The organism is Devosia sp. 2618 (assembly GCF_040546815.1).
Lineage (GTDB): Bacteria > Pseudomonadota > Alphaproteobacteria > Rhizobiales > Devosiaceae > Devosia.
In genome coordinates, this window is the sequence record NZ_JBEPOO010000001.1 from 3,206,573 (window position 1) to 3,433,215 (window position 226,643).

221 protein-coding genes, 1 tRNA gene and 4 pseudogenes (2 of these 226 running past the window's edge) are annotated in these 226,643 nt (G+C 61.5%); 101 read left to right on the plus strand and 125 right to left on the minus strand.

Going from position 1 to position 226,643, the window contains the following annotated elements:
- The 3 genes from ABIE28_RS15850 to ABIE28_RS15860 all read right to left on the minus strand — a co-directional run.
- Positions 1–397: the 5' end (the start) of an extracellular solute-binding protein gene (locus ABIE28_RS15850; RefSeq protein WP_354064585.1), read on the minus strand. It extends 824 nt beyond the left edge of the window; the window shows 397 of its 1,221 coding nt (coding positions 1–397); it begins with the start codon at positions 395–397; its stop codon lies off the left edge, out of view.
- A gap of 33 nt (positions 398–430) precedes the next feature.
- Positions 431–1,273: a carbohydrate ABC transporter permease gene (locus ABIE28_RS15855; RefSeq protein ID WP_354066464.1), complete on the minus strand. Its 843-nt coding sequence runs from the start codon at positions 1,271–1,273 to the stop codon at positions 431–433.
- Positions 1,274–1,365: 92 nt separating this feature from the next.
- On the minus strand, positions 1,366–2,253 hold the full coding sequence (locus tag ABIE28_RS15860) for a carbohydrate ABC transporter permease (RefSeq protein ID WP_354064587.1): 888 nt from the start codon (positions 2,251–2,253) through the stop codon (positions 1,366–1,368).
- 567 nt (positions 2,254–2,820) lie between these two features.
- Between ABIE28_RS15860 and ABIE28_RS15865 the strand changes: the two genes are divergently transcribed.
- The 3 genes from ABIE28_RS15865 to ABIE28_RS15875 all read left to right on the plus strand — a co-directional run bounded on the left by ABIE28_RS15865 (position 2,821) and on the right by ABIE28_RS15875 (position 5,502).
- On the plus strand, positions 2,821–3,300 hold the full coding sequence (locus ABIE28_RS15865; protein ID WP_354064589.1) for a hypothetical protein: 480 nt from the start codon (positions 2,821–2,823) through the stop codon (positions 3,298–3,300).
- 164 nt (positions 3,301–3,464) lie between these two features.
- Positions 3,465–4,652 (plus strand): MFS transporter, encoded by a 1,188-nt coding sequence (locus ABIE28_RS15870; protein ID WP_354064590.1) that lies wholly within the window; start codon positions 3,465–3,467, stop codon positions 4,650–4,652.
- Positions 4,653–4,722: 70 nt separating this feature from the next.
- Positions 4,723–5,502 (plus strand): SDR family oxidoreductase, encoded by a 780-nt coding sequence (locus tag ABIE28_RS15875; RefSeq protein WP_354064592.1) that lies wholly within the window; start codon positions 4,723–4,725, stop codon positions 5,500–5,502.
- A 15-nt stretch (positions 5,503–5,517) separates the two neighbouring features.
- Here the strand turns inward: ABIE28_RS15875 and ABIE28_RS15880 are convergent, their stop codons facing one another.
- The 6 genes from ABIE28_RS15880 to ABIE28_RS15905 all read right to left on the minus strand — a co-directional run bounded on the left by ABIE28_RS15880 (position 5,518) and on the right by ABIE28_RS15905 (position 13,119).
- A complete protein-coding gene (locus tag ABIE28_RS15880) occupies positions 5,518–7,131 on the minus strand; it encodes an AMP-binding protein (protein ID WP_354064594.1) in 1,614 nt (537 codons plus the stop codon).
- A gap of 71 nt (positions 7,132–7,202) precedes the next feature.
- Positions 7,203–8,876 carry an AMP-binding protein gene (locus ABIE28_RS15885; RefSeq protein ID WP_354064596.1) on the minus strand — a complete coding sequence of 558 codons (1,674 nt, stop codon included), beginning with the start codon at positions 8,874–8,876 and terminating at the stop codon, positions 7,203–7,205.
- Positions 8,873–9,664 (minus strand): cyclase family protein, encoded by a 792-nt coding sequence (locus tag ABIE28_RS15890; protein WP_354064597.1) that lies wholly within the window; start codon positions 9,662–9,664, stop codon positions 8,873–8,875. Before ABIE28_RS15890 ends, ABIE28_RS15885 begins: the two co-directional genes overlap by 4 nt.
- A gap of 2 nt (positions 9,665–9,666) precedes the next feature.
- Positions 9,667–10,911: an SDR family oxidoreductase gene (locus ABIE28_RS15895; RefSeq protein ID WP_354064598.1), complete on the minus strand. Its 1,245-nt coding sequence runs from the start codon at positions 10,909–10,911 to the stop codon at positions 9,667–9,669.
- Positions 10,911–12,089: a thiolase family protein gene (locus ABIE28_RS15900; protein ID WP_354064599.1), complete on the minus strand. Its 1,179-nt coding sequence runs from the start codon at positions 12,087–12,089 to the stop codon at positions 10,911–10,913. The genes ABIE28_RS15895 and ABIE28_RS15900 overlap by 1 nt, the downstream gene beginning before the upstream one ends.
- A gap of 115 nt (positions 12,090–12,204) precedes the next feature.
- Positions 12,205–13,119, minus strand: coding sequence for a LysR family transcriptional regulator (locus ABIE28_RS15905; protein ID WP_354064600.1), 915 nt, complete (start codon positions 13,117–13,119; stop codon positions 12,205–12,207).
- Between the two features lie 161 nt (positions 13,120–13,280).
- Between ABIE28_RS15905 and ABIE28_RS15910 the strand changes: the two genes are divergently transcribed.
- From ABIE28_RS15910 to ABIE28_RS15950, 9 genes are all read left to right on the plus strand, one after another.
- Positions 13,281–14,771 carry an aldehyde dehydrogenase family protein gene (locus ABIE28_RS15910; protein ID WP_354064602.1) on the plus strand — a complete coding sequence of 497 codons (1,491 nt, stop codon included), beginning with the start codon at positions 13,281–13,283 and terminating at the stop codon, positions 14,769–14,771.
- A gap of 18 nt (positions 14,772–14,789) precedes the next feature.
- Positions 14,790–16,403, plus strand: a complete 1,614-nt coding sequence (locus ABIE28_RS15915) for a GMC family oxidoreductase (protein ID WP_354064604.1) — start codon at positions 14,790–14,792, stop codon at positions 16,401–16,403.
- A gap of 173 nt (positions 16,404–16,576) precedes the next feature.
- Positions 16,577–18,181, plus strand: a complete 1,605-nt coding sequence (locus ABIE28_RS15920; RefSeq protein WP_354064606.1) for a GMC family oxidoreductase — start codon at positions 16,577–16,579, stop codon at positions 18,179–18,181.
- Complete coding sequence (locus ABIE28_RS15925; protein ID WP_354064608.1) at positions 18,178–19,719, plus strand: sugar ABC transporter ATP-binding protein; 1,542 nt, start codon at positions 18,178–18,180, stop codon at positions 19,717–19,719. The genes ABIE28_RS15920 and ABIE28_RS15925 overlap by 4 nt, the downstream gene beginning before the upstream one ends.
- Positions 19,716–20,747, plus strand: coding sequence for an ABC transporter permease (locus ABIE28_RS15930; protein WP_354064610.1), 1,032 nt, complete (start codon positions 19,716–19,718; stop codon positions 20,745–20,747). Before ABIE28_RS15925 ends, ABIE28_RS15930 begins: the two co-directional genes overlap by 4 nt.
- 104 nt (positions 20,748–20,851) lie before the next feature.
- On the plus strand, positions 20,852–21,835 hold the full coding sequence (locus ABIE28_RS15935) for a sugar ABC transporter substrate-binding protein (protein ID WP_354064612.1): 984 nt from the start codon (positions 20,852–20,854) through the stop codon (positions 21,833–21,835).
- A gap of 57 nt (positions 21,836–21,892) precedes the next feature.
- The gene (locus ABIE28_RS15940; protein ID WP_354064614.1) at positions 21,893–22,939 is read left to right on the plus strand and encodes an AraC family transcriptional regulator; all 1,047 of its coding nucleotides are present in this window, start codon (positions 21,893–21,895) and stop codon (positions 22,937–22,939) included.
- 107 nt (positions 22,940–23,046) lie between these two features.
- Positions 23,047–24,549, plus strand: a complete 1,503-nt coding sequence (locus ABIE28_RS15945; RefSeq protein WP_354064616.1) for an aldehyde dehydrogenase family protein — start codon at positions 23,047–23,049, stop codon at positions 24,547–24,549.
- Between the two features lie 8 nt (positions 24,550–24,557).
- Positions 24,558–25,946 carry an amidase gene (locus ABIE28_RS15950; RefSeq protein WP_354064618.1) on the plus strand — a complete coding sequence of 463 codons (1,389 nt, stop codon included), beginning with the start codon at positions 24,558–24,560 and terminating at the stop codon, positions 25,944–25,946.
- A 37-nt stretch (positions 25,947–25,983) separates the two neighbouring features.
- Here the strand turns inward: ABIE28_RS15950 and ABIE28_RS15955 are convergent, their stop codons facing one another.
- From ABIE28_RS15955 to ABIE28_RS15970, 4 genes are all read right to left on the minus strand, one after another.
- Positions 25,984–27,435, minus strand: coding sequence for an APC family permease (locus tag ABIE28_RS15955; protein ID WP_354064620.1), 1,452 nt, complete (start codon positions 27,433–27,435; stop codon positions 25,984–25,986).
- A gap of 86 nt (positions 27,436–27,521) precedes the next feature.
- Positions 27,522–27,815, minus strand: coding sequence for a hypothetical protein (locus ABIE28_RS15960; RefSeq protein ID WP_354064622.1), 294 nt, complete (start codon positions 27,813–27,815; stop codon positions 27,522–27,524).
- A 34-nt stretch (positions 27,816–27,849) separates the two neighbouring features.
- Positions 27,850–29,829 (minus strand): primary-amine oxidase, encoded by a 1,980-nt coding sequence (locus tag ABIE28_RS15965; RefSeq protein ID WP_354064624.1) that lies wholly within the window; start codon positions 29,827–29,829, stop codon positions 27,850–27,852.
- A 109-nt stretch (positions 29,830–29,938) separates the two neighbouring features.
- Positions 29,939–31,000, minus strand: a complete 1,062-nt coding sequence (locus ABIE28_RS15970; RefSeq protein WP_354064625.1) for an AraC family transcriptional regulator — start codon at positions 30,998–31,000, stop codon at positions 29,939–29,941.
- A gap of 180 nt (positions 31,001–31,180) precedes the next feature.
- Here ABIE28_RS15970 and ABIE28_RS15975 point away from each other — a divergent pair, with 180 nt between their 5' ends.
- Complete coding sequence (locus ABIE28_RS15975) at positions 31,181–32,356, plus strand: amidohydrolase (RefSeq protein ID WP_354064627.1); 1,176 nt, start codon at positions 31,181–31,183, stop codon at positions 32,354–32,356.
- Between the two features lie 2 nt (positions 32,357–32,358).
- On the opposite strand, the gene ABIE28_RS15980 is transcribed toward ABIE28_RS15975, so the two are convergent.
- The 7 genes from ABIE28_RS15980 to ABIE28_RS16010 form a co-directional block, all read right to left on the minus strand.
- Entirely contained in the window at positions 32,359–33,117 is a 759-nt protein-coding gene (locus ABIE28_RS15980) for a 5-formyltetrahydrofolate cyclo-ligase (protein ID WP_354064629.1), read from the minus strand.
- 11 nt (positions 33,118–33,128) lie between these two features.
- Positions 33,129–34,229 carry an ABC transporter ATP-binding protein gene (locus ABIE28_RS15985; protein WP_354064631.1) on the minus strand — a complete coding sequence of 367 codons (1,101 nt, stop codon included), beginning with the start codon at positions 34,227–34,229 and terminating at the stop codon, positions 33,129–33,131.
- Positions 34,229–35,020, minus strand: coding sequence for an ABC transporter permease (locus ABIE28_RS15990; RefSeq protein ID WP_354064633.1), 792 nt, complete (start codon positions 35,018–35,020; stop codon positions 34,229–34,231). The genes ABIE28_RS15985 and ABIE28_RS15990 overlap by 1 nt, the downstream gene beginning before the upstream one ends.
- Positions 35,017–35,883, minus strand: coding sequence for an ABC transporter permease (locus tag ABIE28_RS15995; protein WP_354064635.1), 867 nt, complete (start codon positions 35,881–35,883; stop codon positions 35,017–35,019). Before ABIE28_RS15995 ends, ABIE28_RS15990 begins: the two co-directional genes overlap by 4 nt.
- Positions 35,884–35,915: 32 nt before the next feature.
- Complete coding sequence (locus tag ABIE28_RS16000; RefSeq protein ID WP_354064637.1) at positions 35,916–36,947, minus strand: extracellular solute-binding protein; 1,032 nt, start codon at positions 36,945–36,947, stop codon at positions 35,916–35,918.
- 116 nt (positions 36,948–37,063) lie between these two features.
- A complete protein-coding gene (locus ABIE28_RS16005) occupies positions 37,064–38,035 on the minus strand; it encodes a LysR family transcriptional regulator (protein ID WP_354064639.1) in 972 nt (323 codons plus the stop codon).
- A gap of 101 nt (positions 38,036–38,136) precedes the next feature.
- Positions 38,137–39,030 carry an SDR family oxidoreductase gene (locus ABIE28_RS16010; RefSeq protein WP_354064640.1) on the minus strand — a complete coding sequence of 298 codons (894 nt, stop codon included), beginning with the start codon at positions 39,028–39,030 and terminating at the stop codon, positions 38,137–38,139.
- A gap of 91 nt (positions 39,031–39,121) precedes the next feature.
- Between ABIE28_RS16010 and ABIE28_RS16015 the strand changes: the two genes are divergently transcribed.
- Positions 39,122–39,955 carry a helix-turn-helix transcriptional regulator gene (locus ABIE28_RS16015; RefSeq protein WP_354064642.1) on the plus strand — a complete coding sequence of 278 codons (834 nt, stop codon included), beginning with the start codon at positions 39,122–39,124 and terminating at the stop codon, positions 39,953–39,955.
- Positions 39,956–40,026: 71 nt separating this feature from the next.
- Entirely contained in the window at positions 40,027–40,953 is a 927-nt protein-coding gene (locus tag ABIE28_RS16020) for a bestrophin family protein (protein ID WP_354064644.1), read from the plus strand.
- A 6-nt stretch (positions 40,954–40,959) separates the two neighbouring features.
- Here ABIE28_RS16020 and msrC read toward each other — a convergent pair whose 3' ends face one another.
- Entirely contained in the window at positions 40,960–41,460 is a 501-nt protein-coding gene (gene msrC / locus ABIE28_RS16025; protein WP_354064646.1) for a free L-methionine (R)-S-oxide reductase MsrC, read from the minus strand.
- Positions 41,461–41,538: 78 nt separating this feature from the next.
- Positions 41,539–42,315, minus strand: coding sequence for a class I SAM-dependent methyltransferase (locus ABIE28_RS16030; RefSeq protein WP_354064647.1), 777 nt, complete (start codon positions 42,313–42,315; stop codon positions 41,539–41,541).
- 91 nt (positions 42,316–42,406) lie between these two features.
- Between ABIE28_RS16030 and ABIE28_RS16035 the strand changes: the two genes are divergently transcribed.
- Positions 42,407–43,294, plus strand: a complete 888-nt coding sequence (locus tag ABIE28_RS16035; protein ID WP_354064649.1) for a LysR substrate-binding domain-containing protein — start codon at positions 42,407–42,409, stop codon at positions 43,292–43,294.
- Positions 43,291–43,707: a DUF6314 family protein gene (locus ABIE28_RS16040; protein WP_354064650.1), complete on the plus strand. Its 417-nt coding sequence runs from the start codon at positions 43,291–43,293 to the stop codon at positions 43,705–43,707. Before ABIE28_RS16035 ends, ABIE28_RS16040 begins: the two co-directional genes overlap by 4 nt.
- Here the strand turns inward: ABIE28_RS16040 and tsaA are convergent.
- From tsaA to ABIE28_RS16085, 9 genes are all read right to left on the minus strand, one after another.
- Positions 43,704–44,198 carry a tRNA (N6-threonylcarbamoyladenosine(37)-N6)-methyltransferase TrmO gene (gene tsaA, locus ABIE28_RS16045; RefSeq protein ID WP_354064651.1) on the minus strand — a complete coding sequence of 165 codons (495 nt, stop codon included), beginning with the start codon at positions 44,196–44,198 and terminating at the stop codon, positions 43,704–43,706. The two genes, ABIE28_RS16040 and tsaA, sit on opposite strands and share 4 nt — an antisense overlap.
- On the minus strand, positions 44,188–44,982 hold the full coding sequence (locus ABIE28_RS16050; protein WP_354064653.1) for an ABC transporter ATP-binding protein: 795 nt from the start codon (positions 44,980–44,982) through the stop codon (positions 44,188–44,190). The genes tsaA and ABIE28_RS16050 overlap by 11 nt, the downstream gene beginning before the upstream one ends.
- The gene (locus ABIE28_RS16055) at positions 44,973–45,950 is read right to left on the minus strand and encodes a FecCD family ABC transporter permease (RefSeq protein ID WP_354064655.1); all 978 of its coding nucleotides are present in this window, start codon (positions 45,948–45,950) and stop codon (positions 44,973–44,975) included. Before ABIE28_RS16055 ends, ABIE28_RS16050 begins: the two co-directional genes overlap by 10 nt.
- A gap of 32 nt (positions 45,951–45,982) precedes the next feature.
- A complete protein-coding gene (locus ABIE28_RS16060; RefSeq protein WP_354064656.1) occupies positions 45,983–47,014 on the minus strand; it encodes an iron ABC transporter substrate-binding protein in 1,032 nt (343 codons plus the stop codon).
- Positions 47,015–47,197: 183 nt separating this feature from the next.
- Complete coding sequence (locus ABIE28_RS16065) at positions 47,198–48,811, minus strand: dipeptide ABC transporter ATP-binding protein (RefSeq protein ID WP_354064658.1); 1,614 nt, start codon at positions 48,809–48,811, stop codon at positions 47,198–47,200.
- On the minus strand, positions 48,804–50,288 hold the full coding sequence (locus ABIE28_RS16070) for a Sapep family Mn(2+)-dependent dipeptidase (RefSeq protein WP_354064660.1): 1,485 nt from the start codon (positions 50,286–50,288) through the stop codon (positions 48,804–48,806). Before ABIE28_RS16070 ends, ABIE28_RS16065 begins: the two co-directional genes overlap by 8 nt.
- Complete coding sequence (locus ABIE28_RS16075; protein WP_354064662.1) at positions 50,285–51,211, minus strand: ABC transporter permease; 927 nt, start codon at positions 51,209–51,211, stop codon at positions 50,285–50,287. Before ABIE28_RS16075 ends, ABIE28_RS16070 begins: the two co-directional genes overlap by 4 nt.
- Positions 51,208–52,173, minus strand: coding sequence for an ABC transporter permease (locus ABIE28_RS16080; RefSeq protein ID WP_354064664.1), 966 nt, complete (start codon positions 52,171–52,173; stop codon positions 51,208–51,210). Before ABIE28_RS16080 ends, ABIE28_RS16075 begins: the two co-directional genes overlap by 4 nt.
- Positions 52,174–52,254: 81 nt before the next feature.
- On the minus strand, positions 52,255–53,853 hold the full coding sequence (locus ABIE28_RS16085; protein WP_354064666.1) for an ABC transporter substrate-binding protein: 1,599 nt from the start codon (positions 53,851–53,853) through the stop codon (positions 52,255–52,257).
- Between the two features lie 429 nt (positions 53,854–54,282).
- On the opposite strand from ABIE28_RS16085, the gene ABIE28_RS16090 reads away from it, so the two are divergent.
- The 6 genes from ABIE28_RS16090 (at position 54,283) to ABIE28_RS16115 (ending at position 61,133) form a co-directional block, all read left to right on the plus strand.
- On the plus strand, positions 54,283–55,302 hold the full coding sequence (locus ABIE28_RS16090; RefSeq protein ID WP_354064668.1) for a substrate-binding domain-containing protein: 1,020 nt from the start codon (positions 54,283–54,285) through the stop codon (positions 55,300–55,302).
- A gap of 161 nt (positions 55,303–55,463) precedes the next feature.
- On the plus strand, positions 55,464–56,963 hold the full coding sequence (locus ABIE28_RS16095) for a sugar ABC transporter ATP-binding protein (protein ID WP_354064669.1): 1,500 nt from the start codon (positions 55,464–55,466) through the stop codon (positions 56,961–56,963).
- The gene (locus ABIE28_RS16100; protein WP_354064671.1) at positions 56,960–57,895 is read left to right on the plus strand and encodes an ABC transporter permease; all 936 of its coding nucleotides are present in this window, start codon (positions 56,960–56,962) and stop codon (positions 57,893–57,895) included. The genes ABIE28_RS16095 and ABIE28_RS16100 overlap by 4 nt, the downstream gene beginning before the upstream one ends.
- A gap of 11 nt (positions 57,896–57,906) precedes the next feature.
- Positions 57,907–58,863, plus strand: coding sequence for an ABC transporter permease (locus ABIE28_RS16105; RefSeq protein WP_354064673.1), 957 nt, complete (start codon positions 57,907–57,909; stop codon positions 58,861–58,863).
- A gap of 7 nt (positions 58,864–58,870) precedes the next feature.
- The gene (locus tag ABIE28_RS16110; protein ID WP_354064675.1) at positions 58,871–59,875 is read left to right on the plus strand and encodes a LacI family DNA-binding transcriptional regulator; all 1,005 of its coding nucleotides are present in this window, start codon (positions 58,871–58,873) and stop codon (positions 59,873–59,875) included.
- A 4-nt stretch (positions 59,876–59,879) separates the two neighbouring features.
- Complete coding sequence (locus ABIE28_RS16115; RefSeq protein ID WP_354064677.1) at positions 59,880–61,133, plus strand: Gfo/Idh/MocA family protein; 1,254 nt, start codon at positions 59,880–59,882, stop codon at positions 61,131–61,133.
- 605 nt (positions 61,134–61,738) lie between these two features.
- Here the strand turns inward: ABIE28_RS16115 and ABIE28_RS16120 are convergent.
- From ABIE28_RS16120 to aroQ, 3 genes are read right to left on the minus strand one after another with little or no spacing between them, the layout of a single operon-like run.
- Complete coding sequence (locus ABIE28_RS16120) at positions 61,739–62,647, minus strand: dihydrodipicolinate synthase family protein (RefSeq protein WP_354064679.1); 909 nt, start codon at positions 62,645–62,647, stop codon at positions 61,739–61,741.
- Positions 62,644–63,375 (minus strand): GntR family transcriptional regulator, encoded by a 732-nt coding sequence (locus tag ABIE28_RS16125; protein ID WP_354064681.1) that lies wholly within the window; start codon positions 63,373–63,375, stop codon positions 62,644–62,646. Before ABIE28_RS16125 ends, ABIE28_RS16120 begins: the two co-directional genes overlap by 4 nt.
- A 2-nt stretch (positions 63,376–63,377) precedes the next feature.
- A complete protein-coding gene (gene aroQ, locus ABIE28_RS16130) occupies positions 63,378–63,809 on the minus strand; it encodes a type II 3-dehydroquinate dehydratase (protein WP_354064682.1) in 432 nt (143 codons plus the stop codon).
- A gap of 140 nt (positions 63,810–63,949) precedes the next feature.
- Here aroQ and ABIE28_RS16135 point away from each other — a divergent pair, with 140 nt between their 5' ends.
- The 6 genes and pseudogenes from ABIE28_RS16135 to ABIE28_RS16160 all read left to right on the plus strand — a co-directional run.
- Entirely contained in the window at positions 63,950–64,447 is a 498-nt protein-coding gene (locus tag ABIE28_RS16135; RefSeq protein WP_354064684.1) for a tripartite tricarboxylate transporter TctB family protein, read from the plus strand.
- Between the two features lie 8 nt (positions 64,448–64,455).
- Positions 64,456–65,925, plus strand: a complete 1,470-nt coding sequence (locus ABIE28_RS16140) for a tripartite tricarboxylate transporter permease (protein WP_354064686.1) — start codon at positions 64,456–64,458, stop codon at positions 65,923–65,925.
- A 25-nt stretch (positions 65,926–65,950) separates the two neighbouring features.
- Positions 65,951–66,919, plus strand: coding sequence for a tripartite tricarboxylate transporter substrate binding protein (locus tag ABIE28_RS16145; RefSeq protein WP_354064688.1), 969 nt, complete (start codon positions 65,951–65,953; stop codon positions 66,917–66,919).
- Between the two features lie 11 nt (positions 66,920–66,930).
- The gene (locus ABIE28_RS16150; RefSeq protein ID WP_354064690.1) at positions 66,931–67,848 is read left to right on the plus strand and encodes an acetamidase/formamidase family protein; all 918 of its coding nucleotides are present in this window, start codon (positions 66,931–66,933) and stop codon (positions 67,846–67,848) included.
- Between the two features lie 7 nt (positions 67,849–67,855).
- Positions 67,856–68,533 carry an RraA family protein gene (locus ABIE28_RS16155; protein ID WP_354064692.1) on the plus strand — a complete coding sequence of 226 codons (678 nt, stop codon included), beginning with the start codon at positions 67,856–67,858 and terminating at the stop codon, positions 68,531–68,533.
- A 216-nt stretch (positions 68,534–68,749) separates the two neighbouring features.
- Positions 68,750–68,914, plus strand: a pseudogene (locus tag ABIE28_RS16160) (transposase); the annotation flags it as partial.
- A gap of 112 nt (positions 68,915–69,026) precedes the next feature.
- Here the strand turns inward: ABIE28_RS16160 and ABIE28_RS21160 are convergent.
- Positions 69,027–69,323: pseudogene (locus ABIE28_RS21160) on the minus strand (hypothetical protein); the annotation flags it as partial.
- Between ABIE28_RS21160 and ABIE28_RS16165 the strand changes: the two are divergent.
- Positions 69,204–69,671 carry a tyrosine-type recombinase/integrase gene (locus tag ABIE28_RS16165; protein ID WP_354066465.1) on the plus strand — a complete coding sequence of 156 codons (468 nt, stop codon included), beginning with the start codon at positions 69,204–69,206 and terminating at the stop codon, positions 69,669–69,671. The pseudogene ABIE28_RS21160 and the gene ABIE28_RS16165 sit on opposite strands and share 120 nt — an antisense overlap.
- Positions 69,672–70,017: 346 nt before the next feature.
- On the opposite strand, the gene ABIE28_RS16170 is transcribed toward ABIE28_RS16165, so the two are convergent.
- The gene (locus tag ABIE28_RS16170) at positions 70,018–70,884 is read right to left on the minus strand and encodes a substrate-binding periplasmic protein (RefSeq protein ID WP_354064693.1); all 867 of its coding nucleotides are present in this window, start codon (positions 70,882–70,884) and stop codon (positions 70,018–70,020) included.
- 967 nt (positions 70,885–71,851) lie between these two features.
- Between ABIE28_RS16170 and ABIE28_RS16175 the strand changes: the two genes are divergently transcribed.
- Positions 71,852–73,120 (plus strand): multidrug effflux MFS transporter, encoded by a 1,269-nt coding sequence (locus ABIE28_RS16175; protein WP_354064695.1) that lies wholly within the window; start codon positions 71,852–71,854, stop codon positions 73,118–73,120.
- Positions 73,121–73,646: 526 nt separating this feature from the next.
- Here ABIE28_RS16175 and ABIE28_RS16180 read toward each other — a convergent pair.
- From ABIE28_RS16180 to ABIE28_RS16215, 8 genes are all read right to left on the minus strand, one after another.
- Positions 73,647–74,678, minus strand: a complete 1,032-nt coding sequence (locus tag ABIE28_RS16180; RefSeq protein ID WP_354064697.1) for a LacI family DNA-binding transcriptional regulator — start codon at positions 74,676–74,678, stop codon at positions 73,647–73,649.
- A gap of 114 nt (positions 74,679–74,792) precedes the next feature.
- Positions 74,793–75,560, minus strand: coding sequence for a glucosamine-6-phosphate deaminase (locus ABIE28_RS16185; RefSeq protein WP_354064699.1), 768 nt, complete (start codon positions 75,558–75,560; stop codon positions 74,793–74,795).
- Between the two features lie 26 nt (positions 75,561–75,586).
- A complete protein-coding gene (locus tag ABIE28_RS16190; RefSeq protein WP_354064701.1) occupies positions 75,587–75,994 on the minus strand; it encodes a GlcG/HbpS family heme-binding protein in 408 nt (135 codons plus the stop codon).
- A gap of 55 nt (positions 75,995–76,049) precedes the next feature.
- Entirely contained in the window at positions 76,050–77,288 is a 1,239-nt protein-coding gene (locus ABIE28_RS16195; protein WP_354064703.1) for an NAD(P)/FAD-dependent oxidoreductase, read from the minus strand.
- Positions 77,289–77,383: 95 nt separating this feature from the next.
- Positions 77,384–78,589, minus strand: coding sequence for an ABC transporter substrate-binding protein (locus ABIE28_RS16200; protein ID WP_354064705.1), 1,206 nt, complete (start codon positions 78,587–78,589; stop codon positions 77,384–77,386).
- 50 nt (positions 78,590–78,639) lie between these two features.
- Positions 78,640–79,479 carry an ABC transporter permease gene (locus tag ABIE28_RS16205; RefSeq protein ID WP_354064707.1) on the minus strand — a complete coding sequence of 280 codons (840 nt, stop codon included), beginning with the start codon at positions 79,477–79,479 and terminating at the stop codon, positions 78,640–78,642.
- 3 nt (positions 79,480–79,482) lie between these two features.
- Positions 79,483–80,382 (minus strand): ABC transporter permease, encoded by a 900-nt coding sequence (locus tag ABIE28_RS16210; RefSeq protein WP_354066466.1) that lies wholly within the window; start codon positions 80,380–80,382, stop codon positions 79,483–79,485.
- A 5-nt stretch (positions 80,383–80,387) separates the two neighbouring features.
- On the minus strand, positions 80,388–81,470 hold the full coding sequence (locus ABIE28_RS16215) for an ABC transporter ATP-binding protein (protein ID WP_354064709.1): 1,083 nt from the start codon (positions 81,468–81,470) through the stop codon (positions 80,388–80,390).
- A 240-nt stretch (positions 81,471–81,710) separates the two neighbouring features.
- Here ABIE28_RS16215 and ABIE28_RS16220 point away from each other — a divergent pair, with 240 nt between their 5' ends.
- Together ABIE28_RS16220 and ABIE28_RS16225 are read left to right on the plus strand one after the other, a co-directional pair.
- Positions 81,711–82,886: a metal-dependent hydrolase family protein gene (locus ABIE28_RS16220; protein ID WP_354064711.1), complete on the plus strand. Its 1,176-nt coding sequence runs from the start codon at positions 81,711–81,713 to the stop codon at positions 82,884–82,886.
- Positions 82,887–82,894: 8 nt separating this feature from the next.
- Entirely contained in the window at positions 82,895–83,836 is a 942-nt protein-coding gene (locus ABIE28_RS16225; protein ID WP_354064713.1) for an aldose epimerase family protein, read from the plus strand.
- 333 nt (positions 83,837–84,169) lie between these two features.
- Here ABIE28_RS16225 and ABIE28_RS21165 read toward each other — a convergent pair.
- The 3 genes and pseudogenes from ABIE28_RS21165 to ABIE28_RS16245 form a co-directional block, all read right to left on the minus strand.
- Positions 84,170–84,609: pseudogene (locus ABIE28_RS21165) on the minus strand (substrate-binding domain-containing protein).
- On the minus strand, positions 84,557–84,856 hold the full coding sequence (locus ABIE28_RS16240; RefSeq protein ID WP_502913396.1) for a LysR family transcriptional regulator: 300 nt from the start codon (positions 84,854–84,856) through the stop codon (positions 84,557–84,559). The pseudogene ABIE28_RS21165 and the gene ABIE28_RS16240 overlap by 53 nt, the downstream one beginning before the upstream one ends.
- Before the next feature lie 353 nt (positions 84,857–85,209).
- Positions 85,210–85,299 (minus strand) — tRNA-Ser (locus ABIE28_RS16245).
- Between the two features lie 241 nt (positions 85,300–85,540).
- Here ABIE28_RS16245 and ABIE28_RS16250 point away from each other — a divergent pair.
- The 3 genes from ABIE28_RS16250 to ABIE28_RS16260 all read left to right on the plus strand — a co-directional run bounded on the left by ABIE28_RS16250 (position 85,541) and on the right by ABIE28_RS16260 (position 87,024).
- A complete protein-coding gene (locus ABIE28_RS16250; RefSeq protein ID WP_354064716.1) occupies positions 85,541–85,864 on the plus strand; it encodes a hypothetical protein in 324 nt (107 codons plus the stop codon).
- A 45-nt stretch (positions 85,865–85,909) separates the two neighbouring features.
- Positions 85,910–86,566: a peptide-methionine (S)-S-oxide reductase MsrA gene (msrA, locus tag ABIE28_RS16255; RefSeq protein ID WP_354064718.1), complete on the plus strand. Its 657-nt coding sequence runs from the start codon at positions 85,910–85,912 to the stop codon at positions 86,564–86,566.
- Between the two features lie 71 nt (positions 86,567–86,637).
- Complete coding sequence (locus tag ABIE28_RS16260) at positions 86,638–87,024, plus strand: MmcQ/YjbR family DNA-binding protein (protein WP_354064720.1); 387 nt, start codon at positions 86,638–86,640, stop codon at positions 87,022–87,024.
- 123 nt (positions 87,025–87,147) lie between these two features.
- Here ABIE28_RS16260 and ABIE28_RS16265 read toward each other — a convergent pair whose 3' ends face one another.
- On the minus strand, positions 87,148–88,938 hold the full coding sequence (locus ABIE28_RS16265) for a hypothetical protein (RefSeq protein WP_354064721.1): 1,791 nt from the start codon (positions 88,936–88,938) through the stop codon (positions 87,148–87,150).
- 159 nt (positions 88,939–89,097) lie between these two features.
- Here ABIE28_RS16265 and ABIE28_RS16270 point away from each other — a divergent pair, with 159 nt between their 5' ends.
- Positions 89,098–90,522, plus strand: a complete 1,425-nt coding sequence (locus ABIE28_RS16270; protein ID WP_354064723.1) for an MFS transporter — start codon at positions 89,098–89,100, stop codon at positions 90,520–90,522.
- Positions 90,523–90,615: 93 nt separating this feature from the next.
- On the opposite strand, the gene ABIE28_RS16275 is transcribed toward ABIE28_RS16270, so the two are convergent.
- From ABIE28_RS16275 to ABIE28_RS16330, 12 genes and pseudogenes are all read right to left on the minus strand, one after another.
- On the minus strand, positions 90,616–91,251 hold the full coding sequence (locus ABIE28_RS16275) for a peroxiredoxin (RefSeq protein WP_354064725.1): 636 nt from the start codon (positions 91,249–91,251) through the stop codon (positions 90,616–90,618).
- 171 nt (positions 91,252–91,422) lie between these two features.
- A complete protein-coding gene (locus ABIE28_RS16280; protein ID WP_354064727.1) occupies positions 91,423–91,929 on the minus strand; it encodes a CreA family protein in 507 nt (168 codons plus the stop codon).
- Between the two features lie 64 nt (positions 91,930–91,993).
- Positions 91,994–92,794, minus strand: a complete 801-nt coding sequence (locus tag ABIE28_RS16285) for an amino acid ABC transporter permease (RefSeq protein ID WP_354064729.1) — start codon at positions 92,792–92,794, stop codon at positions 91,994–91,996.
- Positions 92,795–93,019: 225 nt separating this feature from the next.
- Positions 93,020–93,829: a transporter substrate-binding domain-containing protein gene (locus ABIE28_RS16290; protein WP_354064731.1), complete on the minus strand. Its 810-nt coding sequence runs from the start codon at positions 93,827–93,829 to the stop codon at positions 93,020–93,022.
- A gap of 155 nt (positions 93,830–93,984) precedes the next feature.
- On the minus strand, positions 93,985–94,152 hold the full coding sequence (locus ABIE28_RS16295; RefSeq protein ID WP_354066468.1) for a YegP family protein: 168 nt from the start codon (positions 94,150–94,152) through the stop codon (positions 93,985–93,987).
- Positions 94,153–94,203: 51 nt separating this feature from the next.
- Positions 94,204–94,359, minus strand: a pseudogene (locus ABIE28_RS16300) (DUF1508 domain-containing protein); the annotation flags it as partial.
- A gap of 86 nt (positions 94,360–94,445) precedes the next feature.
- Positions 94,446–94,757, minus strand: coding sequence for an Rdx family protein (locus tag ABIE28_RS16305; RefSeq protein ID WP_354064733.1), 312 nt, complete (start codon positions 94,755–94,757; stop codon positions 94,446–94,448).
- A complete protein-coding gene (locus ABIE28_RS16310; RefSeq protein ID WP_354064735.1) occupies positions 94,758–95,219 on the minus strand; it encodes a Crp/Fnr family transcriptional regulator in 462 nt (153 codons plus the stop codon).
- A gap of 80 nt (positions 95,220–95,299) precedes the next feature.
- Positions 95,300–95,779: a glutathione peroxidase gene (locus tag ABIE28_RS16315; protein ID WP_354064736.1), complete on the minus strand. Its 480-nt coding sequence runs from the start codon at positions 95,777–95,779 to the stop codon at positions 95,300–95,302.
- Between the two features lie 44 nt (positions 95,780–95,823).
- Complete coding sequence (locus ABIE28_RS16320) at positions 95,824–96,033, minus strand: hypothetical protein (RefSeq protein WP_354064738.1); 210 nt, start codon at positions 96,031–96,033, stop codon at positions 95,824–95,826.
- A 56-nt stretch (positions 96,034–96,089) separates the two neighbouring features.
- Entirely contained in the window at positions 96,090–96,299 is a 210-nt protein-coding gene (locus tag ABIE28_RS16325) for a cold-shock protein (protein ID WP_354064740.1), read from the minus strand.
- Positions 96,300–96,811: 512 nt separating this feature from the next.
- The gene (locus tag ABIE28_RS16330) at positions 96,812–97,288 is read right to left on the minus strand and encodes a hypothetical protein (RefSeq protein ID WP_354064742.1); all 477 of its coding nucleotides are present in this window, start codon (positions 97,286–97,288) and stop codon (positions 96,812–96,814) included.
- A gap of 207 nt (positions 97,289–97,495) precedes the next feature.
- Between ABIE28_RS16330 and ABIE28_RS16335 the strand changes: the two genes are divergently transcribed.
- Positions 97,496–98,524 carry a hypothetical protein gene (locus tag ABIE28_RS16335; protein ID WP_354064744.1) on the plus strand — a complete coding sequence of 343 codons (1,029 nt, stop codon included), beginning with the start codon at positions 97,496–97,498 and terminating at the stop codon, positions 98,522–98,524.
- 40 nt (positions 98,525–98,564) lie between these two features.
- Complete coding sequence (locus ABIE28_RS16340) at positions 98,565–99,476, plus strand: HNH endonuclease (protein WP_354064746.1); 912 nt, start codon at positions 98,565–98,567, stop codon at positions 99,474–99,476.
- Positions 99,477–99,990: 514 nt separating this feature from the next.
- Here the strand turns inward: ABIE28_RS16340 and lepA are convergent.
- Complete coding sequence (gene lepA / locus ABIE28_RS16345) at positions 99,991–101,796, minus strand: translation elongation factor 4 (RefSeq protein ID WP_354064748.1); 1,806 nt, start codon at positions 101,794–101,796, stop codon at positions 99,991–99,993.
- 90 nt (positions 101,797–101,886) lie between these two features.
- Between lepA and ABIE28_RS16350 the strand changes: the two genes are divergently transcribed.
- Positions 101,887–102,807: an extensin-like domain-containing protein gene (locus tag ABIE28_RS16350; protein ID WP_354064750.1), complete on the plus strand. Its 921-nt coding sequence runs from the start codon at positions 101,887–101,889 to the stop codon at positions 102,805–102,807.
- 150 nt (positions 102,808–102,957) lie between these two features.
- On the opposite strand, the gene ABIE28_RS16355 is transcribed toward ABIE28_RS16350, so the two are convergent.
- Together ABIE28_RS16355 and ABIE28_RS16360 are read right to left on the minus strand one after the other, a co-directional pair.
- The gene (locus ABIE28_RS16355) at positions 102,958–103,422 is read right to left on the minus strand and encodes a hypothetical protein (RefSeq protein ID WP_354064752.1); all 465 of its coding nucleotides are present in this window, start codon (positions 103,420–103,422) and stop codon (positions 102,958–102,960) included.
- A gap of 72 nt (positions 103,423–103,494) precedes the next feature.
- Positions 103,495–103,623, minus strand: coding sequence for a hypothetical protein (locus ABIE28_RS16360; RefSeq protein ID WP_354064754.1), 129 nt, complete (start codon positions 103,621–103,623; stop codon positions 103,495–103,497).
- Between the two features lie 105 nt (positions 103,624–103,728).
- On the opposite strand from ABIE28_RS16360, the gene ABIE28_RS16365 reads away from it, so the two are divergent.
- The gene (locus ABIE28_RS16365) at positions 103,729–104,640 is read left to right on the plus strand and encodes a LysR substrate-binding domain-containing protein (protein WP_354064756.1); all 912 of its coding nucleotides are present in this window, start codon (positions 103,729–103,731) and stop codon (positions 104,638–104,640) included.
- A gap of 145 nt (positions 104,641–104,785) precedes the next feature.
- Positions 104,786–106,039: an NAD(P)/FAD-dependent oxidoreductase gene (locus ABIE28_RS16370; RefSeq protein ID WP_354064758.1), complete on the plus strand. Its 1,254-nt coding sequence runs from the start codon at positions 104,786–104,788 to the stop codon at positions 106,037–106,039.
- Between the two features lie 336 nt (positions 106,040–106,375).
- Here the strand turns inward: ABIE28_RS16370 and ABIE28_RS16375 are convergent, their stop codons facing one another.
- Entirely contained in the window at positions 106,376–107,413 is a 1,038-nt protein-coding gene (locus tag ABIE28_RS16375; RefSeq protein ID WP_354064759.1) for an aldo/keto reductase, read from the minus strand.
- An 84-nt stretch (positions 107,414–107,497) separates the two neighbouring features.
- On the opposite strand from ABIE28_RS16375, the gene trhO reads away from it, so the two are divergent.
- The 3 genes from trhO to ABIE28_RS16390 all read left to right on the plus strand — a co-directional run bounded on the left by trhO (position 107,498) and on the right by ABIE28_RS16390 (position 110,930).
- The gene (gene trhO / locus ABIE28_RS16380; protein ID WP_354064761.1) at positions 107,498–108,523 is read left to right on the plus strand and encodes an oxygen-dependent tRNA uridine(34) hydroxylase TrhO; all 1,026 of its coding nucleotides are present in this window, start codon (positions 107,498–107,500) and stop codon (positions 108,521–108,523) included.
- A 103-nt stretch (positions 108,524–108,626) separates the two neighbouring features.
- Positions 108,627–109,943 (plus strand): hemolysin family protein, encoded by a 1,317-nt coding sequence (locus tag ABIE28_RS16385; protein WP_354064763.1) that lies wholly within the window; start codon positions 108,627–108,629, stop codon positions 109,941–109,943.
- Positions 109,944–110,021: 78 nt separating this feature from the next.
- On the plus strand, positions 110,022–110,930 hold the full coding sequence (locus ABIE28_RS16390) for a LysR family transcriptional regulator (protein WP_354064765.1): 909 nt from the start codon (positions 110,022–110,024) through the stop codon (positions 110,928–110,930).
- A 160-nt stretch (positions 110,931–111,090) separates the two neighbouring features.
- Here ABIE28_RS16390 and ABIE28_RS16395 read toward each other — a convergent pair whose 3' ends face one another.
- Entirely contained in the window at positions 111,091–111,837 is a 747-nt protein-coding gene (locus tag ABIE28_RS16395) for a LytTR family DNA-binding domain-containing protein (RefSeq protein ID WP_354064767.1), read from the minus strand.
- 100 nt (positions 111,838–111,937) lie between these two features.
- On the opposite strand from ABIE28_RS16395, the gene ABIE28_RS16400 reads away from it, so the two are divergent.
- Complete coding sequence (locus tag ABIE28_RS16400) at positions 111,938–112,426, plus strand: DUF2306 domain-containing protein (protein WP_354064769.1); 489 nt, start codon at positions 111,938–111,940, stop codon at positions 112,424–112,426.
- Between the two features lie 29 nt (positions 112,427–112,455).
- On the opposite strand, the gene mbfA is transcribed toward ABIE28_RS16400, so the two are convergent.
- From mbfA to ABIE28_RS16415, 3 genes are all read right to left on the minus strand, one after another.
- Positions 112,456–113,436, minus strand: coding sequence for an iron exporter MbfA (mbfA, locus tag ABIE28_RS16405; RefSeq protein ID WP_354064771.1), 981 nt, complete (start codon positions 113,434–113,436; stop codon positions 112,456–112,458).
- A gap of 428 nt (positions 113,437–113,864) precedes the next feature.
- Positions 113,865–114,755 (minus strand): NAD(P)/FAD-dependent oxidoreductase, encoded by an 891-nt coding sequence (locus ABIE28_RS16410; protein WP_354064772.1) that lies wholly within the window; start codon positions 114,753–114,755, stop codon positions 113,865–113,867.
- The gene (locus tag ABIE28_RS16415) at positions 114,748–115,203 is read right to left on the minus strand and encodes an RrF2 family transcriptional regulator (RefSeq protein ID WP_354064774.1); all 456 of its coding nucleotides are present in this window, start codon (positions 115,201–115,203) and stop codon (positions 114,748–114,750) included. The genes ABIE28_RS16410 and ABIE28_RS16415 overlap by 8 nt, the downstream gene beginning before the upstream one ends.
- 112 nt (positions 115,204–115,315) lie before the next feature.
- Between ABIE28_RS16415 and ABIE28_RS16420 the strand changes: the two genes are divergently transcribed.
- Positions 115,316–115,918, plus strand: a complete 603-nt coding sequence (locus tag ABIE28_RS16420) for a hypothetical protein (protein ID WP_354064776.1) — start codon at positions 115,316–115,318, stop codon at positions 115,916–115,918.
- Positions 115,919–115,931: 13 nt separating this feature from the next.
- Here the strand turns inward: ABIE28_RS16420 and ABIE28_RS16425 are convergent, their stop codons facing one another.
- From ABIE28_RS16425 to ABIE28_RS16445, 5 genes are all read right to left on the minus strand, one after another.
- A complete protein-coding gene (locus ABIE28_RS16425) occupies positions 115,932–116,393 on the minus strand; it encodes an MmcB family DNA repair protein (protein WP_354064778.1) in 462 nt (153 codons plus the stop codon).
- A gap of 3 nt (positions 116,394–116,396) precedes the next feature.
- Positions 116,397–117,584 carry an MFS transporter gene (locus ABIE28_RS16430; protein WP_354064779.1) on the minus strand — a complete coding sequence of 396 codons (1,188 nt, stop codon included), beginning with the start codon at positions 117,582–117,584 and terminating at the stop codon, positions 116,397–116,399.
- Positions 117,581–118,756, minus strand: coding sequence for an MFS transporter (locus ABIE28_RS16435; protein ID WP_354064781.1), 1,176 nt, complete (start codon positions 118,754–118,756; stop codon positions 117,581–117,583). The genes ABIE28_RS16430 and ABIE28_RS16435 overlap by 4 nt, the downstream gene beginning before the upstream one ends.
- Before the next feature lie 121 nt (positions 118,757–118,877).
- Positions 118,878–119,432 carry a response regulator gene (locus tag ABIE28_RS16440; RefSeq protein ID WP_354064783.1) on the minus strand — a complete coding sequence of 185 codons (555 nt, stop codon included), beginning with the start codon at positions 119,430–119,432 and terminating at the stop codon, positions 118,878–118,880.
- A 166-nt stretch (positions 119,433–119,598) separates the two neighbouring features.
- Positions 119,599–119,952 (minus strand): septal ring lytic transglycosylase RlpA family protein, encoded by a 354-nt coding sequence (locus ABIE28_RS16445; protein ID WP_354064785.1) that lies wholly within the window; start codon positions 119,950–119,952, stop codon positions 119,599–119,601.
- A 425-nt stretch (positions 119,953–120,377) separates the two neighbouring features.
- Here ABIE28_RS16445 and ABIE28_RS16450 point away from each other — a divergent pair, with 425 nt between their 5' ends.
- Positions 120,378–120,749, plus strand: a complete 372-nt coding sequence (locus ABIE28_RS16450; RefSeq protein WP_354064787.1) for a DoxX family protein — start codon at positions 120,378–120,380, stop codon at positions 120,747–120,749.
- 3 nt (positions 120,750–120,752) lie between these two features.
- Here the strand turns inward: ABIE28_RS16450 and ABIE28_RS16455 are convergent, their stop codons facing one another.
- The 3 genes from ABIE28_RS16455 to ABIE28_RS16465 form a co-directional block, all read right to left on the minus strand.
- Positions 120,753–121,481, minus strand: a complete 729-nt coding sequence (locus ABIE28_RS16455; protein ID WP_354064789.1) for an NYN domain-containing protein — start codon at positions 121,479–121,481, stop codon at positions 120,753–120,755.
- A gap of 98 nt (positions 121,482–121,579) precedes the next feature.
- Positions 121,580–122,179, minus strand: a complete 600-nt coding sequence (locus tag ABIE28_RS16460; RefSeq protein WP_354064790.1) for a dihydrofolate reductase family protein — start codon at positions 122,177–122,179, stop codon at positions 121,580–121,582.
- A 107-nt stretch (positions 122,180–122,286) separates the two neighbouring features.
- Positions 122,287–123,006, minus strand: a complete 720-nt coding sequence (locus tag ABIE28_RS16465; RefSeq protein ID WP_354064791.1) for a TetR family transcriptional regulator C-terminal domain-containing protein — start codon at positions 123,004–123,006, stop codon at positions 122,287–122,289.
- An 87-nt stretch (positions 123,007–123,093) separates the two neighbouring features.
- On the opposite strand from ABIE28_RS16465, the gene aptA reads away from it, so the two are divergent.
- The 11 genes from aptA to ABIE28_RS16520 all read left to right on the plus strand — a co-directional run bounded on the left by aptA (position 123,094) and on the right by ABIE28_RS16520 (position 134,794).
- On the plus strand, positions 123,094–124,461 hold the full coding sequence (gene aptA, locus ABIE28_RS16470; protein WP_502913398.1) for an omega-aminotransferase AptA: 1,368 nt from the start codon (positions 123,094–123,096) through the stop codon (positions 124,459–124,461).
- Entirely contained in the window at positions 124,461–125,954 is a 1,494-nt protein-coding gene (locus tag ABIE28_RS16475; protein ID WP_354064793.1) for a CoA-acylating methylmalonate-semialdehyde dehydrogenase, read from the plus strand. The genes aptA and ABIE28_RS16475 overlap by 1 nt, the downstream gene beginning before the upstream one ends.
- 1 nt (position 125,955) lies before the next feature.
- Complete coding sequence (locus tag ABIE28_RS16480; protein ID WP_354064794.1) at positions 125,956–126,264, plus strand: hypothetical protein; 309 nt, start codon at positions 125,956–125,958, stop codon at positions 126,262–126,264.
- A 4-nt stretch (positions 126,265–126,268) separates the two neighbouring features.
- Positions 126,269–127,519: a Zn-dependent hydrolase gene (locus ABIE28_RS16485; protein WP_354064796.1), complete on the plus strand. Its 1,251-nt coding sequence runs from the start codon at positions 126,269–126,271 to the stop codon at positions 127,517–127,519.
- A gap of 4 nt (positions 127,520–127,523) precedes the next feature.
- On the plus strand, positions 127,524–127,991 hold the full coding sequence (locus ABIE28_RS16490; RefSeq protein WP_354064798.1) for a hypothetical protein: 468 nt from the start codon (positions 127,524–127,526) through the stop codon (positions 127,989–127,991).
- Between the two features lie 20 nt (positions 127,992–128,011).
- Complete coding sequence (gene hydA, locus ABIE28_RS16495; RefSeq protein WP_354064800.1) at positions 128,012–129,466, plus strand: dihydropyrimidinase; 1,455 nt, start codon at positions 128,012–128,014, stop codon at positions 129,464–129,466.
- Between the two features lie 171 nt (positions 129,467–129,637).
- On the plus strand, positions 129,638–130,465 hold the full coding sequence (locus ABIE28_RS16500; RefSeq protein ID WP_354064802.1) for an ABC transporter ATP-binding protein: 828 nt from the start codon (positions 129,638–129,640) through the stop codon (positions 130,463–130,465).
- Positions 130,466–130,649: 184 nt separating this feature from the next.
- Complete coding sequence (locus tag ABIE28_RS16505) at positions 130,650–131,516, plus strand: ABC transporter permease (RefSeq protein ID WP_502913399.1); 867 nt, start codon at positions 130,650–130,652, stop codon at positions 131,514–131,516.
- On the plus strand, positions 131,513–132,613 hold the full coding sequence (locus ABIE28_RS16510; protein ID WP_354064805.1) for an ABC transporter permease: 1,101 nt from the start codon (positions 131,513–131,515) through the stop codon (positions 132,611–132,613). Before ABIE28_RS16505 ends, ABIE28_RS16510 begins: the two co-directional genes overlap by 4 nt.
- A gap of 20 nt (positions 132,614–132,633) precedes the next feature.
- Complete coding sequence (locus tag ABIE28_RS16515) at positions 132,634–133,608, plus strand: ABC transporter substrate-binding protein (protein ID WP_354064807.1); 975 nt, start codon at positions 132,634–132,636, stop codon at positions 133,606–133,608.
- A gap of 301 nt (positions 133,609–133,909) precedes the next feature.
- The gene (locus ABIE28_RS16520; RefSeq protein ID WP_354064809.1) at positions 133,910–134,794 is read left to right on the plus strand and encodes a 6TM ABC transporter family protein; all 885 of its coding nucleotides are present in this window, start codon (positions 133,910–133,912) and stop codon (positions 134,792–134,794) included.
- A 337-nt stretch (positions 134,795–135,131) separates the two neighbouring features.
- Here the strand turns inward: ABIE28_RS16520 and truB are convergent, their stop codons facing one another.
- The 4 genes from truB to ABIE28_RS16540 all read right to left on the minus strand — a co-directional run bounded on the left by truB (position 135,132) and on the right by ABIE28_RS16540 (position 138,332).
- Entirely contained in the window at positions 135,132–136,037 is a 906-nt protein-coding gene (truB, locus tag ABIE28_RS16525) for a tRNA pseudouridine(55) synthase TruB (protein ID WP_354064810.1), read from the minus strand.
- A complete protein-coding gene (rbfA, locus tag ABIE28_RS16530) occupies positions 136,034–136,441 on the minus strand; it encodes a 30S ribosome-binding factor RbfA (RefSeq protein WP_354064812.1) in 408 nt (135 codons plus the stop codon). The genes truB and rbfA overlap by 4 nt, the downstream gene beginning before the upstream one ends.
- Before the next feature lie 33 nt (positions 136,442–136,474).
- On the minus strand, positions 136,475–137,149 hold the full coding sequence (locus ABIE28_RS16535) for a hypothetical protein (protein WP_354064814.1): 675 nt from the start codon (positions 137,147–137,149) through the stop codon (positions 136,475–136,477).
- Between the two features lie 169 nt (positions 137,150–137,318).
- Positions 137,319–138,332, minus strand: coding sequence for a 2-hydroxyacid dehydrogenase (locus ABIE28_RS16540; protein ID WP_502913400.1), 1,014 nt, complete (start codon positions 138,330–138,332; stop codon positions 137,319–137,321).
- A gap of 105 nt (positions 138,333–138,437) precedes the next feature.
- On the opposite strand from ABIE28_RS16540, the gene ABIE28_RS16545 reads away from it, so the two are divergent.
- Positions 138,438–139,016: an SH3 domain-containing protein gene (locus tag ABIE28_RS16545; protein WP_354064816.1), complete on the plus strand. Its 579-nt coding sequence runs from the start codon at positions 138,438–138,440 to the stop codon at positions 139,014–139,016.
- Here ABIE28_RS16545 and ABIE28_RS16550 read toward each other — a convergent pair.
- Positions 139,013–139,798 (minus strand): siderophore ferric iron reductase, encoded by a 786-nt coding sequence (locus ABIE28_RS16550; RefSeq protein WP_354064818.1) that lies wholly within the window; start codon positions 139,796–139,798, stop codon positions 139,013–139,015. The genes ABIE28_RS16545 and ABIE28_RS16550 overlap by 4 nt on opposite strands.
- Before the next feature lie 195 nt (positions 139,799–139,993).
- Here ABIE28_RS16550 and ABIE28_RS16555 point away from each other — a divergent pair, with 195 nt between their 5' ends.
- From ABIE28_RS16555 to ABIE28_RS16580, 6 genes are all read left to right on the plus strand, one after another.
- Positions 139,994–140,419 carry a TadE/TadG family type IV pilus assembly protein gene (locus ABIE28_RS16555; RefSeq protein WP_354064820.1) on the plus strand — a complete coding sequence of 142 codons (426 nt, stop codon included), beginning with the start codon at positions 139,994–139,996 and terminating at the stop codon, positions 140,417–140,419.
- Positions 140,416–142,083 (plus strand): TadG family pilus assembly protein, encoded by a 1,668-nt coding sequence (locus tag ABIE28_RS16560; RefSeq protein ID WP_354064822.1) that lies wholly within the window; start codon positions 140,416–140,418, stop codon positions 142,081–142,083. Before ABIE28_RS16555 ends, ABIE28_RS16560 begins: the two co-directional genes overlap by 4 nt.
- Before the next feature lie 74 nt (positions 142,084–142,157).
- The gene (locus tag ABIE28_RS16565) at positions 142,158–142,532 is read left to right on the plus strand and encodes a GntR family transcriptional regulator (RefSeq protein WP_354064824.1); all 375 of its coding nucleotides are present in this window, start codon (positions 142,158–142,160) and stop codon (positions 142,530–142,532) included.
- Positions 142,525–143,436: an ABC transporter ATP-binding protein gene (locus ABIE28_RS16570; protein WP_354064825.1), complete on the plus strand. Its 912-nt coding sequence runs from the start codon at positions 142,525–142,527 to the stop codon at positions 143,434–143,436. Before ABIE28_RS16565 ends, ABIE28_RS16570 begins: the two co-directional genes overlap by 8 nt.
- Entirely contained in the window at positions 143,433–144,320 is an 888-nt protein-coding gene (locus ABIE28_RS16575) for a hypothetical protein (protein ID WP_354064827.1), read from the plus strand. The genes ABIE28_RS16570 and ABIE28_RS16575 overlap by 4 nt, the downstream gene beginning before the upstream one ends.
- Before the next feature lie 75 nt (positions 144,321–144,395).
- Positions 144,396–145,010 (plus strand): NAD(P)H-dependent oxidoreductase, encoded by a 615-nt coding sequence (locus ABIE28_RS16580; protein ID WP_354064829.1) that lies wholly within the window; start codon positions 144,396–144,398, stop codon positions 145,008–145,010.
- Between the two features lie 72 nt (positions 145,011–145,082).
- Here the strand turns inward: ABIE28_RS16580 and ABIE28_RS16585 are convergent, their stop codons facing one another.
- A complete protein-coding gene (locus tag ABIE28_RS16585) occupies positions 145,083–145,850 on the minus strand; it encodes an HpcH/HpaI aldolase family protein (RefSeq protein ID WP_354064831.1) in 768 nt (255 codons plus the stop codon).
- A 132-nt stretch (positions 145,851–145,982) separates the two neighbouring features.
- Between ABIE28_RS16585 and ABIE28_RS16590 the strand changes: the two genes are divergently transcribed.
- The 8 genes from ABIE28_RS16590 to ABIE28_RS16625 all read left to right on the plus strand — a co-directional run bounded on the left by ABIE28_RS16590 (position 145,983) and on the right by ABIE28_RS16625 (position 154,329).
- Positions 145,983–146,879, plus strand: coding sequence for a proline iminopeptidase-family hydrolase (locus ABIE28_RS16590; RefSeq protein ID WP_354064833.1), 897 nt, complete (start codon positions 145,983–145,985; stop codon positions 146,877–146,879).
- 12 nt (positions 146,880–146,891) lie between these two features.
- On the plus strand, positions 146,892–147,734 hold the full coding sequence (locus ABIE28_RS16595; RefSeq protein ID WP_354064835.1) for a carbon-nitrogen hydrolase family protein: 843 nt from the start codon (positions 146,892–146,894) through the stop codon (positions 147,732–147,734).
- 33 nt (positions 147,735–147,767) lie between these two features.
- Positions 147,768–148,424 carry an RraA family protein gene (locus ABIE28_RS16600; RefSeq protein ID WP_354064837.1) on the plus strand — a complete coding sequence of 219 codons (657 nt, stop codon included), beginning with the start codon at positions 147,768–147,770 and terminating at the stop codon, positions 148,422–148,424.
- A gap of 69 nt (positions 148,425–148,493) precedes the next feature.
- Positions 148,494–149,246 carry a helix-turn-helix transcriptional regulator gene (locus ABIE28_RS16605; protein ID WP_354064839.1) on the plus strand — a complete coding sequence of 251 codons (753 nt, stop codon included), beginning with the start codon at positions 148,494–148,496 and terminating at the stop codon, positions 149,244–149,246.
- Between the two features lie 91 nt (positions 149,247–149,337).
- Positions 149,338–150,261 carry an ABC transporter permease gene (locus ABIE28_RS16610; RefSeq protein WP_354064841.1) on the plus strand — a complete coding sequence of 308 codons (924 nt, stop codon included), beginning with the start codon at positions 149,338–149,340 and terminating at the stop codon, positions 150,259–150,261.
- Complete coding sequence (locus ABIE28_RS16615) at positions 150,258–151,103, plus strand: ABC transporter permease (RefSeq protein ID WP_354064843.1); 846 nt, start codon at positions 150,258–150,260, stop codon at positions 151,101–151,103. The genes ABIE28_RS16610 and ABIE28_RS16615 overlap by 4 nt, the downstream gene beginning before the upstream one ends.
- A 29-nt stretch (positions 151,104–151,132) precedes the next feature.
- Complete coding sequence (locus tag ABIE28_RS16620) at positions 151,133–152,704, plus strand: ABC transporter substrate-binding protein (protein WP_354064845.1); 1,572 nt, start codon at positions 151,133–151,135, stop codon at positions 152,702–152,704.
- Between the two features lie 44 nt (positions 152,705–152,748).
- Positions 152,749–154,329, plus strand: coding sequence for an ABC transporter ATP-binding protein (locus ABIE28_RS16625; protein ID WP_354064847.1), 1,581 nt, complete (start codon positions 152,749–152,751; stop codon positions 154,327–154,329).
- A gap of 62 nt (positions 154,330–154,391) precedes the next feature.
- Here the strand turns inward: ABIE28_RS16625 and ABIE28_RS16630 are convergent, their stop codons facing one another.
- Genes ABIE28_RS16630 through ABIE28_RS16645 form a run of 4 tightly spaced genes read right to left on the minus strand, consistent with a single transcriptional unit; the run spans position 154,392 to position 159,322 of the window.
- Positions 154,392–155,348, minus strand: coding sequence for a substrate-binding domain-containing protein (locus tag ABIE28_RS16630; protein ID WP_354064849.1), 957 nt, complete (start codon positions 155,346–155,348; stop codon positions 154,392–154,394).
- 56 nt (positions 155,349–155,404) lie between these two features.
- Positions 155,405–156,364: an ABC transporter permease gene (locus ABIE28_RS16635; protein ID WP_354064851.1), complete on the minus strand. Its 960-nt coding sequence runs from the start codon at positions 156,362–156,364 to the stop codon at positions 155,405–155,407.
- Complete coding sequence (locus ABIE28_RS16640) at positions 156,361–157,881, minus strand: sugar ABC transporter ATP-binding protein (protein WP_354064853.1); 1,521 nt, start codon at positions 157,879–157,881, stop codon at positions 156,361–156,363. Before ABIE28_RS16640 ends, ABIE28_RS16635 begins: the two co-directional genes overlap by 4 nt.
- Position 157,882: 1 nt before the next feature.
- Entirely contained in the window at positions 157,883–159,322 is a 1,440-nt protein-coding gene (locus ABIE28_RS16645) for an aldehyde dehydrogenase family protein (RefSeq protein ID WP_354064855.1), read from the minus strand.
- Positions 159,323–159,470: 148 nt separating this feature from the next.
- Between ABIE28_RS16645 and ABIE28_RS16650 the strand changes: the two genes are divergently transcribed.
- The 6 genes from ABIE28_RS16650 to ABIE28_RS16675 all read left to right on the plus strand — a co-directional run bounded on the left by ABIE28_RS16650 (position 159,471) and on the right by ABIE28_RS16675 (position 164,994).
- Positions 159,471–160,235, plus strand: coding sequence for an IclR family transcriptional regulator (locus ABIE28_RS16650; protein WP_354064857.1), 765 nt, complete (start codon positions 159,471–159,473; stop codon positions 160,233–160,235).
- A gap of 70 nt (positions 160,236–160,305) precedes the next feature.
- Positions 160,306–161,196 (plus strand): metal ABC transporter substrate-binding protein, encoded by an 891-nt coding sequence (locus tag ABIE28_RS16655; protein ID WP_354064859.1) that lies wholly within the window; start codon positions 160,306–160,308, stop codon positions 161,194–161,196.
- Complete coding sequence (locus ABIE28_RS16660; RefSeq protein WP_502913401.1) at positions 161,193–162,068, plus strand: manganese/iron ABC transporter ATP-binding protein; 876 nt, start codon at positions 161,193–161,195, stop codon at positions 162,066–162,068. Before ABIE28_RS16655 ends, ABIE28_RS16660 begins: the two co-directional genes overlap by 4 nt.
- Complete coding sequence (locus ABIE28_RS16665) at positions 162,065–162,919, plus strand: metal ABC transporter permease (RefSeq protein WP_354064861.1); 855 nt, start codon at positions 162,065–162,067, stop codon at positions 162,917–162,919. The genes ABIE28_RS16660 and ABIE28_RS16665 overlap by 4 nt, the downstream gene beginning before the upstream one ends.
- Positions 162,916–163,758: a metal ABC transporter permease gene (locus ABIE28_RS16670; RefSeq protein WP_354064863.1), complete on the plus strand. Its 843-nt coding sequence runs from the start codon at positions 162,916–162,918 to the stop codon at positions 163,756–163,758. The genes ABIE28_RS16665 and ABIE28_RS16670 overlap by 4 nt, the downstream gene beginning before the upstream one ends.
- Before the next feature lie 171 nt (positions 163,759–163,929).
- Positions 163,930–164,994, plus strand: coding sequence for a DUF2793 domain-containing protein (locus tag ABIE28_RS16675; RefSeq protein WP_354064865.1), 1,065 nt, complete (start codon positions 163,930–163,932; stop codon positions 164,992–164,994).
- A gap of 132 nt (positions 164,995–165,126) precedes the next feature.
- Here the strand turns inward: ABIE28_RS16675 and ABIE28_RS16680 are convergent, their stop codons facing one another.
- The 16 genes from ABIE28_RS16680 to ABIE28_RS16755 form a co-directional block, all read right to left on the minus strand.
- Complete coding sequence (locus ABIE28_RS16680; protein ID WP_354064867.1) at positions 165,127–165,525, minus strand: VOC family protein; 399 nt, start codon at positions 165,523–165,525, stop codon at positions 165,127–165,129.
- 88 nt (positions 165,526–165,613) lie between these two features.
- Positions 165,614–166,372 carry an iron ABC transporter ATP-binding protein gene (locus ABIE28_RS16685; RefSeq protein WP_354064869.1) on the minus strand — a complete coding sequence of 253 codons (759 nt, stop codon included), beginning with the start codon at positions 166,370–166,372 and terminating at the stop codon, positions 165,614–165,616.
- Positions 166,369–167,331 carry an iron chelate uptake ABC transporter family permease subunit gene (locus ABIE28_RS16690; RefSeq protein WP_354064871.1) on the minus strand — a complete coding sequence of 321 codons (963 nt, stop codon included), beginning with the start codon at positions 167,329–167,331 and terminating at the stop codon, positions 166,369–166,371. Before ABIE28_RS16690 ends, ABIE28_RS16685 begins: the two co-directional genes overlap by 4 nt.
- Positions 167,321–168,283, minus strand: a complete 963-nt coding sequence (locus ABIE28_RS16695; protein ID WP_354066472.1) for an ABC transporter permease — start codon at positions 168,281–168,283, stop codon at positions 167,321–167,323. Before ABIE28_RS16695 ends, ABIE28_RS16690 begins: the two co-directional genes overlap by 11 nt.
- A gap of 79 nt (positions 168,284–168,362) precedes the next feature.
- Entirely contained in the window at positions 168,363–169,286 is a 924-nt protein-coding gene (locus ABIE28_RS16700) for a siderophore ABC transporter substrate-binding protein (RefSeq protein ID WP_354064873.1), read from the minus strand.
- 158 nt (positions 169,287–169,444) lie between these two features.
- Complete coding sequence (locus ABIE28_RS16705; RefSeq protein WP_354064875.1) at positions 169,445–170,044, minus strand: SCO family protein; 600 nt, start codon at positions 170,042–170,044, stop codon at positions 169,445–169,447.
- Positions 170,044–170,529 carry a copper chaperone PCu(A)C gene (locus ABIE28_RS16710; RefSeq protein ID WP_354064877.1) on the minus strand — a complete coding sequence of 162 codons (486 nt, stop codon included), beginning with the start codon at positions 170,527–170,529 and terminating at the stop codon, positions 170,044–170,046. Before ABIE28_RS16710 ends, ABIE28_RS16705 begins: the two co-directional genes overlap by 1 nt.
- A 51-nt stretch (positions 170,530–170,580) precedes the next feature.
- Entirely contained in the window at positions 170,581–170,961 is a 381-nt protein-coding gene (locus tag ABIE28_RS16715) for a hypothetical protein (protein WP_354064879.1), read from the minus strand.
- A 56-nt stretch (positions 170,962–171,017) separates the two neighbouring features.
- Positions 171,018–171,929 carry a LysR family transcriptional regulator gene (locus ABIE28_RS16720; protein ID WP_354064881.1) on the minus strand — a complete coding sequence of 304 codons (912 nt, stop codon included), beginning with the start codon at positions 171,927–171,929 and terminating at the stop codon, positions 171,018–171,020.
- 35 nt (positions 171,930–171,964) lie between these two features.
- On the minus strand, positions 171,965–172,708 hold the full coding sequence (locus tag ABIE28_RS16725; RefSeq protein WP_354064883.1) for a TSUP family transporter: 744 nt from the start codon (positions 172,706–172,708) through the stop codon (positions 171,965–171,967).
- 92 nt (positions 172,709–172,800) lie between these two features.
- Positions 172,801–174,123, minus strand: coding sequence for a hypothetical protein (locus ABIE28_RS16730; protein WP_354064885.1), 1,323 nt, complete (start codon positions 174,121–174,123; stop codon positions 172,801–172,803).
- 248 nt (positions 174,124–174,371) lie between these two features.
- Positions 174,372–176,270, minus strand: a complete 1,899-nt coding sequence (locus ABIE28_RS16735) for an ABC transporter ATP-binding protein (protein ID WP_354064887.1) — start codon at positions 176,268–176,270, stop codon at positions 174,372–174,374.
- Positions 176,267–178,123, minus strand: coding sequence for an ABC transporter ATP-binding protein (locus ABIE28_RS16740; RefSeq protein WP_354064889.1), 1,857 nt, complete (start codon positions 178,121–178,123; stop codon positions 176,267–176,269). The genes ABIE28_RS16735 and ABIE28_RS16740 overlap by 4 nt, the downstream gene beginning before the upstream one ends.
- A 171-nt stretch (positions 178,124–178,294) precedes the next feature.
- Positions 178,295–179,275 (minus strand): acetyltransferase domain-containing protein, encoded by a 981-nt coding sequence (locus ABIE28_RS16745; RefSeq protein ID WP_354064891.1) that lies wholly within the window; start codon positions 179,273–179,275, stop codon positions 178,295–178,297.
- A 57-nt stretch (positions 179,276–179,332) separates the two neighbouring features.
- On the minus strand, positions 179,333–179,884 hold the full coding sequence (locus tag ABIE28_RS16750; protein ID WP_354064892.1) for an ActR/PrrA/RegA family redox response regulator transcription factor: 552 nt from the start codon (positions 179,882–179,884) through the stop codon (positions 179,333–179,335).
- A 72-nt stretch (positions 179,885–179,956) separates the two neighbouring features.
- Positions 179,957–181,270, minus strand: coding sequence for an ActS/PrrB/RegB family redox-sensitive histidine kinase (locus ABIE28_RS16755; RefSeq protein WP_354064894.1), 1,314 nt, complete (start codon positions 181,268–181,270; stop codon positions 179,957–179,959).
- 144 nt (positions 181,271–181,414) lie between these two features.
- Between ABIE28_RS16755 and ABIE28_RS16760 the strand changes: the two genes are divergently transcribed.
- From ABIE28_RS16760 to ABIE28_RS16775, 4 genes are all read left to right on the plus strand, one after another.
- Positions 181,415–181,897, plus strand: coding sequence for a DUF2852 domain-containing protein (locus tag ABIE28_RS16760; protein WP_354064896.1), 483 nt, complete (start codon positions 181,415–181,417; stop codon positions 181,895–181,897).
- Between the two features lie 262 nt (positions 181,898–182,159).
- Positions 182,160–182,897 (plus strand): M48 family metallopeptidase, encoded by a 738-nt coding sequence (locus tag ABIE28_RS16765; RefSeq protein WP_354064898.1) that lies wholly within the window; start codon positions 182,160–182,162, stop codon positions 182,895–182,897.
- A 57-nt stretch (positions 182,898–182,954) separates the two neighbouring features.
- On the plus strand, positions 182,955–183,290 hold the full coding sequence (locus ABIE28_RS16770; RefSeq protein ID WP_354064900.1) for a hypothetical protein: 336 nt from the start codon (positions 182,955–182,957) through the stop codon (positions 183,288–183,290).
- A gap of 64 nt (positions 183,291–183,354) precedes the next feature.
- Complete coding sequence (locus ABIE28_RS16775; protein ID WP_354064902.1) at positions 183,355–184,041, plus strand: L,D-transpeptidase; 687 nt, start codon at positions 183,355–183,357, stop codon at positions 184,039–184,041.
- Between the two features lie 497 nt (positions 184,042–184,538).
- Here ABIE28_RS16775 and ABIE28_RS16780 read toward each other — a convergent pair whose 3' ends face one another.
- Positions 184,539–187,265 (minus strand): transglycosylase domain-containing protein, encoded by a 2,727-nt coding sequence (locus ABIE28_RS16780; RefSeq protein ID WP_354064904.1) that lies wholly within the window; start codon positions 187,263–187,265, stop codon positions 184,539–184,541.
- A gap of 243 nt (positions 187,266–187,508) precedes the next feature.
- Positions 187,509–187,829 (minus strand): hypothetical protein, encoded by a 321-nt coding sequence (locus ABIE28_RS16785; RefSeq protein WP_354064905.1) that lies wholly within the window; start codon positions 187,827–187,829, stop codon positions 187,509–187,511.
- Between the two features lie 121 nt (positions 187,830–187,950).
- On the opposite strand from ABIE28_RS16785, the gene ABIE28_RS16790 reads away from it, so the two are divergent.
- Positions 187,951–188,457, plus strand: coding sequence for a hypothetical protein (locus ABIE28_RS16790; protein WP_354064907.1), 507 nt, complete (start codon positions 187,951–187,953; stop codon positions 188,455–188,457).
- A gap of 332 nt (positions 188,458–188,789) precedes the next feature.
- Here ABIE28_RS16790 and ABIE28_RS16795 read toward each other — a convergent pair whose 3' ends face one another.
- Positions 188,790–189,812, minus strand: a complete 1,023-nt coding sequence (locus ABIE28_RS16795; RefSeq protein WP_354064909.1) for an LLM class flavin-dependent oxidoreductase — start codon at positions 189,810–189,812, stop codon at positions 188,790–188,792.
- A gap of 188 nt (positions 189,813–190,000) precedes the next feature.
- Here ABIE28_RS16795 and ABIE28_RS16800 point away from each other — a divergent pair, with 188 nt between their 5' ends.
- The gene (locus tag ABIE28_RS16800) at positions 190,001–190,555 is read left to right on the plus strand and encodes an AAA family ATPase (RefSeq protein ID WP_354064911.1); all 555 of its coding nucleotides are present in this window, start codon (positions 190,001–190,003) and stop codon (positions 190,553–190,555) included.
- A gap of 53 nt (positions 190,556–190,608) precedes the next feature.
- On the opposite strand, the gene gyrB is transcribed toward ABIE28_RS16800, so the two are convergent.
- The 6 genes from gyrB to mutM form a co-directional block, all read right to left on the minus strand.
- Positions 190,609–193,062 carry a DNA topoisomerase (ATP-hydrolyzing) subunit B gene (gyrB, locus tag ABIE28_RS16805; RefSeq protein WP_354064913.1) on the minus strand — a complete coding sequence of 818 codons (2,454 nt, stop codon included), beginning with the start codon at positions 193,060–193,062 and terminating at the stop codon, positions 190,609–190,611.
- A gap of 182 nt (positions 193,063–193,244) precedes the next feature.
- Entirely contained in the window at positions 193,245–194,357 is a 1,113-nt protein-coding gene (gene recF / locus ABIE28_RS16810) for a DNA replication/repair protein RecF (RefSeq protein ID WP_354064915.1), read from the minus strand.
- A gap of 266 nt (positions 194,358–194,623) precedes the next feature.
- The gene (gene dnaN / locus ABIE28_RS16815) at positions 194,624–195,745 is read right to left on the minus strand and encodes a DNA polymerase III subunit beta (protein ID WP_354064917.1); all 1,122 of its coding nucleotides are present in this window, start codon (positions 195,743–195,745) and stop codon (positions 194,624–194,626) included.
- A 388-nt stretch (positions 195,746–196,133) separates the two neighbouring features.
- Complete coding sequence (gene dnaA / locus ABIE28_RS16820) at positions 196,134–197,594, minus strand: chromosomal replication initiator protein DnaA (protein ID WP_354064918.1); 1,461 nt, start codon at positions 197,592–197,594, stop codon at positions 196,134–196,136.
- Positions 197,595–198,507: 913 nt separating this feature from the next.
- Positions 198,508–198,774, minus strand: coding sequence for a 30S ribosomal protein S20 (gene rpsT / locus ABIE28_RS16825; protein WP_354064920.1), 267 nt, complete (start codon positions 198,772–198,774; stop codon positions 198,508–198,510).
- A gap of 338 nt (positions 198,775–199,112) precedes the next feature.
- On the minus strand, positions 199,113–200,000 hold the full coding sequence (mutM, locus tag ABIE28_RS16830; protein ID WP_354064922.1) for a bifunctional DNA-formamidopyrimidine glycosylase/DNA-(apurinic or apyrimidinic site) lyase: 888 nt from the start codon (positions 199,998–200,000) through the stop codon (positions 199,113–199,115).
- 117 nt (positions 200,001–200,117) lie between these two features.
- Between mutM and ubiE the strand changes: the two genes are divergently transcribed.
- From ubiE to ABIE28_RS16860, 6 genes are all read left to right on the plus strand, one after another.
- Positions 200,118–200,882, plus strand: coding sequence for a bifunctional demethylmenaquinone methyltransferase/2-methoxy-6-polyprenyl-1,4-benzoquinol methylase UbiE (gene ubiE / locus ABIE28_RS16835; protein ID WP_354064923.1), 765 nt, complete (start codon positions 200,118–200,120; stop codon positions 200,880–200,882).
- A 3-nt stretch (positions 200,883–200,885) separates the two neighbouring features.
- On the plus strand, positions 200,886–202,430 hold the full coding sequence (gene ubiB, locus ABIE28_RS16840; protein ID WP_354064925.1) for a 2-polyprenylphenol 6-hydroxylase: 1,545 nt from the start codon (positions 200,886–200,888) through the stop codon (positions 202,428–202,430).
- 63 nt (positions 202,431–202,493) lie between these two features.
- Complete coding sequence (locus ABIE28_RS16845; RefSeq protein WP_354064926.1) at positions 202,494–203,096, plus strand: hypothetical protein; 603 nt, start codon at positions 202,494–202,496, stop codon at positions 203,094–203,096.
- Complete coding sequence (dut, locus tag ABIE28_RS16850; protein ID WP_354064928.1) at positions 203,096–203,557, plus strand: dUTP diphosphatase; 462 nt, start codon at positions 203,096–203,098, stop codon at positions 203,555–203,557. The genes ABIE28_RS16845 and dut overlap by 1 nt, the downstream gene beginning before the upstream one ends.
- Positions 203,508–204,281 (plus strand): DUF2259 domain-containing protein, encoded by a 774-nt coding sequence (locus tag ABIE28_RS16855; protein WP_354064930.1) that lies wholly within the window; start codon positions 203,508–203,510, stop codon positions 204,279–204,281. Before dut ends, ABIE28_RS16855 begins: the two co-directional genes overlap by 50 nt.
- Positions 204,229–204,987 carry a HesA/MoeB/ThiF family protein gene (locus ABIE28_RS16860; RefSeq protein ID WP_354064932.1) on the plus strand — a complete coding sequence of 253 codons (759 nt, stop codon included), beginning with the start codon at positions 204,229–204,231 and terminating at the stop codon, positions 204,985–204,987. The genes ABIE28_RS16855 and ABIE28_RS16860 overlap by 53 nt, the downstream gene beginning before the upstream one ends.
- 146 nt (positions 204,988–205,133) lie before the next feature.
- Here ABIE28_RS16860 and fabB read toward each other — a convergent pair whose 3' ends face one another.
- Positions 205,134–206,360 carry a beta-ketoacyl-ACP synthase I gene (gene fabB, locus ABIE28_RS16865; protein WP_354064934.1) on the minus strand — a complete coding sequence of 409 codons (1,227 nt, stop codon included), beginning with the start codon at positions 206,358–206,360 and terminating at the stop codon, positions 205,134–205,136.
- 81 nt (positions 206,361–206,441) lie between these two features.
- Positions 206,442–206,972 (minus strand): 3-hydroxyacyl-[acyl-carrier-protein] dehydratase FabA, encoded by a 531-nt coding sequence (gene fabA, locus ABIE28_RS16870; protein WP_354064935.1) that lies wholly within the window; start codon positions 206,970–206,972, stop codon positions 206,442–206,444.
- 180 nt (positions 206,973–207,152) lie between these two features.
- Here fabA and irrA point away from each other — a divergent pair, with 180 nt between their 5' ends.
- The 5 genes from irrA (at position 207,153) to ABIE28_RS16895 (ending at position 210,786) form a co-directional block, all read left to right on the plus strand.
- The gene (irrA, locus tag ABIE28_RS16875) at positions 207,153–207,599 is read left to right on the plus strand and encodes an iron response transcriptional regulator IrrA (protein ID WP_354064937.1); all 447 of its coding nucleotides are present in this window, start codon (positions 207,153–207,155) and stop codon (positions 207,597–207,599) included.
- 317 nt (positions 207,600–207,916) lie between these two features.
- Positions 207,917–208,753, plus strand: coding sequence for an arylamine N-acetyltransferase family protein (locus ABIE28_RS16880; RefSeq protein WP_354064939.1), 837 nt, complete (start codon positions 207,917–207,919; stop codon positions 208,751–208,753).
- A gap of 1 nt (position 208,754) precedes the next feature.
- Complete coding sequence (locus tag ABIE28_RS16885) at positions 208,755–209,351, plus strand: YdeI/OmpD-associated family protein (protein WP_354064941.1); 597 nt, start codon at positions 208,755–208,757, stop codon at positions 209,349–209,351.
- A complete protein-coding gene (locus ABIE28_RS16890) occupies positions 209,348–209,869 on the plus strand; it encodes a DUF1697 domain-containing protein (RefSeq protein WP_354064943.1) in 522 nt (173 codons plus the stop codon). The genes ABIE28_RS16885 and ABIE28_RS16890 overlap by 4 nt, the downstream gene beginning before the upstream one ends.
- A gap of 20 nt (positions 209,870–209,889) precedes the next feature.
- The gene (locus tag ABIE28_RS16895; protein ID WP_354064945.1) at positions 209,890–210,786 is read left to right on the plus strand and encodes a ribokinase; all 897 of its coding nucleotides are present in this window, start codon (positions 209,890–209,892) and stop codon (positions 210,784–210,786) included.
- Positions 210,787–210,998: 212 nt separating this feature from the next.
- Here the strand turns inward: ABIE28_RS16895 and infC are convergent, their stop codons facing one another.
- On the minus strand, positions 210,999–211,535 hold the full coding sequence (infC, locus tag ABIE28_RS16900) for a translation initiation factor IF-3 (protein WP_354066473.1): 537 nt from the start codon (positions 211,533–211,535) through the stop codon (positions 210,999–211,001).
- A 179-nt stretch (positions 211,536–211,714) separates the two neighbouring features.
- Here infC and ABIE28_RS16905 point away from each other — a divergent pair, with 179 nt between their 5' ends.
- Positions 211,715–212,491 carry an alpha/beta hydrolase gene (locus ABIE28_RS16905; protein ID WP_354064947.1) on the plus strand — a complete coding sequence of 259 codons (777 nt, stop codon included), beginning with the start codon at positions 211,715–211,717 and terminating at the stop codon, positions 212,489–212,491.
- A 183-nt stretch (positions 212,492–212,674) separates the two neighbouring features.
- Here ABIE28_RS16905 and ABIE28_RS16910 read toward each other — a convergent pair whose 3' ends face one another.
- The 4 genes from ABIE28_RS16910 to ABIE28_RS16925 all read right to left on the minus strand — a co-directional run bounded on the left by ABIE28_RS16910 (position 212,675) and on the right by ABIE28_RS16925 (position 216,132).
- Positions 212,675–213,325 (minus strand): GNAT family N-acetyltransferase, encoded by a 651-nt coding sequence (locus ABIE28_RS16910; RefSeq protein ID WP_354064949.1) that lies wholly within the window; start codon positions 213,323–213,325, stop codon positions 212,675–212,677.
- Entirely contained in the window at positions 213,322–214,074 is a 753-nt protein-coding gene (locus ABIE28_RS16915; RefSeq protein WP_354064951.1) for an NAD-dependent epimerase/dehydratase family protein, read from the minus strand. The genes ABIE28_RS16910 and ABIE28_RS16915 overlap by 4 nt, the downstream gene beginning before the upstream one ends.
- 113 nt (positions 214,075–214,187) lie before the next feature.
- The gene (queG, locus tag ABIE28_RS16920) at positions 214,188–215,324 is read right to left on the minus strand and encodes a tRNA epoxyqueuosine(34) reductase QueG (protein ID WP_502913402.1); all 1,137 of its coding nucleotides are present in this window, start codon (positions 215,322–215,324) and stop codon (positions 214,188–214,190) included.
- Positions 215,325–215,454: 130 nt separating this feature from the next.
- Positions 215,455–216,132 (minus strand): glutathione S-transferase family protein, encoded by a 678-nt coding sequence (locus ABIE28_RS16925; protein ID WP_354064953.1) that lies wholly within the window; start codon positions 216,130–216,132, stop codon positions 215,455–215,457.
- 102 nt (positions 216,133–216,234) lie between these two features.
- Here ABIE28_RS16925 and ABIE28_RS16930 point away from each other — a divergent pair, with 102 nt between their 5' ends.
- On the plus strand, positions 216,235–217,044 hold the full coding sequence (locus tag ABIE28_RS16930) for an undecaprenyl-diphosphate phosphatase (RefSeq protein ID WP_354064955.1): 810 nt from the start codon (positions 216,235–216,237) through the stop codon (positions 217,042–217,044).
- Positions 217,045–217,048: 4 nt separating this feature from the next.
- Here the strand turns inward: ABIE28_RS16930 and ABIE28_RS16935 are convergent, their stop codons facing one another.
- From ABIE28_RS16935 to ABIE28_RS16955, 5 genes are all read right to left on the minus strand, one after another.
- Positions 217,049–217,672, minus strand: a complete 624-nt coding sequence (locus ABIE28_RS16935) for a LolA family protein (protein WP_354064957.1) — start codon at positions 217,670–217,672, stop codon at positions 217,049–217,051.
- Between the two features lie 197 nt (positions 217,673–217,869).
- The gene (locus tag ABIE28_RS16940; RefSeq protein WP_502913403.1) at positions 217,870–220,617 is read right to left on the minus strand and encodes a DNA translocase FtsK; all 2,748 of its coding nucleotides are present in this window, start codon (positions 220,615–220,617) and stop codon (positions 217,870–217,872) included.
- 410 nt (positions 220,618–221,027) lie between these two features.
- Entirely contained in the window at positions 221,028–222,371 is a 1,344-nt protein-coding gene (locus tag ABIE28_RS16945) for an ammonium transporter (RefSeq protein ID WP_354064958.1), read from the minus strand.
- Between the two features lie 22 nt (positions 222,372–222,393).
- A complete protein-coding gene (locus ABIE28_RS16950) occupies positions 222,394–222,732 on the minus strand; it encodes a P-II family nitrogen regulator (protein WP_046134535.1) in 339 nt (112 codons plus the stop codon).
- A gap of 101 nt (positions 222,733–222,833) precedes the next feature.
- Positions 222,834–223,031, minus strand: a complete 198-nt coding sequence (locus ABIE28_RS16955) for a hypothetical protein (RefSeq protein WP_354064960.1) — start codon at positions 223,029–223,031, stop codon at positions 222,834–222,836.
- Here ABIE28_RS16955 and ABIE28_RS16960 point away from each other — a divergent pair.
- Entirely contained in the window at positions 223,024–224,244 is a 1,221-nt protein-coding gene (locus ABIE28_RS16960; RefSeq protein ID WP_354064962.1) for an FAD-dependent monooxygenase, read from the plus strand. The genes ABIE28_RS16955 and ABIE28_RS16960 overlap by 8 nt on opposite strands.
- Positions 224,245–224,318: 74 nt before the next feature.
- Complete coding sequence (locus ABIE28_RS16965; RefSeq protein ID WP_354064964.1) at positions 224,319–224,687, plus strand: VOC family protein; 369 nt, start codon at positions 224,319–224,321, stop codon at positions 224,685–224,687.
- On the opposite strand, the gene ABIE28_RS16970 is transcribed toward ABIE28_RS16965, so the two are convergent.
- Both ABIE28_RS16970 and ABIE28_RS16975 read right to left on the minus strand, forming a co-directional pair.
- The gene (locus ABIE28_RS16970; RefSeq protein ID WP_354064966.1) at positions 224,688–225,392 is read right to left on the minus strand and encodes a pyrimidine 5'-nucleotidase; all 705 of its coding nucleotides are present in this window, start codon (positions 225,390–225,392) and stop codon (positions 224,688–224,690) included. It lies immediately after the preceding gene.
- An 82-nt stretch (positions 225,393–225,474) separates the two neighbouring features.
- Positions 225,475–226,643, minus strand: the 3' portion of a protein-coding gene (locus ABIE28_RS16975) for an aq_1923 C-terminal domain (RefSeq protein WP_354064967.1). 67 nt of this gene lie beyond the right edge of the window; only the last 1,169 of its 1,236 coding nucleotides appear in the window; its start codon lies off the right edge, out of view — the gene reads right to left on this strand; the stop codon is at positions 225,475–225,477.

The following is a 226,643-nucleotide window of genomic DNA, read 5'->3' on the forward strand; positions in this document are numbered from 1 at the left end:
GAATGCCCCACTGGGTGCCGTCGAAGGTGACGGTTTCGGGCACGAAATTGTAGTAGCTGGCGCGTTCTTCGTCAGTCATCGGCACAGGCACGATGAGATCGTTGAGCGCGAACTGCTTGAGCGTGCGCGAACCGACATAGGCGATATCGACCGGCGTGCCGGCAACGGCGAGGGTGGTCACCTTGTCCTGGCACTGGCCCCAGCCGACCACTTCGGGCACGACCTTGTCGTCAGGGTTGGCGGCGTTCCAGTCATTGATATATTGCTGATGCTTGGCGTCGACCGCGTCACCGCACAGGATGAAGCTGATGTCATCGGCCAGGGCCATGCCCACCAGCGCGGTGGAGCTGCTCATCGCAACAACCGACGCCAACAACAGGCTCGTTGTCTTTCTCATATACTCTCTCCCTTATTGGCCCGCAGGCCCCCTCTACTGCTTCACGGCACCAGCGGTCAGACCGGCGACGAGATAGCGCTGCAGGAACACGATGACGATCATGACCGGCAGGATTCCGACGAAACTGGCCGCCATCAACTCGTTCCACTGCACCTCCTGCTTGCCGAAAAAGGCGAACAGCCCGATCGGCAGCGGCATGAATTCGGAACGTGAGTTGAAGGTCAGCGCGAAGATGAACTGCTGCGCGTAGGCACCGATAAAGGTCATGATGGAAATCACCACGATGCCCGGCATGGCCAGCGGCAGGATGACCCGGCGCAGCGTATAAAGACGCGATGCGCCATCGACCCAGGCGGCCTCATCCAGCTCGCGGGGAATGCGCAGTATGTAAGTGCGCAGCAGCCAGATCGAGGATGGAATAAGGAAGGCTGCGCCGGGCACGATCATGGCCCAATAGGTATTGAGCAGGCCAAACTGGCGCATCAGGCGGAATAGCGGGATCAGCAGCACGGCGCCCGAAAACATGTTCACGGCGAGGAACCCGCCCAGCATCAATCCGGCACCGGCGAAGTTGAACCGGGCAAAGGCGTAGGCTGCCGGAACGACGACCGCGACCACAATGATCGTGACCACCGTCGAGATGAAGAACGAGTTGAAAATGTAGAGCCCGAGCATGGGCACGGACGTCCACATCTTGAAGTAGGAATCGAACGAGCCGTTCTTGGGAATGAAGCTATAAGGCGTCGAAAACAGCTGGCTTAGCGGCTTCAGCGAAACCAGAAATCCTTCGATGAACGGCGCGAGTATGAAGAACAGAAAGACCGCCATCCCCAGATACATTAGCGCCACTTCGTACCACTTGTAGCGGTCGATCATGGCCTTGGTGGAGCGCTTCCTGATGCGCTTGGCAGGTTTGACCAGTGCGGTGCTGTCGGCGCTGGCGACTTCGGTGGTGCGGGCGACGTCGCTCATTTGGCTTCTCCCTGCGCAAGTTTGCGGACGGCGCGGAAATAGACGAGGCAGAACAGCGACACGAAGATGCAGATGACCACGGCCCGGGCAGCGCCTTCGCCATATTTGCGGCTGCCGATGGCGGTCTTGTAGGTGTCGATGATCATCGTGGTGGTGGAGCCGCTGGGACCGCCCTGCGTCAGGATCCAGATGATGTCGAAGGAGTTGAACGTCGCAATCAGGCTGAGCAGGCTCATGGTCAGCAGCGCCGGCACCAGCAGCGGCAGCGTGATGCGGCGGAAGCGATAGAAACGCCCGGCGCCATCGGTCCAGGATGCTTCGTAGAGGTCCTTGGGGATCGATTGCATCGCGGCCAGCATGTAGATGGTGACCATCGGCACGCCGATCCACACATCGGTGATGATGGTCGCCCAGAAGGCGCTGTCGCCAAAGGCCAGGATCGGCCATGGCTTGCTGATGATGCCGAAGTTCTGCAGCAGCCCGGAAATCATGCCGAACTGGCCGTTATACATCCAGCCCCACATGAAAATGCCGATAGCCATCGGCACGATCCAGGGCGGCATGGTGAGGATGCGGAACACTGTCTGGCCTGGAATGGCGGCATTGAGCAGCGTCGCGCCCAGCGTACCGATCACCATCTTGAGGACCACAGAAAAGAAGGTCCAGATGAAAGTGCGCAGGATGACTTCGGTGAAGTTGCCGGCGCCGAAAATGCGCTCGTAATTGGCCCAGCCGACAAAGTCGTAGGTGGGGCGCAGGGCGGCATTGGTAAAGCTCAGCACCACCGTATCAAACAGCGGATAGGCGACGATGATTAGGATGTAGATCAGTGCCGGAGCCAGCAATGCGAGTGCGAAAAGAACGGCGCTGCGAGTGCTGGTCATGGCCTGTTCCTTTTAGCCCGCACGGCCCAGGCCAGCGCCAAGGCGCGGCCAATTGGGCATCAAGTCGGCACGTGATCGGATTGGTGCGGCGATCAGGCTGAGGGACAAACCGGCGACTGCGCCATCGCGCCGAGCAGCGAAAACGCTGCGCGCCGAATAGCCCAAACGATAGCCGTGGCTGAAGTTGCCTGCCCTCATCATCCCCCCATGTTGGCGCCGACCTCTTGAAGGGCCGATCGACAACTCTGTAAACTATTTTCAAGATTAGGGAGTTTCTGAAAGCGATGTCAACTCGAATTCGACGAAGGTCGCATACCAATCTCAACGACCGCCACGCATGACTTGAGGCGTCGAGAAATTCCCTGAATTGTCAGCTATTTCGCGAATTTTCCGCCATTTTCACGATGTGCAAAACTGGGGCCGGATACCTCAAGCCGGACAATTGGTATTGCCGCACCCTCAAACTTCTTGTTTCAGGCTGATGACAGCGATGTAAATTTCGAACACTAATGCTGCATCGAAAGCAGCGCGTCCAAAGCTGCTCCACACCGTCCCGGAACACCCGTCATGAGCAGCACAAATCCATTCCCCAACGATCCGGACCGCAGCGCCATCTGGACCATGCTGGTCGAGCGCGACATCGCCGCCTTTGTCGCCGCCGACTGGAGCATGGTGGACGGCGATTTCATCAGGGAGGGCTTTCTGGGCATCAACGGTCAGAAGTCCGGCAATCCCGATGCCTGGCGCATCAGCTTCCCGACGCTTGAGGCTTATCGCGATGACTGGATCCGTCAGGCGCAGGAAAGCCAGAAGCTCGACTATGCTGAAGACGTGCTGACCGGCATTCACCGCGCCACCAGCCTCACCGAAATCGAGATCAACGGCGACATCGCCATCGCGCACAAGAAGTTCGACGGCACCATTGCGCTGAAAGATGGCGGCCAGGACGTGCTCAACTGGCAGACGCTGTATTTCCTGCGCAAGGTTTCCGGTGCGTGGAAACTGACAGGGTTTGCGGGATATTTGCCCTATCCGATGGGGCAATAATCGACGTGTGGCGCTGGGCACTATCGCACCGGCGCTGCCCTCGGACTTGATCCTGGGGCCATTTGAAACATGGCACAAGCGGCGCGTGATCCTCGGGTCGAGCCCGATGACAGCACGGTGGTGGTTGCGAATATGCGCCACCATCGGTCCAAAAGGAAACCAACATGTCCTTCCTCTCTCCCCAGCGCCTGACCATGCTGGTTTTCTTCCTGCAGCCGATTGCCTTTGGCTCGTGGTTGCCGCGCATTCCCGATGTGCAACAGGCCCTTGGATTGGGGCCGGCCGGGCTGGCTTTTGCGCTATTGGGACTGCCCTGCGGCACCTTGCTGACCCTGCCGTTTGCCGGGCCGCTGGTGGGCAAGATCGGGCCGCGCATGGCGATCCTTGGCGGTTTCGTGCTCTATTCGCTGGCCGTGGCGCTGCCCGCCTTTGCCGCCAATCCGACGGTGCTATTCATCGCGCTGATGCTGGCCGGATCGACTATCTCATTCGTCGAACTGGGGTTGAACGTTCAGGCCGACACGGTCGAAAAAGCCACCGGCGCGACGATCATGACGACCTCGCACGGCTTCTGGTCGGTCGGCATCATGGTCGGCAGCCTGATCGGCTCGGGGCTCGCTGCGCTCGGACTTGAGGCGCATTGGGCCATATTGCTGGTGGCGCTGATCGTGCTGCCGGTTGCCATCGTTGCGTCCAACGCCCTGCCCATCTTTGCCGCCGAACCACCAAAAAGCGAACATCAGCGCTCGGTCTGGGCGTTTCCAAGCTGGCCGCTGCTGGGCATCTGCTTTTTCGTGTTCGGCATCACCATGACCGAGGGCGCCATGGCAGACTGGTCGGCAATCTTCCTGCGCGATGCGCTCGGCGCCGAGGGTGGGCTGGTCGGTTTGGGCTATTCGGTTTTTGCCATGATGGTGGCCGCCGGTCGCTTCGGCGGCGATACGCTCAAGCGGCGGTTCGGTGCGGTCAACACTGCGCGCATCTGCGGCACACTGGCCGTGGCGGGCGCCGTGGTCCTGTTCCTCGCCCCGATCACGCCCGTGGCGCTACTCGGCTTTGCCATTATCGGCATCGGCGTTTCGGTCGGCTTTCCGCTCGCCGTCACGGCTGCCGCCAGCCTCACCGATCGCACCGCTTCGGCCAATGTCGCCATCCTGAGCTTTGTCGCGCTGCTCGGCTTTCTCGTGGGTCCACCGGTGATCGGCTTTGTGGCCGAGCATTTCGACATGCGCCTCGGCATTGCCTGCCTCGTGCCCGTTCTACTGATCAGCCTTGCCCTGACCGGCCGGTTGGCCACACGCAAGCCGGCACCGCGCCACAACCCCGAGGCCGATATTGCTGGCGTGATGTAGGCGCATTGCCGCCACGCGGTAACCAATCGCCAGCCAAGACGTTGGGCCTCCGACAGCATCGGAGAGCACAATGGAATTTGCGGGCAAGGTAGCGCTGGTGACAGGCGCCGGATCGGGCATCGGCAAGGCCGCAGCCCTCCGGCTGGCGGAGGGTGGCGCAAGCGTGGTGGTGATCAGCCGGACGCTGAGCGAAGTCGAAAAGGCACGCGACAAGATCATCGGCAATGGCGGGACAGCGATGGCGATCAGCGCCGATGTGTCCGACGAAGCCGCGATGGCCAAAGTGTTTAAAACCACCATCGACGCCTATAAAAGGCTCGACGTCGTGGTGGCCAATGCCGGGATCAATGGCGTCTGGGCGCCGATCGATGAGTTGACGCCCAATGAGTGGGACCAGACCATGACGGTCAATTTGCGCGGCACGTATCTGACGCTGCATTTTGCCGTGCCGCATCTGCGCAAGGCGGGCGGCTCGATCATCATCGTATCGTCGATCAACGGCAACCGCACCTTCACCTCGGCCGGCGCCACCGCCTATTCGGCCACCAAGGCCGCTCAGGTTGCCATGACCCAGCAACTCTCGCTGGAGCTGGGCAAATACAATATCCGCGTCAACGCGGTCTGCCCTGGCGCCATCGACACCGAAATCGACGACAACACCGACAAGCGCCACGTTAAATCCGTCGAGATCCCGGTCAAATGGCCCAAGGGTGACATCCCGATCACCCACGGGCACCCCGGCAAAAGCGCGGACGTCGCCGACGTCATCGCCTTTCTGGCATCGGACACGTCACGCCATGTCACGGGCGTGCCGATCTATGTCGACGGCGGACAGTCGCTACTGCGATAATCGGTCAGGACCGGCTCAGACCTTCGCGGTGAGTTTGCGGAGTTGGCCCTTGTAGTCGCGCAGGTCGATGGTGCCGACATCGGCCAAGAGGCTCTTGGCCAGCGCCTTGATCTCGCCGCGCTGCAGTTTCTGCGTGGCAGTGACCGGCAGTTTGGTAACGAAGGCGATGTAGCCGGGCACCTTGTGATAGGCGAGCCGGTCGGATGAGGCGAGCGCGATGTCCTGCGCGATCTGGGCGCCGGCGCCATTGCCTTCGGCGAGCACGACCATGGCCATGACTTCCTCGCCGCGAATGTCGTCGGGCACGGGCGCAACTGCGACGGCGGCGACCTGAGCGAGATTTTGCAGCACGCCTTCGACTTCGACCACGGCGATGTTTTCGCCGGAACGCCGGACGATGTTCTTCTTGCGATCAACGAAGAAGAACGCTCCATCCGGCCCGCTGCGCACCACGTCGCCCGTGTGGAACCAGCCACCGGCCCAAGCTTCGTCGGTCGATTTGGCGTCCTTGAGATATTCGGTAAAGAACCCGCGCCGATGGTCTTCGCCCTTGGCGCGGACCAGCAGCTCGCCGGGCTCGCCCGCCACCGCGTCGGCGCCGTCATCGGCGACAATGCGGAACTCCATGGCGGGATGGGGATAGCCGATGCAGCGTTGCGCGATGTGGCGCTCGCCACCAGCGGTCGAGGTCGTCGCGCCGCCGCCGGTTTCGGTCATGGCCCAGGCCTCGACCAGCGGAATGGCGAAGCGCTCCTCAAAGGCCTGCTGATGCATTGGATCGACGCCGGCACCAAAGGCGAAGCGGACATTGTGGCCGCGATCATTTTCAGAGGGCGCTAGCTTGAGCAGGATGGCGGGCATGACGCCTAGATAGTGCACCACCGTCGCGCGCGACTGCGCCACCGAGGCCCACCAGCGCGAGGCGCTGAACCGGTCGAGCGGCACCAATGTGCTGCGCAGGATGACGGCGCCCAGCGCAGAACAGCCCAGCGCGTTCATGTGGAACATGGGAAGCGGGGTCAGGATGGTTTCCTTGCCCGGTTCCATGTCGGGGCAGCCGTCTTCGACATACCAGCGCGCCAGTTCGGCAAAGTAGAAGTTGGAGAGCACGCAGCATTTCGGCTTGCCGGTCGTGCCGGAGGTGAACAGCAGGGCACACGGATCGGCATCGGTGCCTTCAAAGAGCGTGGCGGGCGCAGTCGCGTTTGGCACGACATCATCAGGCCCGAAAATCCGCTCGGGCGCCAAGCCGGCCTCGCCGACGACAGCTGCATAACGCTCAAGCACCAGAGCCGCGTCGGGCTCGGCAATCGAGAACTGGAAGCTCAGCTCATCGGCCCGCAGGTCGGGATTGAGCGGCAGCATGGCGACGCCCAAGGCATTGAGGGCGAAGAAGTGGACGAAGAATTCCGGACGATTATCGAGCGAGAGCGCCATGACATGACCGACGCCGAACCCTGCCGCGCGGTACTTTTCGCGCTGCGCGGCGACCTGATCGGCCATCTGCCCATAGGTGATAGCCAGACCGCCCACGGCGTAGTCGAGCTTGGCAGCTTCGGGAAACAGCAGGAAGGTTTGATCCGGACGATCTTGCGCGGCAGCCTGAAACAGTTGGTAGGGAGTGCTCATGGTCGAAGACTGTGCTCGGTAATTTAATCTTGAAATATCAAGGAGCAGCGCCACTTCGGCAGCGGCGCGCCCTAGTGACCTGCGGCGCGTAATTCCTGCTTGCGGGCGCGCCAGTCGATGCAATCGGGGCGCGACAGCGGGTCCTCGGCCAGACCGCGCAGCTTTTCGCGCTGCACCTTCTGGGTCGATGTGGTGGGCAACGCCTCGGCAAAGATCATCAAAGCCGGTACCTTGTAGTAGGCCAGCCGTTCGGCGCAGGCGGCAAAGATCGCCTCGGCCAGCGCCATGCGGTCGACTTCCTCGGCAACCACCACGGCGAAAACCTCTTCGCCGCGCAGCTTGTCGAGCGTTGCCAAAACCGCCACCTGCCGCACGCCGGCAGTCGCGGCGATCACCGCTTCCACTTCGGCGGCCGAGATGTTTTCGCCCGAACGGCGAATGATGTTCTTGCGTCGATCGACGAAATAGAGCGCGCCGTTTTCGTCCTGCCGCATCACGTCGCCGGTATGCAGCCAACCACCGGCCCAGGCAGCTTCGGTCGCTTCGGGATCGTGCAGATAGCCGGAGAAGAAACCACGCCGTGGATCGCTACCGGTGGCGCGCATCAGCACTTCGCCGGGTTCGCCAGCGGCAACGTCATTGCCGTTTTCATCGACAAGGCGGATGTCGAGCCCGGGCCCTTGGCGGGCGGGATTGCCGATGCAGCGGCTGCCGATGGCGCGTGGTTCGTCGATGGCGCAGAGCGTGCCGGCGCCACCGGTTTCGGTCATGGCCCAGCCTTCAAGCAGCGGCACGCCAAAGCGGCTTTCAAACACGCCGTGATGTTCGGGATGCACGCCGCCGCCGAGGGCGAATCGCACCTGATGCTGACGGTCCTCGTCGTTGTTGGGCAATTGCAGCAGAATGGCGGGAATGACGCCGAGGTAATGGAATGCGGTGGCGCGTGTTTCGCGCACCGTGGCCCACCAGTCGCGCGGATGGAAACGGTCGACGATGATCTGCGCGCCGCCGCTGCCGAGCATGCCCATGAAGGAATGGCCCATGGCATTGACGTGAAATGCGGGGAGCGGGTTCATCAGCCGCTCCTGCCCCGAACGCAGGCTGATGGCGCCGCCCTGGGCGCTATACCACCAGGCCCAGTTGAGGAAGAACCGGTTGGACAACATGCAGCCTTTGGGGCGGCCGGTGGTGCCCGAGGTGTAAATCAGCGCCGCTTCGCGTTCGAGCGAGGGTGCATCGTCGCTGTAGATCGAGCGGACCTGCGGGACGGCAGCATCGGGCCCGATTGCTGGGACTTCGAGACGACCCGCCACCGCGTCGAGACGCGCGGCGTGACTGTCGAGACGCACCAGCAGCGAGGCACCGCTATGGGACAGCAGATACTCGACCTCTTCGTCCTTGTAGTCGGGATTGACCGGCACGACGCTGACGCCAAGTCGGTTCAGCGCCAGCCAGTGGGTGAAGTGCAGCGGGCGGTTTTCGAGCGACAGCGCCACCCGGTGCCCCGGACCAAAACCGGCCGCGCCATAGAGGTCGGAAAGCCTCACGGCCTCGTTGTAGACGGCACGATAGGTCCGGCTGGGCGTGTGGTCATCCCACAGCGCCTGAACCTTTGCGGGCAGTACCAGCAGGTCATTGTCGCCGTATTGTTCAACCTGCGCTTCCAGCAGGCCGAACACACTGCCAAGCCCGAGATAGTGAGCGCCGAGCGGCGTCAGGTCAGCATCCATCACAGCGTGTTTCATGGACGGTTCTCCACCAGAGCGAGCACGCGCAGCGGGCTGCCCGAGCCGTCGCGCAGCTTGAGTGGCGCGGCGACAATCAGCGCGCCGGTGGGCGGCAATTGATCGAGGCCGGTCAGGCATTGCAGGCCATATTTGCCGGCGCCGTGCAGGAAGTGATGGGCCGGATAAGGCGGTTCGAAATGCCCGCCCTGCCCTGCATCGGAGCCGATGGTTTCGGTGCCAAAGCCCAGAATGTCGCGCTCCTCGACGAGGAACTTCATCACCGCCACATCGGGGCCGGGCGTGTGTGCGCCGGTATCATCGAGATTGGCGTAGGCTGCGCCGCTCCGGCGCGACCAGTCGGTGCGCAGCAGCACCCAGGATTGCGCGGGAATGCGACCATAGACGCTTTCCCATTCCAGCACATGCTCGACCGTCAGCAGAAAATCGGCATCGGCCGCGCTTTGCGCCGAACAGTCGATGACGCAGGCCGGGGCGATCATCGTCGCGGTCGGCATTGTGTCGACGCTGTTGTTGGGCAGGTGGCGGCCAGTGATCCAATGGATCGGCGCGTCGATATGAGTGCCGGTATGCTCGCCGAAGCTCAGATTATTCCAGTACCAGGCCGGGCCGGCATCGTCGTAGCGCGAGATGGGCTCGATGCGCACAGGCCAGGACTGACCCAGCTCGGGCGGCATGACGATGGTTGGGCCCGCAGGCTCCAGCGTCTGGGTCAGGTCGATGACGCGCAGACGGCCGTCGAGCAATGCGCCGGCAAAATCGGCAAGAAGTGAAGTGTTCTGGCTCATGCTTATTGGCCCCACAAGTCCCGCTCGATTTCCTTGGCATTGGCCTGGAAACGGTCACGGAAATCCTTGGCAACATCGCCAACCCAGCGCTCTTCCTGACCGGCCTTGAGCGCGGCGACGATCTCGGCAGCAACCGATGCGGGCGGCACTTTTGGTGGTGGCAGATGCTCCATCCAGTCGATTTCCATCGGCCCTGTGAACACGTCGACCACGCGGATTCCGCCACTGCGCATTTCCCCGCGCAACGCCTGCGAGAAGGAAAGGCTGGCCGCTTGCGTCGCCGAATAGGCGGCAAAACCGGGCCAGCTCAGATGGGCGTGGATCGACATGAGATTGACCCATGCGGCGGCGCTATTTTCGCCATCGGCCCCGCGTGATTTCATCACCGGGCCGAAATAGCGGGCCAGCCGCAGGGCGCCGAAATAGGAGACTTCCATGGCGTCACGGGCCTTGAGCAGTTCCGAACCGGCAAAGAGATTGCCCGGACGTAGATGCATCGCGGTGTGGACCAGAATGTCGGTCTTGGCCGCAAAATCGGCGGCGGCGTTGCTGACGGATTGGTCGTCGGCCAGATCGAGCGCGACCAGGCTGACGCCGTCCAGCGCCTCGAACGCCGCGCGCTCGGCCAGTGGCTTCCACTGCTCGGAAATACCGATGATCACCTTGGCGGCGCCCGCTGACAGAAAGGCCTTGGCCAGTGGCAGGGCGACAGGGTTGCGCCCATCGGTGATCAGGACGCGGCGGTTCACCGGGTCGGCAACCAGATCGCGCCAATGTGGATCGGATTGGCTATCGGGGCTCCCCCCTTCGGGTCGGGCATAAACCACGGGCTGACCTGCCTTATCGAGTTGGAGACTGAGCTGAACGCGCTGTTCGGCGGCGCAGTCGGGGCGCGCCATGGCGATCACCGTCGGACCGCAATCAAGGGTGACCAGCGCCTGATGCACCGGCGGCATCCGCCGGAAATGCGGTTCGCCCGTAATGTGGATGGTGGTGAGCGACAGCACTTTGCCACCGCTCGGCGCGGCACTAACCGTCAGCTTGTCCGAGAGGCAATTGGGGCAGCCATCGCGTGGCGGATAGGTGTACTGGCCGCACTCCGCGCATTGGTGCAGCGCGAACTCACCCTGCGCCGCAGCGCGGGTCAAACCATAGGTGGCGCGGCTGCGCTGGCTGGGCAGCGCCAGCGGTTGCGCCGTGCGCAGTAGCGGGTTCTTGCGAGGAGGACGGGGGCGCATCTCGGCCATCATCTGTCTCCCGCAAAGATCACGGCGCCAGAGGCCAGTCCGCGGTCGTAGTTGATCATGCCAAAGCCGGACGCCATGCCGAGCTTGGCATTTTCGACCTGCGTCGGCCCGGCCGTGCCGGTGACCTGACGTATGGTTTCGACAATGCCCAAATGCCCGCCGGCCGCGCCCGCCTGCCCGGCAGAAAGCTGGCCGCCAGTGGTATTGTGCGGAAAGCTGCCGCCAATGGTCAGGTCGTGTTTGGCGACGAAAGCTGCGCCTTCGCCCTTGGCGCAAAAGCCGAGGTCTTCAAACTGCATCATGACGATGACGGGATAGTCGTCATAGGTCTGCAGCACGTCGATATCGCCGGGTTCTACGCCCGCCATGCCGTAGAGCTCATCGACATCGAGCGCCCAGCCACCGCGATACTGCACCGGATCTTCGGGGAAGGCATTGTGCCGCTCGATGCTCGACAGTAGCCGTGCGCCGGTCAGCCCATGAGCCCGCATCGTCTCGCCGCGCATCAACAAAAAGCCCTCGGCCCCAGCGACCGGCATCACGCAGTCAAACAGCCCAATCGGCTCGGCGATGGGCCGCGCGGCAAGATAGGCTTCGAGAGTCAGCGGCTTCTTCATCACGGCACGCGGGTTCTTGAGCGCGTTGTCACGCTGCGACACGCAGATGCGTCCAAAGCTTTCGCGCTCGACGCCGTATTTGGCCATGTAATGCGCGGTCAGGTGGGCAAAGCTGGCATTGGCGCCACCGGCGCCATGAGGATAAACCGCGTCCTGCGAGAAGCGCGAAAAACCGGCGAGCAATTGCCGGAATGTGTCGGTGTAATTGGTATCGGCACCAATGCAGGCGACGATATCGACATCACCCGCCTCGATCGCACGCGCCGCACGGCGAATACCCGCAACGCCCGAGGCGCCACCGAGCGCGAGGCTATCGATCCAGCGCGTCGTCATGCCGAAATGCTGCGTCATGGCGACAGCCGGATCGGGCGCCAGCGTAAAACTGGCGAGGCTCAGTCCATCGAACTGCTTGTGCGAAATTCCCGACGCGCGGGACAGCTCGCGCAGCGTGCCGCCGATCCACCATTGCGTCGCCTTGGTGGAGTAACGCTGATAGGGCAAACTGACAGGCGCGACGGCATAGATGTCGTCATATGCGCGCCTTTTCCTACTCGTTTGCATCCAGTCACTCCGGCCAATCATGGCACAAGACTAGAGCAGCGGTCGGGCCCGGCACTATCTCAGGAGCGCAGCGCTGGTGGCGCGTTCTGGGGATAGTGCCGGTTGATGGCAGGGACTAACTGCGCGTGGTCGCGTCCGTATCCGGATTTGCCAACTGGCTGAGCACCGAGATGAAACGGCGTAGCGTTGGCGAGATTTCATCGACCCGCCAGGCGAAGTGCAGGTCGATCATCACCGACAGGTCATCGACCGGTATCAGCGTCACGCCATCGGGCCGGCGCCGCGCCTGCATGGCGTTGACGAAGGCAATCCCCAGCCCCATGCGCACCAGCGCCAGCATCACCGCTTCGCTTTCGGACTGGTGGATCACCGTGTAGCTCACGCCGGCCTCGCCAATCGCCTCGGCCAACTGATCGTGGTATTTCGGGCTCGCCGCACGGTGAAACCAGATGAACTGTTCCTCGGTCAGCTCCGTCAGCCGCACCGATTTGCGTCGCGACAACTCGGAGCTGTCCGGCACCGCCAGATAGACCGGGTGGCGCTCGAGCAGCATCGAGACCACTTCGGGGTCGGCGGCAGGCGGGTTGTAGAGAAAACCACCGTCGAGCCGGCGATGACGGATCTCCTCGATCTGGTCGAGGCTGGCCTTGGATTGCAGTTCGAGCTGCACGCCCGGCACGGCGTCGCGGAACATGCGCATCGAGTTTGGCATGATGGCCGAGAGCGCCGCGACCTCGATAAAGCCCAATCGCAACTGCCCGGCCAGACCACGTCCCACGCCTTGCACTTCCTGGACGATGGAATCGTGGTCGCTCAGCAGCGAGCGACAGCGATGCAGCAGCACCTGCCCCGCATGGGACAGCCGCACGCCGCGCGGCAGCCGCTCAAAAAGTTCGACGCCGAGCTCATCTTCGAGCGCCTTCATCTGCCGACTCAGCGCCGGTTGCGCTATGCGCAGCTCCTGCGACGCTTTGCGGAAATTCTCAGTTTCAGCGACCGCTATGAAATACCGGATTTGACGAAGATTCATCGAATTCAATGCCTTTTCGGCATCATAGCGAACGCACTTTTATATTGGAAGTCCGGGCGTCGATGAGGATGATTTAGCACTAAAGGAATTTTCCGACACGATCGTGACACTCGCCGCGGGAACGGTGGGTCCACGATCCGGAAAATGTAGAGGAACCAAAAATGACTGAGATGGACGCTGCTCCACGCTTGCCTCGTATCGGGCTTTTCATCGACGGCTCGTGGGTCGAGGCGACGTCTGGCAAGACCATTCCGGTTTTCAATCCGGCGACCGAAGCGCAGATCACCGAGATCGCCGCAGCATCGGTTGAGGACGTCAATCGCGCCGTCGAAGCGGCCCATCGCTGCTTTGAAAGCAAGGCCTGGAAGCGCATGCGTCCGCTCGATCGCGGCCGCTTGCTGGAAAAGCTGGCGCTGGTGGTCGAGGAAAATGCCGACGAGCTGGCCCATCTCGAAACGCTCGATAACGGCAAGCCGTTTGCCACCTCGCGCTATGTCGATCTGGCCTTCACCATCGATGCGCTGCGCTATTTCGCGGGCTGGGCGTCCAAGACCGCTGGCGAGTACATCACCCTATCGCCGTTCTTTGACGATGGCGGCGTTTATCGCGCCTATACCGAGCGCCGCCCGGTTGGCGTTGTCGGTGGCATTACGCCATGGAATTTCCCGCTGGGTCAGGCGATCCAAAAGATTGCGCCCGCCATCGCCTTTGGCTGCACCGTGGTGCTCAAGCCATCGGAAGAAACCTCGCTGACCACGCTGCGTCTGGCTGAGTTGATCGAACAGGTCGGCTTCCCCAAGGGCGCGGTCAATATCGTGACGGGCTATGGCCACGATGCGGGCGCGGCATTGGTGGAACATCCGCTCGTGCGCAAGATTGCCTTTACCGGCTCGACCGCCACCGGCCAGCGCATCTTGGCTTCCGCCGCCAAGACCATGAAGCGCGTGACGCTGGAACTGGGTGGCAAGTCGCCGACCATCATCCTCGCCGATGCTGATCTTTCGCGCGCCATCCCCGGTGCTGCCAATGCCATCTTCGGCAATTCCGGTCAGGTCTGCACCGCCGGCTCGCGCTTGCTGGTCGAAGAAGCCATCTATGATGAAGTGGTTGCCGGTGTTGCCGAGATCGCCAAGGGTCTGCGCCTTGGTCCCGGCCACGAGCAGAACACCCAGCTCGGTCCGATCGTCTCGGCCCGCCAGCTCGAACGCATTTCCAGCCTTGTCGAAGGCGGCATTGCTGCCGGCGCGACGCCACTGGCTGGTGGCGCGCGTTCGGATCGGCAGGGGTGGTTCTTTGAGCCAACCGTTCTGACCGGCATTCGCCCGGATATGGAAGTCCTGCGCGAAGAGATCTTCGGACCCGTGGTCTGCGCCATGCCGATCAAGTCGTTCGGGGAAATCAAGGCCATCGCCAACGATACGCCTTATGGGCTGGGCGCCAGCATCTGGACGCGCAATCTCGACCGCGCACACATGCTGGCCGACGAGATCGATGCCGGCACCGTCTGGCTCAATACCCACAATATTCTCGATCTGGCCGTACCGTTTGGCGGCTCCAAGCTCTCGGGGCTGGGGCGTGAATTTGGTACGGAGGCGATCAACGCTTTCACCGAGACCAAGGCGGTTTGCATGCGCCTGTCGGACGACAGCTAGCGCCGGGGCCTTAGAGACATGTCGAACACGACCGACCTTATCGAAACGGACTATGTGATCGTAGGCGCCGGCTCTGCAGGCTGCACGCTGGCAGGCCGGCTGTCGGAGGATTCCGACACGACCGTCACCCTGCTGGAAGCCGGCGGGCGCGACTGGAACCCGTGGATTCACGTGCCGATCGGCTATGGCAAGACCATCCTCGATCCCTCGCTCAACTGGCGCTACGAAACCGAGAAGGGCGCCGACATTGCTGACCGCTCGATGTATTGGCCACGCGGCAAGGTGCTGGGCGGCTCATCCTCGATCAATGGCCTGCTCTATATTCGCGGCCAGGCGCAGGACTATGACCTGTGGCGGCAGATGGGCAATGTGGGCTGGTCCTATGACGATGTGCTGCCCTATTTCCGCAAGGCCGAAAATCAGGAAAACGGCGCCAGCGAATTTCACGGCGACAAGGGTCCGCTGCGCGTCTCCAATCTCGTCGAACGCAATCCACTATGCGACAGCTTTATCAAGAGCGGTGTCGCGGCCGGCATTCCTCAGAACGATGACTTCAACGGCGCCAGCCAGGAAGGCATCGGCTATTATCAGCTGACCACGCGCAATGCGCGGCGTTGCTCGGCTGCGGTCGCCTATCTGAATCCGGCCAAGAAGCGTCCCAACCTGCGCGTCGAAACGCATGCCACGGCTGAAAAGCTGCTGTTTGAAGGCAAGCGCGCCGTTGGCGTGGTGTTTGAACGTGGCGGCAAGCGCATCACCGTCAAAGCCAAGCGCGAAGTCATTCTGGCGGCCGGTTCGCTGGCCTCGCCGCAATTGCTGCTGCTGTCGGGCATTGGCCCGGCCGAGCATCTGGCGGAACACGGCATTGCCGTGGTCAAGGATCTGCCCGGCGTGGGCGAGAACCTGCAGGATCATTACGGCGCGATCATTACCTATGAGAGCAAGCTGCCGCTGACGGTCAATGACATCATGACCAGCCCGGTCCGGCAGGTGAAGGCTGGGCTCGAATATCTGCTGTTCCGCCGTGGCCCATTGACCATTTCGGCGGCGCAGGTCGGAGCCTTCGTCAAGTCGGGGCCACAGGCGTCGACGCCTGATCTGCAGTTCCTGTTCCAGACCTTTAGTCATGACGAATATGACGCCGGGCTGCACAAGTTCTCGGGCTTTGCCAACTTCGTCTGCCCCGTGCGCCCGGAAAGTCGGGGCACGCTGACGCTGCGGTCGGCCAGTTCCAAGGACGCACCGGTGATGCGTCCCAATTACTTGTCGTCCGAAACCGACCGGCGACTGGTCGTTGATGGGATGAAGATCTCACGCAAGGTCGGCGAGCAGGCCGCTATCCGTGCCCATATCGTGGCCGAATATGCGCCGGGTCCTTCGGTTCAGTCCGATGATGAGCTGCTGGCCTATGCACGCGAGACGGGCATGTCGATCGCCCATCAGGTCGGCACCTGCAAGATGGGCAATGACAATATGGCCGTGGTGGACGAGCAGTTGCGCGTTCGCGGCATCGACGGCCTGCGCGTCATCGACGCCTCGATCATGCCGACGCTGATCTCGGGCAATACCAATGCGCCCACCATCATGATCGCCGAAAAGGCCGCCGACATGATCCGTGGCCGAAGCCTGTGAGTGCCGAATGAGACGGCCCCGCTGCACTGTGGGGATATTTTGGGCATAGCCCAACTTTTAATCTTGTGACTGGCGCGAGGAGTGCCAGCCATATCGGTCGCCGCGGGAACAGCGGCCGGAATTTTGGAGGGGGGAATGGCGGTGGGACGCCGTTCCTTTAAAGGAGAAGCATTGTGCTCAATGGCAGCAGTTTCGACTATATCGTCGTCGGCGCGGGATCGGCAGGCTGCGTGCTTGCCGCGCGGCTGAGCGAGAACGGTCGCCATTCGGTGCTGCTGCTGGAGGCTGGCCGTCGCGACACCAATGTGTGGATTCATATCCCCATCGGCTATGGCAAGACCATCGTCGATCCGTCGGTAAACTGGAAATTCGAGACCGAAGGCAATCCAGCTCTGGGTGGCCGCAAGGTCTATTGGCCGCGTGGCAAGGTGCTGGGCGGGTCATCCTCGATCAATGGTCTCATTTATATCCGCGGTCAGGCCGAAGACTTCGAGCATTGGCGTCAGCTGGGCAATGACGGTTGGTCCTATGACGATGTGCTGCCCTATTTCCGTAAAGCCGAAGATCAGGAAAATGGTGGCGATCACTACCACGGTCGCGGCGGTCCGCTGACCATCACCAATCAGCGCCAAAGCCATCCGCTCTGCGACGCCTTCATTGCCTCGGCCGAAGCGCAGGGCATTCCTCGCAATGACGATTTCAATGGCGCGTCGCAGGAAGGCGCCGGCTATTTGCAGGCAACGGTCAAGAACGGTCGCCGCGCCTCAGCCGCCACCTCCTACCTCAACCCTGCCAAGTCGCGGCCGAACCTCACCATCGTCACCGAGGCGCTGGCCGAAAAGGTATTGTTTGAGGGCCAGCGCGCCAATGGCGTGCAGTTCCGCCGTCATGGCGAGACCATGTCGGTCAAGGCGAACCGCGAAGTGGTGATCGCTGCGGGCTCGATCAAGTCGCCACATCTGCTGATGCTGTCCGGCATCGGTGCGCAGGCCGATCTGCGCGCGCACGGCGTGGCGGTCAAGCACGACCTTGCCGGCGTCGGGCAGAACCTGCAGGACCATTATGGCGGCCAGATCACCTGGAAGTGCAACCGCCCCATCACGATGAACGACGTGATGATGAACCCGCTGCGCCAGTTGCAGGTTGGCCTGCAGTGGATGCTGCTGCGGCGTGGTCCGCTTTCGGTTCCGGCTGGTCAGGCGGGACTGTTCGCCAAGATGCTGCCGGACTCGGCTTCGCCTGATCTCCAGTTCCTGTTTCAGACCTTTAGTGGCGGCTATTACGAGGACGGGCTGTTCAAGTTCTCCGGCTTTGCCAATTTCATCTACCCGACGCGCCCTGCCAGCCGTGGCGAGATCACGCTGCGTTCGGCCGATCCGCATGACACGCCCATGCTGTTCCCCAACTACTTCTCGGACGAGCGGGATCGCCGCATCGCCGTGGAGGGCTTCAAGCTCGCGCGCCGCATGGCGGCCAGCAAGCCGATGGCCGACTTCATCATCCAAGAGCACCTGCCCGGTTCCCCCACCGCCACCGATGCCGAGATCGAAAACTATCTTGTTGAGCAGGGTGGCTGCGTGTCCCATCAGGTGGGCACCTGCAAGATGGGCACCGATGCCCGCGCTGTCGTCAATCCGCAGCTCAAGGTGCATGGCGTCTCCGGCCTGCGCGTGGTGGATGCTTCCATCATGCCGACGCTGGTCTCGGGTAACACCAATGCCGCAACCATCATGATTGCCGAAAAAGCCGCCGCCATGATGCTGGAGCAGGTCGCATGACAGTAGCAGGCACCGAAATCATCAAGCTCACCGGCATCAGCAAGCGCTTCCCCGGCGTCAAGGCGCTGCAAAATGTCGACCTCACGGTGCGCGCTGGCGAAGTGCACGCGCTGACCGGCGAAAACGGCTCGGGCAAGTCGACGCTGTCGCGCATCATTGCCGGCATGATCCAGCCCGACGAAGGCGAGATCGTCATCGACGGCAAGCCCACCACAGTTCCCTCCCCCGCCGCAGCGATTGCCATGGGCATCGTCATGATCAGCCAGGAGCTGACCTTGGCGCCGACGCTGACCGTGGCCGAAAACATCTATCTGGGTCGCCTGCCCAAGACGCGCCTCGGCATCGTCGACTGGCCGCAATTGCGCCGCGACGCGCAGGTGGCGCTCGACCGGCTGGGCGTGCATGTGTCACCCGATACCAAGGTGGCTGATCTCAGCGTCGAACTGCGCCAGGAAATCGAAATCGCCCGGGCGCTATCGTGCAATGCGCGTCTGCTCATCCTTGATGAGGCGACCAGTTCGCTCTCGGAAGCCGCGACGAACCGATTGCTCGATCTGGTGCGCAAGGAGCGCGACGCCGGCATGGCCGTGGTGATGATCACCCACCGCATGCCCGAAATCTACAGTGTCGCCTCGATTGCCACCGTGCTGCGCGACGGCAAATATGTTGCCACCGTGCCGCTGGCGCAGACCAGTGAACAGGATCTGGTCCGCCTGATGGTGGGCCGCGAGATTCAGGATTTTTACGGCAAGCGCATATTCGACCACGGGGAGACCGTGCTCGAGATCGACGGGCTGAACACACCACTCGGCCTGCTGCGCCCCACCTCGCTCAGCGTCAAGCGCGGCGAGATATTGGGCGTCGCGGGACTGGTTGGATCCGGCAAGGCCGAGTTTGGTCTGGCACTCGGCGGCGCTATCGCTTCTGCCGGCGCGGTGAAAATATCAGGCCGTTCGGTACGCCTCGGCGATCCGCGCAAGGCCATCGCCGCCGGAATTGGTTTTGTCCCCGACGACCGCAAGGCATCGGCGCTGCTGATGGTGCGCAGCATTCTTGAGAATTTTTCGCTGGCGTGGATCGACCGCCTGTCGCGTCGCGGCATTATCGATACCGGTCGCGAAGCACGTGAGGTCGATGATGCAATCAAGACCTATCGTGTCGCCACCGGCTCATCCGCCGTCACCGTTGCAACCCTGTCCGGGGGCAACCAGCAGAAGGTGATCCTGGGCCGGACATTCGTGCGCAAGCCGGATGTGCTGGTGCTGAGCGAGCCGACGCGCGGCATCGATGTGGGCGCCAAGAGCGAGATCTACCGCATGCTGCAGGACGCCGCCGAGGCGGGAGCAGCGGTCATTGTTATCTCCTCAGAGCTCCCCGAACTGCTGGGAATCTCCGACCGAATTGCGGTGTTCTTTGAAGGGACGATGGAGGCGGTGTTCGACCGCGCCAGCGCCAGCGAAGAAGCCATTGCCCAAGTTGCCGTCGCCGGTCGCCATGACCAAGCCGCCCTCAATGCCAAATCTGGAGTTCCCGCATGACGACATCAGCCATTTCAAAGCCAGGTGCCGATGACCGCTATGCGCGTCCACCTTCGCTGCTCTCCCGCATCCTGCAAAATCGCTATACCGGCGCGCTGGTCAGCCTGCTGCTAGTGGTGGCGTTTCTCACCATCACCCAGCCAGTATTCTTGACCTGGCCGAACCTGATGAACATCGTCAAATCCAACAGCGTGGTGTTCATCCTGGCGCTGGGCGCGACCTTTGTCGTCATCTCGGGCGGCATCGACCTGTCAGTGGCCAGCGCGACGGCCGCCAGCACGATGATCTTTGGCCTGCTGCTGTCGGCAGGCGCTGCAACGGGCATTGCCGTCGCGGCAGCCGTGCTGTTCGGCGCCTTTCTCGGCGCACTCAATGGCACGCTGATCAGCTACTTCAAGATATCGTTCTTCGTGGTGACGCTGGGCGCGCTTTCGATGTTTCAAAGCTTTGCGCTGATCGTCAATGACGGCAGCAGCATCAGCGTGTTCTCGACGCCCGGCTTTGCTCCGATCAATGGCTTCGTTAACGGCAATATCGGCCCGGTGCCGTCCATCCTGATCTTTGATCTGGCGCTGCTGATCATTGCCGGCGGCATCCTGCGCTACACAACATTCGGCCGCTCGCTCTATGCCATCGGCGCCAATATGGAAGCTGCACGCCTCAACGGCATCAATGTGAAGCTGGTGCTGATGTTCGTCTTTGTCATCGCCGGCCTGATGTCGGGCATTGGCAGCGTGGTGCAGGTTGGCCGCCTCACCTCCGCCTCCGCCGAAATCGACCCCACCCTGCTGATGACCGTACTGGCAGCCGTTTTGATCGGCGGCACTGCCTTTACCGGCGGCGAGGGTGGCGTGTTCGGCACCATGATCGGCGTGCTGTTCCTCGGCGTCATCCAGAACGGCCTGACGCTGAGCGGCGTGTCCTCCTTCTGGCAGGGCATGGTCAGCGGCGGCATCCTGATCTTTGCCGTCTGGCTGGGCGGCATGCGCCAGTTGCTGAAACGGCGCCGCCAAGTCAGCGTCAGTTGAAATCTGCATCCCATTTCCTGCCGTGGCGCCGCTGAGGGGTGGCCCACGGCCGGGAGGACGCATGAGACGTGCCTCAAAAACCGACCAACAAGGGAACGAGAACTATGAAGATCAATAGCATCGTCGTCGCAGCATTGCTGACGACCGGGCTTACCAGCATCGCCTCCGCCCAGGACATTACCGTGGGCTATATCTCCCCGATCGCGGCGCAGCCCGGCCAGCAGTTCATCAGCGCCGGCATGGAAAAAGCCATCAATTCACTGGGCTGGAAGTGGCGCCTGCTCGACGCCAACCTGTCGGCTGACCGTCAGGTGTCCCATGTCGACACCCTGCTGACGCTGGGCGTGCGTGCCATCGCGTCCTGGTCGCTCGATCCAAATGCCGTGGCCGGCGCCTATGCCCGCGCCAATGCTCAGAACGTTCCCGTAATCGGCGTCAATTCGACCGGTGAAGGCGTGACCAATACCGTGTGGTGGGAAGTCAACACCTGCGAGCCCGGCGGCCCATACGAGCAGCAGGCCGCGTGGATCAATGAGCGCGCGCCCGGCGCCAAGGTTATCGTCATGGGTGGTCCTCCAGTGCCATCGATCATGAGCAACGTTGCGTGCTTCACCGCCGCCGCGAAGGCCGCCGGCCTCGACGTGATCGACCAGATCGACAACACCCGCGACTCCGCCGCCAACGCGTCGACCCTGGCATCGGACGAGCTGCTGCGCTTCCCCGACGTGCAGGCCGTCTGGGCCTATAACGACCAGAGCGCGCTTGGCTTCTCGGCTGCCATCAATGCATCGGGCGGCAAGGTCTATGGCGCCAATGGTCCTGAAGGCGTGATGGTGTTTGGCGTCAACGCCGATCCCGACGCCATCGAAGCCGTGCGTGATGGTCGCCTGACCGGCACCTGGGACCCAGACAGCTTTGCCACCGGCATCGCCGTCGCCAAGGCCATTCAGGCAGCCATCGAAACACCCGATGCGCCGCAGGTTCAGCTGACCGTCAAGTCGACCCTCTTTACCGCCGACAATATCGACACCTGGGTGCCTGATCTCCAGCGCCCATACGACCTCGAAAACATCCCCCTCGCGCAGTGATTTTCGACGGCCCGGCGGCTTCCCCCGCCGGGCCAACCCTTGACCGGAGACAGGACCATGACCGTAGCCGTAACGATCGATGCTGAACGGGTTACCCCAGTCGCGCTTGGTGCGTTTACCGGTTCTCTGTTTGCCACGCGCTCCCCCATTCAGGCGTGCTCGCTTGATGAGGCGCGCACCTATCTGGGCAATATCCTGGCGCCGCACGAACTTGGCCTTCGCGGTCGCGGCAAGAAGCTCCGCCTGCTGCACAATAGCGCCGGCGTGCACCAGCTGAGCCTTCACTTCATCGCCTATCAGTCCGATGCCGAAGGCGTTGAAGTTCTCGCGCCCAAGCTCGAGAGCAATATCCTGCTGAAAATCCCGCTGAGCGGTTCGGCCGAAGTGTCTCAGGGCCGCGGGAGCTACACGATCAGGCCTGGCATGATCTTTCTGGCCGAGCCGCGCAAGCCGCTGACCGCCAGCATGTCGCCGGACTACCAGCAGTTGACCCTGCAGGTGCCGATGTCGGTTCTGCTGCACGCGGCCAATTCGGAACTGCACGAACTGGGCAATGAAAAGCTGCAGTTCGATACCGATACCATCAACACCTCGCCGGCCCCGCGCCTGCTGCTCAGCACACTGGGCTCGATCTGCCAGGCGCTGGATAGCTGCGATGGCATGTTCACCCAGCCGATGGTACAGCGCTCGTTCCAGGCGACGCTGGTGTCGCTGATCTTGGGCCTGCCCAACAATCTGGCTGGCCGCCTCGGCGAGGGCCGCAGTTGTGCCGCGCCCTATTATATCCGCCGCGCCGAAGACTTCATGCGGGCGCATCTGACCGACGACATTGGCATCGAAGATCTGGTGCGTGTCGCCGGGGTCAGCCGCCGTTCGCTGCATGCCGGGTTCCGCCGTTTCCGCGATACCACGCCGCTGTCGCTGCTGAAATCGCTCAAGCTTGAAGCCGCGCGCGACGAGATTTTGGCCTGTAGTGGCGTCGAGCGCACCGTCACGGATATCGCCACCCATTATGGCTTTTATCACCTCAGCAAATTCGCCCGCGACTTCCGCGAAAGCTTCGGCCTGTTGCCGTCGGAAATGCTGAAAAGTTCAACGCGGTGAACCAGATGCCGATTTCTGCACTGCTGGGCTAACTCGTTCTCCCAAGCGCCTGTCTCGGTGTCGCGGGATGCCCGACACTGATGCCAATAGGATAGGAGAACGACGCTATGCTGCGGCTTGAGAACGATCTTTCCCAACTTGGTGCCGAGGCCACCGCATTTCTTGGCAAGCGGCATGGCCTTCATATCGGGGGCAAGACCAAGCCGACCAAAGACAGCTATGCGCTGACCGATCCGACCTCGGGCGCCGTCATCGGCCACGCCGCTGAAGCGACCACGGACGATATCGATACGGCCGTTAAAGCCGCCCGTGCGGCTCTCTCTGGTCCATGGGCGCGGATGCGGCCGAACGAGCGTGAATTGTGCATGCTGCGGCTGGCCGATCTGGTCGAAAAGCACGAAACCGAACTCTCGCAGATTGAGACCGTCTGCTCGGGCCGCCTGCTGGGCAATACACGGGGCGTCGACGTCGGCTATTCCGCCCATTTCCTGCGCTACATGGCGGGCTGGTCGACCAAGATCGAGGGGCAGACCATGCGCCTCTCCATCCCCTATCTCCCCGAAGGCGATTTCAGCGGCTTCACCTTCCGCGAACCGATTGGCGTCGTTGCCGCCATCGTGCCGTGGAATGTGGCGCTGGGCATCGCGGTCTGGAAGATCGCCCCTGCCCTTGCCGCGGGCTGCTCCATCGTGCTCAAGCCGGCCCCACAGACGCCGCTCAGCACGCTGCGCTTTGCCGAACTGGCGCTGGAAGCGGGCATTCCCGAAGGCGTGCTCAATATCGTTACCAGCAGCAATGCCAAGATCGGCGCGGCGCTGGTCAACCATCCCGACGTCAATATGGTGACCTTCACCGGCTCCACCGCCGTGGGTCGCCAGATCGCGATGGACGCCGCCTCTGGCCTCAAGCGTTGTAGCCTCGAACTGGGCGGCAAGTCGCCCTTCCTGCTGTTTGCCGATGCGCCGCTTGAACGCGCTATTCCCGATGCGGCCTGGGCGATCTTTTCCAACCATGGCCAGAATTGCTGCGCCGGTTCGCGCCTCTATGTGCACGAGAGCATCTATGAAGAAGTGCTCGACGGCGTGGTGCAGATCGCCAAGTCGATCCGGCTCGGTTCGCCGCTCGATGCGTCTTCGCAAATGGGTCCGGTGGTGACGCGGTCCCAGCAGGAGCGTATCCAGAATTTCATCGCCGCCGGCCAGGCTGAAGGCGCCCGTCTTGCCTATGGCGCAGCGGCGGTTGATCACCCCGGCTATTACGTCAGCCCAACGGTTCTGGCCGATGTGACGCCAGACATGTCGCCAGTCCGCGAAGAGATTTTCGGACCGGTGCTGGTGGCCGCTTCCTTCAAGACTGACGAGGAAGCCCTGGCCCTCGCCAACAACTCCGAATATGGCCTCGGCGCCAGCGTCTGGACCAATGATTTCGAACGCGTCAATCGCATGACGCGTGGCCTTGAAGCCGGCTCGGTCTGGGTCAACGTCCACAATGCGCTCGACGTCGCCCTGCCCTTCGGCGGCTGGAAAAATTCCGGCCTTGGCGCCGATCTCAGCGAAACCGCCGTTCTGGCCCATACCAAGGTCAAGGCCTCGGTCCACCGCCACTTCTAGGACATCCAATGACCGTTCCACTGCACTATCTCAGCCTCACCGAACTCGCCAGCAAGCTGGCAACAGGCGAGGTCAGTGCAGTGGAGGTCACCCAGCATGCGCTGGACCGGATCGCGGCTTTGGCGGACCGGACCAATGCCTTCATCACCGTAACCAGCGATCTCGCGCTGGAGGCCGCCGCTCGCGCGGACGCGCTGCGCGCCAGCGGCGCAACCCTGCCGCCGCTGCACGGCATCCCGATCACGCTCAAGGATATCTTTGACGTCGAAGGCGTGGCGACAACTGCCGGCATGCCGATCCGCCGCACCCATATCGCCGACGGTAATTCCACCATCGTCACCCGGCTGCAAAATGCCGGCGCGATCATTCTGGGCAAGGTCAATGTGGCCGAAGGGGTCTTCGGGCAATACCTGCCGCCTTATGGCCATCCCATCAATCCGTGGAACCGGCAATATTGGGGCGGTGCTTCGTCAGGCGGCAGCGGTGTCGCGACGGCAGCGGGCCTTGGCTATGGCTCGATTGCGTCCGATACCGGCGGCTCGATCCGCATGCCCAGCGCCGTCAATCGCGTCACCGGGCTAAAACCGACCTGGGGCCGTGTCAGCCGTCATCGCGTTTTTGAATTGGCCGGCTCTCTCGACCATGTCGGCGTCATGGCGCGGTCGGCCGAAGATATCGCCGTGCTCCTCGGCGTCATCGCCGGCGAGGACAGCGCCGATCCGACATCTCTGCTCGCACCGGTGCAGGACTATGTGGCCGAACTCTCCGTGCCACGCAAACTCAAGATCGGCATGCCGCGTAACTGGCTGGCCAATGGCGTTGACGCCGATGTTCTGGCCGCGCTTGAAAGCACTGTCGAGACGTTCCGTACGCTCGGTGCCGAGATCGTCGATATCGAGCTGCCACCCGATGAGGACCTGGTGCAACATTGGTATGAGATCTGCACGGCACAGGTCGCGCTCGTGCACGAAACCAGCCATCGCCTGCACGGCTCGACCTATTCGCTGCCGCTATCGACGGCCATCGAGCACGGTCGCAGCATGCCCGCCTCGACGCTGCAGCGGGCCTATACCTATCGCCAGAATTTTGCCGGCGCGCTAGACCGCATCTTGCAGCAGGTGGACCTCATCGCAGTCCCCGCCATGCCCTGCGCGCCGCCCAAGTTCACCGAAGTGGAAGCGATGGACAACGACACCATGTTTGCCCTGCACCGCTTTACGTCACCCTTCTCGATGAGCGGCGTGCCGACCGTTACCTTCCCCTGCGGCACGACACGGGACGGCCTGCCCTATGCCGCGCAACTGGTGGCCGCGCGTCTCGATGAACCCTCAGTGCTCGCCGCTGTCCATGCCTTCCAGCAGGCCACGGCATTTCATCGCAGCCACCCCGATCTATGAGAGCGGGCCGCCGAGGCGGCCCACTCAAATTTGATCGTCAGGCGCCTTCGACCCGCGCCTTGCCGAGTTGGGCGTAGATTTGCGGACGCTTTGATTTCAGCGTGATGGCATAGACAAACCCGATCAGCGCAACCACGGGTACGACCCAGATCAGGTTGTTGATGATCGGCGACTCCACCCCGGTCAGCGCCGAGTAATTGGTCACGGCCATGAAGGTGGCAAAGGCCACGATCAGCCCGCCTGCCACCGGCGCGACGGTCTTGGCAAAGCTCTTTTCGCCACGCCGCCAGAAGAACACCGGGATGCTGAAGGCGGTCAGAGCAATCAGGACCATCAGGCTGACCGAGCCAATGCCGATCAGGGCAGGCGAGACGTTGAGCAGGGGATCAAGTCCACTGGCGGCAGACGCCGCAATGATTACCGCCAACAGCACAGCCAGCACAGCGCTGGCGCTGCTGGGGGATTTATAGACCTTGTGCGTCTTGGCGAAACGCTCGGGCATCACCCCGTCGCGCGCCAGGGCATAGACATAGCGCGATGCGTTGTTGAAAAGGCCAAGCGAGGCGGCAAAGGCACTGGTGATGACGAGCACGCTGAACATGCCGCCACTCCAGCCGCCGAGGAACCGCTCGGCCTGACCGATGACGAAGTGCCCGGGATCGGCACCGGCAATCGCCGAAACCTGATCGCTGCCCACCGAGCTCGACAGTGCCCACGACGTCAGGATGTAAAAAGCACCGGCGAGGGTCACCGCGATGAAGGTGGCGCGCGGAATTGTCCTCGCCCGATCCTTGGCCTCTTCCTGATAAATGGCCGTGCCTTCAATGCCGGCCATGCCGTTAAAAGCATAAACGAGCGCAATGCCGAGGCCGGGTGCAAAGACGGAACTGGGGGAAAAGTCACCCAGATTGAAAGCCGGCCAGCCAAGCTGGAACAGCACCGCAACATCGAGCGCCAGGATCATCAGCACTTCGGTGATCAGGATAACGCCGAGAATAACGGCCGCCGAGGTAATGCGCCGATAGGCGACAAAGCCAATGGCCACGACGCTCAGCAGACCCCACAGCGCCCAATGCGTATCGAGCCCGGTTATGGTCAGGAACAGATCGCGACAAAAGAAGGCGAGCGCTGCGACGGTCGACGCGCAGAGCGCAAAATAGGCCATGGTTGATAGCAGCGCGGCAGCAAGGCCGAGTTCTTTGCCCAAGCCTGCCGAGATATAGGCGTAGAAGGCGCCCGCATTCTTGATGAACGGGATGATCTTCACATAGCCGATGGCGAACAGCATCAGCGCCAGTGCGGCGATCAAAAACGCCCCCGGCAGGCCCGCGCCATTGCCATAGGCAAAGGCGATCGGCAGCAGCGCCACCACAACGGCCAGCGGCGCGCTGACGGCCACCACCATGAACACGACGGCGCCGGTATTCAGCACGCCCGATTGTAATGCCTGGTCGGATCGAACCGCCCCGGCTTCGATATTTTTGCTCATTCTACGCCCCTTACCAAAACTGGTCTCCACGAGTTCTTTTTATTGTCCGGCGCCAGCCCCCTCAGACCGCCGCCGGGATGTCATCGTCAACTGCTTGTCGGAAGGTGCCCCGGCACGATCAGGCTGAGCGCCATGCAACCGGCACCTTCGAGACCCGCCAACGCCCCCGGATTGAGGGCCTGCACGATGAGCGCCGCAGAGGTCAGCAGCAGCACTGCCGCCGAACCAAATTCCAGCACCAAGCCGCCATGCGCCGTCGCACCCCGGGAGGCCCCTGCGTTGGCGCAGGCAGGAGCCGATTTGCTTTTGCAAACCTCGGACTTTGACAGCCAGAACAGCAGCTTTCCGGCCATCAACGAGATCGACAGGCAGCAGATCATTTTCTGCCATCCTGCCCGATTGCCGTCGCTCTATTTACGAGCAGCATTTGTCGTCTTTCCCGCCTGCCTTGCCGCCGGTGTGCGGCGTTGCGGCAGGAATTTTCATCGCCGGGCTACCGGCAAAGAAGTTGTTCGGCTTGAGCGTGAACCCCGCATATTCCACCGGCATGATCGGGAAGTCCTCGGGCTTGCAGACATGGGTGTGGCCAAAGCTGTGCCAGAGCACGATGTCCTTGTTCACGATGTCGCGCTTCTGCCGCACGAAGACCGGCAGTCCGCATTCGCCGCCATGCTGGTTGGGATATTCGCCGCTGGCGAAGCGCTCCTCGGGGGCATAGGGCGTCACCCAGATATGCTTGCTGGCAAAGCCGGCGCGCTTGTAAACCGATGAGCCTTCATCGGCGAGCAGGGTCGGCTGCGGCATCACCACGACCTTGTAGCCGGGCGAATTGCCAACTTCGTTCTTGATGTTGGGGTTGACCACTTTCCAGTAGCGCCCCGTCGCGCCATCGGCCACGCGGCCTGCATCGGCTTCGTTCTCGAGCAGTTCACTGCTGACCTCGAAGACGTTGCCATGGGGGTTCTTTGGCCCCATGGGCACGCGGCGGTATTCGTGCTCGGTCACGCTATTGCCCGTGCCATCGACGGCCATGTGCATGCGCGCATTGAAGAAGTGCTGGTGGCTTGGCCCGCCCAGATCGGGGGTGATCATGCCGCCCCATTTATAGCGCTCGCCATCCATCAACGCCGAGGTCTGCACGATGCCGGTCAGCTTGGCTTCAAGCTGCACCGTGCCGTCCTGATAGAGGTACCAGTAGAAGCCGTAGTCGTAATTGCCGACGGTGGCGAAGAAGCTGATCACCAGGCGACGCGACCGACGGGTCTCGCTGATATTGCTGCGGAATTCATTGTGCTTCCACAGAATGCCGTAGTCTTCCTCGTGCATGCAGATGGCGTTTTTCATCACGAACGACTTGCCGAAATCGTCGGCGGCCGGCACGTCGAAATAGTGGATGTGACCGAGGCAGTCGCAGCCCAGTTCAAGCTGATTGGCCAGTTTGCCGAGCCCGAATTCGCCCGCGTCGAACGCGCATTTGGCGAAGTGCTGCGGGCTCGGATCAGCGTAGGGCACAGCCATTTCGGTGATGCTGGCGCGATAGATGATCGAGCGCAGGTTGCCGTCATCGCGGAAGCCGAGCTGGTTCAGCACCAGGCCTTCGCGTGGCGTGAAGCTGATGCGGAACTCCCAGTCCTGCCACTTGACGCTCCAGCCATCGACTTCAAAGCTGGGGCCTTCCGGCTGAATGACTTCGAGCGGCTTGAGATCGGTGCGCGGCGTCAGCGTGGCGCTATCATAATTGTATTGCGCGCGCGGAATGGGCACGAGGCGCCCGTCGTCTTCAAGCGACAGGATCTTGCCCTCGATCAGATCAACGACGGCCACGATGCCCTCGATGGGATGGGCATAGGCGTTGTCCTTTTCGTAGGCGCGATAGTAGGACACCGCGCGCAGAATGCGGCGGCCCTTATAGGGCTCGAAGTCGAAGTAGCCGGGCGAGATCGGATCGACCTGAATAAGCTCGATATCCGCATCGCTCAGGCCACGCCGAACCATGGCCGCGCGCCAATCGGGGTCGGCCTTGACGATGGCAGCGGCACGGTAAAAGTCCTCGACAATGATCGGCGCCTGCCCGTTTTCATGATCGGTGGGCTTGGCCTGCCAGGAGATGATGCTATTGGCGCGCAGATCGACCAGCACTTCGGCAGCCAGCCCCGTCGCATTGTCCAGTGTCAGAACGAAAGCCGTGCGCGAGAAATCTGCGCCTTCGGCAAAACCATCGACTTCAGCCTTGGGCGGCTCCTTGAGCTCGACCCAGGGAAACCGTGGCAGTTCGCCAACCTGCTCATGCGCAAGCACGAGGCCACAGGCGCGATCGATTTCTTCAACGGTCAGCGGATCGAGGGGATGGCGGACTTCGCTGGCGCGAGCCGGGTGGCAGTGATGGTCTTGCATGGATAACTCTCAACGTCGACTGAACGCCGAGAGTGGACCGGGCTAGATGCGGGTCACAGTGCAAACAGGGCCAAGATTATTGCAAATCCGGCCAAGCTGCGCGGGTGGGCTAATGGATTGCCCTGCTGTCTGCAAACTGCTTGGGCGAGAGGCCCGTCCATTCCTTGAAGGCGCGTGAAAACACCGCCGCATCGGAATAGCCCAGCCGCTCGGCCAGTTCCGCCGTCTGGATGGTCTGGCTCGACAACAGCATCTCGGCCTTGGCGTGCCGCCGCTCCTGCAGGATCGCCCGGAACGAGGTTCCGGCGTCGTCGAGTTTGCGACGCAGACTGCGGGTCGACATGTTGAGATCGCCCGCCACCGTTTCAATCGTCATCAGCGAATGTCCGAGACGACGATCAATCGAGGCGGCGACGATTTCGGCAATCTCTGAGCCGCTGTCATCGTCTTCGCTGTGCATCAGATCGAGCAGGTGACGCGACAGGGTCTTGGCGAAATCGCGCGGCAGATGCTCGCCGCCGTGGCGCAGGGGCCGATCCAGATCCTCGGTGCGAACGGTGAGGCGATTGCCCAGCATGCCACCGCGCACCGGCGCGCCAAAAAACGCCGTCAGCCGATCGCAACCCTTGGGCAGCGGGTGTTCGAATTCGACCGCTTCTGGATGCCAGCGCGGCAGGCCCAGTTCGCGGATCATCGACACCTGGGCGGCCAGCGTGAATTCGGCATCCTGTCGGCGCGGCCAGATTTTGGGGTCGTTGATGACATAGAGGAAATGGGTCAGCTCCTCGCCACGCTCGACCACGAAGGTCGTATTGGCCTGCCAGGCATGCTGGAAGCTGCGCAGATATTCGAAGGCATCGCCGAGCGTCCGCGCGCTTTGCAGCAGAGCCGCAAACGGCCCCAGCATCTGCTGGTGAAACCCCATGCCCAGATCAAGCCCGACCAGATCATTGCAGGTGACTTTGGCCGCATCCTCGAACAGCCCGATATGGGTGCGCAGCGGCATCCAGCGATAGGGCGAGGCCAGTGCATCGAGCGATACACCATGCTCGCCCAGCACCTGTTCGGTGGGCAGGCCAAGCCGGCGCAGTTCGCCCACCACCGGCTCTAGAAAGAAGGCGCGGATCATCGAACGGTCGCACGGCGTCGTAGCTGCTGACTTGGATCTCATTGCCGTAAACCGCCCCTCCTAGACGTCCGAGAACCACTTTGGACAGTATGAAGGCTTTATGTCAATTCGTCGCAAGTCGATGCCATTTCGGCATCGGTCATGAGCAATTTTACTATTGGAACGCGGGGTCGATTTCCGTTGTCATCGCGCAAATTTCGGGCACGACGGAGGAGAGTTGCCATGACGGACCAGATCGCCACCTTTATCGATGGCGTCGCGGACCAGGTCATCGCATGGCGCCGCCATCTGCATGCCCATCCCGAATTGTCGTTCGAGGAACACGAGACCGCCCGGTTCATTCTCGACACGCTCAGCCAGATCGGCGACTTCGAGATCAGCCGACCATCGGGCACCAGTGTCGTGGCGCGGCTGATCGGCAAACAGCCCGGACCGACCATCGCCATCCGCGCCGATTTCGACGCCCTGCCGATCACCGAACAGACCGGCCTGCCCTTCGCCTCGCAGAACCCCGGCGTCATGCATGCCTGCGGCCATGACGGCCACACCGCCATCTTGCTGGGCACCGCAAAGGTTCTGCATCAACTGCGCGACCAGATCGCGGGCGAAGTGCGCTTCCTCTTCGAGAATGGCGAAGAGACCCCACCGGGCGGCGCGGTTGGCATGATTGCCGGTGGCGCCATGGAGGGCGTGGACAAAGTCATCGGCCTCCACCTCTGGGCGCCGTTCGAGCTTGGCGTGGTGCAGATCAATTCGGGGCCGGTGATGGCGGCCTGCGATATTTTCAGTATCGAGGTCAAAGGGCGCGGCGGGCACATCGGCACACCGCATACCAACGTCGATCCGATAGCAATCGGGGCACAGATCGTCACCAATCTACAGCATTTAGTATCGCGAGAACTGTCCCCGCTAGCGACCGCCGTCGTCGGCGTCACCCAGTTTCACGCCGGCCAGTCGGTTGGCGTCGTTCCGGCAACGGCCAGCATCAGCGGCGGGACAAATACTTTCGGCACCGACGTTCGCGACCTGATCGAGCGCCGCATCGGTGAGATTGCCAGCGGCATTTGCGCAGCCCATGGCGCGACGTGCGACTACACTTATACCCGCATCTACGATGCCGTCGTGAACGATGCCGAAACAGCAGCTTCCGTCCGCTCCGTCGCAACGGCCCTGTTTGGCTCAGACGGCGTTGGTGAAGCCGACCCCATCATGCCCGGCGAAGACTTCTCCGCCTTCGGTCAGCAGGCACCGTCCTGCTTTATCCTGCTCGGCGCAGGCAACGCCCAGAAGGGCATCACCGCCCCCCACCACGACGCGGCATTCGACATCGACGAAGATGCCCTCGCGATGGGGGTAAAGCTGTTCGTCCATTCGGCCCTGGACCTGCTGAAGCGCTAGACCTACTGCGCGACCTTGGAATGAAGCTCGCGCAGGAAGGGCATGGAGTCGAACTGGTCGGGCTGGACGTGTTCCCAGGATATCCCCTTGGGGCGGGGGTGGTTGCTGGTCGAGGTGATCAGCTCTTTTTCGGTGGCGACGTAGTCCATCCAGCAGTCGAATTCCATCATCACGATGTTGTCGTCGGCGACAAGCTGGGTGGAGTGGACGCTGGTGACCAAAGGGGTATCTGGGCGGATGCGGCCCAGTTCATTGAGCAGGCCCGCCTCGAGATCGGCAAAGCCGCCGCCCTTGCCGGTGCGCGCGCCCTGACGGGTGACCGCGACCGAGCCGAAGACGCAGAAGTCGAGTTCGGGGATGTCGGTGAACTCGATGCGTTCGCCGTAATACATATACCCCTGATGGCTGGCAGCGAGTTCAAAGGTTATCCCCTTGTCCCGCAGGACTGCCGGATCGATGCGGACATAGGGCGCCTTCTGCACCAGTTCGGGAACCGGGCAGTAGAGCGTCTTGCCTTCATAAAGGGCCCGCAGGCGCAGCGAATACTGCGCGGAATCCGGATTGACCTTGACCGCCTTGGCCGTCTTCCAGGCCGGGATCTGCACCAGATGCCACGCGGCCACATCGGCGCCGGTGAAATTGGGGATATGGCTGCGGGTCGGCCCGATGGCGACGCCGTCGGCGATCAGCTGGTCCCAGATGGCATTGCGCAATTCATCCTTGGCAGGATTGCGCCCTGCCCAACGACCACGGTCATTCATTACGCTCTCCGTCAATGAGTATTGGGATCGAGCCGGCGGCCGCTATTTGCATCAAACAGCAATGGCGTTTCTGCCGGCGGATAGAGAAGAACTTGGGGGCCCGCCACCGCGTCGCCTGTCGGCATGCGTACAGTGAGGCGGCTGCCGCCGGTTTCGACATGGACCAGACGGTCGCCGCCGATAAATTCGATAGCGCTGATTCTGGCAGGCAGGCCGCCGTCGCCGCTGGCGCGCAGGGTCAGCATTTCCGGGCGCAGGGCCATCAGGCAAGCGGTGCCGGACGTGACGCCATTGGCGGCAGGCGACAACGCAGCGATGGGACGCCAGACATCGCCATTCGCCAATGTCCAACTGTCGGCACCATTGGCCGAAAGAGGCAACAGGTTGGCGGGTGGATTGCCGACAAAGCCGGCGATGAAGGAGGTGGCGGGGCTGCGATAGAGCGTTTCGGGCGTCTCATATTGCAGGATGCGACCGCTTTCCATCACGGCGATCCGGTCTGCCGTGGCCAGCGCCTCGGACTGATCGTGGGTGACCATGATGGTGGTGATGCCGGTGCGATCATGCAGTTGGCGCAGTTCCAGCCGCACCTTGTGGCGAAGAACGGCGTCAAGGTTGGAGAGCGGCTCATCGAGCAGCAGTAGGCGCGGACGAATGGCGATGGCGCGCGCGATGGCGACGCGCTGTTGCTGGCCACCCGACAGCTCGCTCGGGCGACGGCTCAGGGATGGATCAAGGCCAACCATGTCCAGCGATTCATCGACGCGCGCCTCGGCCTCGCGACCGCTCATGCCCAGCATATCGAGGCCGAAGCGGACGTTCTGGCGGATGCTGAGATGGGGGAACAGGGCGTAGTTCTGGAACACCAGGCCGATATTGCGCTTCCAGGGCGGCAGGTCGGTGATGTTGGCGCCAGCGAGATGGATTTCGCCGTGGTCGGGCTGCATCAGCCCGGCCATGATCTGCAGCAAGGTCGATTTGCCACAGCCGCTGGGGCCAAGCAGCGCCACAAACGCGCCCTGTTCAACATCGAGGTCAATGTCGTGCAGCGCGGTGAAAGCCTTGTAGCTTTTGCGGACGGAACGGATGCGAAGATAGGAAGATCCGGTCATCAGAACCGCCTTGAAAGCTGGAAGAGACGTTGGCCGACGACGATGACCACAATGGTGAAGGCGACGATCATCGCGCCGATGGCGATGGTGGTCGGGTCGATGCCCTCGGTGCGAAGCCGCGAGAAGGTGCGGACCGGGAAGGTGATCCAGCCGGCACCAGCGATCAGCGTCGTGACCACGACGTCGTTGAACGACACGAGGAAAGCGATTGCCGTGCTGGACAGCAGGCCCGGCATTGCCAGTGGCAACGTCACGCGGCGCATGACGTGGAAGGGCGAGGCCCCGAGGCTTTTGGCGGCCGCTTCCAGATTTGGATCGATCTCGTCGAAAGTGGCGATCATGATCCGCGCGGCGAAGGGGATGGTGATGGTCACATGCGCCAGGATCAGCCCCGGCAGCGTACCGTTCATGCCCAGTTCGGCATAGATCGACAGCAGCGCGATAGCCCAGACAACCAGCGGCAATGTCAGCGGCGCCAGCAGTAAAACTTCCATGCCAAGCCGATAGGCCGGTCGGCCACGCACCAGGCCAAAAGCGGCAAAGCTGGCGAGGGTGACGGCGATGAATGTGGCGATCAGGCCGAGTATCGTGCTGACCCAGAGGCTGCTGCGATATTCGGAATGGTTGAACGCGGCCTCGAACCAGCGCAGCGAATAGGAGCGCGGCGGGAAGCGGAAGATGTTGCCGCCATCGAAAGCCGAAAAGATCAGCACGAGGATCGGCGCCAGCAGAAATGCCAGAATGGCAATGACGGCGACCAGCATCAGGGTCTTGCTCAAGCGGGAGGTCATACAGTCCTCCCGAGGCGGCGCATGACCAGCGCGCCGAGCACGCAGGCCAGCAGCAGGAACAGCAGCATGACCATGGCCAGCGCCGAGGCAAATGGCCAGTCGAGCACGAGCGCTGCCTGCTGATAGGCCAGCGAAGCGAAGGTGACGACCTTGCCCTGCCCCAGAATCTGGGGCGTGACGAAGGCGGTCAGCGAGGCACAAAAAACCAGCAGGCTGCCCGCGACAATGCCAGGCATCATCAACGGTAGCAGTACACGACGCCAGACAACGGTACGGCGAGCGCCCAGTGACATGGCGGCTTTCTCATAGTCCGCCGGAATGCGTTCAATGGTGGTGATCAGCGGCAGCAGCATCAGGGGCAGGAAGGCCTGCACGAGACCGATGGTGACGCCGGTTATGTTGCCGAGCAGCGGCAGGCTGGTCTGGATCAGGCCCATGGCCTTGAGGCCGCCATTGATAAAGCCCAGCGGGCTCAAGAGATTGACGAGACCCAGCGTTGGCAGGAGAGCACCGCAGACCAGTGGCAGGATCGAGAGGCCAATCAGCAGGCCCTTGGCGCGACCGGCATGCAGCACGATCCAGCGCGCCAGCGGCAAAGCAAGGATGAGACAAATCAGGGTCACGACGGCGCTGAGCCACAGCGTGGTCCACAGCCCGCCGAGATAATAGCTGTCGCCGACAATGCGGGTGTAATTGGCGAGGGTGAGATTGGTGTCCATCCGGAGCGAGCCGGGGGTCTGGCTCCAAAAGCTCAGGACGAGCAGATAGGCGAAGGGCAGGACGAAGACACCGAACATCAAGCACGCTGCTGGCGCAACGAGCATGGCCGTGGTGATTGGCCTGATGTCCGGTGTCTCCTTCAATGGTCTAGCCCCTCAAGTGCTTTCCAGGTCTGTTACTGACCGAGGATTTGCTTGTTCCAGCGATCGGTCCAGTCGGAACGCTGCGAGATCACATAGGGCCAATCGAGCTGGAGAAGGCTTGCGACTTCCTCAGGCGTATTGATCACGCGGGCGGCTTCTTCGTCGGTCAGGACAACCTTGGAATTGGTCGGACCGAAGTTGAGCTCCTTGGCATAGGCGGTCTGGTTTTCAACGCCGAGGGCAAGGTTGATGAACATCTGCGCCAGTTCGGGCTCTGGGCTGTTTGCAACCTGGCAAACCATGTCGCGCACGAGAACCGGACCTGGGTCCTTGGGGAAGGCAAAGCCGATGCCCTCATAGTTCTCGAGGTTGGAAATGACATAGCCCGAGATCATCGGTGCAGCGGCGATTTCGCCGGCATCCATCAGCGAAAGAACTTCGTCGAGGCTGCTATAGGTCAGTGCAGGCGCACCGAGTTCGGCGAGCTTGGCAAAGGCCACGTCGGGATCGTGTTCATTGACGCCCTCAATGCGGGCAGCCACGGCGAGCATGCCGTCGCCTTCCGAGCTTGGGTATGGGGCATAGGCCATCTTGCCCTTGAATTCCGGGTTCCACAGCTCAGACCATTCGGGCGGCTGGGGGAACAGTGCCTTGCTATAGGCAATGCCGAGACCGACAAGGCTCATTGCATAGCAGCCGTCATTCATGCCGGGCCAGACATCGGCCGCATTGGCGACCTTGGAGGCATCGGGAGCCATCACAAGACCGTCCTTGAGAGCGGCTGGGGCTTCATAAATGTTCTGGAAGGTCACATCCATGGTGGGGTTGTTGCGTTCGGCAACCATCTTGGACAGTCGGTCGCCGCTGCCGCCGAGCAGGAATTCCACCTTGGCGCCGGTGCTGGCCTCAAGCGGGCCGGCAACGTGTTCGCGGAGCAAACGCTCAATGTCACCGCCCCACGTACCGACCACCAGCGTGTGGCCGGAATAGTCCTGTGCGAAGGCGGGTAGGCACGTGAAAAGGCTAACTGCGGTCACTGCCGCGTAACAAGCAAAGCGTTTCATGAATTCCCTGTTGTGTTGACTGTTATCGTGCTGGTCCCGTGCCCACTCGCAAAGGCACGTTGAGTGAGACTAGGGATGGCACAAAGCCAAGAACAGTTGCCGATATCATATAGCTGTCATAATCGCGCCCTTATGAGGGACGCCTCCGGCACGGCCAGCACATCGCGCTCACGCACCAGCCGCCGGATCGTTTCGCGCAGCCAACGGTGATAGCGGCTCGACTGCGAGCGCTCATGCCACAGCAGGTAAAACGCCATGACGCTAAGCTCCTCAGGCATGACAAGATGCTTGAGCGTGCCGTCGCGCGCCGCGTGCTCGGCATAGCGCCGCCCGACCGTGAACGCGTAGTCGGTTCCGGGCAGAAGCTGCGGGATGATCGAGTAGTCGGGCACCGAAACCACCACCCGCCGCTCAAGGCCATGGCGCAGCAGCATGCCTTCGATGGGACTGATGGAAAGATCCTGCTGGGACGACGGCGAGATATGGTTGAGCCGGACATATTCCTCGAGCGTCAACCGCGTCCCAGCCGGCAGGGGATGGGTGGCGCAAACAAGACACGCCAGCTCGGAACTCGCCAGTGGCATATGTTTGAGATGTTGCGGCGGGACAGGCCAGTTGCCGACAATGGCATCCAGCCCTCCGTTCTCGCGCCCGGTTTCGACGCCGCTTTGTAGCGTAGGCACGAAAAGCTCCAGTCGGCATCGCGGCGCGATCTTGTGCAGCTCGCTTATCAGATGCGGCACGAGGAAGAACTCGAACGACGTTGCCGCCGCGATGCGAATGGTGCGCTCGGAGGTGGCGGGATCAAATGTTTCGTCGGACTCCAGCAGTTCGACGAAGCCGTTGACCAGTTCCTCGACATGGGCCGACACCATCATGCCTTTGTCGGTGAGCACCATGCGTTGCCCCGACCGCACCAGCAGCGGATCGCCGAAAATGTCGCGCAGCCGACGCAGCGTGGCGCTGACAGAGGGCTGGCTCTGGCCAAGCTGGCTCGCCACCCGCGACACACTACGCTCATTGAGCAGCCGCCGCAGAATATCAAGATCGCGCAAACTGAGGCCGAAGAAATTGGAACGGCTACTCATCCTGATGCACCAGATGTCCTTCGTCTTCTATGGGCTCCAAGCTGGTACAGAATTATGCCGAAGATGGACAGACCGACATTGGTCGCCGCTGCGGAACAGCCTTAATGCGCGACGGACGACAGGTGCTCAAGATCGTCCAGCAGTGTCGGTCCGGTTGGATGCCAATCCAGTTGCGCCTGTGTCCTGGCGCTTGAAGACGACATGTCCTTGCCCACAAAAGCCATGAGCCAGCCGAAATGCTCGACTGCATCTGCACGGGGCAGATCGGCCACGGGAACGCCGAGACGACGGCTGATGGCTTCGGCGATTTGGTGGAAAGGGACCGCTGCTTCGGCAGTCGCATGATAGCGGGCGCCGGGCGACTGCGCTTCGACCGCCAACCTGAAGAGGCGCGCGGTGTCGCTCACATGGGTCGCTGACCAGCAGTTCATCCCGCCGTCCACGAACGCCGAAACGCCCTTGGCCGCAGCGAGCGCAATGACGTCCGAGACCAATCCCTGCCGCACCGTATTGTGGATCTGGGACAGGCGAATAACGGAGACATTCACACCGCGCGCCGATAGGGCCTGCCCGGCCAGCTCCGAGGCAACGCGCGGGTTGGGGTTGGCGGGATTGAAGTAGTCTTCCGTCGCGGCCTGACCAGGGGCCGCGGTGCCCATGGCGGTGCTCGAGGTTATAATCAGTGGTCGGTCAGAGCCCTGCAAGGCAGAGCCGAGGGCATCGATGGCGCGGGAATCCTTGGCGCAGTTGGCGGCAAAATTTGCAAAATTGTGGTCGAAGGCGGTGTGGATGACACCATCGCTTTGGGCAGCGCCGATCCGCAGGCTTTCGAGGTTTTCAATATCGCCGAAATGCGTCTCGGCGCCCGCCTCCATGAGAGCCTTGGCGCCCGCTTGCGAGCGCGTCATCCCAACGACCTGATGGCCGCTGCGAATGAGTTCGGGCACGATGTGGGACCCGATAAATCCCGTCGCGCCGGTCAAAAATATCCGCATGTCTCTACTCCTTGATTGCGCGGGGAGAGCAATGGCGCTAGATTTTATCCTTTTAAAGTAGTGACTTTATCATATTATAAATCCTCACAGGATGGCGATGTCGGCGGCTGTTTCGAATGCATTGGGCAGTTTCCTCAAGGATCGCCGCGGCCGGCTTGATCCTGCCGCCTTTGGCCTGCCGGTTTCCCGACGCCGCACGCCTGGGTTGCGGCGCGAGGAAGTGGCGCAACGCGCCAATATCAGCCCCACATGGTACACTTGGCTCGAACAGGGCCGCGGGGGTGCGCCTTCGGCCGACGTGCTGAACCGGATAGCCGGTGGTCTGATGCTGACAGAGGCCGAGCGCCAGCACATCTTCATGCTCGCCCTCGGCCACGCGCCGGACATGCGCAAGACTGCGTTTGAAGGCGTTTCGCCACGGCTGCAGCGTCTGCTCGATGCCTTCGAGGTTAGCCCTGCCCTGATCAAGACAACAACCTGGGATGTGGTTGCGTGGAACCGTCCCGCCGCTGCGGTGCTGACCGATTACGCGGCGCTACCGCCAGCCGAGCGCAATATCCTTCGGCTGATCTTCTGTAATCCGGATATTCGCGCCGCGCAGGATAATTGGGACGGCATGGCCCGTTTCGTGGTCGGCGCCTTTCGGGCCGATGCGGTGCGGGCAGGCCCGCAATCTGACGTCAGCCGCCTGGTCGATGAGTTATGCGGCAAGAGCGCCGAGTTCCTCACGCTCTGGCGCGACAATGATGTGCTGACGCATGGAGAAGGCACCAAGCGGCTACGCCACCCCACTTTGGGCCGGATCGAGCTTGAATATTCCAGCTTCGCCGTCGATGGGCGACCAGATCTGGGCATGATCGTCTACAATCCCGTCACGCCCAAGGATGCGGATCACATCCGCACCCTGATGGCGTCGCGCGGATAGACTGCGTCTTCCCACTTTATCTCCAGTGCGTTGCGGCATAGTGAGATCGCGGCCTACAAGAGAACTTCCCGATGATCGTCCGTCCGCGTCCACCGCTTTGGCAGCTGTTCTTCATCCTGCGTGGATCGGTGGTGCCGCGCATCTGGCCGCATTTTACGGTCGTGTTCCTGCTTTCCGGGCTGATCGTCTGGGTGCACAAGGCCATGCCCAATGTGGTGCCGGTGTTTGATGGTGCGCCGTTCACCCTGCTCGGCATTGCTCTGTCGGTGTTTCTCGCCTTCCGCAATAACGCCGCCTATGAGCGCTGGTGGGAGGCGCGCAAAGTTTGGGGGCAATTGATCCAGCTCTGCCGCACACTGGCGCGGCAGACGCTATTGCTTTCCGAGCGCCCCGGACCGGAGGGCACGGTGCAGCGGCGTGATCTGCTGACCCTTGCCATAGCCTTCAGCCATGCGCTGGTGCCGCATCTGCGCGACGGCGCAAATAGCGACAAGGCCAATCGCTTTCTATCGCCGCCGGAACGTGAGTTCTTTGAGAGCAGAGACCGCTCGCCGTCGGCGATATTGCAACTGATCTCGCAGCGTCTGGCCGTGCTGCATGTGGCCGGAACGCTCAGCGATATCCAGTTCCAATTGCTTGATGCAACAATCGACCAGATGGAAGGCGTGCTGGCGGGGTGCGAGCGCATCCGCAATACGCCCGTGCCGTTCGGCTACACGCTGCTCTTGCACCGGACGGCGTACCTGTTCTGCTTCCTGTTGCCGCTGGGCTATGCCGATATGCTGGGCTGGGCGACGCCCTTCGCCACGGCGCTGATTGCATACACCTTCTTTGGCCTCGACGCGCTTGGCGATGAGCTGGAAGAACCCTTTGGCAACGAGCCCAATGATCTGCCGATTGCCGCGATCGCCGATATGATCGAGCTCAATTTGCGCGCCGCTTTGGGCGAGACGGGCCTGCCGCCAGCACCCAAGCCGGTCAATTACCTGCTAACCTAAGAGCGATCAGGCGGCAAAGCTCTGGACGAAATCGGCGGCCAGTTGCTCGATATGGACGCGGTCGATGTCATCGAACCGGTTGGGCGTCGGGCTATCGAGATCGAGAACGCCGATGACCGTGTCGCCCCGGCGCAGCGGCACCACCAGCTCGGATCGCGAGGCGGCATCGCAGGCGATATGGCCGGGAAATTCGCGCACGTCGGGCACAACGATGGACTGCCCGGTTGCAACCGAGGTGCCGCACACGCCTCGGCCAACGGCAATGCGCACGCAGGCCGGCTTACCCTGGAATGGGCCGACCACCAGCTCGCTGCCGGCTTCGTCGAGAAAATAGAACCCGGCCCAATTGAGGTCTGGCAGCCGGTCAAACAGCAGCGCCGAGAAATTGGCGGCGTTGGCGATCATATTGGATTCGCCGGTGAACAGCCCCTTCAGATGCAGCCTCACATCCTCATAGAGTTCGGACTTGCTGAGGGTTGAACTGTCAAATGCTGAGGCCTGATACATGCGTCTTCCTTGGTTGCCCGCACCCTATTGCGACCAGGCTTTTGCGGCTAGCCGAAAGTGGGGAGCAGGCAATGCAAATCAAGGACGGCCGACGATCAGGCGGAGCGAGCCATCAAAGAACGGTTGGTTGCGCAGGTTGCCATACGCGCGGTCCCAGATGCCATCGGCGAGGTCACGCGTCAGGTGCTCGACAAAGCGTGGGCCAACCGATGGGTCGACGAAACTCCATGCAGAATTGGCGAGGCGCGCGCCGGATTCCAGCAGTCGCTCGGGGCGGCCGTAATAGGCCTCGCTGAAGCCATCCACGCACGCCAGCGGGATCGGGAGAGACTGGACTTCGACATGCCCACCGAGCCCGTCGGTGATGGCTTCAAGCGAAGGGTAACGTCGGGCTTCGGTGGCGATGGCTTCGGAGGCATAGTCATTGAGCCAGAACCGGTCGAGCGCCGCCGGGTCACAGCTGAGGATCAGCACTGGGCCACGCGTGACGCGCCGCATTTCGGCGAGACCGGCCTTGAGGTCTTTCCACTGATGCACCGAGAAGGTCGCCATGCTCGCGTCAAAGCTTTGGTCGGCAAAGGGCAGGCTTTCCGCCACGCCGTCGATGGCGGCACTGAGATGGGCGGGACGCTGCGCACGCATGGCGGCGGAGGGTTCAAGCGCGGTCACGTCGCGGTCCGTGGGTTCGTAGGAGCCGGCGCCGGCCCCGACGTTCAGGACGCTTTTGGCCCCGCCGAGAGCCGCTGCAATGCGCTGGGCGAAGTAGGGCTCGGGCTGACGGTAGTTTGTGTAATTTGCGCCGATAACGCCGTAATTTGCATCGCCGGCGCTGCCGTCTGCGTGTCGCTTGTCCATCACAATTCCTTTGCTCTACCGCGCCAAAAAGCACGCTGACGTGACGGTTGGAAAACGATATGAACAAACACGCTATGTTCGGAAAAATCACATGAGGCAATTGCCGTCGCTCAATGCCCTGCGCGCCTTCGAGGCAGCCGGCCGGCTTGGTCGCATGACGCTGGCGGCTGACGAATTGCATGTGACGCATAGCGCCGTCAGCCGACAGGTGCAGCATCTTGAAGACTTGCTCGGCGTAACGCTGTTCGAAGGACCAAAGAACGCCTTGCGGCTGACCGAGGCGGGTAGTCGGCTGATGCTTGGGCTGACGCCTGCATTTGACCAGCTGGATCTGGCGGTGCGCTCGGTCGCCAATACCGAGGATGGCACGCTCGACGTCTCCTGCCCGGGCACGTTCACCATGCGCTGGCTGATCCCACGGCTCTATCGGTTTCGTCAGGCCCATCCGGAGATCGAAGTGCGGCTTAGCGCTTCAAGCAAGCCGGTGGATGGCGCGCGCGATAGTTTCGATGTCGCCATTCGTGCTGGTGTCGGACCATGGCCTGTTGAATTTTACGCGACGCATCTGTTCGACGAGCAGATCGGTCCCGTCGCGGCAGTTGCGCTTGCGGCTGCGGTGTCGGCGGATATCACGAGTGTGCCGCTGCTGCATTCGCGCACGCGCCGACATGCCTGGGCGGATTGGAGCAAGCGCGCAGGTAGATCTGCCGATGGCACGCATGGCAATGAGTATGAGCATTTCTATTTCATGCTCGAAGCTGCCTCGGCCGGGCTCGGCGTCTGCATCGCGCCCTGGCCGCTGGTCGCCGATGATGTACGCTCCGGGATTTTGGCTGCACCCCTCGGCTTTATCCCAAGCGGTCAGACCTATATTGCGCTGCAACGGCGTTCGCGGGGGCATCGCAAGTCTGCACTGTTTTGCGACTGGCTGGCGCTGGAAGCGGCAGCGTTTGGGCAACCTGCGGCGCTGGCGCCGTGACCCTGAACCAGCTCATCGGAAATTGGTCGTTTGAACGCAGCATTTCCGGGCAAGGCCAGATGACAGGGACCGCGGTGTTCTCCGAACGCCCCGATGGCCTGTTGGACTATCGCGAGGTTGGCCAGCTCCAGATCGCCAATGGCAGCTTCGCCTTCAACCGATCCTACCTGTACCAGGTCCGGGCTGACGGTTTTGAGGTGTTTTTCGACGAGGCGCCACCGCGGCTGTTTCAGCGCGTTGATCTAACGGAGACTGCACACGGCCTGACAGGTTCGGGTCATCACCTTTGCCCGCCCGACATCTACGACAGCCGTTATGAATTCCACCTGCCGAACAGATTTCTTATCGTCCACGCCGTCGACGGTCCGCGCAAAGCCTACGTGATTCGCACCGAGTTCAAACGACAGGATTAGTCGCCGACCTGAAAGTCGCCGGGCTGTGCTGCTGCCAGTGGCGAGAACAGGGTGCGGTCTGGTTTGATGTCGAGCAACGGCGTACCGTCGAGACAATCCATGCCCCGCACATAGAGCATATTGCCCTCGATCCGCTCAAACTGAACGATGGAGGTGGCGATGGGATTGGGGCGGACTGGCGAGCGAATGGAGAAGACGCCACGCGTCGTGCCATCGCTTTTGGGGCTTTGCAGAATGAGGTCCCGACGCGAATGATCGAGCCAGTAGAGGACCTCAAGTCGCTCGTATAGGCCGACATCCTGCAGCCCTTGCACCCAGGGCGAAAATATCTCGATCCGGCAGAGCGGCCCATCGTGCCGCCCCTGTCGCGGGCACTCCATCCGCGAGGTCCAGGGCGTGTGGATGCGGCCGATATAGATCAGCCAGGCATCGACCTGTTCGGGCACGGCGACCTGCACTTCGCCTTGTCGAATTTCCTGTTCACGGAACATTGGACATCTCTCTGGGTTTGGGCGCGATGGATGGCGTTGAAGCGCCGGGCAGCGTGCCTATGAGTACGTCGACGCCATAGACCTCGCGCATGGTTTGCGGCGTCAGTACAAGATTTGGCGCCGCATTGGCATAGAGCCCGCCCGCGAAAATCAGGGCTACATCGTCGCCGATCCGCAGCGCATGCTCGGGATTGTGCGTGGAAAAGACGATGGTCATGCCGTCATCGGCCAGGGCGCGTGCCTGGTCGAGAACCCTGATCTGATTGCCATAGTCGAGGCTGGCCGTTGGCTCATCCATGAAGAGGATTTGCGGTTGCTGGGCCAGCGCGCGAGCAATCAGCACCATCTGCCGCTCGCCACCGCTGAGTTCGGTATAGGGGCGTGCCGCAAGGGACAGCAGACCCAGCCGATCAAGGCAATTTCTCGCGATGCTCTCATCGGCGCGCGATGGGCTTGCATAGGCCGACAAATGCGGCGAACGCCCCATCAGCACGACATCGAGTGTCGTGAAGGGGAACAGTGCGGCGTGGGCTTGCGGCACATAACCGATGGCACGGCCAAGGTCGCGGCGCGACCAATTCTGCAAGGGGCGGTCAAACAGGCTGATCGTGCCGGACGCGCAGGGCAGCAGCCCCAGCATGGCCTTGAACAAGGTCGTCTTGCCGGCACCATTTGGGCCGAGCAGGCAGGTGATGCCGCTGGCAATTTCGAGCGAGATATCTTCGACCACCGCCTTGCCGTGATAGCCGACACCAACCTTGTCGAGTTGAAGCGCTATTGCCACCCGCGCCTCCCGCCAGCCAGCAGCCACAGAAAGAACGGCGCGCCGATTGCTGCGGTCAGGATGCCGAGCGGCACCTCGATGCGTGCAACGGTGCGCGCAAGAATATCGACGCACAGCAGAAAACTGGCGCCGAGCAGCATGGATGCCGGTAGCAGTCTGCGAAAATCTGGCCCGACCAGCATGCGAGCGATATGGGGAATGACGAGGCCGATCCAGCCGATGACGCCGGCAATGGAGACCGATGCCGCCGTCACCAAGGTGGCGCCAGCGATCAGCAAGGGCCGCAGCCAACGCGTTTCAACGCCCAGCGCCTTGGCCTCTTCATCGCCCAGCGACATGAGATTGACCTGCCAGCGAAACGCAATCAGTGGCGCGAGGCCAATCACGATCGCTGGCAGAATACCCAAGGCATCGCCCCGCGTGACGGAGGTCAGGCTGCCAAGCAACCAGTAGGTGATCGCAGGCAACTGATCATAGGGATCGGCCAAAATCTTGATCAGAGAAATGCCCGCACCTGCCAGTGCGCCAATGGCCACGCCAGCTAGAACCAAGGTCAGGACCGGGTCCCGATTGCGGATCGCCATCCCCACCGCATAGACGGCGAGCACCGCAATCAGCCCTCCGGCAAAGCTGGTCAGTTGAATGGCGATCACCGGCAATGACAAAAAGATGCCGAGCACTGCGCCAAGGCTCGACCCCGCCGAGACGCCCAGTATGTCGGGCGCCACCAGCGGGTTGCGAAACAACGCCTGAAATACTGCCCCTGCGGCGGCCAGAGACGCGCCGATCAATATCGCCGCGACGACGCGTGGAAAGCGGACATTCCACACCACTGTTGCAATGGTGGGATCGAGTTGATCATGCCCCCAGGCCCAGCCGAGCCAGGCATCGGCCAGCTCGCCTGCAGTCAGTGGATATTTGCCGATGATCATCGACAGCACGATGGCCACAACAAGCGCTGCGGCCATCAGCCAGATTGGAGTTTGGTTTTTCACTCGGATCAGTGTGCGGTTGGCAGCGCTCCGCCGACCAGTTTTCCGACCTGCGCCTCTGTGAGGTCGACGTCGTAGAACAGGCTGTAGAAAGCCTTGGTGTCAGCCGCGAGATCAATGTCCACGGCGTCTGGGTAGAACAGTTCCTGCAACCAGCGCACGCCTATCAGTCGGTTGGCCGATGGTGGGGAATCGATCCAGCCAAAGGGCAGCGACGGCGCCACATAGACCGCGCCGGATTTGACGGCCGCAATCGATGACCAATCGGGGTTGGTTTTGGCCGCTTCGGCAAAGCTGCCCCGGGCCGCGATGATGATATCGGGGTTCCAGGCGAGGATTTGCTCCAGCGAAACATCGGTCAGCCCGCCCTTGCCAGCGGCGGCAGCGACGTTGGTGGCACCTGCAGCTTCGAGGATTTCGACATTGATCGACCCCGACAGGCCGGTTTCGAGGCCTTCATCGCCGCGACCATAATAGATGCTCGGGCGCTGATCAGCAGGCACGGCGGCCAGCGTCGTGGCAAGTTGCGCCAGTGTGTCGTCCGCATAGGTAGCCAGCACTTCGGCGCGGGCCTCTTCGCCGAGCAATTCGCCCAGCAGGCGATAGGTTTCGCCGGATTTTTCGAAGCTGCCATCGATCAGGATATAGGGGATGCCCGTCTGTTCCTGCACCCGGTTGGCCAGGTCGATATAGGTCGGATTGACCGTGCCCACATCGATGATGATGTCGGGCTTGGCCTGCAGCACGACTTCCATATTGGCGTCGCCACCGCTGCCGGTGAGGCGGCCATAGGTTGGCAGGGCAACGGATTGAGGTGTCAGGAATGCGGCGGCTGCGCCACTCGGTTCGTTCACCCAGCCGGCGAGCTTGTCGGGCGCCAGCGTATAGAGCAGAACGGCGGCTGGCGGACCGGCCGGCAGAGCGACAGCAATCACATCAGGCACATCGACGACGCGGCCACCGGCATCGGTGAAATCGCGTGCATCGACGGCGGTGCTGCTGATCGCAAGGATCGCGAGGGCAATTAGACGGCCGGACATTCCATTCTCCCGTTGGATTCGTTCCCGGTATCTATTGCACGTCGATATGTCGGAAGAAACATAACGATCACAACGTCGCGCGATCTAGCATTCGGCGAAATAGGACCGGGCGGCGCGCCCAGCATGCACGCGAACACGGTGGTGACGGCGGGAATGGCCATGTCGATAAGCTCAATCGCCGCTCTATCCCAGCGCGCGTCGCTCTGCCTGTCGTCTTGGGTCGGCGATCGGCGCGCTGAGGACCAGAGTGCGGGTGTAGTCGTCTTGGGGGGTGCCGAGGACGGCGTTGGTGGGGCCGGATTCAACGATCTGGCCGTGGCGCAGCACAATCACGCGGTTGCAGAGGTTTTGGACGACCAGCAGGTCGTGGCTGATGAACAGACAGGCGAAATTGCTTTCGGCTTGCAGGTCCTTGAGCAGTTTGAGGATGTCTGCCTGCACGGAAACATCGAGTGCCGGTGTCGGTTCGTCCGCGATAAGGAGGGCCGGACGCAAGGCGATGGCGCGGGCGATGGCGACGCGTTGTTTTTGACCGCCGGAGAGTTCGTGCGGATAGCGGCTTCTCCAGGACGAAGGGAGACCGACCTGATCCAGCAAGCGGTCGACAGCCTTGGCCAGATCAGCCGATGCGAGGCGGCGGTGGGCACGGAACGGTTCGGCAATGACGTCGCCTAAGGTCAGCCGCGGGTTGAGAGAACCGGACGGGCTTTGGAACACCACCCCGATACGGCTGCGCAGTTCCCGCGTGTGTCGGCGAGCCTGACTGACATCCTGCCCTTCGATCAGGATACGGCCATAGGTCACCGGGGCGAGGCCGATCAGGCTCTTGCCAATGCTGGACTTGCCCGACCCGGACTCACCCACAAGACCCAAGATCTCGCCCGGACGGATATCGAAGGAAACGTCGCGGACGATATCTGCGGATTGCCTGAATCCGGTGCGATAGGCGATGTGCAGATCCTGCACGCTGACCCAGGGCTCGCCCTCAAGTTGCGGCGCGACGTGGTCCGCATCACGCTTGGGCACGGCGGCCAGGAGGCTGCGGGTATAATCGTGCTTCGGACTTTCGAACAGTTCAAGGACCGGGGCCGTCTCGACGATCCGGCCGTGACGGAGCACGATCACCTGGTCGGCCAGATCGGCCACCACGCCCATATCGTGGGTGATCAGCAAGATCGCCGTCGAAAGTTCCTGATTGAGTCGTCGCAGCAGGTTGAGCACTTCCCGTTGCACCGTGACATCGAGCGCCGTCGTCGGTTCGTCGGCGATGATGATGTCGGGGTTGCCGGCAAGCGCGATGGCGATCATGACGCGCTGCAATTGCCCCCCGGACATTTCGTGCGGATGGCTGGATAGGCGCCGCTCCGGATCGGCGATTTCCACCTGCGCCAAGAGCGATATGGCCCGCTGGCGCACCTCGCTGGCAGAGAGGTCAGGCTGGTGAACCTTGATGGTTTCAGCGAGCTGGTAGCCAATGGTGAAAACCGGATCGAGGGCCGCCACCGGGTCCTGAAACACGATGGCAATGCCGCTGCCGCGCATAGCGAACAGCTTGTCGCGACGGGCCGAAATCAAATCAGTCCCGTCATAGTGCACGGTACCAGACACCTTGGCGACGTGCGGGAGCAGGCCCAGCACGGCGAGTGCTGTGGCCGACTTTCCCGAGCCGGATTCGCCAACCAGGGCGAGAACCTCGCCCCGTTTGAGGTCGAACGATACCCCGTTCAACGCACGCTCGGCTTTGGCACCGAATGCGACTGTCAGGTCCCTGATCGCAAGGATCGGCTCGTCAGCCATTTGCCAGCAACGCGTCGAGGCGCACCAGCGCAATGACATAGATGCGCAGGCTGGCGAACAGGTTGTCGATCGAAACGACCTCGTCGGGACCATGCGGCGACCCATGGCCTTCGCGGATAAATGGCGGACGCCTGGGCTTTTCGCCGGGTGTGGTTACCCCCGGTACGCGGCCAAATCCAGGACCAAAGGTGATGGCATTGGGCAGGACGCGCGCATGGGTACCGCCGCCCATGGCAAAGGGCTCGGTGGTCGAACCGGTCACTGTGTCGAACGTGTCCTGCAGCAGCACGACCAGAGGATCGTCCTTGGCGATATAGACGGGGGCAGCGTGTTCAATCTCGATCACGCTGCCGCCAAAGGGCTGCGCTGCGTGATTGAGCGCGTCGACCAGCTCAGTGTGTGTCACCGAAATCGGGTAGCGAATGTCGAGCAATAGAGTGATGCCGTCGGCGTGTGGGCGGACAATGCCGCCATTCTGGGTGAGTTTGCCCGAGGCCGCGTCTTCCCGCGCGGTGCCAGCGCCGTCGCCATAGGGCGTTGCCAGGATTTGCGCCAGCGCCTTTGCCGCCTGCAGATCCTGCCCTTCGACGAGCTTGGCCTCGATCAATGCCTGCGCCAACAACGGGATGGCGTTGGACGTCCCCTCGGGGAATGCCGAGTGCCCGGCATGGCCCTTGGCCGAAAGCGTCACTGCGCCATCGATCTCCTGCGCCGAAATCACTGCGCCGAGCGCTTCGGGAAGTTCAGCAATACGCGCCACAAGCTCAGCATGTGTGTGATTGGGCAGCGCGATAGTGGCGTCAGACGGCACGGCGTTGCGGGCGATGCCGGCACTGAGTTTGGATAGCACGGGGCCCGCGGGAAGCAGCAGCGTCGCGTTGAGGTTGCCCTTTTGGGCATAGTTCACCGGAAAGGGGCCGTCGGTCACAATCGAAAGCTTGGGCACCGGCGCGTGCTTTGCGTAATATTCCAGATCGGCCATGCCGGTTTCTTCGGCGCCGCCATAGATCACCCGCAGCCGGTGCGCGAAATTGAGGCCAAGATCGCGGAACATGCGCAGCAGATAGAGATCGCCGACGGCTGGCCCCTTATTGTCGGACGCGCCGCGCCCGAGGATGTAGCCGTCGCGCTCGAAGGGCTCGTAGGGCGGGAACTCCCAGTTATCGCCGGCGGGGACCACGTCGAGATGGGATGCCAGCCCGATGTCCTCGGCGCCTTCACCCCACAGGATCGATACCGCATAGCCATCATGGGTCTCGGTCTTGAAGCCGAGTTCCTGTGCGCGTTCGACGGCGCGCGTCAGAGCACGGTCGACCTCTGGACCGAATGGCGCGCCCGGCTGTGCGAGGCTGGCGTCAGACACGCTGGGGATCGCGACCCAATCGAGAATGTCGGCAATGTATTCGTCACGGTGCTGGGCGAGCCACGCATCAACGCGAACAAGCAGGTCTGTTTCGGATGGAGAAAGTTCACTCATGACGCATTGGCCTTTGTCGTTTGATTGGGCTTTGACTGCATGTCGCGCAGCGTGGCCGAAGATTGTGGATTGAAGGATTTTGACAGCGCTTCGCCGATCAGATTGATCGCGAGCACCATCAGGATGATGGCGATGCCCGGTGGTACCCAGAGCCACCAGCAATAGGACAGCACACGCATGCTCTGCGCGGCGGACAGCAGGTTGCCCCAGCTCGGATCAGGCTGGCGCACGCCCAGCCCCAAAAAGCTCAGGGCCGCTTCGGCGAGAATGCCGTTGGCTACCGCCAGCGTGGCGTAGACCAGCAGCGGGCCATAGGCGTTGGCCAGCAGATGCCGCACGATAATGGTCAGTGATCCGACGCCCATAGCGCGTGCCGCAAGCACGAACTCGCGCTCCCGCAGCGACAGGAACTCGGCCCGGATCAGGCGCGCCAAACCCGTCCAGTTCAACACGCCGATGATGATGATGACGTTCCAGATGCTGGCGCCAAAAATCGCCGCAAGGGTGATGGCGATGGCGTAAAACGGGAAGCACATCACCGCTTCGGTCAGCCGCATGATCAGGATGTCGGTCTTGCCGCCGAAATAGCCGGCGACCGCGCCGAGCGTTACGCCGATCAGCACCTGCACGACGACGGCTGCAATACCAACCAGCACCGAAATGCGGCCGCCATAGAGCAGTCTCGACAATACATCGCGGCCAAGCTCGTCGGTGCCCAGCCAATGGGCGGCGCTCGGAGCAGCCTCAAGGTTGAGCAGGTCGATTTCGTTTGGCGAGATTGACGTGATCAAAGGCGCAGCGGCGGTCAGCGCGATGATGAGCAGCAGGATGGTGCTGCCCGCGATGAAGTATGGATCAGAGACCAGACGCGGGCGCTTTGCGGGCGTCGCAGCGGGCTCGAGAGAGAGGATTTCCGCGCTCATTTGCTCACCCGCACGCGTGGATCGACGATGGCATAGACGATGTCGGCGATCAGATTGGCGAACAGCGTGATCACCGCGAGAAACAGGATAATTCCCATCAGCAGCGCGTAGTCGCGGTTGATGACGGCCTCGTAGTTCAACCGCCCGATGCCCGGCCAACTGAACACCGTCTCGGTCAGCAAGGCGCCCGATAGTAGCGCCGGAATCTCCAGACTGATGATGGTGACGAGCGGCTTGGCGGCGTTGCGCAGCAGATGTGGATTGATGATTTGCCGACGCGACAACCCCTTGGCGAAAAGGGTTCGGATAAAATCCTGCCCCAGCAATTCGCTGACGCTCGAACGCAGATAACGGTTCATGATCGCAATATTGGACGCCGCCAGCACGACGGCGGGCAGCACCAGGTGGCGCGCCACGTCGATGACGTGATCAAGCCCCACCCGTTTCGCACCAACGGTGACGACGCCCGAGGTCGGCAGCCAACGCAGGTCCGCCGCGAACACCTTGATCAGCACCATGCCCAGAAAAAAGGTCGGGATCGACACCACGACAAAGGACAGCATGGAGATGGCAAGATCGGCCCGGCTGTTGCGGCGCAGTCCGGTATAGAGGCCAACAGGCACGGCAACCACCAGCGTCAGGAACAGCGCGCTGCCGGCAAGCAATGCCGTATTGCCCAATCGGCTGGCGATGATGTCGCTGACCTTGGCGCCATATTGCAGCGAATAGCCGAGATCGCCCGTCAGCGCGCGGCCAAGCCATTTCACGTATTTCAGCCAGATTGGATCGGAGTAGCCGAGACGGGCCAGCAGTTCGGCCTTCTGCTCCGGCGAGGTCTGCGGGTCGATCATGCTGACATAGGGGTCGCCGGGCTGCAGGTTGAGCAGCGCGAAGACAACCACCGAGATCGCCAATAGGACTGGAAGCGCGATCAGCGTCCGGCGGAAGATGTAACGGAGCATTGCTGTCTCTAAGTGCAGGAGATGACGGCGCCTTTGGCAGCTCCGTCATCTCCAGGTCGATGGGCGCGAGTGTGCAGGAGGCTACTCGGCGACCGTCCAGTTCTCGATGCCAGCGAAAGTCTCGTAGGGGATCGAGGTGTAGTTGGTGACGCGCGGGCTCAGCGCGTATCCCTTGTTGGGGATGTAGAGCCAGACACGTACGGCCTCGTTGTTGACCTCGCGAAGCCAGGCGCCAACCGCGACACGCAATTCGCCGTCATCCACCGTCGAATTGACCGCTGCGGCCAGCTCGACATATTTCGGATCGTGCTCGAGGCGCTCCCACCACAGATCAGAACCGTACTGGCCTGGACGGAAAGTACCGCCCATCAGCACGCCATCAAATGGCGTTTCGGCGTTCTGCAGGATGGCGAGCGTCGAGTTGAAGTCAGCCGAGATCAGCTCCGCGTCGATACCAACTGCCTGCAGGTTCTGCTGGATGATTGGAGCCGACAGTTCACGCGTCTTGTTGCCGACCGGGAAATTGATCGTGAAGGTGAACTTCTCGCCATCCTTGTCGAGCACACCGTCGCCATCGGTGTCAGCCCAGCCAGCAGCCGCCAGCAGTTCCTTGGCCTTGGCCGGATCGTAGGGATAGGCGTCGAGATCGGCCGGGTAGTATGGGCTATCCGGATGCGCGTTGGAATTGAACACAATGCCGTGGCCATAAAGCACGCTATCGACGATGCCCTGGCGGTTGATGGCGTGGATCAGAGCCTGACGGACGCGCGGATCGGCAAGCCGGCTATCGGTGTTGTCGAGCGTCAGATACTGCCCGCCGACACCAGTCTGCTCGATGATCTTGGCGCCGTTGTCCTCATAGGTGCGCAGATCGGCCTGGTTCCAGGACGACAGCTCGGCGATATCGAGTTCGCCATTGAGCAGTTCCGTCTGGGCAGTCTGAGCATTGGTGACCTTGAAAATCAGGGTCTCGATCTTGGGCGCACCGCCAAAATACTCGTCATTGCGCACGAGCGACACATACTGGTCCGACACAAATTCGGAGAACTTGTATGGCCCGGTGCCGATTGGATTGCGAAGCAGGTCGGTCGCTTCGGCCCATTGCGCAATCGGCGTACCTTCCCACACATGCTTGGCCAGCACCGGCCGATCGGCAAAGTGCGCCAAAGCCGCCGCATAAGGTGCCTTGAAGGTGAAGGTGACGGTCAGATCGTCCGGCGATGTAATGCCGCTGATCGTCTCTGCCGCACCGCTATTGTAGGCCTCAAAGCCCTCGAGCTGCGCTGCGAATGCCGGCGTGTCGAGCGGATAGTCGCCGCTGGCGATGGACGTGTAGGTAAAGACGACGTCTGCTGCGGTGAATGGCACGCCATCGTGCCATTTGACGCCATCACGCAGCTTCAGCGTCAGCGACTTTCCGTCAGCGGAATATTCATACGACTTGGCCAGCGAGGGGACATAGCCCTGCTTTTCATCCAGCGTCACCAAGCGGCTATAGACGTTGAAGATAATCGCGCGGTCATAGTCGGTAAAATACAGCGACGGATGGAACGTGCCGTTCGGATTGCTCCAGATCGCGTAGCGCAGAACGCTGTTTTCCTGCGCAATGGCAGGCGCAGCCGCGACCCCACCCAACAGCGCCACCGTTATGGCGAGCGTGCGGATAAATTTGCTTCTCATTCAGACCTCAAAGTCACTAACGGGCGTCGATACCCATGCCCCACAAGGCCTCCAATTTTAAGTATACTAACCAGATAGACAAGGTATCGATTTCGCTTGAACAAGCCCATTGAGAAGGATTGTTCGGCGAAGGGAACAATCCTTAGGTCTTTGTCGCGCCAACGAAATATGAGCAGAAAATGCGCCTCCGAATGGGAGGAAGGGATCACCAACAAAGTGGGATAGATTCGATCTGACAGTTTCTCTCTCGTACGAACACCTGCCTGAACCAACCACACTCGGCCCAGCGATCGCCCTGCCTCACCCTCACTCGCCCCCTCCACCATTTTCGCTTGACTCAAATTGTAACCGGTTACATTCTGACGCCAGCGTGCTGCATGCCAGCGCGACGGAGCCGGAATAGGCCCGGCACATTCGGAGGAGAACAAGATGAACAAGACCCTAGTTCTTGCGACTGCTGCGTTCGCACTGATGAGCAGCACTGCATTTGCTGAAACATTCAAGATCGGCCTCAGCAATGGCTGGGTTGGATCGGAGTGGCGTACGCAGATGATCGAAGAGGCGCAGGCCGCCGCTGCTGCATGGAAAGAAAAGGGCGTGGACGTCGAGCTGGTTATCCAAAGCTCGGACGTGGACGTTCAGGGCCAGATCGGCGCCGTACGCAACATGATCAATGAAGGCGTCAACGCCATCATCATCAACCCAAACAGCCCGACCGCTTTCGATCCGATCTTCTCGCAGGCCAAGGAAGCGGGCATTCTGGTCATCGCGACCGACGCCGAAGTCTCCTCGCCAGACGCCATCTATGTCGGCATCGACCAGACTGAATACGGCCGCAAGGGCTGCCAGTGGCTTGCTGATACGCTTGGCGACAAAGGCAATGTCGTGACCATCAATGGCGTTGCGGGCCACCCGGCCAACGAAATGCGCGCTGCTGGTTGCAACGAAGTTCTGGCCAAGTACCCAGACATCAAGATCGTCAACGCTGCCAATGCCAACTGGGATCAGGCACAGGGTCAGCAGACCATGCAAAACCTCCTCGCCACCTATCCAGACATCAACGGCGTTTACGTGCAGGACGGCATGGCTGCCGGTGCATGGCGCGCCATTGAAGCCGCTGGCAAGACTGCCGACATTGCGGCAACCGGCGAAGTGCGCAAGGACTTCCTCGATATCTGGTCGGCCGGCAAGTACAACTCGGCAGCTTCCGTGAACCCACCCGGCGTGATGGCTTCGGCTCTCAACGTTGCCGTGCTTGAGCTGCAGGGCAATGAGTTCAAGGACGGCATCTTTGGCGGCGTCTATGGCAATGCCGTGTTCCTTGACATTCCGTTCATCGACAACGCCAACCTCGCCGATGCGCTCAAGGCTGCCGAAGGCAAGCCCGGCCACTGGTCGGTAACGCAGGTACTGTCGGCTGACGACGCCAAGGCCCGCTTCTTCAAGTAAGTCCCAGGTCTCTCTCGGAGGGTCTAGATTCCTCTCTGGACCCTCTGGATTGCGCAGTGCGGTGGTCGCAAGATCGACCGCACTGTCGCTGGGCCCTATATTGGCCCGAAGGCGCGCCTCATGGCGCCAAAGTTTTCCCTGACATCAACGCGGATCCACCCATGAGCCCCGTTCTTGAAGCTCGAAACATCACCAAACGTTTCGGCGCGGTCACCGCCTTGTCCGATGGCAGCCTGATCGTCGAAGCAGGCGAAATTCATGCGCTGCTCGGGGCCAATGGCTGCGGCAAGTCCACGCTGTCCAAGGTGATCGCCGGGACGGTGGCTGCCAATTCGGGTGTGTTACGTTTCAACGGTCAGGACATTGCACCTAAAAGCCCGCGTGACGCGGAGGCGCTGGGTATCGCCCTGTTTTATCAAGAGCTTTCGCTGGTGCCGCAGCTGACGGTGGCCGACAATATTTTCCTAGGCCATGAGCGCAAGAGCGGCGCCGGCTTTGTCGACACCAAGCAACTCCGCGCCGATACCGATGCGTTGCTGCAGCGGTTTTCCGGCGTGGCGGGCAAGGGTTTTTCGGCCGATGCACCGGTTTCGACCCTGTCACCGGATCAGCGCCAGATCGTTGAAATTCTTAAGGTTTTGGCGCGCAAGCCCAAGCTGATCATTTTCGATGAATCGACCGCTGCGCTGGATCGTCGCCAGGTCGACGTGTTCTTCGACATTCTCAAGGGCCTCAAGGCTGATGGCGTGTCGAGCATTTTCATCTCACATCGCATGGACGAGATTTTCGCCATCTGCGACCGGATCACCGTGATGCGCAACGGCGCGACCGTGACCACGCTGACGACCGCCGAAACCGACCGCGAGGCTGTGGTGCATGCCATGGTTGGCGAACTTGTCGTGCCCGAGCGCTTCGCCAAGACATCGGCGGTTGCGGCCGAACCGCGTCTTGTGGTCAGCAATGTCTCCAGTCGCGGGCTGGACGATGTGACCTTCAATGTCCGTCCCGGCGAAATCCTGGGCCTCGGCGGGCTGCAGGGGCAGGGCCAGTCGGCGGTGCTCCGTGGTCTGTTTGGCGCCGATCCGCTCAAAGGCGGCAGCGTCGTGCTTGATGGCAAGACGTTGACCCTGCGCAAGCCGGCTGACGCAATCCGCGCGGGCCTTGCCTATGTGTCGGGCGACCGGGGCCGCGATGCGGCATTCCATGGCCGGTCGATCTTTGAAAACATCGCCGCGGCGAGCCTTGTCAAAGAGCGCCGCCGCTTGGTCTGGCCAAGCCAGCTCAAGCAGCGCTTCACCGAAGCTGCCGCTGCGCTCAATACCAAATATGACGGGCTCGAAGCGCCGATTGGCTCGCTGTCGGGCGGCAACCAGCAGAAGATTTTTATCTCGCGCTGGCTGGCGACCAATTCGCAGGTGCTGCTGTTTGATGATCCGACCAAGGGCATCGATCTGGCGGCCAAGGCCGATTTCTTCGCGCTGGCCCGCGGCCTCGCCGATCAGGGCGCGAGCATCATTTTCTATGCGTCGGAAGACAATGAATTGCTCAGCCTCTGCGACCGCATTCTGGTGTTCAACAGCGGCGCCATTTCGGCCGAGCTGACGGGCGACACCCTCACCGCATTCCACCTGACCAACGCAGCTTATGGGAAAGCGGCATGACACTCTTCCGCAATCGCCTCTGGCTCGTCACTCTCGCCGCCCTCATCGCGCTCTTCGTGGTGAACTGGATTTTGCAGCCCAATCTGGTCACGCCAAATGTGTTGAAGTCCAACCTGACGGTATTCCTCCCCATCGTGCTGGTCGCGATAGGACAGACCTATGTCATCCTTGGCGGCGATATCGACCTGTCGGTCGGGTCCATCGTGGCGCTGGTCAATGTCGTGACCGTTTCGGTGATCGCCGCCGTCGGTGGCGGCTCCACCGGCGTGTTGCTGGGCATGGGCGCGGGCATTGTCACCGGTGCACTGTGCGGCGTGGTCAATGGCCTGCTGATTTCAGGCCTGCGCTTCCAGCCCATCGTTACCACCTTTGCCACCGGCATTATCTTTGGCGGCCTGGCACTGCTCGTCCTGCCCACGGCGGGTCTGCCGGTTCCGGCGGAATACTGGCGCACCTATGGCGGCTATGTATTTGGCCTGCCGACAGTGTTGTGGATTTTCATCGGCAGCCTGATCGCCATTGCAATCATCAGCCGCCGCGCTTTCTTCAAGCATCTGTCGGCCGCTGGCGGGCAGCGCACTGCCGCGTTCCAGACCGGTCTCAAGGTCGGGCAGATCCGCGTCATGGCCTATGTGCTGTGCGGGTTGTTCGCCGCTGTGGCCGCGCTGTGCCTGACCGGCGAAACCGCAAGTGGCGACCCGCTGATGGGCCGCATGCTGGCGCTGTCGTCTATCTCGGCCGTGGTGCTTGGCGGAACGGCGCTTTCGGGCGGCTCGGGCAGTGCGTTCGGCTCAGTGCTGGGCGCCCTCGTGCTCGGCATGATCGGCAATGTGATCTTCTTTGCCGGCCTGCCATTTGACTATCAAACGCTCATCCAAGGCCTCATCACCCTGCTCGCACTTGCGGGTGGTGTGTTGGTTTCCCGTCGCTAAAGGAGCTCAGCATGAACCGCGCAAAACTCCTTCTGACCAATCCGCTGATCCTGGCGACCCTGTCCATCCTCGCCCTGTTGGCGATGGGCGAAGCGCTGTCGCCCGGCTTTGCCAGGGGTGACCAGATTGTCCGTCTGCTGACCGTGTCGGCCATTCTCGGCATCGTCGCGGCAGGACAGAGCCTTGTCGTGATCGGCGGCCGCGAAGGCATCGATCTGTCGGTGGGCGCCATGATTTCGCTTGGCGCCGTGCTGGCTGGCAATGTGATGTCCGGCAGCGATGGTGGCATCCTGCCTGCCATCCTCGTGGCGGGTGGCGCCACGTTTATCGTCGGCCTCGTCAACGGGCTCGGCGTGACCTTCCTGCGCATTCCGCCACTGGTGATGACGCTGGGCATGACCGGCGTGGTGCAGGGCGGCCTGATCGTGCTGTCGCGCGGCATTCCATCCGGCAATGCGGCGCCGTCACTGATGAGCTTCGTCAATCGTCCACTCATGCTCGGCATCCCCGGTATCCTGTGGCTCTGGGCCCTAGTTGGCGTGGCGATGTGGTTCCTGCTGCGCCGCACCCAGCTCGGCTACGCGATCTACGCGATGGGCTCCAACGAGCGCGCTGCCGAACTCACCGGCCTGCCGGTTCGCCTGATCCGCACGCTGCTCTATGGCCTGTCTGGCCTGATGGCGGGCATTACCGGCGCCGTGGTGATCGGCTATACCGGCAACAGCTTTGTCTCGGTGGGCGATCAATATGTGCTGCCATCGGTGATTGCCGTGGTGATTGGCGGTATCTCGCTGGCCGGCGGTTCGGGCAACTATTTCGGCGTCATGCTGGGCGCTATTGCCCTGACGCTGCTGCAGAGCGTGCTGATCACGCTCCAGATGGAGTTCTGGGGTCGACAGCTGATCTTTGGCGGCGTCCTGCTTCTGCTGATGCTGCTCTACGGTCGCACCAAGCAGCTGCGCGTCTGATCCAGCCATGACAACAATTCGTAAGGTTGCAGAGATCGCCGGCGTCTCGATCGCCACGGTCTCGCGAACACTCGCGCATCCAGACCGGGTGCGGAAGGAAACGCGGGACCTAGTGCTGGAGGCCGTTCGAGCGGTTGGCTTCGTGCCAAACCAGCAGGCGGTGTCGTTCCGCCAGCGCTCCACCAAGAACGTGGTGCTGCTGGTGCGCGACATCACCAACCCGTTCTATCTCGAGATCTATCGTGGCATCGAAGAGCTGGCCTTCGCCAATGGCTATCGCGTGCTGATGGGCGACGCGCGCGGCGATGACACCCGCGTGCTGCGCTATGTCGATATGGTGCGCAATCGCCAGGCCGATGGGCTGATCCTGATGATGGGCTGGCTGCCGGCCGCTTTGACCGACGCCAATATGCCCACGACCGTCGTCGCGCTGGAAATTCTGGCCGATTACGATTTCCCCTCCGTCTCGGTCGACAACCGCAAGGGCGCGCGGATTGCCGTCGAGCATCTGCTGTCGCTCGGGCATCGCCGCATCGCCTATATCGGCGGCCCGTCGCGCCTGATGATGTCGACGGACCGCTATCAGGGCTATGTCGACGCGCTCGCCGCCGCAGGGATCGCCCCCGAAGCCGACCTCATCCTTGAGGGCGATTTCCACCTTGCCTCGGGCCGCGCCGCGGTCCGCCAGCTGCATGACCGGCACGTCGACTACACCGCCATATTCTGCACCAACGACGAAATGGCAGTCGGCGCGGTCAATGAACTGCGGGCCCTCGGCCTGCACGTGCCGACCGATGTTTCCGTCATCGGCTTCGACGATGTCGATTTCGCCCTGTCATCGGATCCACCGCTCACCTCGGTGCGCCAGCCCCGGCTCGAAGTGGGTCGCCGCGCCATGCAGATGATGGTCGATCTGCTGGCGGGCAAAGAACTTTCCAGTCGCCTCCACGAGGCCGACGTGGAGCTCGTCGTGCGGTCCAGTACCGCCCCCGTCAATACCAAGAAAGCATAGTAGAATGAGCAATACGTTCCCCCGCAAAACCCTCCGCATCGGCTTTGTCGGTTCGGGCTTTATCGCCCATTTCCACCTCAAATCTCTGCTCGGCGTGCGCAATGTCGAAGTAACCGGCGTCTATTCGCCCACCCCCGCCAAGCGCCAGGCCTTCGCCGATGAAGTGGGCAATCTCAACCTGGGCGATTGCACGGCCTATGACAGCCTTGACGCCCTGCTGGCCGCCGATGACCTCGATGCCATCTGGCTGCTATCGCCAAACCACACCCGCCTCGACACCATGCGCGCCATTGCCGCCGCCGTGCGCGAAGGCCGCTCCAAGATTTTTGCCATAGCCTGCGAAAAGCCGCTGGCCCGCACCCTGCGCGAAGCGCGCGAAATGCTGAGCCTAGTCGAAGACGCCAAGCTCAATCACGGCTATCTCGAAAACCAGGTGTTCTCGACCGCCGTCACGCGCGGCAAGGACATCATCTGGCGCCGCGCTGCCCCCTCCACCGGCCGCCCCTACATCGCCCGCGCGGCGGAAGAACATACCGGCCCGCACGAGCCATGGTTCTGGCAGGGCCACCAGCAGGGCGGCGGCGTCTTGCTCGACATGATGTGTCACTCCGTCGAAGTCGGTCGTTACCTGCTGACCGCGCCCGGTGCACCGCGTGACAGCCTCAAGTTCAAGAGCGCCACCGGCTCGGTGGCGACGCTCAAATGGGCCCGCAAGAACTACGCGCAGGATTTGAGCGCCCGCATGGGCAAGGATGTCGACTACACCAAGCGCCCGTCCGAAGATTTCGCGCGCGGCATGCTGACCTTTGAAGATGCCGAAGGCAACGAAGTCGTGGTCGAAGCTACCACCTCATGGGCCTATGTCGGCCCAGGCCTGCGCATCGAGCTCGAAGTGCTCGGCCCTGAATACGCGATGGAATTCTCCTCGCTGTCGACGGGCCTCAAGGTCTTCATGTCGCGCGCCGTTACCGGCGATGTCGGCGAGGACCTTGTCGAAAAGCAGAACGCCGAGCAGGGACTGATGCCGGTTCTCGAAGATGAAGCGGGCGTCTACGGCTATACCGACGAAAACCGCCACATGGTCGAAGCCTTCCGCAAAGGCGAAGCGCCGCTCGAAACCTTCCACGATGGCGTCGCTGTCGTGGAATTCCTGATGGCCCTCTACAAATCCGCCGAAGAAGGCCGCACCATCCACATCGCCGACGAAGACCTCAACGACTACGTGCCGGCTGTGGCCCGCACGGCGACCCCGGCGTAGCAAGCATCCCAGCCAGCCGATGGATTATCTACTGGCTGGGCATCAGTCATACGAATAGCGCTATGTGCGCTCGCTCAACGGGCGGCTCAACCCGCAATATTTCTAGCGCGCGCGATGATGGGCGCGGCTGAAGCAGACGATGTAGCTTGCGTTTCGGCATTCACGTCCGCTCCAGGAGTTCGGTAAAGCGTAAGCCGGATGGCAATGATATAACGATATCGAGGCGCTAAATGCCGCGGGTCTATCACTCCTTGGACCTAGAGCTGTAGAGGCTGGGCAATGCCCTCTCACCGACACAGTTCGGCAATGCTGTCTTAGCAGCGCAGGCCATCCACGATTCGGATCTTATCGTAGGCAGAAATGTGCCGCCGTGCCGCAAGGCGGATGTCCTTTCACCACCCGCTCAGCGGCCTTATTTTTTGGATTTCGTTGCGATTCTAGACCATGCCGCAGTCAGACGAGACCAGAACCTCAAATCTCAAACCCAACTCTCGTCATGAGTTCTGATGACGGAATGGCAATTTGTTGGATTTGCGCTGTCGCCCGGTACAGAAATGTGGATTTTCAGGGGAGCGCCGGTTGCCAATCGCCGGCGCTCCATGCAGTCAACTCGCAAATAGTTCTTTCGGCCACGAGGCGAGCAGCTTCGCCAAAGTGGAGCGGTCGTGGGTTTCAAGATGGCGTAAGCCCGGCAGGCGCACAGCGCCAACATTCGTGCCCGTGATTGTCATGGCTTCCTTCACCACAGTGACGTTGGTGCCATTCTCGTACTTGGTCCGCATCTCCTCAAATGCGCCGATCTGATCAGCTATTGTACGCGCCTGAAGATAGTCGCCGGCCTCCAGAGCATTCCATACCGCCAGCGACAGCACCGGAGCGACATTGACGAGACCCGACGTAAAACCGCGTGCGCCAACCGAGTAGAACGGTGCGGCCCAGCCTTCTGCCAACCCGCAAATCCAAACGGTATCTAAATCAGAAGTTTCACGAATGCACGCTGCGAGTCGGATGATGTTGGTCGCGGCATATTTGATACCCGGAATGTTGGGGTGTTCGGCGATCCGACGCAGATCACTTACCCCCATCGTTTCAGACCGGATGTAGGCGACTACTGGTAGTTCGGACGCCTCCGCCAGCGCGATAAAATAGTCTGCTTGCGCTTGTGGGGCAGCAAATGGATCGCGTGGATGGTGGGCCATGACTGCATCCGCGCCTGTGATCTTTGCCTGACGTGAGGTGCTGATAGCTTCACGCAAAGATCGTCCAACCGAAGCGGTAACTATTGACCGTCCTGCGGCGCCCTGAACAGCGGCGGCATGAACTTTGAGCACTTCTTCAAAAGTTAGACTAAAGAACTCACCGGTATTGCCCGCCGACACGATATTGTGGATGCCAGCACCGGCAATGCGCGAGACGATTTTGGCAGTCAGGTCGAGATCGATTTCGCCATCGGAATCGTATGGTGTCACGTGGACGCCTGAGATTCCACCAAGGCTCGCGTTGACATTCTTCATTCTGTATCCTTTCCCTCTCCTGTCGTGCCAAACAGGCTCTCTGAATAGGTCTGACCCGACCTAATGATGTGATTGCGCATGGACAGTTCCGCACGTTCAATGTCGCGATCGCGAATTGCGTTCATGATGTCGCTGTGTTCCTGCAGTGCGAGATGCCTCTCATCAGGTTGGTTCAGCAGACGCGTTCGAGTTGCATCGTCGAACACCAATTGCTGCGTCTGAAGTCGCAGCAGGAAGTTGCAGCGCGATGCGGAGCGGATCGCGTCATGGAATCGTGTATTAAGTTCGATCAGGGCGGGCGTGTCGGCAGTGCCCGTCGCCTGCCTCATTCCATCGATGATGATGGCTAACTCGGCGATGTTTTCGTCTGTTGCATGCTTGGCAGCCTGTCTTGCGATCATGCTTTCAATCGCAGCACGCGCAAGCGACATTTCTTCAGCGTCATTCGGACCGAACGATACATAGACGCCTTTGCGCGCCTCTGCCTTGAGCAGACCTTCCGTTTCCAGACTGCGGATTGCCTCTTTTAGAGGCGTCGTGCTTACGCCGAGTTCTTCAGCTAGTGCGCGCTCGTTGAGCCTTTGACCAACCTCAAACTGGCCGCTCAAAATGGCCTTCCGCAACACCTCTCGAACATGATCGCGCAGATTCTTGAAGTGGCTCGCATCAAGCTGGCCCAGTCGTGGTCTCTCATTCATGCCCTGCGCTCCCGGTTCATCCCTGGCCATTGTCAGTCTGCCTTAAGCAGCGCGTCTAATGCCAAATTGTATGAGCGGAATCCAAAACCACAAATCACGCCTTCACACACAGGTGCAATTACGGATCTGTGCCTAAATTCTTCGCGGGCATGCACATTGGTGATGTGAACTTCGATTGCAGTGACATCAGCGCCGGCAATCGCGTCGCGCAGGGCAATTGATATGTGCGTGAGCGCACCTGCGTTCAGGATAACGCCCCAGCCTTCTCTGCCCGCATCGTGAATGCGATCAACAAGATGACCTTCAACGCTTGACTGCTCAAATATGATTTCGACACGCCCTGCAGCGTGATTGCGAACACACTCTTCAACATCTCCCAGTGTCAGTGAGCCGTAGATGGCGGGCTCTCGCCGCCCCAGAAGGTTCAGATTTGGGCCATTCAGGACCAGGACTTTCTGAAACACCGGCATCCCTCAACACTGAAGCGCTTGACGCAATATTAAATCTGATATTTCATATATCGATAGAAAGGCCATTTGAAAAGAGGGCATCTGGTTTGTTGGAAACCATGTCGCTCGGGTCGTGGCATCAAGGGGAGATGGTCGTGACAAATAGTGAACCCATTGCGGGCGAGAACAGCGCCGGGCGGTCGCCCCGCTTCAACTACGTGATGGCGGCGGTCATGGCGCTGTTGTCGGCAGTAATTGCGCACGGAACATTTTTGTCAGGCCGATCACAAACTGGCGTATCAATGCCGCTGGTCTTCCCAAGCGCGCTTATTGGACTGCTGCTTGTGCTGGCGGTATTGCTGGTCTTTCAGACGCGCACCGGACGCATTCCTCGCATCGAAGTAGAGCCAATTGAGCTGAGGGGGCACCTCAAAGCCGCTCTCCTCCTCTCCATCGCTATCGCCTATCCGCTGTTGATGCAGGTGGTCGGTTTTCCACTCTCAACGACTTTGGCTCTGACCGCGTTTTCACTCGCGCTAGGCGAGCGTCGATACTGGCTCATAGGCCTCTATGCGATCGGGTTTTCTGCTGCGCTTTACGCGATTTTCATGATGGCGCTGCGCGTGCCCCTCCCCCTCGGCTTTTTCGGATAGCCACTCAAATGATCTTTGAATCCCTGGCTACTGTGGCCACTTTTAACAACGTCATCGCCATGCTTGCCGGTGTCATGCTTGGCATCGTCGGAGGGGCGCTGCCCGGGCTCACCGCTACCATGGTGATTGCACTTCTAGTGCCCTTCACATTTTCGATGGCCCCGTTGGCCGCGCTGCTCATGCTGTGCGGTATTCATGCTGGATCGAACTATGGTGGCGCAATCACCGCTATCCTGTTGCGGACCCCCGGCACACCTGCCAGCGCCGCAACGGTGCTCGACGGTTATCCGATGGCGCGCAAGGGGCAAGGTCGCCGCGCTGTAGAGCTGGCACTCTACGCGTCCGGCGTCGGCGGACTGATCAGCGTCTTCATCATGATTTTCTTGTCGCCACTGATTTCAAACGTCGCGCTGATGTTTGGGCCGTCAGAGTATTTTGCGATCGGCATTTTCGGCCTGACGGCGATTATTGGTGTAGCGGGGCGTTCCTTGCTCAAAGCAATGGTCGCCGCCGCGATCGGCCTTACGCTCACTTTGATCGGGCTCGACCCGGTTGCCGGTTATCCACGCTTCACCTTTGGCTCCACCGATTTGCTGGGTGGCGTACCCTTTCTGGCAGCGCTTATCGGACTGTTCGCTTTGCCAGAAGCATTTCGCCGAGCCGCAAAGTTTGCGGGCAAAAAGGAAGAAACACCGCACTTCGACAACTCGCATACTACGCTTAAGGAAATCATCGAGGTCACCCCTGTTGCCGCAAAGTCTGGTGTCATCGGGAGTGCGGTGGGCGTATTGCCGGGAGCAGGCGCAGATGTGGCAGCGTTCATTGCCTATAATGAGGCCCGTAGATCGGCCAAGGACAAGTCCCAATTCGGCAAGGGCGATCCTCGCGGGCTGGTAGCACCGGAATCGGCCAACAATGGTATTACTGGCGGTGCGATGGTGCCGCTCCTGACTCTGGGCGTGCCCGGGGATGCGGTGACGGCAGTGTTGATCGGCGCGTTCACAATTCAGGGTATCCGCCCGGGTCCACTGCTGTTCGAGACCCATCTTTATACGCTGATTTACCCGCTGTTTTTTGGCCTGATCGCTATCAATTTGCTCATGCTGGTCTGTGGCTACATCTTTTCAGGACCAATCAGTCAGATTGTCCGACTCCCAAGTAGCTTCATCATCGGCGGCGTCATTGTCCTATCGATCATCGGCTCGTACTCGATGCAATTCAGCATGTTTGACGTGTTCATCATGCTTTCATTCGGGGCGGCCGGCTACTTCCTGGAAGAAAATGACTACCCGCTGTCACCCGTTGTCTTGGCGATCATTCTCGGACCAGTGGTGGAAACAAACTTGCGGCGAGGACTGGTCATGCATTCGGGAGATCCTGTGGCGTTTTTGTCCAGCCCCATCTCCCTGACCATCTTCGCACTCGCTGCCATCACAGTTTGGTTCAGCGTGCGGAGCCGTCGCGCAATATTCAAGTAACATCGTTAAACTGAGGAGAAGTAACGTGAAACTAAGTACAATTAAAATTGCAGCCAGCACAGGCTTGTTTCTTGCGTCTGCGCTGGCAACCACCGCTACGGCACAGGAATATCCCGATCGTGCCATAACCTCTATCGTTGCTTTCGGCGCCGGTGGCAGCACTGATGTGGCAGCTCGCTCGCTGGTGCGGTTCGCCAATGAGTATTTGGGTCAAGAGATTGCAGTTGAAAACCGGACCGGCGGCGCGGGCGCTGTCGGGATGCTCGCTTTGTCGCAGGGGCGTCCGGACGGCTACACAATCGGCACGGTGAATTTCGAGCTTTTGGCGTTCCGCCCGCTCGAACGCGCGCCAGTCGGCCCTGATGACGTGCGTTTCATTATGAAAGTGCAGTCCTCACCGGCTACTCTGACTGTTCAGGCTGATGCCCCTTGGAACACGCTCGAAGAGTTCCTCGAAGCAGCTCGGCAACAGCCCAACAAACTGCGCATCGCCGCTTCGCCTCCCGGTGCCGTCTGGAACGTCGCGGCCGGGCTGATTACCAATGTCACAGAGACCGAAATCAACGTCGTGCCGTTTGACGGTGGCGCGCAATCAGCTGTCGCCCTGCTGGGCGGACAGGTCGATGCAACGACCATCTCCGTTCAGGAGGTGATCGACCACGTCACTGCCGGTAAGCTCAAGGTGCTCGCTACAGCAACCGAGGAACGTCATCCCGCGCTGCCGAACGTGCCGACATTCAAGGAAGCCGGATACGATGTCGTTTTCGGTTCGTGGGCGGCGATGGCCGCGCCAAAGGACATTCCAGAGGATCGCTTCCAGATTCTGGCTGACGCGCTCAAGAAAATGTTCGACGACGAGCGTTTCCAGACCTTCGCTGCCGAAAATGGCATCACGCTGGACTATGTTCCCGGTGCAGAATTCGCCCTTCAGATGGAAGCAGAGGCAGCTAGCGTCGCGGCGGTGCTCGCTGCGCAGGGCCTTACCGACGAATAGTGGCAGCCATCATGTCCTTACGTATCTCTCGTGACGCCCCCATGTACTGCATTGACGCAGGCGCGGTGCCGCTTGCCAGCATCCAAGGCACAACCGAAATCGTCTTCGAAACTCATGATGCACGTGGTGGAAAGCTGCGCGAGGCATGGCAGGTGCATGAAACGACGCCGGACTTTTCAGAACGCTTTCCGAAGGTCAACCCGGTCACCGGCCCCATCAATATTGATGGGGCCGAACCCGGCGACACGATTTCGGTGACCATCGACAACATTGAGCTAGATGACCAGGGTTTCATTCTCGTCAAACCCGACATGGGCATTAGCCATGGCAAGGTTTCTGACCCCGTAGCCAAGGTGTGCCGGATAGAGAGCGGATACGTTGTGTTCGACGATCTGCGGTTTCCGATTGCGCCGATGGTTGGTGTGATCGCTGTCGCGCCGGCGGGTGGGCCCGTCTCTCCTGCGTTGGTTGGCCGCTATGGCGGCAATATGGACAGCAAGCGCGTCACAACAGGGGCCACGCTCTATTTGCCGGTCCAGGTGCCCGGCGCCCTACTTTACGTGGGCGACGTCCATGCGGCCATGGGTGATGGCGAAGTGACGGGCACCGGTATCGAAATTGGCGGAAAGGTCTCGGTCACCGTCCAGTTGATCAAGGGGCAGTCGCGTCAGTGGCCGTGGTTAGAAACGGTATCTGAGATCGTCGCTTTGTCGTCCGCTCCTACCTACGAGGCGGCCGGGCGCATTTGCGTGGACGAAATGATCGACCTCTTGGGTATTCATCACGGTGTTTCACCGACAGACGCATATATGCTGATCAGCGCGGTCGGAAATGTGTGCATCAACCAATCTTGCGGCTCAACTGCCGATATTAGCGTGCGTGTCGAAATGCCCAAAATGGGTCACGGCATCAATCGCGTAACAGGTTAGAACAACCATGCTTCTTCACGATCTTCCAAACCATCCAGAGATTTCGCCGGAAATTTGGGCCGGGCTGTCTCAATTGCAACCCGCCTCGCTCGGGCATTATCTGACCAGCGGCATTATCAGCAATGATCTGCGTCCACTGGTCGGCGGCAAACGCATGGTCGGCCGTGCCGTGACCGTGCGTCAGCCTTTTCCCGATGCCATACCGGTTCATGTTGTATTCGACTATCTTCGTGCCGGGGATATTCTCGTTATCGATCGCTGCGGTGACAACCATATTGCCTGTCTTGGCGAGATGACCGTTCGCGCAGGACTGGCCATCGGCGTCGCCGGCTTTGTGGTCGATGGCGTCGTCACAGACATCGATGAACTCCGAGAGATCGGTATCCCGGTCTTTGCAAAAGGCCTCAATGTCGTCACGACACGTACGTTGGATATAGACGGGGCAGAGCTGTTTGGCCCGGTCGTTATCGGCGGAGTCACCATCAAGACTGGCGACATTGTCATGGGCGACAACAATGGCCTGCTGGCCCTTTCCCCACAACATCGCGGCCTGGACGCCTTGGTGAAACAGGCACTAAGCGACGAGCAGCGCGAGATAGAGTGGCGCCGCCGCCTCGCAAATGGAGAAGCTTTGTCGACCCTAAACGGCTCCCGAGCGCTCTTCGAGAAGCGCATCACAACCTGATTTGTCGCTCAGGTATCCCCTGCGCGGGGAGGGAGAACATGCTAACGCGCACCGTAGCGGTCGCGCGGTCGGCACTCAAGCAACATACCAGCGTGCGTGGCACATTCGTGGTGCAGTTAATCGGTTCGGACGAAGCGTCAGCTACCGCCCGAAATTCGGACACTGAACAAGCTACGATTTGCAGTCTGCTGATCTTCGACGAGAAGGAGATCAGAGATGTCGAAACGCAAGCAGCACGCGCCTGAGTTCAAGGCGAAGGTCGCGCTTGAAGCTCTGAAGGGTGAAGAGACGGCGGCCGAGCTGGCGAGCCGGTTCTGGGTGCATCCAACGATGATCCATCAATGGAAGCGGGCTCTGCTCGAAAGCGCGTCGGGCGTTTTCGAGCGGGGGCCGCAAGAAGCCCGAGATTGACGAGGAGCAGGTGAAGGAGCTCCACGACGTGGAAGTGCCGGTAGGGCTTGTCGTTGTGTTCCACCACGTATGCCTGAGACTGATCGGCACCGAGAGCCACAAGCACCCGCCGGGCGTCCTTATACATCTGGACAGTCGTGATACTGTCCGTCTGTGAGTAGCTCACCGACACATGAGCCACCGGCTTCCTGACCCTTTGGCTTAGCCCGGCCTGAGCTTCTGTCAGCGTGACTGCATGAGCTAGATTGTCAGCGGCTAGATTGATCGGAAAGAACCCGGCAACCCGTTGCCTGCGGTCCGGACAGGTACCCTTGTATCCGGTCCAATGATCCGTACGAGGTCCATGGTGGTTCAGCAGAAGACGGGACGACCAGCTCAGTTTGAAATTACGGCAGACGCACGAGGCAGTCTGCTTGCTTGGCTGGAACGGCGAGGCGGCACCGTCGAAGACTTTGCTTTTCCCAGCCGCGCAAATCCTGACGCACATTTGAGCACCCGCCAGTTTGCGCGCTTGGTCGATGAGTGGGTAACTGCCATAGGACTGCCTTCAGAAGAATACGCTACCCACTCGCTTCGACGCACCAAGGCTTCCCTGATCTACAAGGCCACAGGCAATCTTAGAGCGATCCAGATTCTGCTCGGCCACAGCAAAATCGAGAACACGGTAAGGTACCTGGGCGTGGACGTTGATGATGCCCTTTCTCTGTCGGAAGCTACCGAAATCTGAAGGATGCGACTTCGCCGGCGATCGCAGAGGGTCGTCGGCGAAGCGCCCCCATTCGCTCATTCAGCCAGTCGCCGCCAGTTCCAAAAAGCAGACATCGTCGCGATGCAGAATGGTGATCTTGTTGGGGGGCAAGCGGACGGTCAGGTATCGAGCTGTGCACGTCGGCTACCGATCAGGAAGTAGCGGTTATTGGCTACAGACAATGGTTGTTGGACGACGTTGCGCAAACGGGATGCCCGATAGACACCTTTTACGGCCCATTTTATGAAGTGAAGGTGGCGGCAATGGAATTGAGGACATCAACGGCGCCGAAGCTCTTTTTGAGGTCGATAATTTTCACCAAAGGCTACATGCGCCATACTCCCCGTGAGGGCGGCTCGAATGGAGCCGCCCGAGTGTCGATCCAGTTGAAGCAGGTCGACGCGGCCTGTGGCGGCTGCCATTCATCCGAACGATCAACGCCTGCGCGATAATTCGTTGCGGAAGGCTCGAACCACATTAGAGCGCTCAGGCCATACTTGCTCATCGCCTGCACGTTGGCGCAGCTCGCCCAAAGCTTTCCGACCTCGGTATTGATTGCCTCGTACAGCTCTTCATTGGCCGGGTTGACGCCGATCACGGCCGAGTACTTGGCCGACATGATGGGATAGCGGTCGTCCGGGGTGAACTCGGTCTGATGCAGTTTCCAGTCCGGGTTCTGCGACAAGGCGTATTCGGCCAAGGTCGGGTCAAGGAAAGCCACATCGATGCGCCCTGCTGCCACGTCCCGGATCGCCGCGTCCTGGGCCTCGTAGAGTTTGAGCTCGTCGACGCCATCGATGCTCTGCATCTCGGGGACAGAGGTAAATCCGACCACAGAACCAATAGTCCTGCCTGCCAGCTCCTCGGCGGATTTGTAGTTATGCCCCTCCTGCTGCAGCAGCGTTGTGGGGTAGTAATAGATCAGGTTCGTCATCTTCAGGATTTTGGTGCGCTCGGCAATCCACCCCATGCTGCCAAACATGATGTCCACCTGCCCCTGCACGGTCGACTGGATCACCGCAGACCATTCCATCTGGCGCACATCGAGCGTCAGGCCGAGATTTTCGGCGATTGTATTGATCATTTCGCCGTCAGTGCCGATTAGCGTGCCATCAGCGATACTGGTCATCGACATGTCAACAGCGATGCCGATCGTCAAAACGCCCGGATTGACTGTCTTGGGCTGTGCCAAGACTGGGTTCACCACCACAAAGCCAGTGAAGCAGCGACCACCGCGACGGAGCTATGAATGCGTTTCAAATTTAACATGACTTCCTCCCTTTGGACTGCACCATTATTTTCCCCGTCTGCCGAACATGGTGCTGCGCTCCAAACGGCGAATGGCGAGTGGCGAGTGGCAGGGGTAAACTCAATGCGAGATAGAAAATGGCGGCCAGCACATAAATGTGCATGGGCATGAAGGTGACCGAGGCCAGATCCTTGGCGCGAAACATGATTTCCGGCACCGCGATGACCTAGGCAATCGACGAGTCCTTGATCAACCCGACTGCGTAGTTCCCAAAGGGTGCGACCACGACCCGCGCGGCCTGCGGCACGATGACATCGATCATTGACCGCAATGGCGTCAGGCCGAGCGATAGCAATGCTTCGCTCGGCCCGCGATCGGACCGAAGACTTCTGCCATGGCGCCGCCTTGCAGGCCAAGTCCGAGTGTGGCCGTGGTAAAGGAATCGATCCGTAGTTGGGACGAAATCCTGCAATCCGAGATAGATCATGAACAGAATGACTAGCGGCGGCGTCCCCCGACCGACCCCGATATATGCGGCGACCAACCATCGAACCAACGGACAGGCGCCAGGCGCAACGTCACTACGAGCAGCCCGACAACGACGGCAACGGCCATGGAACTCACGGCCAACCGGAGGGTGAACCCGGCTACGGTCACAAAGGCACCGCCCCAGCTTGGCAGGTTTTCGATAATCTGCTGGAAAAAGCCGAACAGGGTCAGATCTCCGTGACAATCAACAAAGCGGGATACGCTAGCGTTCCCAACGTATGCAATTTTCCCCACCGTCCAACCAGTAAAAGAAAACGCCTTCTTTCTGGGGAACTACCGCTATCATTTGCGACTAACCGCTCGACCAGCCTCGCCCCGTAGGCAAACGCCACCTGGCATGCCGAGGCCGTCCAGGATTTCGATGACTTTGGATACAGACGCTTTCCCCACGACGAGCCGCTCGCCCCATATGTTGAGTCTCGTGGTGATTTCTGCGCTCAGCCCCTTCACGATAAATATTTTCGTTCCCGCGATTGCCGCCATCGCGGCGCATTTCAACACCGATGCCACAACGGTCGGGCTAGGTTTGTCGCTATATCTGGCGGCCACGGCGGTTGTCCAACTGTTGTCCGGTCCATTTTCAGACCGCTTCGGGCGCCGTCCGGTCATACTGTGCGGCACCGTGCTGTTCCTCGTCGGCACAGTGCTTTGCCTCACCACTGCTGATATCCATCTATTCCTACTAGGCCGCGTTCTGCAGGCGGCCAGCGCCAGCGGGCTTGCATTATCACGCGCGGTTATCCGCGACCTGCATGAGTCGAAGAGGGCAGCCAGCATTATCGGCTATGTCGGCATGGCATTGACTGTCGCGCCCATGCTGGCACCTGCGGTAGGCGGCACCATCGCCCCGGCCTTCGGCTGGTCCGTGATCTTCTGGCTGTTGCTGGCGTTCGGTGTGTTGGTGCTGAGCTTGGTTACCCTCGACCTGAAGCAGACTAACCAGAGCCGTGGCAGGCCACTCAAGAGCCAGTTGGCGGGCTATAAGATGTTGTTAACTGCAAGGCGTTTCTGGCTGTATGTCGGCACATCCTCGCTTACCATGGGCGCCTTTTTCAGCTTTTTGGGCGGTTCGCCCGTAATTGCTACGCAGATCCTGCAGATGCCCACAGCTTCGTTCGGACTGTGGTACATTTTGGGGAGCTTCGGCTTTATCATCGGCAGTTTCGGTACCGGTCGGTTCTCAGTCCGGCTGGGCCTTCCGAGGATGATAGTGCTGGGAACCAGCATTTGCCTCGCTTCGATGCTCCTGACCGCCGGTCTTATCGGCGCAGGCTTGCTATCCCCTCTGACGCTGTTCGGACCGATGGTCCTGTTCGGTATCGGCAACGGCCTCAATTTCCCTTCCGCCACCGCCGGCGGCGTCGGGCTGCTGCCCGAAGCCGCTGGTGCTGCTTCCGGGACCATGGGGGCTGTGCAGTTCGGCGTCGGAGCGATGGAGGTCTTGGTGCCGTGTTGCTCATGGTCGGGTTCGCCTTCGCCGGCTGGGTTTGCGCGCTTGTATGCAGTCGGGAGCCGCCGCTACGGCAGAGGTGATTGCCGCCCCCGGCGCGGCAATCATTCAACAAGGAAGCGCTCGCCTGACTATAGCCACGGGCGGCAACCAATTGTTATGTTTGATGCCTTGGCCTGAGCTGATTTTGACTTGGTCCAAATCGAGCTGTTAATCTTGAAGAATATGCCGAGATTTTAGCGCTTCACTACCACCTACCGCCGCGACTTCCCCAAGCTGGCGTTCGAGCGGTTACCCGGTGCCCTTACATTTCACCGCCATCAACCGCGAGGCTGCCGATCCTGAGGCCGAAATTGAAGTGCTTAACTAGGTGATATCGAGCAGAACGGTCGACATCCTTGCTCGCCATCCCCAAAATTGGCATCTCGCTTTCAACATTCCTCCGGCCGGTTCACCACTTAAATACTTTGTTGCGAGTTGCATGTGGGCGAGGCCTGCTACCGATAGCAGGTTCCTGAGGACTGCATCGCGCAGATGATGAAATCGGTAGGCTGGTTCTGTCTGCTCCGGGAGCTCGCAAAGCTAACACAGTACGCGACAATATCGACAGCCGAGTATCGCTGCTTTGCCCCTCAATCACGCGGCAGCACATCAATACGAACCTGCACCTCGACGCCAAATTCGTCGCCTAGCTATTGTGGCGACTCTACGGTTGAGATCCCACCGTAGTGCCGAGGGCGGTTGACCCGCGCACGATAACGCGATGAGCGATGATCGTACGCGGCGTCTTATGGTTGCCCCTAATCCCCAAGGCAAGTTTGGCGCCAGTCGCGCCGATCTCATAGGCCGGCAGCCGAACTGTCGTCAGATCGAGCAACTGCGAGTATTTGGCGTCGTCAATACCGGCCACCGAAATACCGCCCGGCACTGCAATACCCGCCTGCCGAAGCGTCGAAGTAATACCAACCGCCACGTCGTCGGACGCCGCAATGATGGCATCGGGTAACGCATTGGCCAGGAGGAATGTCGCGGCCTGCCGTCCGTATTCCAGGCCGAACCCGCCAGATAACTGCCATGACGCATCCAGCCCCACCTCGTGCATCGCATCCTCGAAGCCACGCTGCTGGTCGAGGCTGACGCTGAACCCATCGGGACCGCGGACATAGGCAATCCGCTTGTGTCCCAACCCGATCACGTAGCGCGTAATGTCGTAGGTGACCGAGTGGATATCGACGGTCACCACCGGTATCCCGGGAATGTGGCGGTCGGTCAGGCAGGTGACGCGCACCTCCCGAGCCACTTCCTGAATGGTCTCAACCAAGTCCTGATTCTGATCTGAGTCCGGATAATAGCCACCAGCCAGCAGAATCGCAGCGACGTTCTGGCCGTGCAATGCCCGCAGATATGCCATTTCCTGTACTGGACTTCGTTCCGCGTTACAGATCACCGTCATATAACCTTGACTACGTGCAATATCCTCTACCCCACGCACCAACTCGGCGAAGTAGATGTCAGTTATATCGCCGATGATCACCCCGATCGTGCGATTTACGTTGGTAGCTAGCGCTCGAGCGATGGCGTTGGGCCGGTATCCCAGCTCCCGAGCTGACTGCTCCACGCGTTTGCGCGTCTCTTCGCGGATGGAATAGGTTGACCCGCTCAGCACACGGGACACCGTAGCGAGAGAAAGCCCCGCGTGAGCTGCCACATCGTGAAGAGAGGCGCGAGATAACTTCATAAGACCATGTACCGAACAGCTCTTCTAAAGCTCCACCAGATATAGCGTTGCCAGAATATCTTTATAGTCTCAAATGCGTTTAACGAAGCGTCGACATAAATGATCCAGTTACACTTATGAGCGAGGGTTGGATTCAGCGTCGAGATAAAGTGTGCAATTTGGGTGCGTCCGCAGGATGCTGGCGGGGCAACTGACGGTGATCGCGCCTTCTAATGTCTGGCGCACTGCATCGCGCTTGGCTGCGCCGGGTACGATGCAGAACAATTGTTTTGCCCGCAACAGTCGCGGAATAGTAAGAGTGACCGCCATCAATGGCACGTCCTCGAAGCGCTCGAAACAATCGTCATCCACCTGCTGCTGCCGGCAGATATCGTCGAGCTCCACCAGCTTGACGTCAACCAGATCATTGAAATCGGCGACCGGCGGGTCGTTGAACGCCAAGTGGCCATTCACCCCGATGCCCAAGCAAACAATATCGATCGGCGAGGATCCGAGCATACCGGCATATTCCACCGCTGCAGCCTCGGGGTCCGAGCCCGGGTCGATCCGATGCACCGTCTGAAAAGAAACCCGGTTGAACAGTTTCTGGTCTAGCCAGTTGGCGAAGCGCTGCGGCGCGTCAGGCGCCAAGCCGACATATTCGTCCATGTGAAAAGCGACTACCCGGTTCCAGTCGATGTCCGGCGCAGCAACCAGCTCATCAAGCACCTCTTGCTGGCTGGGCGCGGCCGCGAAAATCATCCGCACACAGGATTGTGACGCTAGGCAGGCCCTTAGCGCCTCGGCGATATCCGTCGCTGCGATCTTAGCCATCTCAGCGCGAGTGGGGAAACTGCGAGCCAACAGACCGTCATGTATATGGCTCAGGCCGTTGATACGCATCAATGCACTCCGATTCAAGATATTCATTAAATCAGCGCGGCCGCGCCGGCTTCGGCGCAGTCCACGTCCTGGTCCAGCGTGCCCGAACCAACGCCGATTCCGCCAACAACCACGCCTTCCACCAGCAGGGGCACGCCGCCGCGGATATTGGTGACGCGGCCACGGGTCACCACAGCCATCTTGATTTCCTGCTCGGCACTGCCCTGCCCCGTGGCCTTGCCGGAGGTGGCTGCGGTGATTGCCTTGGCTATGGCTGAGTCAATACTGACCAGCTTGGCCTGGTCCATGCGCACAAACGCCAGCAAATTGGCGCCTGTATCGACCACGGCGATGCACTGCGGCGCCTGGGTCTCGCTTGCCCGTTTCAACGCCGCGTTGAGGACCGCCAGGGCTCCTTCATGGGTAAGAGTTCGAGTCTTTTGCGTAAAAGACATTCCTGCCTCCAAAGTGTGAGGTTTAAAGGATTAAGGCTGCGGCCAGTGTGGCGCGCTAGAACCGATTGGGGCGGAAAGCCGAGATATCGAACTCGGGCGTTTCTCCGGTCACCAATTGAGAAATCACCCGACCCGTTGCCGCCGAGGTGACCATGCCAAGATGCTGATGCCCGAAGGCGTAGAACACCCCCTCCATCGCCCGGGTGGGGCCGATCACCGGCAGGCTGTCGGGCAGGCATGGGCGGTGGCCCATCCAGCGCGAGGCCTGACCTGTGGAGAGGTCTGGATACATGGCCTTTGCGGCGTCCATCAGCAGGTCCGCCCTGCCCCAATCGGGCGCAGCGCGCAATCCGGCGATCTCGACGGTTCCGGCGACCCGCAGCCCCATTTCCATGGGCGTAGCAAAGGTGCGGCGACCGCCCCAAGAAATCATGCGATTGGCGGCGACGCCGGGTTCGCCGAAAGTAACGTGGTAGCCACGCTGGGACTCTAGCGGTATCCGCTCACCGAGCTTGGCTGCCAGTTGATGCGACCAGGCGCCGGCGGCGACGACAACCACATCGGCAACAACTTCAACATCGCTAGTACGCACCAGCTTCTGCCCATCGGCGCGTCTCTCGATAGTCTGGACATCGGCCTTGAGAAACCGCCCGCCCAACGCGAAGGCTTCCTGGGCGACCGCCTGGGTCAAGCGCTGCGGATTGACCGTCAGCGCAGCCTTGGGTGCAAAAAATCCATACTGGAACCGCTTGGAGAGGCCCGGCTCCATCTGGCCGATTCCGTCACCACCAACCTCCTCCAATACCGCGCCGAACTGGCGACGCAAGGCCACCGAAGTCGCCTCGCCGGCCCGAGCCTCGGCGGTTTCGTAAACGTAAAGACAACCGCGATGCGAGATGAGATTCTCGTAGACGTCAGCAGGCAGCAGTTCGCTGTAGCAATCGAAAACCCGCGAGGCGAGGAGCTTCATCCCGCGCGCGCTCCGCTCCATCTGGGCGGGATTGGCGCAAAGCAGGAAGCGGGTCAGCCACGAGGCGGCCACCGGCAGATACGACCAACGCAATGCCAATGGCCCCTTGGCATCAAGCAGCCACCCCGGCACCTGCTTGATCATGCCGGGCATGGCCACCGGCAGGATGCCGTCGGGGTTGAGCGACCCCGCATTGCCAAATGAGGTTTCTTCGCCGACGCCTTTGCGGTCAATCAGCGTCACCGCGATGCCGCGCTTCTGCAGATAGGCGGCACAACACGCGCCGACGATGCCCGCTCCGATGACGACTGCTGTTCGAACCATGGTAAACTCCGGGAGACGCCGGTCGGGATTGCGCGAAACGAGGGCAATCCCGGCCGGTCGATCTGAATTGTCCGGCTCAGCCGGACAGGCTCATGCTATTTAGTGGAGCCGATTTGCTGGTCCCACATCTCGAACATCTTGACCATGTTCACCGCGGTCAGCGGTGGCTCGATCGGATTGTTGGCGATGAGGTCCGCGTATTCGTCGCGACCAAACTCCTTGATCACGTCCTGTGACGACTGCGGTGCCATGTCGATTGTCACCCCGTCGATCGACGGCCCCGGATAGAGATAGCCGGTGTCGTAGAGCACTGCCTGCTGCTTGGGCTCGAGCGCGAAAGCGATGAAGTCAAGCACCACCGCCAGCCGATCCTCGGAGATGCCCTTGGGCACGGCGAAGAAATTGCCGCCCGAGATCCAGTGGAAGTTGTCGAAGGTGGAGATCATCGCTCCCTTGGGCACGATGCCAAGGGCGCGCGGATTAATATCGAAACCTGTGGTGGTGGCCAGCAGGGTCCGCGTACCTTGGGCGAATTCGGTCATCAACTGAGCAGTGCCGGACGGGTAGTACTCGATGTATTCGTTGATGTCCTTGAGATAGGCCCAGGTCTTTTCCCAACCGTTGACCGGATCGCTGGGATCGCTGTCGCCAAGCAGGTACGGCAGTGCCATCACAAAAGTCCGGCCCGGGCCGGAATTGGCTGGTCGTGCATACCCAAACTTTCCGGGATTGGCCTTTGCCCATTCGAGCAGCTCCAGCGCGGTCTTGGGCGGGGTCGCCACACTCTCGGGCATGAAGAACAGCAGCGGCCCGCCCGGATAGTAGACGTTCACGATGCCTTGGCCCTTGGCCATCTTCTGCAAGTTGCGGGCGCCGGGAAGCTGGCGAGCATCCAGGTCGGGGAACGAAGAGGCATGCTTGGGCAACATCTCCTCAAACACCCCAAACTCAATGCCGGCTGCCATCGCGTCAGTGCCGGTCAGGATCAGGTCGACATCCAGCCGACCAGCGTTCTGCTGGACCTGCAGCTTGCTGGCCATTTCAGGGGCCGGCGCCTTGACGAAGATGACGTCCGAAACAATTTCCGGATGGGCGGCCTTGTAGTTTTCGAACATGCCTTGAGCCACTTCCAGCACGCCGCCAACGTCGAGCACACTGAGAACGATCGGTTCGGCCGGCAAGGCCGGTGTCTGGGCAAAGGCCGACAGGCCCATGGCGGTGGCGAGTGCCGTGCCGCCGGCCAGGGCGAGAAGGTCGCGACGGCGAAAGCGGTAACTTTTGGTTTTATGCTCTGAAGTCACATGTAGTCTCCCTTTGGATACAGAAACAAAATTGGGACCGGCGGAGTGCGCTAGCGCACTCCCCGCCGAGCCCCCCCAACGATTTGTGACGGGTTGACGAAGCGCAGGGCCACCAGAAGCCAGAACATCGCGGTGGCCATGTAAATAACGGCGAGCGCATCGACCGATTGGGTCGCACGCACCCCAGGCGAGAACACGGCATAATAGAGCGCCACGACCAAGGTCTGGTTGGTCGGGCCCGCCGTGAGGAAGGTCAGTTCGAACTCCGAGATGGTGCGCACCATGGCGAGTAGGAGCGCAGCCAGCGCCCCAGGCAGCATCAGCGGCAGCAGGACATGGACAAACAGCTGGAAGGTATTGGCGCCGAAAACCCGCGCCGCCGCCTCGATCCGCGTATCGATCTGCTCGATGAACGGGATCATGATGAGGATGACGAAGGGGACCGTGTTGACCAAATTGGCCAGCACCACACCCCAGTAGGTCCCGCCCAGTCCGCTCTGGTACAGCACCGTTGCCAGCGGAATGCCGAAGGTAATGTGCGGCACGAGGACCGGCAGCAGGAAGCCGAGCATGACGAAGCGCTTACCTGGGAAATCCCGGCGTGCCAAGGCGTAGGCCGCAGGAATGCCGATCAGCCCCGACAACACGACCACGGCCAGCACGATCTGCAGGGTAACCAGGAGCACCTGGCTCAAGTTGAATTCGCCCCACGCAGAAGCGTACCAATTGGTGGTGAAGGCCTCCGGCAACCAGCCGCCAAACCAGCTGGTGCCCAGTGAATTAGTCACCACCGCGCCGATCATGGCGACGATATTGATGATGATGAAGGCCATCACAATCCAGACGACGATGGACCATAGGCGGGCGCCGGGCGATGTATCGCGTTGCATGACTTAACCTTTCGCGCCGGCGCTGGAGCCGCGGAAGAACAGGCCGCGTAAAGCCAGAACGGCGACAAAGACCAGCAATTGGCAGGCGGCCATGACCATGGCGATCGCCGATGCCATTGAGAAATCGAACTGCTCGAATGCTGCCTGGTAGGCGGCGACGGCGATGACCCGTGTCGAACCGGCGGGAGCCCCAAGCAGGACAGCCGTAGGAAACACCGAGAACGCCTGTACGAAGGACAAGCAGAAGGTGATCGCCAATCCCGGGACCATCAGCGGCAACAGCACATGGATGAAGCGCTGGCGACCGTTGGCGCCCAGCGTGGCCGCGGCCTTCTCGATCGATGGGTTGATGCCGGATACGTAGGACTGCGTCATCAGGAAGGTGAACGGAAAGCCGGTAACCAACAGAGCAGCAAAGACGCCCCAGTAATTGTGAGTCAGCCGGAGTGGCTCCGAAATGATGCCAAACATCATCAGCACTCGATTGAACCACCCGAGCGGCCCCAAATAGTTGAGCAGACCTTGGGCCACCAGAACGGTGCCCAGAGTAATCGGCAGGATTAGGATGACGCTGAGCAGCCAAGACCGCTGCAGCTGGCGCAGGCGTAGCGCCACGGGCACGGCGATCAGGATATTGGTCAATGTCACCGGCAGCGCGAGCGCCAGAGTGGTGGGCAATGTGCGCGCCAGATACGGCTCAGAGAAGAAGCGCGTATAGTTGGCCGGCCAGTCTCCCGCATTGCGTGGGTTGAACGACAGCACCAGCCCATAGAGAAAAGGGTAGAGAAAGAGGCAGATAATCAGAATGCCAGCAGGCACCGCCAGCAGCGTCGCGCCATCAACGCCGCGTTCGGCGAGGCGCTGGCGCCAAGTCAGGTTAGATACGCGTGCGACAGCAGACATCGTCACTACCTCACTCCCTCAGCGCGCGGGAACACCAATGCGCGTTCGCCATCAGCGTTCAGGGCAACCTGGCTGCCGAGAGCTGCCGACTGGTTTGACCGGAACACCAACTCGCCCCCGTCAGTGCCGCGCCCTGTCCCGACGAACTCACGCCCGCGGTATTCCATCGTCTCGACCGTCGTGGAAATGCTATTCGGACCACCGGCAGCGGCAATCAGATCGTCAGGGCGCACCGCCACTACGACCTGGCTGCCCACGACCAGCCCGCCGCAGTGTTGCCCATAAATTTCAGCACCCCCAGCGTCGACAGTGACTTTGTCGCCATAGACCCTCTTGACCACGCCCGCGATACGATTGCGGAAGCCCATGAATTCAGCGACGTCCAAATGCGCGGGACGATCATAGAGCTCAGTGGGCGTCCCCACCTGACGGATGCGACCGTCGCGCAGCACCACTATGCGGTCTGCCAGCGAAAGCGCCTCTTCCTGGTCGTGGGTAACGTATATCGTGGTGGCGCCCAGCTCATTGTGAATACGGCGGATTTCCGAGCGCATCTCCAGACGCAGCTTGGCGTCCAAATTCGACAGCGGCTCATCCATCAGCACCAGCGTAGGCTCGACCACGATAGCGCGAGCAATGGCTACGCGCTGCTGCTGGCCGCCAGACAGCTGCGATGGCAGCTTTTCTTCCTGTCCCTCAAGCCGAACCACCTTGATCGCCTCATCGGTGCGGCGACGAATTTCAGCCGCAGGAACATGGCGCATCCGCAGCCCGAAGCCGACATTCTTGCGGACGTTCATATGGGGGAACAATGCGTAGTTTTGAAACACCATGCCAAAGCCCCGATCCTCGGGGCGCATGACATCAATGCGCCGATCATCCACCCAAATTGCACCAGCGGTGACATTCAGCAAACCAGCAATACAATTAAGAGTAGTAGACTTTCCACACCCTGATGGACCAAGCAACGCAATGAACTCACCACGACGTATCGTTATATTGATATCAACAAGCGCGTTAAAATCGCCAAACGAACGAGCGACCCCATCCAATTTTAATTGTTCAAACTTGGAAAGTGATATCGACATGCTTTATGCCACACCAAATGGTTTCGGATAGCCGGATCATTCCGGTTTAGTTGCTTCATTTTTCGGAATTTTACCCCGACACCAGAAAAAGCTAACACGTCATTTTCATGAAAGAAAGCGTTTTCTTTTCGGCTTTGCTATAGTACTTTCGCTCAGGCCTCCACCCTCTTGCGGAGTGTGAAGACCAAGAGACAGGCGGCGAGCCGAGCAAAAAGGCCGGTTACGATGGAGCAAACGGCAATGAGAATTCGGATACGCGGCGGCAATGTTCTGGCCGGCAAAGACCTGGCACCAACGCCTGACGGCGTCGTGGAAATCGAGGGCACCCGCATCGTCGCGATCGGTCGAGCTGGCGACTTTCCAGCGTCCAATGATGGCGTCGAAATCATCGATGCGACGGGCTGCACGGTCCTGCCCGGCCTGATCGACACCCATGTCCACATCTTCATCGAGACCGGCCTGCGCAAGCTGGACGACGGTGCGGCAGCACTATGGGCGTCCCAATACATTCGCCAGGCGCTGCGGCGCGGCGTTACCACGGTGCGCGATCTGGGCGCTCAAACTGACGCGGTGTTTGCCCTGCGGCGCGGCGTCAATGAAGGGTGGATAGAAGGGCCGCGTATCCTGACCTGCGGTCGCGCCATCACCATGACTGGCGGGCATGGCTGGATGAATATCAGCACCGAAGCCGATGGTGCCGATGGTGTTCGGCAGGCCGCACGCCGCCAGTTGCGCGCTGGGGCTGACGTCATCAAGGTCATGGCCTCTGGCGGCGGCGGCACTCCGGGAGAATTGGCCACGTCGCCGCAGTTCACCGTCGCGGAATTGCGAGCCGCAGTCGAGGAGGCCCACGACGCCAGCAAGCCAGTCGCGGCGCATGCTTTGGCGACGCGTGGCATCATGAATTCCTTGCTGGCGGGCGCCGATACCATTGAGCACGGGGTCTATCTTGACGATGCCTGTGTCGAGTTGATGCTCAAGAACGGCACGACGCTATGCCCGACCATCTCGGTCTACCCCCGCGTGGTCGAGCGGGGTTTGGCCGGCGGCGCCTCGGACTTTTTTATCGCCAAATCCAAAACGTTTCTCGAGCCGCACTTGGATAGTCTGCGCAAAGCCGTGGGCGCGGGCGTGAAGATCGTCTTTGGCACCGATTCCGCCCGCGTTTACAACGGGCTGGGCGACGTCTCCGACGAGACACGGCTTATGGTCGAGGCCGGTATGACGCCGCACGCGGTTATCGTCTCGGCGACCCGAACCGCCGCCGAAATTTGTGGCATCGGCGAACAGGTCGGCACATTGGAGGCCGGCAAGACTGCCGATCTCATCCTGGTCAAAGGCGATCCGACGCAGGATATCGGCAAGCTGGGCGCGGTCCAGGCGGTGTTTCGCGACGGCAAGCGGTTCCAGGGCTAAGTGTCCAAATGGCAGAACTGACCGCAGAGGAATGCGGCCTGGTGGACGGAGTACCGGACATGATCCACCTGCGCTGCAGCGCTTCGATCGCTCAGATTGCGCGCAAAGGCGCCGAACTACGCGCGCTTGAGCTCGACGGACGAACTATCATCTGGACAGGGGATTTGGAATGGTGGGGCTATACCAGCCCCATCCTGTTCCCCATCGTCGGCCGGGTGCGCGATGGGACTATCCGCGTCGATGGGCGTCAACACCAGCTTGATATGCATGGCTTCACCCGAGAAAGCCATTTTGCGGTTATAGATCAGACGCTTAGTTCGGCCCGGCTGCGATTGACCGATACTTCAGTAACCCGTGAGAACTACCCATTCGCTTTCCAGTTCGATGTGGTTTTCGAGCTGACCGAAAGCGCCCTCACCATCCGCTTCCAAGTCAGCGCTGGTGACACCGAATTGCCCTATGCTCTGGGTTATCACCCCGCCTTTCCCTGGCCCACCGGGCCGGAGCAGCGCAGCGCCTATTCAGTCAGCTTCGAGACCGCCGAGGCGCCGCGCGTTGAGGTGTTTTCCGCCAACGGGCTCCTGACGGGAAGGCAACGCGATGTTCCCAAGCTTGGCCGCAGCTTTGCGCTCGCCGACAGCCTGTTCGACACCGGGTCGGCCCTCTGTTACCTTCGGGCCCAAAGCCGCTGGCTCGAGTTGGCGGATTGGCAAGGCCACGTCACGCGCCTGACCACGACCAATTTCCCGCACTTGGCCGTCTGGTCCAAGCCCGGCGCGCCGTTTGTCAGTCTTGAGGCTTGGACCGGGCATGGCGACCCAGAAGGGTTTGAGGGTGAATTTGCCGCCAAACCATCGATAATGTTCGCCAGGCCTGAGCACGCCAACCACCACACCATAGTGCTGAGCTCTCGCCTGGATTTGGAGACAGCTGCAAGAGCTAACGAATAAGGGCTATGAATATCGCTGAGCTGGACGAGATCGATTGCGATATGCTCCGGTCGTGGCACGTCGGGGCACTGGTCGCAACCTTCCGCCAAACGTCTACACTCTCGGATGCGAGCCACAGCGGTCGATTTCAACGCGAATGTACTGAACCGTAGGAAGTTGCGCTATACCGTCGTCAGCGGCATTTACGGCATTCCCATGCCCTTAGCGAAGAGCCAACCGCTGTTATGATTAGCCATCGTCAATGACTGGATAGTTGCAGCTTTGCTTGATCCTGCCGAAGCCTGCCCCAGATGATTGACTGTGGCGTGCAGAGTAGATCATCCAACATTCCCGTCAGATGCCACTCATCAATGTGGTGCTGTACTGCCAAAAACATTCTCCGCGGTACACGCCTATGCCAGTACCTGCAGTAACCACATTCTTGATCAATGAGAGAGAACTGCAGGTGCTTACCTTAAGCGGCACCAAACCATGCGCCGCAAACCAGCCCATCAGAATGGAATAGGTGGGCGAAGGCGAAGGATCGGTCAGGATCAGAAGTTGCTTGATGTCGGCGGGCGTCAGGGCACGGCGGGGTAGTTCCATGCCTGCGGCCGCGACCCAGACACACGCTGGCGACCGAGCAGTTCGAGGCGGATCGACCGCATCGCATCGGGCTGAGCGAGGATCGCTATGTCGAGAAGCCCTTCGTCGAGCTTCTGATTGAGCACCCGGCCATTGTCAACGGTAGTGGCCAGGTTGAGCTCGGGGTGCAGCTTTTCCAGCAGCGCCACGAAGCCCGGCAGGCAGCGCAGCGCAAAACTGTCCGGCGGCTCCCAGCCTCAACAGCCCGCGCAGGGGACCCACGTCGCTCACATGCCCTTCTAGGTCCCCGAGCAGTGACATTACCCGCTCGACATGATCGAACATTGCCCTACCTTTGTTGCTCATGCGCACGCCCCGGGGCGAGCGGAGAAACAACGCGCCGCCTGCTTCTGCTTCGAGATCCTTTATCCGAACGGATATAGATGGCTGGGTCATGCCCAACCGTTCGGCCGCAGCCCGGAAACTGCCTAGGCGCGCGACCAGTAATAAACTTCAAGTTGTGGGATACTTCTGAACATAACGATATTACTATCGCCTGGTTGGCAATTTTCAATTGGCTATGCGCGGATCGCTGTGGCAATCTGTTATCAATTGCGGCTGCAGAGTCAACAAGTGATAACTTCCCGCTATTAGGTAATATCGATGATGAATTTTGAAGCAGCCATGATGTTCTCCGACTCGAGCCAACGGGGCCGGAGATCGGGAACGACACGTGCATCATCCATGTGCACAAGTGCCGAGAATTTTCAGGAAGCCTAAGTCATTGAAATAACAGGATTCTGAGAAACTGGCGGAGAGAAAGGGATTCGAACCCTTGAGACGGTTCCCCGCCTACACACTTTCCAGGCGTGCGCCTTCGACCACTCGGCCACCTCTCCGCATCGCCTTATCGCCGGGCTGGAAACGCCGGGGAGGCCGGCTGGTTAGCCGACGCGAGCGAGGCGCAATATACTTATCATCGCCTTGGGCGCAAGGGATCACATCACGTTGACGACGATTGTTTTTTCCCGTGGCCCTTCCCATCTTGTGAGGCAGCCCCGCCAATGGCACAAAGAAGCCGTGCAAGGGGCGAAATGGGTGGGCAGCCTCAACTAATCCCCGATGGCACAGGGAATGTGAATGCGGCTGATCTTGAGAGTATTGGGCACCTGGCTGATCGGCCTGGCGCTCGTTTTGCTTGTTATCGATGGCACCAAATCACTTGGCGCCAATGCAGTGGTCTATACGAGCCTTGCGAACCTGTGGATGCAACTGCATCCGCCAAGTCTTGACGCCGTCGCATCATTTTTCGACAGCCGCTTCTTTGCCGACTTGCTCGAGGTGGCGTTCAAGGCGCTGCTGAACTACCCGGCTTTTGCTGTGTTCGGCGTGCCGGGAATTATTCTGGCTCTGCTGGGCCGCAAGCCGAAACGCGAGCGTTTTCTGCGCCACGACCAGATCTAGACCACCTCAAGCCTACCCGCGACGCGTGCCGCGAAAGGAAAAGAAATGTTCTTTAAATCCAAGCCCACGACCATTCCGACCGCCGCCCAGGCCCTGCCGGGCCGCCCTGAGGCCATGTCTGTGGTCAAAGCGCACTTCGTCAATGGCCAGTCGATCAAGGAACCCTACCCCGCCGGCGCCGAAACCATCTATCTCGGCCTTGGCTGCTTCTGGGGCGCCGAGCGGCTGTTCTGGCAGTTGCCAGGCGTAATCGTCACGGCTGTCGGCTATCAGGGCGGATCGACGCCAAACCCCACTTATGAAGAGGTTTGCTCGGGACAGACCGGCCATACCGAAGCGGTCAAGATTGTCTATGACCCGAGCCAGATCAGCCTTGAAACGCTGCTCAAGACCTTCTGGGAGGAGCACAATCCGACCGAAGGCATGCGGCAGGGCAATGATGTGGGAACGCAGTATCGTTCGGCCATCTACACCACGACGCCTGAACAGGCCGCCGTGGTGGAAAAGAGCCGCGCAGCCTACCAGGAGGCGCTCAGCCGCAAGGGTCTGGGTCGAATCACCACCGACATCGCGCCAGCCTCAGAATTTTTCTATGCCGAAACTTATCATCAGCAATATCTCGCCAAGAACCCCAACGGCTATTGCGGCCTGCAGGGCACTGGCGTGAGCTGCCCGGTCGGGGTTGGCGTCGCTGCTGAATAGGCGAAACTGGGTATCAAACAGGGCCGATCCGGAGTCACCGGGTCGGCCTTTTCGTTAACGGACTGTTAGCATTGAGTGTCACCTACCCCGCGATTATGCGACGAAACGGCTTTGAAGCGTTCATCCTGACGCTGCCCAAGGCGACCTTGGTGCGGCAGTGGCGCGATGACTCGGTGGCCAAGGTGGGCGGCAAGATTTTTGCGCTGCTTGATCGCGATCCCGGCGAAGTGTGGCTCAAAGTTTCCGACATGGCTTTTGAACTACTGACCGAACTCGAAGGGGTGCGGCCGGCGCCGTATTTTGCGCGGGCGAGCTGGGTGGCGATTTCGGCCGAGAGCCCGCTGACGGGTGATGAGGTGGAAGCCTATGTGCGGGAGGCGCATCGGCTGATTGCGAGCAAGCTCAGCCGGAAGGTTCGGGCGGAATTGGGGATTATTGCGTTGGATACCCCCACCTAGCCTCCCCCTGATAGGGGGAGGGACTTGGCTGGTGGGTTTGGTCAGATGGCGCCCCCCATTGGAGCAGGATACCAACATGTCCGAAGGGAGATACCCGCGTTCGCGGGAATGACGCTGTGGATTTTACTGCGGCAGGACGGCGTAGACTTTGAGGGGGCTGTCCGGGAGGCTGACGTCGTGGAGCCAGGCGGGGAGTTCGCCCAAGGCGTAGAGGCTGGCGAAGCTGTCGGGGGCTTTGGTCGACAGGCCGGCGATTTCCGACATTTCGGGGCAGATGACGACGAGGCCGATGCCGCGCTCGTCAAGGATCGTGCGCGCTTCGGCGATGGGGTCGTTGAAGAAGCGGAAAGTGTCGAGCACGCCGCGCTGATTGCGATGGTAGGGGGCCGAGACCACTTCGTGCGGGGTATAGAGCATCATGTGGGCGCCCAGATCGATAGGCGTCATGATGCGCTCGGGCGGCAGTGCAGCGAGGTCTTGGAAGGCGGAGGGCACGAGGCACTGATCGCGGCTGCCCTGGGCTTCGACACCCTCCTGCAATTGCGCTGGCGCCACAGCCATGATGGCGGTGACCAGCAGAGCCAAAACGATGCCGGAAAAGGCCAGCCAGCTGGCAACCAGCCCGAGAATGGGGAGCGGCTTTGGGTTGGCAAGGTAGCGCTGACGGGCGGCAACGATAAGCCAGGCCGCAGCGGGAATGGCGGGCATGATGGCAAGACGCGCGCCGCGCACCTGAGCCAGCATGACGACGGCGGTGCAGACGAGGAAGACCAGCAAAGCCGCCCATTCGGCGCGATCGTCCCTGACCCGCCAGACGCGGTAAAAGCCGACCACCACAGCAAGCAGGACCGGCAAGCCGACGGCAATGGCATAGGCGGGCAGAGCCGTCAGCGTCGAGAGCCACCGCCGCGCCTCGACAATGGCGCCGATCCAGTTGGTCTGCAGCCATGGATCGAGCTCGCCATAGGGGCCACGCAGGCATTGCGGATAGAGCAGGAAGATGACGCCCAGACCCGCAGCGCCGAGCACGGCGAGTAGGGCAAAGCGCTGCCAGGGTTGGCGCAGGTTGGGCACGAAGCTGGCCAGCGTAAAGACGAGTCCGACAACCACCGCGACGCCGACATAGACCGGCGAGATGACATCGCAGGCCGATTCAAACCAGCGACTGGGCGGGCGAAAAATGGCGAGATGCACCACGGCACCCACAGCGAAAGCGATGCCGAAATTGCGCATGGTGGCGGCGCGTTTGGCATCGAACATCCAGACCATGCCCATGACCAAAATAGCCGCAGCAATGGACGGCAGGGATTCAATGGCGATGGCGAGCGCGGTTGCCGCGAGCAGGCCGCAAAGAATGGCAAAGCGGGGACGACGTATGGCTTCGATGCCGGCCCAGACCATGGCGAGCGTCAGCAGGATGATGACATTGTGGTGGTCGACGCGGCCGGGCGAAAACTCGGCGGTAATGGCGGGGCTGAGCACCGGCAGGACAAGCGCTGGCAAGACGCCATCCGGGCCAACGAGGCGCTGCGCCAGAAGCGCGCTGAGCCAGAGCAGCAGCGCCAGCAGCGCCATCGGCCAGACATAGCCGGCCGCGATCAGCGCCGTACTGGCGCCAAGGATCGGCGTGAACAGCATGACGAGCAGCGCCAGCGGCAGATCGACCAGGCGCGACCAATGCAGTTCGGCGCCAAATGGCGTGTTGAGGCGACGCTCAACCAGATCGTACCAGCCCTGCCCGGCGACAAAATCCTTGACCATGACCATGCGCATGGCGTCGTCGGCATCGACGAAGAACGGACCACCGCCGCGCCCCACTGCCGTGCGAAGCACGAGCGTGATGGCGGCGACCAGAAACACCACGGCGACGAGGCGAAGATCAGGCAGGCGACGATCTGTGGTCTGGCCGGTCACAAGGCATTTCCCTGACTGCTGAGAGGCGCGCTGACCATGCGTTATGCCGGTTAAGATGGAGTGGAAGACCGGCAGGTGCTATGTCGCGACGGAATTGAGTTGCCTAAATCTCAGGCACAATATAACAAGCATTCACTTGTTTAATTTGAAAGCCATCCGATGTCGGATTCCGTCCAGGGCCAATGGTCCGAAATTTTCACGCCCCGTTATGCGACGGTCACACTGATCCTCTGCCTTGGGGTGGCGCTTCTGGCGTTCAACTCCTTTCTTGCCACGGTGTCGCTGCCGACTGCGGTGGGCGAGCTGGGCGGGGTAGCGCTGATCTCCTGGGCGCTGACGCTGTTTTTGGTGTTTGCCATTGTGGGCGGCGCGGGCGCGGCCTTGCTCAAGCATCGGCTTGGGGCGCGGACGGCGCTGCTGGTTTCGGCCGGCGTATTCCTGATCGGCACGCTGATCGCGGCCAGTGCCAGCTCGATGCCCATCGTTCTGGTCGGGCGGTCGTTGCAAGGGTTGGGCGAGGGCGTGGTGGCGGCGATCTGCTTTGCGCTGATCCCGGAACTGTTCCCATCGCGGCTGGTGCCCAAGGTGTTTGGCATGCAGGCCATGATCTGGGCCATTGCGGCTTTTGGCGGTCCTGCCGTTGCGGGTCTGCTCACCGAAATGGTGTCGTGGCGCGCGGCGTTTCTGTTCAGCGTGCCGCTGGTGCTGATCTTTGGCGTGATGGTGGCCTTTGTGGTGCCCGCCAAAAGTCCGAGCGATGGCACCGTGATGGGCTTTCCCGGATTGCGGCTGCTGGCGATTGGCGTGGGTATCATGCTGGTGGCATTGGCGGGCATTGCCGAGCCGCTATTGGCCGCGGCGCTACTGATGGGTGCGGCCGTGTTGCTGGTGGCTGCCGTATGGCTTGATGGGCGCAGTGCCGAGCGGTTGATGCCGCCCGACGCGTTCCGGCCAGTTTCGGTGGTTGGTACCGGGCTGTGGATGACCTTGCTGATCAACGTCGCTGGCGCGGGTTCGGCGGTTTATCTGGTGCTCGTGTTGCAGCAGATGTGGGGCTATGGCCCGACCATGGCGGGCGTGATTGCGGCCGTGATGGCGGTCGCCTGGAGTGCGTCGGCGATTGCCGTGGCCAATGTGCGCCAGAAGGAAACCCGCAAGCTGCTGATCAAGGCCGGCCCGGCGATGATCGGCATCGGTTTGCTGCTGGTGCTGCTCGGGCTCGAGATGGATCTGCTGGCAATCGTGGTGGTCGGGCAGCTGGTGATCGGGTCTGGGTTTGGCACCTGCAACGGTTATCTCAACCTGACCATGATGGAAGCGGCGAGCGATGCAGAGCGCGACCGGACCTCGGCGCTGATGCCGACCACCCAGTCGGCGGGCAATGCCATCGGCGCGGCTCTGGCCGGCGTGGCGGCGAACTCGGCGGGGCTGGCGACGGCGGTATCGGTCGGCGACTTCAAGGTTGCCGTGATGCCGGTGTTTCTACTCGGCGCGTTTATGGCGGCACTGGCCTTTGTGGCGGCGTGGCGCACCGTGTCGCTGGTCAAGCCGCAGGACGCCAATTCGAGCTTTGCGGCTGGGTAGGATACTTCCCAAAGAATGGGCGGTAGCAATGCTACCGCCCAAGTCAGTCAGGGAGAAAACGCGAGCGCGTGACGAACGCGCGGGCAAGCCCCACTAGCCGCGGGGCTGAGGAACAATGCGGAGGTAAGGCTTCGGTTCCTTCCAGCCGCCGGGGAACTTTTCCTTGGCCGCTTCAGCGGAAACCGACGAGGCGATGATGACGTCGTCGCCATCTTTCCAGTTCACCGGCGTTGCCACCGAATACTTGGCGGTCAGCTGCAGGCTGTCGATGACGCGCAGCACTTCGTCGAAGTTGCGACCGGTCGAGGCCGGGTACTCGATCTTGAGCTTGACCTTCTTGTCCGGGCCGATGACGAAGACCGAGCGAACGGTCAGCGTGTTGTCCGCATTGGGATGGATCATGTCGTACTGGCGGGCAACTTCGCCCTTGGTGTCGGCCAGCAGTGGGAAGTTCAGAGCGGTGCCCTGGGTTTCCTCGATGTCCTTGGCCCAGCCGCCGTGATCTTCGAGCTTGTCGACCGACAGGCCCAGCACCTTGACGCCGCGCTTTTCAAATTCGGGCTTCAGCTTGGCGGTATAGCCCAGCTCGGTGGTGCAGACCGGGGTGAAATTCTTGGGGTGGCTGAACAGCACGGCCCACGAGCCTTCGATGTAATCGTAAAAGTGGATCGGGCCTTCGGTGGAGTCGAGGGTGAAATCGGGGGCGGTATCGCCAATCAGCAGTGACATGATCTCTTTCCTTGCACAGGCCCGGGGCCCGCATGTTCTGTGGCTAGAATATCGTACTAAGAGGCCCCCATTGAAGCGGCCTCGCGCGAAATCCTTTTATGTTTTAGTGCGTTGGAACGCCATGCCATTCCAAAGCAGATGCCTGCAACAGCATGGCGACGGATCGACGCGTCAGCGGGCGGCGGGCGCTGTTGGAGCGCCATTGGTCCAGGTGACCTGCTCGGTATTGAGCGGGATGACCGAGAGGCTCATCTTGCCACTGCCCTGCTGCAGTTCGCGCGAATGGGCCAGATAGATCAGGGCGTTGTTGGCGGCGTCATAAATGCGGGTGACGCGCAGCGACTTCCAGATCAGCGAACGACCTTCCTTGAAGATCTCCTCGCCCCCGGCGCGGGTCGCGATATTGCCAATGGTGATGGGGCCAACCACCGAGCAATCGAGCGCCGAATAGGACGGGTCTTCAAACCAGTTGCCCTGCTGCAGACGGTCAAGGAACGAGCGGTTGAAATAGGCCAGATGGCAGACGACGCCCTTGACCTGCGGATCGGCCACCGCATCGATGGAAATGTCGTTGCCGGTCCAGTCCACCCCAACGCTGCCCACTTCATTTCGATTGCCACAGGCTGCGAGGCCAACGGCGACGACGGCAATCATGGCGAGGGCGGCGATACGGTTCATGGACGTCCAGCTCCTGTGTTGGCAGTTAAATGGTGACGGCGTGCGCCCACACAAGAGCGCGGTGCTAGTACTGCTTGTTGCGAAGATATCGCTCAAGCACACGAACAAGAAGCGACAATGAGATGGTCATGGTCAGATAAAGGAAGGCCACGACATTGTAGGTTTCAAAGAACAGGAAGGTGCTGGAGGAATAGACCTTGCCCAGCTGGGTGATGTCCTGCACGCCGAGCGCCGATACCAGCGCGGAATCCTTGATCATCGACACGAAATCATTGGCCAGCGGCGGCAAAATGGTGCGGAGCGCCTGTGGGAAGGTGATGAGGCGGAAGCACTTCCAGCGCGACAGGCCCAGTGAGCGCGCCGCTTCAAGCTGGCCCCTGTCGACCGACTCGATGCCGGCGCGGAAGATTTCGGCGATGAAGGCGGAGTAGCAGACAGTCAGTGCCAGAATGGCCCGCCAGACGAAGTCGAACTGGCGGATGGTGATGACCGTATCGAAGGGCTGCAGCAGCCAATTGACCCCGGCGACCATGGCCGGCGCGCCGACAAAGGCGACGTAGAAGAGGAAGACCAGCACCGGAATACCGCGGATGATTTCGACATAGAAGGTGGCGATCTCGCGCAGCACACGGTTGCCCGAGGTGCGGGCCAGCGCGACCAGCAGACCGATGATGGTCGCGGCGGTAAAGGCGACGATGGTGACCCAGAGCGTGGTGAAGACACCGCCCGACAGCGCCCGGAAAATCTGCGCATAGCCAGCGTCATTGGTGATGGCCCAGAGGCCGACCACGAACAGCAGACCTATGGCGAGCAACCACCATGGGGTGCGGGAGAGGACGGAGGGCTTGCGGGGGATGTAGGTCATTGGTTCCTAGGCACCGGAGTGGCGCGAGGGGTTGATCCGGTGTGCTTGGCCCCACCCCACCCTCTGTCCCTCCCCATCGAGGGGAGGGAGGCGCTGGTGCGGCGGTCTGTGATTATCGTCTAACTCCCTTTGGGGAGGATAAGTGGGCCTGCGCAATCGGAGCAGAGGAAGGCCCCCTCACCCGCCGCTACGCGGCGACCTCTCCCCCAAGGGAGAGGTGAAGGCTTACTGCGCCGCGTTGTATTCGTAGAACCACTTCTTCTCGAGCGCTTCCATGGTGCCGTCGGCCTTGATCTGGGCGAGGGCTGCGTTGATGGGGGCGGTGAGGTCGGAGCCGGGGGTGAGGATGAAGCCGAAGTCTTTGGTGCCGAGGGGCGTGCCGACGACTTTGAAGGCACCGGGATTGGCGCCGATATAGCCATTGGCCGAAGTCTGATCCATCAGGACGGTGTCGACGTCACCCGACTGCAGCGCCTGCACCGACGCGCCGAAGGTTTCGAACAGCTTGATGCGCGGATTGGCTTCGTCGCCATCGAGCACGTCATAGACGGCGACGTAGAAATTGGTGGTGCCGGCCTGCGCGCCGACGAGGAAATCGGCGTTGGCGGCAAAGGTTGTCGCGTCGGTAAAACGGGTTTCGTCGGCGCGCACCAGCATCAGCTGCTGGGAGGTCAGGTAGCTGTCGGAGAAATCGATCTGGCTTTTGCGCTCGTCATTGATGGTGATGCCATCCATGCCCACTTCAAACTGGCCGTCGCGCACCGACTGGATCATCACGTCCCAGCTCGAAAGCTGCCAATCGACCTTGGCATTGAGGCGCTTGGCGATCTCGTTGAACAGGTCATATTCAAAGCCGATGCCTTCGCCGGTGGCCGGATCGACGAAGTTGAGCGGCACATAGGCGTTTTCGCTGACGGCAACGATCTCACGGCCTGCCAGATCTGGCAGGGCGACCATATCCAGCGCCTGCGCGCTGCCAAGGCCAAGCGACAGAGTAGCCGCAGCGGCAGCGAGGAACTTGGGGAGCGAAGTCATGAGGCGGCAGTCTCCAGGTCAATGTTTGCCCGGAGATTAGACCAAGCGGTCAAGTCTTGGGAATGGGTGTTTTGAGGATGGGCACGCTAGGAGGCACGCCCTCGTGGTTCGACAAGCTCACCATGAGGGCTACTTTTGGCGTGGCAACGCGTTGCTTACTTCGCGGTCTCGTCGACCACTTCCGCATCGGGGCCGTTCTTTTTGACGGACTCAATCGCGTTTACGGCGCTGGCGCGGGCTTTGTAGGTTTCGGACCGCACCATTGTTTCGCCGTTGCTGGCGACGAAGCGCACAAAGAACTGGCCATCCTTGGAGCCGGCGATTTCGAAGCGATAACCGGTGCCGGTTTCGTCCTTGGTGAGATCGACAGTCGGCGCGCCGGGGGCGTTCTTTTTCAGCGATTCAATGGCGGATTTGGCGCTGGCCTTCTGCTTGTAGTTTTCCGACCAGACGATCGATTCTGCGTTGTAGACGAAGGCGAACTTGAACTGTTCTTTTGCGGCTGCCGAGATCTTGAACTTATGCGCCATGACGCTGGCTCTCCTCAACGAAGCGACGACAACGCGGCCGCTTTACTCAGGTGAGAGTAGCGCGGTGTGAAAAGAAGAAAAGCCCCTTATTGATCAGGAGTGGAAACGGCCTTGTGGCCATCGATATGACCAAGACTGCGCTCTGGATCGATGCGGTCGCGCACCAATTGCTTGAGCTGTTTGACATCGGGAAAACCTCCATCGCGCTTGCGCTCCCACACCAGTTCATCATCGAGACGGATCTCGAAAATACCACCGGTGCCGGGACGGAGGACAACTTCGCCCATTTCGAGACTGAAGGTGGACAGCACTTCCTGCGCCATCCAGGCCGAACGCAGCAGCCAGTTGCACTGGGTGCAATAGGTGATGGAGAGGCTTGGCTTGTCGGTTTGCGCCATTCAGGCCTTCTTGCGCTGCTTGACGTCCGTGGTGTCGACAAGGCTGGCCAGGATCTGGTCGACCAGATCGAGGTCCTGCCGCTTGCCGGCGGCCTGCTGTTGCAGATCAACCAGATAGGATGTGGTGTAATAGAGCCGCCGGGCCAGCATGGTGGCGATGTGGAGCGAAAACTCCGGGCGGCTATCGAGGAAGGTCAGTGCATCCGGGATTTCGTAAGCGGTGACCGTCGACAGCGCCTTGACCGAGGCCGAGTGGGGCATGTCGAGCAGCACCGCCATTTCGCCAAAAATCGAGCCGGGCTCATCGACATGGGTTACTTGCGTGCGCTCGCGGATGACCTCTACCTGGCCATCGACCAGCACATAAAGCCGACCCAGCCGCTCGCCCTCGGGCAGCATCAGTGTGCCCGGCTTGAACGTGACTTTCTTGAGCCCTTCGCAATATTCGAGAATATCGGCCATGTGCACCTCCGCCCCGCCGGCTCCTCTATACCGTGCAATGGCAAGCACGGTCAAAGCAAAGCGCCGGGGCGGGATAGTGGCTAGAGCAGCTTTTCGATGGCTGAGGAGAGGCTCGCCGGCTCATCGGTCGGGGCAAAGCGTTCCGCCACCACACCGTCACGCCCGATCAAGAATTTGGTGAAATTCCACTTGATCGCTTCGGTGCCGAAAATGCCGGGGGCCGAGGATTTGAGCCAGGCATAGAGCGGGTGCTCGCCATCGCCATTGACGTCGATCTTGGCAAAGATCGGGAAGCTGACGCCGTAATTGATCTCGCAGAATTCGGCGATTTCGGTGGCCGTACCCGGCTCCTGCTCGCCAAACTGGTTGCAGGGGAAACCCAGCACCACAAGGCCCTGATCGCGATATTGCTGCCAAAGCGCCTCAAGCCCCTCATATTGCGGGGTGAGGCCGCATTTGCTGGCGGTATTGACCACCAAAACCACCTTGTCGGCATAGGCTGACAGGGGCTGGGGCGTGCCGTTGAGCAAAGGCAGGGTGAAATCGCTGAGGGTGGTCATGGCGGCAGGCTCCTATCGTTGCCCCGATAGCTAAGCGCCCTGCTCTATTCGGGCAAGGGCTCGGTGCGCGGCGCCTGCAGATCGTTTTCGCTGACAATGCGCTGATAGCTCTCGGTGAGTGCCTGCACCTTGTACTGGATGATGTGCCCCTCATAGGGCAATAGCGCCACGATCTTGCATTCGCCGGCGCGGCGCGTGCTGCTGCCGCGATTGGGAAGCAGATCCAGGGTTTGGCCGACTTTATACTTGTGCATGAGGTGCTCCGGAGAAAACCGGGCCGGCTCGACCAGCGAGGCGGCCCGATAAAGGGCTAGAGAGCCGACAGATTGGTCGCGCTGGCACGGCCATCGCGGCCCTTTTCGACTTCAAAGCTGACCTTCTGGCCTTCATTGAGGCTGGACAGGCCCGCGCGCTCGACAGCCGAGATGTGCACGAAGGTATCGGCGCTGCCGTCTTCTGGCTGGATGAAGCCGAAGCCCTTGGTGGCATTGAAGAACTTTACGGTGCCGTTGATGGCCATGACGTTGACTTTCTGACGCCCGAGCGAATTTTGCGAACGAGCAATTGCCCCGGCGCAACACGCGCGCGGAGATAGCGACGTTCGCAAAGTTATGGGGATCGCCTGAAGGCGGGCCTGACAAGGCTGAAAACGTAAGCCCAGTGATAGCAGGGATTGCCCCCTCGAACAAGGCGAACCCCAAGGACACGCCTTTGCCCCGGCAGGCGCACGCCTCCGGGAGATGGGCAGAACAGGTGGAGCTCCGAGGCGGTTATCGTCTCTGAGGAGGAAAAAATGAGACGGCAACCGCCTCGGAGCGCCGGGACTTTACGCGGAAGGCGGATCAGGACCCCAGCATCTTGCCGTAGCGCAATGCCCGAATGTCGCGTCCACACAGCCCAGGGCGGAGCGCGACCCCTGCCCTCCCGGCCATCCCTCCGGCTACTGGTCGCTGCAGTACCACAAGCATCCCGGAGAGACGCGACCATGATAGGCCCGTCCGGCGCGCCGGGGATAAGCGGGATGGAGGTGTTTCAGCGGTTCTTGAACTGATCGATGCGCTTGGCCAGCTTGGCACGAAGATCGAGCATTTTGGCCACCTGCGCCGGGTCCGCCGCGCTGCCCGCCGGCACCATGAGCTTGGGCCGCAGACGCAGCACCGGCAAAACATCGCCGCCCCGCACCTGCCACAGATAAGCATTGCGCGGCCCGTCCCAACGCGAATTGGCCGCCTCCCAGCTGTCCATTTCGGCCAAGGTCTGCCCCAGCTGGGTCACCAGCCCACCATGATCGGGCGCCGCCATCGGCAGGCGATCATTGTCCTCCACAAACGGCAGCGCGTCGCGCAACAGCGCCTCGGCGACGGTGATGGTGTGGGCACAAACCGGCGTCTGCGGCTTGCGCGTCGCGATGGGGGCGATCTGGGTATGCAGCGCGGTGAGCTTGAGCCACAGGGCCTCGTGTTGCGCTGCAAGCGTGTGGGTGACGACCGGGCGGGATTTTCGGGGCATTTTTGCGACTGGCTCCTGTGCGTGGGGACGGACAGGAGAGGGTAAGGCTGAGGGATTGGGGTGGGGATTAGATTTGTGTGTGGATGGGCAAAATCTGCACAACGGCAGAACTACCTTGGCGCTGAACACACCTTTAAATTTCCCTGCCGCGCGAGTTACTTGACAAGACTGCTACCGCTCCCGCATCAGCCTATAAGGGAGGGGAACATGAGTTACTTAGTGATCAGCATACTGGTCGTGCACCTAACTCTGGCGGCCGCACTGTTCTTTTTTGTGAACTGGATAGGCAAGCATGCGGTAGAGTTTGGCTACACCAGCATGACGCTATTTGAAGAGGTGAATGAAAGCGCAGCGCTAAATTTCTTTCTGCGCGCTGTATCGCCCTCGGTATTCATCATCGCAGTTTCAGCCGTGGCCGTCGCAATTGATCACCCGGAGTGGCGGCTCGGTATATACTGGGTTGCCATTTATTACTACGCCGCCCGGATCGTCGCAATTTTCTTGCTTGGCCGGCAACATCTCGTCAGTTGGCCGAAGTTTCTATTGCACGCCACCTCTGGCGTAGTGATTGCGCTGCTTGCTTACCAATACCTCATCGTACCTAATCGGTCACTGCTGCCTAATATTGAGCAGATGGGGAATGAACTTTGGCTTGCCATACTCGCCTTTTTGTACGCGGTTGCGAACAAAGTTCCGGTGACATCTGGACCAGGCGCAAGAAGGCGAAATAAATTCGTCGAACTGCACTACGCGGATGCAAGATCCAAGTTCAACAACATAATCACAGCGAAAACTTCAGACGACACCCTGGAGCTGATCGTGTTCAGCGTACTTATTTATGAGGACTACGCGCGGCCGGAAGGAGTTCGAGCTCTTGAGCGAATAATGTTTTGGAAGAAGGATCGAACCACGGGAATTATGCAGGTCACCGCCGACCGCCCACTTAGCGACACAGAAAGCGTCAGGCTAGGCGCGGCGATCCTCGCAAGTTATTGGTCTGCCTTTGCCAATGAGGAATATATGTACAGTAGAGTACGCAGTACGATTGCGGCATATAATCCAGACAATGACTATGTTTCCAGAGTTTTTGACGTCATGGAGATATTGTCCATGAGAGTTGAAAGAAAATATACGCACATCTACAACTCAATAAATCTCGGAAAGAACCCAGACTATAATGGGGGAGATCCATCGAATTTCCAAAACAATGAGCACCTAACGCTTCCGACCACGTAGGCTTACTCGCCCAGGAAGCGATAATATTTCGAGGACAAATGTGACCTTCGGCGTCTTCATCCACCGTGCTGACTCGATCTACGACGATAGCCCGGCGACACAGTATCAGTTTCCGAAGACGTATCTTGGACGCGCGTCTGCCTGTGTTGGGGACTGGATCATTTACTACGAGCCGGTCAAAGTTCGTGGAACGAGGGGATATTATGCGATAGCGCGCGTGTCGCAGATCGTGCCAGACCCCACTGCCGACCACATGTACTTGGCCTTGATCGAGCCGGGGAGCTACCTCGAATTCCCGAACCCGGTGCCGTTCGACGATGGAGGCGGCCCCATCGAAACGGGACTGCTGAACGAACACGGCAAGAAATCTGGGCGCGCTCAAGCGGCTGTGCGCCCGATTTCGCCGAAGGATTTCGATAGCATTTTGACGCGAGGGCTGGCGGAAGAGCAGCCGCTATTGCCTCGCGTTGGCGCCGCCGAAATGCCGCTCGACGTTCCATTCCAACTTGATGAGGGTCAGGCTCCTTTCGCCTATGAGCAGGAGCGAGAACGCGTGGCGACGATGACCACCCGCGTCGTGCGGGACAGAGTTTTTCGTCGGGTCGTGTTACGCGCCTATGGCGAACGCTGCGCGGTGACGGGGCTAAAGCTAATCAATGGTGGCGGGCGGGCTGAGGTGGCGGCCGCTCACATTCGGCCGGTGGAACACAACGGACCAGACATCATCAATAATGGCGTAGCGCTATCTGGCACTGCGCATTGGATGTTTGACCGTGGCCTCATTGGGTTCAGCGACGACCTAGATATCATTGTGTCTCGGCACGTGAATGACCGGGATGGGGTGGACAGCCTGATTAACAAGACGGGCAAGTTGATTGGGCCGCTGGTCGCGCGCGACAGGCCGCACCCCGCGTTTCTGACGTGGCACCGGGATAACTGCTTCAAGCAATAAACGCCTCCGCAACCACGAGGCTGCCCTCGGACTTGATCCGAGGGCCGTTGGCGGCTTGGCGCGGGGTGATGGTGGCCCTCGGGTCGAGCCCGAGGCAGCCCGGTGGTGGGGGGCACTATCGGGAGCCCGACCTCGTGGTTCGACGGGCTCACCATGAGGTCTCATGGGGAGCCCCCTCACCCGGCGCTACGCGCTGATCCTCGGGTCAAGGCCGAGGGCAGGCTCTCTATGCAAAAGGTGGAGCGTTTAGATTGGGCACTTGTGTCCAGTCCAACAGTGTCATTTCCGCGACAGTGGGAAGCTCTGTTGCTGTGAAACATGGGGCTCCGCTTTCGCGGGGATGACCTGATGGATTGCGGGAACACTGTAACAAGCACCGCCCCCCAAGGGAGAGGCGAAGGGAGCTTGTGCTTGGGGCGGCATTGGACCGGGTGCCCGCTGCCTTTGGCAGCGACAAGGCGACTAACCTGCCGTCGCGCCACTGGCGCGCCGGCTTCGCGCTGGCGCGAAACGGTTAGTCGTCACCCATCTTGAGCGCCTTGATGAACGCTTCTTGCGGGATGTTGACGCTGCCGTATTGGCGCATCTTGGCTTTGCCCTTTTTCTGCTTGTCGAGCAGCTTGCGCTTGCGCGTGGCGTCGCCGCCATAGCACTTGGCCGTCACGTCCTTGCGCATGGCGCGGACGGTTTCGCGGGCGATGATCTTGCCGCCGATGGCCGCCTGGATCGGAATGACGAACAGGTGCGGCGGGATCAGTTCCTTGAGCTTTTCGCACATGACGCGACCGCGCGTTTCGGCAACCGAGCGGTGGACCAGCATCGACAGCGCATCGACCGGCTCGGCATTGACCAGAATGGTGAGCTTGACCAGATCGCCGGGGCGATGGGTATCGAGCTTGTAGTCAAAGCTGGCATAGCCCTTGGAAATGGACTTCAGCCGATCGTAGAAATCGAACACCACTTCATTGAGCGGCAGGTCATATTCAACCAGCGCGCGATTGCCGACATAGCTCAGATTGTTCTGAACGCCGCGGCGATCCTGGCAAAGCTTGAGGATGGAACCGAGATATTCGTCGGGCGTCAGGATCGTCGCCTTGATCCACGGCTCGCGGATTTCCTCGATCTGCATCACGTCGGGCAGATCGGCCGGATTGTGCAGCAGGATGGTTTCGCCATCGCGCAGCTGGATTTCGTAGACCACCGAAGGGGCTGTCGCGATCAGGTCGAGATCGAATTCGCGGGAGAGGCGTTCCTGGATGATTTCGAGGTGCAGGAGGCCCAAGAACCCGCAGCGGAAGCCGAAGCCGAGGGCGGCGCTGGTTTCCATCTCAAAGCTGAAGCTGGCATCGTTGAGCCGCAGCTTGCCCATGGCGGCGCGCAGCTCGTCGAAGTCCGAAGCATCGACCGGGAACAGGCCGCAGAACACCACGGGCTGCGCCGGACGGAAGTCGGGCAGCGGATTGGCAGTGGGCTTTTTGTCGTCGGTGATGGTGTCGCCAACGTTGGTATCGGCCACTTCCTTGATCGAGGCAGTGAAAACGCCCAGCTCGCCGGGGCCGAGTTCCTTGACTTCCACCAGCTTGGGCGTGTTGACGGCGACGCGATCCAGCTCATAGACGGCGCCCGACGCCATCATGCGGATGCGCTGGCCCTTTTTCATGGTGCCATCGATGATGCGCACCAGAACGACGACGCCCAGATAAGTATCGTACCAGCTATCGACCAGCAGCGCCTTGAGCGGCGCGTCGATGTCGCCCTTGGGGGCAGGCAGGCGCGTGACAATGGCTTCGAGCACGGTGTCGATGCCGATGCCGGTCTTGGCCGAGATTTCGAGCGCGTCGGACGCGTCGATACCGATGACGTCCTCGATCTGCTGCTTGACGCGATCAACGTCGGCGGCCGGCAGATCGACCTTGTTGAGGACCGGGACGATCTCGTGATTGGCGTCGAGCGCGTGATACACATTGGCCAGCGTCTGGGCTTCAACGCCCTGGCTGGCGTCGACAACCAGCAGCGAACCTTCAACGGCGGCCATGCTCCGGGAGACTTCGTAGGCGAAGTCGACGTGTCCGGGCGTGTCGATCAGGTTGAGAATATAGGTCTCGCCGTCCTTGGCCTTATAGGTCAGCCGGACGGTTTGCGCCTTGATGGTGATGCCGCGTTCGCGCTCGATATCCATCGAGTCGAGCACCTGCTCCTTCATCTCGCGCAGGTCCAGCCCGCCCGTCATCTGGATCAGGCGATCGGCCAGCGTGGATTTACCATGGTCGATATGGGCGACGATGGAAAAATTGCGGATGTGGGAAAGCGGCGTTGTCATGAGGGGCTGATAGCAGAAGCGCGGCGGGGCGCAAAGATGGTTTAGTGCAGGTTAACGGTGCCTTTTTGGCGCTTCGTGCGTTGAGGGGAGATGCGGATCACCCATGCACTCATCGCCATCGCCCTTTCCAGCATCTCCGTTCCGGTGCTGGCGCAGGATTTTCTGGCCCCGATTCAGGATTTTGTCGACCAGCTGACGCCCAAGGAGCAGCCGCGCCAGGCGCCCCGAAATACCGCCGGGCCGACGGCGCCCAAGCCACCAAGCGTCGATGCGCCGCCGGTGCCAAGGCCACGACCGCCAAGCCTGCCGGAGGCGCCGGTGGTGGCGGCGCCGAGCGTGCCAGCGGTGGAGGACGAGGAAGAGCCACCGGCCGCGGAGGCGGAAGAGGTGCCGGAGGCGGTTGAGCCAGAGCCGACACCGGTGGCGGAAAAGGCCGAGCCGGAACCGGCGCGGATCTATCAGGTGGCGTGCCCGGCGGTGATGCTGGGGCTGGTGGAGGCGGAACTGGCGCCACCGCTGAGCGAGGGGATTTGCGGCGAGCATTCGCCGCTAGTGGTGACGGGCGTGACGAGCCGGGGCCGCATGGTGCCATTGTCATCGCCCATTACCACCAATTGCCAGATGGCGAGTGCGCTGCCGAACTGGGTGTCGACGGTGGATGGCTATGCGGAATCGATGCTCGAAAGCCGGCTGGCGACGATCAATGCGGGCACTGGGTATATGTGCCGTAACCGCAATGGCGGGGATGAGAGTTTTACCTCCGAGCATGGCTTCGCCAACGCGGTCGATGTGACGGGCTTTACGCTTGAGGACGGACGAACCATTGCGGTCGAAGGCGACTGGTTGCCGGCGGCGGAGCCCGAAGGACGGCTATTGCGGCTGGCGCATGATGCGGCGTGTGGTGGGTTTACGACGGTGCTGGGGCCGGAAGCCAATGCCGAGCACAAGGATCATTTGCACCTCGATCTGGGGTGCCATGGGAAGACGTGTACGGCGCGGATTTGTGAGTAGGGGGGCTGTGTCGTGGCTTTGTGGCACGCCCTCGTAGTTCGAGGCTCGCTTCGCTCGGCACCTCACCATGAGGGCTACTTTGCCGCAGCGTCCCAGTGGCCCTCGGGTCAAGCCCGAGGGCAGCGTGGTGGGGTGCGGGGTCTGGAAGCTTTACTGCGCGGCGGGAACGGCAGGTGCGGCGCCGGGTGTTACGGTGCCGGCGGTTGGCTCTGGTGCGTTTTGGGCGGCGTAGATGGCGGTGACGGCGTCGACACCGGCGCGGTCAGTGCTACCATCGGCACAATCTGGGGTGGTTTTTTCGACGTCGGCCTTGACGTCGGTATAGGCGGTGGCTGCCGTTGAGGCGTCCATGGCGAGCGCGGTTTCGAGGCGCTGGCGGTCGGCGTCCATGCCGGCTTTGACGGCGGGATCAATGGGAAGCTGGCAGATTTCGATGACCGCCTGGGTGGCATAAAAGCCGGTCAACATGTTCGCCTGCTTGGGCGTGGTGTTGACGGAGGCAGCCGGATCGATGACCACGTCGGCCGGCGCCGGGGTGGTGAGCGGCGCCTCTTGCGCCATAACGGCACCAAGGCTGAGAACAGATATGGCGAGCACGGCGAGAGGGCGGATCATCAGGAGCTCCTTGAAGGCGGTTGCTACACCACCTTCAACGGCCCGAATGTGGCCTCAGCACGGCGCTTTGCTTTATAGTGGGTGGTGAGGCGGCAAATCAGCCCATTCACGCAGGCTCATGGCTTCCGGATCACGCGAAACGCGCTTGGTCCGGGCATTGCCAGCAAAGAGGCGCGTGACGAGCACTTTTAGATTAGACATTTTGTGACCTCCTTTCAGGTCTGGACAGAGTTGATGGGCGTGTCATGCGCCCAATGGCCAAAGCCAGCAATGGACAAGGTTTGCCCATCGCTATAGAAAAACTATATGAGCTCGCCGTTTCCCATTCCGCTGAACGCCTTGCGCGCCATCGAAATCGTGGCGCGACGGGGCGCTTTGGCGCCGGCCGCTGAAGAGCTCGGCGTTACAATAGGTGCAGTGAGCCAGCATTTGCGCCGGGCCGAAGAACGGCTCGGCATGGAGCTGTTTGAGCGCACATCGGCCGGGCTGCGCCCGCTGCCAGCGCTAAAAGCCGTTTTGCCACAACTGACTGGCGGGTTTGCCGCGCTGCAGGAAGGCGTGGCGGGGCTCAAGGGGCGCGACGAGCATGTGCTGAACCTGACAGTGGGCAGTGTTTTTGCCTCGCGCTGGCTGATCTGGCGCATCAGCAAGTTTTCGGCGCTGCATCGGGACATCGAAGTGCGGCTGACCGTGACCTCCACCATGGTCGACCTCAATCGCGCCGATATCGACTGCGGTATTCGCTTTGGCCATGGGCAGTGGCCGGGCGTCAGCTCGGAACTGGTTGGGGGCACGGCCTATCAACCGGTCTGCGCGCCGCCGGTGGCCAAGCGCCTGAAGCGCCCGGCGGACCTGGCGCGTGTGCCGGTGATCCAGGACGAAACCACGATGCTCAGTTGGGACGCGTGGCGCAGCGATGTGGGGCTGGACCCGGCGATCACCCTATCGGGGCCGACCTATTCGGATGCCTCGCTGGCGTTTGACGCGGCAATTTCGGAACAGGGCGTGTTGATGGCAGCCGACATGATGAGCGCCGATGCGGTCAGCGACGGGCGGCTGGTGCGGCCGTTCGCCCATCCGGTGGAAGGGCCGCAAGGCTATTGGCTGGTGGTGGCGCGCGGGCGACCTGAGACGCGCAAGCTGCGGATTTTCCGGGACTGGCTGAAGATGGAAGTGCCGGCGAGTGTGCTGGGATATTTGCATCAGGGGCGGGGGTGAGGCGCGCGCCGCCGATAGTGGGACAATCTTGCGAAAATCCAGCATTTCTTCGCACGAAATAGGCGCCACATCACCAAAACCGTCACCAAACGAATGAAAATCGCGCTGAGGCCGTGGTAACGTTCCGATACAATTGGGGGCGAGTATGAGCGACGTCATTATTCTTGGGGCTGGCATTGTTGGCGTGTCGACGGGCATTCACCTGTTGCGGCGCGGACGCAGCGTGACGCTGGTCGACAAGAATGCGCCGGGTCGCGAAACCAGCTTCGGCAATGCCGGGATTATCCAGCGCGAGGGCGTGCGGCCGCATGCGTTTCCGCGCGATCTGGCCATGCTGATGCAGGTGGGCCTGCATTTGAGCACTGCCGCGCGCTATGAACCGCTCGCCCTGCCCCGCCTCGCTCCGGCGCTGCTGCGCTATTGGTGGGAATCCTCGCCCGAGCATTATCGCAAAGTGGTGCAGAGCTATGCGCCGCTGATTGCGCGCTCGATCGTGACCCATGCCGATCTGATGGCGCAGGCGGGTCCCGATGCCGAAGCGCTGGTCAGCAAGAGCGGTTGGCTGCTGGCGTTCCGCAGCGACAAGGGGCTGCGTCGCGAGGCCGAAAAGGCCCGCGAGGATGCACTGCAGTTTGGCATTTCGCATCGCGTGGTCGAATGGGCCGAACTCAAGCAGATGGAGCCAGCGCTCAAGGGCGGACTGGCGGGCGCCATTCACTGGACAGATCCATGGACGGTGCGCGATCCGGGCGCGCTGGTGACCGAATATTTCAAGCTGTTCGAGCGGCTGGGCGGCACTTTCGTGTCTGGCGCGGCCAATGGGCTGGAGCAGGATGCGGCGGGCTGGGCGACCACCGTCAACGGCGTGCGGTATACCGGCAAGCAGGCCGTGGTGGCGCTGGGGCCATGGGCGCCCGATGTGCTCGAAAAACTGGGCTATCGCCTGCCGCTTTTCGTCAAGCGCGGCTATCACATGCATTACGACACGACCAAGGGCGCCAAGCTCAACACTCTGGTGCTGGACCCCGAAGTTGGCTTTGCGCTGGCGCCGATGGCGCGCGGCATTCGCCTGACGACGGGCGCGGAGTTTGCGGCGCGCGATGCGGCGCCGACGCCGATCCAGCTCGACAAGGCCGAAAAGGCTGCGCGCGAACTGCTCGATCTGGGTGAGCGCCTCGATGCGCAGCCCTGGAAGGGCGCCCGGCCCTGCACGCCCGACATGATGCCGATCATCGGCAAGGCGCCGCGCCATGAGGGGCTTTATGCCGGCATCGGCCACGCCCATCACGGCTTTACGCTGGGCCCGGCGACGGCCGAATTGCTGGCGCAGTCGATGACGGGCGAAGCCACCGCGATCGATATCAAGCCGTTTGGGATGGAGCGGTTTTTGGGGCGGTAGGGGGGACGCAGAAGGGGGATTCCCGCTTTCGCGGGAATGTCGTTGTGGGTGGGGCGTGAAGCCCCTCCACAAACTCTGGCGCTGCCCTCGGGCTTGACCCGAGGGTCACTGGCCGCACCTGCAGCGCTGAGAGTGGCCCTCGGATCACGTCCGAGGGCAGCGATTGTGGGTGGGGTGGGTTTGGCGTTGAACTCAACGCTCCCACCAACCGTCATTGCCCGGCTTGTCCGGGCAATCCATACCCCCGCACTGGATAAAGGTGGACCACCCGGACGAGCCGGGTGGTGACGATGGGGGATGGGTCAGTGGGAGGAGGCGAGCCTCGCCGCCCCCGACCTAGCGCAGCCAGCCGCTTGGTCTTGGATGCAGTTCCATCTGGCCGTCTTTGGTGGCGGCGTCGATGGCGGCGATTTCTTCGGCACTCAGTGTCAGATTGTTCAGCACGCCCAGATTGTCCTTGAGCTGGTCGAGGGTGCGGACGCCGACCAGGGCCGAGGTCATTTCGGGGCGACGGAGGGCCCAGCTGAGGGCCAACTGGACCATGGACTGGCCGCGCGATTTGGCGATTTCGCCGAGCTTGTCGACGGCGGCCAGAACGCGGGGTTCGATATGGCTGGCGCGCAGCGAGCCATTCGGGTTTTCGCCGCGGGTGCCGGATTTGTCGCCGGAATTGTATTTGCCCGACAGCACGCCCTGCGCCAGTGGCGAGAAGGCGATGATGCCTATGCCCAGCTCACCGCAGGCGTCGATGGTGTGGTCGTTTTCGATCCAGCGGTTGATCATGGAATAGCTTGGCTGGTGGATCGTGGTGGCGACGCCCATCTCCTTGAGGATGCGATGGGCCTCGCGGGTTTCCTTTTCGGGATAGCTCGAAACGCCGACATAGAGCGCCTTGCCGGAACGGACGGCGTGGGCCAATGCGCCCATGGTTTCCTCGAGCGGGGTCTCGGGATCGAAGCGGTGCGAATAAAAGATATCGACATAGTCGAGGCCGAGGCGCTTGAGCGACTGGTCAAGGCTGGCGAGCAGATATTTGCGGCTGCCGAATTCGCCATAGGGGCCCGGCCACATATTGTAGCCGGCTTTGGTGGAGACGATCAGCTCGTCGCGATAGGGCTTGAAATCGCGGGCGAGGACCTGGCCGAACAGCTCTTCGGATGAGCCGGCGGGAGGGCCGTAATTGTTGGCGAGATCGAAATGGGTGATGCCGTTGTCGAAGGCATAGCCGAGGATTTCCATGGCGGATGGATAATCGCGCGTGCCGCCGAAATTCTGCCAGAGGCCCAGGCTGATGACGGGGAGCTTGAGCCCCGACTTGCCGGAGCGGCGATATTGCATGGTGTCATAGCGTGCCGTATCGGCCCGATAGGTCATGATCTTTCTCCCAACGATTTCTCGATTTGGCCCGGCGGGCGGGCGGTGGTATGAGCGGGGCCGACAAAGCACGGCCAAAATGACATGAACGCCAATCTGCCCCAGACCCAGCTGCCATACAAGGTGATGGCCATCTATAAATTTGCCGACCTGCCGGACGCGGAAGCGATCCAGCCGGTGCTGGCCAAATTCTGTTGTAGCCATGAGATCAAGGGTACGCTGATCCTGGCGCCCGAGGGCATCAATGGCACGGTGGCGGGCACGGCAGCAGCAATCGATGCGCTGGCAGACTTCCTGTTTGCGGGGGAACTGTTTGCCGGGCGGCTGGCGGGCGCGGAGCTGAAATATTCGGGCGCCAGCGACATGCCGTTCCTGCGCATGAAGGTGCGGCTCAAGCCCGAAATCGTGACGCTGCGCGCGCCCGAAGCCAATCCGGCCAAAACCGTGGGCACCTATGTTGAGCCCGAGGACTGGAACGGGCTGATCGAGCGCAATGACGTGGTGCTGGTCGATACGCGCAATGACTATGAGGTCGGGCTGGGCACATTTCAGCGGGCGCTTGATCCGGCGACCAAGACCTTCACCGAATTCAAGGACTATGTCGCCGAGAACCTTGATCCGGCGCGCGACAAGAAGGTGGCGATGTTCTGCACCGGTGGCATCCGGTGCGAAAAGGCATCGAGCTACCTGCTGAGCCAGGGCTTTGAGGAAGTGTTTCACCTCAAGGGCGGCATTTTGAAGTATCTCGAGGTGGTGCCGGAGACCGAGAGCCGGTTTGCCGGGGAATGTTTTGTGTTCGACGAGCGCGTTTCGGTTGGCCATGGGCTGGTCGAGGGCGATGCCACCTTGTGCCGCGCCTGCCGGCATCCACTGACGGCGACCGATCGCGAAAGCGTCGACTATGTCGAAGGCGTTTCGTGCCCCCATTGCGTGGGCGAAACGGCAAAGCACGCGGCAGCGGCCGAACGGCACAAGCAGATGGAACTGGCCAAGGCACGCGGCGCGGCGCATCTGGGTGACGATGCGGCACGCATTGCCAAGCAGCGCAAGAGCGACAAGCGAGCGGAAGCCGAAGCCTCGCGCGAGCGCAATCTGCGGGACGCCAGCTAACCCACCGAAGCGCCTCAATCCACAGGCTAGGCAAAACTGTCTTTGCCTTGGGGCGCATGGCCCTGTTTAATCCGCCGCCTTAACAGGTGAAGGATTTGACTAGGTGACTGCGGTCAGCGTTTGGGATGTCGTGGGTATTGTTGCCGTTCTGCTTCTGGTTGCAGCAAACGGGTTCTTCGTAGCGGCAGAGTTTTCCCTGGTGGCCGTGCGGCGCAGCCGCGTTACCCAACTGGTGCAGGATGGTGTGGCGAGCGCCAAGCCACTGCAGCACGCTGTCGAATCACTCGATTCGCATCTGGCGGCGACCCAGCTTGGCATCACCTTGTCATCGCTTGCTTTGGGCTGGGTGGGTGAGCCGGCGCTGGCGCATCTGATCGAACCGGCACTGGTGCAATTGCTGGGCGAATACGCCACGGCGGCCTCGCATGTGACCGCCGTGGTCATCGCCTTTATCATCATCACCATCCTCCACATCGTCGTGGGTGAACTCGCGCCCAAGAGCCTGGCGCTGCAGCGCAGCGAAAGCACGGCGCTGGCCATCGTGCGGCCGCTCAACTGGTTTTTGATCGTGTTCCGCCCCGCCATCAGCGTGCTCAATGGCATGGGTAACCTGCTGCTGCGCGTCATCGGCCTCAAGCCAACGACGGGCGAGGAAGGCGTGCATTCGACCGAGGAGATCAAGCTGCTGGTGGCCGAGAGCTATCGCGCGGGTCTGGTCGATGCCAACCAGCAGGAAGCAGTGGCGCGCATTTTCGATATCGGCAACCACAAGGTCGCCTCGATCATGACGCCGCGCCACGAGGTGGACTGGGTCGACATCACCGCCAGCGACGAAGACATCCGCGCCGCGCTACAGGCCAGCCACCACCGCCAGTTGATCGTCGCGGAAGGCGTGGTCGATGAGCCGATGGGCGTCATTTCCAAAAAAGACCTGCTCGACCAGTTGCTGGCCGGCGGCGAACTCGACGTACGCGCGGTGCTCAACGAGCCCCTTTATGTGCTCGATACGGCATCGGTGTTTGCCGTGCTGGAACAGTTCAAATCGCAGCCGGTGCGCATTGCGCTGGCGGTGGACGAATATGGTCAGGTCGAGGGCATCGTGACCCAGAGCGATCTGCTCAATGCGCTGGCTGGCGACCTCGCCGACGAAGACGATCCGGCTGACAAGATCGGCGATAAGGATGGCGTGTTGCGCGTCGATGGCAGCTATCCGGTGGCGGCGCTGCTCGACCGGCTGGGCGTCGAGGATGGGCCGCGCAATTATCACACGGCGGCGGGGCTGGTGCTCAATGAGCTTAAGCGCCTGCCCAAGGTGGGCGAACGCTTCCCGTTTCATGAGTTTGAGGTGGAAGTGGTTGCGATGGAGCGCCATCGCGTGGTGTCGATTGCCATTCACACCCAGCCACAGGCGGAGCAATAGCGGCACTGTTGTGCATCGCAAATGCTGATGGCGGTGCTATGATTGCGCGCAACAGCCCCAGCGTCATAAGCAAAACCGATGGATCTCGACCAGCTCCGCACCTTTGACCGCATCGTGCGGGAACAGAGTTTTACCCGCGCGGCCGCCTATCTCAACATTACGCAAGCCACCGCCTCGATGCGGATCAGGGCGCTGGAAAGCCTGCTCGGCGTGACGCTGTTTCAGCGCGGGCGCACGGTGACGCTGACCGATCAGGGCATGACGTTTTTGCCCTTTGCGCGCCGCGTGATCGGCACGTTGCAGGAGGCGCGCGAGGCGCTGCGCCGAGTCGAGCGCGGGCGGATCGCCATTGCCTCGCTGCGCAGTCTGGTGTCGCCGCTGATCACCGAGGCGCTGCTGCGGTTTCAGGAGAAATATCCGGGCGTCGACGTGGTGGTGAACGAGGGGCGGCAGGCCCAGATCGCAGCCATGCTGCATGAGCGCGACGTGGAAATGGGCATTTTGTGCTGGCCCAATCTTGATCCGCTGGTGGTGGACCTCATTCCACTGGTGATCATGCGTGAGCGCGTGCCGCTGGTGGTGTCGCCCGAGATCGCCGCGCAATTGTCGAGCCAGCCGAGCATTGAAGAGGTGCTGGCGCTGGTGCCGCGCGTGATTTCGCTGCGCTGGTGGCAGGCCGAACCGGAAACGGCGACGGCGCTGGTGCGGATGGCAGGCACGAGCGTCGAACTGCCGACCGGTCCGGGGCGACGGCTGGCCATCAAGGGGCAAGGGGTTGGGTTTTTCGTCAACTCGGCGATTGCCGATGACGTCAAGGCCGGGCGGCTGGTGGAGATTGCGCCGGTAGGGTTCGAGGCGCTGCACCGCGACACGGCCATGGTGGTGCGATCGACGGCAGCGCTGGAGCGGGAAATGCTGGCCGATTTTGTGAGCGAGATCGCGCGGGAATGCGAGAGCGTCGGGGTGATCTTGGAGAGCAGGTTGTAGGGGCTGGGGCCGCAGCTGGTGGGTGTGACTCACCCCCACCCTTGATTCCTCCCCACAAGGGGCAGGGAGACGATGGAGCCGGGCGTTTGGTGCTGGCGCCTCCCTCCCCCTGATGGGGAGGGAATGAGGGTGGGGTGGTGGGAGCCACCGGATCATGCGCCTACCCGATCAGTCCCGCCGCTTTTGCTGCCGGGAGATAACTGCGGCTGATGGGGACGATGGTGCCGTTGGTTAGCTCAAGCGCGGGCCGGCCGGACTGGCGGCTGGGTTTGAGGACGGCGTCGAGCGCGACCCAATGGGAACGATGCACCTGGAGGCCCTCTACCGGGGCGGCTTCGCGGATGGCGTCGGACAGGCGGCTCAGGACAAGAGTGTTGCCGCGGTCGGTGGTGACCTCGACATAGTGGTCCGAGACTGCCAGATGCAGTAGCCGGCCGCGCTGGCCGTGTGGCAGGCGGCTGAGCAATTGCGGCGTGTCAGTGACGGGTGCAACGGGCGTGCTGCGTCTGGCAAACAGGGCCGCCAACATGGTCACCGCCGACGCGATAATCATGCAGTAAACCGCCAGCGTTGCAGCGCCCACGGGTTGCACGTCGCCGAAGACAACGGCGTTGATGGCGAGAACAAACAGCACGATGGGAATACCCGCCAGCGCCCCGCCAATGGCGGCGCGCAGCATTTTGGGTGCGCGGTGGGAAATCTGTCGTTCGAGCGTGCTGGCAACCACCGTGCCGATGATGGCGGTGCCAAAGACCACGGCGGCCCAATAGGCGAGGCGTGCAGGCACCGGCATTGCGAATGTGCCGAACGGCCCGACCAGACCAACAAGCAGACTCAGCACGCCAAGCGCAATCCAGCTGCGGGCATCGCTGGCCAAAGCGCGCAGTTCACGAAGCGTGGATAGCATGGGCAATCTGTTCACGTAGGGAAATGGTCATTGGCGCAAAGCCTGTTGTGACGCGGAGTCTAGAGGTTCATGGCGGGCTGGCAATCCCTCCGAGGTTTCCATGTCGTTGCAACCGTTGCTGTCCGCCGATTTCACCATTCAGCTGCACGCCTTTTCGGCGATCGCTGCATTCTTTCTGGGCGGCTTCGTGCTGTGGCGCAAGAAGGGCACCGCGCTGCACAAGGCGCTGGGTCGCATCTGGGTGGGGCTGATGCTGGTGGTGGCGACCAGCGCGCTGTTCATCCACGAGATCAGGCTGATCGGGCCGTTCAGCCCGATCCACATCTTTGTGGTGATCACCTATGTGGGCATCGGAAATGGGCTGTGGGCCATCATCGTCAAGCATGATGTGGCGACGCATCGCGCTTGCATGCAGGCTGTCTATCTCGGTGCGGTGCTGCTGGCGGGGGCGTTCACTTTTCTGCCGGGACGGCGGATGTCGGCGGTGCTGTTTGGCGAAAATGCCGGGTGGACGCCATCGCTGATCTTTATCGGCATAGCGCTGGCCCTGACGGGTGTGGTGTGGATGCGCCTGCGCCGCCCCGCCTAGATTGGGGAGCGGCGCAGTTTTGTTTGGCGTCAGGCGTTGCCGATCAGGATACCGGCGGCAAAGACCAGTGAGCCGCCCAAGACCACCTGCATGACAGCGCGCCAGAACGGGGTCTGCATGTAGTGGTTCTGGATGAAGGCGATGGCCCAAAGTTCGATCAGAACGATGACGATGGCGACGGTGGTCGCCGTCCAGAAATCGGCGATGAGATAAGGCAGCGCGTGACCCAGGCCGCCAATGGCGGTCATGATGCCGGCGGCAAAGCCCCGCTTGATGGGTGAGCCGCGACCGGTGAGCTTGCCATCGTCGGACGCCGCTTCGGTAAAGCCCATGGAAATGCCGGCGCCGATGGCAGCAGCGAGGCCGACGAGGAAGGTCTGGTGCGTATCGCCGGTGGCAAAGGCGGCGGCGAACACCGGCGCGAGCGTTGAGACCGACCCATCCATGAGGCCAGCAAGGCCGGGCTGCACATAGGTGAGCAGGAACTGGCGGTGCGTCTCGCCCTTTTCGGTTTCGCGGCCATCGGCCCCCAGCACCTCGGCATCGATCTTGTCGGCGGCATCAGCGTGCTTGCGCTCCTGCGCGGCCAGATCGCCGAGCAGCTTGCGAATGCCGGCATCGGTCACCTGTTTGGCCGCTTCCATATAGAAGCGATAGGCGCCCTCCTCCATTTCCCAGACCTGCTGGCGCACGGTTTCGTGGCTCATGGTCTTCATCAGCCAGATCGGCTTGCGGGCGATAAAGCCGCGCACATGTTCGCGGCGGATGGGCACGAGGCGGGTGCCGAAGCGTTCGACATAAAGATCGAGCAGGCGGCGACGATGTTCGTCTTCCTCGGCCGCCATGCCCTCAAACAGTGCTGCCGAGCCGGGATAGGTATCAGCCAGCCGGGTCGCGAACTCGGAATAGATGCGACCATCCTCTTCCTCAGCGGCCACCGCGAGGGAGAGAATTTCGCGCTCGGAGAGGCTGGTGAAAGGGCGACGGTTATCGGGGCGAAGGGAGGGCATGCGCGGTCACACTTTAGAATTGTTCTAAAACTTGTTTAGAACGGTTCTAAGGTGCTGGCAAGGGTGGATTTGAGCCCGGACGCTGCCCGCGGGCTTGGGTCTGCCTCAATGTGGTGCAGGGATGAGAGAGGCCCCCGGATCAAGTCCGGGGGAAGCGATTGTGGGTGGGATGGATTGAGCCACGCTCGTGGTGTGGTCGGCGGAGATAGGGTGGTCGTTCGAACACTGAACCCCTCACCCTAACCCTCTCCCCTCAGGGGAGAGGGGATTGGCGCGGTGGGCGGGGAGTTACGATGCCGCGCCCTCGTGGTTCGAGGCTTTTGCGAGGAGCAAAAGCGCCTCACCATGAGGGCTGTTCTTGGCTCAACGGTTCAGTAGCCTCATGGTGAGGTGGGAGCGAAGCGACCCTAGAACCACGGGGCGTGCCATCACACCAGCATCGACTGCTGGGCGAAGATGGCGGCCATGGCGCCGCTGGAGGTGGCGAGGGTGACGCTGGCCATGGGGTTGGCCAGGTCGCCAGCGGCGTAGATGCCGGGGAGGCTGGTTTCGCGGCGGTCGTCGGTTTTGACGGTGTGGCCGAGGGGGTGCTCGATGATGTCGAGGCCGAGCTTTTCGTGCAGGCACGCCGAGGGGCGGTTGCGCGGATGGGCAAAGAGCACGTCGACAGCGACGTGGTGGCCGGTGTCGAGGTTGACGGTGGCCAGTTTGCCATTGTCGTGGGCGATGGCGATCAGCTTGCCATCAACGACCGCGACCTTGCGGCGGGCGAGATCGGCGCGGAGGTCGGCGGGAATATCGTGGCCATCGGCGAAGAGGGTCAGATGATCGGTCCAGTCACCGAACAGGGTGACGGCGTGCATCGATTGCGGGCCGGAATAGACCAGACCCCAATGCAGGCCGGCGACTTCAAAGCCGTCGCAGTAGGGACATGGCACGATGGACTTGCCCCAGCATTCGGCAAAGCCGGGAATGGCCGGGAGCTGGTCGGAAACGCCATAGGTCAACAGCAGGCGGCGGGATTTGAGGGTTTCGCCATCGTCGGTGAGCACGGAGAAATTGTCGGCGGCGCCGGTGACGCTATCGGCGCGGGCATTGACCATTCGAATGGTGGGATAGCGCAGCAATTGCTGGCGCGCGGCGGCAAGAATGTCGCTGGGCGCTTTATGGTCGTGGCCGAGCAGGCCGTGCGAATGGGCTGCGAAGCGATTGCGCGGCAGACCGGTATCGAGAACGGTGATCTTGCGGCGGGCGCGGCCGAGTTGCAGGGCTCCGGCGAGGCCGGCAAAGCTGCCGCCGATGATGATGACGTCATCCATGGGGATGGGCTCCGTGATGGGGGTGGAGGGGATGGGGCACGGCCTGAAGGGCCAGATCGTGAATGGAAACGCGCTCCAGCCGCGCGGCGAGCAGCGCTTCGGCGTCGGCAATGAACTCGCCCATCACCGAATTGACGGTGCGGACGATGCCGCACTGAATGTCGCCGGGATCGCTTTCGGTACGGATGAGCAAGCTCTCGCCCATCGCGGCGTAAACCGTGCGCAGGCTGATGTCGGATGCCGGGCGCAACAGGCGCCAGCCGCCATCGTGGCCCTTGGTGGAGCCGACAATGCCAGCCTCGCGCAATTCGCCCAGCACACGCCGCACGACAACCGGATTGGTCATCAGGCATTGGGCCAGGGTGGCGGAGGTGATGGCCTCGTCGGGCTGCTTGTGCAGGTGGACGAGAGCGTGAAGGGCGAGGGAAAGTCGACTGGAGCGTTTCATGTAACTTATTTTGTTACAATAAACGCACTTGTCAAGTCCGTTGTGGTTTTGAGGTCTTGGCGATTTGGCTTCACCGTGTGAAGGTCGGGGCCAATCGGTGGGGAGAGCCTTGATGAAGATGCTGTTTGCGACTGCTTTGATCGTGCTGGCGGGAAGCTCTGCGGCGCAGGCCTTCGACGCCGATACGCAGGCCATCGTCGAGCATCAGAAGGTGCGTAAGCTGCTCAACACAACCGATGTGGGCCACCTGATGGCGGCCAGCGAACGCTGGTGCTATGCCGAAATCGAGGGCACCTGCGCCTGGTCGGACATCTATCTCGATGTCGATGAAAGCGCCGCCAGCTTCGAGCTGGGCAATGCCTGGACCGACGATCTCGACATTGCCTATACCAATGGCGGCTACTTCGAGGACGACCGCTATATCTGCGCCTTCAACATCGACTGGACGCCGACGCTGCGGGCCACGCGGCGCGACGATGGCACCGCTATCGGTGGGCGGGAACTGGCAGCGATCAAAGCCGAATTGCAGCACTATGCCACCGGCGCTACCGAAGACTGCTTTGACTATCTGTACCTCTCGGCTGACGCCAAGGGGCAGACCATTACGCTGCTGCAGCGGCAATATGAGGATGGGGAATATGTGGTGGACAAGGACGTTCAAGTGACCCTGCACTTCAACCCACGCAAGGCGGCTGCGCTGACCCAGCGTCTCTAGCTCTACCCAGCCCTTATTTGGGGCCGGGGTCCATCAGGATATGGATGCGGTCGGCGCCGAGGCGGGCGAGCTTGAGCATGAGTGCCTTGCGGCGCGCTGGAGCGAGCGGCGTATCGGGGCTATCGCGCAGAATGGCGCCATCATGGCCATCGGCGACGATCAGCCCCTCGCTTTCGGGAAAGATGTCGGCATCGAGTTCGGGCGGCTTGGCGAAGAAAAAGCGGTCGGAAAACTCGCGATATTCGGGCCATTTGCGATCGACCTGAAAGTCGATCAGGCTGGACTTGATCTCGATGATCCAGATCTCGCCCTTGGGTCCGACCGCCAGCACATCGGCGCGGCGGCCATTGGCCAGCGGCACTTCGGCATAGCAGGCCATATCGTGCCGCTCGCGCAACATGCGCATGACCCCGCGCTGCACGCGCAGCGCGGTGGCCGATTGACGGAGGTCGACGATGGGCGGCAGATCGGCCATGGCCTAACCCAGTGGGGTTGCGGGTTCGGGTGGCAGGCCGGCCGGGTTTGCCAACTTGCGGGTGCCAAGCGCACGGCAGGCGATGAGACCCACGACGATGACCGGTAGCACCACGAGATAGGAGGTGCGGATATCGAGATGTTCGGCAACAAAGCCCAGCAGCGGCGGGGCAAGGAAGAACACAACGAACGTCACCTGACCGAGCGCTGCCACATTGACCGCGCTGGGGCGGTCGGTGCGTTGTGCGGCCGCCGAAACGGCCAGCGGATAGACAGCCGAACAGCCAACGCCGAGCAGCGAGAACCCGGCCAGCGCAATCCATGGCTCGGTCGCATAGGACACCGCCAACACGCCGACGGCGGCAAGGCTAAGCAGGGTCGTGGCGACGGCGCGCGGGCCGTAGCGATCAACCACGGGATCGACCGTCAGGCGGGTGGCGGCCATGAAGCCCGAGAACAGGGTCAGGCCCAGACCACCGATGAAGGGCTCAACTGTAAAGGCGTCGCGCATGTAGATGGCCGACCAGTCGATGCCAGCGCCTTCAACGAGGAAGGCGGCAATGCCGATCAGGCATAGCGGCAGCAGGCCCAGATTGGGCAGCGCGATACGCGGCGTGTCGCCCTGATGCGAGCTGGGGCGCTTGGGGGCGCTGACCATGGCATTGATGATGAGGCTGGCCACGACCAGCACGATCACGACGATGATCAGCATATGCCACTGTGGCGAGAGGCCGGTCTGACGAATACTGGCGCCGAGCAGCGCGGTGACGAAAAAGCCCAGGCTCCACGAACCATGGGCGCGGTTCATGAAGCTCTTGCCGAACTGACCTTCGAGGCGATCCGTTTCGACATTGAGATTGATCTCGAGCGCACCGGCCAGAAGACCGGCAAAGAACAGGCCGACGAAGACGGCAATGGCGGAGTCAAACCACGGCAGGATGGCGTAGATCACCGCAGTGCCGAGTACGGTGATGAAGGCCGTGGCGCGGGCGCCGAGGCGCTCGATCAGTGGGGTCGAAAAGGTCAGCGAAATCAGCGAACCAATCGACATGCCGATCAGGGTCAAGCCCAGCTGGCTCTTGTCGATCTGGAGCTGCTCCTGCAGATCGGGCAGACGGGACAGCAGCGCGCCGAGCGAAAAGGCGAAGAAGAAAAAGCAGGCGTAGATACGGTGTTGCGGCGCGAGTGTCATTGAGCAGCTGCTGTGGTTTTGGCGGGCTTTGCGCCCAGAACATGGGTGGAGAACAGGCCAATAATGACCAGCGGAATGCCGATACCGAAGGCCCAGCGAATACCGAAATGTTCGGCAATATAACCCAGAAGAGGCGGGCCGAGCAGGAAGGCGACAAAAGAAATCTGCGCCAGTGAGGCGACGTTGACGGCCGCGGGACGGTCGGTGAGCTGGGCGGCCGCAGACATGGCCAGCGGGAACAGCGCGCTGGAGCCGACGCCGAGCAGCGCCAGACCCAGATAGGCCACCCACGGCGCCTGAGCGGTGAAGACGATGACCGCACCAATGCCGAGCACGCAGAGCAGCGCCCGCGCAACGGTTGCGGGGCTATAGCGCTCGACAAAGCCATCGGCGAAAAAGCGGGTGAAGGCCTGTGCGCCGGCGCCAAGCGCCACCGCGAGACCGGCCCAGAAGGGTTCGGAGCCAAAGATATTGCGCATGTAGATGGCCGACCAGTCGATGCCGGCGCCTTCCATGATCATGGCCGCGAAACAGACGCTGACCAAGACAGCGATGGAGAGGGTTGGGCGCGCAAAGCGTGGTGGCGGCGCGGTGCTGCTGCTGATGCGGGCCTCGGCGGGCTGGAAGCGGCCGAGCAGGACCATGGTGACGACAAAGATGATGGGCACCATGATGGCGAGATGTGCCTGTGGCGAGAGGCCGATTTGAGCGACGAAGGCGCCAACCATGCCGGCAGCGAAAACGCCGAAGCTCCAAAAGGCATGGGCGCGGTTCATGATGCGGCGGCCGATGGCGTGTTCGACGCGGTCAGCCTCAAGATTGATGATGATTTCGATGGCGCCGATGGTGATGCCAACCGGCACCAGCAGCAGGAACAGCGCCAGGGGCGTCTGAGCCCAGACGGCGATGGCATAAAACACTGATAGCACCGGAATGGCGGTGAGCAGCGTGCGGCGATAGCCGATGCGCTCGATGACCGGGCTGGCAAAGGTCAGCGAGATCAAAGTGCCGACCGCGGCGCCAATCAGCGACAGACCCAGGGCCCCCTCGCCTACCCCCATGGCCTCCTGAATGGCAGGAAGTCGAGGATAGAGACTGGCCATGCAAAACGAATACACGAAGAAGGCCCCAAAGACCTTGATCTGGGGTGGCAGATCGATGCCGAATCTCATGGCTGAAATACTCGCAGGATTTCTGCGGGCGAAACTATGCGAAAAGCCAAAGCCGGGAAATAGGCACCTGAAACGATTTCCGACGATACTTGCAAAGCTGCAATAGTGGCAAAGAAGGCGGTCAGACGGCCTGGGTATAGAGATCGTCGCGCACGACATTAATGCCGGTTTCGAGATTGCGGACGATTTCGAGGCGGCGGAACTGGCCACCGCTGCGGCTTTCGCCGGGGCGATTGGGGCCGGTGACGCGGTCGCGCCGGTCGGGACCGAAATAGCCGGGTGTTTCGTAAAAGGTCAGGTTGTGGTCGATCTGGCGGCTGATGCGCTCGGCGACCCGCTCCTGGGTAAAGGGCATGGTGATGATGTCATCAAAGCCCATGTTGATGCAAAGGTCAATGGTTTCAACCTGCGGGCTGGCCGAGAAATAGACCAGGGGCGAAAACCGAACGCGGCGGCTGGGCGAAAAGCGGATGGCGTCGGCCACACCGCGCAGGGTGGTGACATCGGACACGGCGGCGAACAGGAAAAAGCAGATCGGAGTGTGATAGGACTGCTGCTCGGCGTTTTCGACACCGGCATAGGGCAGGATCGCCGCGAAATCGAGCCGCTGCGCCATATCGATCAATGCTGCGCCGGGCCCGTCCAAAGGCCCAATCACATAGGCTGAGGCTTTCATCCCCGGCCCTCCCCTGTATTCCCATGCGCATAGTAGGCACGAAGTCCTAAAACCCCGATAACGCTGGAATAATTGATTGTACGCGCCCCCGCTTTCCTGGGCACAGGCAAATAAAAATGGGCCACATGCTTGTGGCCCATTTTGGCATCTTAGTGATTTTGTGGCTTCAGATCTGCGCCAGGCAGACCGAAGTGGTGCCGCGATTGCGGAAGCCAAGCGCCGTAGCGGCTGCCTTGCTCAAATCGATAATGCGGCTGCCGTGGAAGGGACCACGATCGTTGATGGTGACCTGAACGGCCTTACCAGTACGCTGGTCGGTAACGGTGACCTTGGTGCCGAATGGCAGGGAACGATGGGCCGCCGTCATGGCGTTTTCGTTGAATGTTTCTCCGGAGGCGGCTTTCTTCCCGTTGAAACCGGGACCGTACCAGGAGGCGCCACCACATTGGGCATAGGCTGCAGTGGAGAGGGAGAGAAGGGCTGCAGCAATTGCGGCGACACGAACGGCTTTTCTAATCAAACTTCTAACTCACGTCAGTTACGGTGAGCGTTTGATTAAGGGGGCTGACAGGCCACAATGTGCCCGTATTGGTCACAACTGCCCCGACCATAGCAGGTGTTGCCCGGAAGTCGCAGAAAGTGCGGCTGCATTTCCGCCTTGTTGATTAACCATTGCCGTCAATTGGAGGATATGAATCCGCGCCACCGCGACTTGGCGGATTCTGAATCGGCGGGATCGTGGAATCGCGGATTCGCCTTGCGCGGTGTGGCCGAGAGGTCACGGTTCCCACCCGATTGCATGAAAAGCCCGATTTTGCTGAGGTTCCGCCCAAAACTGAGCTGTGGAAAGCGTCCTCCGAGGCCAATTGTGGCGCGAATGTGGCAAGAAATTCGACTTTTGGGCGCCTCTGGCTTGGAGTAGCTATGGGGAAGATGGGGGAAACCATGACCACTGCAGCTCTCTTGATGCTCGTCGGACGCGTCGCGTTCGGCCTGTTCTTTGTTATCGCCGCCTTCCGCAACACGATCCATTTCAAGGAGCGCATCCCGTCGGTCACCAATTACGGTTGGCCGATGCCGGTGCCGCTGGTGGCGGTTGGTTTTGCCATGCAGTGGATCGGCGGGCTGTCGCTGACCTTTGGGATTTACCCGATCATCGGCGCACTGGTGCTGATCGCCTTCCTCGTGCTGGCGACGACCTGCTACCACAACATGTTCATGTTCAAGGGCAAGGAGCGCGACCCGCACCTTTATCTGGTGCTGGTCAACATCACGCTGGCGGGTGGGCTGCTGCTGGTGATCGCGGATTATCTTTGAGGCTTAGGAGACTCTGCGTAGAGGTGGAGCCGAGGGTTTGACCAAGCGGCCCTTGCCCGCGCTCACGATCAGACCGAGTTCGATCAGCTTCTTGATACGCTTGCCGGTTCCACCGAGCTTATTGAACAAGGTTTTGTTGGCGTCATTGATGCGATTGCCCAATACCCCCGAGTCAAGCGGACCGGACTGACAAGCGGCGGCAATGACCTGCCTGAGCCTGGCAATCTCTGCAGCACTTAGTTGAGGTGCTGCAGGAGGCGAGGCTTTCGGTGGGCTGACGACGACCACGGGCTTGATGACGGCAACGACCGGCTCGGGCTGCAAAACCCGGAAGCTTGTGCAGGCGGCTTTGAACATCGGGCTGGGTTCGGTGCGGCTAAAGCCCATCACCGCGATACCTGCATTGCGCAGGCGCAGGGCCAGCGGGGTGAAATCGCCGTCGTGAGTGACGATGGCGAGCTTGTCGATCAGGCCACCAGCGATCAGGTCCATGGCTTCAATGGTGAGGCGGATATCGGCGCCGTTCTTGCCTTTACCGGTGCCGGGCTGAAACACCAGTTCTATGCCATGCGTGCGGCTGAGATTGATCCAGTTGGACAGGGCAGCAGATGAGAAGTCACCAACGGCGCGCTTGATCTGGATGTCATTGCCAAGAACGCGCAGCGCCCGCGCGGCGGTTTCGCAGTTGATGTTTTCGGCGTCGAACAGAATAGCGGTGCGCGATTGCGTCATGGCGAGCCCCAGGAGTGTCGGGCGAAATGCTGCCAGACGCCTCTGAAGTCTTTCCGTTCGATTTTACTGCAATTTTAGCAGTGCAGTCCGGCGCGCGCTTATTTGACGACGCGATAGTCGATGTGGGTGGCGTATTTGCTGTGGCGGGCGGCGATGGGTTCGAGTTTGGCGGTAAGACCGTCCCAGAGCCGGTCTCCCTCGCCTGCGAGCAGCGGCGCGATCTTGAGGTGGAGCGTGTCGATGTCGCCGGAATTGAGGTAGTGGCGCGTGGTGGAGACACCACCGGCAATGGCGACGTTGCGAGACCCAGCCGCGGCGCGTGCCTCGGCCAGCGCGACTTCGGGACCATTGGTGATGAAGTGAAAGGTCGTGCCGCCCTCCATCTTGATCGATGGGCGGCTGTAATGGGTCAAAACGAATACTTCAGCGTGGTAGGGCGGATTTGCCCCCCACCAGCCGGTCCATTCGGGTTCCCAGGCATCAGGACCGGGCGCGGCGAACATGTTGCGGCCCATGACGAAGGCGCCATAGCTCACGACGGCGTCGATTTCGGCGCGGTTGTTATCGGCGTCCTCAAACATCCAGCGGGCCAGTTGGCGTGGGTCGATGGTGCCGAAGGGGCGTTCGCGGGATTGATTGAGCCCGGTGCCGAAACCATCGAGCGTGAGCATCATGTGGGCGTCGACATGTTGGATCATTGCAACCTCCAGACAGCTCAGTGATGGAACTGCGCAGGCCGCCGGTCAAGGGCTGACCAAGGCGAGATTCCCGCTTTGGCGGGAATGACGTGGTGATGGTTGGGCGCTCAGACCCTTGGGCGCGGGGTCAGGCCGTGCAGAAACAGTTGCTCAAGATAGCGCGCCGCGTCCTCGAAACGGCCTTCGCCATTGCGGTTGGGTCCGAGCACGGCGCGGACCTGCACATCGAAATCGGCATAGTGCTGGGTGGTGGCCCAGATCGAAAAGATCAGGTGATAGGGATCGGCGCGGGCCAGCTTGCCCTGATCCATCCAGGCCAGCAGCACGCCGGCCTTTTCATCGACCAGACCTTTGAGGTCGATCTCGATCATTTCAATAATACGCGGCGCGCCCTGCAGCATCTCATTGGCAAACAGCCGGCTTTCACGCGGATAGTCGCGCGCCATTTCGAGCTTGCGGCGAATGTAGGAGCGGATTTCGGGGAACGGGTCGCCCTTGGCGTCCATCTCGCGCAGCGGGGCGAGCCAATTGACCAAAAGCTCGGAAATCAGGCGCCGGTGAATCTCTTCCTTGCGCGGAAAATAATACAGCAGATTGGGTTTGCTCATGCCGGCGACCTCGGCGATCTGGTCGATCGTCGCGCCACGGAAGCCATGCAGCGAAAAGACGTCGAGCGCCGCCTCGAGGATCACATCCTGTTTTTCGCGCTGGATGCGCGTCAGCGGCCGCACTTTGCCCGGCGGATGCACCGCTGCCTTGGCGTCAGCCTTGTGCTGGCGCTTAGGCAGATCTGTCGGCTCGGCACTTTTCACTTTGTGTGGCGGCATTTTCGCCTTGCTAGAAAGTTTGGGAGTGCTAACATTTTTCCAACTGGTCAAAATTTCCGGACTTAACGCCTCCGCGTCAAGCGCCAAATGACAGACCAGAGCAGAATCAATGGGAGTGAGGGTTTCGTGTCCAATTCCAACGCCGTGGTGCCGAACGACCTAAGCGCATTCTGGATGCCGTTCACGGCAAATCGCCAGTTCAAGAAATCGCCGCGCATGTTCGTGGCCGCCAAGGACATGCATTACACGACCAGCGACGGTCGGCAGGTGCTGGACGGGACGGCGGGCCTGTGGTGCGTCAATGCCGGGCACGCGCGGCCAAAGATTGTCGAAGCCATCGCCAAGCAGGCGGCAGAGCTAGACTACGCGCCAGCTTTCCAGATGGGCCACCCAAAAGCGTTCGAGCTGGCCAACCGACTGGTCGACATTGCGCCCAAGGGGCTCGACCATGTGCTGTTCACCAATTCCGGTTCTGAATCGGTCGAGACGGCGCTGAAAGTGGCCTTGGCCTATCACCGCGTGAAGGGCGACGGCAGCCGCACCCGCCTGATCGGTCGCGAACGCGCCTATCACGGTGTCAATTTCGGCGGCATTTCGGTGGGTGGCATTGTCACCAACCGCAAGATGTTTGGCACGCTGCTGACCGGCGTCGACCACATGCCGCACACCCATAACCTGGCTAAAAACGCCTTCTCCAAGGGCCTGCCTGAATATGGCGTAGAGCTGGCCGACGAGCTGGAACGCATCGTCACGCTGCATGACGCCTCGACCATTGCCGCCGTCATCGTCGAGCCCGTTGCGGGTTCGACCGGCGTGCTGATCCCGCCTGCCGGCTATCTGCAGCGGCTGCGCGACATCACCAAAAAGCACGGTATTCTGCTGATTTTCGACGAGGTCATCACCGGCTTTGGTCGCCTTGGCACCCCGTTCGGCGCCGACTATTTCGGCGTCACGCCGGATATCATGGTGACGGCAAAGGGCCTGACCAACGGCATCATTCCGATGGGTGCGGTGATGGTATCCTCCGAGATCCACGATGCCTTTATGGGCGGGCCGGAACACGTCATCGAATTCTTCCACGGCTATACCTATTCGGGTAATCCCGTGGCGTCGGCGGCAGCGCTCGCCACGCTCGAAACCTATAAGGACGAGGACCTGCTGACGCGCGGCACCGAAATGGGCGTGCATTTTGCCGAGGCGCTGCATTCTCTCAAGGGCGAGCCGCATGTCATCGACATCCGCAATATCGGCATGGTCGGCGCCATCGAGCTGGAGCCGATTGCCGGATCGCCCACCAAGCGCGCCTTCTCGGCCTTCCTCGCCGCCTATGAAGCTGGCTTTTTGATCCGCACCACGGGCGACATCATCGCGCTGTCACCACCGCTGATCATTTCCAAGGCGCAGATTGCAGAACTGATCGACGGCATTCGTACGGTCCTGAGGAGCATCGACTGATGGACATCATTGAAAACGCCGTTGCCGGTAAACGCTATGTGTCGACCGGCCGCCGCGTGCCCGTCTTCAATCCGGCCACCGGCGAAGTCTCGGCCGAGCTGCCACTGTCGACGCTGAGCGAGCTGAATGACGCGGTCGCATCGGCGAAAAAGGCGCAGGTTGCCTGGGGCAATACCCCGCCGATGAAACGCGCCCGCGTCATGTTCAAGTTCAAGGCGCTGCTCGACCAATATGCGGACGATCTGGCCCGCGAAATCTCACGCGAGCATGGCAAGGTGCATGACGATGCGCTGGGCGAAGTGGCGCGTGGCATCGACTGCGTGGACTTTGCCTGCGGCATTCCGCAACTGCTCAAGGGCGAGTTTTCGCGCAATGTCGGCCCGAGCATCGACAGCTATTCCGATCGCCAGCCGCTGGGCGTCGTGGCGGGGATTACCCCGTTCAACTTCCCGGCCATGGTGCCGATGTGGATGTATCCAGCGGCGATTGCCTGCGGGAATGCGTTTGTCCTCAAGCCCTCCGAGCGCGATCCGTCGGCTTCGATGCTGTCGTGGAAGCTCTTCATGGAAGCCGGGCTTCCCGAGGGCATTCTTAATATCGTCCATGGCGACAAAGAAATGGTCGACGGCATTCTGGATCATCCCGATATCAAGGCCGTGAGCTTTGTCGGCTCGACCCCGATTGCCGAATATGTCTATCAACGCGGCACCCAGGCCGGTAAGCGCGTGCAGGCCCTTGGCGGCGCCAAGAACCACATGGTGATCCTGCCCGACGCCGATCTCGATCAGGTGGCCGATGCGCTGATGGGTGCCGGCTACGGCTCGGCCGGTGAACGCTGCATGGCGATTTCGGTGGCCGTGCCCGTGGGCAAGGACACAGCCGATGCGCTGGTCGCCAAACTCAAGCCACGCGTTGAATCGCTCAAGATTGGCCCGGCGACCGACAAGGACGCCGAAATGGGTCCGGTCGTCACCAAGATGCACCGCGACAAGATCGTCGGCTACATCGATAGCGGCGTGGAACAGGGCGCCGACCTGGTGGTCGATGGCCGTGGCTTCACGCTGCAGGGCTATGAAGGCGGCTATTATGTCGGCGGCACGCTGTTCGACAATGTCACGCCCGAGATGACCATCTACAAGGAAGAGATTTTCGGGCCCGTGCTGTCGGTGGTGCGGACCGAAAGCTATGACGAAGCGGTCAAGCTGATCAACGACCACGAATATGGCAACGGCACCGCCATCTTCACCCGCGACGGCGACGCCGCCCGCGAATTTGCCGACAAGATCGAAGTGGGCATGGTCGGCATCAACGTCCCGATCCCAGTGCCGGTGGCTTATCACAGTTTTGGTGGCTGGAAGCGGAGCTTGTTTGGCGATCACTCCATCTACGGACCCGAAGGCGTGCATTTCTATACGCGGCTCAAGACCGTCACCACCCGCTGGCCCGCGGGCATCAAGGGCGGCGCGGAATTTAGTTTTCCGAGTGTGAAGTAGTATGCGGCTTTCGCTTGAGGTTAGCCCACCTGGCGACGCGCCCGACACGAACGGGCTCTCGGATGGCGTCTTTGTCGAGATGTATCTCGACATGGCGGGGCGCGATGCGCTCGTGCGCCAACTTCAGTCGATGAATTGGGACTACGGTCCTCGCAGCAATGATCACTTCCACCTCGGCTCCGACAAGTGGGGCGGGAGTGGCCTGACTGAAGAGCGTCGGGACCCTGACAATTTCATTTGTCGTGGCCTCAAGGTCTATCTCCGTCCCGAGGGCGAGCCCCTTTGGACGGCCCAATCCGGTAAGGAATAGCCATATGTCTGCCCCAGGAGAAAACCTTCGTATCAATGGTGATCGGCTCTGGGATAGCCTGATGGATATGGCAAAGATTGGTCCCGGGATTGCTGGTGGTAACAACCGGCAGACGCTGACCGATGAGGATGGCGAGGGGCGGCGGCTGTTTCAGCGCTGGTGCGATGATGCCGGATTGACCATGGGCGTCGATCAGATGGGCACCATGTTCATGACGCGGGCGGGCACCGATCCTGACGCCCTGCCCGTCTATGTCGGCAGCCATCTCGATACGCAGCCGACGGGCGGCAAATATGATGGCGTGCTCGGCGTTTTGGCCGCGCTTGAAGTGGTGCGCTCGCTCAATGACTTGGGGATCAAGACCAAGCATCCGATCGTGGTCACCAACTGGGCCAATGAGGAAGGTGCGCGGTTTGCGCCGGCCATGCTGGCATCGGGGGTTTTTGCCGGTGTGCACACACAGGATTACGCCTATGCGCGGCAGGATCAGGCCGGGCTGACCTATGGTGATGAGCTGGCGCGCATCGGCTGGCGCGGCGCTGAAGAAGTCGGGGCGCGCAAGATGCATGCCTATCTCGAATATCACATCGAGCAGGGGCCGATCCTTGAAGCCGAGGGCAAGCAGATCGGCGTCGTCACCCATGGCCAGGGGCTGTGGTGGCTGGAATTTACGCTAACCGGCAAGGAAGCCCATACCGGGTCGACGCCGATGAACATGCGGGTCAATGCCGGGCTCGCCATGGCGCGGATTGTCGAAATGGTGCAGGCCGTGGCGATGGACCATCAGCCGGGCGCGGTCGGTGGTGTGGGGCAGATGAAGTTTGCACCCAATTCGCGCAACGTGCTGCCGGGCACGGTGGTTTTTACCGTCGACATTCGCTCGCCGGAGCTGAGCAAACTGACATCGATGCGCGAGCAGATCGAGAGCAAGGCGCGAGCGATCTGCGAGGAGATCGGTGTTGGCTATGCCGTCGAAGCGGTCGGCCATTTTGATCCGGTGACGTTTGATCCGACGCTGGTGGCGCGGGTGCGGGCGTCGGCCGAAAAGCTCGGCTACAGCCATATGGATATCATTTCGGGCGCCGGCCACGACGCCTGCTGGGCCAACAAGGTTGCGCCCTCAACCATGATCATGTGCCCCTGCGTGGGCGGGCTCAGCCACAATGAGGCCGAAGAAATCTCCAAGGAATGGTCGACGGCTGGTGCCGATGTCCTGTTCCACGCGGTGCTTGAAACGGCGGAAATTGTGAGTTGATCCCATGCGGCTTCTGACGCGCTCGCTTGCCCTGACCGCCCTAATTGCTGCCGGCCTTTCGGCGCCTGCTGTGATGGCGCAGCAGGTCTCGGACTTTGCCGGATGCACCGGCATTTCCAACGATATCGAGCGTCTGGTGTGCTTTGACCGGGTCGCGGCGCCACTGGCCAAGGATGGCGCGGAAGCGGCGGCATGCGTGCCGATGACGGTGGAAGACCTCAAGCTCGATTACACCGAGCTGCTCGGCACCTGCGCGGAAGTCAGCGGCACGGTCATTCAGGCGGCCGATATCGTGATGCTGATGCAGTCGATGATGGATGCCAACCCGTTCTATGTCGACATCAGCGGGCTGACGCGTGACGAGCGCAAGATTTTGCTGAACTGCCCGACCGGTTGCCAGCTGACGGTGACCGGCACGGTTCAGGAAACCAATTACTCCAAGGGTATGAAGGCGGCCTCGATCCGCCAGTAGAAACAAGAAGAGGGGATAGCATGGCAAGCAAGGTCATTAAGGGCGGCACGGTCGTCACAGCGGACCTCACCTACAAAGCCGATGTGAAGATCGAAGGCGATGTCATCGTCGAGATCGGCCCCAACCTTTCCGGCGACGAGGTGCTGGACGCGACCGGTTGCTACATCATGCCGGGCGGCATCGACCCGCATACCCATCTCGAAATGCCGTTCATGGGCACCTATTCGGCCGATGATTTTGAAAGCGGCACGCGGGCGGGCCTCGCCGGCGGCACGACCATGGTGGTCGATTTCTGCCTGCCCAATCCCAATCAGAGCCTGCTTGAAGCGCTACAGATGTGGGACAACAAGACCGGCAAGGCGAGCGCGGATTACTCATTCCACATGGCGATCACCTGGTGGGGCGAGCAGGTGTTCAACGAAATGGCACAAGTGGTCGATCGCGGCATTACCAGCTTCAAGCATTTCATGGCCTATAAAGGCTCGTTGATGGTCAATGACGATGAGATGTTCTCCTCGTTCCAGCGCTGCGCGGACCTTGGCGCCCTGCCCCTCGTTCACGCCGAAAACGGCGATGTGGTTGCTGCCATGACGGCGAAGTTGCTGGCTGAAGGCAATAATGGCCCTGAGGGGCACGCCTATTCGCGGCCGCCGGAAGTTGAGGGCGAAGCCACCAATCGCGCCATCATGATCGCCGATATGGCGGGTGTGCCGCTTTACGTGGTGCATGTCAGCTGCGAGCAGGCGCATGAAGCCATTCGGCGGGCGCGGCAGAAGGGGATGCGGGTTTACGGCGAGCCGCTGATCCAGCATCTGACGCTGGACGAAAGCGAATATTTCAACGCCGATTGGGACCATGCGGCGCGGCGCGTGATGTCGCCGCCGTTCCGCAACAAACAGCATCAGGATTCGCTGTGGGCCGGGTTGCAGTCCGGGTCGCTGAGCTGCGTCGCGACCGACCATTGCGCCTTTACCACCGACCAGAAGCGGACCGGGCTCGGCAATTTCTCGAAAATTCCAAACGGCACGGGTGGGCTTGAAGATCGCCTGCCGGTGTTGTGGACGGCGGGCGTCAATACTGGCCGCATCACCATGAACGAGTTCGTGGCGGTGACCTCGACCAACATCGCCAAGATTTTGGGGCTCTATCCCAAAAAGGGCGCCGTGCTGGTGGGCGCGGATGCCGATCTGATCGTCTGGGACCCCAACCGCAGCAAGACCATCAGCGCCAAGGCGCAACAGTCGGTGATCGACTACAACGTGTTTGAGGGCTTTGAGGTCAAAGGCATGCCGCGCTTCGTTCTGAGCCGTGGCAAGGTCTCGGTGACCGAGAGTGACGTCACGGCCGAGCCGGGGCATGGCAAGTTCGTCGGCCGCGAGCCGAAGAACCCTGTGAACCGCGCGCTCAGCCAGTGGAAAGAGATCGTGGCGCCGCGCAAGATCGAACGGTCGGGCATTCCGGCTTCGGGGGTATAGCGACAGCAGCGTGATCAATATTGAGGCACGGGCCGGGAGGAGCAGGACAAGTCGGATAGCAAATCCGGCATCCTGAAAACGGCACGGAGCTTGCATTTAAAAGGACTGTCGGGCGGCAGGCATGAGCCGCCTCCCGACCAGGATAACAAGAGGGGGCATAGGCCTTTGTCCGTGACGTCGCCGACTACTGCTGCCATTTCCGACACGGGCGCCCGCGCCGTGGTATCGGCTGACCATCTCGGTCTCACCTTCAAGACCAATGATGGCGACGTCATTGCGCTCAGCGATGTGAACCTGACCATCAACAAGGGCGAGTTCGTGTCGTTCATCGGCCCATCGGGCTGTGGCAAGACGACGTTTTTGCGCACCATTGCCGATCTCGAACAGCCCACATCGGGCACGCTGACGATCAACGGGATGACGCCCGAACAGGCTCGGCAGAGCCGCGCCTATGGCTATGTGTTTCAGGCACCGGCGCTTTATCCATGGCGCACGATCGAAAAAAACATCGCGCTGCCGCTCGAAATCATGGGCTATGGCGCCGGCCAGCAGAGCGAGCGCATTCAGCGCACGATGGAGCTGGTGAACCTTTCGGGGTTCGAGAAGAAGTATCCCTGGCAACTGTCGGGCGGCATGCAGCAACGCGCCTCGATTGCCCGCGCGCTGGCATTTGATGCCGATCTTTTGCTGATGGACGAGCCGTTTGGTGCGCTCGACGAAATCGTGCGCGACCACCTCAATTCGGAATTGCTCAAGCTGTGGGCCGCGACGCAGAAGACGATCTGCTTTGTGACGCACTCCATTCCCGAGGCGGTGTATCTGTCGACCAAGATCGTGGTGATGTCGCCGCGGCCGGGCCGGGTGACCGATATCATCGAGAGCAATCTGCCCGCCGAACGGCCGCTCGATATTCGCGAGACGCCGGAGTTTCTGGCGATTGCCGCGCGAGTGCGCGACGGGTTGCGAGCTGGTCACTCCTATGATGGGGATCATGTCTAATGGGGGGCTCCAAAGTAAACGGAGCGCGCCTCACCTCTCCCCTGTGGGAAGAGGTCGCCGTGCAGCGGCGGGTGAGGGGTTCAGCGCGTGGCGCGAGCACCGCGTCTCAAACGACCTCTGAATCCCTTACCCCAACCCTCTCCCCTCAGGGGCGAGGGGGCGGATCGTGCGTGGGGCGAGTTTCATGAACCGCACGCTTCCCATTCTCACGGTTCTTCTTGCCATTCTGGTCATCTGGTATGCCGCGGCGATTGGCATGAATGCGTCGTGGCAGACGCGGCTCAATGATCGGGCCAATCTGGTCGACGTGCCGTTTACCGAATTTGCGATGCAGACCTGGGCGCAGGATCGGCCGGTGCTACCGGCGCCGCATCAGGTGGTTGGCGAAATCTGGAATGCCACGGTGGCGCTGGAAATCACCTCCAAACGCTCGCTCGCCTATCATGGCTGGATCACCCTATCTTCGACGCTGCTGGGCTTTGTGCTGGGCACAGCGCTCGGTGTCGGGCTGGCGGTCATAATCGTCCACAATGAAGCGGCCAATCGCTCGCTGATGCCGTGGATTATTGCCAGCCAGACCATTCCCATATTGGCGATTGCGCCAATGGTGGTGGTGGGGCTGGGCTCGATTGGCGTCACCGGCACCGTGCCCCGAGCGCTGATCTCGATGTATCTCAGTTTCTTCCCGGTCGTTGTCGGCATGGTCAAGGGGCTGCGCTCGCCCGAGGCGATCCAGCTGGACCTGATGCGCACCTATGACGCGACCAGCTGGCAGACGTTCTGGAAGCTGCGCTGGCCTGCCGCCATGCCGATGCTGTTTGCCTCAATGAAAGTGGGCATTGCCATTTCGCTGATTGGGGCTGTGGTCAGTGAACTCAGCAACGCGGCCGGTGGTGGCCTCGGCGTGCGGCTGCTGACGGGGTCCTATAACGGGCAGACCATTCAGATCTGGGCGGCCCTGTTTATTGCTGCAGCGCTGGCGGCAGTCCTTGTGATGATCGTTGGCTTTGCCGAGCGCATGGTCAATGCCCGCATGGGGGCACGCGCATGAGCCAGTTGCAGTATTTTCTCGCTCTTGTTGCCGGCGGTCTTTCGGCTGCGGCCTTCGCCCTGAGCTTTGCGACGCCGCTCGAACAGGGGCTGTTGCTCAAGGCGTTTTTGGGGCTCGGCTTCCTGTCGCTGATCCGGTTTTACGTGCCGCTCGGGCTGTGGGCCGATGGGGCTTTTGCGCTGCTGGGTGCCGTGGCGCTGCTGACCAGCGTCGGGGTGTTTGACCCGACGCCATCGTTCTTCTGGATCGCATTGGTCGTGGCGTGGCTGTTTGCCTGGCTGTTTGTCGAGCGGCTGTCCAAGACGCTGGCGCCGCGCCTGAGCGACAATGGTGGGCTTGGGCTTCTGATCCCGGTGGTGTTCGGGGCCGCCTTGCTGGTGATCTGGGAAGTGGTGACGCGCGGGGCCAATATTCCGCCGGTGCTGCTGCCCGCGCCGTCGATGATCGCCGCACAACTGGTCAATTCGACGCCGATCCTGTGGGCCGATTTCGTGCAGACCTTCATCAAGTCGGTGCTGCCCGGTTATGCCATCGGGTGCCTCTCCGGGTTGATCGTCGCCATCCTTGTCGACCGCTCGCCATTCCTTAAAGCCGGGCTCTTGCCGATCGGCAATTTCATGTCGGCGCTGCCCATTATCGGCATCGCGCCGATCATGGTGATGTGGTTCGGTTTTGACTGGCAATCGAAGGCCGCTGTCGTTGTCGCGATGACGTTCTTCCCCATGCTGGTCAACACCGTCGCGGGGCTCAACGCCTCGAGCATTATCGAGCGCGACCTGATGCGCACCTATGCCGCCGGTTACTGGCAAACCCTTATGAAGTTACGGCTTCCTGCTGCGGGCCCCTTCATATTCAACGCCCTCAAGATCAACTCGACTCTGGCCTTGATCGGCGCAATCGTAGCGGAATTCTTCGGGACGCCCGTCGTGGGAATGGGCTTCCGAATTTCTACAGGCGTTGGCCGTTTGGCCATCGATCTGGTCTGGGCAGAGATCGCCGTTGCAGCGGTCGCGGGGTCTGCCTTCTACGGGGTGATCGCCCTCATCGAGAGGGGCGTCACCTTTTGGCATCCGTCTGTCCGTGGTGGACGGGCGTAACAGGGAAAAAGGGAACGAAAATGAAAAAGTATATCGGAGGTTTGCTCGTCAGCGCCCTGGCGCTTTCGGCCGCTCCCGCGTTTGCGGCGGATGCGCTGACACTGCAGCTCAAATGGGTGACCCAGGCGCAGTTCGCCGGTTATCTCGTCGCTGAGTCCAAGGGGTTTTATGACGAGGAAAACCTCGACGTGACCATCCTGCCCGGTGGCCCCAACGTTGCGCCTGAGCAGGTGATCGCCGGCGGCGGTGCCGACATCATCGTGACCTGGATGGCAGCCGGCATGGCCGCACGCGAAAGCGGCGTGCCACTGGTCAATATCGCCCAGCCGTTCAAGCGCAGCGGCCTGATGATGATCTGTCCGGTCGAAAACGAGATCAAGACCGTCAAAGATTTCCCCGGCCACACGCTGGGCGTCTGGTTCTTTGGCAATGAATATCCGTTCTTTGCCTGGATGAACAAGGAAGGCATTGCCACCGATGGGTCGGCTGGCGGCGTGACCGTTCTCCAGCAGAGCTTTGACATTCAGCCGATGATCCAGGGCCAGGCCGACTGCATTTCGGTGATGACCTATAACGAATATGGCCAGGCGCTCGATGCCGGTTACGGTCCGGAAAACCTGACCATTTTCAACTATACCGAAATGGGCAATGACCTGCTTGAAGACGGGCTCTATGTGCTCGAAGACTCGCTCAAGGATGCTGCCAAGGTCGACGCTTATACGCGCTTTGTTCGCGCGTCGATGAAGGGCTGGGCCTACGCTGCCGAACATCCAGATGAAGCCGCACAGATCGTTGTCGACATGGACGATACCGGCGCCGCAACCCTTGAGCACCAGCTCTATATGACCGGTGAAGTCGCCAAGCTGGTCGATCCAGCCGACGCCAAGCTCGACATGGCTACCTATGAGCGCACCGTCAAAGCCCTGCTCGACCAGTCGATCATCAAGGCCGAACCAGAGGGGGCTTACACCACTGTCGTCACCGACGGGCTGTAAGTATTCGAAATAATGAGTGAGAGGCGGGGAGCGATCCCCGCCTTTTTTCGTAGTCGCGGCGCAGGTTTACTTGGACGTTCGGCCCCTGCCCCAATCTGCCCATATTTTGCGCATGGTCGGAACTATTCACCGCGCTTTCGGTTGTGGACACATCTGCGTCACAACAAGAGGGCTCTAAAATGAACTCCATCATCTACATCGTCGGCCTCATCGTTATCGTCATGGCGATCCTGTCGTTCATCGGTCTTGCCTGACCGCCGCTGCGGCATCAGCGACAACCACAAACACAGGAGCCACAGCCATGACCATTGACGCGCCCGCGGGCGTAGCCGTCATCGAAACCCCCGCCACCAATCGCGACCAGTCATCATATGTCGATTGGCCAGCCATCATTGCCGGCATCGTGTTGGCCTCGGCCATCAGCCTCGTGCTGATCAGCTTTGGCTCCGCCGTTGGCCTCAACTTCCTCGACTTCGGTTATGGCAAGAGCGCCAACCCGATCTTTATCGGCATTGCTGCCGCCAGCTGGTTCCTCTGGGTCCAGGTGTCGAGCTTCATGGCCGGTGGTTATCTGACCGGCCGCCTGCGTCGCCGCTATTTCGACGCCAATGAAGACGAAAGCGATCTGCGCGATGGCGCCCATGGCCTGCTGGTCTGGGCCGGTGCAGCCCTGCTCGGCGCCGTGATTGCCGTCGGCGGTATTGGCGCTGCAGCAAATGCTGTCGGTTCGGCCGCTTCGACCGTCACCACCGCCGCATCCAATGTTGCCGGCGATGCTGTCGACCCGAACGCCTACTTCGTTGACACGCTGTTCCGCTCGAACCAGCCAACCGACGCAACGGTTGCCCGTGCTGAAGCCGGTCGCATCTTTGCCCAGGCCGCTCTTGGCGATGGCGCTGTTGCTGCCGATGACCGCACCTATCTTGCCAACGCCGTAGCGGCCAATACCGGTCTCACTCCAGACGAAGCGCAGGCTCGCGTCGATCAGGTGATCACCAATGTTGAAGCTGCCCGTCAGAAGGCCATCGAAGCTGCCCGCATTGCGCGCAATACCGGCATCATCGCTGCCTTCCTGATCGCCGCCTCGCTGCTGGTCTCGGCCATTGGCGCTTTCTGGGCCGCTCAGAAGGGTGGCAACCATCGCGACGAAAACACTGTGCTCACCGGCGTCTTCCGCCGCTTCTAACAGTCAGAAAGGACATCACATGCTTCGAGGTATTGGACTTTGGCTACTCGGCGTGCCGATCTGGCTGATCATCATCATCATCTTCTTCCTTCGCTAGGAAGAGACGGAGCGGGACGAAAGTCCCGCTCTTTTTTTGAGGGGATACCGCATTACCAGTCGACATCCTCCCCCTTGAGGGGAGGGATCAAGGGAGGGGGTGGGTCGCACGCACCGCACTCTCGGAGAGATCCCCCCCACCCTGCTCGATCACGGACTTAGCTAAAGCTAAGCCCTATCTCGCTTCCCTCCCCGCAAGGGGGAGGGTGGACGACTGAGGGATAGGTGGGAGATGTGCGAGCTAGTTAAACACCCGCCGACATTTGAACTGGCCAAATTCTACCCAGCCGGTTGCCAGCACTTCGCCCTTAAAGCTCACCCAGCATTCGTCGAGCGATACCGGGGCACCGGCGCCGGTCAGCAGGATCGCGTTGCCGTGGCGGATGGCGGTTGCCTGTTGCGCGTCGAGGCGGATTTCGGGGAGGTCGGCGAAGCCCGAGGACACCGACTTCAGCAAGGCATCGCGTTCTTCGAGCGACAGCGCTTCGAGCTGGTCGATGGTGAGCGCATCGTCATCGTGGAACGGCCCGACGGCGGCACGGTGCAGAAAGCTCACGTGGCCGCGGGTACCGAGCACTTCGGCGATGTCGCGGGCAAGCGAGCGGACATAGGTGCCCTTGCCGCAGGTGACTTCGAGCGTTGATTGCTCGGTGCCGTGCTCGATCAGGGTGATGGCGTCGACGTCGATTTCGCGTGGCTGCAGTTCAACCACTTCGCCGGCGCGGGCCAGATCATAGGCGCGTTCGCCGTCGATCTTCAGCGCCGAGAAAATCGGCGGGCGCTGCATGATCGTGCCGGTGAACTGCGGCAGCACGGCTTCAAGCGCAGCCTGATCGGGGCGCACTTCCGAAGTCGCCACGACCTCGCCTTCGGCATCGTCGGTGGTGGTGGCACTGCCCCACTTGATGGCGAAGCGATAGATCTTGGTGCCATCCTGCACCTGGGGAACTGCCTTGGTCGCCTCGCCCAGCGCGATCGGCAGAATGCCGGTGGCGAGGGGATCGAGCGTGCCGGCATGGCCGGCCTTCATGGCCCCAAACAGCCACCGCACCTTGCCCACCGCCTGGGTGGACGTCATGTCATAGGGCTTGTTGAGCACGACCCATCCGGAGATGGCGCGCTTGATCCGCTTGGGCTGCTGGCTCAATGGGTTTCGCCGTCTTCGTCGTCGAGATCTTTCTGCACCTTGTCGGAGCGCAGCAGCGCATCGATGCGGCCGGCCTCCTCGAACGTGTCGTCGACATAGAAGCGCATTTCGGGTGCGAACTTCATGTTGATCTGGGGCGCGACGCGGCCGCGGATAAACTTGCGGTGCCGGTTGAGGGCCGCAACGATTTCCTCGGCATGCAGGCCACCCAGCGGCATGATGTAGGCATTGGCGATCTTGAGGTCGGGCGTCATACGCACTTCGGGCACGGTGACGACGGCGCCACGCAGCGCATCGTCATCCACTTCGCCACGCGCAAACATGGCGGCCAATGCGTGGCGCACCAGTTCGCCGACGCGCAGCATGCGCTGGCTTGGACCTATTGGCTTGTTATCTTTGCTCATGGCGTGGCCAATTAGGCCCTCACCGCGCTGCCGTCAATTGGCGACAGTCACGGTTGCGTCAGCCTGCAGCTGGGTGGCGCGCGCCTGCACCACACTGGTGGGCACCGGCCAGGAGGCTGCATCGGATGGATTGAAGGCCGGACCGCGCCATTCCTGATAGACGATGGCGACGCCATTTTCGGTCTTGGTGAAGCTCATCACCATGATCTCGCCCATGCCGGCAAAGCCGGTCAGCCGGTCGAGATAGGCGCCACAGGCAAAGCCGAGCGGAGCGAGCCGGTCGCCCTGATCGGCGCCGAGCTGGAAGAAGCCGGTGAGTTCGGGCTTACAGGTCTGGGCATAGCCAGCCATAACCACATTGCGGTAGGCAGTCAGCGTGCGGGCGTCGGTATAGGTGATGCGCGCGCCATAAAGCGTCTTCCACAGCGCTTCGCTTTCGCCCTTGGGATAGATTTCGAGCAGGGCCTGGCTGTCGTCGGAGCGATAGGTGGAATCCACCAGCGGCCAGACATTGCCCGCGCTTAGCTGATCGGCGGACAGCCAATCGGGCAGCGGCATTTTGAGCGCATGGCCATTGGCCGAGAGCACCAGCGACTGGCCTTCCTCGGCGATTGGCGCTTCGGAAATGACCTGAGCCTGCGCGACGCTAGTCGACAGCATGGTGCCGACAACGAAGCCGGCCAATATCTGCGTGCGGGACAAAACCATGCCGGAGGAACTCCTCACCCAATCGATGTGTGTGCCTGATCGGAGCCCCCAACGAGCAGCACAGCCTGGGCGGAGGCTTAGGGGGGATTAAGTCCTTCTCGCAACCCCTCGCGGGAGCGATTGCGGCGATGGCGGGGGCAGCGGGGATTTAGCGCAACACTTGGGGGCGTCAGGTGCGCAGGTTGTGTGCGGAATCGGGCAGCACGCGATGCGGCGGCGGATGGCCATCCATGAAGGCGCGAATATTGACGATGACCGTCTCGCCCATTTCAACGCGCGCTTCGAGCGTGGCCGAAGCCATATGGGCGGTGAGAACCACTTTGCTGGTATCGGCCAGCGCCAAGAGGCGCGGGTTGATGCCACGGCGGTTCTCGAACACATCGAGTGCAGCGCCGCTTAAATGCCCTGCTTCGATCTGGTCGACCAAAGCGGCTTCATCGACCAGTTCGGGGCGGCTGACATTGACCACGAAACTGCCTGCCTTCATGCGCTGCAGGCGTTCGGCAGAAAGGATGTGGAAGGTTTCGCGGGTGTGCGGCGTGTGCAGCGAGACGATATCGACCGCCTCAAGCATGGCATCGAGGTCATCCCAATAGGTGGCGCCGAGCGGCGTCTCGATGGCGGGCGGGCGACGATTGCGCGAGAAATAATGGATATTAAGGCCAAAGGCCTTGGCGCGCTGGGCAACGGCAGTGCCGATGCGGCCCATGCCGACAATGCCCAGATTTTTGCCGCGCAGGCGATGTCCAAGCATCGAGGTGGGTGACCAGCCGGGCCAGACCCGGTCGCGCAGCAGCATCTGGGTGCCCTCGACCAGGCGCCGGGGCAGAGCCAGCATCAGGACCATCGCCATATCGGCGGTGTCTTCGGTCAGAACGCTGGGGGTATTGGTGACCGTCAGGCCTGCGGCCCAGGCCGCCTCGACATCGATATTGTCGATCCCATTGCCAAACTGGGCGATCAGCCGGACGCTTTTGGGCAGGCGGGCAATGAGATCGGCGTCAATCTGGTCGGTGATGGAACAGACCAGCACTTCTTTGCCCTCGAGCCCCTCGACGATGTCATCACTGGTCAAAGTCACATCGTCTTGGTTGACGTGCGTCTCAAAGAGCGTCGCCATGCGCGCCTCGATGGTCTCGGGCAAGCGTCGGGTGACCAGTATGTTTGGTTTTTGGCTGCTCATCAGGTCCGGGACTGGTGGTGCCAAACTTGTGGAAATCACCAAGCTTCAGCGCCCATTAAGGAACATTGGCTACTGATAGGGCAATTCCATTTAATCTGCAAAGTCATGTTTGAAGAGACCAAGCCCAGCGGCACCGGCCGTCCCCTCAAATTTGCATGCCCTCAGCTGGCCTGGCTGCTGGTTTTCATCACGCTATTGACCGGTCCGGTTTTCGCGCAGGCCAACAATCCCAGTGGTCTGCCGCTGCCGCGCTTTGCCAGCACGCGGTCTGATCCGATCAATGTGCGCGTCGGCCCCGGCCAGCGCTACGAAATCGCCTGGACCTTCCTCAAGGCGGGAATTCCGGTGGAAATCATCCAGGAGTTCGACACCTGGCGCAAGATTCGCGACGTGGATGGCGATGAGGGCTGGATTCACCAGAACCTGCTCACCGGCACGCGCGTCGGCTATGTTGCGCCGCTGGTGGGGAATGGCGAAATCGTGCTGCGTTCCAGTCAGTCCGACGAAGCCGGGGTGCGCGCGCGGCTCGGGCCGGGGCTTAAAGTTACGGTCAAGGAATGTGATGGCACCTGGTGCGAGGTCAACGCGGCCAGCCAGGACCCCAACCAGCGATCCACCACCTATTCGGGCTACCTGCATCAGGAAGAGCTTTGGGGTGTCTACCCCGATGAAGTGTTCGACTAATCCAGCTCCGCCAGCGCGTTGGCGGTCTGGCGGGCGATGCGGACCGCGTTGTCCTGCTTGGGGCAGGTTGAGCAGAAGCGATCCGGGTCGATCAGGTAATCTAGGCAACATCCCTTGCGCTTGACGATGAGCAGGCGCCGTCCGCCCGGTGCCTCGACCGGCTCCAGAGAGCCCTGCCCGGTGAGGCCGAGCGCGGCGAGCCACTGGCCGGTATAAGCTTCAATCATTTCAGATGGCAGATCGCGGCGGCGCTGGCTGAGCCAGACCATGAGGCTCAGCATGCGGTCGGCAAACAGGCGCTTGGCCGGGAGCGGCTTGAGTTTGACCTCGGCATTGACCTCTTCGAGCATCGCTGCGGCCAGCGTTTTGAGCTGGGCGGCTACAGTGTCGATCAGGGTCTCGACCGGGCCTGTGCTTTGCTGGCCGGGGACGAGGCGATAGCCATCAATATAGATGCCGCGCCGTTGCTGACTGAGGCGTGTGAGGTCCGGCACGCCGCCATGGATATGGGCTGAAATGACCGACAGATAGGCCGGTTGCCACAGCAGATTGGTCCACAGACGGACGGCGTAAAAGGCCGGGCCGGCGGCGGGATAGGTTGCGGCGAGGGCTGCATGCAGCTGGCTCAAGAACAGGCTGTTGTCGCCGCCGGGCTGATACCAGCCATCGCGGGCGGCGCCGGGTTCGCCCTTCATGAAGCCGGTGACGCGGGCGGCGGTCGCGATCAGGCGCGTCGTCGCGGCGTCGGCATCGTCTTGAGCGAAAAGGTAGGAGCGGGCCATGGGCCGGTTCTAACGCTGTGCGCCCGTGGTGGGAAGACGTCAAAGGTCCGGGCCAACGGACGAAGCACAATCACCGGACGTAAGTAGGAATATAAGCTTCTTACTTATATCCCCAAATACCGATCGTTAACTTATCGAGCGCAGTGTTGACCACAGCGTCTCAAACATCTTGAATAGTTCTAGGAACATATTCATATGCGCATCCTGTTTGGTTGGCTCCGCGATACACGCGGGACGGCGGCCATAGAATTTGCGATCCTGACGCCGGTCTTTCTGCTGATGCTGACCGGGATGCTGGCCTACGGCATCTATTTTGGCGCCGCCCACTCCTTGCAACAACTGTCGGCCGACGCCGCCCGCACCGCAATTGCCGGGCTCAACACCGCCGAGCGCAATCGATTGGTCGGGGCATTTCTGGCGGACAATGCCGGCAGCTATGCACTGATCGACCCCTCCCGGCTCAAAGTCACCATCGGCGACAAGCCGGGCGATTCGGACCTCTATCGCGTGACGCTGGTCTATGACGCATCGCAATTGCCGATCTGGAACCTCTATCCACCGCTGCCGCTGCCCAGCCAGACAATCACCTATAGCTCAACCATCAGGCGGGGCGGGATATGAGGCTGTTGCGGCGGTTCTGGGATGACCGGGGCGCCAATATCGCCGTGCTGTTTGCCATGGGCTTTTCGGTATCGGCCATGGTGGCCGCCATCGCGGTTGATGGCGCAGCGCTTTACAACGAGCGGCGGTCGATGCAGAACGGCGTCGATCTGGCGGCGCTGTCGGCGGCCGGCAATGCGACGCAGGCCAAGGCTCTGGCGCAGGAATCGCTGGTTGATGCGGGGTTGTTGTCGGTCGGATCGACCACCGGACTGACAGTCGTTACCGGCAATTACGACGCCAATCCGGCCCTGGCCGCGAAAGATCGCTTCAAGCCCAACAAGACGCCGATCAATGCCGTTTCGGTCTACTACGAGCGGCCGGGGCAGCTGTATTTTGCGCGCGGCTGGGCACCGCAGCCCAAGATCAGCACCGTGGCGATTGCCAGCGTCACGCCGCAGGTGTCGTTTTCCATCGGTTCGCGGCTGGCAAACCTCAATGGCGGCATTGCCAATGTGGTGCTCAACAAGCTGCTCGGCACCAAGGTCGGCCTGACAGTGATGGACTATCAGTCCCTCCTCAACGTCAATGTCGACGCGTTCCGGTTTCTCGATGCTCTGGCGCTCAAACTGGGCGTCACGGCGGGCACTTATGATGACCTGCTCAACATGCGGGCCGACCACGGTGTTCTTGCTGGCGCACTGGCGACGCTGGTCACCGGCGCCGAGCGCACGGCCCTCAACAAGTTGGCGGGGTCAGCGGGGAACAACGGCACGCTGCCCCTCAACAAGCTGTTCAACCTCGGTGCGCTTGGCAAACTGAGCATCGGCTCGCGCACAGGCGAAGACTTGTTCACCAAGATTTCGGCGATTGAAATGCTGAGCGCCAGCGCGGCCCTGAGCAATGGCAATCGCCAGGTGGACCTCGCCATCGGGGCAAGTGTGCCGGGGCTGATCGGGGCCGATGTGGAACTGGCGATTGGCGAGCCACCGCAAGGGGGCGCGTGGTATGCCATCGGGCCGAACGGCACCGTGGTGCGCACGGCGCAGCTGCGGTTGCGTATCGAGGCCAGCGTGCTCGGCAGCGGCGCCCTGCTCGGTATTCCGGTCAATCTGCCGCTGTTTCTGGAAATGGCGCATGCCGAGGCCATTGTCGGCGCAGCCACCTGCCCGACGCGTTCGGCACCATCTGGCAGCGCGACAATACTCGCGCGTCCCGGCGTCGTGCGCGTCATGGTGGGCGAAGTCACACCGGGCAGTTTCGGCGCATTCAATACCCCGCCCAAGGTCGGCATTGCCACGCTGGTCGAGGTCAAGGTGCTGTTTATCACCGTGCTCAAAGTGCTCGCCTCGGCGATGGTCGAAATCGCCCAGACGACGCCGGTGCCGCTGAGCTTTTCCTCAAGCGACATCGCCGCCAACGCGATCAAGACAGCACGCACCAGCACGGTGGTCAGCTCGCTTACCGGTTCGCTGCTCGACAATCTGACGCTCGAAGTGCCGATCCTTGGGCTGGGGCTGAATCTCACGAGCCTCCGCGTGCTGCTCAAGGCCATTCTCAGCCCCATTGCGCCAGTGCTTGACCTGACCATTGCGCGTGTACTGGAAGCGCTGGGCCTCTCGATCGGCGAGGTCGATGTGCGGGTCTATGGCGTGCGCTGCACCAGTCCCGTTCTTGTCGGCTAACCCACCGCACAGCATCCCGCTTGACAGTCAATATTAGTGTGCTACAAAACTAGCACACTACACAGGCATAACACATGGATGACTTTCACAGCAGCCAGCCGATCTTCGTGCAGATCCGGCAGCGGCTGACCGAGATGATCCTGCGCGGCATGGTGCAGGAGGGCGAAGCACTGCCTTCGGTCCGCCAGATCGCCGCCGATCTTTCCGTCAATCCACTCACCGTCACCAAGGCGTTCGATGCGCTGGTCGATGTTGGCGTGGTCGAAAAACGCAGAGGGCTAGGGATGTTCGTCAAGACCGGAGCGCGGGCCGAGCTGCTCGCCCATGAACGCGACAAATTTCTGAAGGAAGACTGGCCGCGCATCATGGCCCAGATCAAGGCGCTCGATCTCGATCTGCCGACGCTTCTCACCACTTCACCCGCCATTCAGGGGCAGAGCAATGACTGACCTTTCCAATTCGGCACCGACTGTTGTTGAGCCCATTGTTTCGGCGCGCGGGTTGCGCAAGAAATTCGGCGGCAAGGAAATCCTGCATGGGCTCGATTTCGACATTCCGCCCGGCCGCATCTATGGCCTTATCGGCCACAATGGCGCCGGCAAAACCACCACGCTCAATGCCATGCTGGGCCTCACCAGTTGCCAGGGCACCATTCGCGTGCTGGGCGAAGACCCCTTCGCCAAGCGCGCCAAGCTGATGGAAAACGTCGCCTTCATTTCCGACGTCGCCAGCCTGCCGCGCTTCCTGCGGGTGCGCGAGCTGTTTGCGCTGCTGACCAATATCCACCCCAAATTCAGCCCGCAAAAGGCGCACAGCTTTCTTGAAGGCACCGACATCAAGCCGGAGATGAAGGTCAAGCAACTGTCCAAGGGCATGGTGGCGCAGCTCCATTTGGCCGTGGTGATGGCGATTGATGCCAAGCTGCTGGTGCTCGACGAGCCCACGCTTGGCCTCGACATCACCTATCGCAAGCGCTTCTACCGCCGGCTGCTGGAAGACTACATGACCGAGGAGCGGACGCTGCTCATCACCACCCATCAGGTGGACGAGATCGAGTTCATGCTCAGCGACATCATGTTCATCCGCGATGGCGACCTGATCCTGCACATGCAGATGGAGACGGTGAACGACAAGTTCAGCCAGCTCGTGGTCAACGATCCGGCCCAGCATGATGCGGCGCGCGCGCTCAAGCCGGTGTTTGAAGAAACCCGGTTCGGCCAGACCGTGATGATCTTTGACGGTGTCGACCGCGCTGTGCTCGAACCCTTTGGGCGGGTTTCGACCCCAACCCTGTCCGACCTTTTCGTCGCGCTGATGCAGCGGCCAACCGCCAATCCGGAGACCGCCCGATGAAGGCTTTCACCGCTCTCGTCCACCGCGAACTGATCGAACATCGCGGTGCGTTCCTGCTCGGACCGCTGATCCTTGTCGGCATCCTGTTTGGCGCGACCATTCTGGCCTTCACCGTGGGGCGCGTCGATGCGCGCTTTTCGGGACAGATCTTCACCGTCGCGCCGCTGCGCGTGTTTGAAGTGGGTTTTTTGGGCTTCGGGCTGGGCTGGTCGCTCTATCTGATTTCGGCCCTGTTCTTTTATTGCGCCGATGGCTTTGCCGCCGACAAGCGCAACAATGCCATGCTGTTCTGGAAGTCCATGCCGGTCAGCGATTTCAAAATGCTGCTCAGCAAACTGGCGGCAGCGCTGACCATCCTGCCCGGTGTCGTTTATGGCGTGGCGCTGCTCAGCGGCGTGCTGCTGTTTGGCGTGGCCTTCATCACCATGCTGATCAACGGCACCGGCAGCATGACGATGCTCGGCACCATTGCCGGCATTTACGGACAGGTGGCGCTGAGCCTTCTGGTCGTGCTGGCTGCCGGGTTGCTGTGGTATTTGCCGTTCATGGCGCTGGTCGGCGCAATGGCCACGGTCATCGGCCGCTGGGCGATTCCGGTGTCGCTGCTGGTGCCGGCGATTGTTTCAACGCTCGAATGGGTGACGCTGGGGGGCCTTCATCCCTTCGCCACCAATACCTGGCGCTTCATCGAATATCGCGGCGCGCTGCCCGAAACGCCCTATCTCGAACACTGGTTCACATCCGACCAGGCGTTCAGCAGCGTGGCTTTTGCCAGTGACCTGATCGGCCATATGGACTGGACGCAGATTGGCATCGGGATCGTGTTCGGCATCGCCGTGCTCTATCTCGCCAGCGAATATCGTCGCCGCGTCAACGACAATTGACCCGGCCAACATTCCCGGCAATCGTGTCGCCGCGTCACCCCTGACGCGGCGATTTTGTTTGGTTTGGAGACTATTTTGCGGGCTCTCGTCGTTCTCGCCCATCCACTCAAGGATAGTCTTTGCGCCCATCTGGCCCACGTGGCGATTGACGCGCTGCGCGCCCGCGGTGCGACAGTGGACGTGCTCGATCTCTACGCCGAAGGCTTCTCGCCGGTGCTCACTGCGGACGAACGGCGCTTGCATTACAGCACCCCCGCGCCAGAGCCCGATGTCGCGGCACTGCAGGCGCGGCTGGCGGCGGCCGATACGCTGGTGCTGGTCTTCCCCACCTGGTGGTTTTCGCTGCCGGCCATTCTCAAGGGCTGGTTTGATCGCGTTTGGGCGCCCAAATTTGCCTATGAACCCGGAACGCCGATCCGGCCGTTACTGACCAATCTCAAAACCTGTCTCGTCGTGACCACGCTGGGCTCGCCCTGGTGGATCGACCGCCTTGCCATGCGCCAACCGGTCAAACGGGTGCTCAAGACCGCCCTGCTCGGGGCCTGCGCCCCGCAGGCGCGCTTCACCATGCTGTCGCTCCATGCCGCCGAAAATGTTGCGCCCGACACAGTGGAAAGTTTTGCCAAGCGCATCCGCAAGAGTCTTGCAGCAACAAGGCCAAAAGCACCCTACGTCACGGTGATCCGATAAGCGGATCATGCCAGCGAAGGCACACCCTAAGCGGCTACCGTTCCCATCGGGCCTCGCGGTTTTAGGCTGGCGCTATGCCTGCCCGGCTAGAAAACTCGCCGCGCCGGTGCGGAGCAGGCCGATGTCGCTTTGGGCGGTGATCAGGCGGTAGCCGGCGGATTTTGCCTGCGCGATGGGCATGGTGGGGACGAGGGCGCCGCCGAGGTGTGTGCCTGTGGCCTTGATGCGCGCGGCGGCAGCGTCGAGCGTTGCAAGAAGGTCTTTATGGCCCAGATCGCCGAAGCTGCCGAAGTCTCCCGCGAGGTCGAGAGGCCCCAAAAAGAGCATGTCGATGCCATCCACGGCAGCGATGTCTTCGATGGCGGCGACGCCATTGGCGGACTCGATCATGGCGATGACAAGGGTATCGGCGGCTTGCTGCGGATAGGTTTGGGCATCCATGCCGTAGCGGGCAGCGCGGGAGACGGTGTAATGCGCGCCGCGTCGGCCGAGTGGCGGATAGTGGCAATTGGCGACCAGTTGGCGGGCGGCTTCGGCGCTTTGCACATTGGCGGCGACGATGCCGTCAAAACCGGCGTCGAGCAGTGGCTTGATGCTGCCTTCGCCATGATCGCGCACGCGCACCAGAACGGGCACGTCTGACACCGAGCGGATGGCGCGCAATTGGTGCAGCGCGCTTTCCATATCGGCGGCGATATGTTCGCGGTCGACGATCAGCGCGCCAAAGCCCGCCAGCGCCATGATCTCGGCCACATCCGGCGATGGCAGAAACAAAAACGCGGCGAGAATTGTCTCCCCTGCCGAAAGGCGAGCCTTCAGGCTTGGCTGGCTCTGGCGCATGGCGGCCTCCTTGGTAGCAGCCAAATTGCGGCGCGACGGGCCGCGTCGCACCCTGCAATTTCTTCCAGATGGAGGGCTCATCGCTTCGCGTGCGAGCATGGCTGCAGTTTGTGGCAAGTGGTGAGAAGTACGGTGCAATCTGCGACGCTTGAAGGGCATGCCCCCTTTGGAACCTACCAGACCTGGTACCGGATCACGGGGGACATCCATTCGGGTAAAGTGCCGCTGGTGGTGCTGCATGGCGGGCCGGGTTGCACGCATGACTATGTCTCGAGCTATGCCGACATCGCCGAGACCGGACGCGCCGTCATCCACTACGACCAGCTTGGCAATGGCCGTTCGACTCACCTTCCCGATGCGCCGGCCGCGTTCTGGACTGTTGAGCTGTTCCTCGCTGAACTGGACGCGCTGGTGACGACGCTGGGCATTGCCGAGCGCTACAATATTCTGGGACAATCGTGGGGCGGCATGCTGGGCTCGGAGCTCGCGGTGCGGCGTCCGGCTGCGCTCAATAGCCTCGTGATTGCCAATTCGCCGACCTCGATGAAACTGTGGGTCGAAGAAGGCCTGCGCCTGCGCGCTGACCTGCCTCAATCCGTGCAGGACGCGCTGGAGCGTCATGAGGCGACGGGCGATTATGCCCATCCCGAATATCAGGCAGCGACGCGGGAGTTTTATCTGCGCCATGTGTGCCGGATGGACCCATGGCCGGATGAAGTACGGCGCACATTCGCCTATATCGATGAAGATCCAACAGTCTATCACACGATGAATGGGCCAACCGAATTTCACGTCATCGGCTCGATGAAGGACTGGCAGATCATTGATCGGCTGCACCTTGTGCAAGCGCCAACGCTGGTGCTTTCAGGGCGCTATGATGAGGCTACGCCGCGCACGGTCGAGGACTATGCCAACCGCATTGCCGGCGCGCGTTGGACTATATTTGAAAACTCCAGCCATATGCCCCATGTCGAAGAGCGCACGCTTTGCATGCAGAACGTCGCCGCCTTCCTCGACCAACACGACTGAGAAAGCCCCACCATGAAAAAATGGCATTTCACCTGTGTGCAGCTGTGCACCACGGCCGATGTTGCGGCCAATAATCGCCAGATCAGTGAGCTGGTCGAGGCAGCTGTCGCGGATGGCGCGCAGCTGGTCAGCCTGCCGGAAGCGGCCAATATCCTGCTCAAGGACAATCGCAATTATCCGAGCACCTGCGTGCCGGAAGGCCAGGATACGACGCTGGCTCTGTGCAAAGCGCTGGCGGCAAAGCACAGCATCTGGCTGCATGCGGGCTCGCTGCTGGTGAAGCAGGAAGATGGCGATCGCGTCTGGAACCGCACCTATCTCATTGCGCCCGACGGCACGGTCGCCGCAACCTATGACAAGCTGCACACCTTCGATGTGGCGCTGGGCAATGGCGCCGATTTCAACGAGTCGCTGGCCGTTGCGCCCGGTAGCGGGGCGGTGGTTGCCGATCTCGGCGAGTTCCGGCTGGGGCTGTCGATCTGCTATGATATTCGCTTCTCCTATCTATTCGACGCCCTCGCGCTGGCCGGTGCCAATGTGCTGATGATCCCGGCGTCGTTTTCGACCGTTACCGGCCCACCGCATTGGGAAGCGCTGCTCAAGGCGCGCGCCATCGAGACGGGATGCTATGTGATTGCCGCCGCACAGTGCGGCACGCGCGACGGTGTGCGTGTCTATGGTCACTCGATGATCATTTCGCCCTTTGGCGAAGTGCTGGCCGCCGCTGCCGATGATGTGGGCATTATCAGTGCCGATATCGATCTGGCCGAGGTGGAGCGCACCCGCTCGCGCCTGCCGACCCAGTCGCAGCGCCGCCAGATCGCGGCGCCACGCGTGGTTGTCGTCGGCAACTGAACCAGCAACCCCTCTCCCGGACGAGATTGAACCATGTACGAGATCAACAAACCTGCCCCCCAGCTCGATCCGGCGTTGATCGAGCGCATGTTGCAGGTCGAGACGGCAACGCTTGGTCATGTGCTCCACTCGGGCTTCGTCGATCCGGCGGTGGCGCCGCTTCTGCCGGGCGCGCGTATTGCCGGAACGGCCTTTACCGTGCGCATTCCCGGCGCCGACTCCGCCACCTTGCACTATGCCCTGACCATGGTGCGGCCCGGCGATGTGCTGGTGATCGATCGTTCAGGCGACGATAGCCACGCCTGCTGGGGTGGCGTCGTGACCAATGCGGCCAAGTTGTGCGGCGTTGCCGGCGCCATCATTGATGGGCGGGCCACCGACCTCAATGAAATCCGCGCCAACGCCATGCCCGTCTGGGCGCGCGGCGTGTCGTCCAAGACCACAAAATTCCTCGGTCTGGGTGGCGCGATCAACGTTCCGGTCAGCATTGGCGGACAGACAGTGTTGCCGGGTGATGGCATTTTTGCCGATGAATCGGGTGTCGTTGTCATCAGCCCCGACCGCCTCGAAGGTCTCGTCGATCAGGCTTTGGCCATGCAGGACAATGAGTTGCGCGTGCTGGCACGACTGCGCGCCGGCGAGCGGCTGGCCGACATTTCCGGCGCCACCAAGATGGTCGAGCAAAGTTAAGTTGAAGCTGCACAGGATATGAGCATATGCTTCATTTGACCGTCCGGTGGGCAGTCGATGGAGTATTTGATGATCCCTGGTGTCACGATGACGGACGCTCTCGCCCCGAGCGAGAGCGATGATTTCGAGGCGAGCCTGGACCGCGCCATGGGCGAGGTCGGTCGCTTTGGCATAGATGCGCTGATCTATGATTATGCGCCGGTGCCCTTCACCCCCAGCGGCGACATCATTACCCCATCGGTGTTTGGCGCCCGCAATATGCCCGAGGATATGGCGGCGCTGTGGTGCGCCCAGGGGCTCTATCAGCGCGACCCGGTACAGCGCATGGCGCTGGGTTCGGTGCAGCCGGTTTACTGGTCATATCATTTTGAAGAACACTCGGCCCTGACCGACGCAGCACAGGGCGCGGTTGCCGACTACCTGCGCGACTGCAAGCTGGCGCGGGGCATTACCGTGCCGGTGCATCTGCCGGGTCGCGGCAGCGCGACGGTGAGCGGCATCTGGCGGCAACGCCCGAGCGAACAGGCACTGCGCAATTCGATGCTCGCCGAATTCATGCTGTTTGCCCATGGCCTGCACGACCGGCTGATCCGCAAGGTCGATGCGGAACTGCAATCGACCACCGCCGTGCGCCTGACGCCGCGCGAGCGCGAATGCATCCAGCTTTGCGCCGATGGCCTGTCGGACAAGCAGGTCGCCCATGCGCTCGATCGCTCGATTTCGACGGTTGTCATGCATTTGCAATCGGCCATGCGTAAGCTGGGCGCGCGCAACCGGGCACAGGCGATTGCCCGGGCCGCCCATTACGGCATGCTGCACTGAGACGAACCTGTAAGTTCTTGCAGATAGGCTTCGGCTAAGCTGCGGCCCTAAGCTATTCTTCGACATCATGATGATGCGGAGTAGGCTTGTATTGGACACACGTTTCTGGCTCGGCAAATCGGCTCGGACGCTGATCACCCTGTGGATCGTGGTGACCTTTGCGTTCATCGTTCTGCGCACCTCGGGCGATCCCGTGGTGGCGCTGCTCAGCCCCGATGCCCGCCCCGATGAGATCGCTCAATTCCGCGCCCGCTGGCAGCTCGACCGTTCCCTGCCCGAGCAGTATCTGGCCTATTTCAGCAATCTGCTGGCCGGCAATTTCGGCAACTCCTATCACGACGGCCGCCCCGTTCTGGCGATCATCGCAGAGCGCCTGCCCAATACGCTGCTGCTGGGTGGCTTTGCCTATCTGGTTGCGCTTCTGCTCGGCATTCCGGCCGGCATTCTCGCGGCGCTCAAGCGCGGCACGGCGGTTGATCGCGGGGTGATGACGCTGGCCGTGTTCGGCTTTGCGCTGCCCAATTTCTTTCTGGGCATTCTGATGATCCTGCTGTTCTCGCTCAACCTGCGCTGGTTGCCGAGTTCGGGTATGGGGACGTTCCTCCATCTGATCATGCCGAGCGTGACGCTGGGTGTTTATGTCGCCGGTACGCTGGCGCGGTTTACCCGCTCTGCCATGCTCGATGTGCTGGACCGCCCCTATATGCGCACCGCTGCGGCTAAAGGCGTCCCTGCCCTGCAGCGCATTTTGCTGCATGCTCTGCCCAATGCCGCCATTCCGATCATCACCGTGCTGGGCCTCAATCTGGGTGCACTGGTGGGCGGCGCCGTGGTGGTGGAAACCGTCTTTGGCTGGCCCGGCATCGGGCGCCTGCTGGTCACCGCCGTCGCCTCGCGTGATCTGGCGTTGGTGCAGGCTCTGGTTCTGATGCTCGCCGCTTTCATGATTATCGCCAACCTCCTGGTCGACCTTGCCTATGGCCTGATCGACCCGCGTATCCGGACCCGCAAATGACCCGCATCCGCGCCCTGCCTCCGCTGGTTCTCATCGCTCTGGTTTTCATCGCGCTTGCGGTGCTGTTTGCCTCGTTTGGCAGCCTGATCGCGCAGCATCCGGCCAGCCAGCAGAACCTGTTCTCTCGCATGCAGCCGCCGCTTGGTTTTGGCGGCACCACCGAATTCCTGCTCGGCACCGACCGGTTGGGTCGAGACCTTGTGGCCCGCCTCGCCGATGGCCTGCGTATTTCGCTGGTCGTGGCGGTCACCGGCACTGTGCTGGGCGCCTTGCTGGGCTGCACGCTCGGCTTTATCGCCGCCCACTTCCGTGGCTGGGTTGATGAATTCGTCATGATGCTGGTCGACGTGCAGGCGTCGCTGCCCTTCATCCTGATCGCGCTGACGCTGCTGGCCTTCTTTGGAAACTCCTTCTTCCTCTTTGTCATGCTGATGACGCTCTATGGCTGGGAAAGCTATGCGCGACTGGCGCGCGGCGTGGTGTTGTCCGCAACGAGCCAGCCCTATGCCGAAGCTGTCACCACGCTCGGCGCGACACCGTTGCGGCTCTATCTGCGCCATATCCTGCCAAACGTGGCGAGCGTGCTGATCGTGCAGGTCACGCTCAACTTCCCGCAGATCATTCTGCTCGAATCCGCGCTCAGCTTCCTCGGCCTCGGCATCCAGCCGCCGCTGACCAGTCTTGGCCAGATCATGGGCGATGGCCGCGATTATCTCTCGACCGCATGGTGGATCTCGGTCGTGCCCGGCAGCATCATTTTCCTGCTGACGCTGGCAATGAGCATCCTCGGCGACTGGCTCCGCGACCGGCTCGATCCGTCGCTCAGCCGCGCTGCCTTCTAGATTTTACGTATCAACCTCGGGGCTTCAAAATGAAGAGACGTGACTTTGGTAAACTGGGATTGGCCGCCGGCGCCTTGGCGCTGGTTGGCCCACGCATCGCCTTCGCTCAGGGCGAGCGTCCTGCCCTGCGCATCGCCGTGGAATCCCTCTGGCAGAACATTGCGCCGATCAACGGCATCTCCAATGCCAGCATCCGCATCTTCCCCAATATCTATGACCGTCTGGTCGAGATCGACTATCTCAACGACCCAAGCGGGCAGACCCTGATCCCGCGCCTTGCCACCGCCTGGGAGCGCAATGGCACAGTGTGGACCATCACGCTGCGCGACGGCGTCAAGTTCCACAATGGCGAGACCATGACCGCCGATGACGTGGCCTTCACGCTGTCGTCCGAGCGCCTCTGGGGCGAAACGCCTTTCGAGCCACGTGGCAAGACCTATGCGGCCGGGTTCACCCGCGTCGAGGCCACCGGCCCGCTGACCGTCGAGATCGAAACCGCCATCGAGGACATCAACATTCCGGGCAAGCTTTCGGGCTTTATCGGCTATGTCGTGCCCAAGGCCTACTATCTCGAAGTGGGCGTCGATGGTTTCGGCCAGGCGCCAATCGGCACCGGCCCCTATTCGATGCGCAGCTATCGCGGTAATGAAGCGGCCATTCTCGACAGCTTCGACGAGCATTGGGACGCGCCACCGCCAGCCAGTTCGCTGACCTTCCAGCTGGTGCCTGAATATGCCGGTCGTCTGGCCGGTCTTGCCACCGGTGAGTTCGATTTCATCACCTCGGTGCCGACCGATCAGGAAGGCCAGATCGAGGGCATGTCCGATGTCGAGATGGTCCGCCAGACCGTCAACAACTACACCGCCGTGCTGTTCAACACGCGCAACGATCCAGAGGGCAATCCACTGGTCGATGAGAACCTGCGCTATGCGATGATCCAGGCCGTCGATATGCCGACCATCGTTTCGGCGCTGTTCGGCGACAAGACCTTCTTCCCGGCCGTGCCATTCAACTTCCCCGAATATGGCCGCTACTACGATCCAGACGCCAAGCCGCGCCTGCCCTATGATCCAGAAGCCGCACGGGCTCTGGTGGCCAAGAGCGGCTATAAGGGTCAGACCCTGATCTGGCACATCACGCGCAATTTCTGGACCAATTACGACGCGGCTGCCGAGATCATGGTGGAGATGTGGCGCGAGGTCGGGATCAATGTCGAGGCGCAGTTCCTCGACAATTTCCAGCTCGCCTATGAGCGTCCGTTCCACCTGCTTGCTGTGTCCGGCGGCACCAGCTTTATCCCCGGCGACCCCTACCAGCCGCTGTGGCTGGACTGGAGCGCCACCGGCGTCATCTCGTCGGCTGCGTGGAAGACCTGGGAGCCAACACCGGAATTCCTCGAACTGGGCGCCGCCTATTCGGCTGCAACCGATCTCGATGAACGCAAGGCCTTGTTTGAAAAGCTCTCTGCCGAATGGCAGCGCGTTTCGCCCGGCCAGTATCTGTGGAAGTCGCTAGCCAACTGGGCGCATCGCGACACCCTGAAGTGGCAGCCGGTTCCCGAGTTCGAGATGCGTCTGCATAGCGGCTACCTCACTCTCTGACACCAAGGCCCGGCGCACCGCGCCGGGCCATTTTGGAGCCCCCGATGACCCTTTCACCCGCGCTGCTCGAAATCGATGGACTGACCGTCGCCCTGCCTCAGGCGGCCGATCGGGAAGAGGCCGTCAGCGATATTTCGCTGTCGGTGCGGGGCGGCGAAACGCTGTGCATCGTCGGGGAATCGGGCTCGGGCAAATCGGTGATGTCGCTGGCCGCCATGGGTCTGTTGCCGCGCGGCCTCAACGTGACCAAGGGTCGTATCCTTTTTGAAGGCCAGGATCTTCTGGCCATCTCGCCGCGTCAGCGACGCGCTATTGCCGGCCACCGCATCGCGATGATCTTTCAGGAGCCGGTGGCCTCGCTGAACCCGCTCTATCGGGTCGGCGACCAGGTGGCCGAAGTGCTGCGCCTCCATACCAAGCTCAGCCGCGCCGACATCCGCAAGCGGGTGCTGGAACTGTTCGGCGAAGTGCTGCTGCCCGATCCGACGCAGCTCTATCGCTCCTACCCGCACCAGTTGTCGGGCGGCCAATGCCAGCGCGTGATGATCGCCATGGCGCTATCGCTTGAGCCCGCCGTGCTGATCGCCGACGAGCCGACGACGGCGCTCGATGTGACGACACAAGCGCAGATCCTCAAGTTGATCCGCGCCCTCAGCCAGCGCCACGGCACCGCCGTCATTTTCATCACCCACGATTTCGGCGTGGTCGAGGAGATCGCCGACACCGTCGCGGTGATGCAGCAGGGCCGCCTGATCGAGTTTGGCACCAAGGCGGAAATCCTCGCTGCGCCCAAAGCCGACTATACGCGCCAATTGCTGGCCGCCGTACCGCGCCTTGAACCCCGCGCCGCCCGTCCGAACAATGCAGCACCGGTGCTGGAAGCCCGACATCTGCAAAAGACCTATCCGTCAACCCGCACCTTCAAGGCGCTGGACGATGTGAGCCTCACCATCCGCCGTGGCGAGACCGTCGGCCTTGCCGGCGAATCCGGGTCGGGCAAATCGACCTTCGCCCGCGCCGTCATCCGTCTCACCGGCGTCAATGGCGGCGATGTCTCGATCTCGGGGCGCGACTTCATCGACCAGCGTGGCGCAGCACTTCGCCGGGCCCGACGCGATGTGCAGATCGTTTTCCAGGACCCGTTCAGCGCCCTCGACCCGCGCCAGGCAGTTGGCGATGCGATTGCCGAAGGGCCAATCGTGCATGGTATGCGCCCGCAAGCCGCCCGCGACCGTGCGGCTGAACTGATCGAAGCCGTGGGGCTCAAGCCCGGCGCGCTCGACCGCTATCCGCATGAGTTTTCCGGCGGCCAGCGCCAGCGCATCTGCATCGCCCGCGCACTGGCGCTCGAGCCTGACCTGCTGATCGCCGACGAGGCGCTGTCGGCGCTCGATGTCACCATGCAGGCGCAGGTGGTCAAACTCCTCGATGACATCCAGCAAAAGCTCGGCTTTGCCATGCTGTTCATCACCCACGACCTGCGCGTCGCCAGCGCCATTTGCGACCGCATCTGCATCATGCGCCATGGCCGCATCGTCGAAGAGGCCGAACCCAAGGAGCTGTTCGCCAACCCGACCCACGCCTATACGCGCGAACTGATCGCAGCCGTTCCCGGACGCGGATAGCCACAAGAAAAACAGCCGGCGCGAGGCCGACTGTTCTCTCACTCGCAAATCGAGTTAAGCGCTTAGAACACGCTGTCTGCGTTGATGAAGCGGACGACGTTTTCATTGGTGATGATTGGCGATGGCAGGGCGGTATCCTTGGGAGCCGAAGCGCCGGCGAGGATGGCCATGAGGCGGTTGAAACCAGCGCGGCCGATCTGGTCGGCGCTGTTGAGGCCGGTAGCGCCGAAATTGCTGCCGTCGCGAGCGATTTCAGCAAGAGCGCCGGCTTCACCATCCACCGAGGCGATGAAGATGCTGTCAGCAAGACCGGCATCGGCGATAGCCTTCTGCGCGCCGAGGCACATGGAGTCGTTCTCGCAGAACACGGCCGAGATATCGGTTTCCTTGGACAGCATGTCTTCCATCTGGCGGAAGCCGCCATCGGCGCTCCAGTCGCCCCAGCCGGGTGCGACCACGGCGGTCAGCTTGGCATCGGCCAGCTTGGCGCTGACGCCATCGGTACGGTTGGAGCCAATGGTATTGTCGGCCGGACCGCCACGGATGATGACGACCTTGCCGGCGCCACCGAGACGATCAACGATATAGTCGCCAATGCCTTCGCCGATGGCGCGGTTATCGGGACCAACCCAGCTGGTGTAGTCGCCGCCCTTGAGCAGGCGATCGACCATGACCACTGGCACGCCGGCATCGGCAATGGCTTCAAGCGCGGCAGGCGCGGCTTCAATGAAAGCGCCGGAAACGATCAGGCCTTTGACGCCCTGGTTTAGCAGATCTTCGACGTCCGACGTAAGCTTGGCGACGTCGCCATCGGCGTCGGTCGAAAGCAGGCGGATGTTGGAATAGGTCTTGGCTTCATCCTTGACCGCCGCATCCATGCCCACGAAATAGGCGCAGCACAGCGACAGATTGACCACGCCAATCTTGATCTCTTCCTGCGCGCGCAGGGCGCCAGATCCAAGCATGGCGGTTGCGAAGACTGCTGCCCCCAGCAGATTCCGTGTCGTCTTGGTATTCATGGTTCTTCTCCCTTTGGTGCGCGGCCCGTTCTGGGTTCCGCGCGGTTAATGCGCGGTCAGGCCTTTTTCCGGCGAGCCAGCACCGCAACAAGAATGATCATCCCCTTCACCAGCTGCTGGTAGTAGGAGTCGACGTTGAAGAGATTGAGCACGTTGTCGACCACGGCGAGCGCCAGCACCCCGCCCAGCACGCCGAGCGCCGTACCGCCACCACCGCCGAGCAGGCCGCCGCCGATGACCACCGCCGCGATGGCGTCGAGTTCATAGCCAACCCCGACGCTGGGCTGGGCAATGCCGAGGCGGCTGGACAGCAGCACACCGGCAACAGCCGCAAACACGCCGCAGAACACATAGGCCAGTGTCAGGTGCTTGCCGACATTGATGCCGGCGAGACGCACGGCCTCCTTGTTGACGCCCAGCGCATAGGCGGCGCGGCCCGACACGGTGCGTTCGAGGTAAAACCACACCAGCGGCACAGCGAGGGCAAAGAGGATGAAATTGACCGGCACGGGACCGATGAACGCGCCGCCAAAAAGGGCGCGGAACATCTCGTCGGCCGGATAGCGCGGCGTATCGGCATAGACGTAGAGCAGGCCGCGCAGGCTGCCCATGGTGGCAAGCGTGACGATAAACGGCTGCAGGTTGAAGCGCGAAATCAGCGTGCCATTGACCCAGCCCACGGCCCCGCCCATCACCAGTGCGATGAGGATGGCCAGCGAAAAATGCATGTCGGCTTGCAGACCCGTCGCCAGCAATCCGGCAAAGGCCAGAACCGAGCCGACAGAGAGATCAATGCCGCCGGTGCGGATCACCATCAGCATGCCAAGGCTGAGGAAACCATTGGTGACGATCTGGCGCGAGACATTGACGATATTGCGCTGCGTGAGGAAAGCGTCGGAGGCTATCGAGGCGAAGACGATCAAGGCGATGATCGCCGCTGCAAAGATCAGGTCGGCACGGCTGAAGCGCTGCCAGAAGGCCGGCTTGTCCGAGAGGGATTGAGTGGCCAGGGTCAATGCAGACGCTCCGTCGGGTTGGCCGGAACATCAATCCCGGCGGCATGCATGAATACGGTTTCCATTTTGAAATCCTGCGGCGCCAGCTCGGCGACGATGCGCCCCTCGCGCAGCACCAGCAGGCGGTCGGAGAGGCCCAGAACTTCGGGCATTTCCGAGGAAATGAGCAGCACGGCAGCGCCGGCGGCGGCCAGATCGGCGATCATCTGGTAGATTTCGACCTTGGTGGCGATATCGACGCCGCGCGTCGGCTCATCAAAGATGAAGAGCTTGGTGCCGCGCACCAGCAGCCACTTGGCCAGCACGACCTTTTGCTGATTGCCGCCCGACAATTGGCGCACCGGGCGTTCGACGCCCTGGGGGCGGATCGAGAGCTGGGCGATCTTTTCGTCCACCAGTTGCCGCCGCTCGCGCATGTTGAGCACGCCGAATTGCGAAACGCGCTCGAACGAGGCAAGGCCCGCATTGTCGAGCACGCTGGCATCGAGCGCCAGACCATCGCCCTTGCGATCTTCGGTGATGAAGGCCATGCCGTGCCGCACTGCATCTTCGGGAGAGCTGAACCGGACGGGCTTGCCATTGAGCGTGATCTGCCCGCTCTGGGCCGGCAGTGCGCCAAAGATCGACTTGGCGATCTCGGTGCGGCCGCTACCGACAAGGCCGAACATGCCAAGGATTTCCCCAGCGTGTAGTGTCAGGTTCACATCGGCGAAGTCACCATCGCGGGTGAGGCCAACTACATCGAGCACGGTCGCACCGGGCGTACGATTGCGCGGCGGAAAGATTGCTTCGAGCGGGCGACCGACCATGGCTTCGATCAGGCTGTCCTGCGTCAACGCGCCAATCGGCCCAGACATGACGCTCTGGCCATCCTTGAGTACCACGACATGGTCGGCGATCTCGAAAATCTCTTCGAGGCGGTGCGAAATATAAAGCACCGTCGTGCCCGCCGCCGCCAGCGCCCGCACCTTGGCAAAGAGCTTGTCGGTTTCCGAGGCCGACAGCACAGCTGTCGGCTCATCGAGGATCAGAATGCGCGGATCGGCGACCAGCGCCTTGGCGATTTCAACGATCTGCTGCTGCGCCACGCTGAGTTCGCTGACCAGCGTGCGCGGATTGATCGTCTCAAAACCGAAGCCCGACAACACATGTTGCGCCAGCGCATTGGCGGCGGGCCAGTCGACCACAAAACCGAGATGCTGCGGCATGCGGCCAAGCAGCAGATTTTCTGCCACGCTGAGGTGCGGAAGCAGGCTGAGTTCCTGATAGACGGTGCGGATGCCCAGCGCCATGGCATCGGCGGGACGCGCGATATTGGCCGACACGCCGCCGACGACGATGTCCCCCTCGTCGGGAATGACGGCGCCCGACAGCATCTTCATCAGTGTCGATTTGCCAGCGCCATTTTCACCGCACAGCGCCAAAACCTGTCCCGCCTCGACGGAAAAGGAAATGTCGCGCACGGCCTTGTTGCCGTCGTAGCTCTTTGCGATATGGCTGACTTCAAGCCGCGCCATCTCAGATTGCCCCGAAGACTTCGCTGAGCAGCAAGGTCTTCTGCCTGGTCATGTCGTGCAGCGTGTCGTGCATGCCTTCGCGACTATTGCCGCTGCCGCGATTGCCGCCAAATGGCAGGGTTTCGACGCGCACGGCCGTCGTGTGATTGACCACCACCGTGCCCACATCGAGCGCTTCATAAGCGCGCATGATGCGGCGCATATCGTTTGTGAAAATCGCCGCCTGCAGGCCATAGGGGCTGTCATTGGCGAGGACGAGGGCATCCTCGAATTCGTCATAGGCAAGGATCGGCAGCACCGGGCCAAAGGTTTCTTCGGCAAAGGCCGGCGTGCCCGGCGTGACGCCCGTGAGAATAGTGGGCGTAATGAAATTGTCGCGCCGCGTACCACCGGTGACCACGGTCGCGCCATCGGCAACGGCCTGGGCGATCTGGGCTTCGACGCGCTCGGCGCCCCGGCGATTGATCAGCGGCCCGACATCGGTGTCGCTATTGGATGGATCGCCGACGCGGAGGGTTTTGGTGATCGCGGTGACGGCCTCAAGCAGCGGCGCATAGACCGAGCGCTGCACCAGAACGCGTTTGACCGCGCAGCAGATCTGGCCATTGCCGCTGGTAAAGCGCCCCGCCACCAGCGCCGCCGCGACGGCCGGAATATCGGCGTCTTCGCAGACGATGGTCGCGTCATTGCCGCCAAGTTCGACATGAACTTTCTTGAGCGTCCTGGCGGCGACTTCGAGAATTCGGATACCGGCGGCTGTGCTGCCGGTCATGGTGATCATCTGTACGCCCGGCGCACGCACCAGCGCTTCGCCAACGTCGCGACCACCGGTCACGACTTGATGGGCCGCTTTTGGCAGACCGGCTTCTTCGAGATAGCGCGCGATTTCCAGCACCACCAGCGGGCAATCTTCGGGCGGCTTGGTGATGACGGCGTTACCGGCAGCGAGCCCACCGGCCACCTTGTGGCTCCACAGCTCGACCGGATAGTTGAACGGCACGATAGCGACCACAACGCCGACCGGTTCGCGCGTGGTCAGCGCCAGCGATTTCTCGCGGCCCGGAATGGTGTCGAGCGGGAAGGTGCGACCGAACAGGCGCTTGGCCTCTTCGGCATAACCGCGGAAGATGCGCGCGGCGACGCCGACTTCGCTGGTGGTTTCGGCCAGTCGCTTGCCGTTTTCGCGGCAGAGCAGCGCGCCAAGTTCGGCCTGATTGGCCTCGATGCGCCGCGCCACGGCTTCAAGAATTTCGTAACGCCGATAGGCCGGCAGGTCCGCCATCAGGCGACGGCCGGACTGCGCCGCAGCGACTGCCGCATCGACGTCAGCTGTGGTGGCACGTGGCACCGTATCGATGGCGTCGCCAGTCGCCGGATTGGCCACCGTATCGACGGTGCCGTCGGACGCCTGCGTCCAGATGCTGTTGATCAGCATATCCATCGATGATCGCTCCCCCGATACCGGCCTGGTCTTCTTGCTTGGCTTTCGGGGTAGTTCACAAATTGAAATGCGTCAACGAAAAATGATCTTGTGGCGAAATATCATTTGAACTATACGAATATTGAACAGAACGCTTTGCCGGGAAAATATGAGCTCGTTAGACACCAACATCAGCGCCACCGCCCTCAAGGCATTGTCTGTATTGGATTTTTTGGGCGAACAAAGGCGACCGCTCTCCGTCATTGATGTCGCGAGCGGCGTCGGCGCAGATCGCACCACGGCTTACCGCATGTTGATGACACTGGTGCAGGCCGGCTACGTCACGCGCGATGAAAGCGGCAAGAATTACGCGCTGAGTCTGAAGGTCCTGTCGCTGACGCGCAACCTGATCCGCGAAGATGATCGCGCGCTGCAGATCATTTCATGCATTCGCCAGATCGCCGACGAGACAGGGGAAACCGTCCACTATTCGGTGCTCGAAGGCGACAGCGCCGTGCTGCTGTTTCGCGCCAAGGGCACGCAGCGCGTCAGTGTCGATTTCCAGATCGGCGACCGCTCGGCCCTGCCATCCACCTCAATCGGCAAGGTTCTGCTGGCCTATCAGGATGCGCGCTTTGCCGATGCCGTCATCGCCAAGGGCCTGCCCCAAGTCGCGCCCAAGACCATCACCGATCCCGACGCCATGCGGCGCGAACTGACGCTGGTCCGCGCGCAACGCTATGCCTTTGACGACATGGAATTTGCCCCCGACATGCGCTGCGTCGCGGTCGCCGTGTTTGAACGCGGCGGCGTCGTACCGGGCGGCATCGCCATCTCCGGCCCCAGCAGCCGTTTCGACATGGCCAAGCTCGAACACCTGCGCGATATCCTGCTCAGCCACGCCCAAACACTCTCGGACAAGCTTGGCGGATAGCGCCCCAGACTCTCTCTTGCGAATGATTTGCAATTGCATTATGTGTTGATCAGTCCGATTGGAGTGTTCAATGCATCGTCGCCTTTTTTCCGCGCTTGTCCTGTCCACCGCCTTGCTCGCTGCCATGCCCGCCATGGCGCAGGATAAGCTCAAGGTGGTCACCACGTTCACCATCATCGCCGACATGGCGCGCAATGTGGCGGGGGATGCGGCCGATGTGGTGTCGATCACCAAGCCGGGAGCCGAAATCCATAATTACCAGCCGACGCCAGGCGATCTGATCGCGGCGCAGGGTGCTGACCTGATCCTGTGGAACGGGCTCAACCTTGAACAATGGTTCGAGCAGTTCCTGTCCAATCTGGGCATTGTGCCTTCGGCCGTTGTGTCTGACGGGATCGACCCGATGGGCATTGGCGAGGGTCCCTATGCGGGCAAGCCCAATCCCCATGCCTGGATGTCGCCTACCGATGCGCTGATCTATGTCGAGAACATGCGCAAAGCCTTTGCCGAGGCCGATCCGGCCAATGCCGAGACTTATGCGGCCAATGCGACGGCCTATTCCGAGCAGATCACGGCGACCGTTGCGCCGATCCGCGCCGCCATCAATGCCATTCCCGAGAACCGCCGCTGGCTGGCGACCTCGGAGGGCGCGTTCAGCTATCTGGCGCGCGATTTCGGGCTCAAGCAGCTTTATCTGTGGCCAATCAATGCCGACCAGCAGGGCACGCCACAGCAGGTGCGGCTGGTGATCGACGCGGTGCGCGAGAACTACGTCCCGGCGATTTTCTCGGAAAGCACCATTTCGTCCAAGCCCGCCGAGCAGGTGGCGCGCGAAACCGGCATCAAATATGGCGGCGTGCTTTATGTTGACTCGCTGAGCGAGGCCGACGGCCCTGTGCCCACCTATCTCGATCTGCTTTCGGTCACCACCAACACCATTGTGCAAGGCCTTAAAGAATGAACGACATGACGTCCGGCCTCGTTGTCAGCGACATTACCGTCGCCTATCGCAACGGGACCACTGCTATCAAGCATGCGAGTTTTTCCATTCCCAAGGGGTCGATTACGGCCCTTGTGGGGGTGAACGGGTCGGGCAAATCCACGCTGTTCAAGGCCATTATGGGCTTTGTGCCGCTCTCGGGCGGGTCGGTGGATATTCTGGGCGTCTCGGGCAAACAGGCGCTCAAACGCAATCTCGTCGCCTATGTGCCGCAGTCCGAAGATGTCGACTGGAACTTTCCGGTGCTGGTCGAGGACGTGGTGATGATGGGCCGCTATGGCCATATGAACATGCTGCGCCACCCCCGAAAGATCGACCACGACATGGTCACGTCGGCGCTCGAGCGCGTCAACATGCTCGAATTCCGCCACCGCCAGATTGGCGAACTATCGGGTGGACAGAAAAAGCGCGTGTTCCTCGCCCGCGCCCTGGCGCAGGAGGGTCAGGTGATCCTGCTCGACGAGCCGTTCACCGGCGTCGACGTCAAGACTGAAGACGCCATTGTCGAGCTGCTGCGCGCGCTGCGTGACGAGGGCAAGGTGATGCTGGTATCGACGCACAATCTGGGTTCGGTGCCAGAATTTTGCGACCGCACCGTGCTGGTCAAGGGGACCGTTCTGGCCTCCGGGCCAACTTCGGAAATCTTCACCCGCGAATGGCTCGAAGTCACCTTCGGCGGCGCCTTGCGCCACTTCGTTCTGGCCGGCGCAGATCTGCATGACGACGATGATCCGCGCCATATTTCGGTGCTGACCGATGATGAACGCCCGCTCGTCATGTATGGCGAAAAGGGCAAGATGACCACCAAGCAGTCGGATCGGGTCGAGGAATGATCGAACACCTGCTGCTGCCGTTCAACTACCACTACATGATCAACGCCATGTGGGTTTCCGCCCTTGTCGGCGGGGTCTGCGCGTTTCTGTCGGCCTATCTCATGCTCAAGGGCTGGTCGCTGATCGGGGATGCGCTGTCGCACTCCATCGTCCCCGGCGTTGCCGGGGCCTATATGCTGGGCTTGCCCTTTTCCATCGGCGCGTTCTTTTCGGGCGGGCTGGCGGCGGCGGCCATGCTGTTTCTGACCCAGCGCACCAAGCTCAAGGAAGACGCCGTCATCGGGCTGATCTTTACCGCCTTTTTCGGGCTGGGTCTGTTCATGATTTCGCTGTCGCCGACCTCGGTCAACATCCAGACCATCGTCATGGGCAATATCCTGGCGGTGACGCCCGAGGATACACTGCAGCTGGTGATCATTTCGGTAGTGACGCTGGTCGTGATGTTCTTCATCTGGAAGGACCTGATGGTCACGTTCTTTGATGAAAGCCATGCCCGCTCCATCGGGCTCAATCCGCCGCTGCTGCGCGGCATCTTCTTTACGCTGCTCGCTGCTTGCACCGTTGCGGCGATGCAGACGGTGGGCGCCTTCCTCGTGATAGCCATGGTGGTGACACCCGGCGCGACAGCATACCTCCTCACCGACCGCTTCTCGCGGTTGATCCTGATCGCCATTGCCGTGGGCACGCTGTCCTCGCTGTTTGGCGCCTATATCTCGTTCTTCCTTGATGGCGCAACGGGCGGAGTGATCGTGGTGCTGCAAACCATCGTGTTCCTCCTCGCTTTCTTTTTCGCCCCCAAGCATGGATTGCTGGCAGCCCGTCGCCGCGCTGCCGTGGAGATCGCCAAATGAGCGAGTTTTTGATCTACGCGCTGTGGCCGTTCCACTTTCCATTCATGACATCGGCCATGGCGATTGCCGTGATGGTGGCCATTCCGACGGCTCTGCTCTCGTGCTTCCTCGTGCTCAAAGGCTGGTCGCTGATGGGCGACGCCATCTCCCATGCCGTGCTGCCCGGCGTAGTGCTGGCCTATATCGTCGGCCTGCCGCTCGGCATCGGGGCGTTCGCGGCCGGTATGGGTTGTGCGCTCTCGGTGGGCTATCTCAAGGAAAACAGCCGCATCAAGGAAGACACCGTGATGGGCGTGGTGTTTGCCGGGCTGTTTGGCCTGGGCATCGTGCTCTACACGTCGATCCAGACCGATGTGCATCTCGACCATATTCTGTTCGGTGACATTCTGGGCGTCAGCACGGGCGATCTGATCCAGACGGGCATTATCGCCCTGGTGGTAACCGCCATCGTGCTCGCCAAATGGCGCGATCTGCTGCTCTTCACCTTCGATCCGCAGCAGGCAGGCGCAATCGGTCTGCCAGTGCGGGTGCTGCATTATGGGCTGCTGGCGCTGTTGTCGCTGACCATCGTCGCGGCGCTGACGGCGGTTGGTATCGTGTTGGTCATTGCGCTCCTGGTCGCGCCCGGCGCTATCGCCTATCTCATCTCCAAGCGCTTTGCGCCGATGATGCTGATTGCGGTTGCGGTCTCGGTGCTGAGTTCGCTGGTCGGCATCTATGCCAGCTTTTTCATCGACAGCGCTCCAGCCCCAACCATCGTGCTGCTGATGAGCGCGACGTTCATCGTGACGTTTATCGTGACCACCCGGCGGAAGCCGGCTGTGGTGGCTGCTGCCTGACCAAAAACTCGATCGTCACCCTCGGGCCTGACCCGAGGGTGTTGCACTTGTTGTGGCTCCGTGAAGTAAAGTCCCCTCGGGTCAAGCCCGAGGGTGACGCGCGGTGGGCGAGAAATCCCCCTTATCCCCGCCCATTCATCCAGCCGGATACTCCCGACAAAGGAGATCCTCATGGACCATACGCCCCGCCTCACCCTGCCCTTCATCATGCCGAGCCAGGCGCAAAAGCATGTGACGCATAACCAGGCCATCCAAACCCTCGACGCGCTGGTGCAACCTGTCGTCGAAAACCGGACAATCACCACGCCACCCACGACGCCGCTCGAGGGCGAGGCCTATCTCGTGCCCTCCGGCGCGACGGGCGCGTGGTCGGGCCACACCAACGAGATCGCAGCCTACCAATCGGGCGCGTGGAGCTACCTCGATCCGGCCGAAGGCTGGCAGGTCTATGTCAAAGCCAACAAGACCCATTACGTGTTCGATACCGGCGCCTGGGTGCCGGTGGCGTCGCTGGGCGCAGGCCTAGTGCGCCTTGGCATTAACACCACGGCCGACACCACCAACCGACTGGCAGTCGCCGCCGCCGCGACTTTGCTCAACCACGCGGGCAACGGGCATCAGGTCAAGATCAACAAGGCGACGGTCAGCGATACGGCGAGCCTGCTCTATCAGAGCAATTTCTCCGGCCGCGCCGAAATGGGTCTGGCGGGCGACGACAATTGGCGGCTCAAGGTCAGCGCGGATGGCACGGCCTGGATCAACGCACTGACGGTCAATGCGTCAACCGGCGCAACGACGGTCGCGGCAACATTCCGCCCGGCTACGGACAATGCCATGACACTGGGTGGATCGGGTGCACGCTGGTCGGCGGTGTGGGCGGCGACCGGGACGATCCAGACGTCGGATGCACGGCAAAAGACCGACATTGCGCCGTCCGATCTCGGGCTGGATTTTGTCCTGGCGCTCAACCCGGTGAAATATCGCTGGGCGGTCGGCGGCAACGAGGATGGTGCGGCGCGTGCGGGTCGCCGCACGCATTATGGGTTGCTGGCGCAGGAGGTGTTGGCGGCGCTCGGGGGGCGCGATTTTGCCGGGCATGTGCTGGCGGATGCGGGGGACGCCGAGAGTGAGCAGGGACTGCGCTATGAGGCGTTTATCGCGCCGTTGATTGCGGCGGTGCAGGAGTTGGCGCGGCGGGTAGAGGTGTTGGAAAAAGGCAAGGATACCCCCACCTAGCCTCCCCCTGAAAAGGGGAGGAATCTGGCCGGTGGATCTGGCGAGATGTTGCCACACACTCGATGTGGTCCCTCCCCCTTTTCAGGGGGAGGTTAGGTGGGGGTACTCTTCCGTAACCCCAAAACCAGAAACCTAGTTCGCCGGTGGCTGTGCCATCAGTTCCCAGACATTGCCTTCGCTATCCTCGAAATACGCCGAATAGCCCCATTCCGATTGCGTGCCGTCGGTGATGATGGCGCCGCCGGCGATCAAAACCTTGCGCAGGATGTCGTCGACTTCGGCGGGGCTGGCGGCCTGGTGGCTGAGCACGAAGCCCGGCGTGCCGGCGATGGCGACATCCTTGCCGGCCGTTTGGGCGATCTGCTCGCGGGGGAACAGCACGAAGGAGAAGTTGTCGTTGAAAAAGAACGCGACGTGATCTTCGCCGGCGCCGATCTGTTCGTCGGTAATGTCGAACAGCGCGCGATAGAAGGTGAAGGCGCGCTCCAGGTCGTCGACCCCGACGGTGATGATGGAAATCGATGGCTTCATGGGGCGGCTCCTACGGTCTGGCTCGTTCCATGCTTTACCCCATGGGGTCAGCGATAGTCCACCGGAGTGGTTTTGGCGAATACCCCACCTAGCCGTAATAGACGCTGATCCGCTGGCCACCGATTTCGTGGACCTTGATGTCCATTTCGTAGATATCGGCCAGAACCGAAGGAACGATCATTTCGGTGGCGGTGCCTTGCGCGGCGACTTTGCCGTCTTTCATGGCGACGATGTAATCGGAATACCAGGATGCGAAATTGATGTCGTGCAGCACCAGCACGACGGTCTTGCCCAGCTCGTCCGAGGCTTTGCGCAGCATTTTCATCATGCCCATGGCATGCTTCATGTCGAGATTGTTGAGCGGCTCGTCGAGCAGCACATAGTCGGTGTCCTGACACAGCACCATGGCAACGAAAGCGCGCTGGCGCTGGCCGCCGGAGAGCTCATCGAGGAACCGGCCAGACAGTTCATTGAGGTTGAGATAGCCGATGGCATTGTCGATATGGACTTTGTCTTCGACCGTCAGGCGACCCTTGGAATAGGGGTAACGGCCAAAGCTCACCAGATCATGGACGGTCAGGCGCGCCGTCATGTGGTTTTCCTGGCGCAGGATCGACAGGCGCTTGGCGAGCACGTCGCTGGCGGTCTTGGTGACGTCGAGCCCGTCAATGGTGACGCTGCCCTTGTCCATGCTCATCAGGCGGCTGACCATGGACAGCAGCGTCGATTTTCCGGCGCCATTGGGGCCGATAATCGAGGTGATGCCGCCCTTTGGCAGGTTCAGCGTGACGCCATCGACCACACAGCTATCGCCGTATTTCTTGGTGACCTCGGTGGTGACGATCATCGGGCCGATCTCCGCAACACTAGGAATATGAATACGATGCCACCGAGGAACTCGATGATGATCGAAAGGGCGGTGTCGAACTCGAAGACGCGTTCGAGCAGGGTCTGGCCACCGACCAGGCAGATGATGGCCAGCAACACCGAGGCAGGCAGCACATATTTGTGGCGGCTATTGCCGACCAGCGAATGGGCCAGCGTTGCCACCAGCAGGCCAAAGAAGGTGATCGGCCCGACCAGCGCCGTCGATACCGAGACCAGTACCGCAATCAGCGCCAGAATGATGACCACGGTGCGCTTGTAATCCACGCCCAGATTGATCGCCTGCGAGCGGCCGAGGCCGAGCACGTCATAGGTGTGCATGATGCGCCAGCCGATAGCGCTGACGGCCAGCACGATGATGCAGGATATGCCCAGCAGCGTCGGATCGGTGGTGGCAAAGCTGGCATACATGGTGTCCTGCAGCACGTTGAACGCGCCGGGATCGAGCATGCGCTGCATCAGGCTGCTGATCGAGCGGAACAGGATGCCAAAAACGATGCCAACCAGCACCAGCAGGTGCAGGCTCCGCTCCTCACCCAGAAACAGCCAGCGGAACAGGATCAGCGCGAACACCACCATGACGGCGACTTCGAGCACGAACTGGAACTGGGTATCGATTGAGATCAGCGCGCCGATGCCAAAGAAGAACACCATGCCGGTCTTGATCAGCACATAGAGCGCGTCAAAGCCCATGATCGAGGGCGTCAGGATACGATTATTGGTGACGGTCTGGAACAGCACGGTCGAGACCGCCACCGCATAGGCGACAAGGATCAGGCCGAGCAGTTTCTTGCCGCGGAACGACAGCACGAAGCTCCAGCTGCCCTTGGCGCCCAGCGTCATGAAACAGACGACCGAGATCACCGCGACGATGGTCAGGATGATCAGGACCAGCGCCGGCCGGGAGAGTTTAACTGGCATGGCGACGGGTCCGCAGCAACAGGTAGAGGAAGATCACGCTGCCCACGACACCGACCACGACGCTGATCGGGATTTCGTAGGGGTAGCGGATCAGGCGGCCGACGATGTCGCAGATCATGACGAACGCGGCGCCCCCCACGGCCACCCAGGGCACGGTGCGGCGCATGTTGTCGCCGACGGTCAGGCTGACGATGTTGGGAATGATCAGACCCAGGAACGGGATCGAACCGACCGATACCAACACAACCGCACTGACGATGGAGACAATGATCAGGCCCAGGATCATCACATGCTTGTGGTTGAGGCCCAGATTGGTGGTGAAGTCGCGGCCCATGCCGGCGACGGTGAAACGATCAGCGGCGATATAGGCGATGACGCAGCAGACCAGCCCGAGCCAAAGCAGCTCATAGCGGCCACGCAGCACGCCCGAGAAATCGCCCATGCTCCAGGCCATCAGCGAGGCATTGAAACCCATGCGATAGGCGAAAAACGAGGTGAGCGAACCGATGACGCCGCCCAGCATGATGCCGACCAGTGGCACCAGCAGCACATCGCGTAGGGGCACGGCGCGCAGCACGCGCAAAAATAGCGCCGTACCGGCCAGGGCAAATGCCGCGGAGATCAGCATCTTGCCCATCAAGGGCCAACCGGGCACGAAAATGGTGGCGACCAGAAAGCCGAGGCTCGCCGATTCCGTGGTGCCGGCGGTCGATGGCTCGACGAAGCGGTTGCGCACCACCATCTGCATGACGAGGCCGGCAATGGCCATCGAGGCGCCGGCCAGCAAAATGGCAAGGGTGCGCGGGATGCGGCTGATCAACAGCACCTGCATCGGCCGATCTTCGGCACTGGATGACAGCAGGGAGGCGATTGAAACATCGCTCACCCCGACAAAGAGACTGACAATCGCCAACCCGAGGGTGACGAAGATGGCTATGACCAGATATCGCAACCGGCTGCCCCAATCGGTGCCGTAGAAAAACGAGAACCCGGCAGCCTGGGGCTGCCGGGAGAAGGCTTGTGGCCTAGGCTTAGCTGTTGAGCGCTGCCAGAACTTCGTCAAGCATCAGGGTGATGCCGGTATAGCCGTTCATTGTGATGTAGGCGGCCTGTGGATCAACGTAGACGACATGGCCTTCCTGAGCGGCCTTGGTCTGGTTGAACAGCTCGTTGTCGAGCAGGGCTGCAGCGGCGCCAGCGCTTTCGCCGGTGCCGGCATCGCGGTCGACCACAAAGACCCAATCAGGGTTCAGTTCGAGCAGGAATTCGAACGTAACGGCATCGCCGCCGTGATCGCCGTCCTTCACTGCGGCCAGAGCCGAAGGCATGCCGATTTCGTTGTAGATCCAGGAGACGCGCGAATCGGCGCCGTAAACGCCGAGCTTGCCGGCATTGGTGACGATGACGATGGCATTGCCCTTGCCTTCGGCAGCGGCTTTGACTTCGGCAACCTTGGCATCGAGCGTTGCGATCAGCTCATTGGCCTTGTCTTCGACATCGAAGATCTCGCCCAGCGTCCGCAGGTTGGCTTCGAGACCACCGATGATGGCGCCATTGTTGACCGACAGGTCGACGGTTGGGAGGATGTCCTTGGCGGTTTCGTAGGCCTTGGCCGAACGACCAGAGACGAAATAGACGTCCGATTCCGACGCTGCGATGCCTTCAAAGTCTGGCTCGAACAGCGAACCGATCTTGAGGGCGTCGGCTGGCACGTCGCCAGCGAGATAGCCTGGAGCATTGGATGCTGGCACGCCGGCGACTGGAATACCCAGTGCAGCGAGGTTGTCGAACGAGGCCCAATCCTGCACCAGCACCTTGGCCGGAACGCCGGAAATCGTCGTTTCGCCCTGTGGGTGGGTGATGACCTTGTCCTGCGCCACGGCAGTCATGGCGCTGAAGGAAACGGCGCCGGCAACAAGGGCGGCGAACAGTGCGGGGGTACGGGTGAGCTTCACGGAGGCTTCCAATCCAGGTTGTGAAAGGGAGCACGGCCAATTTATGACTGAGCTTATCCGGTTTCCTAACCGCATGGATGGGGGGAGTCAAAAGATAATATGACGCATCCGCTCATCAAAAATGGGCCGGCCGGACTAATCCGGCCGACCGATCAGGATCAGGACTTGGCCAGCAGATTGCGCAGCTTACCGATGGCCGTCGCATTGTCTTCGCGATAGGCGATGGTGCCCTGGAACTGGCCCTTGGAATCGAGCAGGAAAACCGAGGCGGTGTGGTCCATGGTGTAGTCGCCGTCTTCGAGCGGCACCTTGGCGTAATAGACGCCCCAGCCCTTGGCGATGGCCGCGATCTGGTCTGGCGTACCGGTGACGCCGGTGATGCGGTTGCTGACCCAGCTGACATAGTCCGACAGGATTGCGGGGGTGTCGCGCTCGGGGTCGATAGTGACGAAATAGGCGTGGAGGTTCTTGCCTTCGTCGCCAAGCGTTTCAAACCAGGCGCTCATTTCGGCGAGCGTCGTCGGGCACACTTCGGGGCAATGGGTGAAACCGAAAAACAGCGCCGAAGGATGGCCGACAAACATGGTCTGGTCGACCGGATTGCCGTTCTGGTCGACAAGGTTGAATGTCGCGGTGCCAAAGGTGCTGGCAACGGGCTGGGCAGGCTGGCGCAGCAGGAAGGTGGCGCCGATTGCGCCGGCGCCAATCACGGCAACCGCAACCCAGAGCCAGACACGAACAGTCTTGAGAGCGGCCATCAGTGATTGTGTCCTGCAGGGGTTGGCGCATCGGCGGCGGTCGATTCAACCGTCAGCGGCACCTCCACCGAGCCGGCTTTTTCAAAATTCAGCGTCACGTTGACGGTCTCGCCGAGCACGAAGGGCTGTTTGAGCTTCATGAACATGATGTGGTAGCCGCCCGGCGACAACACGACGGTTTCGCCGGCGCCGATCTCGATGCCATCGGACAGATGGCGCATCTTCATGATGTCGTTCTGCAGCGCCATTTCGTGGATCTGCGCATCGGCGGCGACGTCGGAGCTGACCGACACGAGACGGTCGGCTTCAGTGCCGGTATTTTCGATGGTCATGAAGCCACCGCCGACCGGGGCATTGGGCAGGGTGGCGCGCGAAAAGGCGCCCGAGATATTGAGCGCACCCTGATGGATGACATTGTCCTGGGAGAAGGCAGGCGTTGCGATAAGCAGAGCTGCAGCAAGGGCAGCATGGGCAAAACGGATCATGATGAATTCCGGTGTTTGAACAGGTCTGAGACGGCCGTGGGGCCGCAAGGGTCAGACCAGAACCGGCGGTCCGCGCGGCCCGCCGGGCGGGGCCAGCTGCACCGGGAAAAACCGGGCCGTATTCGGACGCGCGATGGCGGCGGGCGATGGGGTCAGTGGTGCAGTAAGCACGCCGAAAACGGGCAGCGCAATGTCGGTCTTGCCGACACCATTGGCTGGGCATTTGGCGACCAGCACATCGCGGTCGTTGCCCTCTGCGCCGATCGGATTGCACAGCACCCAACCGGCATCGAGCGTGACATAGCCCAGTTGCTGAAACGCCACCTGGCTGGCACGCGCCTGATGCAGCGGCGCCAGCATGGTCAGCAGATAGATGGCCAGCACGGCGAGGGCCGTCCCGATCTCTCTGCTCATGGTGCGCTTGGTGTGCATGGGACTTTCCTAAGCGGGATTGGCGACCCGCTCAATGGCCGCGTTGTCGCGGTTGGTTATATGCTCGGAACGTACGTCTCGCTGCACAGCGCGATGAAGCTTTTCATGGCGGCCGACAGGGGCGTTGATTTACGGCGGGCGACCAGCAATTGGCGCAGGGCCCATGGCTCGCCGAGCGGGGCGCAGACAAGGTCGGTGCCCGCGAGCAGATGCAGGCTCGTCGAGCGCAGGAAACCTATACCGAAACCGGCTTCGACCATGCGCACCAGCGCCGGAAAGCTTTCAACCCGCACATTTTCGACCAGCGGCTTGCCCATCTTGCGCGCAGCTTCACCCACCAGCCGATCGAGCGATCCGGCGTGGTGAATACCGACGATGGGATAGTCGGTGACGCGGTCAAAACCGATATCGCGACGTGGCTCGATTTCGCCGGCCAGCGCATGATCAGGCGGCGCCAGCACCCAGACGCGATCATCCTCGAAGGGTTTGATCTCGAACCGGGTGAAATCATAGTGGTCCGAGACGATGGCGATATCGGCGCGGCCCTCGTCCAGTGCCAACAACGCCTTCGCCGCGCCCATTTCCTGAATGTCGAGGTCGATGCCGCTGTGGCGCTTGGCGTAACGCGCCAGCAGTTCAGGCAAGCGACCGGTCAAAGCGGAACTGGTGCAGGCCAGACGCAGGCTGCCGCGCTGGCCGGTGCTGAAATCGGCCATGACGGCATCGAGATCGGCGATGGCGCGCAACACCGTGCGGCAGCCCTCGGCATAGGCTTCGCCAGCAGTGGTCAGGCGCACGCCCTGCGCCGAGCGATCAAACAGCACCACGCCGAGACGGCTTTCGAGATCGGAGACGCGCCGGCTCACGGCAGACGAGGCTATGCCCTCGCGCTCGGCGGCGCGGCCAATCGAGCCGGTTTCGGCCAATAGCAGGATGAGGCGTGCCGTGACGCTGTCGAAAGGTGCCATTCCATCTCCCCAGATGATTGGCTCCATAAAAACCATCACGCGCCGAAAGCCAAGGCGATGCCGCGCGAAAGATAGAAAATACCGATGGCCGTCACGACCCAGCGCGTCCAGCGTTTGAAATTGGCGTCGGTCAGCCGCTGCAGGATCCAGTGGCCCAGACTGGTGCCAGCGATGGCAAAAGGACCGGCCACCGCGACCCAGATCCATTCCGATCCCGACAGCACCATGGTGGCCTGCCAGTAGAACAGCACTTTGGAGAGATGGGAGATGACCTGCGTCGCCGACTTGGTGGCGATGATGGCGCGGCGGTCCATATCGGTGCGGATAAAGAAAACATCGACGGTCGGCCCCGACACACCCACCGCCAGATTGAGCCCACCACCCAGCATGCCGCAGACAAAGGCATGGTGGGGCTTATTGGCATCAAGCTGCAGCCACGAGCGCGGAATCCAGACCAGGATCGGCATCATGCCGATGGCGATATAGACCGTCATCAGATCGGGCGTATAGCGCAGCAGATACAACAGCAAAGCGGCCGTCATCAGACCCATGATGATGAAGCCCAGGCTGCGCCAGTTGATGTGGTGGCGCGAGAACCAGGCGCGCGAGCCATTGGCGATGATCTGGATCATGCCCTGCACGGCAATGGCGGTGCCGACCGGCAAAACAGCGAGCAGGATGGCCAGCAGGACCAGCCCGCCCGCCATGCCAAAAACGCCCGATAGCGTGCTCGTCAGGAAAACCGCCACGATCAGCGCGGCGGACACTAGCAGGGTCATTAGTTCATCCTCAACACCGCATCGTCATGCGCCCGGGCGCGTGCCTTGGCCATGACGATTGCGGCATGAGGGGGTGCCGGAAGCCAGTGCGGTTAGCGGCTGCGGATCTGCGACTGCCCCAGCGCCGGGAAGTAATCCTGCGCCGTTGGGGCCAGCAATTCGGGAATATCGGCCAGCTTGACGGTCAGCAGATCCTCGGTGCATGCAAAGATCACATGCGGCAGATCGACCAGCGAAAACACCACCGTGTCGCCGGGCGCAAAGCGCAGGCCCAGATTTGTCGCGATCAGATCATCGATGCCGCATTCTTCGTCGAACTCGGCGTCCTCGCCCTTGGCGCGGTTGGCGACGACATAATCGATCAGCGTCTTGTCAGCGCCCCAGAAATACGTCTCCGGCGCCTCGAGCGCTGCGGCCTGATCGACCGCGCTGCCGTAATCGTCAATGCTTTCGGTGGCGATCCAGTCATTGAAAATATAGGCCAGCGGCAGCGGTTCGCCGGTTTTGGCGTCGAGCACGATGCTGCTGAAATGGTTGTCGGGATAGGCGCCGGTGCAATAGGTGCTGCCGCCTTCGGTCCAGCCCAGCACCGTGGGAGAGAGATAGGCGATCTCGACGTTTTCCTCGTCCCAGCCGGCCAGCGTGCCGGTCTCCATATTGATGGTATATTCATTGGCGCCAAAGCCGGCATAGACCTGGCTCAGGCAATCGAAGGCGAAGGAATTGAGCGTCGTGTGGCGGCGTTCGAGCGCCTGATTGGCCTGTTCCACCGACGAGCCATCCGAGAATGACAGGATGCGCGGGAAAGCGAACTTGGTGCGCGGATCGGTGACATAGCGATAGGTCGAGCCCTCCAGCGTTTGCTCGGGGCCGGTGGTGTAGGGAACTTCCATCTTGGCAAACATGTAAGGCGCGGTGTGCGGAGCAAAGATGGCGCCGGACGTGTAGGTCAGCGACTGTTCGCTGTCATAAAGCCCATATGGGGTGATCTCTGTGTCGTCCGACAGCGTGCGCGCGCCGATCTGGGTCAGGGTGACATCGAAGCTCTTGCCGCCCTTGGCCTTGTCCTGCCAAGTGCCAGTCAGCGTCTTGCCATCGGCCGACGGCGTCAGTGTCCAGATCGCGCCGATGGGCGTGTCAGTCACGTCGCCGTTCTCGTCCTGCACGCAGGTGGTCTCGGTGCAGGGCGCTTCCTCGGCCAGCTTGATCGCGCCATTGGCGCCATCCATCAGATCGAGCGGAATGTCGCCGCCCTTGTTGAGATAGCTATAGCGACCCACCAGATGCCCTGTGCTGGGGCTTGCCAGTTCAGCGAGGATCTCGAGTTTTCCCAGCGTGCCCTTGTAGACAATCGCATCGACTGCAAATGCAGGCGTCGTGGCGAGCAGGGCTGCGGCAAGGATAGCTAAGCGCATGCGATATCTCCGATTTTTGCCGGAGATTAGCAGATCGGGAGAGGCTGCATAGGGTTGCTGGGATACCCCCACCTAGCCTCCCCCTGATAGGGGGAGGAACCCGCGCGGTGAGTGAGCGCGATGGTGCCACGTCTCCGATCTGTCCCTCCCCCTTTTCAGGGGGAGGTTAGGTGGGGGTACTCTTTAGAACCCCAAAGTCAGGAAGGATAACCCTCCCGGCCTCCCCCACGGGGGGAGGAGAAGACAGCTCAGGTACTCGCCGCCCGCGCATTGGCCTGGCTCACCAACTCATCGGGGATGTCGTCAAAGCTGGCATAGTTCATGTTGTAGAGCTTCGCGTAGAGGCCGTCTTTTTCCATCAGCGCGTCGTGATTGCCGGTCTCGATCAGTTCACCGTTCTGCAGCACGATGATACGATCAGCGCCGCGAATGGTGGCGAGGCGATGGGCGATCACCATGCCGGTGCGGCCTTCGAGCAGCGTCAACAGCGCCTTTTGAATCTGGCGTTCGGTGTAGCTGTCGATATTGGCCGTCGCCTCGTCGAGCACGAGTATCTTGGCATCGGCCACCAGCGCGCGGGCAAAGCTGAGGAGCTGCCGCTGCCCGAGCGAGAGGTTCGACCCGCGCTGTTCCAGCACACCGTCATAGCCGCCGGGCAGGCGCATGATAAATTCATGCGCACCCACCGCCTTTGAGGCATTGATGACGTCTTCGCGCGTCGCCGAAGCCTTGTTATAGCGGATGTTGTCGAAGACGGTGCCAGTGAACAGGAACGGCTCCTGCAGCACCATGGCGACCTGCTCGCCCAGCGATTCCTGGGTGACGTCGCGCACGTCGTGGCCACCGACCAGCACGGCGCCGGAATTGACCTCATAGAACCGGTGCACCAGCGACATGGCCGAGGTCTTGCCCGAGCCGGTGGGCCCGACCAGCGCAACCGTCTCGCCGGGCTTGACCACGAAGCTCACATTCTTGAGCACCGGACGGTCGGCGCTATAGCCGAACACCACGTTCTTGAACTCAACCGAGCCATCCATGTCGCGGGTCAGCTTGATGGCGTCGGGTTTGTCGTTGATCGAAGACGGGATATCGAGCACTTCAGTGATGCGGCGACCCGAGGTCATGGCGCGCTGCATGATCGAATATTGCATGGTCAGCGAGCGGATCGGATCAAAGAACCGCTGGATATAGAAGATGAAAGCGACAATGACGCCGATCTCGAGGCTACCGTTGAGCACGAGCGAGCCACCCACAACCACAACGATCGCCATGGCGATGCCGGTCAGGCTATCGACAATCGGCACCATGACCTGGGCAAATCGCGAACCGGTCAGCTGGGTCTGGAGATTGTTGAAGGCCTTGTCGTCATAGAGGTCGAAATTGACCTTCTGGCGATCAAGATTCTGCACCGTGCGCACGCCATTGATGCCTTCGGCCATGGCGCCTGCGGTGATCGAATTGGTTTCATGCGCCGCCCAGAAGGCGCGCTTGGCCGGTGGCAGCCAGAAAATGCGGACGATAAACAGCACCGGCATGGTGGAGAGCGTCAAAAGCCCCAGCCGGAAATCGAGCGTCAGCAGCACGACGACAATGCCGACCAGCAGCACCATGTCACCGACCGAGATCACCGAGGTTTCCAGAAACTCCTGCATGGAGTTCACGTCGCCCTGCAAGCGGCTCATCAGGCGGCCGACTTCGGTCTTGTCCATAAAGCTCAGCGACACGCGCTGCAGCTGTGCGAACATGGCGCGGCGCATGTCGAACAGCACGTTTTCCGCGACCTGCCCCACCTGGCTCTCCTGCACCCAGGAGGCGCCGAAATTGATGACGACGACAACGGCAAAGGCCGCGACGGCCCAGGCCAGATTGATGGAATCCCCGCCCTGCGTCATGCCACTGTCGATGGCGCGGCCGATGATCAGCGGGATCGCCAACTGCGTCGCGGTAAAGATCAGAACGGCGGCGACCGACAGGTAGATCTTGAGCTGATATGGGCGCACAAAAGCCCAGATGCGGCGCACGGTCTTTGGGTCATAGGCCTTGCCGAAAATTTCCTCTTCGATGCGGTGGCTGCCCACGCTGGCGCGCGGCGGACGCTGGCCGGGAAATGCTGCAACGTCGCGGTCGTCTTCTTCGATGACGCTCATTGGGCGGCGCTCCCGATTTCGAGGTCTTCATTGGGTCGGGTTTGCAGATCGTAGAGCGCGCGATAGCGACCATTCTTGGCCAGCAGTTCTTCGTGACTGCCCTGCTCGACGATCTTGCCGCCATCAAGGAACAGAATGGTGTCGGCATGCAGCAACGAGCTCAGGCGATGGGAAATCACCAGCGTCACGCGATCCTTGGCATAGCGGCGAATGGCGCTGCGGATACGGTGTTCGGTGCCGGCATCGATGGCGGCGGTCGAGTCATCAAAGACCATCACTGCAGGCTTGAGCACGAGGCTGCGCGCAATCGACAGACGCTGGCGCTGTCCACCCGACAGCGACACACCGCGTTCGCCCACCACCGTGTCATAACCAGCAGGAAGGCCCATGATGTAATTGTGCAGTTGGGCGCTTTCCGCCGCCTTTTCGATCTTGGTTTCCTTGGACCATGGATCGCCATAGGCGATGTTGTTTTCGATGGTGGTGGTGAACAGGAATGAGTCCTGCTGCACCACGGCGACCGAACGGCGCAGCGATTGCAACGAGACTTTGCTGACATCCTGCCCATCGATGGTGATGCGGCCGCCGCTGACATCGTAAAAGCGCGGAATGAGGTGAGCGAGTGTCGACTTGCCGGCGCCCGGCGCGCCGACAATGCCCACGGTCTGGCCAGCGCGAGCCTCAAACGTTACGCCATCGAGCGTTGCGTGATTGGCGCCGGGATAGGTGAACTGCACATTCTCGAACCGCAGCGTGCCGTCCGTGACCTTGAGGTCAGGTACGCCCGGCGCATCGGCGATATCGAGTGGCTGATCGAGAAAACCGAAGAAACGGTCGCCGCAGGTCGAGGCCCGGGCGAAGGAATTGACCATCAGGCCGAGCTGACGCACCGGCATCTGCAGGATCGTCATGAAGGTCAAAAAGCTCGCCAGCGTGCCGACGCTCATCTCGCCGGCGATCACCTTGTTGCCGCCGAACCAGAGCACCAGCCCCATGGCGATAAAGAACGAGAAGGTCATGGCAGACGTGTTGCGCACGCGGACATACACGCGCTGATGCGAAAGCTCCAGCGCTTCCTTGGAGGCATGATCGAACTTGTTGAGTTCGAACTTCTGGCCGGAAAAAGCGCGCACGACGCGGATACCGCCGAGGTTTTCTTCCATCACTCGGGTCAGGGCCGAAAGCTTGCCCTGCAGATCGATCCAGGTCTGGCGCAGGGTCAACTGCGCCACCGACGAGCGCCAGGCAACGAAGGGCACAAAGCTCAGCGCGAGCAGGCCCAGCACCGCATCGGTGCTGATCAGCATGAAGGCGCCGACGCCGATCAAAACGCTCAGCAGGATGGTGCGCACGAAGCCGGTCGAAAAGAACATGCGCAGGCCATCGAGATCGAGCAGACCCAGCGTGATCAGGTCGCCGCTATGGACCTTGTCGTGATAGGAATAGGACAGGCGCTGCACCTTGTCGTAAAAGGCCAGCCGCAGCTCGTAGCCGACGTGATGGCCGACCGATTCCGAATAATAGTTCTGGATCAGCGTGAAAAAGCCACGCGCCACCGAGACGCCCAGCAGGGTCATGGCGCTCCAGAACAGCGCCTGTTGCGCGCCCTCCCCGGCTGTTGTCAGAATGCCCTGAGCCTGATCGACGGCGCTGCCGAGCAGGCGCGGGATCAGCAATTGCAGCACCGACGCCACCACGGTCGCACCAATCGCGGCAGCGGCCTGCCAGGGATGGCGGAACGAATAAAGCGTAATTCGCAACAGTGGGCCAAGCCCCTTACCCGCGTGGGCCGCGGCCACATGTGCGTGTGCATCGCCGCGTGAATGGACGCGGCCAGCCTTGTCGGTGGTCAAGGAAGTATCCAGACTTCAATATATGTGTGGGGTTCGAACGGGCGTGGCGCCAACCGGTGCCGGATCGAACAAATCAACTCGCCCGATCAATCAACGCCCATTCGCCCTGCCATTCAAGACCGAACTTGCGCAAAATTTGTCCGTTGTGGCGCTAATTTGGTCGTAGTTGACTTATTGCGGCGCCGTGAGGTCGGGATAGATCAGCGCCGAGCACTGCCGGTTCTGCGCATCAAGCTGGGCCTGCTGGTCGGCATTGACCAGGCCCGAATAAATGGCGTCCCACAGATCGTTACGCTCGACCCCTTCAAGACCACACTGGCAATAGGTGGTGCACATCTCGGCCGAAGTGCCGCCCTCGGTGCAGGAGCTCTGGCAGGAGGCGAGGAAATCATGCCCGCGCATGGCGATCTGGGGCTGCATGATCTGGGCCGCGGGATAGATGATCCCCAGCAGGATTGGCTGGTGCAGCAGATAGATCAACAGGCTCCAGCGCCCGAGAAAGGCCAGAAGGCGCGGCAGGCGGCCGGTGGGCGCAATGGCCGACAGACGCGTCGACAGGCTTGAGGCCAACACCAGTCGCGTGGCGATAATGCCGAGCAGCGTCACGCCAAACCAGGGAAACACCGGCACCAGATCATTGGCCGGCGGCGGGATCTGCCAGAAGCCGATCCAGGACCAGATCTTCTCGTTGAACAGCGCATCGGATAAAAAGAACGGCAGCGCGATGATGACGACGGCGGCAATGATCGCCAGCCAGATCGGCGTGCGCACGAAGGCCAGCCCCATCAGGCTGAACAGCGCGATGGCGTGCAGAACGCCGAAATAGACAAAGCTTTCGGGGAAGGCAAAATAGGTCGCCAGCGTGATGGCCAGCGCGCCCAGCACGACAAAGATCCAGCGCCGCCAGAAACTGGCCCAGCGAATACCGCGCCCATGGCCGAGCACCAGACCGACGCCGACGAGGAACACAAAGACCGCGAGAATGCTGCGCGCGATCAGCACCCATTGCGGGTCATAACCGACATCGGCCGCGATGAAGCGGAAATAGCTGAGGTCCCAGCACAGGTGGTAGGCGATCATGGCGATGATCGCGATGCCTCTGGCAATATCGACGATGGCGAAGCGGGGACGGGGCGAAGCGGTATCGGTCATGGCGCGCACAATGGCGCGCCGGCCCGTTCGGTTCAATCGCCAAAAGCGACCTTAGGGCTAGCGCGGGGCGCGCTTGGCCAGAATACGCTGCAGGGTGCGGCGGTGCATGTTGAGGCGGCGCGCGGTTTCCGAGACATTGCGGTCGCAGAGTTCATAGACGCGCTGGATATGCTCCCAGCGCACGCGGTCGGCCGACATCGGATTTTCCGGTGGCTCGGGCTTGTCTTCGCCGGTGGCCAGCAGTGCATTGATCACGTCGTCAGCATCGGCAGGCTTGCTGAGATAATCGACGGCGCCAAGTTTGACGGCAGTGACGGCGGTCGCGATATTGCCGTAGCCGGTCAGCACCACAGCCCGCGCATCGGGGCGCTTGGTGTGAAGGGCCGAAACCACTTCAAGGCCATTACCATCTTCGAGGCGCAGGTCGACCACTGCATAGGCGGGTGGACGCTCGGCCACGGCGGCGAGGCCGTCTGCAACGGAACCGGCAATGCGGACATCAAATCCGCGCCGCGCCATGGCGCGTTCCAGTCGCTGCAAAAACGCCGCGTCGTCATCGACAAGCAGCAGGCTTGGGTCGGTGGCTAGTAGGTCTTCGATCGTGCTCATGGGTGTCATTTAGGCCCAATGCGACAAAAGGTCAAAATGTGGCGCGTGCCAGCGTCAATATGCGTTAATTGGTCACCCCATATCGACGGCGCTGCGCGGCCAGACAATGCGCACCCGGGCATGGCCGTTGGCGGCGATATTCTCAAAAGCCAGCCGCCCGCCGGTGCGTTCGAGCAAGGTCTTGGCGATAAAGACACCCAGTCCCAGCCCGCCGGGCTTGCTCGCATCGGGACCATGCGGATCGCGGGGGCGGCTGGTGACATAGGGCTCGCCGAGCCGGGCGATCAGTTCGGGCGCAAAGCCGGGACCATCATCGGTGATCGTCACCGATACGGAATCCTGATCCCAGGACGACTCGACGCGCACCGTGCTGCGGGCAAAGTCGGCGGCGTTTTCGATGAGGTTGCCGAGACCATAGAGCAGGCCGACGCTGCGCAGGAAGACCGGCGGCGGACCAGCCGTGTCTTCGGCGTAAAACAGGATCGCCTTGCCGAGCGCCTCATGCGGCCGCGCGACTTCGGCGAGAAGATCGGTGAGCGGCACGGCGGCAAAGGGATCACCGCCATCGCTGCCCAGATTCCGCAGCTTGGCGAGAATGGCGCGACAGCGCGCCGCCTGTTCGATGATCAGTTCGACGTCACTGGCCAGATCGCTGCCCGGCTCGGCTTCAGCGCGCATTTCCTTGGCGGCGAGCGCAATGGTGGACAAAGGCGTGCCCAGTTCGTGCGCAGCGGCGGCGGCAAGGCCATCGAGCGCCGAGAGCTGTTCCTTGCGCGACAGAGCAAGCTCGGTCGCGGCCAGCGCGTCGGCAATCTGGCGCGCGTCATGGGCCACGCGGTTGGTATAGGCCGAGACAAACACCACGCCGCAGACAATCGAAACCCAGATGCCGATGATATAGACGCGGTTAAAGACGATCCGGTCATTGGGCGCCCAGGGCAGCGGCAGATGCCAGACCGACAGGATCGAGGCGATCACGGCCGCGAGCAGCGCGATCAGGAACGTCGCGCGCTGCGGCAGTGTCGTCGCCGACACCGAAACCGGCGCCAGCAGCAGCAGCGAGAACGGATTTTCGAGCCCCCCCGTCAGCGCCAATAGCCCGCCAAGCTGGCAGAGATCGAACACGATCTGGCGCGCAGTCGAGCGCGAACTGGGGCGATGCGACACACCGATCTTGAGCACCAGCCACAGATTGAGCCCGGCCGAGATGGCAATCAGCAAAAAACACGGCAGCAGCGGCACCGGAAAACCGAGGCCAAAGGCGACAAAAAGCACCCCGATGGTCTGCCCGCCCACCGCCAGCCAGCGCAGCAGAACCAGGGTTTGCAGGCGCAATGGGCGCCAGGTGGATGGCAAAGGCAGGCCATCGGCCTGTGTCATGGTCATTTCAGGTCCCTCTTGGGGCAAAATCTGCTTCCGTCATAGGACGCAAAACTTTCGTTTCAAGACCAAAAAACAGCAGGCACAGCATTGATCCTACCCCAGCGAGGGCCACGTTATGGACATCGTGACTGGGAGAATGACATCGAAATGAACACAGCAATCATCAAACCTCAATGGTCCCCTCTGACCATCGCTCTCATGGTGCTCGGCTTTATCGCCTTCTGGCCGCTTGGCCTGCTCGTCCTCGGTTATATCCTGTGGGGCGAAAAGTTCGGCGGCTCGCCAGAAAAGGCGCAAGCCTACTGGAACAAGGGCAAGTCCTGGTGCAGTTCCAACAAGGGCGCGCATCGCAACTGGAACAACCGGAGCTATGGCATGAACTCGAGCGGCAACGCAGCCTTTGACGACTACCGCGCCGAACAGCTCAAGCGCCTCGAAGAAGAGCGCGCTCGCCTCGACGCCGAAATCGACGCCTTCCACGAATATATGGCCAACCTCAACAAGGCCAAGGATCGCGAAGAATTCGACCGCTTCATGAACGACCGCCGCGGTTCGCGCCAGGGCTACAATGAGCCAACCCAGACCAATGGCGACACCAACAATAACAATGGCTGGGGCAATAACGGCTAACGCCCGCCCCACCTGTTTTCTCCTCCCCAAGCCGGTCGTTCCCAACGACTCAACTGGCGTCCCGCAAGGGGCGCCATTTTTTGTGTGGTTGGGAGTGCGGCACGCCCTCGTGGTTCGAGGGTCGCTCCGCTCCCACCTCACCATGAGGGTTACTCTTGGTGCGGTATATGAACAGCCCTCATGGTGAGGTGCGCGTTCTTCACGAGCCTCGAACCACGAGGGCGTGCCGTGATACAATCTCCCGACTCAAATCAGAGCCCCAATGAACCTGTTCTTCCGTTCCAAGCCCAAGATCCCGGCCAGCACTGTCATCGAGATCGATGGCAAGCCGGTTACGGTGACCGTGCGCGTCAATGCGCGGGCGCGGAGCTATCGGCTGTCGATTCCCCATAGCGGGGGCCCGCTGCTCACCCTGCCGCCGCATGGCAAATGGGCCGAGGCCGAAGCCTTTCTCGGACGCCATCAGAACTGGCTGGCGGCACGGCTCAAGCGCGCGCCCGAAGTCACGAGCTTTACCGATGGGGGCGTCGTGCCCCTGCGCGGCGTCGAGCATCGCATTGTCGGCACCGGGCGTATTCGCGGCCGGGTCGAGGTCAGCGAGATCGAGGGTGAACCGGTGCTGCTGGTGCCGGGCGACCCGGCGCATCAGGCGCGGCGGCTGGTCGACTGGCTCAAGGATGAGGCGCAGGCCGATCTTGAAATCCGCAGCGCCATTCATGCCGAACGGCTCGGCGTTACCGTCAAGACCATCAAGATGCGCAGCCAGGCCAGCCGCTGGGGCTCGTGCTCATCGACCGGAAATATCAACTACAACTGGCGCCTCGTGCTGGCGCCGCCCTTTGTGCTCGACTATGTCGCGGCCCATGAAGTGGCCCATCTGGTCGAGATGAACCATTCGGCCGCGTTCTGGGCGACGGTCAAGCGCACGCTGCCCGATATGGAAAAGGGCCGAGCCTGGCTAAAAACGCATGGCAGACAGCTGATGGCGCATGGCGGATAAGGGTCAAACCTCCGTGAAGTTATCGATCCTTATACAGTCCTGTCCTAAAAGGACGCCATGCAGCGCTTTATCACTGTAATTGCGCTGGTTTTTGCTCTCGCCACGGTTGGCGGGGCGACCACCAGCCACAGTCTGGCTTACTCGAGTGTGCCCATGGCCATCTCGAGCGATCCTGCATGCAGCGAGCATATCACCCCGGTCGTCGTCAGCTTTAAAGTTTGCGGCAAGAAGAGCTCGGGCATCGTGATGCCCTGTGGCCAGCATATTGGCCTGATGAGTGAGGTTGCCGCGCTGCCCGCATTGCCGAATGGCGATGAGCACGATGCTCTCGTCACATGGGCCAGCGGATCGGACCCGTGCGAGACTTTGCTGCGCCCCCCGCGCGCCGCCTGACAGGCAAGTCTCTCCTCCCGTATTCCAGCATCGCGACCGCAGGGTTGCGAGAAAGTTTGTTTTGATGATCAGTCTCACCCAGGCGCCGTCGATGACGCGCCGCCAGCTCCTCGTTGGAGCCGCAAGCCTTTCCGCGCTGGCTCTCGCCGGTTGCGCCACCACCACGCCACAGGCGCCTGTCGTTCAGGGCCCGACGCGCTACAATGTGCCACCCGATGTGCTGTCGATGTATGCGGCGCGCCCCGAGGAGGACTTCCCGGTTCCCGCTGCCGACGTTTCGATGGTCGAGCCGACCTATTGGCGTCAGGAAGTCGACAACCCGACCGGCCAGCCAGCCGGCAGCGTTGTCGTCGATACAAGCAACTTCTTCCTGTACTGGACCATGCCGGACAACCGGGCCATGCGCTATGGCGTGGGTCTGGGCCGCGCCGGCTTTGAGTGGAGCGGCACGGGCCACATCGCCTACAAGCGCAAGTGGCCGGTCTGGACCCCACCGGGCGAAATGGTCGACCGCCAGCCCGAGCTTGAAATGTACCGCCACGGCCAGCCCCCTGGCCTGCTCAATGCTTTGGGCGCCCGCGCGCTCTATATCCACCAGGGCAATCGCGACACCATCTATCGCGTACATGGCACCATGGACCCATCCACCATCGGCAAGGCCGTCTCGAGCGGCTGCGTCCGCCTTCTGTTCCAGGACGTCATGGACCTCTACGACCGCGTCCGGTCGGGCAGCCCGATCATCGTCGCCTAAACACAAAAGGCCGCCCCACCGGGCGGCCTTTTTGTTTGTGGGTGTGTGGGAAGTGGAGCGAGCCAACGGCCCATCAACGCCACGCCCTCTTGGTTCGAGGCTCGCAAAAACTCGCACCTCACCATGAGGGCTGTTGTTGGTGCGGTGTTCCAGCAGGGCTCCTACAACCAGCTATCTAGTAGCCCTCATGGTGAGGTGCGAGGCCCCTTGCCGAGCCTCGAACCACGAGGGCGTGACCCAGCTTCATCATACGCACCGGACTGCCCCCTCTCCCCTGAGGGGAGAGGGTTGGGGTGAGGGGTTCAGAGGTTGGCCCAAGCATGGTGATAGCACCAGCGCTGAACCCCTCACCCGCCCCTTCGGGCCGACCTCTCCCCTCAGGGGAGAGGTTAAACTGCCGCTACCCAACACCTCACCAACAGTAAACCTCATGGTGACGCGGGCGCGTAAGCGACCCTCGAACACCCTCATCCTGAGCTTGTCGAAGGAGGGCGTGCCTAGTTCTGCTGGTTTCCGAAAATGATATCCATCAGCGTGCGCTGGCTGCGTTCGTTCTGGATGGGAGCGGTCTCGCCCAAACCAATCGGTGGCTGGATCTGTTGGGGCTGTTGCACCTGCTGCTGTTGCTGCATCTGCGCTGGTGCGCTTGGCACCCAGACCTGCTGATTGGTAGCCGGATCAACCACCAGCATCATCGGCATGCCGGTGCTTGGATCAATCGGCGCCTGATCAAAGCCATTGGACTGGCCCTGCAGCGGATAGCCGGTGACCGGATCGACATTCTGCCCCTGCACGACCTGATTGCCGCCCACGACCTGCCCGACGACGAGACCCGTTGCCGGGTCGATCTGGTTGCCATTGGCATCCACCAGATAGCCACCACCATTATTGTTGGCGGCTGCGGGCCAGCCAGTGTTCGGATCGATCGGCTGGCTCTGGACCGGCATGCCGGTGCTGGGATCGGTCATCTGGCCGGTCTGGATCGGCTGATTGGTGCTGCCGCCGCCGGAGATGGCCGTGGCCGGAACGTATTGACCAGTCGCCGGATCGTAGCGCAGCAGCGCGCCAGTGGTTGGATCGGTCGTGGTCTGCACGGTCTGGCCGGTGCCGGCGTCGACATATTGGGTCACGGTCTGGCCGCTGGCCGGATCGATTACCTGCTGGCCGACCAGCTGGCCTTCATAGCTGCCGCCCGGAATCTTGGCGATCTGCTTGCCGGCATGGGCCTTGGTCATGAACTGGCTCCAGATCGCGACCGGCACGTTACCGCCCGAGAGGGTCGTCTTGGTGTCGTTGTCATTACCGAGCCAGACGCCGGTTACCATGGCGGCAGTATAGCCGACGAACAGAGCATCGCGGGCGTTCTGGGAGGTGCCGGTCTTCCCGCCAAATTCCCAGCCGCCGAGATTGGCGCCCTTGCCGGTGCCCACTTCCACAGCGGTCTCCAGCATGTCGTTCATTTCGGCCAGAATGTTTGGCGCCACGACACGGCCGGGGCCGGCATCGGAGGCCTCGTACAGCACCTTGCCTTCCTTGTCGGAAATCTTGGTGATCACGTTGGGGATCACGCCCATACCGCCATTGGCGAAGGGAGCGTAGGCGCTGGTCAGTTCGAGCAGGTTCACTTCCTGCGTGCCCAAAGCGATGGACGGCACGGCGGTGAGCTGGCTCGAAATGCCCATGCGGGTCGCCACATCGATCACCGCTGCCGGTGTCACGTCGATGGCGAGGCGGGCCGCGATAGTGTTGAGCGAATAGGCAAGGCCCTGACGCAGGGTCACGGTGCCGGCATATTTGCCGGAAGCGTTACGCGGGCTCCAGCCGTTGTAATCGAACTGGGCGTCTTCGGCCAAAGTGTCCGGGGTATAGCCCTTTTCCATCGCCGCCATATAGACGAACGGCTTGAAGGTCGAACCCGGCTGGCGCTTGGCGGTGACGGCGCGGTTATACTGGCTGGCCTGATAATCAACGCCGCCCACCATGGCGCGCACGGTGCCGTCGACATCCATGGCGACGAGGGCGCCCTGGGTAAAGCCGCGCTTTGGACCTTCCGAAGCCACCATCTCCTTGACGATGAACTCGGCGTCCTTTTGCATCTTGAAGTCGATGGTGGTCTGCACCACCACGTCCGATTTGATATCGCCGATATAGGCGGTCATCAGCGACTCAACCCAGTCGGCCACATAGTCTTCCGAACCGGCGACGCGGGTGCGCACGGTCTGGCTCGGGTCGATCTGGGCCGCGGCGGCCTCTTCGGGCGTGATAAAGCCATCACGCGCCATGGCGTTGAGCGACAGGCGCTGGCGCTCGATGGCGCGTTCGGGATTGGTCTTGGGGTTATAGGCCGATGGCGCTGGCAGAATGCCGGCCAGCATGGCGGCCTGACCCAGCGAAAGATTGCGCGCCGAGACACCGAAATAGGTCTGTGCGGCGGCTTCGATACCCGTTGCACCGGCGCCGAAATAGACGCGGTTCATATAGAGTTCGAGGATTTCTTCCTTGGTATAGGTCTGTTCCAGCCAGATCGACAGAATGGCTTCCTGCACCTTACGGCCAAGGGTCTGGTCGGGGGTGAGGAACAGGTTCTTGGCCACCTGCTGGGTAATGGTGGATGCACCACGGGTCACGCCGCGCGCCTGCACCGATTCAATCGCCACCGAAAGCAGGCCGATCGGATCGACGCCGAAGTGGCTCATGAAGCGCCGGTCTTCGCTGGCGATGATCGCCGCGGGCACATAATAGGGCAATTCGCGATAGGTGACGGCTTCGCCGCCGGTTTTGCCGCGATTGGAAATCAGGCTGCCATCGGCGGCCAGAATACGGATATTGGGGGCGCGATCAGGGATCGCCCAGGTGCCGGCCGCTGGAAGCTGAGCGCCGTAGTAGACGATGACGCCGATGACCGCGATGCCGCCCCAAAGGCAGGCGACGAAGCCCCACCACAGCAGGCCCATCAGAAAGCCGCCGCCGCGCGAACGACGTGGCTTTTTGGAACGGGCGGGCTGGGTCTTGCCACGACGGGGTGGTTTGGGTGGCTTGGGCGAGCGCCCGCCGGGACTGGACGGCGCGCCGCCCGAGCGTTCGTCATCGACGAAAACGCCGACCGACTGGCCCATCGAGGGTTCGACCCGCTGACCTTTGGACGCACGAGGCTGCGACCGGGGCTTGCTACCCCGGACCGGCTGATTGCCAACGCGGTCATCGGCGGAAATACGAAAATCCATCAAGCAGACCCTGAAAAGTGGTGCCTTTTGTCCGCTTCTACTCTGTTCCTTCACAATGGGAAACAAGAGGTTAGCGAAAGGTAAAGGCTTATCCTGATCGACTCAACGGGTGCGGCATCCCTGCCGAGGCGCTGCCCGCGCGATCACCCTCCCCTTCTCCGGGCCAATTGTGGCCGGTTTATGTGGGGTTCGGAGGGTTGATCGCCTTGTGTTGCGGGCGCGTCACAGCCGTTTTGCAGTCGATCAGCAGTAAAGATCGCTATAGGCCATCATGGCCGCAGGGACATAGCTTGGGGCATTACCAGTCCATTCCTGGGTGACCTGTTCGAGATATTCGCCGCGAACACAATCATAGGTGATCAACGACGCGCCAACTTCCTTGCCCTCCACGTAAAGCTCGAACAGGTTTGCGCCCGGATCGGCATTGTCGATATCGGTGGCGATCAGATCATAGAAATAGGGCGTGTCGATATAGACGCGCAGCAGCGGCGTGCCTTCGCCTTCCTGGGCAATGGCGGGCACGATCAGCGCGGCAAGCGCCGCAGCGACGATGGCAAGTTTCATGGCTCTTTTCCTCAAGCAGATTTCGACACAGCGGCATTGTCGACACAATCATGGTCGGCTTATGGGAGCACATAGCACTTTTTGACATGAATGGCCGATGAAGCACTGGCTGGTATTTTTTATGGCTCTTTTTCTCTCTGCGCCCGCCACCGCGCAGGACAGCGTGGTGCTCGAACGCGCCATATCCAACGCCCTCGACACGTTCGAGATGGCCTATCCCAAACTGGGCCTCACCGAGATGGGCGTCGAAGTCGCCGCCTATCGAGAGGCGCTGGCGTTCCAGCACTTCCAGTCGCGCCACTGGGGCGGCAATGTCTCGGTCAAAACCGCCATCCGCGACAGCGCCACCGGCTCATGCAGCCGCTTCGCCGCCTTCGTGCAATTGCCACCCGACAAGGGCGCGGTGAACCTCGTGCTCTGCCCGCAGTTCTTCTCCCCCAATGCCGACGCCCTGCGCGAGCTGACCATTCTGCACGAGATGGTGCATGTCGTGGCCGGCCCCAATGAATGTCAGGCCATGGCCTTTGCGGCCCGTATCCAGCAAGTCGCAACCGGCCAACACACCCGTGTCGAGCCCTATTGGAAAAGCAGCGGCTGCGAAGGGTCCGGCTTCAGCCTGCCGAAATAAGCGCAGGTCGTTGGGCATCCACCGGCCGCATCCCCTCTCCCCTGAGGGGAGAGGGCTAGGGTGAGGGGTTCAGTGCTCGTTCAACCACTCAGCCTCAACCAACCCCTGAACCCCTCACCCGCTGCTCCGCAGCGACCTCTCCCCTCAGGGGCGAGGTGAGAAAGCTCAGCGCCAAGTGCCACCTACCGTCATGGGCACCACCGCACTTACCCCACCCACCGCGCTGCCTTCGGACTTGATCCGAGGGCCACTCGCAACCCGGTGTGCTAGAAATAGAGACCCCCGGATCAAGTCCGGGGGCAGCGATTGTGGATATGGATAGCTATCGCGGACTAGCGCCAGCCCAGCGCCGGCGCCACCAGCTTCAAAATGCTCTCGATCACATGCGCGTTGTAATCGACGCCCAGCTGATTGGGCACCGTCAGCAACAACGTATCGGCCTCGGCAATCGCCTCGTCCTCGGCCAGTTGCTTGACCAGCACGTCGGGCTCAGCGGTATAGCCACGCCCAAACACGGCGCGGACATTTTCCTCGATATAGCCGAACTGATCCTGTTCCTTGCGACCCTCGCCGAAATAGGCACGGTCCATGTCATTGACCAAGGCAAAGATCGAGCGGCTAACCGAAACGCGTGGCTCAAACGCATGCCCGGCCTCTTTCCAGGCGGCGCGGTAGGCGCGGATCTGTTCGGCCTGCTGGATGTGGAATGGCTTGCCATTTTCGTCGAATTTAAGCGTCGAGCTTTGCAGGTTCATGCCCAGCTTGGCGGCCCAGACGGCGGTGTCATTGGTCGCCGAACCCCACCAGATACGCTCACGCAGGCCTTCCGAATGAGGCTCAACGCGCAGCAATCCGGGCGGGTTGGGGAACATCGGACGCGGATTGGGTTCGGCAAAGCCATTGCCGCGCAGCACGTCGAGGAACACCTCGGTGTGTTGGCGCGCCATATCGGCATCGGTCTGGCCTTCCTGGGGCGCATAGCCGAAATAGCGATAGCCATCGATCACCTGCTCGGGCGAACCGCGGCTGATGCCGAGCTGCAAACGGCCACCGGCGATCAGGTCGGCGGAGCCGGCGTCTTCGGCCATATAGAGCGGATTTTCGTAGCGCATATCGATGACGGCGGTGCCGATCTCGATCTTTTTGGTGCGGGCGCCGACGGCGGCCAGCAGCGGGAAGGGCGACGCCAGCTGCCGGGCAAAATGATGTACCCGGAAATAGGCGCCATCGGCTCCCAATTCCTCGGCCGCCACCGCCAGATCAATCGACTGCAACAGCGTATCGGCCGCCGAGCGGGTTTGCGACTGGGGCGATGGATTCCAGTGGCCGAAAGAGAGAAAGCCGATCTTTTTCATGGAAGTACCCGGAACAATAAGAGGCGGCCCGGTCTGGGCGGCGGTTGCGATTTAGGTAGGCCCTGATTGAAGCGGAGCCAAGCCAGTTTTGCGGAACGCATTGTTCAACCCGGTGAACGGCCCCCGATAGCAGAGTGGACACGAGGTCAAGGCCGACTTAGGAAGCGGCGAGAGGGAGGATCATGACAATGCGGCTGGCTGTAACGGGCACCCATGGCACGGGCAAGACCACGCTGATTGATGATTTCGCTTCGGCCTGCCCGCATTATGAAGCGGTGCCGGAGCCCTATTGGCTGCTCGCCCAGCAGGGCGTGCCCTTTGCCGGCGGGCCGACAAGTGCCGATCTGGAGGAGCAACTCGAGCAAAGCTGCGCGCTTGTCCTATCGGCCGCCGGGCAGAACGATGTCATTTTCGACCGATGCCCGCTCGATTTCATCGCCTATCTGGATGTGGTCAGCCTGCGCGAAGGCTTCGAATGGGTCCCGAGCGGCAAGCTGCTGGGCCGGATCGAAGCGGCTCTAGCTGCGCTCGAGCTGATCGTCTTCCTGCCGCTATCGCGACCGGACGAGATTTCCGTCGCCATTGAGTTTCCCAAGCTGCGCATGCAAACCGATACCAGGCTCAAAGCCATCCTGCGCCACGACGATCTTGGACTGCTCGGGTCCGGTCCGCCGATTGTGGAGCTTACCGGCACCCCCGCGCAACGACTGCGCGACTTGGTAGCAGCAACGCGCGCCGGCTGAAACGGCCACAAATCGCTCCCATTGAGCAATTTGTGCCGGTGGCCAGCTTGCGCCTAAACGTCCAGGTTGCTCACGCTCAGTGCGTTGTCCTGGATGAAGTCGCGGCGCGGTTCGACCAGGTCGCCCATCAGGGCGGTAAAAATCTGGTCGGCTTCGTCGGTCTGGTTGATTTCGACCTTGAGCAGGGTGCGCGCATTGGGGTCGAGCGTGGTTTCCCAGAGCTGGGACGCGTTCATTTCGCCCAGACCCTTATAGCGCTGCAGCGAGACACCCTTGCGGCCAGCATCGGTCACCGCCTTGAACAGCGAGGATGGCCCGTAGATCGGGATGTCTTCGCCCTTGCGGGTCAGGGTTGGTACGCCGCCATAGATCTCGTCGAGGCGGTCGGCCAGCTGGCGCAGTTTGCGCGCGTCGGCGCTTTGCAGCAGGGCCTTGTCGAGCAGATGGCGCTCGGCCACGCCGCGCACGGTGCGCGAGAAGGCCAGTTCGTCACCATCGGTGATTTCGCCCGACCAACCCTGTTCCCACTCGTCCGAAATCCGGTCGAGACGGCTGGCAACGCGAGTCATGACTTCCCCGATCCGGGTCGGATCGCTCAGACCTTCCGGATCAAGCCCGCCAACGATGGCGGCCTGCTCAACAAGGCTACGGTTGTAGCGCGTGTTGAGATTGTCGATGGCGTTCACGATGCTGCGCGCCTGCTGCACGATGCCCTGCAGATCGGCGCCACCATGCTGGTGTCCGTCGCGCGTCGTAAACACGGCTTCGTCGAGACCGGCTTCGATCAGGTAGTCGTTGAGCGCGTCCTCGTCCTTGAGGTACTGCTCGGAGCGGCCGCGCATCGCCTTATAGAGCGGTGGCTGGGCGATGTAGATGTGACCGCGTTCGAGCAACTCGGGCGTCTGGCGATAAAAGAACGTCAGCAGCAGCGTGCGAATATGAGCGCCGTCCACGTCGGCGTCGGTCATGATGATGATCTTGTGGTAGCGCAGCTTGTCGGCGTTGAACTCTTCGCGGCCAATGCCGGTGCCCAGCGCCGTGATGAGCGTGCCGACCTGATCGGACGAGATCATGCGGTCAAAGCGGGCGCGTTCGACGTTGAGGATTTTGCCACGCAGCGGCAACACGGCCTGGTTGGAGCGGTCACGCCCCTGCTTGGCCGAACCGCCTGCGGAGTCACCTTCCACGATGAAGATTTCAGACTTGGCCGGGTCGCGTTCCTGGCAATCGGCGAGCTTGCCGGGGAGCGAGGAGATTTCGAGCGCACCCTTGCGGCGGGTCAGTTCTCGCGCCTTGCGGGCGGCTTCGCGGGCAGCGGCGGCTTCCGCCACCTTGCCAACGATGACCTTGGCCTCGTTGGGATGCTCTTCAAACCACTGGCCGAGCTTGTCGTTGACGATGTTTTCAACGACCGGACGGACTTCGGACGAGACCAGCTTGTCTTTGGTCTGTGAACTGAACTTTGGATCAGGCACCTTCACCGACAGCACGCAGGTCAGGCCTTCGCGGGTGTCGTCACCCGTCATGGTGACCTTTTCCTTCTTGGCGATACCCGAGCTTTCGGCATAGCCAACCACCTGGCGCGTCAGCGCGCCGCGCAGGCCGGCAAGGTGGGTACCACCGTCGCGCTGCGGGATGTTGTTGGTAAAGCACAGCACGTTTTCGTGGTAGCTGTCGTTCCACTGCAGCGCGACTTCGACGGTGATGCCGTCCTTCTCGCTGATCATGGTGATCGGGCGGTCGATGACCCCGGTCTTGGACTTGTCGAGATATTTGACGAATGCCTCGAGACCGCCCTCGTAGAACAGCTCGACATTGACCGGCTCGGGATGACGCAGGTCATTGAGCAGGATACGGACGCCCGAATTCAGGAACGCGAGCTCGCGCAGGCGGTGCTCGAGCGTCTTGAAATCGAACTCCACCATGGTGAAGGTTTCGGACGACGGGAAGAAGCTGATGGTGCTGCCGCTGCGCCCTTCATAGGTGCCCGGTTGCTTGTTTTCGACATAAGTGCCCGTTTGCACCAATGGCGCATCGGAGTCGCCATGGGTGAAGCTCATCTCGAAGATGCCGCCGTCACGACGGATATAGAGCTTGAGCCATTGGCTCAGCGCATTCACCACCGAAACGCCCACGCCGTGCAGACCGCCGGAAACCTTATAGGAGTTCTGGTCGAACTTACCGCCGGCATGGAGCTGGGTCATGATGACCTCGGCCGCCGAGATGCCCTCTTCCTTATGGATGCCGGTCGGAATACCGCGACCATTGTCGGCGACCGACACCGAACCATCGGCATTGAGCGTCACCGTCACCAGGTCGGCGTGTCCCGCCAGAGCCTCGTCGATGGCGTTATCGACCACCTCGTAGACCATGTGATGCAGGCCCGAACCATCGTCCGTATCGCCGATATACATGCCGGGGCGCTTACGCACCGCGTCGAGGCCCTTGAGCACCTTGATGCTGTCTGCGCCGTATTCGTTGGGATCTGGAATTGGGCTATCGGTCATGGGGTCCGAATCAGGTCGTTTCAGTAAGGTTCAGTTCTAGCGGATAGGGGGTATATCCCCAAGCAAAATGGGCTTTTGAGGGCCGTTTGCGCGGGGAGAAGGCGGCTTTGGCGAACGGGGACGAAAGTCGCCCCAGTAGACCTCATCCTGAGCCCGTCGAAGGACGAGGGCGTGGCACAGTCTCAGTCCGGATAAACCCGTCCATCCTTGACCGTCACCATCTGCGCGCGCTCGCCGAGCGCCTCAAACAGCAGCCGGTCCGTGCCGGTCAAAAAACACTGCGTGCCCAGACCATCCAGCGCCAAAAACAAGGCGCGGCGGCGGTCGGGGTCGAGATGGGCGGCAATTTCGTCGAGCAGCAAAAACGGCGTGATCGCGGTGCGCAGCTTGACCAGCCGCGCATGGGCCAGAATCAAACCGATCAGCAGCGCTTTCTGCTCACCCGTCGAGCCCAAAGCCGCCGGCATGCCCTTTTGGGCATAGGTGACCTGAAGATCGACACGGTGAGGTCCAGATATGGTGCGTCCTGCGGCGCGATCAACCCCGCGCGAGGCCCGCCAACGTGCGCTGAGGGCCGATTCGAGGTCAGCCGAGGCATGGGGTTCGTCGCCATCCTCAAACAGCGGCGTCAGCGCGAGATGGGCGGCCGGGAAACTGCCATCTTCAAGGCTTTGCTCGATCAGCGCCTGCAGATGGGTGAGGCTATCGGAGCGGGCCAGATGGATCGAGGCGCCGAGTTCGGCCATCTGCGCCTCGATGGCCGAAATCCAGGCCGTGTCGCCATTATCTTCGAGCAGCCGGTTGCGCTGGCGCATGGCCTTTTCATAGTCGCCGACCGAGGCGGAATGGGATGGGATGAGCGTCGTCACCAGCCGGTCCAAAAACCGCCTGCGGTCGCCTGCCGGGCCCGAGAACAGGCCATCCATGGCCGGCGTCAGCCACAGCACGCGCAGATAATCGCTCATCGCCTCGATGGAGCGCGCATTGGCGCCGTTGATCCGCACCCGCCGCCCGCCATCGGGCGAAGCGCCGGTGCCGATATCGGCGGGGCCATCATCGGTTTCAACGGTTGCCGCGACTGCCCAGCCGATATCGCTGCCATGGGCATGCAGCGTTTCAAAGCTGGCACCGCGCAGGCCGCGACCGGGCGACAGCACCGAAATGGCTTCAAGCAGATTCGTCTTGCCGGCGCCATTGGGCCCGGTCAGCACGACATGGCGCGCATCAAGATCAAGCGCCGCCGCAGCATAATTGCGGAAGGCGGTAAGGCGGAGGCGGGACAGGTGGCGGTTCATGGAGCAATTGAGCCTGTGAAAGGCCCCCTCACCCGCCCTTCGGGCGACCTCTCCCCCAGAGGGAGAGGTGATGCTGCGGCGAATCTGGAGCCCTCTTCACCTCTCCCTTTGGGGGAGAGGTCGGCGCGTAGCGCCGGGTGAGGGGGCCTTTTAAAGAAAGAGAAGAGGGACCGCATATGCGGCGCATCCGTGCCCTTCGAGCATAGCTGTCCGGGCCTCGTCAGCTTAAATCGCTCCACTGGAGCGATTTCCCTTCGGGACGCTGCCTAGACACGCATCGGCATCAGAACATACAGCGCGCGGGTTTCGCCCTCATCCTTCACCAGCGTCGGCGAGCCGGCGTCGTTGAACATGAAGACGGCGCTGTCGCTGCGGATCTGGCCGATGATGTCGAGCAGGTAGCGGGCGTTAAAGCCGATCTCGAAGCCATCGGTATCGAATTCGACCGCCAGTTCTTCGCTTGCCGTGCCGTGATCGGGGTTGGTCACCGACAGCTCCAGCAGGCCGTCCTTGGCCTGGAGCTTGACGGCCTTGCCGCCACGATCGGACGCAATGGTCGAAACACGATCAACGGCGGTCGCGAAGCTGGCGCGGTCGACATTCATCTGCTTGTCGTTGTTCTTGGGCGTCACCCGATCATAATCGGGGAAGGTGCCTTCGATCAGCTTGGACAACAGCACAACCGAGCCGACCGTGAAGCGGATCTTGGTCTCGCTCACTTCCACGGCAACGTCGCCATCGGCGCCGTCGAGCAGTTTCTGGACTTCGCCAACGGTCTTTTTCGGCACGATAATGCCGGGCATGCCCTTGGCGCCTTCGGGCGCTTCGATTTCGGCGCGGGCCATGCGGTGACCATCGGTCGCCACGGCGCGCAGCACGGTGCCGACATTGGAGACGTCGACGGTGTGGAAATAGATGCCGTTAAGGTAGTAGCGCGTTTCTTCGTTCGAAATCGCAAACTGGGTGCGCTCGATCAATTCACGCAAAGCCGAAGCCGGCATGGTGAATTCATGGCCGAACGCGCCGGACTTGAGATCGGGGAAGCTGTCGGGGCTGAGGCAGGCGAGATTGAACCGCGAGCGGCCAGACGTCAGAACCATGTTCTCGCCGCCATCGGTTTCGAGGCGCACTTCGGCGCCATCGGAAAGCTTACGGACGATTTCATAGAGCGTATGAGCCGGAACGGTGGTGGTGCCGGGCGTTGCGACCATTGCGGGCACGCCTTCGGTCACTTCGATATCAAGGTCGGTGGCGCGCAGTTCGACCTTGTCGTCGCCGGCCTTGAACAGCACGTTGGCGAGGATCGGGTAGGTGTTGCGGCGCTCGACCACCCGATGCACATGGCTCAGCGACTTGAGCAGATGATTGCGTTCGAGCGTGACTTTCATCGTGGATCAATCCTTGGCACTACGCGGTCGCTTAAAGCGACAAAAACCCCCGGCAAGCCGGGGGTTGGACATTTACAATTTCGTAAGGGATTAGCAAGGGCACCGGGCGGTTTGCCGCAGGATATCCACGCAAGTACATCCACCGGGCCTCCCCTCTCCCCTTGTGGGAGAGGGATAGAAAATCCGCGTCCAGCGGATTTGCGAGGGTGAGGGGCTTCGAGCCGCCCCGCCGGGCAAATTGCTCCGGCGGAGCAATTTGAGGCGAGAAGGCCATGAGAGCTACGCTCGAATGGCGCAAGCTATCCCATGCCCGAGACAAGAAAGAGCCCCTCATCCAGCGCTGCGCGCCACCTTCTCCCACGAGGGGAGAAGGGAAGAGCCGTGTCCCCTATTCCTCCAGCATGCGCTTGAGCAGCTCGATTTCCTGCGCCAGTTCGAGATCGTCCTTGATCATCTGTTCGACCTTGCGGACCGAATGGAGAACCGTGGTGTGATCGCGACCACCAAAGCGACGGCCGATTTCGGGCAGCGAACGCGAGGTCAGGGCCTTGGCGAGGAACATCGCGATCTGGCGCGGACGCACGACGTCGCGCGAGCGACGGGCCGAGAGCAGTTCGTTGCGCGGCACTTTATAGTGGCGCGAGACGATCTTGAGGATGTCTTCGATGCGAACCCGGCGCGCTTCACGCGCGCGGATCAGGTCGCCGAGGGTCTTTTCGGCCAGCGGAACCGTGATCAGTTCGCCAGTCAGCTGGTTGGCAGCGACGAGCCGATTGACGGCGCCATCGAGATCGCGGCCATGGCTGACCACGGCGCGGGCGACATAGTCGATCACCGGCACGGGGAAGTGCATGCCGTAACGGGCCGAGGACTGCTCGGCGCGACGCTGCACGATGGCGCGGCGCAGATCGAGATCAAAACCGGAAATCGGCACGACCAGTCCCCCCGAGAGGCGCGAACGGACGCGCTCATCGAGCATTTCGAGATCACGCGGCGGCGCATCGCCAGCCACGACAACCTGCTTGGCGCCGGTGAGCAGCGTGCCCAGCGTGTGGCCAAATTCGGTGGCGGACTTGCCCTGGAGGAACTGCATGTCGTCGATCAGCAGCAGGTCGACCCGGCGCAGCCATTCCTTAAAGCCGAGCGCGCTCTGGCGCTGCACGGCCGTGATGAAATGGTACATGAAGTGGTCGGCGGTCAGATAGACGATGTTCTTGGTTGGATCGGCCTGCTGCACCGCATGGGCGATGGCATTGAGCAGGTGCGACTTGCCCAGACCGACGGTCGAATGAATGTAGACCGGATTGAAGGTCACGGTGTTGTTGGCGGCGGCCGCAGCGATCTGCTTGGCCACGCCCAGCGCCATTTCATTGGCATCGCCAGCCACGAAGCTGTCGAAGGTCATGCGCGGATCGATGGCGCTACCGGCCAGAGCGTCGCCCTTGGCGGCGGAATTATCGCGCCCCAGACGGGGCTGCGTGGTGGCCAGCGGCTGGGGCGCCGCGGCAATTGCGGGGGTGGCGACTTCGCTGGCGGCAGGGGCTTCGGCAGCGGCCTGAACAAGGCGGGGGCGCGCCTGGCCGTTGACGCGCAGCGTCACCTGAATGCGGGCGACGTCTTCATTGTCCTGACGGAAGGATTCCAGAATCCGGTCCGCATAGTTGGACTGTACCCATGAGCACAAAAAGCGCGTTGGGGCGGACAGGTGCACCACGTCTTCAACGATCTCTTCGAGCTCGAGACGGGCAAACCAGGAGGCAAAGACATCTTCGCCGACACCAGCCTTGAGACGAGCGCGCACCCGGTTCCAGAGTTCGCGCTGGCCTTCGGAAGTGTCGGACGTGATCATGACAGGTTTTTCGCCTTTGGTTGTCGGAAGGTTGGAAGAAAGATTGGGCTTGTCCCAATCGTCCCTTCCGGCAATTGCCTGTCGCGTCATTGTGTCTGCCCCATTCTGTTCGATCCATCCGGCCCGCAAAGCTCGGAGGTGTTTGCCCTGTTTCCGTGCCGTCGAAACCTTGAGGTTCCTGTTGGGCACGGCTTCGCTATTGCACCCGACGTTGCGGGCACAAGTTTCCTGTCCGGCAGCAATGCCACCGGCTACAAATTCAATCTTTTAGTGAACCCGGCCAGACATGGCCCAAAGCTTTACTAAACCCCGCCGACCTCAAAGAGGCAGACGTTCCAAAACCGCCAACACAACCTAGATACGGCCCCAAACTTCTGCGGCATTGCTGCCAAGATGTATAAAACCAACGCGCCAAATACTGACCCCGTCCGCTGTGCCAGACACTCGTTTCTGGTGTCCCTTTCTCAGCTGACAAAGCTACTTTAGAGGGAGGCTTTTGGGGCCGCAACCGTGGAATCTGCAAAATGGGGGCTTGACTCCGAGGATGTCGTTTCGGGGGTCTCGACCCATTTCAAGTCCACCAAACCAAGGCTCTGGGACTCAACGCAGATTCCCGCCCAGATGGCCCGCAGAGGGTAAAAAAATTATTTCCGCCGCACCTGAATTTTGTCGCCCGGCCCGTTTTTTCTGTCGTCACAGGATCGTCGCGATATGCGTTAAAGCCCTGACACTGATCACGAATTCATCAGCGGCCGGGTATTATGACGCAGGCTACACCTATGTCACAGCGACGTCACATCACGAAAAATACGGAATAGCTTGCCTAAGGCCCGGCCAAAGAAAATGGGCTCCTCTCGGAGCCCATTTCAATTTGCTAGCCGGCTGCCTTTGACAGGCGCCGTCTCAGGTCCAATCAGACGCTGAGAGCCTTAACGCGGTGGTTTAGGCGGGAAATCTTGCGGGCTGCCAGGTTGGCATGAACGATGCCCTTGGTGGCTGCGCGATTGATCTCGGGAGCAGCTGCGTTCAGCGCTTCCATGGCAACCTTGTGATCGCCGGCAACGATGGCTTCTTCAACCTTGCGGATGAAGGTGCGGACGCGCGAACGGCGCGACTTGTTGACCGCGGTGCGGGCTTCGATCTTGCGGGTAGCCTTTTTGGCTGAAGGCGTATTGGCCATAACGGTCCTCTTGGCGTCCAACCGGCCGATAGCGCATCAAAGTCGCAGGCGTCCGGAGATAAAATGAAATCGGCGGCACATCGACTGCCGCCAAGTTGGGCGGTCTATAGGGGATGGGGCGGCTAGCGTCAACTGGATTCAGGGATTGGGGGCGATGCAATCCGCCCAAACTCCAGTCGAGCCAGACGTCCCTTCTTCACCTCGCCCCTCAGGGGAGAGGTCGGCGCGCAGCGCCGGGTGTGAGGGGTGCGATGCAGCAATACCCTCTATGCCCCTGCATTGCACCCCTCACCCTAGCCCTCTCCCCTGAGGGGCGAGGGGACCCGTTCAGCGCAAGACTAAGGCTTCTTCTGACACACCGGACAATAAAACGTCGACCGCCCCGATTGCACGATCCGCTCAATCGTCCCCGTACACATCGGCGTCGGACACGGCTCGCCTTCCCGGTCATACACGGCAAACCGATGCTGGAAATATCCAGTCCCGCCCTCGGCATTGCGGAAGTCGCGCAAGGTTGAGCCGCCCACCTCGATGGCTTCAATGAGAACCTGCCGCACGGCGCTGGCCAGATCTTCGAGCGCTACCTTTGGCTTGCCCTTGGCCGTCACCAGCGTGCCCGCCAGCACCGTGGGCAGGATATGGCTGCGATGCAGCGCCTCGGCGACATAGATATTGCCCAGCCCCGCCACGACGCGCTGGTCGAGCAGCGCCGACTTGATCGGCGTCTTCTTGCCGGTGAACTTTTCGGCCATTTCGCCGGCATTGAAATCATTGCCCAGTGGCTCTGGCCCCAGGCCCTTGAGATAGGCGCAATCTTCGACGTCCTCGAACAGGTCGATAAAGCCGAACCGGCGCGGGTCGGCATAGATCAGGTGGCTGCGGCCATGCTCGGGATGGGAAATATCCCACACCATATGATCGTGCTTGGGTTCGGTGCCCGGCTCGTAATAGCGCGGCGGCTTGTCGATGGGGTGCTCGGCAAAGCGCCAGGAACCGGTCATGCCAAGATGGCTCAGCACCGTTTTGCCGTTCGAGAGCAGGATCAGCAGATATTTCGCCCGCCGCCCGACCGAGACAATGGTCTGGCCTTCGATCGCGGATGCCAGCCCTTCGGGAAACGGAAAACGCAGATTGGGGCGGTTGAGCACCACCTTGTCGATCCGCGCACCCACCAGCCAGGGCTCAAGACCACGTCGGACGGTTTCGACCTCGGGTAGCTCAGGCATGGGCGATCTCCTTTAACCTGTGCGGCTTTGTGGCATGGCAAAGCCGAAACGGCTTGGATATGGTGCGCGCCAAGACAGAACGCACTGCCTCACTACGAAATGGATAGGGCGATAGCCATGACCAACGCGCAAGAAACCACGCATTTCGGCGAGCAGACGGTGGCGATGGACGACAAGCAGGGCATGGTCAACGCCGTGTTCCACAATGTCGCCGACCGCTATGACCTGATGAACGATCTGATGAGCGCTGGCGTACACCGCATCTGGAAGGATGCGATGGTCAATGAACTCGCCCCGCCCAAGACCGGCTCGCGCCCCTATCGCGTGCTCGATATGGCTGGCGGCACCGGCGATATCGGCGAGCGCATCATCAACCGCTCGGTGGGCTATGCCGAAGTGGTGGTCTCCGACATCAATGCCGACATGCTGCGCGTCGGCGCCGACCGCGCCAAAAGCTGGCGCTATCCAGCGCAGGCCAGCTTTGTCGAAGCCAATGCCGAAGAGCTGCCTTTCGAAGACAACAGCTTTGACGCCTATACAATCGCTTTCGGCATCCGCAACGTGCCGCGCGTGCAAAAGGCGCTGAACGAAGCCCATCGCGTCCTCAAGCGCGGCGGCCGCATTCTGGTGCTCGAATTCTCCCAGGTCGACATTCCGGGGTTCGACGCCTTCTACAAGCTCTATTCGGACCGGGTGATTCCACCGCTGGGCAAAGTCGTCACCGGCGATTCCCAGCCCTACCAGTACTTCATCGAATCGATCCGCAAATTCCCCGCCCCACCGGCCTTCTCCTCCATGATGACCGAAGCCGGCTTTAAACGCGTCAAACACACCAGCTTCACCGGCAACATCGCGACGCTGTTCTCCGGATGGAAAATCTAACGCATGCTGATCTCCGCCTATTTCCGTCTGATCCGTGCCGGTTATGTCCTTGCGCGTGAGGGGGCTTTGTCGATGGTGCAGGGCTTGCCGCCTGCGCTTGCGCCGCTCAAGCTGGGCATCTGGCTGGGCCGGCTGGTCGAGCGGCCGAGTGTGCGCAAGACGGGCCATGTCGAGCGGCTGAACAAGGCGCTGAACCGGTTGGGGCCGACTTATGTCAAATTCGGCCAGACGCTGGCGACCCGCCCCGACGTGGTGGGTCCGCAGATCGCCAATGACCTGGCAGGCCTGCAGGACAAGATGGACCCGTTCGATCCATCTCTGGTGCCCGCCATTTTGCTCACGGCCCTCGGCCCCAAGGCGGCCGAGCTGACCGAGCTCAGCCCGCCGATCGCCGCCGCCTCCATTGCGCAGGTGCACCGCTCGCGGCTGGTGCCGGCCAGCGGCCTGCCGCGCACCGTGGCGGTTAAAGTGCTGCGCCCCGGCGTTGAAGCGCGCTTCATGTCGGATATCGAGAGCTTTTACGCCGCCGCGCGGCTGGCCAATCGCTTCGTTAAATCCACCAAGCGCCTGCGTCCCGTGGAAGTGGTCGAGACCCTCGACCGATCGGCCCGGCTCGAACTCGACCTGCGGCTCGAAGCGGCGGCCATTTCCGAGATGGCCGAAAACATCAAGGACGACACTGGCTTCGTCATCCCGAGCGTCAGCTGGGACCATGTCGCGCAGAACGTGCTGACTACGACTTGGGTCGATGGGATCCCGATTCGCGACCACGCGGCGCTCGATGCAGCCGGGATCGACCGCAAGGCGCTGGCGGCTAAGGTGCTGCAGAACTTTTTGAAGCATGCCATTCGCGACGGCTTTTTCCATGCCGACATGCATCCGGGAAATCTCTTCGCCGACCGCGTCACCGGCGACGTGATCGCTGTCGATTTCGGCATTATGGGCCGCATCAATCGCAAGGAACGGCGCTTTCTCGCCGATATCCTTTACGGCTTCATCACCCGCAATTATCGCCTTGTGGCCGAGCGCCATTTCGATATCGGTTATGTGCCCAAGGATCAGTCGGTCGACGATTTTGCGCTGGCCATCCGCTCCATCGGCGAGCCGCTGCATGGCCGCACGGCATCCGACATTTCCATGGCCCGCGTGCTGGGGCAACTGTTCACCATCACCGACCTGTTCTCGATGCAGACGCGACCCGAGCTGGTGCTGCTGCAAAAATCCATGGTCTTGGTCGAAGGCGTCGCCCGCGCGCTCGATCCCGATCTCGATATCTGGACCGTGGCCGAGCCGGTCGTCGGCGACTGGCTGCGCAAGGAAGCGGGGCCTTTGGGGCGTCTGCAGGACGTCAAGGATCACTTCGATGTTGCCGTCGATGCGGCCGGTCGTCTGCCGGTGATCATCGCGCAGGCCGAACTGGCGCTGGCCGATTATCACGCCAACAAGGCCCGCCCGCGTGACAAATTGCTCCGCCGCGCCCTGCTCGGATTGATCATTATTGCTGGCGCGACCCTGCTGGCGACGTTATGGCGTCTGCTCGGCTTCTAGTCGGCACCACCGTCTGGAACCGCAACCAAAACAAGAAACGCCAAACCTGCTGGGAGACAAAGCATGGCCCTCAAGATCATCGGCAAGCTTGCCGCCACCATGCTGCTCGGCGGCGCTCTTGCCGGATGCATCGACGTCAATGTCGATGTTGAAGTGACCAGCGAAACCACCGCCAAGGCCAGGTTGACCCAGCTGATGAGCGCCGATTTCTACGAGATCGTGCAGCAGGATCAGGGCGATGGCGAAGAGGGCAGCGAAAATGACGGCTTCTGCGACGATGGCGAGCTGACCGAAAACGCTGATGGCAGCGCCTCCTGCGTCATCACAGAAGAGGGCGCCTTTGCCGACCTCACCCTTGGCGACGACAACCAGTCGATAAAGTTCACCTCGGCGGGTCCGGGTCTGGTGCGCGTGGCGCTGCCGACCGAAGACATGCGCGACGCCATGGATGGCGAGGGAATGGACGCGGATAGCCTCCAGATGGTGGAAGCCTTCTTTACCGGCCACGCCATGACCATGCGCTTTTCCGGCCTTGAAGTGGTCGACACCAACATGACCCTTTCGGCAGACAAAAAGTCGGCCGAGACCTCGATTCCGTTCGTTGATTTCTTCAAGGGCGAACTCGACCTGCCCGACGAAATCTATGCCGTCGTGCGGGTGAAGTGATGAGCACCCCGCTGCTCATCGATCTGGTCTGGCTGCCGCATGGCGAGGGGCTGGCCTTGCCGGCCCAGCAGACCGCCGGCGCAGCGGGCATGGACCTGACTGCGGCCATCCCCGAGGGGACAGACCTTGTGCTGCCCCCCGGCCACCGCGCGCTGGTGCCCTGTGGCTTTGCCATGGCGCTGCCGATTGGCTTTGAGGGTCAGGTGCGGCCGCGCTCGGGCCTTGCCGTCAAGTTCGGTATTACCGTGCTCAATGCCCCGGGCACCATCGACGCCGACTATCGCGGCGAGGTGATGGTGCCGTTGATCAATCTGGGTCAGGATGATTTCATCGTGCGGCGCGGCGACCGGATTGCCCAGATGGTGATCGCACCGGTCATCGCCGCCGGGTTTGTTGTGAAGGACCAGCTTGATGAAACAGAACGCGGCAGCAATGGGTTTGGCTCGACGGGCCACCGCTAATCTGACCCGGCTTTGGCTGGTGGCGCTGACCGCCGTGCTGGCGCTTGCGGCGCCCGCTTTTGCCGGTGATCGCGCTGCGCTCAACATCATCGGCTATTCGCCCGACAGCCGCTATTTCGCCTTTGAGGAATTTGGCGTGCAGGACGGCTCGGGCTTTGCCTATGCCAATGTCTATCTGATCGATCTGAGCCAGGACCAATGGGTCAAAGGCACCCCGATCAAGGTGCAGGCCGAGGACGAACAGACGACGCTCCAAGCCGCCCGCGCCGAAGCGATGGACAAGTTTGCGCCCTACATCGCCCAGCATGAGCTGACCGAGCCCGCTGACCTTCTGGCCATGGTTGGCGACGGTGCCGTCGGCATCGAGGGTAACGAGCTGGCCTTCGGCGCCATCGGCTTTATGGGCCCCGGTACGACGCAGGACCAGCACCTGCTCAAGCTCGAAACCTTCGACATTCCCGCCAATGCCAATTGTCAGCCCTTCGAGGGCGATCCGCTGCGCGGCTATGCGCTCAGCCTTGTCACCGATGGCAAGACGGTTGAGCTGCACCGCGACATCACCCTGCCCGCCTCGCGCCGCTGCACGGTGACCTACCGAATCTATGGTGTCGCCGTGCCCTTCCCCGGCTGGTCCGTGGAAAACGGCGTTGCGATCATCTCGGCGTATTCCTATGGCTTTGAGGGACCGGATCGGCGCTTCCTGGCCGTGCCCCTTGGCAAATAGTCCGCTCTCGCCGGACGAAACGCGCCGCTATGCCCGCCATCTGGTGCTCAAGGGCATGGGCGGGGGCGGCCAGCAGGCGCTCAAGCGCGCCCGCGTGCTGGTGGTGGGCGCGGGCGGCCTGGGCAGCCCGGTGATCGCCTATCTCGCCGGGGCCGGTGTCGGTACGCTCGGCATCATCGATCACGACACTGTCTCGCTCTCGAACCTGCAGCGGCAGGTGATCCACACCAGCATCGGCGACAACAAGGCCGACAGCGCCGCACGCTTCGCCCATGCACTCAACCCGCATGTCGACGTGGTGGTACATACCGTCCGGCTGGACGCGGACAATGCCAGCGCGATCCTCTCGGGCTACGATCTGGTGCTCGATGGCACCGACAACCTGACCACCCGCCGCATTGTCGCCAGCACCGCAGAATCACTTGGCCTGCCGCTGGTGTCGGGCGCGGTATCGATGTTTGACGGGCAGGTCACGGTCTTCGCCCCCGGCGGCCCGCGATTTGATGATCTCTATCCGGCAGAGGCAGACGACGGTGATTTACCCAGTTGCGAGGCGACGGGGATATTGGGGCCGCTCACCGGCGTTGTCGGCACGCTGATGGCCATGGAGGCCATCAAGCTGATCACCGGGATTGGCGAGCCGCTGATCGGGCGAGTGTTGACCTATGATGGTCAGGGCGGGCGGTTCTCGGAGTTCGGCTACTAGGGCTGTGCCACGACCTCGTGGTTCGAGGGTCGCTGCGCTCCCGCCTCACCATGAGGTCTGTTGAAACACCAGATTCAGAGTAGCCCTCATGGTGAGGTGCTTTGCTCTTGGCAAAGCCTCGAACCACGAGGGCGTGCCCCTAATCGCTATGCGTCCGGATGCTTGAACACCAGCGCGGCATTGGTCCCGCCAAAGCCGAACGAATTGCTCAGCACCACGCCCAGATCCACGTTATCGCGGCGCTGCTGGATGATGGGCATGTCGGCAAAGGCCGGGTCGAGATTGTCAATATTGGCGCTGGCGGCGATGAAGCGGTGCTTCATCATCAGCATCGAAAAGATCGCTTCATGCACGCCGGTGGCGCCCTGGCTGTGGCCGGTCAGCGACTTGGTCGCCGAAATGGGCGGGCACTTGTCTTCGTTGCCGAACAGCGCGCGGATCGCCTCAATTTCCTTGGCATCGCCAACGGGCGTCGAGGTCGCGTGCGGGTTGATGTAGTCGACCTTGGCGCCGACATGCTCGAGCGCCATGCGCATGCAGCGCTCGGCGCCTTCGCCCGATGGCGCCACCATGTCGAGACCATCCGAAGTCGCGCCATAGCCGACCAGTTCGGCCCAGATCTTGGCGCCACGCGCCTTGGCATGTTCGTATTCTTCGAGCACCAGCACGCCAGCGCCGCCCGAAATCACAAAGCCATCGCGGGCAGCGTCATAGGCGCGCGAGGCCTTTTGTGGCGTCGCATTATAGCTTGAGCTCAGCGCGCCCATGGCGTCGAACAGGTCGGTCAGCGTCCAGTCGAGGTCTTCGTGGCCACCGGCAAAGACGATGTCCTGCTTGCCCAGCATGATCTGCTCCATGCCATTGCCGATGCAATGCTTGGAGGTCGCGCAGGCGGCGGTGATCGAATAGTTGACGCCCTTGATGCCGAACGAGGTCGCCAGCGTGGCCGAGGCCGTCGAGCCCATGGCCTTTGGCACGGCCAGCGGCCCAATGCGCTTGGGGCTGGTGTTCTTGCGGGTGATGTCGGCGGCTTCGACGATCGTGCGCGTCGAGCTGCCGCCCGAACCCATCACGATGCCGGTCCGTGGATTGGAAATGTCGGCTTCCTCAAGCCCTGCATCGGCAATGGCCTGCTGCATGGCGAGGTAGTTCCAGGCGGCGCCGCGACCCATGAAACGGGTGACGCGACGGTCGAGCATTTCAAACGGATCGATGCGGGGGTCGCCTTTGACGTGGCTGCGGAAGCCAAGTTCCGCATAGTCCTCGGCAAACACGGTGCCAGGCTTGGCCTGCCGCAAGCTTTCGGTGACCTCGTCCAGCGAATTGCCGATCGAGGAAATGATGCCCATGCCGGTTACGACAACTCGTCTCATTGTATCCCCGCTCCGTCGTGTCGATTGGGCGTCGCTTGGCCCGACGCCTCGTTATTAGATTGTGTGTCCGTAGCCTGAAAGCTAGGCGTTTTTCTGGTCGTGCAGCTGTGCTTCGGTAAACAAGCCAACGCGCAAGTCCTTGGCTTCGTAGATCACTTTACCGTCAGCCTTGACCCAACCATCGGCAATGCCAAGCGTCAGGCGCGAGCGCATGACGCGCTTGAGGTCGATGCCATATTCGACCAGCTTGACGTCGTCGGTCACCTGGCCGGTGAACTTGATTTCGCCGCCGAGGGCACGGCCCTTGCCGGGCTGGCCGATCCAGCTCAGGAAAAAGCCGGTCATCTGCCAGATGGCGTCAAGGCCAAGGCAGCCGGGCATAACCGGGTCGCCGATGAAGTGGCATTTGAAGAACCAGAGGTCTGGATTGACGTCGAGTTCAGCGCGCACCTGGCCCTTGCCATAGGCGCCGCCGGTTTCGTCGATCTGGGTGATGCGATCAAACATCAGCATCGGTGGGGCTGGCAGACGTGCATCGCCCTGACCCGGCAATTCACCACGGCCATGCGCGAGCAGTTCTTCGTACCCAAATGAGTGCTGACGGTCAGCCATGCCTGATACCCCAGTTAAACTAAGGTTTGTCTCGTATAGGCGCGCGTGGGGAGGGTCAAGCCGCGCCGTCTTGACCATTTGGCGCAAAGGCTTGTCTGCGACGGCCGTGACGCTTGTATGAAATTTCTGCCATAGTTATAAGGAACCAAGAAATCCGGCCCTTTCGCGCCCAAGGACCCAATGACTGAACGCACCTTGACCGCCCGCACTCTCCCGTCGCGCAAGCCTTGCCTGACTGCCGTCTTGCGGATGGCCGGTCTGCGTCCGACCCGTCAGCGCGTTGCGCTTGCCGAACTGTTGTTCGGCGGACCGCACCGTCACGTCAGCGCCGAACAGCTGCATGGCGAAGCCTCCGATGCGCGGGTCAATGTGTCGCTGGCCACCATCTACAACACGCTGCACCAGTTCCACGAAGCCGGCCTGCTGCGCGAAGTGGCGGTCGATGCATCGCGCTCCTATTTCGATACCGACACCTCCGACCACCACCATTTCTATGTGGAAGACGAGCAGCGGATGATCGACATCCCGGCCTCTTCGGTCGAGTTCCTGACCCTGCCCGAAGCCCCCAAAGGCATGAAGGTGAGCCATGTCGACGTGGTCATCCGGGTTCGCAAGGCACAAGCCTAACGGTACTGTGCCACGCCCTCGTGGTTCGAGGCTTTGCTGCGCAAAGCAGGTCACCATGAGGACTACTGAAACACAGCACTCAGAGTAGCCCTCATGGTGAGGTGCGAGTTCCTCACGAGCCTCGAACCACCCTCATCCTGAGCTTGTCGAAGGAGGGCGTGACCCAACTGCCCCAGCCCCCCTAAATCGGCCCCATTAGCGCCAAAACTGCCTTTGTCCAGCCCCCGCGCGGCGCGAAAATCGCCATGGGTGACGGTGACACGGGCCACCCCATCGCCCATATTGCGTGCCGGACGAAACAGCGGCAAGGGTGGCCAATGAGCCAAAAGGTCAATCTAAACGCCTATTTCGAGCGAATCGGCTTTGCCGGATCGATAGCCCCGACCTTGGCCACACTCGAAACAATTCATGCGCTGCACCCAGCAGTCATCCCCTTTGAAAACCTCAATCCGCTGCTTGGCCTGCCGGTTGGCCTGGCTTTGCCCGAGATCGAGAAGAAGCTTCTGCACGAAAAGCGCGGCGGCTATTGCTACGAGCATAACCTGTTGCTGATGGCGATCCTGCGCGAGCTCGATTTCTCGGTGAAGGGGCTCGCCGCGCGGGTGTTGTGGAACAGGGCCGACGAGGCCGTGACCAAAGCGACCCACATGCTGCTGCTCGTTGAAATCGGCGGCGCCAGTTATGTGACCGATGTGGGCTTTGGCGGATTGACGCTGACCGCCCCGCTCAAGCTCAAGGCCGATGTCGAACAGACCACGCCGCATGAGACCTATCGCCTGGTGGGCGGCGATCCCGAATGGCGGCTTGAGGTCAAGATCGGCCATGGATGGAAGCCGCTTTATGCCTTCGATACGTCCGAAAAGACGGTCGAGGACTATGCCGCCACCAATCAATACCTGTCGACCGATCCAGAATCGCCGTTCCGCCATGAACTGCGCGTCGCCCTGTCACCGCAGGGCAAGCGGCTGGCTCTGCTTAACAACCGGCTGACCACGCACGTGATCGACGCGCCGTCGGAAAGCCAGCAACTGACCAGCGTTGCCGATTTGCGCGATACGCTATCGGGCACGTTCGGCATTACGCTGCCATCGGCCGAGCTGCTCGATCCCAAGCTCGAAGTGATCCTGGCCGACGCCGGCGTCGAGGAGATCTGACATGGCGCCCGTGGCGGTCGATCCGGACAAAATCCGCGAGTTCGCCACGGCGCGGGCTTTCTATGACTGGCTTTCGGCCAACCACGACAAAGCCGACGAGATCTGGATCCGCATCTTTAAAAAGGCCAGCGGTCGCCCCACGATCACTGCCGTCGAGGCCATCGAGGTCGTCTTGTGCTGGGGCTGGATCGACGCGATCAAGAAAAGCTGGGACGAAATTTCGTTCGTCCAGCGCTATTGCCCGCGCCGCGCCAAATCGGTGTGGAGCCAGATCAATCGCGACAATGTCGCCAAGCTGATCGACGATGGCCGCATGACGAGACATGGTCTCGCCCATGTCGAAACCGCCAAGGCCGACGGCCGCTGGGACGCGGCCTACGCCACCACCATGGAGCCGCCCGCCGACCTGTTGGCGGCCATCGAGGATAGCCCGGCAGCGCTCGACACCTATCGTACGCTGACCTCGCAGAACCGCTTCGCGCTGACCTTTCGTGTCGTCGCGCTCAAGACCCCGGCCACTCGCGCCAAAAAAATCGCGGGCTTTGTCGAGATGCTGGCGCGCGGCGAGACCATTTATCCGCAAAAGCCGGCCAAATGAGCCGCCACCTCGCCCTGTTGCGCGGAGTCAATCTGGGCAAGCGCCAGGTCAAGAGCGCCGACCTCAAGGCCGCGTTCGAGGCGATGGGCTTTGCCAATGTCAAAACCCTCCTGGCCAGCGGCAACGTGCTGTTCGATGCGGAGAAGCCCGACCGGGCGGCCATCGAGGCGGCACTGGAACAGCGCTTCGGCTTTGATGTGGGCACGATCTTGCGCAGCCATGAGCAGCTTGCCGCCATGGTTGCCGCAAAACCGTTCGGCGCGCGAGTCGAGGATCACGACACCAAACTCTATGTGACCTTTATCGAGGACCAGAACGCCAGATCCCTGCCGATGCCCTGCGCCGTGGCGAGGGATTTTGAGGTCGTCCATCTCACCGATGGCGAAATCTACATCGTCGCGCACCGGCTGCCCAATGGGCGGTTTGGGGAAGGCATGGACCAGATCTGGAAGCACTTTGGCAAAAAGCGTCTCTGGACCTCGCGCAACTGGAACACCGTGATAAAAGCCGCAGCATAAGTGGCTGGGAGGCCCCGCACATGATTACCGTTTTCGGCTCTACCAATCTCGATCAGGTCGGCACGGTCAGCCGCCTGCCCAAGCCGGGCGAAACCGTTGCCGGTGGCACGTTTTCGATGGCGGCGGGTGGCAAGGGCGCCAATCAGGCGCTGGCGGCGCGCCGCGCCGGAGCCGATGTGCGGCACATTTCGGCGGTGGGCGACGATGCCTTTGCCGATCTGGCGCTGGAGCTGCTCAAGGCCGATGGCGTTGATCTCTCCGAGGTCAAGACCACGCCAAATCCGACCGGCATCGCCATGATCTTTGTCGACACCCATGGCGAAAACGTCATCGCCATCCTGCCCGGCGCCAATGGCACCGTGTCGGCCGATCAGGCCGAGGTTGCGCTCAAGAGCCTGAGCAAGGGCTCGGTGCTGCTGCTGCAGCAGGAAGTGCCGCAGGAGGCCACCGTACGCGCGCTCGATCTGGCCAAGGCGCAGGGCGTCACCTCGATCCTCAATACCGCCCCCTTCATCGAAACCACTAAAGCCATCGCGCCCAAGGCGGCGATCCTGATTGCCAACGAAACCGAGTTTGAACTGCTCACCGGTCGCGGCATCGATGAACTCGACGCCGCCATGGCCGACTGGGCAAAGACCCATGCGCAGACCGTCATCGTGACGCTCGGTGCCGATGGTGCCAAGGCCGTCACCAGGGACGGCGAAAAGATTGCCGTGCCCGCCATGAAGGTGAAGCCGGTCGATACCACCGGCGCCGGCGATACGTTCTGCGGCTATCTCGCCGCCGGGCTCGATCAGGGCCTTGATCTGGAAACCGCGATGCGGCGCGCCGTGGTGGCCGCCAGCCTTGCCTGCCTCAAGGCCGGCGCGCAGCCCGCCATCCCGACTGCAGTCGAGGTCGACGCGGCACTGGGTTAGGTTTTTAGACGGAATCCCCCACCTAACCTCCCCCTGATAGGGGGAGGAACAGATCGAGCTTTTGGTCACCATACCGCCACGACCACTGCGCAGCGCGTCCCCCTTTTCAGGGGAGGTTCGGAGGGAGGCCTCTACCTTCTCTCCCCACCACCAAAAACAAAAAGGGCAGGACCACCGGACCTGCCCTTTTCATTATCGCGATACCGTCGCCCCTATTTGGGCGCCAGCACCATGACCATCTGGCGGCCTTCGGAACGGGGCTGCGACTCGACCTTGGCGATGGCCTCGGTCTGGTCCTTCACCTTGATCAGCAACTGCATGCCGAGTTCCTGGTGCGCCATTTCGCGGCCACGGAAACGCATGGTCACCTTGACCCGGTCGCCGTCGTCGAGGAAGCGCTGCACGGCCTTCATCTTGGTCTCGTAGTCGTGCGTGTCGATGTTGGGACGGAGCTGGACTTCCTTGACCTCAATCACCTTCTGCTTCTTGCGCGCTTCGGCCGCCTTCTTCTGGGCAGCATATTTGAAGCGCCCGAGGTCGAGCATCTTGGCGACCGGCGGGACAGCATTGGGAGAGATCAGAACGAGGTCCAGACCCTGTTCCTGTGCTTCTGCAAGAGCCGCGCGGGTATTGACGATACCGCGGTTCTCGCCTTCAGCGTCGATGAGTTGGACATCGGCGCTGGTGATATCTTCGTTAGAGAGCGGCCCATCTTTCTGGGGCGCGACGGGTCTCATGGGACGACGAATGGCAAACGATCCTTGTGTTATTAAGCCAATTGGTGAAATCGGGCATAAAATCGTGTTACGCGGACGATAAGTCAACTGGCAAATAGGCGGAAATTCCGGCCTGTTGCGCCATTGAAACGCCGCGATGACCTCTCCCCGGTCGTGTGGCTAACGAAGCGTGTCCGCCCAGGGTAGATTTTATGACCATATCAGCTTTGAACAGTTTCCGCATCAGTGTCGGCACAGATGTTGCCGCGCGCGAAATCGCCGTCAAACAGCGCGGCGGATCGGCTCCGGGCCTGTTCTGGCTGGGCGGCTTTCGCTCCGACATGGTGGGCAGCAAAGCCATGGCGCTTGATGCCCTGGGTGCCGAACATGGGCTAGCGGTAACCCGGTTCGACTATTCCGGCCACGGCGTCTCCGGCGGCGATTTTAACCATGGCACGATCAGCCGCTGGCTCGAAGAGGCCGAAGCGGTCTTTGCCCTCACCAAGGGCTCACAGATCATCGTCGGCTCATCCATGGGCGGCTGGCTGGCGCTGCTGCTGGCGCGCAAGCTGCTCTCCCGTGGCGAGCGCCCCCATGCCCTGGTGCTGATCGCCCCCGCCCCCGACATGACCCATACGCTGATGCTGCCCAGCTTTACGCCCGACGAGCACGAATCGCTGCAAAACAACGGCTATGTCGACCAGCCCAGCGCCTATTCCGCGACACCCTACCGCATCACCCGCAGCCTGATCGAAGACGGCGCGCAGCACCTGCTGTTTGGCAGCGTCATCGAAACGGGTTGCCCGGTGACAATCCTCCAAGGCGGCAAGGACCCCGACGTGCCGCCCGCCCATGCCATCAAGCTGGTGACGCATATCCTGCATGACCCGGTGACGCTAACCCTCATCCCCGATGGCGATCATCGGCTGAGCCGGGATGAGGATTTGGCGCGGCTGCGGGACGCGGTACTGCGATTGGTGGGTGCTTAGCCATCTTCACCTCTCCCTTCGGAGGAGAGGTCGGCGCGCAGCGACGGGTGAGGGGGCCTTCAACAAGCACCTCACCGAGAAAAGGCCCCCTCACCCGACCCAAGAGGAGAAGTGAAGAAGTGCCACGCCCTCGTGGTTCGAGGGTCGCTTCGCTCCCACCTCACCACGAGGGCGTGGCACAGCCTACCGCCCACCCAGCCTCGTCCTCTGCACCCCATCCGCCCGAAAATTCTCCGGGCTCAGCCACCGCTCATACTCCGCCCGCAGCGCTGGCCATTCACCATCGATAATGGAAAACCACGCCGTATCCCGGCTTTCGCCCTTCAAAATCCGGTCCTGCCGGAACAAGCCTTCATACTGGAACCCAAACCGCTTGGCCGCCGCCTTGGACGGCTCGTTGCGGTCGTTGCATTTCCATTCAAAGCGCCGATAGCCCAGATCGTCGAAGGCATGGCGGGCAAACAGGAACAGCGCCTCGGTGGCCAGCGGCGAGCGGGCCATGGCGAGGCCCCAATAGATGCCGCCGATTTCGATGGACGCGTGATCGGGGAAAATGCGCAGCCAGCCCTGTCGGCCGACCGCCTTGCCGCTCGCCTTGTCGATCACCGTCACATAGCGGTCCGGCCCGGCATTGACCGCCGCGATCCAGTTTTCGACATCGGCAACGCTTTGCGGCGGATATTCAAACAGCCAGCGGTAGCGCTCCGGCACACCCTCGCCGAGCGAGGCCGCATAGAGGTCGGCGGCGTGCTGGGGGCCGATGGGTTCGAGGCGCACGAAACGCCCTTCGAGCACGGTGCGGTCGGGGGCGGATTTGGCGGGCTGTACGGTCATTTCTGGGTCTCGTAGATAGCATCAAGGCCGGCGCGATAATCAGGATAGAGCAGTTCCACGCCCAGCGCCCGTTTGATCGCGGCGTTGGAGACGCGCTTGTTGTCGGCATAAAAACTGCGCTGCATCGGCGTGAACTCGGCCACGTCATAAGCAACCTCTGGCGGCGGCTCGACACCCATGAGCGCGGCGGCATAGGTCACCAGATCCTGTGGCGGCGCAGGTTCGTCGTCGGCCAGATTGAACGTGCCATCCAGACGCGCTTGGGCCGCCAATGCCGTGATGCGGCCGATGTCGGCCACATGGATGCGGTTAAACACCTGCCCCGGCTTGACGACGCGGCGAGCACTGCCATCTTCGATCTTGTCGAAGGTCGAGCGGCCCGGACCATAAATGCCGGCCAGCCGCAGAATGGTCAGCGGCACGCCGCGTTCGGCGGCATAATCGCGCCAGGCCTGTTCGGCCAGCACGCGGCGGTCGCTGCGCTCATTGCGCGGCACCAAAGGCGCTGATTCATCGATCCAGGCGCCGCCGAAATCCCCATAGACCCCGACCGTGGAATAATAGCACAGCCATTGCAGGTTCTCGGCCGCATCCAGATCGGCGCGATGCCGAAGCAGTGCCGGATCGCCATCGGCGCCGGGGGCAATGGAGAACACGACATGGCTGGCTTTGCGCAAGGCGGGGCCGATGGTTGGGCCCGGCGCGGTGCCATCAAACATATGCCCGACGATACCGCTTCGCGTTAGCATTTCCGCCTTGTCTGCGGTGCGCGTGCTACCCTCAATGCTAACAATGTGTGAACCAATTCGCATGGCATGCGCAGCCGATGCGGATGAAAATCCGAGCCCGAAAAAGAAGACGTTCATCCGATATCCCCGCTCCATTCTGCCGCGACCGAGCTATCGCTTTCCTTGCGCAGATAGGCAAGGCTGAGAGCATCCGCGCGCTCTGGCGCCAAACGCCGCAGCGCCCAGATGGCCGCTCCGCGCACTACCGCCTCGTCGTCATCGAGCCGTGCTTCGACCAACGGCACCATGGTGTCGTCGCCCGAATTACCGATAGCGATCAGCACGTTACGGAGGAACCGCCCCAGCCCGATCCGCTTGATCGGTGAGCCGGCAAACAGCGCCCGGAAGGCGGCATCGTCCAGTTGCACCAGATCGGCCAGCCGGGGCCGTTCAAGATCGGTGCGAGCGCGCAGTTTGGCCTCGCGCGTCACCGAGGCGAACTTGTTCCACGGGCAGACCGCCAGGCAATCGTCGCAGCCATAGATGCGGTTGCCCATCGGCACCCGAAACTCCAATGGAATCTGGTCCTTATGCTCGACCGTCAGGTAGGCAAGGCACCGTCGGCTATCGAGCCGGAACGGCGCCGGGAAAGCATTGGTCGGGCAGATATCGAGGCATGCCGTGCACGAGCCGCAGCTTTCGGCATGCGGCTTATCCCCCGGCAGGTCCGCCGATGTTAGAATGGCGCCCAGAAACAACCACGAGCCGAAATCGCGACTGACCAGAACCGAATGCTTGCCCTGCCAGCCCAGCCCAGCGGCCTCCGCCAGCGGCTTTTCCATCAAGGGGGCGGTATCGACAAAGACCTTGACCTCAGCCCCTGAGCGGCGCGCCAAGAGCCCCGCCAATTCCTTGAGCTTGCCCTTGATGATCTCGTGATAATCACGATTGCGGGCATAGACCGAGATCGAGCCCAGCGACCGCTCCCCCAGAATGGCCAGCGGGTCGGTTTCGGGTCCGTAGTTGATACCAAGGAGAATGACGGATCTGGCATCCGGCCACATGCCTTGCGGACTGCCCCGCCGCTCGGCATGCTCAGCCATCCACTCCATATCGCCATGCCAGCCGGCAGCGATAGCAGCGTTGAGCTTTTCAGGCAGGTCCGGCCGCGCATCAGCCGCCGCAATGCCAAAGCTGCCAAAGCCCAGCGCAGCCGCACGAGCGCGCAGCTCGGCGACGATGACTTCTGGCGATGGAATTGCAGCGCTCACGGAGACCTCATGGTGAGCCTGTCGAACCACGAGGTCGGTTACACCGCTCTCGCCACGACCTCGTCCTTCGACGGGCTCAGGATGAGGTCTACTGCATTATCGCGCTCAGCTCAAAATCCCTGTGAGAGCCTCAGAAGTCGAGGTCCGCATAACCCTTTTGCGGTGGCATGGACACCACGCGATCATTGAGCAATGTCCGGAAAGCCGGGCGGGATTTGATGCGGGAATACCAGTCGCGGGTTTCCCCGGCCTTGCCCCAGTCGATATCGCCCAGATAGTCCAGCGTCGACAGATGCGCGGCCAGTGCAAAATCGGCCAAGGTCATTTCATCGCCGGCCAACCACGAGCGGGTCGCGAACAGCCAGTTGAAATAGAGCATGTGCTCGTTAAGGTTCGCCTTGGCCACGCGCAGCACCGCCGGATCGGGCGTTGCGCCCTTGGCGTCGCGCTTGACGATTTTTTCTTCGAGCACGTAGCGGGTCACTTCATCGTTGAGCTTGACGATGACCCATTCGATCATGCGCCACATCTCGGCGCGCGGGCCGGGATCAGCCGGAATGAGGCCAGCAACGATGCTCGGGGTATAGAGATCTTCGACCGTATGGATATTGGCCAGCACGCCCACCACCGGCTGATCGCTTTCGCCGAGCATGATGGGCAGGGTCGCGGCCGGATTGATCTCCAGCAGCTCTGCGGTGCGCAGCCAGGGCTTGATTTCTTCCATGTCGAGCGGAACGCCATACTCCGCGCACATCAGCCGGATCAGGCGGGAAGATGGATCGAGAGGATGATGAAGCAGACTCGGCATGTTGACGCTCGTGTTTTTTGAGGCCTGGGCGGCTGGAAGCATGGCGCGAACAGCGCTAGAGCTTGCCCACCTGTGGACCCGCGCACTGAGTTAGGGGATCAAATGAACGCCGATCAAGGTCTTTTTGTGCCACTGATCCTTGGAATTCTCGAAGGGCTTACTGAATTCCTTCCAGTGAGCTCCACCGGGCATCTGCTTTTGGCCGGTCATTTCTTCGGATTGACCCAGCCCGCCACCTTCATCGTGCTGATCCAGCTCGGGGCGATCCTGGCCATCGTCACCATCTATTTTGCCAAATTGGGCATGCTGATCCGCGATGCGCTGACCGGCAAAGCCTATGCCTGGCAGTTCGCTTTGACGGTGGTCGTAGCGTGCGCTCCGGCCGTCATAGCGGGCGTTTTGCTGCGCGATTTCATCCAGGGCGACCTGTGGGAATCGCCCATGCTGATCTGCATGACGCTGCTGATCGGCGGCATCGTCCTGCTGCTGGTCGACCGCATGCCCAAGCAGGAAAAGTACGACGACATCTACCACTTCCCGCTTCATCTCGCGGTGATCGTGGGGCTGTTCCAGATGCTGTCGCTGGTGCCCGGTGTGTCCCGTTCCGGGTCAACCGTGGTGGGCGCCATGCTGTTTGGTGCGACCAAGCGCGCAGCGGCGGAATTCACGTTTTTCATCGCCCTGCCGATAATGGTCGGCGCGTTTGGCTATGACCTTTACAAAAGCCGCGACCTGATCGACCCCAGCCTTGCGCTCAGTGTCGGCATCGGGTTTGCCGCGGCCTTTGTCGTGGGGGCGATCGTCGTGCGCTACCTGCTCGATTTCGTCAGCCGTTATGGCTTTGCGCCATTTGCATGGTGGCGCATTGCCGTTGGCGGCGCAGGCATCATCGCGTTGCTGGTAATGCGCTAGACGCTTACTGCTGCAGGGCTTTGAAGGTCGCCGGGATCGAGAAGAAGGCCGGCGGGATACGCTGGTCCTTCTGCACATCATAGAGCGAAAAGGTGAGCTCAGCGCCGCTGGGCTCAACCAGGCTCCACTGGGCCAGGTCCTTGGTGTCGGTATCAAAAATCAGTGATACCTGCACTGTGCCCGCAATGGTCTCGTCGATCACGGTGATCGAGATATAGCCATCCGAATTGGTGACATCGACCACATTGGCGTCGAGCAGGTTGATCTTGTCGCCAAGGAACTGGCGCAGCGGGATCGTGTCCTGCGGATAGGCGTAATAGGTCTCGTCGCGCCGGTTGAGCACATAGAAGCCACGACCCACCGAGACGATTTCCTCGCGGCTTGGCGGCGCATAGCGGAACGCGATCTTGTTGGGGCGCTCGAGGAAGAACGTGCCCTCGGTGCGGCCACCATTGGTGTCGATCTGCAGGAACCGGCCGACCATGGTGCGGATGGCGGAGTTATGGGCGCCGATATCGGCGATCAACTGCTGTTCCTGCGGCGTCAACGCACGGTCCAGCGCCCAGGCCGGAACGGTGAGGGCGAATGCGGCGGACAAACCGAACAGCAGAGCATCGCGTCGAATCATGAACTGTGGTCCTCAAATGGGGCGGTCAGTGAAGCTAAACTACAAATCAATTGCGGCAACAGATGGAAGGTTGCATTCAGCCAGCATTCATCACCGTGGCCAAAATCGGTCAGCCTTGCAACCTCTTGTACCAAAAACGGAAATCCCCGCTTGCGCGGGGATCGCCAGAGATCAGAGACCGCGGCCTCGAATAGCCGTTAGTACGGGTCGGACCCGACCAAGATTTCACGCTTGCCGGCGTGGTTGGCCTGGCTGATGACACCCTCGCGCTCCATGCGCTCGATCAGCGTTGCCGCCTTGTTGTAGCCGATGGCCAGACGGCGCTGGACGTAGGAGGTGGAGGCCTTCTTGTCGGTCAGCACGATATGGACGGCCTTGTCGTAGAGCTCGTCGCCCGAACCGGCATAGTCCTCGCCGCCGCCCGAGCCGCCTTCGCCGCCCATTTCGCCGCCTTCTTCGTCTTCCTCGGTGATGGAGTCGAGGTAGTCAGGGGCGCCCTGGCTCTTGAGGTGGTTGACCACCGCCTCGACTTCACTGTCGGCCACGAAGGGGCCGTGCAGGCGCTTGGTGCGGCCGCCAGAGGCCATGTAGAGCATATCGCCGTTACCGAGCAGCTGTTCGGCGCCCTGCTCACCCAGAATGGTGCGCGAGTCGATCTTGGAGGTGACCATGAACGAGATACGGGTCGGGAAGTTGGCCTTGATCGTGCCGGTGATGACGTCGACCGATGGGCGCTGGGTTGCCGTGATGATGTGGATACCGGCGGCACGGGCCATCTGGGCCAGACGCTGGATGGCGCCTTCGATGTCCTTGCCCGCAACCATCATCAGGTCGGCCATTTCGTCGACGATGACGACGATATAGGGCAGCACTTCGAGGTTGAACTCTTCGCTCTCAAAGATCGCTTCGCCGGTTTCGCGGTCAAAGCCGGTCTGCACCGTACGGGTGATGGTCTTGCCTTCGGCGGCAGCTTCGCTGACGCGCTGGTTGAAGCCGTCGATATTGCGGACGCCGATCTTGCTCATCTTGCGATAGCGATCTTCCATCTCGCGGACGGCCCACTTGAGCGCCACGACCGCCTTATGCGGATCGGTCACGACCGGGGTCAGCAGATGCGGGATGCCGTCATAGATGCTCAGTTCAAGCATCTTGGGATCGATCATGATCATGCGGCACTGGGCCGGCGTCATCTGATAGAGCAGCGACAGGATGAAGGTGTTGATACCTACCGACTTACCCGAGCCTGTGGTACCCGCGATCAGCAGATGCGGCATGCGCGCCAGATCGGCGATCACTGGCTCGCCACCAATGGTTTTGCCCAGGCAGATCGGCAGCTTGCCCTTCATTTTCTCGAAGTCGGAGCTGGCCAGCATCTCGCGGAAATAGACGGTTTCGCGCTGCTGGTTGGGCAGTTCGATACCGATGGCGTTGCGGCCGGGTACCACGGCGACGCGGGCCGAGTGGGCCGACATCGAGCGGGCAATATCGTCGGCCAGCGAGATGACGCGGGACGATTTGATGCCAGGCGCGGGCTCAAGTTCGAACAGGGTCACGACTGGTCCGGGGCGGACATTGATGATGTCACCCTTGACGCCGAAGTCTTCCAAAACGCCTTCAAGCTGGCGCGCCATTTCTTCGAGACGCTCCGGCGCATGCTCGGCGGATGGGCCATGATGCTTGGGCTCGGAGAGCAGGCTCAGCGGCGGCAGCTCGAACCCACCGGGCTCGTCGAGGAACGAGGATTGGGCTTCGCGCATGACGCGCTGGCCCTGGGCCGGACGTGGTGCGGGAGCAGCCACGGCGACGGCGCGCGGCTTGGTCGGATCGGCTGGATGGAAGCGGGAATCGCCCTGCTGGCGGTGATTGACCACGGGCGCCGGCGCGACGTCGGCGACGAATGGCACCTCGTCTTCGACTTCCTCGGGGTAGTCGATCTCGGTTTCATCATAGCTCGGGCGCGCATTGATGCGCGGCGACACTTCGGGCTCGGCCCGGAACGACGGTTCAGGCTGGAAAGCTGGTTCGACCGGCGCGTGAATACGGCGCTGGGTCGGTGCGACGGCAGGTTCGCGGCGGTCAACGACCGGCTCATTGCCATCAAGGTTAGGTTCGACATCGTCGTCGCGCCAGGTGGCGGCATCGGCCGCACGGCGTTCGGCATGGCTGGCGCGGGCGCGGCGGAAGGCGGTGCGCATGGAATAGCCCATATGCACCATGGCGCCGAGGGCCACATCGACCAGTGGATTGGATTCGGGTTCGTCCTGCTCAACCTGAGCAGTCGCGCCCTTGCGGCCAGCAGTGGCAGCGGCTGCCTTGCGAGGACCAGTCGGCACGGTCTGGCCGAGGCCCATGGCGATCCAGAAGGTCGCAAGAGCCGGAATGGCAATGATGATGGCAAACAGCGCCGCCGTCACAGCCTGTGGCTGGTCACCGGTGACCATGGTGGCAAGGCTGGTAAAGCCATTGCCGATCAGCCCGCCTAGGCCGGTGGGCAGCGGCCAGGTTTCGGGCATGGCGACAAAGGACAGCACACCGGCGCCAAGCACGGTGGCAGCAATCCAGCCAAGGGTGCGCAGGCCCATTTTCGTGGGTACGCGGCGGCGCATCATGGCCCAGGCCCAAAGGGCGGGCGGCACGACGAAGGCGAGCGCGGCAAGGCCCAGCACCTGGAACAGCGTGTCGGCTACGACAGCGCCCGGAAAGCCCAGCCAGTTGGCCGGAGACTTTGCCGTGGCATAGGAAAAGCTCGGATCATCCACCGACCAGGACGCCATGGCGACCAGACAGATGGCGACCAGCCCGAGCAGCACGAAACCGGCGACGCGGACAGGAATGCGAATCGCCAAAGCCGGGGGCGGCATCGGCGCAGCCTTGGCTGCCGTGCTGCGCGAACGCTGGGGCACGGAGCGGATTTCATCGAGCACTGGCGAAGGGGAACTGGGCATGGCGAACTCAATACTGCCCGGAACAGACCGGGCCCACTTTGTCGTCATGCTAATGGGGTCGGGTTAACCCAAGGCTAACCATGGGGGGATTGGGTCGATCACCTCTCAAGCAAGGGGCTTCTTTCACTTCGCCCCTGAGGGGAGAGGTCGCCCCGCAGGGGCCGGTGAGGGGTTCAGCGGGCGTTGAAACATTGTGCAAAAACAAAAGGCCCGCCAGTGGTGGCGGGCCTTTATTGCCGCAAATCGCGAGGGAGGTGCGAGACTGCGGGAAGCGATTGATCGGGGAGTGCGGCCCATGCAGTTTGCGAGTGGGAAGCCTCTGTGGCGGGCCAAGAGGAAACATGAGCCGCACGCCACGATCAACTTTGGGTGGAGCCGGGCGGCAGCGTGCCGCCGCCCGGAGAGAAAGCTTAGTTGTAGGCGCGCTCGCCGTGGCTGGAGAGATCCAGACCATCGATTTCGGCCGACTCGGGGGCACGGGCACCACCAAAGATCGCCTTGACGATGAGCATAGCGACCAGAGCCACGACACCCGACCAGACGATGGCCACGATGACGGCCAGAACCTGCGTGACCAGCTGACCACCGATCGAGTAGCCTTCGGCGCCGAAGCCGCCCAGCGATGGAGCTGCGACGATGGCGGTACCGATGGCGCCGACGATGCCGCCGATGCCGTGGATGCCGAACACGTCGAGGCTATCGTCGTACTTGAGCAGTGGCTTGAGGGTAACGACAGCCCAAAGGCAGACAAAACCGGTGACAGCACCGAGCACGATGGCACCGAAGGTGCCAGCAAAGCCAGCGGCAGGCGTGATCGCAACGAGACCGGCAACAGCACCCGAGACATAGCCCAGAGCCGAAGCATGACCGCGGGTGATCTTTTCGCCGACGGCCCAGGCAATGGCGGCCGCAGCAGGTGCAGTGATGGTGTTGAGGAAGGCCTGAGCGGCAAGACCGTTGGCACCCAGAGCGGAACCAGCGTTAAAGCCAAACCAGCCGACCCAGAGCAGGCAGGCGCCGATATAGGTGAAGACCAGGTTATGCGGTGCAATCGGTTCCTTCATGTAGCCCAGACGTGGGCCAAGCACGATGGCAGCGACGAGAGCGGCCACACCGGAGTTGATGTGAACCACGGTGCCACCGGCAAAGTCGAGCGCACCCATCTGGAAGAACAGGCCGGCGCTGGACCACACCATGTGGGCGATCGGCAGGTAGGAAAAGGTGAACCAGATGGCGAGGAACGCCATGACGGCACCGAACTTCATGCGTTCGGCAATGCCGCCAACGACCAGCGTTGCGGTGATGCAGGCGAAGGTCAGCTGGAAGACCACAAAGACCAGTTCCGGAATGGTACCGGAGACCGAATCTGGGTTCACATTGGCGAGGAAGAAGTTGGAGAAGTCGCCGATGAAGGCCGAGATGCCGCCTTCGGTCGGGCCGGAGAAGGCGAGCGAGTAGCCATAGGCAACCCAGAGCAGCGCGATAATCGAGAAGGCGCCGAACACCTGGGTGACGACCGAGAGGATGTTCTTGGAGCGGACCAGACCGCCATAGAACAGGGCAACGCCCGGAATGGTCATCAGGATGACCAGCAGGGTCGAAACGAGCATCCAGGCGGTGTCGCCTGCATCGATAGTGGCAACAGCTTCTGGCACCGCTTCGGCGGCCGGCACGGCAGCGTCCTGGGCGAATGCTGGCAGGGCCAGCAACAGGGAGGCAAGTGCGACGCTCCCCAAAATCTTTGACGTTTTCATCTGATGTTTCTCCCGATGACGCTTAGAGGGCAGCCGCGCCGGTCTCGCCGGTGCGGATACGGGTGACGGCGAGCAGATCGAGCACGAAAATCTTGCCATCGCCGATGCGACCGGTCTGGGCGCTGTCACGGATGGCGGTGCTCACGGCATCGGCGAGCGCGTCATCGACGGCAATCTCGACCTTCAGCTTGGGCAGGAAATGCACGGCATATTCAGTGCCGCGGTAGATTTCGGAATGCCCCTTCTGGCGGCCGTAACCCTTCACTTCCGTCACGGTCATGCCGTGAACGTCGAGCGAGTTGAGTGCCTGGCGAACCTCTTCGAGGCGTGATGGCTTGATAATTGCGATCACCAGTTTCATTTGAGCCCCTTTGCGACTTGGCGCTGGTCTGGAATGGCTTACTAGACTCAAGCGCCGTGCCAACTTGGCCTCACCGCGAAACTACCAGCGTTTTCAAAGCACTAGAATTTGCCGACGGAAAGCGTCCAAAATGACGGCAGCGAATTGCTCAAGGATTGGGCAAGTTCAAAGGCCGCTGCGCTTTTTTGAGGCACTGGTCTGATGGCGATGAACCGGGATGCGATGATGTGCATTATTGGCAGCAGCAGCAGATCGTCGTAGGGGTCAGCAAGCTTGATGCAGGAGAGCGGCATGGCCAAGAACGAAGCGTTTGATGTCATCATCGTGGGCGGCGGACCGGTCGGGCTGACGCTGGCGCTGGCGCTGGTTCAGCCCGCCAAGGGCATCCGCGTGGCGCTGGTCGATAGGCGGCCGCTCTCGGTGCCGCGCGACGCGCGGGCCTCGGCAATAGCAGCCGGTGTGCGACGCGTGTTCGAGGCGCTGGGCGTATGGCCGCAAATGGCCGCTGCGGCGCAGCCAATCACCGCCATGCGGATTACCGATTCCGGCGAAGGCGATATTTCACGGCCGCTGTTTTTGACCTTTGATGGCGATGTCGCGCCGGGCGAAGCCTTTGCGCATATGGTGCCCAATAGCGTCAGCGGGCAGGTTTTGCTCGATGCGGTTGCCGACAAGATTTCCGTTTTGGCCCCCGCAACGATTACCGGGCTGGCCAACGAGACAGATGGCGCGCGGCTGACGCTGGCGGATGGTCGGGTGCTATCGGCACCACTTGTCGTTGCGGCGGATGGCGGACAATCGGCCCTGCGGCAGATGGCCGGCATTGGCGTGATCGCGCATGACTACAAGCAGACCGGGCTCGTGACGACCATTGGCCACGCCCTGCCCCATGACGGCGTTGCCTATGAGCATTTCCGGCCAGCCGGGCCATTTGCCAGTCTGCCGCTGCCGGGCAATCGCTCGTCGCTGGTCTGGACGGAGCGCAGTGCCGACGCGCCGGGCTTTCTGGCAATGGACGCGGCAACATTGGCCGGCGAAATCGAAGCCGTGATGGGCTCGACACTGGGCGCCGTGACGGTTGAAGAGCAGTTGCAGGGCTTTCCGCTGCGGCTGCAGATCGCGCGGGATTTCGTCTCAAAGCGCCTGGCACTGGTGGGTGATGCGGCCCACGTGGTGCATCCCATTGCCGGGCAAGGCCTCAATCTGGGGCTCAAGGATGTCGCGGCACTGGCAGAGGTGGTGGTCGAGGCGGTACGGCTCGGGCTCGATCACGGTGGCGATGATGTGCTGGAACGCTATCAGGCGTGGCGGCGGCTCGACACGGCCAGCATGGCGGCAATGACAGATGGGTTGAACCGGCTGTTTTCCAACGATGTGGCGCCCGTCCGCGCGCTGCGCGACTTCGGGCTGGGGCTCGTCGAACGGGCGGGGCCAATCAAGTCGGCGCTGATCCGAACAGCGTCCGGCGTATCGGCCAGCGGGCCTAAACTGCTGAGCGGCTTGCCAATCTGATCGGGCTTGATTGCCCCTCCTTGAACCAGATGGCGTTTGCGACGTTGTCAGGTTCAACAAGGAAGGATCGGCACATGCTGAAGGACACTGACTCTGCTGCCATCATCGCGGTTCGCGACCTGGCGAGGGCCCGCGATTTCTACACCAATGTTTTGGGACTGACGGTGGTGAAGGGCGATGACAACGTCATCGAACTCAAGACCGGCGGGACAACGCTGGTGATCTATGTCTCCAAGTTTGCCGGCACCAACAAAGCCAATGCGGTGGTGTGGGGCGTGGGTGACCAGATCGAAACCATCGTCGCCGACCTCAAGGCCAAAGGCGTTACCTTCGAGCACTATGACGGCATGCCGCGCACTGGCGACATCCATGGTGGTGGTGACTTCAAGATGGTTTGGTTCAAGGACCCGGACGGCAATATCCTGCACCTGAACTCGATGTGATCAGGGCAGCTTGCGCAGGAACTGCGCCAGATTGTCGGTGACGTGATGCACATGCGAACCGGCGGCGCGGCCGAGTTCCCATGCCTCGACCTGCTCATGGGCGTAGCTTTCGCCAGCGACCACCTGCACGGTGGACATGCCCACATCATGCGGCACGACGAGATTTTTCTCGAGATCGTCGAACATGACGGCCTTGGTCGGATCGATACCGTGTAGCGCGAAGAACCCGTCATAGGCCTCGCGGTGTGGCTTGGGCACATAGGTCATGGCCCGAATGTCATGCACGTGCTCGAACAAATCATCGCCGCCAAGCTTTGACAGCACCGAGCGGGCATGGCCGGTATCGCCATTGGTCAGGATGAACTTGCGGCCCGGCAGAGCGCGAATGGCGGCCACCAGATCGGGATGCGCTTCGACCGGCGAATAGTCGATGGCGTGCACGGTCTTGAGGAAATGGTCCGGGTCGATTTCGTGCTGCTGCATCAACCCGTTCAGGGTCGTGCCGAAGTCGCGATAATAGGATTTCTGCAGATCGCGCGCCGCCACAAACTCGAGCTGCGTCACATCCATCACGTAATTGGTGATCTTGAGATCGATCTGGGCAAACAGATTGCACTCACGCGGATAGAGCGTGTTGTCGAGATCAAAGACCCAATCGGAGATGTGGGACAGGCTGCGGGCGGTGATCGGCGGAAGATCGTTCATTGAACCATTATGACTGAAAGTGGTGAAGTTTTCACCTCAGGGGATTGAGAGCGGCGCGGGAGCGTCGCCCTCAAAAAGCGGATTACTTCGCCGTATTGGCTTCGACAGCCAGACCGAGCGCGGTGATCAGGCCAGCAGGGTTGGCCGCAGCGGCCATCAGCACCAGCAGCGAGGTTGGCGATGGTGGCGCAAGCTTGACTTCAAGGCTCTGTGGATTGTCGAGGAAGGCCGATACGGGCGGCACGACAATGTCATTGAGCGCAGGGATACCCGAGCTTGCGATTACGCTTGGCAGCATAGCCTTGAGGCCTGCGACGAAGTTGGCGCGGTCGGTGCCATTGTCCTTGGCGACGGAATCGAGAGCCTTGCCGGCCAGCGATGCATCGTCATAGCGCACGCTGGCACCAACGATGGAGACGCCCTGCAGCAGAGCCATGCCCTGCATCATCTGGGCCTGAGCCTGTTCCTGGGTTGGCTCGCCAGCAGCGGCCATCTTGGCCTGCATGGCGTAGATCTGATCGAGCACAGCCGGGGTGAAGCCGGTGATGTCGAGCGCGATATCGAGCGAGCCGACATCCGCAAAATCGAGCAGGAACTGATTGATCTGAATGTGGCCATCGGACATCGACCAGGCCATGTCCATGGAGATGTCGCCGTTGACGGTGGTCAGGCCGAGTGCGTCAATGGTGTCGGCAGCGTCTGGCTCTTCTTCGCGCAGCGAGGTGAGGTCAACCGTGATGCCCGAGACTTCAAACGTGGAGGTCAGGTCGGTCAGGGCTGCGCTGCCAAATTCTGGATTGAACTTGGATTCCGACGTGACCGAGTCAAACGAAACGACTTCGACGCCATCGCGCGTGACCGACAGCGGGCCGGTGCTGAACGACTGATAAAGCTGCAGCAGGCCAACAGCCGATGGGGGATTGCCGGCTGGCACGTAGAAGCCATCAACGCGGATGTCGCTAAGGCTGAGATGGCCGACTGGTTCCGCGGTAAACTCGGTGTCGATGTCCGGAATGGTGACCGAGTCAGCGAAATAGCTGCCATCGCCATTTTCGGTGACGCCCGAGAAGGTGATCTCGGTGTCGAGAACCATTGGCTCCATCGGGGCTTCTGGCGTCGAGGGAATGGAAGCGGTGAGGCCATCAACGGTGATAGTATCGCCATCAAGCGTGGCCGGGCCGAATTCGAGATCGTAGCCCATGGTCTTGTAGACTGCGGCCACCCGGTCAACGAATGACTGAGCATCCAGAG

Excerpts from the sequence above, each read along its gene's own strand:
- ABIE28_RS16575 (WP_354064827.1), top strand. The coding sequence starts at position 143,433 with ATGAAGGCTTTCACCGCTCTCGTCCACCGCGAACTGATCGAACATCGC.
- ABIE28_RS16735 (WP_354064887.1), bottom strand. The coding sequence starts at position 176,270 with ATGAGCGTCATCGAAGAAGACGACCGCGACGTTGCAGCATTTCCCGGC.
- ABIE28_RS16000 (WP_354064637.1), bottom strand. The coding sequence starts at position 36,947 with ATGAAACGCTTTGCTTGTTACGCGGCAGTGACCGCAGTTAGCCTTTTC.
- ABIE28_RS16180 (WP_354064697.1), bottom strand. The coding sequence starts at position 74,678 with ATGAAGTTATCTCGCGCCTCTCTTCACGATGTGGCAGCTCACGCGGGG.
- mbfA (WP_354064771.1), bottom strand. The coding sequence starts at position 113,436 with ATGCCCTCCCTTCGCCCCGATAACCGTCGCCCTTTCACCAGCCTCTCC.
- trhO (WP_354064761.1), top strand. The coding sequence starts at position 107,498 with ATGAACGCCAATCTGCCCCAGACCCAGCTGCCATACAAGGTGATGGCC.
- ABIE28_RS16450 (WP_354064787.1), top strand. The coding sequence starts at position 120,378 with ATGACCACTGCAGCTCTCTTGATGCTCGTCGGACGCGTCGCGTTCGGC.
- ABIE28_RS16020 (WP_354064644.1), top strand. The coding sequence starts at position 40,027 with ATGATCGTCCGTCCGCGTCCACCGCTTTGGCAGCTGTTCTTCATCCTG.
- ubiE (WP_354064923.1), top strand. The coding sequence starts at position 200,118 with ATGACCAACGCGCAAGAAACCACGCATTTCGGCGAGCAGACGGTGGCG.
- ABIE28_RS15925 (WP_354064608.1), top strand. The coding sequence starts at position 18,178 with ATGACAGTAGCAGGCACCGAAATCATCAAGCTCACCGGCATCAGCAAG.
- ABIE28_RS16550 (WP_354064818.1), bottom strand. The coding sequence starts at position 139,798 with ATGGCCCGCTCCTACCTTTTCGCTCAAGACGATGCCGACGCCGCGACG.
- ABIE28_RS16275 (WP_354064725.1), bottom strand. The coding sequence starts at position 91,251 with ATGTCACTGCTGATTGGCGATACCGCCCCCGATTTCACCCTCGACTCC.
- ABIE28_RS16555 (WP_354064820.1), top strand. The coding sequence starts at position 139,994 with ATGCGCATCCTGTTTGGTTGGCTCCGCGATACACGCGGGACGGCGGCC.
- aptA (WP_502913398.1), top strand. The coding sequence starts at position 123,094 with ATGACAGACCAGAGCAGAATCAATGGGAGTGAGGGTTTCGTGTCCAAT.
- ABIE28_RS16415 (WP_354064774.1), bottom strand. The coding sequence starts at position 115,203 with ATGAAACGCTCCAGTCGACTTTCCCTCGCCCTTCACGCTCTCGTCCAC.
- ABIE28_RS16100 (WP_354064671.1), top strand. The coding sequence starts at position 56,960 with ATGACACTCTTCCGCAATCGCCTCTGGCTCGTCACTCTCGCCGCCCTC.
- ABIE28_RS16705 (WP_354064875.1), bottom strand. The coding sequence starts at position 170,044 with ATGGCCGCTCTCAAGACTGTTCGTGTCTGGCTCTGGGTTGCGGTTGCC.
- ubiB (WP_354064925.1), top strand. The coding sequence starts at position 200,886 with ATGCTGATCTCCGCCTATTTCCGTCTGATCCGTGCCGGTTATGTCCTT.
- ABIE28_RS15900 (WP_354064599.1), bottom strand. The coding sequence starts at position 12,089 with ATGCAAACGAGTAGGAAAAGGCGCGCATATGACGACATCTATGCCGTC.
- ABIE28_RS15945 (WP_354064616.1), top strand. The coding sequence starts at position 23,047 with ATGCTGCGGCTTGAGAACGATCTTTCCCAACTTGGTGCCGAGGCCACC.
- ABIE28_RS16665 (WP_354064861.1), top strand. The coding sequence starts at position 162,065 with ATGATCGAACACCTGCTGCTGCCGTTCAACTACCACTACATGATCAAC.
- ABIE28_RS16155 (WP_354064692.1), top strand. The coding sequence starts at position 67,856 with ATGCTTCTTCACGATCTTCCAAACCATCCAGAGATTTCGCCGGAAATT.
- mutM (WP_354064922.1), bottom strand. The coding sequence starts at position 200,000 with ATGCCTGAGCTACCCGAGGTCGAAACCGTCCGACGTGGTCTTGAGCCC.
- ABIE28_RS16930 (WP_354064955.1), top strand. The coding sequence starts at position 216,235 with ATGAACGCCGATCAAGGTCTTTTTGTGCCACTGATCCTTGGAATTCTC.
- ABIE28_RS16725 (WP_354064883.1), bottom strand. The coding sequence starts at position 172,708 with ATGACCCTGCTAGTGTCCGCCGCGCTGATCGTGGCGGTTTTCCTGACG.
- ABIE28_RS16860 (WP_354064932.1), top strand. The coding sequence starts at position 204,229 with ATGGCTTTGAGGGACCGGATCGGCGCTTCCTGGCCGTGCCCCTTGGCA.
- ABIE28_RS16520 (WP_354064809.1), top strand. The coding sequence starts at position 133,910 with ATGACCATTGACGCGCCCGCGGGCGTAGCCGTCATCGAAACCCCCGCC.
- ABIE28_RS15930 (WP_354064610.1), top strand. The coding sequence starts at position 19,716 with ATGACGACATCAGCCATTTCAAAGCCAGGTGCCGATGACCGCTATGCG.
- ABIE28_RS16175 (WP_354064695.1), top strand. The coding sequence starts at position 71,852 with ATGACTTTGGATACAGACGCTTTCCCCACGACGAGCCGCTCGCCCCAT.
- ABIE28_RS16950 (WP_046134535.1), bottom strand. The coding sequence starts at position 222,732 with ATGAAACTGGTGATCGCAATTATCAAGCCATCACGCCTCGAAGAGGTT.
- ABIE28_RS16770 (WP_354064900.1), top strand. The coding sequence starts at position 182,955 with ATGCAGCGCTTTATCACTGTAATTGCGCTGGTTTTTGCTCTCGCCACG.
- ABIE28_RS16685 (WP_354064869.1), bottom strand. The coding sequence starts at position 166,372 with ATGATCGTCACCACCGAGGTCACCAAGAAATACGGCGATAGCTGTGTG.
- ABIE28_RS16125 (WP_354064681.1), bottom strand. The coding sequence starts at position 63,375 with ATGGCCAGGGATGAACCGGGAGCGCAGGGCATGAATGAGAGACCACGA.
- ABIE28_RS16325 (WP_354064740.1), bottom strand. The coding sequence starts at position 96,299 with ATGGCCATCAACGGCACCGTAAAGTTCTTCAATGCCACCAAGGGCTTC.
- ABIE28_RS16360 (WP_354064754.1), bottom strand. The coding sequence starts at position 103,623 with ATGTCTAATCTAAAAGTGCTCGTCACGCGCCTCTTTGCTGGCAATGCC.
- ABIE28_RS16945 (WP_354064958.1), bottom strand. The coding sequence starts at position 222,371 with ATGAAAACGTCAAAGATTTTGGGGAGCGTCGCACTTGCCTCCCTGTTG.
- hydA (WP_354064800.1), top strand. The coding sequence starts at position 128,012 with ATGGCAAGCAAGGTCATTAAGGGCGGCACGGTCGTCACAGCGGACCTC.
- ABIE28_RS16075 (WP_354064662.1), bottom strand. The coding sequence starts at position 51,211 with ATGAGCGCGGAAATCCTCTCTCTCGAGCCCGCTGCGACGCCCGCAAAG.
- ABIE28_RS16595 (WP_354064835.1), top strand. The coding sequence starts at position 146,892 with ATGAAAAAATGGCATTTCACCTGTGTGCAGCTGTGCACCACGGCCGAT.
- fabB (WP_354064934.1), bottom strand. The coding sequence starts at position 206,360 with ATGAGACGAGTTGTCGTAACCGGCATGGGCATCATTTCCTCGATCGGC.
- lepA (WP_354064748.1), bottom strand. The coding sequence starts at position 101,796 with ATGACAACGCCGCTTTCCCACATCCGCAATTTTTCCATCGTCGCCCAT.
- ABIE28_RS16760 (WP_354064896.1), top strand. The coding sequence starts at position 181,415 with ATGAACACAGCAATCATCAAACCTCAATGGTCCCCTCTGACCATCGCT.
- ABIE28_RS16095 (WP_354064669.1), top strand. The coding sequence starts at position 55,464 with ATGAGCCCCGTTCTTGAAGCTCGAAACATCACCAAACGTTTCGGCGCG.
- ABIE28_RS16510 (WP_354064805.1), top strand. The coding sequence starts at position 131,513 with ATGAGCCAGTTGCAGTATTTTCTCGCTCTTGTTGCCGGCGGTCTTTCG.
- ABIE28_RS15940 (WP_354064614.1), top strand. The coding sequence starts at position 21,893 with ATGACCGTAGCCGTAACGATCGATGCTGAACGGGTTACCCCAGTCGCG.
- ABIE28_RS15915 (WP_354064604.1), top strand. The coding sequence starts at position 14,790 with ATGTCGAACACGACCGACCTTATCGAAACGGACTATGTGATCGTAGGC.
- ABIE28_RS16710 (WP_354064877.1), bottom strand. The coding sequence starts at position 170,529 with ATGATCCGTTTTGCCCATGCTGCCCTTGCTGCAGCTCTGCTTATCGCA.
- ABIE28_RS16745 (WP_354064891.1), bottom strand. The coding sequence starts at position 179,275 with ATGACCGATACCGCTTCGCCCCGTCCCCGCTTCGCCATCGTCGATATT.
- ABIE28_RS16660 (WP_502913401.1), top strand. The coding sequence starts at position 161,193 with ATGAACGACATGACGTCCGGCCTCGTTGTCAGCGACATTACCGTCGCC.
- ABIE28_RS16715 (WP_354064879.1), bottom strand. The coding sequence starts at position 170,961 with ATGCACACCAAGCGCACCATGAGCAGAGAGATCGGGACGGCCCTCGCC.
- ABIE28_RS16720 (WP_354064881.1), bottom strand. The coding sequence starts at position 171,929 with ATGGCACCTTTCGACAGCGTCACGGCACGCCTCATCCTGCTATTGGCC.
- ABIE28_RS16560 (WP_354064822.1), top strand. The coding sequence starts at position 140,416 with ATGAGGCTGTTGCGGCGGTTCTGGGATGACCGGGGCGCCAATATCGCC.
- ABIE28_RS16670 (WP_354064863.1), top strand. The coding sequence starts at position 162,916 with ATGAGCGAGTTTTTGATCTACGCGCTGTGGCCGTTCCACTTTCCATTC.
- ABIE28_RS16750 (WP_354064892.1), bottom strand. The coding sequence starts at position 179,884 with ATGAGCACGATCGAAGACCTACTAGCCACCGACCCAAGCCTGCTGCTT.
- ABIE28_RS16650 (WP_354064857.1), top strand. The coding sequence starts at position 159,471 with ATGAGCTCGTTAGACACCAACATCAGCGCCACCGCCCTCAAGGCATTG.
- ABIE28_RS16055 (WP_354064655.1), bottom strand. The coding sequence starts at position 45,950 with ATGGCCGCAGCGCTTGTTGTGGCCATCGTGCTGTCGATGATCATCGGC.
- ABIE28_RS16390 (WP_354064765.1), top strand. The coding sequence starts at position 110,022 with ATGGATCTCGACCAGCTCCGCACCTTTGACCGCATCGTGCGGGAACAG.
- ABIE28_RS15975 (WP_354064627.1), top strand. The coding sequence starts at position 31,181 with ATGACGGACCAGATCGCCACCTTTATCGATGGCGTCGCGGACCAGGTC.
- ABIE28_RS16395 (WP_354064767.1), bottom strand. The coding sequence starts at position 111,837 with ATGCTATCCACGCTTCGTGAACTGCGCGCTTTGGCCAGCGATGCCCGC.
- ABIE28_RS16765 (WP_354064898.1), top strand. The coding sequence starts at position 182,160 with ATGAACCTGTTCTTCCGTTCCAAGCCCAAGATCCCGGCCAGCACTGTC.
- ABIE28_RS16285 (WP_354064729.1), bottom strand. The coding sequence starts at position 92,794 with ATGACCTACATCCCCCGCAAGCCCTCCGTCCTCTCCCGCACCCCATGG.
- fabA (WP_354064935.1), bottom strand. The coding sequence starts at position 206,972 with ATGGCTGACCGTCAGCACTCATTTGGGTACGAAGAACTGCTCGCGCAT.
- irrA (WP_354064937.1), top strand. The coding sequence starts at position 207,153 with ATGACTGAACGCACCTTGACCGCCCGCACTCTCCCGTCGCGCAAGCCT.
- ABIE28_RS16140 (WP_354064686.1), top strand. The coding sequence starts at position 64,456 with ATGATCTTTGAATCCCTGGCTACTGTGGCCACTTTTAACAACGTCATC.
- ABIE28_RS16215 (WP_354064709.1), bottom strand. The coding sequence starts at position 81,470 with ATGTCGATATCACTTTCCAAGTTTGAACAATTAAAATTGGATGGGGTC.
- ABIE28_RS16030 (WP_354064647.1), bottom strand. The coding sequence starts at position 42,315 with ATGGACAAGCGACACGCAGACGGCAGCGCCGGCGATGCAAATTACGGC.
- ABIE28_RS16775 (WP_354064902.1), top strand. The coding sequence starts at position 183,355 with ATGATCAGTCTCACCCAGGCGCCGTCGATGACGCGCCGCCAGCTCCTC.
- ABIE28_RS16320 (WP_354064738.1), bottom strand. The coding sequence starts at position 96,033 with ATGCACAAGTATAAAGTCGGCCAAACCCTGGATCTGCTTCCCAATCGC.
- ABIE28_RS16960 (WP_354064962.1), top strand. The coding sequence starts at position 223,024 with ATGGCCAAGAACGAAGCGTTTGATGTCATCATCGTGGGCGGCGGACCG.
- ABIE28_RS15935 (WP_354064612.1), top strand. The coding sequence starts at position 20,852 with ATGAAGATCAATAGCATCGTCGTCGCAGCATTGCTGACGACCGGGCTT.
- ABIE28_RS15980 (WP_354064629.1), bottom strand. The coding sequence starts at position 33,117 with ATGAATGACCGTGGTCGTTGGGCAGGGCGCAATCCTGCCAAGGATGAA.
- ABIE28_RS16585 (WP_354064831.1), bottom strand. The coding sequence starts at position 145,850 with ATGCGCCAGAGCCAGCCAAGCCTGAAGGCTCGCCTTTCGGCAGGGGAG.
- ABIE28_RS16240 (WP_502913396.1), bottom strand. The coding sequence starts at position 84,856 with ATGACCCAGCCATCTATATCCGTTCGGATAAAGGATCTCGAAGCAGAA.
- ABIE28_RS16080 (WP_354064664.1), bottom strand. The coding sequence starts at position 52,173 with ATGCTCCGTTACATCTTCCGCCGGACGCTGATCGCGCTTCCAGTCCTA.
- ABIE28_RS16910 (WP_354064949.1), bottom strand. The coding sequence starts at position 213,325 with ATGACCGTACAGCCCGCCAAATCCGCCCCCGACCGCACCGTGCTCGAA.
- ABIE28_RS16490 (WP_354064798.1), top strand. The coding sequence starts at position 127,524 with ATGCGGCTTCTGACGCGCTCGCTTGCCCTGACCGCCCTAATTGCTGCC.
- ABIE28_RS16620 (WP_354064845.1), top strand. The coding sequence starts at position 151,133 with ATGAAGAGACGTGACTTTGGTAAACTGGGATTGGCCGCCGGCGCCTTG.
- ABIE28_RS16880 (WP_354064939.1), top strand. The coding sequence starts at position 207,917 with ATGAGCCAAAAGGTCAATCTAAACGCCTATTTCGAGCGAATCGGCTTT.
- ABIE28_RS16005 (WP_354064639.1), bottom strand. The coding sequence starts at position 38,035 with ATGAGTAGCCGTTCCAATTTCTTCGGCCTCAGTTTGCGCGATCTTGAT.
- ABIE28_RS16540 (WP_502913400.1), bottom strand. The coding sequence starts at position 138,332 with ATGAGCAGCCAAAAACCAAACATACTGGTCACCCGACGCTTGCCCGAG.
- ABIE28_RS16015 (WP_354064642.1), top strand. The coding sequence starts at position 39,122 with ATGGCGATGTCGGCGGCTGTTTCGAATGCATTGGGCAGTTTCCTCAAG.
- ABIE28_RS16365 (WP_354064756.1), top strand. The coding sequence starts at position 103,729 with ATGAGCTCGCCGTTTCCCATTCCGCTGAACGCCTTGCGCGCCATCGAA.
- ABIE28_RS16060 (WP_354064656.1), bottom strand. The coding sequence starts at position 47,014 with ATGTCCGGCCGTCTAATTGCCCTCGCGATCCTTGCGATCAGCAGCACC.
- ABIE28_RS15905 (WP_354064600.1), bottom strand. The coding sequence starts at position 13,119 with ATGAATCTTCGTCAAATCCGGTATTTCATAGCGGTCGCTGAAACTGAG.
- ABIE28_RS15855 (WP_354066464.1), bottom strand. The coding sequence starts at position 1,273 with ATGATCGACCGCTACAAGTGGTACGAAGTGGCGCTAATGTATCTGGGG.
- ABIE28_RS16630 (WP_354064849.1), bottom strand. The coding sequence starts at position 155,348 with ATGAATACCAAGACGACACGGAATCTGCTGGGGGCAGCAGTCTTCGCA.
- ABIE28_RS16675 (WP_354064865.1), top strand. The coding sequence starts at position 163,930 with ATGGACCATACGCCCCGCCTCACCCTGCCCTTCATCATGCCGAGCCAG.
- ABIE28_RS16090 (WP_354064668.1), top strand. The coding sequence starts at position 54,283 with ATGAACAAGACCCTAGTTCTTGCGACTGCTGCGTTCGCACTGATGAGC.
- dut (WP_354064928.1), top strand. The coding sequence starts at position 203,096 with ATGAGCACCCCGCTGCTCATCGATCTGGTCTGGCTGCCGCATGGCGAG.
- ABIE28_RS16455 (WP_354064789.1), bottom strand. The coding sequence starts at position 121,481 with ATGACGCAATCGCGCACCGCTATTCTGTTCGACGCCGAAAACATCAAC.
- ABIE28_RS16460 (WP_354064790.1), bottom strand. The coding sequence starts at position 122,179 with ATGATCCAACATGTCGACGCCCACATGATGCTCACGCTCGATGGTTTC.
- ABIE28_RS16115 (WP_354064677.1), top strand. The coding sequence starts at position 59,880 with ATGAGCAATACGTTCCCCCGCAAAACCCTCCGCATCGGCTTTGTCGGT.
- ABIE28_RS16755 (WP_354064894.1), bottom strand. The coding sequence starts at position 181,270 with ATGACCATGACACAGGCCGATGGCCTGCCTTTGCCATCCACCTGGCGC.
- ABIE28_RS16890 (WP_354064943.1), top strand. The coding sequence starts at position 209,348 with ATGAGCCGCCACCTCGCCCTGTTGCGCGGAGTCAATCTGGGCAAGCGC.
- ABIE28_RS16935 (WP_354064957.1), bottom strand. The coding sequence starts at position 217,672 with ATGATTCGACGCGATGCTCTGCTGTTCGGTTTGTCCGCCGCATTCGCC.
- ABIE28_RS15875 (WP_354064592.1), top strand. The coding sequence starts at position 4,723 with ATGGAATTTGCGGGCAAGGTAGCGCTGGTGACAGGCGCCGGATCGGGC.
- ABIE28_RS16795 (WP_354064909.1), bottom strand. The coding sequence starts at position 189,812 with ATGAAAAAGATCGGCTTTCTCTCTTTCGGCCACTGGAATCCATCGCCC.
- ABIE28_RS15895 (WP_354064598.1), bottom strand. The coding sequence starts at position 10,911 with ATGGCCGAGATGCGCCCCCGTCCTCCTCGCAAGAACCCGCTACTGCGC.
- ABIE28_RS16885 (WP_354064941.1), top strand. The coding sequence starts at position 208,755 with ATGGCGCCCGTGGCGGTCGATCCGGACAAAATCCGCGAGTTCGCCACG.
- ABIE28_RS16085 (WP_354064666.1), bottom strand. The coding sequence starts at position 53,853 with ATGAGAAGCAAATTTATCCGCACGCTCGCCATAACGGTGGCGCTGTTG.
- ABIE28_RS15890 (WP_354064597.1), bottom strand. The coding sequence starts at position 9,664 with ATGAGCCAGAACACTTCACTTCTTGCCGATTTTGCCGGCGCATTGCTC.
- ABIE28_RS16435 (WP_354064781.1), bottom strand. The coding sequence starts at position 118,756 with ATGAGATTCGGCATCGATCTGCCACCCCAGATCAAGGTCTTTGGGGCC.
- ABIE28_RS16270 (WP_354064723.1), top strand. The coding sequence starts at position 89,098 with ATGTCGGATTCCGTCCAGGGCCAATGGTCCGAAATTTTCACGCCCCGT.
- ABIE28_RS16645 (WP_354064855.1), bottom strand. The coding sequence starts at position 159,322 with ATGGATATGCTGATCAACAGCATCTGGACGCAGGCGTCCGACGGCACC.
- ABIE28_RS15865 (WP_354064589.1), top strand. The coding sequence starts at position 2,821 with ATGAGCAGCACAAATCCATTCCCCAACGATCCGGACCGCAGCGCCATC.
- rbfA (WP_354064812.1), bottom strand. The coding sequence starts at position 136,441 with ATGAGCAAAGATAACAAGCCAATAGGTCCAAGCCAGCGCATGCTGCGC.
- dnaA (WP_354064918.1), bottom strand. The coding sequence starts at position 197,594 with ATGATCACGTCCGACACTTCCGAAGGCCAGCGCGAACTCTGGAACCGG.
- ABIE28_RS16615 (WP_354064843.1), top strand. The coding sequence starts at position 150,258 with ATGACCCGCATCCGCGCCCTGCCTCCGCTGGTTCTCATCGCTCTGGTT.
- ABIE28_RS15965 (WP_354064624.1), bottom strand. The coding sequence starts at position 29,829 with ATGCAAGACCATCACTGCCACCCGGCTCGCGCCAGCGAAGTCCGCCAT.
- ABIE28_RS16505 (WP_502913399.1), top strand. The coding sequence starts at position 130,650 with ATGAACCGCACGCTTCCCATTCTCACGGTTCTTCTTGCCATTCTGGTC.
- ABIE28_RS16070 (WP_354064660.1), bottom strand. The coding sequence starts at position 50,288 with ATGAGTGAACTTTCTCCATCCGAAACAGACCTGCTTGTTCGCGTTGAT.
- ABIE28_RS16190 (WP_354064701.1), bottom strand. The coding sequence starts at position 75,994 with ATGTCTTTTACGCAAAAGACTCGAACTCTTACCCATGAAGGAGCCCTG.
- ABIE28_RS16915 (WP_354064951.1), bottom strand. The coding sequence starts at position 214,074 with ATGCTAACGCGAAGCGGTATCGTCGGGCATATGTTTGATGGCACCGCG.
- ABIE28_RS16625 (WP_354064847.1), top strand. The coding sequence starts at position 152,749 with ATGACCCTTTCACCCGCGCTGCTCGAAATCGATGGACTGACCGTCGCC.
- ABIE28_RS16965 (WP_354064964.1), top strand. The coding sequence starts at position 224,319 with ATGCTGAAGGACACTGACTCTGCTGCCATCATCGCGGTTCGCGACCTG.
- ABIE28_RS16410 (WP_354064772.1), bottom strand. The coding sequence starts at position 114,755 with ATGGATGACGTCATCATCATCGGCGGCAGCTTTGCCGGCCTCGCCGGA.
- ABIE28_RS16925 (WP_354064953.1), bottom strand. The coding sequence starts at position 216,132 with ATGCCGAGTCTGCTTCATCATCCTCTCGATCCATCTTCCCGCCTGATC.
- ABIE28_RS16680 (WP_354064867.1), bottom strand. The coding sequence starts at position 165,525 with ATGAAGCCATCGATTTCCATCATCACCGTCGGGGTCGACGACCTGGAG.
- ABIE28_RS16370 (WP_354064758.1), top strand. The coding sequence starts at position 104,786 with ATGAGCGACGTCATTATTCTTGGGGCTGGCATTGTTGGCGTGTCGACG.
- recF (WP_354064915.1), bottom strand. The coding sequence starts at position 194,357 with ATGAACCGCCACCTGTCCCGCCTCCGCCTTACCGCCTTCCGCAATTAT.
- ABIE28_RS16535 (WP_354064814.1), bottom strand. The coding sequence starts at position 137,149 with ATGGTTTTGTCCCGCACGCAGATATTGGCCGGCTTCGTTGTCGGCACC.
- ABIE28_RS16905 (WP_354064947.1), top strand. The coding sequence starts at position 211,715 with ATGACCATATCAGCTTTGAACAGTTTCCGCATCAGTGTCGGCACAGAT.
- ABIE28_RS15880 (WP_354064594.1), bottom strand. The coding sequence starts at position 7,131 with ATGAGCACTCCCTACCAACTGTTTCAGGCTGCCGCGCAAGATCGTCCG.
- ABIE28_RS16315 (WP_354064736.1), bottom strand. The coding sequence starts at position 95,779 with ATGACCACCCTCAGCGATTTCACCCTGCCTTTGCTCAACGGCACGCCC.
- ABIE28_RS16970 (WP_354064966.1), bottom strand. The coding sequence starts at position 225,392 with ATGAACGATCTTCCGCCGATCACCGCCCGCAGCCTGTCCCACATCTCC.
- ABIE28_RS16480 (WP_354064794.1), top strand. The coding sequence starts at position 125,956 with ATGCGGCTTTCGCTTGAGGTTAGCCCACCTGGCGACGCGCCCGACACG.
- rpsT (WP_354064920.1), bottom strand. The coding sequence starts at position 198,774 with ATGGCCAATACGCCTTCAGCCAAAAAGGCTACCCGCAAGATCGAAGCC.
- msrA (WP_354064718.1), top strand. The coding sequence starts at position 85,910 with ATGTTCTTTAAATCCAAGCCCACGACCATTCCGACCGCCGCCCAGGCC.
- ABIE28_RS16310 (WP_354064735.1), bottom strand. The coding sequence starts at position 95,219 with ATGGCCGATATTCTCGAATATTGCGAAGGGCTCAAGAAAGTCACGTTC.
- ABIE28_RS16350 (WP_354064750.1), top strand. The coding sequence starts at position 101,887 with ATGCGGATCACCCATGCACTCATCGCCATCGCCCTTTCCAGCATCTCC.
- ABIE28_RS16600 (WP_354064837.1), top strand. The coding sequence starts at position 147,768 with ATGTACGAGATCAACAAACCTGCCCCCCAGCTCGATCCGGCGTTGATC.
- ABIE28_RS16640 (WP_354064853.1), bottom strand. The coding sequence starts at position 157,881 with ATGGCGCGGCTTGAAGTCAGCCATATCGCAAAGAGCTACGACGGCAAC.
- ABIE28_RS16845 (WP_354064926.1), top strand. The coding sequence starts at position 202,494 with ATGGCCCTCAAGATCATCGGCAAGCTTGCCGCCACCATGCTGCTCGGC.
- ABIE28_RS16355 (WP_354064752.1), bottom strand. The coding sequence starts at position 103,422 with ATGATCCGCCCTCTCGCCGTGCTCGCCATATCTGTTCTCAGCCTTGGT.
- ABIE28_RS16545 (WP_354064816.1), top strand. The coding sequence starts at position 138,438 with ATGTTTGAAGAGACCAAGCCCAGCGGCACCGGCCGTCCCCTCAAATTT.
- ABIE28_RS16110 (WP_354064675.1), top strand. The coding sequence starts at position 58,871 with ATGACAACAATTCGTAAGGTTGCAGAGATCGCCGGCGTCTCGATCGCC.
- ABIE28_RS16425 (WP_354064778.1), bottom strand. The coding sequence starts at position 116,393 with ATGGCCGATCTGCCGCCCATCGTCGACCTCCGTCAATCGGCCACCGCG.
- ABIE28_RS16430 (WP_354064779.1), bottom strand. The coding sequence starts at position 117,584 with ATGACACTCGCGCCGCAACACCGTATCTACGCCTGCTTTTTCTTCTTC.
- ABIE28_RS16280 (WP_354064727.1), bottom strand. The coding sequence starts at position 91,929 with ATGAACCGTATCGCCGCCCTCGCCATGATTGCCGTCGTCGCCGTTGGC.
- ABIE28_RS15990 (WP_354064633.1), bottom strand. The coding sequence starts at position 35,020 with ATGACCTCCCGCTTGAGCAAGACCCTGATGCTGGTCGCCGTCATTGCC.
- ABIE28_RS16780 (WP_354064904.1), bottom strand. The coding sequence starts at position 187,265 with ATGGATTTTCGTATTTCCGCCGATGACCGCGTTGGCAATCAGCCGGTC.
- ABIE28_RS15870 (WP_354064590.1), top strand. The coding sequence starts at position 3,465 with ATGTCCTTCCTCTCTCCCCAGCGCCTGACCATGCTGGTTTTCTTCCTG.
- ABIE28_RS16475 (WP_354064793.1), top strand. The coding sequence starts at position 124,461 with ATGGACATCATTGAAAACGCCGTTGCCGGTAAACGCTATGTGTCGACC.
- ABIE28_RS16800 (WP_354064911.1), top strand. The coding sequence starts at position 190,001 with ATGCGGCTGGCTGTAACGGGCACCCATGGCACGGGCAAGACCACGCTG.
- dnaN (WP_354064917.1), bottom strand. The coding sequence starts at position 195,745 with ATGAAAGTCACGCTCGAACGCAATCATCTGCTCAAGTCGCTGAGCCAT.
- ABIE28_RS16205 (WP_354064707.1), bottom strand. The coding sequence starts at position 79,479 with ATGCAACGCGATACATCGCCCGGCGCCCGCCTATGGTCCATCGTCGTC.
- ABIE28_RS15970 (WP_354064625.1), bottom strand. The coding sequence starts at position 31,000 with ATGAGATCCAAGTCAGCAGCTACGACGCCGTGCGACCGTTCGATGATC.
- tsaA (WP_354064651.1), bottom strand. The coding sequence starts at position 44,198 with ATGTTCCGTGAACAGGAAATTCGACAAGGCGAAGTGCAGGTCGCCGTG.
- ABIE28_RS15950 (WP_354064618.1), top strand. The coding sequence starts at position 24,558 with ATGACCGTTCCACTGCACTATCTCAGCCTCACCGAACTCGCCAGCAAG.
- ABIE28_RS16010 (WP_354064640.1), bottom strand. The coding sequence starts at position 39,030 with ATGCGGATATTTTTGACCGGCGCGACGGGATTTATCGGGTCCCACATC.
- ABIE28_RS16290 (WP_354064731.1), bottom strand. The coding sequence starts at position 93,829 with ATGACTTCGCTCCCCAAGTTCCTCGCTGCCGCTGCGGCTACTCTGTCG.
- ABIE28_RS16305 (WP_354064733.1), bottom strand. The coding sequence starts at position 94,757 with ATGGCGCAAACCGACAAGCCAAGCCTCTCCATCACCTATTGCACCCAG.
- ABIE28_RS16035 (WP_354064649.1), top strand. The coding sequence starts at position 42,407 with ATGAGGCAATTGCCGTCGCTCAATGCCCTGCGCGCCTTCGAGGCAGCC.
- ABIE28_RS16400 (WP_354064769.1), top strand. The coding sequence starts at position 111,938 with ATGTCGTTGCAACCGTTGCTGTCCGCCGATTTCACCATTCAGCTGCAC.
- ABIE28_RS16375 (WP_354064759.1), bottom strand. The coding sequence starts at position 107,413 with ATGACCTATCGGGCCGATACGGCACGCTATGACACCATGCAATATCGC.
- gyrB (WP_354064913.1), bottom strand. The coding sequence starts at position 193,062 with ATGACCGATAGCCCAATTCCAGATCCCAACGAATACGGCGCAGACAGC.
- ABIE28_RS16655 (WP_354064859.1), top strand. The coding sequence starts at position 160,306 with ATGCATCGTCGCCTTTTTTCCGCGCTTGTCCTGTCCACCGCCTTGCTC.
- ABIE28_RS16515 (WP_354064807.1), top strand. The coding sequence starts at position 132,634 with ATGAAAAAGTATATCGGAGGTTTGCTCGTCAGCGCCCTGGCGCTTTCG.
- ABIE28_RS16465 (WP_354064791.1), bottom strand. The coding sequence starts at position 123,006 with ATGCCGCCACACAAAGTGAAAAGTGCCGAGCCGACAGATCTGCCTAAG.
- ABIE28_RS16855 (WP_354064930.1), top strand. The coding sequence starts at position 203,508 with ATGAAACAGAACGCGGCAGCAATGGGTTTGGCTCGACGGGCCACCGCT.
- ABIE28_RS16565 (WP_354064824.1), top strand. The coding sequence starts at position 142,158 with ATGGATGACTTTCACAGCAGCCAGCCGATCTTCGTGCAGATCCGGCAG.
- ABIE28_RS16730 (WP_354064885.1), bottom strand. The coding sequence starts at position 174,123 with ATGCGCTTAGCTATCCTTGCCGCAGCCCTGCTCGCCACGACGCCTGCA.
- ABIE28_RS16105 (WP_354064673.1), top strand. The coding sequence starts at position 57,907 with ATGAACCGCGCAAAACTCCTTCTGACCAATCCGCTGATCCTGGCGACC.
- ABIE28_RS16120 (WP_354064679.1), bottom strand. The coding sequence starts at position 62,647 with ATGAAGAATGTCAACGCGAGCCTTGGTGGAATCTCAGGCGTCCACGTG.
- ABIE28_RS16605 (WP_354064839.1), top strand. The coding sequence starts at position 148,494 with ATGATCCCTGGTGTCACGATGACGGACGCTCTCGCCCCGAGCGAGAGC.
- ABIE28_RS16185 (WP_354064699.1), bottom strand. The coding sequence starts at position 75,560 with ATGCGTATCAACGGCCTGAGCCATATACATGACGGTCTGTTGGCTCGC.
- ABIE28_RS16195 (WP_354064703.1), bottom strand. The coding sequence starts at position 77,288 with ATGGTTCGAACAGCAGTCGTCATCGGAGCGGGCATCGTCGGCGCGTGT.
- ABIE28_RS16210 (WP_354066466.1), bottom strand. The coding sequence starts at position 80,382 with ATGTCTGCTGTCGCACGCGTATCTAACCTGACTTGGCGCCAGCGCCTC.
- ABIE28_RS16330 (WP_354064742.1), bottom strand. The coding sequence starts at position 97,288 with ATGCCCCGAAAATCCCGCCCGGTCGTCACCCACACGCTTGCAGCGCAA.
- ABIE28_RS16485 (WP_354064796.1), top strand. The coding sequence starts at position 126,269 with ATGTCTGCCCCAGGAGAAAACCTTCGTATCAATGGTGATCGGCTCTGG.
- ABIE28_RS16150 (WP_354064690.1), top strand. The coding sequence starts at position 66,931 with ATGTCCTTACGTATCTCTCGTGACGCCCCCATGTACTGCATTGACGCA.
- ABIE28_RS16690 (WP_354064871.1), bottom strand. The coding sequence starts at position 167,331 with ATGCCAGTTAAACTCTCCCGGCCGGCGCTGGTCCTGATCATCCTGACC.
- ABIE28_RS16940 (WP_502913403.1), bottom strand. The coding sequence starts at position 220,617 with ATGCCCAGTTCCCCTTCGCCAGTGCTCGATGAAATCCGCTCCGTGCCC.
- ABIE28_RS15910 (WP_354064602.1), top strand. The coding sequence starts at position 13,281 with ATGACTGAGATGGACGCTGCTCCACGCTTGCCTCGTATCGGGCTTTTC.
- ABIE28_RS15885 (WP_354064596.1), bottom strand. The coding sequence starts at position 8,876 with ATGAAACACGCTGTGATGGATGCTGACCTGACGCCGCTCGGCGCTCAC.
- ABIE28_RS16335 (WP_354064744.1), top strand. The coding sequence starts at position 97,496 with ATGAGTTACTTAGTGATCAGCATACTGGTCGTGCACCTAACTCTGGCG.
- ABIE28_RS16220 (WP_354064711.1), top strand. The coding sequence starts at position 81,711 with ATGAGAATTCGGATACGCGGCGGCAATGTTCTGGCCGGCAAAGACCTG.
- ABIE28_RS16790 (WP_354064907.1), top strand. The coding sequence starts at position 187,951 with ATGGCTCTTTTTCTCTCTGCGCCCGCCACCGCGCAGGACAGCGTGGTG.
- ABIE28_RS16250 (WP_354064716.1), top strand. The coding sequence starts at position 85,541 with ATGCGGCTGATCTTGAGAGTATTGGGCACCTGGCTGATCGGCCTGGCG.
- ABIE28_RS15960 (WP_354064622.1), bottom strand. The coding sequence starts at position 27,815 with ATGATCTGCTGCCTGTCGATCTCGTTGATGGCCGGAAAGCTGCTGTTC.
- msrC (WP_354064646.1), bottom strand. The coding sequence starts at position 41,460 with ATGTATCAGGCCTCAGCATTTGACAGTTCAACCCTCAGCAAGTCCGAA.
- ABIE28_RS16225 (WP_354064713.1), top strand. The coding sequence starts at position 82,895 with ATGGCAGAACTGACCGCAGAGGAATGCGGCCTGGTGGACGGAGTACCG.
- ABIE28_RS16420 (WP_354064776.1), top strand. The coding sequence starts at position 115,316 with ATGAAGATGCTGTTTGCGACTGCTTTGATCGTGCTGGCGGGAAGCTCT.
- ABIE28_RS15955 (WP_354064620.1), bottom strand. The coding sequence starts at position 27,435 with ATGAGCAAAAATATCGAAGCCGGGGCGGTTCGATCCGACCAGGCATTA.
- ABIE28_RS16065 (WP_354064658.1), bottom strand. The coding sequence starts at position 48,811 with ATGGCTGACGAGCCGATCCTTGCGATCAGGGACCTGACAGTCGCATTC.
- ABIE28_RS16785 (WP_354064905.1), bottom strand. The coding sequence starts at position 187,829 with ATGAAACTTGCCATCGTCGCTGCGGCGCTTGCCGCGCTGATCGTGCCC.
- ABIE28_RS16440 (WP_354064783.1), bottom strand. The coding sequence starts at position 119,432 with ATGAAAGCCTCAGCCTATGTGATTGGGCCTTTGGACGGGCCCGGCGCA.
- ABIE28_RS16895 (WP_354064945.1), top strand. The coding sequence starts at position 209,890 with ATGATTACCGTTTTCGGCTCTACCAATCTCGATCAGGTCGGCACGGTC.
- ABIE28_RS15985 (WP_354064631.1), bottom strand. The coding sequence starts at position 34,229 with ATGACCGGATCTTCCTATCTTCGCATCCGTTCCGTCCGCAAAAGCTAC.
- ABIE28_RS15860 (WP_354064587.1), bottom strand. The coding sequence starts at position 2,253 with ATGACCAGCACTCGCAGCGCCGTTCTTTTCGCACTCGCATTGCTGGCT.
- ABIE28_RS16570 (WP_354064825.1), top strand. The coding sequence starts at position 142,525 with ATGACTGACCTTTCCAATTCGGCACCGACTGTTGTTGAGCCCATTGTT.